We start from the raw sequence: 228,521 nt of genomic DNA, 5'->3' as shown, positions 1-228,521 counted from the left end.
TGATGCAGGAACTCCCGTCCGGCGGCGCGATGGTGTCCGTACGGGCCACCGAGGAGGAGGTCACCGCCGAACTCGGCCGATTCGAGGGCCGGGTGGGCCTCGCCGCGGTCAACGGGCCCGCCTCGGTGGTGCTCTCCGGAGACGAGGACGCCGTCACCGAGATCGCCGCCACCCTCGCCGCGGGCGGCCACAAGACCCAGCGGCTGCGGGTGAGCCACGCCTTCCACTCCCCGCGGATGCAGCCGATGCTGGACAGCTTCCGCTGGGTGACCCGGGTGATGTCCTACGAGCCGCCGAAGATTCCGGTGGTCTCCAACCTCACCGGCCGGATCGCCACCGGCGAGGAACTGTGCACACCGGACTACTGGGTGGACCATGTCCGCGGCGCCGTCCGGTTCGCCGACGGTATCCGCGCGCTGGCGGACAACGGGGTGCGCACCTTCCTGGAAGTGGGTCCGGACGCCGTGCTGTCCGCGATGGCACCGGACTGTGTGCCCGGCGAGGACCAGACCGTGTTCCTGCCCGCACTCCGCCGCGACCGCGCGGAGACCCGCGAGGTCACCGGTGCCCTGGCCGCTGCCTGGGCGCACGGCGCCGAGGTGAACTGGGCCGCGTTCCACGGCGGCCCCGGCCACCCGGTGGACCTGCCCACCTATGCCTTCCAGCGGCGGCGATTCTGGCTGGACGCCGGGGACCAGGAACGGGACGCGGCCGCACTCGGCCAGGCCGACGCCGGACATCCGCTGCTCGGCGCGGCGATCGAGTCCGCACAGGCGGACACCCGCACGTACACCGGCCGCCTCTCACTGCGCTCCCACCCCTGGCTGGCCGACCACGCCATCAACGGCGCCGTCCTCCTGCCGGGCACCGCCTTCGTCGACCTGGCACTGCACGCCGGCGACCGCACGGGCTGCCCCGTCCTGGCCGAACTGACCCTGGAAAGCCCGCTGGTGCTGCCGGAGACCGGTGCGCTACGGCTCCAGGTCGAGGTGGCCGCACCGGACGCACAGGGCGACCGGGAGGTCCTGGTGTCGTCCCGGACCGAGGACGATCCGGCCGAGGTGCCCTGGACCCGGCACGCCACCGGCCGGCTCACCGCCACCACCCCGGACCACGACGGCCCCGACCTGCGCAGCTGGCCGCCGGCCGAGGCGGAACCGGTCGATCTCGGCGGGCTGTACGACGGTATGGCGCAGCGCGGTTACGACTACGGGCCGGAGTTCCAGGGCCTGCGCGCCGCCTGGCGCCGTGGCGCGGAGGTGTTCGCCGAGGTCGCCCTGCCCGAGGGGGCCGACAGCGCGGACTTCGCGCTGTCCCCGGCGCTCCTAGACGCGGCCCTGCACGCCCTGGACCTGGGGGAGTTCGTCCCACGGGACGGACGGCCCTGGGTGCCGTTCGCCTGGGCCGGGGTGACCCTGCGGGCCGTCGGCGCGAAGGCGCTGCGGGTGCGGCTGACCACAGCGGGGGACCACGCGGTCGCCCTGGACCTCGCCGACTCCACGGGCGCCCCGGTCGCCGCGGTGCGCTCCCTGGTCTCCCGGCCGGTCGCCGCCGAACAGACCGCGGCGGCCCGGAAGGGCGTGGTGGCGAAGTCGCTGTTCCGGCCGGACTGGAGCGCGGTGGCCCCCCCGGGCACACCGGCCGGCGACTGGGCGCTGCTGGGCGACGGGGACGGTCCCCTCGGCCGCGCGCTGCGATCCGGCGGGGTCCGCCCGCGGTGCCACACCGAGCTCACCACCATGGACGTACCGGACCTCCTGGTGGTGCCCTCCGTTCCCACCGAGGGCGCGCCGCCCGAGGCCGCCCGCCGTACCGCGCACCGCGTCCTCGCGCTGCTGCGGTCCTGGCTCACCGACGAGCGGTTCGCCGGCTCCCGGCTCGCCCTGGTGACCGAGGGCGACGACTTCGCCGCCTCCGTGGTCCGGGGCCTGGTGCGCTCGGCGCAGGCCGAGCACCCGGACCGGATCACCCTGCTCGACGTGGATTCCTGGACGGCCTCCGGCCCGTCCGTGGCCGGTGCGCTGGCCACCGGTGAGCCCGAACTGGCGCTACAGGGCGGCAAGTTGCACCTTCCGCGGCTGGCGCGGGTCACCCCACCCGACGCCGGTGCGGACTGGGACCCGGAAGGGACTGTGCTGATCACCGGCGGCACCGGCGGGCTCGGCGCGCTGGTCGCGCGGCACCTCGTCAGCGCGCACGGGCTGCGGCATCTGCTGCTGGTCAGCCGCCGGGGGCCGGACGCACCGGGGGCGGCGGACCTGCGCACCGAGCTGACCTCGCTCGGCGCCACGGTGACCGTGGTCGCCTGCGATGTCTCCGACCGTGCGGCGCTGGCCGGGCTGCTCGCCGGGGTCCCCGCCGCGCATCCGCTGCGCGCCGTGGTGCACGCCGCCGGGGTGCTCGACGACGGGGTCCTCACCTCGCTGACCCCGGAACGCTTCGACGGCGTCTTCCGGCCCAAGGCGGACGCGGCCTGGCTGCTGCACGAACTGACCTCGGATCTGGAACTCACCCGGTTCGTCCTGTTCTCCTCCACCGCCACCGTGCTCGACGGGGCGGGGCAGGCGAACTACGCGGCCGCCAACCTGTTCCTCGAAGCGCTCGCCCGGCACCGTCGAGCCGGCGGCCGCCCGGCGACCGCGCTGACCTGGACGCTGTGGGACGAGGCCGACGGGATGGCCGGCCGGCTCGGCGAGGCCGGTCTGCGCCGGGCCGCCCGGTCCGGTTTCCCGCCGCTCGCCCCGGCCGAGGGCCTGGCACTCTTCGACGCCGCGCTCGCCACCGCGGAGACCACCCTGGTCCCGCTGCGGATCGACCAGGCCGTGCTGCGGGCCCGCACCGGCGGCGTTCCCGCGCTGCTGGCCGGGGTGGTCCGGGCACCGTCCCGGCCCGCCGCCGACGCCCAGGCACCGGCTCCGGCCGCGGAATCCCTGGCCACCCGGCTGGCGGCACTCTCCGCCGAGGAGCAGCGGCGCACCCTGCTGGGCCTCGTCCGCGGGCAGGTCGCCGAGGTCCTCGGCTACGACCGCCCGGATGCGGTGGTCAGCGGCCGGGGCTTCCTCGAACTCGGCCTGGATTCGCTCGCCGCGGTCGAACTGCGCAACCGGCTGACCGCCGCCACCGGGGTCACCCTGTCGTCCACGCTGGTCTTCGACCACCCCACGCCCGAGGCGGTCGCGGAGCACCTGGCCGGTCGCCTCATCGAGAGCGAAGCGGACCGGACCGCCTCGGTGTTCGCCGGAATCCGCCGGCTGGAGGCGGAGCTGGCGGCCGTCGCCCCGGACGACGAGGAGTACGCCGGGGTCGCGGCCCGGCTGCGCGGACTGCTCACCACATGGGCCGAAACGCATCGCCCCGAAGAGCGGCCGGAGGAGTCCGCCCTGGGGGCCGCCACCGCCGAGGAACTCTTCGACATCCTCGACAGCGAACTGGAGGCCGGCAGATAAGGACCGCCCCCCACGGCGGGTCACCGGCCCCCGGCCCTCAGGGGCCGGTGACACCGGGGGAGCGGCTACCGGCGGACCCGCTACCAGCGGACCGGCATCGCGTGCAGTCCGAAGACGAAGTTCTGGTATTTGAACGGCAGTTCATCCATCGGCTTGTCGAGCCGCAGAGCGGGAATCCGCCGCAGCAGCGTGCCCAGACCGATCTCCAGCTCGGCGCGGGCCAGATTCTGCCCGATGCACTGGTGCACCCCGTATCCGAACGCGATGTGGTGCCGGGCCTTGCGGTGGATGTCGAACGTATCGGGGCGTTCGAAGGCCCGCTCGTCCCGGTTGGCCGACGCGCTCAGCACGAAAATGCCCTCACCGGCCATGATTTTCCGGCCGTCGATCTCGATGTCCTCGGTGGCTACCCGGTCGAAGGCGGCCCAGTCCGATACGGAGTGAAACCGCAGCAGCTCATCGACGGCCCCGGGCAGCAGCGCGGGGTTCTCGCGGAGTTCGGCCAGCTGCCGCGGATGCTCCAGCAGGGTCAGCATGCCCAGCGGAAGCATGTTCGCGGTCGCCTCGTGTCCGGCGGTCAGCAGCAGGAAGGCCATGCCCACCAGCGCCGCACGGGTCAGCTCACCGCTGCCGACCTGTTCGTTGATCAGCCGCCCGATGAGGTTGTCGCCGGGTTCCCGCACGGCCGCCTTGACCAGTTCGTCGAGGAAGTCGATGAGCCCCTCCATCGCCGCCTTGAGCTGCTCGGGCTCGGCGTCCAGCTGGACCAGGGTCCTGGTCGCGGACTGGAAGTACTCGTGATCCTCGTACGGGACGCCGAGTAACCGGCAGATGACCAGCGAGGAGAGCGGCAGCCCCAGATCCTCCACGAGGTCCGCCGGGGAGCCCTTCGCCAGCATGTCGTCGACCAGCCGGTCGGTGATGCGCTGGACCTCCGGCCGCAGCTCGTTCATCTGCCGCGCACCGAACTCGGAGATGAGCATGCGCCGGTAGTGACCGTGCCGGGGCGGATCCAGGTTGATGAACTGGCCCTCGTGGAACTGGGCGATCTCCGCCAGCTCGGTGAGCTGCTCGGCGGTGAGCGGCTCCGCGCTGCTCGTGCCCTCGTCGGCCGGCGGCTCCTGGGGCGGCCGGACACTGGGGAAGCCCGGCCGGTTCGCATCCGAACTGACCCGTGGGTCGGTCAGCAGCTGCTGGGCCTCCGCATGCCGGGTCACCACCCACGCGGTACCGCCGTGCGGTAGCTGCACCCGCACCAGCGGGGAGTCCGCGCGCAGCCTTTCGTACTCCGGTGGCGGGGCGAAGGGGCAGCGCCGGGCCATGGGGAAGCTCAATTCCCGCACCGACCCGTTGCTGTCAATCTCCGTCATGGAATGCTCCCCTCAAGGTAATTGCCAAGCGACAGGCCAGGAACTTATTAGCGAGGAGTAGCGGCGTCAAGATCCAAATGTTTTTGCCAGGCATTTAGGTAGGTGTTCGCTATTGCGTGACAGGCGGCCCGTGGCGCGGCGGAGCGGGCGAAGAAATGCCCTCGCATTGCCCATTTCGGACGCCAATTCGACGGCGGATGAATAATCCGAGAATTGTTCGCCGTGCAGCGGAAAACCCCTGCTCAACTCGCCGGACCCGGGTGAAATGGTCCGGCGCTATGCGGTGAATCGTCCGTGCGTACGCGGCCGTGCCCCGGCGGTGGGTGAAGCGACCGTCCCGGGCACCTCCGGCGGCCCGTCAGGCGGACGGGGGGTAGAGCTACCTCCACCCTTTCTTGGGACCTAGCTGGGATGTCCGAGGGATCGTCTCCGGCCACCATGGGACATGTTGAAGAGCCTCGTGGGGAGAACGAACCATGCACGACACCGATGTGACCAGGCCGCATACGCGCCACCGGGCCGAGGCCGGAACACTCACCGGCCGGCCGCCGCACCCCTGTGCCGACCACCCCCGACAGGGCAGCCGGCAGCTCCGGGCCGGTGCTGCCTGATGGTGACTTCTCCGCTGCTCTTCCTGCGGGGCCCGGGTCCCGCACAGCCCTTCGACTCTCAACTGGGGGAGACGTGAAGCACTCGGCCGAGTCGCATTCCTCGTCCGTGACCGACGCACCGGACAAGGATGCCAAGGACGCCAAGGACGAGCCGAAGAAGGTCCCGGAGAACTTCCAGGACCAGCTGGCCTACGCCTGGGAGTACATCGGCGGGGTCTACGGCACGATCCTGACCATCCTGCCGGTCATCACCTACATCGTGGTCAACGCACTGACCAGCATGTGGCCGGCGATCTGGGCCTCCATCGGCACCGCGGTCCTGGTGGGCATCTTCCAGCTGCTGCGCAAGGAGAAGCTGGCCGCCGCCTTCGTCGGGCTCGGCACCGTCCTCATCACCTCCGGCGTCGCCGTGTTCGTCGGCGAGGCCAAGGGCTACTACCTGCTGGGCAACTGGATCACCGTCGGTATCGGGAGCATTCTGCTGCTGTCCGTCCTGGTGCGCCGGCCCCTGATCGGCCAGGTCTGGTCGGCGGCCAACCTCCAGGGCACGTTCTGGCGCAAGGACCGCAAGTCGCTGTTCTACTACGACGTGGCGACGCTGCTCTGGTCGTTCCTGAGCTTCTCCCGGTTCGCGGTGGAGCGGTGGCTCTACAACATGGACGAGACCACCTGGCTCGGCATCGCGCGGCTCGTCATGGGCTGGCCGCTGACCTTCTTCGCCGTCATGACCAGTATTTGGGCGGTCCGTAAGGTGGACGGGCGGCGCAAACTGCACGACCCGAATTACAAGGATCCCCAGCAGCAGGCGGAATCCGAGGAGAGCGGCCCGGCGGATGTGGAGTCCGTCAGAAGCCGCGGAGAATAGCGACGCCGAGCCCACGCAATACGGTGGGTGAGGCGACCCTCCGGTGAATGCCCCTCCCCCGTGTCGGTGACGGTTCGCGAACGTCGCTGCCAGGGGTATGACACCGCCCACGATTTCCGGTCCGTTGCTGCGGACCGGAAATCGTGGTTTCCGCGCCCTTACCGTAGGGGCGTCCGCCCAGGGTTAGGGGTTGCCGACGGCACGGCCGGCAAGCACTGTCGTGCGAGGGGTTTCACCCGTACGGAAATCTGAGGGGACGCACACGTGAACGCGCACGCCGATGAGGATCTGTGGATCCGACGGTTCCATCCCGCGCCGGAGGCGGCGACCAGGCTGGTCTGCCTGCCCCACGCCGGCGGCTCGGCCAGCTTCTACTTCCCGGTCTCCAGGGCGCTCGCCCCGGCGATCGATGTACTGGCGGTTCAGTACCCCGGCCGTCAGGACCGCCGCACCGAGCCCTGCCTGGACAACATCGCTGACCTCGCCGACGAGGTGACCGAGCGGCTGCTGCCCTGGACCGACCGGCCGCTGGCGATCTTCGGCCACAGCATGGGCGCCACCCTCGCCTTCGAGGTGGCGCTCCGTCTCGAACAGCGCGACATCACCCTCCAGGCCCTGTTCGCCTCCGGCCGCCGGGCACCGTCCCGGCACCGTGAGGAGACGGCGCATCTGTACGACGACGCCGCACTGGTCCGGGAGATCAAGGCGCTCAACGGCACCGAGTCCCAGACGCTGGACGACGAGGAGATGCTCCGCGCGGTGCTGCCCGCGATCCGCAGCGACTACCGGGCCGCGGAGACCTACCGCTATCAGCCGGGACCGCCGCTCAACTGCCCCGTCTACGCCATGATCGGGGAAAGCGACCCGAAGGTCAGCATCGACGAGGCCCGCTCCTGGGTCGACCACACCATGGGCAGCTTCGAGTTGCAGACCTACCCCGGCGGGCACTTCTACCTGAACGCCCAGGCGCCCCGCATCATTGCCGCCATCTCCCAAGCGGTGTCGGCGACTTCCGGAACCGTCTGACGGCGGAGAGACGACGAGGGCCTGCACCGCCTGGTGCAGGCCCTCCGCACGTGGTCCGAAGACCCCGCACGCCTACTCCGGGAGCCGGACCGGCGCGATCTCGTGGAAGACATCACCGGGGCCGGGGTTCGCCGGATCCGTGCTGCCGCCGAGGTGGTTGACCACGCCCCAGACCGCGTTCAGCGCCGTGGTCACGGCGCCCTCGGCGAACCCGCCGGTCCACGAGATGTCGTCACCGCACAGGAAGAAGCCGCGATGCCGCGGGGCGAGATCGTGCTGCATGAAGTGGCTGAACAGACGGCGCTGATAGCGATAGTGACCCGGCAGATTGGCCTTGAAGGCCCCCATGAAGCGCGGCTCGGTCTCCCAGGTGATCGTCAGCGGTGCGCTGATGAGGTGCGAGCGGATGTCCACCCCGGGATAGATCTCGCTCAGTTTGGTCAGCAGAAGTTCGAGCCGCTGCTCCGCCGACAAGGTGGCGAACTTCAGCGAGTCGTCGTTCCAGGTGTAGGACAGGCACATCACACCTGGTTGGTCCGGGCCCGAGTCGAAGAGGTAGACACTGCGCGGCATCCGGTCCGTGAGCGTCATACCCATCGCCATCCGGCCGGTGTCCGGGTCGGTGTCCAGCCAGAAAGGCCGGTCCGTCAGCACGAACACCTTCGAGGAACCCATGTAGTGGGTGCGTTCGACGGCGCTCCACAGGTCGGCCGGGAGCAGCTCCGGATCGCTGTCCACATGATTGAGCAGGGCCCAGACATGCGGGCTGAACACCACGGCCGGATACCGGTCCCGGCGCCCGTCGGCGTCCGTCACCGTATAGCCCTGGGCATCGCGCCGGATGCCCACGGCCGCGGGCCGCGGCGCGCCCTCGTGCAGACCGGCCAGCGAGGTCCCGGCCGGCCAGTGCGCGAGCCGGTCGGGCCGCAGCGTCCACAGCCCACGGGGCACTTGCTGAGCGCCGCCCGCGATCGTCATCTGGTCGTCGTCCGCCGCGGTGCACACGACACGGAGGATCTCGATGATGGAATTCGGAAAGTCCGTGTCCCAGCCGCCGGTGCCGAAACCGACCTGACCGAAGATCTCCCGGTGCCGGAAGGACGCAAAGGCCGGACTGGTGGCGAGAAAGCCATAAAAAGACTGGTCGTCGTACTCCTTGACCAGCTGATTCCAAATCGCCTTCAGTACGGGTATATCGCGGCGGCGGATCGCGTCCTGCAAGCTGGAGAGTTCGGCGCGGTCCTGCAACACCTTGGCCCAGGCATCCGCCACTTCCTGGAACTCCGCGGGCAGGTCGGCCGCCGACCGCGCCCGGTGCGAGCGTCCCTCCAGATTCACCAGAGTGGCCGGGGTGCAGGACGCCAGCGGATTGGGGAACGGCGAGGTACGCAGCCCGAGCGCGTCGATGTAATGGAACAGCGTGGTCGCCGACAGCGGAAAGCGCATCGCGCCCATCTCGGCCTGTAACGCGGGATATTCCGGGAACGGCACCGAACGCATCCGCCCGCCCAGTTGCTCGGCCTCGTACACCACCGGCCGCAGCCCGAGCCGCATCAGCTCATAGGCCGCGGTCATCCCGGACATCCCGCCGCCGATCACTGCCACCGGGGTGCCGTGCCGATGCCGGGGTACGGTGCCGAGCCCGGCCGGATGTCGCAGCCAGTCGTCATAGGCGAAAGGGAAATCCGGTACGAACATGGTCACTCGTTCCGAACTGGCCAAGCTCATGAGGCAACCTCTCGATCGGTCGCGGTCGGAGCGGAGCCCGATACCACTCGGGTCGGCGTTCCCGCAGAGCGGAGTGCCGGCACGCGCCGTACGAAGTTCCCCGTGGGCCACCGGTATTCCCCGGTGGGAACCTAATTTCCGTGCATAACGCCCGGCAACCCCTACCGACCCCGGCTTCGCAAAGCCGGAACCCGCAGATCCGCGCGCACCCCCTGAAGGTGATTCAGGGGTATCTGTCGCGCGAGCCCGGAGCGTATTTTGCCCCGCCCTCGGCGGCCGCCGGGCCAGGAACTCCACCTGCCGGAATTCCTCTCCGCCGGCCTCCCTGTTTCGCTGCGGGCGGGCCCGGCTCCCCGGCCCCAGGATTACGGTCCGGCGGCCATACGAGGCGACATCCTGGAGAGGGAAGCGCCCCCTCTATAGACTCGCCAGGTGAGCAGCGAAACCGAGGTGCCGCGTCCGGAGCAGCTGGACGAGGACGATCTGCTGCTGGCCAACGCCCTCCAGACCGCACCCCGCGCGACCTGGAGCGAGCTGGAAAAGGTGCTCGGCCAGGACGCGGTGACACTGGCCCGCCGATGGGAGCGCCTCAGCAGCAAGGGCCTGGCCTGGGTCACCCCCGCGCTGGGCCCCGGTCTCCTCTACCGGACGTGCCGGGCCTTCGTCGAAATCCACTGCGAGCCGGGCAGCGCCGCTCAGGTATCGGCCGAGCTGTCCCGCCAGCCCCACGTGCTCACCCTCCAACATGTCGCCGGCACCTACGACCTCTTCGCCATCGCCTTCACCCCGGACTTCGCCTCGATGTCCGACTACCTCCTCACGAGTCTGCCCCAGCAGGAGGGCGTCGTCCGGGTCCGCTCCCACCTGGTGACCCGCAACTTCCGCACCGGATCACAGTGGCGCCTGGGCGTGCTGAACCAGCGCCAGGAGCGGACTCTGCTCCGTACCGGGCCGGAACCGCCGGGCGCCGAGGCCACCGCGTACAGCACCTGGGAGCGCGAACTGATCGTCGCGCTGAGCAAGGACGGCCGGCTCCGCTACACCGATATCGCCACGGAACTGGGGGTCACCCCTCGGACCGTGCAGCGCCGGCTGAACCGGCTGCTGGGCAACCGCGACCTGCTCCTGCGCTGCGATGTCGCCCGGCCCCTGGCGGGCTGGCCGACCGGCGCCCTGCTGTGGCTCAACGTCCCGGACGAGCGGCTGGAGGAGGCCGGCCGGACGCTCGGCGCCTTCCCGGAGACCCGCAGCTGCGCGGCACTGTCCGGCGCGAACAACCTGCTGGTCACCGTCACCCTGCACTCGGTGGACGCGCTCCACGACTGGGCGGTGCAGCTGCGCCGGGCGCTGCCGTACGCGGCCATCGCGGACCGCTCCGTGGTGCTGCGCCAGGACAAGCTGTGCGGTCATCTGCTCGATGTGTGGGGACGAAGCCGTGGCGTCGTCCCCCTCGACATCTGGCGGCCGAGCGGCCTCAGCCGGTGACGGGGGCGCTGCCCGTACCGCCGCCGGTGACGCGGGCATCGTCCGTACCGCTGCCCATGACCGGGAGTGCGACGGCCGGCCGCCGCCGCCCCGCACCGAGGGTCCGCTCGATCTGCCGGGCCAGCCGCAATACGCCGAGGTCGTCGCCGCTGCGCCCAATGATCTGCACCCCGACCGGCAGCCCGTCCGCCGTGAAGCCGGCCGGCACCGACAGGGCGGGCACACCGAGCACCGTGAACCAGTACATGGAGCGCATGCAGTCGAGATAGTTCTCGCTCCTGGTGTGCCCGATGCGCTCCGGCCACAGCTGCTCCGCGCTCCACGGCAGCACCTGGGTCGTGACCGTCACCAGATAGCGGTACTCGCGGGTGAATTCCGCGAACCGCTGGAAGAGCAGCCCGCGCAGCTTGTGGGCGCGCATCAGACCGGCCGAGGTCGTCGCCAGTCCGTTCTCGATGTCCTGGCGGACCCTGATGCCGAACGCCTCCGGGTGTGCGGCGTACCGGTCACCGTAGTTGAGCGCCCGGTACCAGCCGCGCAGTGTGCGGAAGGCCTCGTCGGCGCCGCTCATGTCCGGGGCCGCGACACCGGCCCTGCGGGTGATCCCGGCCAGGGCCTCGGGCACCGGGGCCATCGCGGTGCGTACGGCGTCGTCGACCGCCAGTTGACCGCCGAGGTCCGGACTCCACGCCACCGGTACGTCCGAGAAGTCATCCTCCAGACCGGCATGGAACCGGGACGGATCGCCCAGGGCCCAGGGAGACCTGGGATCGGCCCGGGTCAACACCGCCATCTGGAGCGCGACATCATCGACGGTGCGGCCGAGCGGGCCCTGGATGCTCAGCGGTGCGAACGGATCCTTGGCCGGCCACATCGGAACCGACCCCACCGAGGGCCGCAGCCCCACCACATTGCAGAAGGTCGCCGGATTGCGCAGCGAGCCGCCGGTGTCACCGCCATCGGCGAGGGCCACCATGCCCGTCGCGACGGCGGCCGCCGCACCCCCACTGCTGCCACCGGCCGTCAGACTCAGGTCGTACGGGTTGCGGGTCGGCCCGAACAGCTCGTTGGTGCTCTGGATGCCCGCACCGAACTCGGGCACATTGGTCTTGCCCACCGTCACGGCACCCGCGTGCACCAACTGCTCCACGACCAGCGCGTCATGGTCTGGCACATGGTCGGCGTAGAGCGGAGAACCGTAGGTCGTCCGGATGCCCTTGGTCGGGGCGAGGTCCTTGTGCGCGACCGGGAGGCCGTGCAGCGGACCCAGCAGTTCGCCCCGTGCGGCGGCGGCATCGGCGCGGGCGGCGAGCTCCCGGGCGCGGTCCTCGGCGAGCGTGATGATCGCGTTGACCTTCGGGTTCACCGCGTCGATCTGGGCGAGGTGCGCATCGAGGATCTCGCGCGCCGAGACCTCGCGGCGCCGCTGGAGTTCCACCAGTTCCCGGGCCGGCAGCCACAGGAGATCGTTCTCGGTCACAAAGATCAGCAGTCCTTGTCTCGGTTGTCGGGGAGGTGCTTACGGAAGGTGGATGGGGGCGCCGGGGCCCAGCGGCAGGTCGAGGAAGTAGAACCCGGTGAGGATGACGGTCCAGACCGCCGCGAAGGACAGCGCGAACGGCACCAGCCGGGAGATGACCGTGCCGAGTCTCAGCTCGGGCTGGTACTTCTGCGCCGAGACCAGCGCGAAGTACAGGAAGACCTGCATGGGCGTGATCGCCCCGGTCACCGAGTCGCCGATCCGGAAGGCCGCATGCATGGCGGCGGGCGACAGGCCCAGCAGCATCCCGGCCGGCACCATGACGGTGCCCAGGATCGACCACAGGGCGGAGCCCGAGGTGATCAACAGATTCAGCAGCGAGGTCACCAGGACGACCGCGAGCAGAATCCCGAATCCGCCGAGTCCGACGGACTTCGCCCCGTCCGCGAGACCGATGGCGAACAGCTTGCCCAAGTTGCTCCACGTCAGCAGATTGATGGTCTGCGCGATCGCGAAAACGAGCACCACGAACCCGGACATGTCCCGCACCGCGCCGATGAGGTGCGGGTAGACGGCGCGCGCCTCCTTGTCGACCCCACCGCAGCGGGCGTAGACGATGCCGAAGAGGAAGAACAGCCCGGACAGCACGAGGGCGAGGCTGTCGACGAAGGGGGAGGGGGCCAGCACCCCGTCCTCCCCGCGCAGCGGGCTGCCCGGCAGCAGCCACGCGGTGACCATCGCCGCGGCGGCCGCCAGCGTCACCCCACCGCTGATCAGCAGCGCCCGGCGCTGCGCCGGGGTCGCCAGCACCTCCGTGGCCGCACCGTCCTCCGCAACGGTATGCGCCGGGTCGTACTTCGGGTTCCAGGGCGCCAGCCGGGGTTCGAGGACCCGGTCGATGAGGAAACCGCCGACCAGGGGCAGCAGAAGTCCGGTCGCCGCGGTGAAGAACCAGTTCATGGCGATATGGACCTGGTAGCCGTCGATGCCCGGCAGCAGATCCGCCGCGCTCTTCGTGATCCCGGTCGTGGTCACATCGAGAGTGCCGAGCAGAATCCCGCCGTCATAGCCGCTCCCCACGCACACAAAGGCACCGAGCAGACCCGCCACCGGGTTCCGCCCCACCGCCTTGAAGACGATCGCGGCCAGTGACGGCAGCAGGATGTAGGCGGAATCGGCCAGTACGTGCCCCTGGCACGCGACAAAGGCGACCAGGTAGGGAACCCAGCGCCGCGACACCCGCAGGAACGCGATCCGCATCAGACACTCCAGGGCGCCGGTACCCTGCGCGACCCCTATCCCCATGGCGATGACCAGCACCGGCCCGAGTGCGGGGAAGGCCATGAAGGAATCGATGGCCGTGGCGAGAAGGTGACTGAGGCCCTCCGGCGTCAGCGCGCCGAGCACCGGAGTTGAGCCTTTCTCCCCCGGCACCTGAACGGCCACATCGAAGGCGGCGATCACCGTCGACATCACAGCGGCCACGCCGAAGATGCCGGCAAACAGCACAAACGGGTTCGGCAGCCGGTTGACCCATCGCTCCACTCGTCCCAGCAATCCGTCCCGCAAAAGCGCGTTCCGTTCCAGTGCCTTCATGGCTGCCTGCCTCTCGTCCCGAAGCGTGTCGGCGGTGTGCGTGCGCGCCACTATCGAGGGGGCGGCGCAAGACTCGGGAGAGGAGAAGAAGAATGTCTATCCGGAGCTCGGTTGCGCAGAAAAACGGCCATCGGCTATCGGACGTCGGGCATCGGCCGCCGACTCCGCTCAACTCGGGGGAGTCCGCCGCACCGCTCGACGGCTACCGCCGACGGCCCACCCTCCCCCTCGGCAACCGACGGGGCGAGTGACGGTGCGTCCTTGACCTGGGCCTCCGCATACCATGTCCCGGTCAACTGATCACGGCGGGGGAGCGGGGGAGAGAGCCGCGGGCTCTCTTCTCCTTCGCAGCCGAGGCGCTGCCCGCCGTAGCCGGTAGGCGCGTGCTCGGCCCAAAGCCACAACTGCAAAGGGACGTCATGCGTTTCCACCGAATACTTGCCACTGTCGGAACCGTCTGCGCCTTGGCGTCGGTCTCCGCCTGCGGCCTGCCCTCCGCGGGCTCGCCCCAGGAAGCCGGGGACTTCCTCCGGTCGTCGCTCCACTGCGAGAGCATCGACATCGCCTCGCCTCCCGAGGTGCAGCGGGTGGAAGCCATGGGGATGACGGGCATCAACGGCGGCGGCGAGTGCGAGGACCCGGCGGACGGCGGCGGTGACGTCGACTTCCTCACCATCGAGGACATGGAGGCGTTCCAGACCGCCGTCAGGGGGGACAAGGACGAACAGGACGACCTCATGATCGGCGACGACTTCGCCGTCGACCCGAGCAGCGACGACCAGCGCCGCCAACTCCTCAAGTCCGGGCTGCTGTTCCTCAACTGCACCCCGGACTTCAAGGCCCCCTCCGGAAGTTCGGCGGACGACGGCGAAATCGACGGCTGCGCCACAACCGACTACTCGGACGATCTCGACTGACCTCGACGGTTCTCCCACCGACGGATCTGCGCGAGTCGGCCTCGTCCGCGCAGATCCGTCAGCCAGCCCTACTTATCGGCGAACGCAGCGCGCAATTCCTTGCCGTTCACGTTCACGACGACCCCGGCCAGCAGAAGACCGCACACGCCCTGCTCCACCTTCAGCCACAGCGGAAAAGCGCCCGGCACCACGATGATGACCGCGATGGCCACGAGCATGATGCCGGAGGCCCATCGCAGCCGGAGGCAGGAGCGACGATGGCCGCGGGCCGCCCGAGCGGCGAAAGAGGCCATGAGCAGGGAAGTGGCCACGACGATGCTCGCGCGGACCCAGACGGCATCGGTCACGAGGTCAGGGTGGTCGCGCAGCAGGATGATGGCGAGGAGCGTCAGCGCACTGAGGCCGACATAGCAGCCGACGAGCACCTTGGCACTGCGGAACGCCTGCTGTATGCCTGGCCGGCTCAGCCTGTCCTCGGAAACCCCGGCGGGGTGTGACCTGCGGGTGTTCATGATGTCCCTTCCGCTGCCGTGTACCGCCCCTCTCGACGGCCGTGTCCAGGATCCGGCCCACCCGCCGCCAGATCCTCGTCCACCCGGACGAAGCACGCGCCCGCCGCGGTCAGGGGCTCGCCGGGGTTGCCCCGTAATGGATCCCCGCCACTGTCTGCCTCGGTCGCGCGCCCAGCCGGCCCGGTCGGCGGTCCGGCATCCGCCGCGGGGACCGCCCACAGGGCGGACGCCGGGAGATCGACGACAGACCCTGGGGAGAGCGCGCGCCGATGTCCGCGGCTTCCTGGACCGGCGCCGGCCGACCGGCCCCAGGGTCTTAGCCGGCTTCTGCTTCGGCCGACGCGAAGTCGTACACAGCCCACTCGGCGATCGGGCGATACCCGAGGCGCTGGTAGAGGGCGTTGCTGGTGGGGTTGGCCGGGTCGGCGTACAGCACGACGTCGGTGGCGCCTGCGGTCAGTGCGGCCTGGCTCACCTCGGCCGTCACGGCCCCCGCGTAGCCGCGGCCCCGGAGGTGAGCCGGGGTGTAGACGGGGTCCACCCGGACCATGCCGCCGACCATCGACGTCGCACCTGCCATGGAGACCGGAGTGCCGTCCGGGGTCTCCCAGAAGGTGAAGTGCTTGTCGGCGAAGCGTGTGCCGGCCCAGGAAGCGGTGTCGATGGTGACGGCTTCTCTGACGTCCGTGGTGAACTCGCGGAGAAAGAGCATGAGTTGCTCATGGTCCTGTTCGCGTACGGGGCGGGCCCGGCCCTCGGGGGCCGGCGTTGGTGGGGTGAGGGTGCCGAGGCGGTACAGGCGGATCCGGTCGCGCAGGGTGGGCGTTGCGCCTGTGCGCCGCTGCCACGCCTCGGCGAACGCAGTGGCGGTGTCGTGGTCCGCGCTGACGAAGGGGAGGGAGTACCCGAGGGCAGCCAGGTGGGCGGCGAGGGTGTCGGCCTGCTCGGGGGTGAGGTGGGTGAGGCCCAGGCCGCGGATGAGAGAGAAGGTGGCGTGGACCTTGCCCGCTCGCTCCAGTCGGCCCAAGACGGGGGCCGGGCCGCCGAATGCGTTCACTCCGTGTGTCCGCAGTTTCTCGATCGTTGTCAGCGGTGTGGTGTGCAGGGCGGGGCGCGAGCGCAGGAATTCTCCGGCTCGGGCGTGGAAGTCATGGACGTCTTCGGTGAGGTGCCAGTCATCCGGGCGCATGCTTCATGATCCCGGATGGACTCGGCTGCGAGGAAGGAAAGGCCCGGAGACCAGCCATCGTGATGCCTGAAACATGCCGACCACCGCGTGCGGACGGTGCCCCCGGCCTCGCTCACTCCCTGGTCAACGGGAGGAGCCGGTAGGAGTCGCCGTGTGAGCGCACCAGGCCGCCGGTGGGGGCGGGGAAGTGGGTGCCGAGTAGCAGGGTGTCGGTGTCGGCGAGGGCGGCGAGCAGGTGACGGCGGGTGGCGGTGGCCTGGTCGGGGTCGGTGTCCACGCAGCTTCCCATGGTGGGGTCGAGCAGTTGGACGGGGTGGTGGAGGCAGTCGCCGGTGATCAGGGCGGTGGAGGTGCGGCCGCGCAGTTCGACGGCGAGGTGGCCGGGGGTGTGGCCGGGGGTGGGGACCAGACGGATGCTCGGCGCGATGTCCGTGCCCTCTGCCGGGATGTCGATGAGGTCGAGAAGGCCGGCGTCCTTGATGGGGTGGACGGAGTCCCGGAACATCTGTTTCCGTGCTTCGTCCATGTCGACCGCCGCCCAGTGGTTCCACTCCGTGCGGGCCGTCAGGTAACGGGCGTGGGGGAAGGTGGGCTTCCAAGTGGCGCCGTCGGCAGACGTGTTCCATCCGACATGGTCGGTGTGGAGGTGCGTGAGGATCACGAGGTCGATGCTCTGGGGCGGGAAGCCGGCGGCGTCGAGGTGCGCGAGGTAGTCACTGTCGAGGTTGTTCCAGGCGGGGTTGGCGCGCGGTTTGCCGTTGCCGATACCCGTATCGACGAGGACGCGCAGGCCGTCCACGGAGAACGCGAAGCTGTGGCTGCTCAGCCGCAGGATGCCGGCCTCATCGGCGAAGTCGGGCCGTAGCCAGGGCGCTTGGGCCACCACGTCAGGGGTGGCCGCCGGGAGCAGCCAGGGGCCGGTCTGCGGGGGCAGGGCCACCTCGTCGATGCGGTGGACGGTGAGGTCGCCCAGATCCCAGGTCGCGGGCGTGCTGCTGGCGGAGGGGGTCGAGTGGTGGTGCATCGGCGTTCTTTTCCGTTCCTTCGCTCGTGTTTCGGAGAGGGGCGGGGTGAGGCGGTGAGGCCCGGCGGGCGCCCGGTCGGACAGGTGGCGGAGGGGTTCGGCGCGGGCGGCGGGCTCCTGCTGTCGGAGAGATGCGGGAGCTGACACCGATCGTGACGGCCCATCAGCCACAAACGCTATTTATTTGCTTTAGATGACGTTAGCCCCTACCGTCGACTAAGGCAAATCTTTTGCTTTTGCCGGGGACGGCTGGGATGGTCGCTGGACGACGGCTCCGCAACGCCCCCTGCACGCACAGGAAGGGAATCCATGAGCGACGTCGAACTCACCGCCACGGAGGCCGCCCGATGGGCGCTTCGCGCCGGGCTTCCGCTGGAGAGCGAGCGCCACGCCGAGGTGGCCGCCACCGCGAACCACATCCACGCCGTGGTGCGCACCTTGCGCGAACTGGACTTCGGGGAGACGCCGCCCGCCACCCACACCGTCGAAGCGGAGGCCACGGATGGCTCTCTTTGAATTGACCCTCGCCGAGGCGGCCGACGCCGTGGCGCAAGGGGAGCTGTCCCCGGTGGAGCTGACCGGTTCCGTGCTCGAACGACTCGACGCCGTCGAAGAGCGGCTCGGGGCGTACGTCGCCGTGGCGAGTGAAGCGGCGCGAGAGTCCGCCGCGCTGGCGGAGCGCGAGATCGCGGCCGGCCGGTATCGGGGCCCGCTGCACGGCATCCCGTTCGGGCTGAAGGACCTCATCGATGTCGCCGGTCTGCCGACCACGGCCAGCTCCCGGGTGCGGGCGGGGCATGTCGCACCGGCCGACAGCGCGGTGGCCCGGCGCCTGTTCGACGCCGGCGCGGTCCTCCTGGGAAAGACGCACACCCATGAATTCGCTTACGGGCTGACGACGCCCCAGACCCGCAATGCCTGGGACCAGGGCCGCATCGCGGGCGGATCGAGCGGTGGTTCCGCGGTTGCCGTGGCCGCCGGGGCAGCCACCTTCGCCCTGGGTACGGACACCGGAGGTTCCATCCGCGTGCCCGCGGCGCTGAACGGAGTCGTCGGGCTGAAGCCGACCTATGACCTCCTCTCCCGGCACGGAGTGACGTCACTGTCCTGGTCCCTGGACCATGTCGGCCCCCTCACCCGTACGGTGCGGGACGCGGCGCTCGTGCTCTCCGCGCTGACGGGCCACGGTTCCAAGGACCCGGTCGGCCCTGGTGCGGCCCGGCCCGGCTGCCCGCCCCCTGGGGAGGGGAGCTTGACGGGCCTGCGGATCGGAGTGCCGGTCAACTACTACTTCGACCGGGTCAGCCCCGCGGTCGAGACCGCCGTACGAGGCGCCCTTGCCCAGCTGTCGGACCTCGGGGCCGAGCTCGTCGAGGTCGAGATTCCGATGGCCCGCTACGTCCAGGCGACCCAATGGGGCCTGATGGTCCCGGAGGCGACCGCCTACCACGAACGGGCACTGCGGTCGGTCCCCGAGCTGTACGCGCCGGATGTCCGGGTGCTGCTGGAGGCCGGCGAACTCCTTTCGGCCGGTGACTACCTGCGGGCCCAGCGGGCCCGTACGCTCATGCGCCAGGCGTGGGGGCGAGTGCTCGAACAGGTCGATGTGATCGCTGCGCCCACGGTGCCGATGACGGCCGCCGAGGTGGGCCAGGACACCGTGGAGTGGCCGGACGGTACGACGGAGAGTGTCTCCGACGCCTACGTCCGCCTGTCCGCCCCCGCGAACATCACCGGGATCCCGGCGCTGACCCTGCCGGTCGGCCGCGATCACGCGGGCCTGCCCATCGGGATGCAGCTGATGGGGCCGCCCATGGGGGAGGCCCTCGTGCTGCGTGCCGGCCGGGCTTACGAAGCGGTCCAGGACGGGCACGGTGGACTGGCGCCGGTGGCGGCCTGAAGAACGCAGCTCAGGCAGGTGTGCGGCAGCCGGTTCAGCCGTAGGTGCCGGTTGCCCTCGCCGGTGGCAGCCGGCTCCCCGTGAGAGACGAGGGCTGCTTGAGCGACGGACGTCAGAGAGGAAGGACCCACTCCAGATGCAACGATTTTGCTTTAAGGTGGTCGCATGAGTCCCAAGGCCATGGCTCGCCCCGGGGGGCGCAGCGCCCGCGTCCAGGAGGCAGTGCACGCCGCGGTGCGGGAACTCGAAGCCGAAGCGGGCCGTGCCTCGCTGACCGTGCCGGCCGTCGCGGCCCGCGCGGGTGTCACCCCGTCGACGATCTACCGCCGCTGGGGCGACCTCCACGAGCTGCTGTCCGACGTGGCGGTCGAACGCCTGCGTCCCGAGGAGCCGCCCGCTGATCACGGCAGCCTCCACACCGATCTGGAGGCCTGGGCCAGGCAGTTCCTCGACGAGATGGCCTCTCCGTCGGGCCGCGCCTATATACGCGACGCGCTCCTCGGCGACCCGGACGGCAGCAATGCCGGCCAGTGCTCGGCCTACGCGGCCGACCAGATCGAGGTCATCCTCGGTCGCGCGACGGGACGCGGCGAAGCAGCTCCCGATGTCGAAGCGGTCATGGACCATGTCGTGGCCCCGATGATGTACCGCATCCTGTTCCAGCCGGGCCGGCTCACCGCCTCCTACGCGGATCAACTCGTCCAAGCCGCCCTTGCCGCACCCGTCCCGCCCGACTGACGGAGCGAGCGGCCGGCCTCGTCGCCACCGTCGTGGGACTTTGGTTGCTGCACCTCGCGACGAAAGATGGGTGCCGGCGACGCGAGGAGTTGCTTAGCGTGGCTGCGTGACAGGTGTGGAAGGTATGGAGCGTGCACAGCGCGTTCGGCAGGTGCCCACGACAAGGGTGCGTGCGGGGCTGCGGCGGCTGGCCGAACCGGGCAGGACTCTCTTCGGTCCCGGGATGTGGCCGCCGAAGCGCATTGTGCTGGAATCGCTGCTGAGTGTCGTGCTGGCGACGCTGGTGGCGGGAACCGGAGCCGTGGGCGACGAGGGCGCGGTACAGATCGTTGCCGTCGCGCTGGCTGCCGGACTGGTGTCGCCGCTGCGCCGGGTGCTGCCCGCAACCGTCCTGCTGGTGGCCATCGCGGCCTCGTTCCCCTTCAGCGGGTTCGCGCTGCTGGTCCCGGTCGCCAGCTGGTCCGCCGGGCGCCGGATCGACGGGGTGGGCAGGGCGACCGGCATCTTCGCCCTCGCGTACGTCCTCGACTTCGGCCTGGCCCTCTCGCGGGAGTTGCCCCGCCTCTCGCCGGCGGTCCTGGTCATAGGCGCCATGGCGACCCTGGTCGGAACCATCGTGCCCGGCCTCGCCGGCCGCTACTGGTCGCAGCGCCGCACGCTGCTGGACACTCTGCGCGAGTACAACGCCCAACTGCTGCGCGAGCGCGCGATGATCGCCGGACAGGCCCGGATGCGCGAACGCCAGCGCATCGCGCAGGACATGCACGACAGCCTCGGCCATCAGCTCGCCCTCATCTCGGTACACACCGGTGCCTTGGAGGTCGACCGCGAGCTGACCGGACGACAGCGGGAAGCCGTGGGAGTGCTGCGGGAGGCGTCGGTCGGCGCGATGCACGAACTGCGCGAGGTGGTGGGGCTGCTGCGGGACGGCACCCATGCACCTGGTGACGGGGCCCTTCCCTCCGTTGTCGCAGAGGGCATGCCCACCCCTGCCCTTGAGGCGATGGGGGAGGAAGACGCCAAGGCGCCGTCGCGCGGGGTGGCAGGCATCGAGCGCTTGGTGGAGGTGTCCCGAAGCGCCGGTACGGCCGTGGAGCTGCGGCGCTCGGGCGAGGTGCGCCCGCTCGCCCCGACCGCAGATCACGCGGCGTACCGAATAGCTCAGGAGGGCCTGACCAACGCCCATAAGCACGCCCCGAGCGCTCCGATCACCATTGAACTGCGCTATGAGCCGGACTCGTTGATCGTGGAGGTCGCGAACGGCCCCGTGCCCGAGACCGCGGATGACGGCCGGAGTGTGGTGAGCGGCGGCCAGGGGCTGACCGGGCTCCGGGAGCGGGCCCGGCTCGTCGGCGGCATGGTGCATGTGGGTTCCACGGCGGACGGCGGCTTCCGGCTGGCGGGTGTGCTGCCGTACACCGCGCCGGAGCGCGGTGCCACCAGCTCCTCGCCCGGCGACGGGACGGCGACGTTCGTTGACCCCACAGGCGACTTTCGGCAGCAGATCGCGGCGGGTCCGCCCGGCGAAGCTGATCCGGTCATTGACTGGAACGGATCGCCGAAGGAGCTGGCCAAGGCCATGAGCACACAGAAGAGAAGCAGCGGTATAGCCATCGGTTGCGGACTGGCGGCACTGCTCGCCCTGTTGCTGGTGGCCGGCCTCCTCATCGGTGGGGCCTTCCTCATGACGGAGATGGACAAGGCCATGATCGAGCCGAAGGAGTACCAGGCGGTGAAGGTGGGCCAGTCCGAGACCACGGTGCGCAAGCAGTTGCCCGAGGGCTCCTCCGTCCTGACCGAAGGCCTGGACAAGGGTGCGCCGCCGGTGCCCGAGGGCGCGAAGTGCCTCAGCCTGAATTCCTCGGAGGTCGGCAGCAGCTGGGAAAAGGAGCCGGTTTTCCGGTTCTGCTTCAAGGACGGCAAGTTGATCGAGAAGAAGTCCTTCGAGGTCAAGACGTAAGGGCGGAACGCTCGCCGTGAGGTCCGGGCGGGCGGCGTGATCGGGGATGATGGTGAGCGGCCGCAGTGATGACCGTTCAAGAGGGCGCAGGAGACTCGTGATCAAGGTTCTCGTCACGGATGACGAGCCGCTCATTCGGGCGGGTATCAGGATGATTCTCACCTCGGCCGACGACATCGACGTCGTCGCGGAGGCGGCGAACGGCCGCGAGGCGATCGAACTGGCCCGCGCCCAGCGGGTGGACGTCGTGCTGCTCGACATCCAGATGCCGGTCATGGACGGGCTGACGGCCCTCACCGAACTCCGCCGCGCCGCCCCCGATGCGCGGGTGCTGATCCTCACCACCTTCGGGGAGCAGCAGAACGTGCTGCGCGCGCTGGCGGAGGGCAGCGCGGGCTTTCTGCTCAAGGACTCGGCGCCCGCGGAGCTGATGCGCGCGGTACGGGCCGCCGCGGCCGGGGACGCGTATCTGTCCCCGGGAGCCACCCGCCATGTCGTGGACTCGCTGGCGTCCGGCCAGAGCGTGCGCCGCGCCGCGCAGGCCCGCCGTCGGCTGGAGACCCTGTCGGACCGCGAGCTGGAGGTCCTGGCGCTGCTGGGCGAGGGCCTGTCCAATGCGGACGCCGGCCAGCGGATCCATATGAGCGAGGCCACAGTCAAGACGTATGTGAGCCGCATCCTCGCCAAGCTGGGCTGTGAAAACCGGGTACAGGCCGCACTCCTGGCACGAGACGCCGGCCTGGGCACCTGAGCAAGCCTCCCGGACCCCGCCGTCGGGTTCCTCACGAGCGGGCTGCCCTTGCGTCCCCGCCAGCCACCGCCTCAGTGCGGTCGAGGCACTGGTGGGCGTAGCCGTAGCCGCTGCACGCACAAAGCGCGCCGATGCGCACGCTCCCGTTGTCGGGGCGTGCGCATCGGCTGAGGTGCTCAGGAAGCCATGGCAGATGTCAGGTACCTGTCATCCATACGTATAAAACTTCGTGTGGTCCAGCAGGTCCGCCGGAGTGACGTCGTTCCATGGCTTCATGGTGTCGTGGAGGTCGACGACGTCGGGTGTGTTGCCCGTCGGCAGATACCCCGACTTGGGGTGCATCCGCTGCCAGTCGGCCCAGAGCTTGTCGATGAAGCAGTGGTGCAGCCAGAAGACGGGGTCGTTGGGCGAGGCGCCGGTGGTCATCTGCCCGCCTACCCAGACGTGCACCCGGTTGTGCAGATTCGGGCCGCGCCAGCCCTCGATGTTGTTGCGGAAGCTGTCGGACGAGCTGTTCCAGGGGGCGGCGTCATAGACCGTCATGGCGAGCACCCGGTCGACCTCGGCCCGGGTCGGCAGTTCGCGGACCCCGGTGCCGAGCGAGCGGCGCAGGAACGTCCGGCCGTCCACCCGGATGTTCATCGGCCACTTACCGCTGGTGAAGGCGAACGGCCCCGAGGTCACCCGGCCGTCGCCGCTCCGCCCGTCACCGCCGAGGAAGTCGTCGGCCCACAGGGAGCTACGGGGTGTGCGATCGACGGTCCAGTCCCAGTAGGGGAGCATGACCGACGGCGTGATGCTCTGTAGGGCTTGTTCGAACTGGAGCAGGAACCTGCGGTGCCAGGGCAGGAACGACGGTGACCGGTGGCCGGTCCGCTCTCCGTCGTCGGTGTCCCCGATGATGAAGGCGTTGTGGGTGCTGATGAACTCGTCGTAGCGGCCGCTGCGCTTGAGCTCCAGCACCGCATCGACGAAGTTCCGCTTCTCAGTGGCGGTGAGGTCCGCCTGGTTCTTCCTGACTGCCATGTCGAGGACTCCTCGGTGGGGGGACGGGCAGGGTCGGGTCTCAGCCGGTGACGACGGGGACCAGGTCGGCGCCCTGGAGTTCGCGGACGGCGGCGCGCGCCAACGCGCGTGGCGTGGTGAAGGTCTCGTAGTGGTTCACCAGGCTTATCCAGGTGCCGTCGGCATTCCGCATCACATGGAGGTCGTCGTTGTCGATACGGACGACGAAGTCCATCCCCTCGTGGGGACCGGCGGCCCGGCCGGCGTGGTGACCCCCGTGGCCTCCGTCGTCGGTCGGCCAGCCCTCGATGTGGCGGCCCTGGTACACCTCGTCGAACGGCTCCGCCATCTGGTGCCCGCCGGACGGCCCGTGACCGGCCGGGTGCCCGTGACCGGCTGAGTCTCCGTGGCCCGCGGCGGGGCGGGCGGCGGCGGTGTCGGCGAAGGCGGCCGGTGCGGCCAGCACCGCACCGGTCACGGCCGCGGCGCTGCCGTACAGCACCTGGCGTCGGGTGGGACGCGACATGTTCCACTCCTCTGTTCGTCTCGGCTCCTCCTCCGGGGCGGGCCCGCCGAGGAGGTTCTTCGAGCCGGCGGGCCGATGATCGGTCCGTGCCGCCACATGCTGGCAGGGACGAACGGATCATCAAGTTGTCCTGGTGAGTGAGGCAAGGAACGAGACAACACCTGGACAGCGGTGCAGGATTCAACGGCGCCGATCGTCTTCATGCCCCGGCGAGGCTCGCCGCGGAACCGGATGTTCCGCGATCTCGGCCACCCTTCGCCGCAGATCCTCCGTTCGCGCGATCGAAACCATGAGCCCCCGCACGGCCGGAACTCGGCGCGAATGCAAGGGACTGCGGGGTTGGGGGGTTTGCGGCGCCAACACCGTTGCTGTGCCGAGGGTTTGGCGTGACGCTGCGTCGCTCAGTGGTGCTGCTCACAGCGTGCGTGGCGCGCGCTCGTGGGCTGGGCAATCCGGGACAATGAGCGAGATCCGGACGCTGAAACAGGTGCTGACCTGGGAAAACGAAGACCCCTGCGCGGCCGTTCCGGAAGGGTGGAACGAGCAGAGGATCTGGGTGGGGACGGAAACAGACGAGTTCGCAGGGCAGTTGCGCCGGCTGAGCCGGAAGTCCCGCACGATCATGACCGTCCCGGGATCGCCGGTACCGAGCAGCCCGGCGAGGGTCTGCGAAAGCGGCATACCGGTCGAACTCGCCGCGACCGCAAGGGCGATGAGGCACAGCAGCAGCGGTACGAGGAACGCGGCGACGAGGGCGCTGCGGCGCGGGAAGAGCCAGGACAGGGGGCCGGCGCGCAGCACCGCACTGTCCGGCGGGGTGAGGGCCGGGTGGGTGCCGGGGTCCGTCGGGGCCGTCGTGCCGAGGCTCCTGCCGTGGACAGGCGGGACGGGCGGCTCGTCGGCTACGTCACCGGCGGTGCCGCTCCCGAGACCGCTACGGGCCGGACTGGCCCACACCCTCTCGGAGCAGGCCGCGGACTACGTGCACCACCTCCGCCGCATCCAACCCCACGGCCCCTACTTCGGGGCCGCTAGGCGGGGAACCGCACCGCGGCGACACCTTCAGCACCGCGTCGGGGTCGTACTCACCGCCCCGAGCGATGCTGTCGTACGGTGGCTATGGCTATGGCTACGACTGTGACTATGGCTACGACTGGTGGCCGTGATCCTGGCCCGGCCGTGCCCGTGTGAATGCCCTGGCCGTGACCGAGGAGGTAGCTGGTGACGGTGATGTGGTCCCCTCAGCGCGACGCCCTGCGTGGCCGTGTCGCGCTGGTCGCCGGAGCGACGCGGGGAGCCGGCCGCGGCATCGCTGCCGCACTGGGGGAAGCCGGCGCCACCGTGATCTGCACGGGCCGCAGCAGCAGTACGGGCACCGCCGCAATCCAGTCGGATTACGCCCGCACCGAAACCATCGAGCAGACGGCCGGGCTGGTGAACGGCCTGGGCGGGGTGGGGATCGCGGTCCAGGTGGATCACCTGGATTCCGCGCAGGTCGCACGCCTGGCGGAGCGCGTCCGCGACGAACACGGTCACCTCGATGTGCTGGTGAACGACATCTGGGGCGGTGAGATCCTCAAGGGCCCGCCACCGGAGTGGAACACGCCGGTCTGGCAACACGATCTGGACAAGGGCCTGCGCATCCTGCGTCTGGCGGTCGAGACCCACCTGGTCACCTCGCACCATCTCCTGCCCCTGTTGATCAACCGACCCGGCGGTCTGCTCATCGAGGTCACCGACGGCACCACGGCCTTCAACGCGGACCACTACCGGATCTCGGTGTACTACGACTTGGCGAAGACCGCCGTGAACCGCCTGGCCTACTCCCAGGGCCACGAACTCGAACCCCACGGCGCGACCGCAGTGGCCCTCACCCCAGGATGGCTGCGCTCGGAAATGATGCTCGACAATTTCGGGGTCACCGAGGCCAACTGGCGGGACGCCCTCCACGGCACGGTCGAGGGGTACCCCGCCGCCCCCGCCGGATTCGCGCACTCCGAGTCACCCCGCTACCTCGGCCGCGCCATCGCGGCGCTGGCCGCAGACCCTGCCCGGGCCCGCTGGAACCAGCACTCACTCACCTCCGCCGAGCTCGCCCGTGAATACGGCTTCACCGACATCGACGGCTCCCGGCCCGACAGTTGGGCACACCAGGCGTAACCGGATACCCGTCACGGCCCGTCACGGCTCAGACCTCGGCAATGCGCTACTCAGGAGGCCAACAGCAACGCGTTCAGCAGCACCAGGACCGTCATAAGGGCCAACACCGTTGCCAGGGCACGGCGTTTGAGGACGTTATACCGGTGCTGGTACTCCCCGCGGAGCTGGTGGGCGCGGGCGGCGATACGGGTGATGGCCATCTGCGAGACGTCGAGCTGCCTGCGGGCCAAGAGGTCCACCAGCTCTTCGCGTTGGGCGGCCGTCGGCCAGTCGAGGGCGTCGACGGCGGCTTCGGCGTCCGCGCGGGCACAGGCGATTTCCGCCTGCCACAGCAGATATCCCTCCATTCTGGCGATACCCGCCTGGACGGTGCGGCTGTCCGGCATTCCGCTTCTCGGCATTCCGCTGCTCGGCGTTCGACTGCCCGGCCTTCGGCGGGCCGGCCATCGCCTGCTCGGCGTTCGGCTGTCGGTCATGGTTCCACCCACTCAGCCCGGCTGGTCCCCCGAAGGGCGGTCGGTGCGGCCTGGCTCTTCGGGTTCGACCGCATCGCGCCGCGCTCTCTTCCTGGCGAGTTCCAGTGCGGCGACGTCGGGGTGATGCAGGTCGAAGGCGGGCGACTCGGAGCGGATACGAGGCAGCGTCGTGAAGTTGTGCCGCGGTGGCGGGCACGAGGTGGTCCACTCCAGAGAACGTCCAAAGCCCCACGGGTCGTTGACGGCTTCCTTCGGGGCGTACTTGGCCGTTCTCCAGACGTTGTAGAGGAACGGCAGCACCGAGAGGCCCAGCAGGAACGAGCCGATGCTGGAGACAGTGTTCAGCGTAGTGAAGCCATCGGATGCCAAATAGTCCGCGTAGCGGCGGGGCATGCCTTCGACTCCGAGCCAGTGCTGGATGAGGAAGGTGAGATGGAATCCGATGAACAGGGTCCAGAAGTGGATTTTGCCGAGACGCTCGTCGAGCATTCTGCCGGTGAACTTGGGCCACCAGAAGTAGAAGCCGGCGAACATCGCGAAGACCACGGTGCCGAAGACGGTGTAGTGGAAATGGGCGACGACGAAGTACGAGTCGGAGACATGGAAATCCATCGGGGGCGAGGCCAGCAGAACGCCGGTCAGGCCGCCGAAGAGGAAGGTCACCAGGAACCCGATCGACCAGAGCATGGGGGTTTCGAAGGACAGTGAACCGTGCCACATCGTGCCGACCCAGTTGAAGAACTTCACGCCCGTGGGGACCGCGATGAGGAAGGACATGAAGGAGAAGAACGGCAGAAGCACCGCGCCGGTCACGAACATATGGTGCGCCCAGACCGTTGCCGAGAGCCCCGCGATGGAGATCGTCGCCGCGATGAGTCCGATGTAGCCGAAGATGGGCTTACGGCTGAAGACGGGGAAGATTTCCGTGACGATGCCGAAGAAGGGCAGCGCGATGATGTACACCTCGGGGTGGCCGAAGAACCAGAAGAGGTGCTGCCACAACAACGAGCCCCCGTACGCAGGATCGAAGACATGCGCACCGAATTTCCGGTCCGCCTCCAGTACCAGCAGCGCGGCCGCCAGCACGGGAAAGGCGAGCAGTACGAGCACGGCCGTCAGCAGGATGTTCCAGGTGAAGATCGGCATCCGGAACATCGTCATGCCGGGCGCCCGCATACAGATGATCGTCGTGATGAAGTTGACCGACCCCAGGATGGTTCCGAAGCCGGAAAAGGCCAGGCCCATCACCCACAGGTCGCCGCCGATGCCGGGGGTACGGAGGGGACCCGACAGCGGGGTGTAGGCGGTCCAGCCAAAGTCGGCGGCCCCGTCCGGTGTGATGAAGGCGGAGAGGGCGATCAGGGAGCCGAAGAGATAGAGCCAGTAGGCGAACATGTTGAGCCGCGGGAATGCCACATCGGGTGCGCCGATCTGCAACGGCATGATCCAGTTCGCGAAACCGGCGAACAAGGGCGTCGCGAAGATCAGCAGCATGATGGTGCCGTGCATCGTGAACGCCTGATTGAACTGCTCGTGCGAGAGGATCTGCACCCCCGGACGGGCAAGCTCCGCCCGAATGGCGAGCGCCAGAATTCCGCCTACCATGAAGAACCCGAACGATGTGCTCAGATAAAGCGTGCCGATGGTCTTGTGGTCGGTAGTCGTCAGCCAATCCACCACCACCCGTCCGGCATGCCGTCGCCGCTTGACTGGTTGCAGCGATTCCGTCTGCTGAACGGCTGTCACGGTCCGAACTCCTCATCGCACGTGGTCGCCCCCTCGCCGGCTGACGGTATCGATACCTCCGAAATCCCCAAAGAGGCTCGCCGCCGCCCACCATCAGTCACATCAAGGCCGCGGTTACGGATTCGCTTTCCGGCCGCCCCGATAGCAGCGACGTCGGCGCGAGCGTGAGACGGGCACCCAGCCAATCGGCGACGACGATGGCGACGCGGGGCGGCTCCGGCGCGAGGCCCGGGAGAAGGGCGGCGCTGTCTTCGTGCGCGTCGGCGTCATCGTCACGGCATTCGTCCTGCTGGTCATCGGCAAGGGCTGATGCCTCGGCATCTCCGGAGGGCTCCCCGGCGCCTCCGTTAGGGGCTCCCCGGCGCCTCCGGAGGGAGACGCCCCGGCGTCTTGGAGGGGAGGCGTCCGCCCGGTAATGCTCGGCATCGAGGCCGTTTGCGCTGCTTGCCCTGTGTGTGCCGGTGAAGAGCCTGTTAGGTGTAGTGAGGTGAAACCTTCACTGATCGTTTCACTGTCGGCCTTGTGACGCCGACAGCGTTCCAGCGCATGAAACCAATTCGCGCAGCAGCCAGAGCCGCTCTTGTGCTGCTGTTCTTCGTCCTGGGTTTTGGTGCGCAGCCCGCGTCGGCGCATGTGTTGCCGCACCATGCCGAACTCGTCGTCTCCACCAAGAAGAACGTCACCAGCGGCAGGCTGATCGTCCACCGTGACGTGGTCTCGCCCGATAAGGCGGGCGCTTGGGCGTCGCGTCTGCTGACCGCCTCCTGTCCGGCCGGCGGCTCCGGTGTCGCCGGCGACAGCGGCGGAGTCCCCGGGGGTGTGGTGGTCGAGCTGGCGTGGAGCTGCCATGTCGACGAACTCGACCTGACCGCGATGCTGAAGAAGGGCGGACTGACCCAGGCCGTCGTCGAGTTCGACGGCAACACGGTCAATGCGACCATGGCGGCCCCGGTCGTCGATGCATGGGGCGCCCATGAGGGCCCCGCGAGCAGTGCCTTCCCGTGGCGCACCGTGGTGCTCGGCGCGGCCCTTGTCCTCATGGCGCTCCAGGCCATCCGCTGGGCACTCCGGCGCCGTTCACCGCAGCGGCAGCACCGGTCCGCACACCCGCACCCGTGGCAGTCGGTGCGTCGCACCGCTCGGCGCCGTAAGCAGCTGATCGCGGCCGGTGCCGCTGTGGTGGCGGGTCTGGTGCCGTCCGTCACCGCCGGGACGTCATTTGCCGCGGACGAGACGCCCGCGGCGGCGGCGAACGGTGACCCGGTGTCCGTCCAGGGCACGGTCTTCAAGGACGTCAACCGCAATGGCGTACGGGACGGGGGCGAGGCGCCCATGTCCGGCGTCGATGTCACCGACGGTGCCGTCTGGACGACGACCGGCGCGGACGGGTCGTACACCCTGCGGATGGACCCGAGCCGCCGGGAGACCGATCTCGTCAGCGTGGTTTCCCCCAACGGCTATACCCCCGCCCTGCGCAAGGACTACGTCCCGCAGTTCTTCCACAAGGTGCCTGACGGCGACGGTCCGCACAACGGCATCGACTTCGCCCTGGTGCCGGACAAGAATGCCGCCGATCCCACCGAGAAGTGGGTGATGGACTCCGACGTCGAGGTGTCCAACACCTCGGACGAGGCGGCGCGCAGAACGCTGCCGCAGTGGACCGGCCAGGTCGAGGCGATGTCCGAGGTCGACGGCGCGACGATGGCCATCGCGACCGGCGATCTGACCGTCACCGACTACGCCCAGGAGCCGCGCCGTCAGACCGGTTACGACATCCTGCGCAAGGGCCTGACCGACGGAAAACTCGGGATGCCCTTCTACCCGACGGTCGGCAACCACGACGTCGGCGGTACCGCCACTTCCCAGGGATACGGCGGCAGCATGGAGTACTACCGCCGGAATATGGGTCCCGAGTGGTACAGCTTCGACCGCAACGGCCGGCACATCGTCGTCCTCGAGGACAACTACGACGCGAGCGGCCTCAAGCCGCAGCTGGAGTGGCTCCGAGAGGACCTCAGGCGCCACGCGGCCGGCAAGCAGGTGCTCCTCTTCGCTCACCGGTCACTGTTCACCCGGTGGGGACCGGGCGCCGGTATGCAGCCGACCATCGATGAACTCGCGAAGTATGACGTGCGGATGTTCGCGGCCGGCCACAACCAGCAGGCCGAGTACCGCCGTGGCGTCTTCGACCGTTCCGTCGAGATCAACAACCAGGGCACCTACGGCATCGACGGCTCCCACCCGGACTACAAGATCCTGAGCTTCAAGGACATCACCGACAACCCGCACACCCGCCGCAATGAAGACACCGGCTATGTGCGAGGTACGCACCGGCAGTTCGACATCGATGACGATGCGGCCCTGGTCAGCCCCGCGCCAGGCAGTGTCCACAGAACCGGCGCCGCCCTCCCCATCGAGCTGTACGCCGAGGACGACGGCCGCACACCGGCCACCGCGACCCTCACCATCCGGGACAGTCACGGCCGTACGGTACGGCGCGAGAGCGACCTGAAGTTCGGCGCCGGTAACGACCGGACGGGGAAGGAGAACTGCTACACGCCGCCCGGCGGCAAACCCGAGCCCTGTCCCGACGCCCGGATCTCCTGGACCCGGGTCAGCGACCGGATAGGCGGACTGCGGCCGGGAACGTACACGGCGCAGATGACCGCCGTCGACACCAAGGGCAAGGCATGGCCCACCCTCAAGAACCCCTTCAAGGTGGTCCCCGACAAGGAGCTGGCGAAGCCGGAGAGCGGTCAGGACTGGACCCGTCAGGGCCGCGACGAAGCGGGGCGCGGCGCGAGTGCGGACAACCCGGGCACCGCTCTCGATCTGCGCTGGGCCGCGAGCACCGGTGAGCAGTTCAATCTCAACGGTTCGGTGATCGCCAACGGCAAGGTGATCGTCTCCTCCCGGGCGTTCGACTCCCCGTACAGCACGATGCTCGCCTACGACCTCGCCTCCGGCCGCGAGATCTGGCGCACCTACCTGGACGGCGACGCCGAATCGGCACCCACCCTCCACAACGGGAAGGTCTATCTGACCACCGCCGTCGGCCGGATCTACGCTCTCGACGCCGGGGACGGCCATGTCGTCTGGCAGACGATCGAGAACGAGGAGCGGCACGGCGACACCGTGCGCCGCTACGGCCGGGCCGGCGGTCCGGTCAGCGTCTTCGACATCCAGGGCGAGGACCGTACCGTCGCCGTATACCAGGACTGGAACAAGATCCAGTGCCGCGATGCCAAGAGCGGTGACCTGCTGGGCGGCTTCAACGGAGCGACCAACTGGGGCCAGTTCCACAGCACGGCCGTGCGCCGGCCCGGCTCCAACACCGCCTACCTGCACACGGACTCCAGCAACACACTGGTCGCCATGGACCTGGCCAACTGCGCCCAGCTATGGGCCAAGGACACCCAGGGCGGCATCGACAGCCACTCCTCGCCCGCGCTCACCGATCCGGCCCAGGGTGACCCGAAGCTGGTCACCATGACCCAGAGCGGCGCGCGCGGTCACGACCTCAAGACCGGTGCGGTCCAGTGGCAGTCCCCGGTGGGCGGCAGCAGCACCTGCGAACCCGGGCAGGCTCCGCTGACCAGTCCCGCCATCTGGGGCGACCGCGCGTATATCGCCGGCCGTGACGGTGTCATCCGCGCCTACGACACCAGCGCGGCCGAGCCGGGCAAGCCGCTGTGGGAGACCCCCGCCGGACATCTGCCAGGGGAGAGCCCCCTGGACGACAAGTGGCGGGTGGCCATGGGGTGCACCAGCGCGGGGAAGGGCTCCCCGACGATGCACGCCGTGGTGACCAAGGACCGTCTGTACGCGGGCACATGGGACGGCCGCCTGCTCGTCCTGGACCGCGCCACCGGCAAGCAGCTGACCGAGTACAACCTCGGCGGCGGTGTGGCCTCGGCACTGTCCATCAGCGGCGACTGGGTCATCGCCCTGACCGACGACGGGACGATCCACGCACTGGCCGCCAGGCACTGATCGACGACCGGCCGGTACCTCTCTCCCGCCCTGCGGGTGCCTCCCAGGACAAGGGAGGCACCCGCAGGGCACTCGTGATCGGAACACCACTGTGCAATCCCTCAGACACGCCGGCGCCAAGGCCGCCCGCCCTCTCCTCGTCGGCATACTCACGACGCTGGCGCTGCTCGGTCTCGCGGGCACGGCGGACGCACACCCCTTCGGCGCGCCTCCCGCCGCCCGGGTCACGGCCCACGGCAAGACGGCCGAGGTCATCTGGTCGGCCGCGAAGGACGATCTGGCCGTACTCCGCAAGGAAGCCCACGCCGCCGACGAGTCCGAAGCGCACTACCTCGGCTCGCACATCCGGCTGAGCCAAAACGCCCGGCCCTGTTCGCTGCACCACGCGGACACGGCGCACCTCGTCCAAGACGGTGCCCGCCTCCGCTACCTCTGCCCCCGACAGGTGACCACGCTCGCCGTGACCATCACCGCCCTCAACGACGTCGACCCGAAGTACCGCACCATCTCCGTCACCCCGTCGGGCAGCGGCGGCCTGCACACGGCCCAAGAGCCGACCCATCCACTGACGCTCGTCCCATCCGGCAGCGGCGCCTCCGGTGCGGCGGCCGGGCCCCAGGGGCCGTTCAGCGTCTGGACGACAGACCTGTCCGGACTGCTCGCACACCGCGTCGTACTGCCCGTGGCACTCCTCGTCGCGGCGGCCGTAGGAGCCTTCCACGCCTGCGCCCCCGGACACGGGAAAACGCTCGCAGCCGGCTTCCTCGTCGGCGGCCGGGGGAGAGCACGGGACGCGGTATGGCTGGGCGTCATTGTCGCCGTGATGCACACCGCATCCGTCGCCGCACTCGCCCTCGCGTGGTGGCTCGCCGCGGACAACGCCCCCGACATCGCAGAACTGACCGGCTGGCTCCAACTGATCGCCGCCCTGGTCGTGGTCGCGGTCGGACTCGGACTGCTACGACGGCATCTGAGCAACCGGACTCATACGCACGACCACGACGGGCACGAGCAGGGGCACGACGGTCACGGGCACAGCCACAGTCCCGGGCACGGGCACGGGCACGGGCATCACCATGGGCACGGCCACTGCCACGCCCATCCCCACCTCCTCCCCGGCACCTCCCTGCTCACCTGGCGCGGCATCGCACTCCTCGGCACGTCCGGCGGACTGCTCCCTTCCCCCTCGGCGTTCCTCGTCCTCCTCAGCGGACTGCTCACGGGCCAGGTGGGCGCCGCGGTGCTGATGGTGGCGGCGTTCGGACTCGGAATGGCCCTGACCCTGACCGGCGTCGGCCTCGTCGTGCTCCGGGGACGCGACGCGCTACTGACCCGCGCCACCAACTCCCCGAAACTGCGCGCATGGACCCTACGAGCCCCCGTCATCGGCGCCTCGGCCGTGGTGCTCGGCGGCGGCCTGGCCTCCGCACTCGCCCTCACCCGCGTCCTGGCTCCGTAGGGGCCCATCGAGCCGTGCTCGTTCTGCGGGCAGTGTGCGCATGGTGCGAAGCGGTGACAGGAGGCAGGGGAGGACGCTCAAGGTCATACGGCATGAGGACGGCCGGCAGACAAGTGGCCAGTGCAGCGATCCACATGAGGACGGCCGGCAGACAAGTGACCAGTGCCGCGATCCAGATGACCGGACCGTGCCCGATCCGCAGGGAGATCGAGGCTGCCACCCGGCGCGAAGCTCGCGCGCTCCGTTGTCAGTGGCCCCGCGTACGGTCTCCGCATGACTGATCAGAACTCCCCCTCGCCCTCGCTGCACGACCTCGCGACCTGGGAGCCCGTTCTGCGGCTTCTGCGGAACAACGGGGCGGGGGAGCAGACCGGCCCGTCCCTCCGTGTGGCGGGACGCATCGGACGAGGGGGCTGGAGTCTGCCCCTGCGGCGGCGACTGGCCCCGTCCGGGCGGGCCGCGCAGGCCGTGGACATGCGGGACGAGGCGGAGGCGGTGGAGCGAGTGCGTCACGCGCTCGCGGACGCAGGTGTCGACGACATCTCCTTCACAGCGGAGATAGTGCCGACCGGGAAGACCACGCTCCGCCTGCTCGGGCCCAGCCCCGCCGTGGAGCCCGGCATCGGCACCCCGCACCCGGGGGCGCTCCTCCTGGTCGAGGGCGCCGTTCCGCACCCCTGGCGCTGTCTTCCCGAGCCGGCACCCGGGGCGGCGCCGGCCCCTTCGGCGGATCCGGCACTGCTGGAGCGGACGCTCCGTGAGCGGCTGCCCGATGCCACCGGCGCGACGGAGGCGGAGATCGCCACCGCGGAAGCGCGCCTCGGCGTCACCCTGCCCGAGGAGCTCAAGGCGCTCTACCGGGTGACGCGGTCACGCTGGCAGGACCGGTGCGAGGACCACGAGGCAGCGGAACGCGCGTGCAGGGCGGTCGGCTGCGAGCTCTTCGCGCTGGACGACCTGTACATCGCCGACGCGTCGTCCCGCCACTGCCGCTGGGAGTTCGCGGCACGCGAGGCGGTCATCACCCCGCCCCACGCTGCCGTGCAGGGCCTGGTCGGCTCACCCGGCTGGATCGCCTTCGGAGACAACGGAGGCGGGGACCGGCTCGCGGTCGACCTCACGCCGGGCCCGCGCGGCCACGTCGGCCAGATCATCATGCTCTCCCACGAGGAGAACACCGGCGCTGAACTGCTCGCCGACTGCCTCACCGACCTGGTGCTGGACCGGCCCGGCAAACACCACGGCGGCGGTGGCGACGACCAGCCGCCGGCCGTGGCCCATGTCAACATCAGAAGCCTGAGAAGCGTCGAGGCCGCCGCCCACCCCGGTCTGGAGGTGCTGTCCCTCGGCGTATGGGACGACGAGCCCTTCAGCCTCGCCCCCGTTACCGGGCTGCCGCGCCTGCGGACCCTCACCGCCTACCCCGGTACGCTCGCCGACCCGCTCGAGATCACGAAGCTGACCGGCCTGGAGTTCCTGGGGCTCGGGCCGCAGGAGTGGCGCGTACTCCTCGACGCCGGAGCCGTCCCGCGCAGCCTGTCGGCTGCCGCCATCACGGTGCATGGCAACCAGGACCCGCTGCCCATCGTGGCCATCGCCAACGAACTCCTGGCCCTCTGGGATCGCCCCCAGATCATCCAGACCGTCCTCGAAGGCGACTTCGGCCCCCTGCCTTAGCCACTGAGCGCTTCAACAGGTGACGGGGCCCGCGACCTGGCGGCTGCGGCGTTCCTGTACCGATGGGATCGGAAAGCGAAAGCACGCCGGCCCCGATCATTCCTGCATCGGGGCCGACGTGCCGGTGGTTGACGCACTCACCGCAGTGACACTTGCGCCCTTGGGCTGAGCGGAGCCCGAATTCCCGGCTCCGCCGCCCGCGCCTCATGCCACGCCGTCACTCCTTGACGGCGTCTTTGGCCTTTTCCTTGGCGTCGCGCAGATCGCCCTTGGCCTCCTTGGACGACCCTTCAGCCTCCATACGTTCGTTGCCCACGGCGCGGCCCACCGACTTCTCCGCCTTACCGGTGATCTGCTCGGTCTTGGCCTTTGCCTTTTCGTTGGCGCTCATGGTGAATCCTTTCGTCGATTCATGAAAGGTCGATTCATGAAGGGATGGGGAGGGGAAACCGGCCTTATGGAGAAGGAATCCGCTGTGGCCGGTCAGCTCGCGAGCTGGAGGGGCGCCGGGAGGGGCTGTCCGTGGGCCGCCTCTGCCAGATCCGCGTCGAGCTGCCGAGCCGCGAAGGCCAGGGCCGCTTCGACGGTCCGGGTGCCGGTGGAGACGCAGAGCGTGTAGGAGAGGTCCGCCAACTGCCGCCGGATCTCGTGGGAACTCCGCTCCGACTCCCGGTCACGGAATACCTCGTACTGCTTCACAAGGTCCCGCAGTATCACCGGATGGGGCTTCAGCACGGTACGTCCTCTCCCGGGGAACGCGGCACCGATGTGCCGCCTGTCGCCGATAATTGATTCAACACCACGTCTCATCCACCCTTTCAGGCCCGGTGGTTTCTACGGTCACCAGCGGTACCAGCGGCCTCGCTTGCCGCTGGGGCCGGCCGAACGCAGCACGAAACCCAGCAGCCATGCGGCAAGTACGATCACCGCTACGATCCACAGCGCCTTGAGTGCGAATCCGGCACCGAAAAGGACCAGGGCGAGAAGAAGAACGAGAAGCAGGGGAACCATAGTTATCAACCTCCGACCACCGTGTGCCCTCACGCCCTTCCACCACACCCCTGCATTCATGTGTTTCTCCCACGGCGGGCGGGGCATCCGTAACGGCTTCTCCTGCGCCGAATTCACCGCCTCCCTGTGTATCTCCGGGGGGGGCGGGACGTGCACCTGCGACGGACTCCGCCACCATGCCGACCGCTGAAGGCGCGGGGGCCAGGCTTCAAACGGTGTGCATACCTGACTGGGGCGCGGGTACCGGACCTCGCGACCGGGGAAGACACAGGAGGGAGCACAACTATGCGTGCCGGCCTTGCGACATCCGCAGTCCACGCCCAGGATTCCGCTGCTGACATGCGCACGGCTCCGGCTCCGGCTTCGCCGCCGGAAGACCTGCCGCACATCGAAGACCCGCAGAACATCGCGCCCCGGGACGCCCGGGAGCTGACACAGGTGTTCTTCCGGCGACTGGAGACGCTCGAAGAGGGCACTCACGCGTATCAGTACGCGCGCAACACCCTCATCGAGATGAACCTCTCCCTGGTCCGCTACGCGGCCCGCCGCTTCCGCAATCGCGGTGACGACATGGACGACATCCTCCAGGTCGGCACGATCGGCCTGATCAAGGCCATCGACCGCTACGACGTCTCCCGTGACGTCGAGTTCACCACCCTCGCCATCCCCTACATCACCGGGGAGATGAGGCGTTTCTTCCGCGACACCACCTGGGACGTACGGGTGCCGCGCCGCCTCCAGGAACTACGCGTCGACCTCGCCCGGGCCAACGAGAAGCTCTCCGGCCGGCTCGGCCGGGACCCCAAGGTCAGTGAACTCGCGGCTGAATTGGGCATCAGCGAGGACGAGGTCGTCGAAGGTCAGGTGGCCGCCAATGGCTACAACGCCTCCTCCATCGATGCCACCTTCCACGACGACGGCAACGACACGGCGCTCGCCGACCTCATCGGCGAACGTGACCCCGAGATGGACCTCGTCGAGGATCTGCACGCTCTCGCGCCCCTCCTGAATCAGCTCGAAGAGCGGGACAGGCACCTCCTCGAAATGCGCTTCGGCCAGGAGATGACCCAGGCGCAGATCGGCAAGGAACTGGGCGTCTCACAGATGCACATCTCCCGCCTGCTGACCCGCGCCCTCACCCAGCTACGCGCCGGCCTGCTCAACGAGGAGTAACACCTCCGGCCGGCGCACCAGGCGGTGAAGTGCACGCAGGTTATTCACTGTGGTTCGTGGCTTCACAGGGGCATTGGCGCTTTCAGCAGCCTGAGCGCGGCACAGCAGATGAGGAACACGCTGAGGCAGCACGAGAGTCCCAGAGTTTCAACACGGATGAGGCTGGCGGTGCCGTCGGTGAATACGCAGTCGACAGCCGGCGGCAGAAAGCCGCGCTCGGTATGCACGATTTCGCCGGAGGGCGCGGAGTGCAGATGAGCCACTTGCCAGCGGAAGCACTCATTGTGGAGATCGACGGCCGACAGGCGCATGAGCGGGGCGATTCCAGTCGCCCAGATGGCGGCGGCGACCGCGGGCGCGAGGACCGTGCCCGCCCTGGCCCAGCGCGGTGTGCGCGAGCTGAGAGTTATCGCCCTGCTGACCGTGCCTGCCACCAGGAGGGCTGCCGCGCACCACAGCAGCCATGTGCCCGCGGCCGTGGGGTGGCTGGGCCCGTACGCCGCCGAATCCGTCCAGTAGCACGCCAGACGTGGGGGGAACATGTCGACGCGGACGTAGGACAGCGGAAAGTCGTCGTCGAAGGTTCGCTGCCCGCACACCTCTGTCGGTCGCGTCAGAGCGAAGCCGTAGGCGAGTGTGTGGACATACCCCACGGCGCCCGTACACATCCCCAAGACCCACCAGCGCCGGTGCCGTGCGGGCTGACGCCGGCGCTTCCAGACCACGTAGGCGAACGCCCCGACGATTAACCAGATGCCCAACACCAGCCACAGAAACAACCATGCAAACACCTTTCACCCCCTTCGTCTCACCACCAGACGGAAGGAGCCTGTCGGCGGTTCCGAGGCAGGGCAGCTAGCGGGCTCCATTCACGGCTGCTACATACTGCTCGCTGCTCGCCGCCCCGCTGTGCGTTTCCCTTCCGGGGAACGAAGTACGCGAGTGCACCCACGCCGGCCACCGACCGCACCCTGGACCCGAATGCGGTACGTGATCCCTGGTCCGGGCCGTGAGGGGCAACTGGTCGGCTGACGTCAGTTGAAGAAGTCGGGGTCGGGGCCGGTACGGGTGCCGTTGTCGAGTGCAGCGATGGCGGCCATGTCAGCGTCGGTGAGCTCGAAGTCGAAGACGTCGAGGTTCTGGCGAATGCGCTCGGGCGTGGCCGACTTGGGGATCGCGACGTTGCCGAGCTGGAGGTGCCAGCGCAGAACGACCTGGGCCGGGGTCCTGCCGAGTCGGCCGGCGAGGGGGACGATGGCCGGGTGCCTCAGGAGGCCGCCGCGGGCGAGCGGGCCCCACGCCTCGGTCACGATGCCGTGACGTGCGTGGAAGGCCCGCAGCTCGGCCTGCTGAAGATGAGGGTGCAGTTCGATCTGATTGACCGCAGGGACGGTGCCGCCGGCGTCGAGGAGGTGCAGCAGATCCGCGGGCCGGAAGTTGGAGACGCCGATGGCGCGCGCCCGGCCGTCGGCGTGGATCTTCTCCAGGGCGCGCCAGGTGTCGAGGTAGGTGTTGCGGGCCGGGGCCGGCCAATGGACGAGGTAGAGGTCCACGTAGTCCAGCCGAAGCCTGGCGAGCGAGGCGTCGAAGGCGGCGAGGGTGCTGCCGTAGCCCTGGTCGGTGTTCCACACCTTGGTGGTGACGAAGACCTCGTCTCGTGCGATGCCGGACGAGCGCAGGGCCCGGCCGACGTCGCTCTCGTTGCCGTAGGCCGATGCGGTGTCGATGCTGCGGTAGCCGTTCTCCAGGGCCGTGGCGATCTCTTTCTCGCCCACCTGGAAGGCCCCGAAGCCCAGCTGCGGCATGGTGACGCCGTTGTTCAGGGTGACGGCGGGTACGGCGGCAGTCATGGCGAAGATCCTTTCGTGTCCCCACGGGCCCTGTGCTCCGCTTGGAAGGGCCCGCGAGCGAGGGGGTGCGGGGCGGAAGACGATCACGGCGTCTCTTGAAACTACAATAATTGAAACTGCGACTAATGCAAGCGCGGTATATGCGCTCAAGCGGGCAATGTCCCTTCGCGGGTGCTGCCCTCCTTGCCGGACTGGGGCCCTCGGTGCAGCTGCGGCCAGTTGACGATCCAGTTCGCGATGGCGTCCAGCGCCATCACACCGCTGGCCCGCCGGACACCCGCGGACCGAACGAGTCCCGCCGGCACTACGGCCATCGGGTCGAGGACCGCCAAGCAGATGAGTATGGGGACATCAACCCCGTTGTGCGAAGCGGCATTTCGTGCCCTCTTCCCCATGCCCATACGGTCGGATTCATGAAGTGGAATTTTCCGACGGCCGAACAACTTGCGGCTGCCTTGCGTGCCGGTGAAGTGACCTCGGCGGAACTGACCGACGAGGCGATCGCCCGTATTGAACGGGACAACGATGCGATCAACGCGATCTGTGTGCCGGACTTCGACCGTGCACGGGCCGCCGCGCGCGATGCCGACCGGGCGCGTGCCCGCGGTGAGGACCGGCCGTTGCTGGGCATTCCGGTGACGGTCAAGGACTCGTACGACATTGCGGGGCTGCCCACGACCTGGGGTATGCCGCCGCACCGGGACTACATGCCGGCCGAGGACGCGGTGCAGGTGTCGCGGCTCAAGGCCGCGGGCGCGGTGGTGCTCGGGAAGACCAATGTGCCCTTGGGGCTGCAAGACATACAGAGCTTCAACGAGATCTACGGCACCACCAACAACCCGTGGGATCACAGCCGCACGTCGGGCGGATCCTCCGGCGGCTCGGCGGCGGCCCTGGCGTGCGGATTCGGCGCGCTGTCCATCGGCTCCGACATCGCCGGTTCGTTGCGCACCCCCGCGCATTTCTGCGGCATTTACGCGCACAAGCCGACACTCGGGCTGGCGGCGAGCCGCGGCATGGTCCCGCCGCCCGGTCCGGCCCTGCCGGTCGAGCAGGACCTCGCCGTCGTCGGTCCGATGGCGCGCACCGCTCGCGACCTCACGCTCCTGCTCGACGTCATGGCCGGACCGGACCCGCTGACGTTCGGTGTGGCGTACCACCTGACGCTGCCGCCCGCGCGCCACGAACGGCTCCGCGACTTCCGGGTCCTGGTCCTCGACGAGCATCCGCTCATTCCGACCGGATCCGCCGTGCGGGCGGGCGTGGGCCGGGTGGCCGACGCGCTTGTCGACGGCGGTGCCCGCGTCGAGCGGGACAGTCCGCTGCTGCCCGATCTGACCGAAGCCGCGATGCTCTACAGGCAGTTGCTGTTTTCGGGCTCCGTTGCACGTTTTCCCGTCGAAGCATACGAGCAGCTGCGGACCCGTGCCGCCCAACTGAGCGCCAACGACCAGAGTCTCGATGCGGCAATGCTGCGCGGCATGGTGTGCAGCCATCGCGACTGGATCGAGGCGAACAGCCGTCGCGAGCTCCACCGTCACGGCTGGCGGCAGCTCTTCGCCGAGTTCGACGCGGTGGTGTGTCCCATCACGCCCACTCCCGCGTTCCCGCACGACCACAACCCCGATCCGAGGGAACGCCGGATCGACATCGACGGCGTCGAGTATCCGTACTTCGACCAGCTGGTCTGGGCCGGTCTGGCCACGATGCCCGGTCTGCCCGCCACCGCTGTACCAGCGGGCCGGTCGCCCGAGGGTCTGCCGGTGGGAGTGCAGCTCATCGGTCCGATGTTCGAGGACCGCACCCCGCTGCGGCTGGCCGAATTGCTTGAGCAGAAGATCGGCGGCTTCCAGGCACCGAAGTAGGGCGTACTGCCTGGGTTCACTTCATGCCGGCGGCAGGAAGCAGGGGCCGCACGGCCATTGACGGACTGCTGGGGAGGCGGGGAGGCGAAGCCCCATCCGCTGCCGCGACCGCCAGGCCCACAACGTGCCCGGCGGCTGGTCCACGCGGGTACCGTACTCGGATGATCCGCCGCTGGTACGCGGGTGGGGCGGGTGAACGGGGGCCGCGGCCCTGGACCTCAGGGTGAGATTTCCTCCAGCGTCCGCCCCGCTGTCTCCTCGCAGCACGCGGCCGCCACCAGCGCCCCCAGCAGTGCGACCCCGCCCAGCATCGCGAAGACCCCGGTCAGTCCGGTGCTTCCGGCGTAGACCGCGCCGACCAGCACAGGGCCCAGGATCACGCCGACGCGGTTGAGCGCGCCCCCGACGCTGCAGCCCAGCGCCCGCATCCGAGTCGGATACAGCTCCGGTGTGTAGAGGTAGAGGCTGATGTTGGAGCCGAAGAAGCAGACCGCGGCCAGTGACGTCCACAGCAGCACCTGGACCGGTGTACGGGCGCCCAGTGCGGCCAGGACGAGGAGGAGGGCAGCCGCGCCGCCCAGGAAGAGGGCGAAGATCCGGCGGCGGCCGATCCGGTCGATGGTGAGCGCGGCCAGCAGGCAGCCCAGCAGCCCGGAGACCGAGGTGACGGTCGAGTAGAGCAGCGCGTCGGGGAGCGAGAGCCCGAAGCGGGCCCCGTAGAGGGTGGGCAGCCAGGAGGTGATGCCGTAGTTGACGAAGTAGCCGGTGAACCAGAGGGTGCCGACGACGAGGGTGCGGCGGCGGTAGCGGCCGCTGAACAGGCCGCCGGTGCCGCCGGCCTCCGTGGTGGCAGGTGCGGCGGGTGCTGCCGGCGGCAACGGCCGGCCCGTCGCGTGTGCCACCTTCGCCTCGATGAGTTCCATCGTCGCCTCCGCCTCGGCCTGCCGTCCGTGCTCGGCGAGCCACCGCGGCGACTCCGGCACCGTGCGCGAGACCAGTACGCACAGCAGTCCGGGCGCGGCGGCCAGCGCATACATCCAGCGCCAGCCGAGCACCGGCACGATCCAGGCGGCGCAGAGCGCGCCAAGGGTGAGCCCGGCGGGGAACACCAGCTCGTAGAGGAGGACGAAGCGGCCGCGCCCGTGGCTGCGGATGATCTCGCTGATGAAGGCGGCCGCCACCGGTACCTCGCCGCCGATGGCGAGGCCCTGGACGAACCGCAGAAGGGTGAAGAGGCCCGGCCCGGGGCTGGCGGCCAGAGCGAGCGAGGCCGTGCCGGAGACGGCGATGCACAGCACGATGACCTTGACCCGGCCGATGCGGTCCGCCATGCGCCCGGAGAGTAGTGCGCCGCACAGCATTCCGGCCGAGCCGACGGTCAGGACCAGGGTGGACTCCGCCGTCGACAGGCTCCACTCCTGTCGCAGCTGGGGCATCGCATAGGCGATCAGTAGTTGGTCGAAGGCTTCGAAGAAGGTCACCACGCCGATCACGATGCGGACGGTGACATGCCAGCGCGACAGCGGGAGGCGTTCGAAGCGGGCCGCGATGGCAGCGCGGGTGGCGCCGCCATCGCGGCCCGGGGAGGTGTCGAGGCTCATCCGGGATTCCTCCAGACCCGCCGGTGCGGCGGGTGAGGGACGAGGGGAGGGGAGGGCGTCGGGGGTGCGGGCCCGTCTGGAGCTCGCTCGGGCTTTCCCGTACGTAAGCGCAAAGTTTCTAAGCGCTTAAGTTCTATCGACCTGGGGGGTGGAGTCGTCAAGGGTTTGACCAAAGGAAGTTTTTTCGTCGCAGACCCTTGTGAGGGAATAGTTAAGGGCTTAGATTTCTGGCGCTGAAGTAATCGTGGGGAAGTGGCCAGCTCTGCCCGGTGCGCCGGGCGGCTCGGCCGCCCCTCTCAAGTCACCGTCAGGAGGCCGCGGATGACCGTCGAAGAGCCGGCGCAGCAACGGGTGCCGGCACCGGAGTCCACCCCGGACGAGATCCTCGTCGCGGGGGAGTGGCGGCGCGGCAGCGGCGATCCGGTCGAGATCACCGATCCCGCCACCGGCCGCACCCTCGCCGTTCTGGCCAATGCCGACGCCGGCGACGTCGACGAGGCCGCCCGGCACGCTGCCCGCGCGGCCGCCGAGCCCGCCTGGCGCGCACTGCCGGCCCACGGACGGGCCCGGCTGCTGCACCGCATCGCCGAGGCGCTCGACACCGGAGCCGAACGGCTCGCCACGCTCCAGACCGCCGAAACCGGCAAGACGCTCACCGAGACCCGCGCCCTCGTGGCCAGCGCCGCCGCCACCTTCCGCTACACCGCGGCCGCCGTCGAAACCGCGGAGGAGGCCCTCACCCCCGCCCGCGGGGACTGCCTCACGATGAGCAGGTACGAGCCGATCGGCGTGGTCGGTGCGATCAACCCGTGGAATTCACCGCTTGCCAGTGACGCGCAGAAACTTGCCCCGGCGCTCGCCGCCGGCAACGCGGTCCTGCTCAAGCCTGCCGCGTGGACCCCGCTCGGCTCACTCGCCCTGGGGCGTCTCATCGCCCGGACGCTCACCGAACTCCGGCTCCCGGAAGGCCTGTTGTCCGTCCTGCCGGGGCCCGGCCGGGTCGTCGGTGACGCCCTCGTACGCCACCCGCAGGTCGGCAGGATCAGCTTCACCGGCGGCACGCGCACCGGCCGGGCCATCGCCCATGCGGCGGCTGAGAAGCTGATGCCGGTCTCACTGGAGCTGGGCGGCAAGTCGCCGACCGTCGTGCTCGCCGACGCCGACCTCGAACAGGCCCTGGCCGGCGTGCTGTTCGGGATCTTCTCGTCCACCGGCCAGTCCTGCGTCGCCGGCTCGCGGCTGTTCGTGGCCCGCGAGCGCTATCAGGAGTTCGTCACCGCCCTCGTCGGCCGGGCACGGAAGCTGCGTATCGGGCCGGGAACGGACCCCGGCACCCAGGTCGCGCCGCTCGTGCACCATGCGCACCGGGACTCGGTCGCCGCCTACGTCGACCTGGCCCGCGCGGAAGGCGCCCGGGTGCTCTGCGGCGGGACCGTCCCCGACGGCGACGCCTACCGCGACGGTGCCTACTACCTGCCCACCGTCCTCGACGGCCTGCCCAACTCCGCCCGTACCTGCCAGGAAGAGATCTTCGGCCCGGTCCTGGTCGCCCTGCCCTTCGACGACGAGGACGACCTCGTACGCCAGGCCAACGACTCGGTTTACGGCCTGGCCTGCGGGATCTGGACCCGCGACCACCGCGCCGCCTGGCGCCTCGCGCGCCGCATCGACGCCGGCACCGTCTGGATCAACACCTACAAGCAGTTCAGCGCCTCCACGCCGTTCGGCGGCATGAAGGACAGCGGTCTCGGCAGGGAGAAGGGCCGCGACGGCATTCGCGCCTACCAGCGCCAGAAGTCCCTGTACTGGGGCCTCTCGGACGCTCCGCTGCCCTGGGCCCAGTGACACCTCCGGAGGATTTGATGCCCCACCCCCCGATCGCCCGACTGCGCGCCCTGCGCTCCGTCGAACTGCTCACCCCGCACTTCGCCGAGGCCACCGACTTCTACCAGGAGGCCTGGGGCCTGGAGACCGTCGAGGCCGACGGCGGCGCGAGCTGGCTGCGCGGCACCGGCGACGAACATCACGCACTTCAGCTCACCCGCTCCGACCGGACCGGCCTCGGCCGGCTCTCGTTCGCCCTCGACACCCCCGCGGAGGCCGACGAGGCCGCCCGCCGGCTCGCCGCGCGCGGCATCCGGCCGGTGTCCGGGCCCGGCCCGCTCGACCAGGCCGGCGGCGGCTACGGCCTGCGCTTCCACGACCACGAAGGACGCCTGGTCGAGCTGTCCGCCGAAACCTGGGCGGTCGCCCCGCGCGGCCGTGACGCCGCCGTCCCCGTCGGCGTCACCCATGCGGTCCTCAACACCACCGACATCGACGCCTCCGTCGCCTTCTACCGTGACGTGCTCGGCCTGCGCGTCTCCGACTGGTCCGAGCATCAGATGGCGTTCCTGCGCTGCAACGCCGACCACCACTGCATCGCCTTCAACCAGGCCGAATGGGTCTCCCTCAACCACGTGGCGTACGAGATGAGTTCGGTCGACCACTTCATGCGGGGACTGGGGCGCCTCAGGCACCACGGCATCACCCCGCGGTGGGGGCCCGGCCGGCACGGCCCCGGCAACAACACCTTCTCCTACTTCACCGACCCGACCGGGCTCGTGTGCGAGTACACCTCCGAGGTCGCACAGGTCGTGGAGGACCGCTGGATCGCCAAGGTGTGGCGGCGGACCCCTGAACTGTCCGACCTGTGGGGCACGGCGGGCCCGCCGTCCGCCGAGATCCGCCGCCACATGGCGGGCTCCCCCGAAGGAGTGCGCGCATGACGGCCCGGAAGGTAGGACTCATCGGCTGGGGTGCCATCGGCCGCGTCGTCGGCACCGCCCTCGTCCGGCAGCAGGTGCCCGGCGCCGAGCTGCTGTGCCTGGTCGACAACCGTCCGCTGGGCGAGGCCGCGCCCGCACCGCAGGTCTCCTTCGAGGAGGCCCTGGAGCGCTGCGATCTGATCGTGGAGGCCGCGGGACAGGGCGTGGTCCGGGCTTGGGGCGAGCGGGTCCTTGCCTCCGGGGCGGACCTGCTGATCGCCTCGACCGGCGCCCTCACCGACGAGGAACTGTCGCAGCGGCTGCGCACCACCGGGCCGGGCCGGGTCTACTTCACCGGCGGCGCGGTCGGCGGTCTGGACCTCCTCCAGGCCGTACGCTCCCTCGGGCCCCTGGACCACGTCCTGCTGACCACCACCAAGCTGCCTGCCACCCTCGAACAGCCCTGGATGGGCGACGCGTTGCTCACCCGGATGCGGACCGCCACCGGCCCGGTCGAGGTGCTGTCCGGCACCGCCCGCGAGGTCCCGGCGCGGTTCCCCCGCTCCACGAACGTGGCCGCCTCGGTCGCACTCGCCGTCGGTGACCTGGACGCGGTCCGGGTCCGGGTCGTCGCCGACCCCGCCGCGCACCACACCCGCCACGTCATCGAGGCATCCGGCGCACACGGCTCCTACCGCTTCGAGGTCTCCCACCTTCCGGACCCGGGCAACCCCGCCACCAGCCAGGTCGTGCCGCACGCGGTGCTGCGCTCGCTGAGCGTGCTCGCCGGACGGACGGGACAGATCCTGTGAGCGCCCCGGTCCACACGGTGCAGGCCGGCGACCGCGGGCCGCTGCTGCTGTGCCTGCACGGCATCGGCTCCTCGTCGGCGGCCTTCGCCCCGCAGCTCGCCGAGCTCTCCGCACACGCCCGGGTGGTGGCCTGGGACGCGCCCGGATACGCCATGTCGCCCGACCCGCCGGGGCCGTTGGACCTCGACGGATATGCGGACACCGCCGCCGCGCTGATCCGCTCCCACGGCGCTTCCGCGCACGTCCTAGGCGTGTCCTGGGGCGGTGTGATCGCGCTGCGGCTCGCCGCCCGCCACCCCGGTCTCGTCGACTCGCTGATCGTCGCCGACTCCGGCCCGGGGTCGGGGACGGACCCGGCGAAGGCCGACGCCATGCGGGCCCGGGCCGAGGAGCTGGCCGGGCTGGGCCCCACCGCCTTCGCCGAGCGGCGCGGCCCCCGGCTCGTCTCACCGCACGCGCCGCCCGCCCTCGTCCGGCACGTCATCGACACCATGGCCACCGCCGTCCGTCTGCCCGGCTACGCCTACGCCGCCGCATCCATGGCCTCGGCGGACCTCCGCGGCGAGCTGGCGGACCTCACCGTCCCCGCCCTCGTCCTCTGCGGCGACCAGGACCGGGTCACCGGCATCGAGGCCTCCCAGGCTCTCGCCGGGGCCCTGCACAAAGCCGCCTACGTGATCGTCAAGGACGCCGGCCACCTGGCCAATCAGGAACAGCCCGCGCACTTCAACGCGTGGGTCCGCGCCCACCTCGACATCGTCACCGAGCAACCGAAAGGCCCGTCATGCCTCTGACCACGACCGCCTACGACAACGGCGACGACCTCGCCGCGTACACCGACTCCCTCATCGCCACCAAGGACTCCCGCGTCGCCGACTTCGACACGCTCTCCTTCCAGGAGAAGGCGGGCCCGCAGTACCGGCGCGGCCAGATCCGCTACGTCGGCTCCGGCGCCACCGGCAACCACGACGGCGACCGCCGCATCCTCCCCTCCGGCGGCTTCACCTTCTCCAACATGCTGCTGCCGCCCGGCGCCGAGGGGCCGGCCCATACCCACCACGACGTCGAAGAGGCCTTCTTCGTCCTGGAGGGCCGGGTCCGGGTCGGCATCCACCGCGGCCCTGACGAGGCCGAGTACCGCACGCTCGGCTACCGCGACATGATCGTCGTGCCGGCCGGTGTCACCCGCTCACTGAAGAACGAGGGCGACACCGACGCCTTGTTCTGCGTCGTCATCGGCACCCGCAAGCCGCAGGTGCCGTCCTACCCCGCGTACTCCCCGATGCACGGTGTCACCCGTGACTGACGCCCCCGGTGGCGCCCGCACCGTCGTCGTCACCGGCGCAGGCCGTGGCCTGGGACTGGCCATGGCCCGCCGGGCCGGCGCGGACGGCTTCCGGGTCGTGGTCGCCGAACTGGACGCCGAGCGGGGCGAGCGGGCGACGGCGGAGCTGCGCGCCGACGGCCTCGACGCCCGCTTCGTACCGTGCGATGTCGCCGACCCGCGGTCCGTCGACCGCCTGGCCGATGCGGTACGGACCGGTGGCCGGCTGTACGGCCTGGTCAACAACGCCGCACTCGCCAACGGCGTCGGCGGCAAGGAGTTCTGGGACCTTGGAATCGAGGCCTGGGACCGGCTGATGACCGTCAACGCCCGCGGCCCCTGGCTCGTGTCGAAGACCCTCCACCCGCTGTTCACCACCCCCGGCCGGATCATCAACATCGCCTCGGACGCCGCCTTGTACGGCTCCCCGCGGCTCGCCCACTACATCGCCTCCAAGGGCGCGGTCATCGCGCTCACCCGGGCCATGGCCCGGGAGCTGGGCGAGCGCGGCATCACCGTGAACGCGGTGGCGCCCGGCCTCACCGAATGCGAGGCGACCGAGACCGTGCCCGCCGGGCGGCACGACCTCTACCGGCTGAACCGGGCGATCTCCCGACCCCAGCAGCCCGACGACCTCACCGGCCTCGTCTCCTTTTTGCTGAGCGACGCTTCCCGCTACCTCACTGGACAGACCATCGCCGTCAACGGCGGCTTCACCATGAACTGAGCGACTGGAGCAACGAGTTATGGATCTGGGCCTCGCCGACCGCACCATCTGGGTCACCGGCGGCAGCTCGGGTGTCGGCCTGGCCACGGTCCGCGCCCTGCTCGCCGAGGGCGCCCGCGTCGCCACCTGCGGGAGGGACGCCGGCCGGCTCGCCAGGGCGGCCGCCGACCTCGACAGCGACCGGCTGCTGACCGGCGTGTGCGACATCCGCGACGCGGGCGCCGTCCACGCCTTCGCCCGGCGCACCGCCGAGACCTTCGGCGGCCTCGACGGGCTCGTCAACAACGCCGGGCAGTCCCGTATGAAGGGCCTCGACGAGGCGACCGCCGAGGACTGGCGCGACGAGCTGGAGCTGAAGTTCTCCGGCGTCCTCCACCCCCTCGACGCGGCCCGCCCGTACCTGAAGGCCTCGGACGCGGCGAGCATCGTCACCGTCAACGCGGTCCTCGCCAAACAGCCCGAACCGCGCCTGATCACCACCAGCGCCGCCCGCGCCGGCCTCCTCAACCTCGCCACGTCCCTGGCGGCCGTCCTCGCCCCGGACGGCATCCGCGTCAACTCCGTCTGCCTCGGCCTGATCGACACCGGCCAGTGGGCCCGCCGCCACGCGGCCGCGGACTCCGGCATGACCTACGAGGACTGGCAGGCGGAGCTGGCCGCCGACCGGGGCATCGCTCTCGGCCGGCTCGGCCGCGCCGAGGAGGTCGCCTACCCGATCGTCGCGCTGCTCTCACCGCGCGCCTCCTACATCACCGGCACCAGCATCGACGTCTGCGGCGGAGTCGGCCGCGGCATTCTCTGAGGAGCGCATCCATGCGTCACGACACCGGAGGCGATCTCCTCGTCGCCGTCCTGCGTGAGCTCGGTATCGACACCGTCTTCGGCATCGTCAGCGTGCACAACCTGCCGCTGGTCGAGGCCGTCGACCGGGAGCTCCGCTTCGTCCCCGTCCGCCACGAGGCATCCGCGGTGAACGCCGCCGACGCCTATGGACGGGCCCGCGGCACCCTCGGCTGCGCCCTCACCTCAACCGGCACCGGCGCCGGCAACGCCGCCGGCTCGCTCATCGAGGCCCTGTCGTCCGGTACGGCCGTCCTGCACGTCACCGGACAGGTGGAGTCACGGTTCCTGGGCAGCGGACGCGGCTTCATCCACGAGACCAAGGACCAACTGGGCATGCTGACGGCGGTGTCCGCCTACGCGGCCACGGTGCCGTCCGCCGGGGCGGCCGGCCGCATCCTGCGCACGGCCGCCCGCGCCGCGCGCACCACGCCCGGCGGTCCGGCGAGCGTGGAATGGCCGATCGACCTCCAGTACGCGGCCCATGACGACCCCGCCGAGCCCTGTGCCACGCCGCCGCCCCCCGCTCCCGACGAGGGCGAACTCGCGGCCGCCGGCGCGCTGCTGGCCGCCGCGCGGCGCCCGCTGATCTGGGCGGGCGGCGGCGCCACCCGGGCCCGCGGCCCCCTCACCGAGCTGCTCGCCGCCACCGGCGCGGGCCTGCTCACCTCCAACTCCGGCCGCGGCGCGGTTCCCGAGGACCACCCCCAGGTCCTGGGCAACTTCGCCACCACTCCGGCCGCGCGCGCCCTGCTCGCCGACGCGGACCTCCTCCTCAGCATCGGCACCCACTTCCGCTCCAACGAGACCGCCGACTACGACCTCGGCCTCCCCGACACCCACCTGCAGATCGACCTCGACGCCGCCGCCCTCGGCCGCAGCTACCCGGCCCGGCACACCCTGCACGGCGACGCCACCGCCGTACTGGAGCGGCTGCTGCCGCACGCACGGCCCGCCGAACCCGGCTGGACCGGGCGCATCACCGCCACCCGTGAAGAGGTCCGCGCAGCCCTGCACGACGCCATCGGCCCTCAGGCCGCGCTCTGCGACGCGCTCCGCGCCGCCCTGCCCCGGCAGGCGGTCATCGCCCGGGACGTCACCATCCCCGCCAGCAGCTGGGGCAACCGGCTGCTGGAGATCTACGACCCGCGCGACAACGTCTTCCCACGCGGCGGCGGCATCGGCCAGGGCCTCGCCATGGGCATCGGCGCCGCACTCGCCCGCCCGCACACCCCCACCGTCGTACTCGCCGGCGACGGCGGTCTCGCCGTGCACCTCGGCGAACTCCTCACCCTTGCCCAGGAACGCCCCCGCCTCACCCTGCTCGTCTTCAACGACGGCGGCTACGGCGTACTGCGCAACATGCAGGACGCCCACCGCGACCGGCGCTCCGGCGTCGACCTGACCACGCCCGACTTCGCGCTGCTGGCCCGCGCCTGCGGGCTGCCGTACCTGCGGATCGCCGCCGCCGAGCACGCCGAGCCGGTGATCACCGAGGCCATCGCCGCCGACGGGCCGACCCTCGTCGAAGTCGACCTGGCGGCGCTCGGGCCGATGAAGACCCCGTTCACCCCACCCGTGAAGATCCCCACCCCGTAGGGAGGCCGCCACCATGACCGCTCCAGAATCCCGCCTCGACCTACGGGTGCACCGCATGACCTGGGAGGCCGACCACGTCCTCTCGGTCGAGCTCACCCGGCCCGACGGCAAACCCCTGCCCGCCTGGGAACCCGGCGCGCACCTCGACGTCCACGTGGGCGGGCAGATCCGCCAGTACAGCCTCTGCGGCGACCCGGACGCCACGGACACCTACCGCATCGCCGTCCTCGACGCGCCCGCCTCCCGCGGCGGTTCGCGCCACATCCACACCCGGCTCCGCCCCGGTCAGACGCTCACCGTCACCGGCCCGCGCAACCACTTCGCGCTGGAGGAGGCCACCGGCTACCTCTTCCTCGCCGGCGGCATCGGCATCACCCCGCTCCTCGCCATGGCCCGGGCGGCCACCCGGCGCGGCACCCCCTGGCGCATGGTCTACGGGGGCCGCACCCGCACCTCGATGGCGTTCACCGGAGAACTGGCGGCCCTCGCCGGCGACGTGACGACCATCCCGCAGGACGAGGACGGCCCGATCGACCTCGACAAGGCCCTCGCCGGCCTGCCCGCGGGCACCCTCGTCTACTGCTGCGGCCCCGAACCCCTGCTCACCGCCGTCGAGGAAAGCTGCCCCGCCGGACAGCTGCGCCTGGAACGCTTCGCCGCCCCCGCCGTCGCCCGCACCGGCGACCGGACCGCCTTCGAGGTCGAATGCCGCCGCTCCGGCCGCACTCTCACCGTCGGCGCCGACACCTCGATCCTCCAGGCCGCCGAGGACGCGGGGCTGAGCGTCGACAGCTCCTGCCGCGACGGGATCTGCGGCTCCTGCGAGACCCGCGTACTCGACGGCACCCCCGACCACCGCGACTTCCTGCTCAGTGAGGCCGAGCACACCGCGAACGCCACCATGATGATCTGCGTCTCGCGCTGTGCCTCCGGCCGCCTCGTCCTCGACCTGTGACCCCTGGAGGCACCCATGACCGACACCACCTGGCCGTACCTGGACGTCCACCAGTCCCGTACGCACGACCCCACCCCTTACGAGTACAAGCTGGCCGCCACCCTCGAAGAGGTCTTCACCAAGGACGGCCATGAACTCACCGACGTCGTACGGGGGCTGAACTCCCGTCAGGTCCACGCCCCCGACGGCACCCCGTGGACCGAGGAATCCTTCCGCACCGAGATACACCGCCTGGGAGCCTGACATGCCCCTGTCCCGTCAAGCCACCGTCGAGCACATCTACGCCACCGGCCTGCGTAACCAGTGGCACCCTGTCGTCCCCTCCTCCTTCGTCGCGCCCGGCGCGATGCGCAAGGTCACCGCGCTCGGTGAGCCGTGGCTGCTGTTCCGCCGCTCCGACGGCACCCTCGCCATGCTCGCCGACCGCTGCCCGCACCGCAGTGCACCGCTCTCCCTCGGCATCCACCTCGGCGACCGGGTGGCCTGCTGGTACCACGGCGTCGAGGTCGCCACCGACGGCACCGTGAGCGCCGTCCCCGGGCTGCCGGGCTGCAACCTGGAAGGCAGGAAACTCGTCACCTCTCTGCCCGTACGGGAGGTGGGCGGCGCGATCCTGGCGTACTTCGGTGACGAGCAGCACCCCGAACCGGCCGAGCTGACCCTTCCCGAGCCGCTCACCGACCCCGGAACCGACGCGTTCCTGTGCTACGCCGAGTGGAACGTGCCCTGGCGCTACGCCGTCGAGAACCTCCTCGACCCGATGCACGGAGCGTTCCTGCACCACGAGTCGCACTCCATGTACGACGGGGACACCACCGCCAAGTTCCGGATCCGCGAGACCGACCGCGGCTACTTCTTCGAGAAGACCGACCAGCGGGGCGTGAACTTCGACTGGGTGGAACTGTGCCGCACCGGCGTCGACTGGGTGGACCTGGAGATCCCGTATCCCCTGTCGGCCGGGCCCGGCGGCCCGTTCGGGATCGTCGGCATGGTCTGCCCCGTGGACGAGCGACGCTGCGGGGTCTTCTTCTGGCGCTACCGCCGCGTTCGGGGCTGGCAGCGCGACACGTGGCGCTTCCTCTACCGGACGCTGATCGAGCAACGGCACTGGGACGTCCTGGAGCAGGACCGGGCCATGCTGGAGGCCCTCCCGGCCGACGCCGACCAGCAGGAGAACCTCTACCAGCACGACCTGGGGGTGGTGCGGCTGCGGCGCCTGTTCCGCGCGGGTGCCGAGTCCCAGTCCGTGACGAGCTGACCGGCGGCGGGCGACGGGTTCCGGCCCGTCGCCCGCCGGTCAGCCGTCGCCCCCGGCCTCCGCCTCCGTGATCGACCGCTCCAGCTTCGACAGCAAGCGCGCCAGCTGACGGCACTCGGCGGGGGAGAGACCGGCCAGCATCCGCCGCTCGTTCTCCAGATGCTCCGCGAACAGCGCGTCGATCTTCGCCCGCCCCTCCTCCGTCAGCCGCGACCGCACCACCCGGCGGTCCTCCGCGTCCCGCTCCCGCACGATCAGCCCGTCCTTCTCCAGCCGGTCGATGCGCAGCGTCACCCCTGCCGACGAGATCAGCCCCGAGTCCGCCAACTGCCCCGCCGTACGGCGGAACGGGCTGCCCGCCCTGCGCAGCGCCGTCAGCACATCGAACCCGGCCACCGACAGCCCGTGCGCCTCCACCGATGCCGTGAGCCGCGCGCTGTAGCGCAGGAACGTACGGTGCAGCCGCGCCAGCACCTCCAGCGGTGAGGTGTCCAGCTCGGGCCGCTCCCGCCGCCAGTCCTCGATGATCGACGCCACCGCGTCCGGCTGCGCCGCCGTCTTCCTGGCCATCCGTGGGTCCTCCCCGAGCTGCCCTCCCGGGCCGTGGCCACGGCCCGGTACCCGATCACCAGGGATAGTTTAGTGGTGAGAAGCCATGCCCCTAACCTTCCCGGTCTTCCGAAACCTCGTACCATCCATGGTGCGCCGCGCGCCCGTGCCTGCGGCACACCACTGCGTCACCGGGCGTTCAAACACCACTGCGGCGGCTTCACGCCCGCCTGAGGTGCGGATCTTCCGTACAACATCGCCGCCTGCCTGCCAGCTGCGCCCGCTCCAGGCTTGTTCCCCGGGTAGCGTCGTACACGTGACCACATCGTCTGTCATGTTCGTCAACGAAGGCATCTTCGGCGTCTCGGACGACGCCGAAGTGCCCATGGAAACGGTGCGATGGTCGAACGGCCTCGCCGCTCCGATGGACCACGGAGCATGGATCCTCACCGGCATCAACACCGGCCCCGTGCGAGTAGAGGCCCACTGCCTTGATGCCGCACCGCCCGTTGAGGCGACCGAGTGGGAAGAGGTCGTAGAGATCAGCGTGCGATCGACCGCGGGCGACCTGCGCATCAACTCCGGTTACGACATCACGCCCGACGCCCTCCCCGTGCTCAACCCTCACGGACCCGGCTGGTACCGAATGCGCGTCCACGCATCGGGGCGCTCGATCAACCCGGACGGAGTCAGTGACGAGCCGGTCGAGGACTACCTCATTACCGTCTGGCCCCAAGAGCCGGCGCAGTCCGTCGTCATCCGCTCCAGCAAGATGATCGACGAGGCACTGCTGGCCAACGCCGACACCACATCCGAAGAGACCATTACTCACGCCACCCCGGAGCAGGACGACACAGCCGAAGGAGACAGAAGGTCTGACACACGAGCACGCCTTCTGCGCTCACTGCAAGACGACTGACCCACGTGCTGCCGGCGCCTCCGGCATCGTGCACCGTGACGACCAGCTGGGCCAGGAGCTGGCGGAATTCAGAGCGCAGGACGATTGCCGGCTCAAGGGCGAGGAGTGGACTCAGCCGCTGTATGACTCGACACACGGTTGCCGGTGAACAGCCGAATGGTGGCGCGAGCTGCCGCATCCGCAGACCGTGAACTTCTCCACCCACAGCGGCTCAGCCCTCAACTCCCCGCACATACGGGGGAAATGCCCGTTGCGCAGTTCTGCAACACGCTTTACGTAGCACTACATGGCCTTGATCCGGCACCAGCCGCTCAACGGTCCCTACACCGGCAGGCTATCGAAGGCATCGAATGGCATAGTTTGTTAGGCATTTTCAGTAATTGGCAATGCGGTGCTCGGAGTTCCCACCCCTTGGTGAAAGGATCCGTTTTCGCCCAGGGCGAAGTCGACGCGGTCATGGATCGCCTTGTGCAGGGCATCCTCGGTGAGTTCCAGTTCCGCGAGAAGCTCACTGCGTGAGCCGTGGTCGAGGAACTGTTGAGGAATGCCGATCACGTGGACCGGAGCAGCGAAACCGGCATCACGCAGTGCCTGTGTTACGGCTGCGCCCACGCCTCCCATGCGTCCGCTGTCCTCCACGGTGACGATGTGACGGTATCCGCGAGCCAGGCGAATGAGCCCCTCCGGAACCGGCTTGACCCACCTGGGGTCGATCACCGTGGCGTTGACTCCGTCGTCGGAGAGCCGGTGCGCCACCCGCACGCAGGGGCCTGCCATAGCGCCCACGCCGACAATCAGTACGTCCTGGTGTCCGGATTCGTACAGTACGTCGACGCCGTGCCTGCGTTCGAGCGCGGGTACGGCGGGCTCGACGGCTCCCTTGGGGAAGCGTAGGGCTGTCGGCGCGTCGGTGACGTCGACGGCCTCGCGGAGTTCCTCGCGGAGCGTGTCGGCGTCCCGGGGAACGGCCACGCGCAGGCCGGGAACCATGTTGAGCAGGGACAGGTCCCACATGCCGTTGTGGCTCGCACCGTCACTGCCTGTGATTCCGGCCCGGTCCAGTACGAACGTCACACCGCACTGGTGCAGGGCGACGTCCATGAGGAGTTGGTCGAAGGCCCGGTTCAGGAAGGTCGAGTAGAGGGCGACGACGGGATGCAGGCCGGCCATCGCCATGCCGGCCGCCGAGGTGACTGCGTGCTGTTCTGCGATGCCGACGTCGAAGAACCGGTCAGGGTGGCGATTGCCGAACTCACTCAGTCCGACTGGCCCTTGCATGGCCGCAGTGATGGCGGTGACGTTGGGGTTCTCCGCGCCGATTTCGGCGATTTCCGCAGAAAATACGGAGGTCCAGGACTGGGAACCGTCCGACGACGCTTCGCCGGTGCGGGAGTCGATCCTTCCCACTGCGTGGAAACGTTCGGCTTCGTCTCGTTCGGCGGGGCTCCGCGTCCCTTCTCCGTGATGCAGTGGACGATGACGGGACTTCCGAATCCCTTGGCAAGACGCAGGGAGTTCTCCAGCTCGGCGATGTTGTGTCCGTCTATCGGCCCGACGTACTTGATGCCGAGGTCCTCAAAGAGTGCCTGCGGTGCCACGATGTCCTTGAGCCCCTGCTTGACGCCGTGGAGGGTCTCGTAGACCGGGGAGCCGACGACGGGCGTATTTTCGAGGATCTCCTTACCGGCCGCCAGGAAGCGTTCGTACGCCGGCAGGGTCCGCAGCGACGAGAGGTGCCGGGCCAGCCCTCCGACCGTGGGCGAGTAGGAGCGGCCGTTGTCGTTGACGACGATCACTAGGGGCCTGGAGTTGCCTGCCGCTGCGATGTTGTTGAAAGCCTCCCACGCCATTCCACCCGTCAAGGCACCGTCTCCGATGACTGCCACCGTGCACCGGTCGACCTCGCCGCGCAGCGCGTACGCCTTGGACAACCCGTCGGCGTAGGCAAGGGCCGTGGAGGCGTGGGAGTTCTCGACCAGATCGTGTGCGGACTCGGCCTGCGAGGGGTAGCCCGACAAGCCGCCCTTCTTACGGAGGGTGGAAAACCTGTCCCGGCGGCCTGTGACAATTTTGTGGACGTAGGACTGGTGTCCCGTGTCCCAGACGATGGAGTCCTTGGGGGAATCGAAGACCCGGTGCAGCGCCAGGGTGAGTTCCACCACGCCGAGGTTGGGGCCGAGGTGACCACCAGTCTGTGAGACGTGCTCGATGAGGAACGTGCGTACCTCTGAGGCGAGGCGTTCTAACTCCCCTTCGGACAGATTGTCTAGGTCTTTCGGGGAGCTGATCTCGCTGAGCAGCTGCGCCATGGGATTTCCTCTCTGCATCGTTTTTCTGGAGGTCACAGGGTGGCGAGGGCGCGCTTCAGCCCGGTGACGACTTCGGGAGAACCCGCGAGAAAGGCGTCGACCTGCCCGGCCCGAACGGTTTCGCAATGGCCGCCCGCGGCCTTCACAAGAGCGATACCGGCCGCGATATCCCAGATGCTGAGATTGATTCCGACATAGCCGTCCAGCGAGCCGTCGGCTACCGAGAAGAGGTCGCAGGCGGCGGATCCCACCCAGCGCCAGTCCTGTACGTGAGAGACCAGGGCCGGCACGATCTGCTGCAAGGTGAATGCCCGGGCGGTGGCATCGTGGCACAGGCCGACTGCGACCAGGGCTTCGTTCACCTTGACCGAGGAGACGGTCATCGGGCGTTCGAGGCTGGAGTAGATCAGGCCTCCTTCGGCGGCTGCCCAGTCTCCGTGAGCAGGACGAACCACGGCACCCGCGAATATCCCGTCGCGTGACTCAAGGCCGACCGAGACGGCGAAGTCGCGTCGCCCGTGCACGAAGTTCGTGGTCCCGTCGATGGGGTCGATCACCCAACGCAGCCCAGAGGTCCCTTCCCGCGCGCCGGTCTCTTCGGCGAGGATTCCGTCGCTCGGGCTTTGGTCCGAGAGGTGGCTGATGATCGCGCGCTCTGCTTCTCTGTCAGCGCGAGTCACAAGGTCGTAGCGGGCTCCCTTGCTGGCAACCGACTGGAGAAATTCCGCCGCGTGCTCATCAATGGCCCTGGCGCCCTCCTTCGCCGCCTCTAATGCCAGGGCTGCGTACGGCAGGTCCACGCCTCTCTTCATCGAAGTGACCAGCATTTCGTCTTCTCGCATCAAGACTCCATAAATCGGCGCGTGGCTGAATGAATCCTTTCAGTGACCATCCTTGCTTACGGAATGATCTCGCGCCAGCAACTTCCAGCGAGATCGGTGCACATGGCATCGATTGTCTTGATCTGATTTATTGGGTTGCGAGCACCCCCTGTCGGCGACAGGGCTTGCGATCTGGTGGCGGTGCGGGTTACTTCGAGTTACGCACCGGGCGAGATGGCGTCCGAATTGCGAAATTTGCTGCAATGTTTCTCGTATCGCTGCCGCGATTTCAAGCCTTGAGGATGGAATCAATCGAATCCACTTCCCCTTCATGGGGATTTAAGGTGCTGCTGTTTGACTCGACAGGCTCAAGGCTGGACGTGAGCAAGACGTCGTTTGATTTGGGTGAGTCGGTGGTAGTCGATGCGGGCTATGGCTATGCCCATCTCGCGCATGGCGTCGGATACGGGTCACCTTCGGAGCGTTCGCCTTTGTCGCGAGGGACTCGGCCACCTTGCTCGTGGCACCCACGCCTCCCTCGACGGGCTCTCCGCAGCGGCCGGTGGCTGTCGTATTCCGTCGGAGTGAACATCGCCGACGCTATCCACCAGGCCGTGCTGCAGGTTCGTGCCGCCGGGCCACAATCAACGCGCTCGGTCGTTTCCTCGCAGATGCCCGCGCCCACGACTGGCAACCGGTCCTGCCGCGAGACGCCATCATCTACAACGACGCTCCGCCTCCGCCGCCTGCCAAGCCCGGACCCTGCGTGAGCACTGGGAGAAGTCCCCCAAGGTCAACGCCGAAGGCGAAGCCGTCGCGCTGCCCGTGGACCATCCGCTTGCCGATGCGGCCTGGATGCGGTTGTCCCTGGTCCGAGCCAAGGTCTGCCTCCCCAACGGCTACTGCGGAGCATCCGTCGCCTCCGCGCGCTGTCGAGCACGCCGGTGGGTGGTGCGAGCAGCTCGCGGTGAACCGCTGGCAAAACCGACGACAGCCCGACGCACCGCAGCGCCTGCACCGACTGCCCTCTACGCTGCCGATCATGACGCAGAGCCCTGTTGAACTGGTGATCTTCGACTGTGACGGCGTGCTGGTGGACAGCGAGAGGATATGCATCAAAGTAGACGCAATGATCATGGCTGACCTGGGGTGCACGTTCACTGAAGCTGAAATCATCGAGCGGTTCGTGGGCTCGTCCACCGAGGTCTACACCGCAGCTGTCGAGGAACGACTCGGACGACGCCTGGAGAAGGGCTGGCAGCAGCGATACGAGCATCTCTACGATGCGGCCTTTGAGGCCGAACTGACCGCTGTCGAGGGCATCGCAGAGGTTCTGGGGCGCCTCACCACAGCCGTCTGCGTCGCCTCGAACGGTGATCACGCCGGCATTCGCCGAAGCCTGGAGATCGCCGGCCTGACGGGCCACTTCGAGGACCACATCTTCAGCGCGGCCGACGTCCGTCGAGGCAAGCCTGCACCTGACCTCTTCCAGCACGCCGCACGTTCCATGGGGGTACGACCCGAGCGGTGCGCGGTGATCGAGGACAGCGCATACGGAGTGCAGGCAGCTCGGGCCGCCGGCATGCGGGCCTACGGTTACTGCGGCGGCCTCACCCCGGCCTCGCGGCTGGAGGGAGCAGGCACTGTCGTGTTCGACGACATGCGCAACCTGCCAGAACTGCTGGCGGCCGCCGCCGTCTGAGTTCGTACTGCCCCTCGCCCAGAACTGCTGAAACAACCTGTCCATCTCGCGAAGCAGCACGTCACACCAGAACCTGCGATGGGGAGATCGACATAACTTCGAAGAGCAGGACGCCGTTGCACAGCAGGCCCCTTCTCTGCACTTCACCAGATCGAGTGGCGGCGGGCCCGTAGATGATCACGGGTGCGCTATCGATGCCTCGGCGCTCGTGGGCGGCAAGTTCCGCGAGAGGGCCTTGAGTGGAGCGTGTGTTAATCGGTTGATGGAGTGCGAGGGTTGGCGGACACTGCCGCCGGTGTACTCCGATGCTGATGCCGCTGCGCTGTACGACTTGCTGAACCCGTGGAACCCGGACCGGCGATCTGACGACCGGTTTTTCTTCCCGTTGGTCATGGACGCGGGGTCAGTTCTCGACGTCGGTTGTGGCACGGGCTCCATGTTGAAGCTCGCCCGTGAGCGGGGTCATCGCGGTCGGCTTGTCGGCTTGGACCCCGACTGCGCCGCGCTGGATCGGGCACGGTTGCGGGCTGACGTGGAGTGGATCGAAGGCACCGCAGCGGACGCCAGGAGTGGGGCGGGCTTCGAACTCGCCACGATGACCGGCCACGCGTTCCAGAACCTGCTGACCGATGACCAACTGCGGGCTTCGCTCAGTGCCATGTACGGAGTGCTGCGGCGCGGTGGTCGTTTCGCCTTCGAGACGCGGCACCCCCAGGCAAGGGCCTGGGAGGGGTGGACGCCTTCGAACCCGGACGACGTGGTCGACCTCGTCGATGATGCCGGCCGTGCCCTGCGTTACTGGCACGACGTCGACTCCGTCGTCGGCGACATCGTCACGATCCGCGGGACGGTGGCGAAGCCGGACGGCACGGTGCTTCGCGTCCTGAGCGAGAGCTTGCGGTTCCTCGACGTAGCGGCCCTGAACGCGCTTCTGGTCGAGGCAGGCTTCGAGATCGAGGGCCAGTATGGCGACTGGGATCGAGGTCCGATCACCGATGACAGCCGGGAAATCATCACCATCGCCTGCCGCAGGTAGCTCCTGCCTAGTCGGCTCCGTGTACTGCTGAGTCTGCGTTCGCCGAGATGCCGCATGGATCAGGGGGTCTCCTCGGGGCGTGACCGGCTGGCTCGCCGAGCACGTCGCGTGCAAGGAGCGGAGGCCGGAGCAGGTACGGGTGGAACTGCTGGCCCGCTGCCGGACGGGGAGCATCGAGCCGCCGACGCCGGGGCGCTGCGACCGGATCGTGAATGCTGCGCTGCGAGTGGCCGAGCAGACGCTGACGGCGAGCATGGCGCCAGCGTGTCGTGTTCACCGCATATCGATGACGACCCTGGCGGCTGCCCTGGCCGGATTGTGGCTGGACAGTCGATGCGGACCGCCGGAGCATGGCGCGCAGGCGCGAGGCCGTTCAAGGGGGAGACCGTCGGCATGACCGTGAATGATGGAGCAGAGCCAGGCGGACAGCGGCCGTGGCATAGGTCGCGCGCGAGTGGTAACTCAGGGGCGGCTGGGCCTGGAGGCCCCAGTGGGCCGGGGGGATTGAGCCGGGGGCCGATCCCCTCAGGGGCGCAGATGCCACAGCCGGTAAAGCGCCTTCGCGTGCTGATGATGGTCTTGGGCGGTATGCAGGCCGTCCTCGGACTTGCTCTGCTGACCAACAGTGTGGCTTTTGCCACAGCCATCTGGGGCGAGGGCGACGTCTCGACCCCGTGCTGCACCACGCCAGGCGAGGCTCACTCCGGGATCATCGTATTCGCCGGAGTGCTCGTGCTTGCGGTTGCCGCATGGGGCATCACTACCGCCCTGAAGTTCCCCACGCGCCACCCCAATCTGCGCGTCTCCGCCTTCGCCTACGGTTGGACGGCGCTGCCCTTCACCCTGGCGTTCTTCGAGGTGGTGCCCATTCTGGGAGTGATCTGGCTCGTGCCGGCCATCCTGGCAATCGTCCGCCCCAACCAGCCGGAAAGCCGTGCTTGGTTCGGTCATCAGCCACTCTGAGGCAGGACCGCGACAGCGGAACCTGAGCACCTGATACGCGGCCAAGAGCCCGACGATACCTCGGTTGGGGAGCAGAGTTCGGCAGTCGGACCTGGCCCCTGCGTTGGTCGCTACGTACAAGTCAACGACGGGCTCGTCCTCACCCGTGGGCGCCTCGTCTCTGCCCGCTGCCTCCGGCGGCATCCTCGACCAGGACCTCGTCGACCTGGTCCTCGTCCGCGACGGCGAACCCACCTACTTCCTCCCCCCTGTGGGAGACCGCCAGCGACCACACCCCCACCCCACCACCCACCCGCACCACCGCCGCTCCGGCACGCGGAGCGCACCTGGAGGACATGCTCCATGCCTTCAGCCGGACCCTGGGCAGCGGGCAGCTCCTGCCCTCCACCCCCGACACCATCGCGCCCGCAGGCCAGGCCGCCGGGGCGCTCCGGCAACGCCCCATGCCCCAGCCCATCCCGGCCCTCGGACGCTGGGCAGGGTCACTGGGTACCTGACGGGGCACACCCCCGTGCGTCCCCCGCTCGGCGAGCAGGCCATCACCGTGATCCTGCCCGCCGACTTCGCGGCGTTCTGCCAGCTGACCACGAGATCTACCAGCACTCCACCCAGCACCTTCTCACCAACCACGGCAGCGCGGCCGATGCCGTCCAGCGCGCCCTGGAGGATCTGACGGCCTCCTGGACCCAGCCCCTGGCCGACCACCGCCATCCCCTGGGAAGCCCTCACCCATCGCATGCAGCGCGCCCACACCCCTGCCACCACAGCCGCGAGTGCCTGTATTCCCTTGTCCCCACCACGAAAGCCGACGCCGCTGTCCTGCAACAGCTCACGAGCGACAGCGCCCGGCTGACTGGAAGCCGACCAACCACGCCTTCTGGTGCACCTACGCCGAGGACTACACCCACATGAAGTCCGTCTTCAAACTCACCACCACCGACGGCGAGAAGACCGCGCACCGCAGTCTCCGGTTGCTCGCCCCTGTCCAGCCGGGGACTCGTGTCTGCGGTGCTCCTGGCTCGAGCCGCGCCGTTCAGCAGACGACGGCATCCTGGTCTCAGCTATGCCGCTCGGGCCTTGCCCGGCGGAGCGTGTTCGCCAATATGGCGGTCAGCAGTTCGATAGATCTTGCCCGACTGGCGGTGAGCAGCGCGCTCCCGTCATGTGACACCGGGGGGAGATCGATGCGAAGACCATGGTTCCGCCGGTCCTTAGACCACGTCCGCCTCACCACGTAGGACGTGGTCTAAGCCGCTGCCGCACCATGCCTTACCCGAGGCGTCCCCGCTCCTGGCCGTCGGCCACCGTGGGTCTGCACATGGGCCCGGAGACCTTCACCTGTCCGCCGCGCTCCTTGCACGGCCCAGGTGTCAGGTGAGAGACCGTCATGTGCGATGCAGAGCGGGGGGAGACTGTTGGGCTCGCATGTTGAGGTGTCGCCTATTCCATGAGCAACGGGCCGAACCCGTCACCGCGAGTGAGCGCGAGGGCCTGCAACTGTCTCGCCTTAACCAGGTTGAGGATGGTCAACTACTAGGGTGAATCAGGTACTTACGACACTCATCGCAGTGGCAGGAACTCTCATCGGGTCACTGCTGGGGTACCAGTTCCAAAAGCGAGTCGCAGACCGCAGTGAACGTCGCAGCGCCGTTCTTGCGTTCACTGGCGCCGCTAACGAGTTCTTACGTAGCCAACACGACTGGTGGTGGCGAAAGCATGAGGATCATGGTGGCCCGGCGCACGTCGCAGCCAGAACGGAAGCCTTCAGGCTACGCGGCCTGGTCTTCCAGGCCGTTCACCAACTACACCTTCTCGTGCCGGATGACAGCCTGCGCTCACGAGCAGAGCACACCACCGAAATGATTCATGCCCTTCACCGGGCGACGGATCGCGAGGAACTGCGAGTGCTGACGGTAGAAGCGCGGGGGAGCCTCAACGCTCTGGTCGGGCAGGCTTCTGGGCAGATCAGGTGAATGGCGCTCTGAGTGCTCGCCCCCGGCGACGCGCGCCGCTGACCCTGCTGTGCATGAAGTCGGCTTGCGGCTGTATGCCTGCTTACGTCGATGCAACCCTTGAATGGGATCCTTGGATTTATTTCTTGACTTCATCCCAAGGATTAATACCTTGGGTTCATGCCAAGCAATGAGAAGCCTCGCCTCATCCCGACCGGCAAGTGCTGGTGCGGCTGCGGGAAGGACGTCGGCCTGGGTAAGTTCTTCGCCGCCGGCCACGACAAGATCGCCGAAGCAGCGCTCATGGCACTCAAGTACGACGGGTCCGTCGCTCAACTGCTCCACGCCCACGGCTTCGGCTCGCACCATTCCGTCCGCCACGCCGCCGTCACCGATCCGGACTGCTCGTGGGAGAAGTGCGCCGACTGCAACTACAGCGGCGCCCCTGCCAGCATCGCCAACCACCGCAAGAAGGATCATCCCGACCGGCATGCCCTCGCCCAGGCGATTCGCGCCCTCGGCGGCACCTGAGATCCGCAGCGTGCCATCAAGGCTCTCGGCGAACACGGTCACACGTGGGAAGACCAACGGGCAGCGGAGAAACGGGTCCGGCAGATCCTGCGCGACCTGTGCGTGGACGGGCTCATCGTCAAAAGCGACCCTCAACGGGCTGTCTACGACCTCGTTCAGGAGTAGAGCCGAGGACACGACGGTAGCCAACAGACACAGATCGCTGACGCTTCGGCGGTCGGCAGGTTACCCCTTGGGGACCCGAAGACCTTGACTGAAAGGGTGTCAAGGACTTCAGGTTCCCCGTCCGCTGACCGAGGTGCGGAGAACATTGCATTCCGGGCCGCTGCGTACCTGGTCGCCTCTACAGTTGCGTCATGGAGTTCAACTGGGGTGACTCGATCTGGGAACTGATGCTGACGAAGCGTCCCTCCGACACACACTTCTCGCAGTCGAGTACTCCGGGCGGAAAGAGCCCGCTGGCGCGGGACGACGACAACACGCTCAACACGCACGCCGTGCTGTTCGACGGCACCAAGACTGCCCTGGCGATCGCTGGCACGTGCTTCGCGCTGGGGGTCGTTGTCGCGCCGCACGTCAAGAGTGGGCTGATCAGCCTTAAGTCGAAGCTGCGCCGCCGGGCGGAGAAGACTGGCGACGCCGAGGCCCCCCTTCCCCTCACGGTCGTTGCGGAGGTCGAGCCGGAGCAGCCTGACCCCCCTCGACTGCGCGCTGTCTGACTGTCAGGCCAGGCGCCGGCGCGGGCCCGGCCTGGGTAGATCCGCACTACGGACTATCCAGCACCCTTGCCGCGGGTGCTCAGCCAGACCGGGCGCTCACCGCAGGCCCGGCAGGCTCCGCAGCTCACTGATCTTCAAGATTCGTGCGAGCAGCACGAACACCAGGAACACGGTGAGGCCGCCCGCAGCGAGGCCCAGAGCGGCTGCCCAGGTCGTCGAGGTGACGGTATTGGAGCATGAGCGGGCCACGAACCAGCCCAGCGTTCCCGCCGCGAGGGCTGAGGCCGTCAGCTTGCCGTAGGTGCGGCACAGTCGCTTGCCGTCCAGCCGGCCTTCGAGTCGTCGTCGCAACAGCAGCGCGGTAACGAGCAGGCCGATGGCGTACGAGGCGGCGTAGGCGCCGGCCAGGCCGGTGACTGCCCATCGTGGGGGCATCAGCAGATGGCAGGCGGTGGCCAGGGCAATGTTTGCGGTACTGATCCACACGGCCATCCAGAACGGGGTCCGGGTGTCCTCGAAGGCGTAGAAGCCGCGCAGCAGCATGTACTGCGCCGAGAAGGGGATCAGGCCGAGTCCGAAAGCCTGGAGCATCTGGCCCAGCGGCACGATGGACGCTGAATCGGCTGCCCCGTGAGCGAAGATCACCTGCGCCATTTCCGGGCCGAGGGCCACGAAGAAGAAGGCGGCGGGAACGATGACGACGCCGCTGATCCGCAGGGCTCGGGAGAGGTCATCGCGCATGTCGTCCAGGCGGTGTTCGGCGACGGCCCGGCTCATTCGCGGCAGCAGGGCGGTGACCAGCGAGACAGCGATGACCGACTGTGGCAGCGACCAGATGGTCTGCGCGTAGGTGTGGGCGGAAAAGCCCACGCCGCCCTTGGGCAGTGCCGTGTCTGCGGCGGAGGCGTAGCGGGTCACCACCGTGCTGGCTACGAGGTTGGTGAGGACGAACAGCAGGGTCCAGCGGGCCGCGCTGATGCTCTTGCCCAGGCCTGTGCCGCGCCAGTCGAAACGTGGGCGGAAGCGGAAGCCGGCGGCCCTGGCGAAGGGGATCAGGGCAAGGGCCTGGATCGCCAGGGCGAGTGTGGTGCCCGCGCCGAGCAGCGTGACCTGGGTTTGCGTGATGTCCTGGACTGAGTCCGGGACGGTCATCATGCCGAGGTATACGCCGAACATGGAGATCAGGACGACGTTGTTGAGGACCGGGGTCCACATCATCGCGCCGAACTTGTCCCGGGCGCTGAGCACTTGGCCCAGGATGCTGAACAGGCCGTAGAAAAAGATTTGCGGGAGCAGGAACCGCGCGAAGACCACCGTCAGCTGAAACGCTTCGTGGTTGGCCGGTGAGTCGCTCTGATAGAGGCTGGTGATCTGCGGCGCCGCCCACACGGCCAGCAGCGTTCCGGCTCCCAGCACGGACATCGGCGGGCGGCGGGCTTCTCGTCCATCACCGCGAGGGAGGTGAGCGCTTGCACCGCGCCGATCTTGTTCGCCGAGGTGCTACCCGAGATGCCGAGATCGAGGCTCTCGACCTCCGCCAGGGTCCGGGTGTTGCGAGGGTCACCGGCCGTGATCGAGACGCGGAAGATGTCGAACGGCTTCACGGCCTTGCGGTCGCGGTTGGCCGGGAGAAACAACTTCGCCTCCTGTTCGGCGGACAGGCCCTCGTAGACCATGCAATCCCGAAGGAAATCCGGGCCCTCCTTGTCGACCGCCACCTCCGTGGAGTGCTGGCCGTCGAGAAGATAGTGCAGGCCGTCCTCTCGGAGGGAGACGATCGCCGGGAGCAGCGCGAAGGGATCCCACATTTTCGTGAGCCGGGCCGTCCAGGCGATATCCTTCTTCCGCTGCGCGGCTGGGCCGGCACCCTCGCCAGTGTTGGTGCCGAAGAGGCGGGCAGAGGTCAGACTCTGATCGACATGTAGGTCTCCCACGCGGATCTCCGCGTAGGACTTTCGGACGCCCTTGGTCGGTCCGGACTGCGCCGGAACGGTCGCCGGCGTGGCGATGCGTGCCACGTGCCCCTTTGGTAGCGATCAGGTCACGCACAATAAACCATGGAAATTCTCGCGCGCCAAGATATCTGGTGCCTTGATATTCCTCGCACTCTCGCCGTCTCGGTTTTCCTCGTGCCCTGACCCGCAACGCCCCACCCGACAAGGGGAGTTCCACCGAATATCTGCACCGACCGCCCTGAGCGGCTCCTACGCTGGATCACCTGCACCCACCCGACACGGAGGACGCCGATGGAAACCCCAAGCCAGCCCCAGCCACTCACCGGCCCGCAGACGGTCGTGCTCGGCACCGTTGTGGCGCTCACCGTCGCGGCGTTCTCGGCCGCGCTGTGGGGAAACGCTGAACAGAGCGAGCGCGGCTTCCGGCTGCTCAACTGGCTGCACAACCGCAGCGAGACCGAGCTCCCACCCGCAGAGTCGGATCTGTAACGCTCACAGCCCCTTCTGTGTCGTACCTGCCTGCTGGAGCGTGGACTCCTCCCGCAGGCGCCGGATTTCGTTCCAGTGTTCCTCGTCCGCCGTCTCCTCGGAGCTGATCGCCGTCCGCACCAGCCGCATCGCGCCCGCCGCCGCGCTCGACAGTCGGCACCCCCACGTCGGTCTCGAAGGCGGGCGGCGTTGGTGGCGCTGGGGGCAGGGTTCGAACAGGTTGAGGGGCGGCCGGTGGGCTGACACGGGCTCGCCGGGTGGCCGGCGAGCGGCATGGTGCGGGGTGACTGCTACCTCGGACCGTCTGGACCTGCCTGCCCGGCGCCGTCGCCACGCGCGGCTGATCGCTGCTTTGAATCAGCTGATCGGTGCGTGTGCCGAAGCCGCGGGCGCGGTGTACTGGCCGATCGCCGCCGCCCCGCCGGGCCAGGACGAGGTGACGGTGGACCTCATGCCGGTCAGAAAGGTCGCTCTCTCCGCCGCCCTGCTGGACTTTGCCCGCGATGAGGATGATGCCCGGTGGCTGGCTGTCGTCGCGCGGCAGCAGCAGGAGGCCGTGCGGATATGGCGCGCGGTGCCTCGTGGCGCGCGCCCAGGAGTTCGTGGAGGAGGCCGGGCCGCCTGGCGTGCCGTTGCCGACGGTGGAGCAGGCCGCCGTGATGGACCTGGCGGGTGCCGGCGACGCGGTGGCGGAGCCGTGGCAGCGTGATCCGCAGCAGGCTGTTGTCCTGGTGAACGAGCTGGTGGCCGGTGGCGAGTTCTCGGTGGACGAGGTCCTCGATGCGGCGGTCGACGCCACCGTGCTGACCGGTCTGCTGGCGCTGCAAGCGGCGGGGAGCGCATCCGACCCAAGTGCTGCGGCGGAGCTTTGCGTGGGAGCTGTGCCCTACCTGGCGCTCGCGGTGGCCTTGGCGACCGCCGATCTGGACTGAGCGCGTGGAACGTGACCTGCGCCCGTCAGGAGATACCCAGCTCGCAGCGTCCCAGCGGATGGTGCCCGCATTGCTGGCTTTCCCTCGGCTTCACCCAACTCGAGAATGGAGCTGTTCCAACTGCTCTCCGCCCAGGGCGGGGAGGACGCCGAAGTCGCCCGGGACCTTGCCGCGGCACCGGCTCGCCGACTGCCCTCGGACTAACCGGCGAAGCCCCTACACGCGCGGGAAAATACACGGCCTAGATTCCGCTTATAGATCCCCTCAGCCCATTCGTGATCACTGGGAAATTTGCCGTCGACTTTCGCGGGGAAGTGGGTTAGGTTCTATATGCGGCGCCGCCGGGGGTGGCGCCAACAGGGGGAGTCGGGGGGCTCTGAGTCCCGATCCGGCATGCACCAATTCCCTGTTACCCCTATTCGCATGAAGGTATTTGTGCGACGACCAAGGAGTGACAGAGTGCGTCCTATTCTGCGCAAGATTTCGATCGGTGCAATGGTGAGCGTCGCTGTGGGGACGATGACGTTCGGAACTCTGGCGGGCACTGCCAGCGCGAGGCCCAACGGACACTGCGGCCAGACCTTCGACCCGACTACTGACGGTGCAACGGCACACTGGACCCTGGACTGCAGTGGGGGGCAGATCACCGTCAAGGGCTGGTACCAGGACGATGAGCTCGACGGGGACTGTGTCGGCGTGAAGGCTCACTTCGCTGATGGCTCGACGAAGCGGAGCGAGACGTGCGACGGGTGGGGCTCCAAGAAGAGCTTCAAGTGGACCCGCCCCGGGTCGATAGCCGACGTCTACCTGTACGAGTTCTGAGATAACCACCGCAATGCGCCCTCTTGAGTGGCGCATTGCGGGCTCATTGGCGCGTATCACATCTACTCGAATGCAGAGAGGTCGGTCAAGTCAAATGCCTGAATTCAGTAACCTCCTCCGCGGCAAGGTGCTCAAGGCCGGCGCTTCGGCCGGACTGGCGCTGGCGGCGGTCCTGACCGCCGGAGGCGCATCTTACGCCGCAGGTGATGCTCAGAGCGGTTCGTTCCAGACGTCCGACGAGCTCATGGTGCTGCAGTCGGCGCCGCGGTTCATCTCGGGCTACAGCCTCCACTGCGCTGAGGAGATGGCCAAGGACAGCATCACCGGTCCCGAGGCTGACCGTGTAGTGGCGACCAAGTATTCGTCAGCCAGGTACGACAGGGCCAAGAAGACCTGGAAGTACACTGGATCCAAGGTTGTTGTTGTGCTCAACAACAGCGGCTACTGCGTTACGGCCTGGCGACGCTAGCATCACCACTTCGGAGCCTGAGGGAATCCATATGACAAGCCGCGTAGATTGCCACCTTCGTTACGATCCAGAAGTTGATGTGGCGCTCTTGTCCTTCGTGAAATCATCGTCCAGTTCTGGAGGGCCAGCTCTGGAGTTTGATGACGAGACGGGATTGGCAGGTCTGGTTCGGCTCGGCGATGAGGGGGAATTTGACCACCTGGAACTTTTGGGTGCGAAGCAAGTAGTCCCTCAGTTCATGCCGAAGCTGCGCACGCCACCGTCGGGCGTGCGGGACTACTGCCGCGGTGTAGTCGAAGTATGGATGACAGCATCAGCGGAGCAAGGAGCGGTCCGCTTCGATCTCGTTGACACCGCTGCCGGGGGCGGTGAGTACGAGGTTTCAGTGAGAGCCGAATCGTCGTCCTCGACCGTTGCCACGTTGAAGTACGACGGAGATTCAGGCGTGCTCCGTTCAGTGACGCTTTTCCCCTCGGGGAATCTGCTTCGGAACTTCATCGGAATCACGTCTGACTGATCTGACAGAAGTTCGCGTGTCCCCTGCCCGGCTTCGGGCAGGGGACACGTGTGCATGGGCCGGCTACGCATTGGCCGGATCGTCCTTGGCCACTGTGCCGCGTCGGGGTACACACCTTCGCGTCCGAGATGCTCGTGATTTTCGCCAACTCGCCGGAGGCGCTGGGTCTTGTTGTGCTGCCTCTCTGCCCGCCGGCGGGCAGGGCCAACAACGTCCCCCCGGCCTCAGGCTGCGTGGGCGAGGCTCCGCTGACCACCGGTCCAGGGAACCAGCGAAAATCCGTCATATCTGAAAAGTGTTCCGCCAGTCCGGTGCACGGCTCCGCCATGGTGGATACCCGTCCGCAAGCAGTTCTCGTTCCGGCATTCGCCTACGGCAGACGAGAAAGAATCTCGAAAGACTGGAACCCTTTCCGGGGCTATGTCAACGTACAACACCATGGAAACGCAAGGCTGGTGTGCGGCCTACTCGGTGACCTGATGAGGAGTCTCTTCTGCCGATGTATGTGCTCCGGCTTGTTCAACTGACCGCACCAGTTCCTTTCACATTGGGCGTACTTAGCGCGTGGGCTGCGCACGCCCAATTTACCTACGGGGACTTCCTCTCCGCGGCCGTCTGTGTATGTGTCTGTGCGGCTAGCCCTATCGGAGAGAACTTGGTGATGCAGTGGGATGCCGCCTCGATTGCCGCATTCGACTGTGCTTGGCGGTGGAGTCGTAGCGGACTCAGGGCAGCGCTGCGTGTCGCTAGGAGGCATCGCGCGGCCCTGGCTTGTGCCTCTGGCATGGACAGCACCCGTCTGGTGACAGATGGCATTCCCTGCACGTGCCGCGCACGGTGTACGTGCTGTCGATCCCGCCTGTCGCTCCCCTTCTCTGAGCAAGGAACTCCCCATTTATGTGCCGATCCGCGATACCTCATGCCCTCATTCAGCCTGACCCGCCTGGCCCACCTGTATCCCCGTCTGAGCCTCCCCGTGCGGCACGCACAGCTCTCCTGACCGTTAAAGAGGCCGCTGAGTACCTCGGCCTCTCACCCCACAAGCTCTACGTGTGGCGGCACCGGCGGCAGGGGCCGCCGAGCTTCCGCATGGGGCCACGAGGCCGCGTCATGTACCGGAGAAATGCTCTGGATGCCTGGATCCGTGAACAAGAACAGGCCGATTCCCGCTCCAACACGACTCTGAGCCCGCTGAGCGCAGCTCCGCGCTCCGCGACGGATCCATCACACTGGCCGACTACATCACGATGCGCTGGGCCCCGGGCAGGGGAGGAGTTCCGGAAACCCAGCAGAACCAGGAGCGGAGGGCGCGACTTCACATCGTGCCGCATCTGGACCAGCTGCCGCTGCCGCTCAGGCGCATTTCGACGGCGGAACTTCGCGCATACATAGCGAAGTTGGAGTCCACCGTCTCCTCGGTCGATTACCGGCGCGGCGTCCTGTCCGAGTTGTCCAGCGTCCTGGATGCTGCCGTTGATGACAAGCGCCTCGCCCGGAACCCTGTGCATGCGAAGTCCGTGAAGTGGCCCAAGGCGCCGCGGGAGCGTCGAGAGGCGTGGTTGTTGGAGAGGGCGCTCCAAGTCCGAGACGTGATCAGTCCGCGAAACCGGGTGACTGTCGTACTCGGCCTGGGATGCGGACTTCGTCAGGGTGAAGTGTTCGGATTGAGTCCCGAGGACATCGACTATGCGAGGGGCGTGCTGCACGTCCGTCGTCAAGTCCAGGCGATTGACGGGAAGTTGTACTTCGCCCTTCCGAAGGGAGCCAAGACACGTACCGTCGACATGCCCCCCTCGGTGGCCCAGGAACGGAAGCGCCACGTCAAGGCGTTCCCGCCGGTAGAGGTGGAGCTTCCGTGGGAGAAGCCCGGGGCAGACAGACCGCGAAAGAAGTTGTCCCTGGGTCTCACTACGCGATTCGGCAACGCCGTGGCCGTGAGCACGTGGAACACCTACAGCTGGAAACCCGCACTGGCCAAGGCCGGCATCATCCCTCCGCGCCCAAAGGGGGCGAAGCCGTGGCAGTGGGAGGCGGCGCCGAAGGACGGATTCCATGTGCTGCGGCACACCTACGCCTCGATGATGCTGGAGGCGGGGGAGTCGGTGGTGACTGTGGCGCGGTGGCTCGGCACTCCTCGCGGGCTGTCACGCTCGGTTACTGTGCTCACTTCATGCCGGAGGCCGGAAGCAAGGGGCGCACCGCCATTGACGGACTGCTCGAGAGGAAGGGGGACCCACCGTGCCGGTAGAAACTCCCCGGATTCTCCCCAGGGCTGATCGCGGCGGGTTCCCCGGCTGGTGTGGGTCTGCATTTAATTGTGGATTGTAAGGCCGGTGGGTCGGATAGCCTGGGAAAATGCTGACAGAAGTCACAGCGACTCGCTACGTCACACCCCTGCGTGAGGGCGGCTCGCTCCCGGGAATCGTCGAGGGTGACGATCTCGGTACCTACATCATGAAGTTCACCGGTGCCGGGCAGGGGCGTAAGACGCTCGTGGCCGAGATTGTGTGCGGGCAGCTGGGGCGGCGGCTCGGGCTGCGGGTGCCGGAGCTGGTGCAGATGCAGCTCGATCCCGTCATCGGGCTGAGTGAGCCCGATCAGGAGGTTCAGGAGCTGCTGAAGAGCAGCGGCGGGCTCAACCTGGGGATGGATTACCTTCCCGGATCGCTGGGGTTCGACCCGCTGGCCTTCGAGGTGAGTGCCCGCGAGGCGGGGCGTGTGGTGTGGTTCGACGCGCTGATCAACAATGTCGACCGGTCCTGGCGCAATCCCAATCTGCTGGTGTGGCACGGCGAGTTGTGGCTGATTGACCATGGTGCGGCGATGATCTGGCACCACAACTGGCCCACCGCGGAGAAGGCTTCGGCCCGCCCGTACAACGCCTCGGATCATGTGCTCGCCACCTTCGCGCCGGACGTCGCCGCGGCGGCCGAGGAGTTCGCGCCGCAGATCACCGAAGAGCTGCTGACCGAGATCGCGGCGGATGTGCCGGACGAATGGCTGGCCGGCGAGCCGGGCTTCGACTCCCCGGACGTGCTGCGCCAGGCGTATGTGCGCACGCTGCTGGCCCGGGCCCGGACGATCAGTGAGCAGATCACCCTCGGGGAGCCCTCCGGGGACAAGCCCTCGCAAGCACCGGAATGGCTGGCGGCGAAGCTGCCGCGGAGGGCAGTGAAGTGACCGGACTGCACAACGGCCGGGATGTCTTCGAATATGCCCTGCTGAAGGTCGTGCCCCGGGTGGAGCGCGGCGAGATGATCAATGCCGGGGTGGTCGTGTACTGCCGCGCCCGGGGCTTCGTCGAGGCTCGGACCTATCTGGACGAGGCCCGGCTGCTGGCCCTTGACCCCACGGTCGATGTGGCCGGTGTACGGGCCGCGCTCGGCGCCGTCGAGGGGATCTGCGAGGGCGGCGAGCGGGCCGGCCAGGCGGCGGGGGACGACGCGGGACGCCGCTTCCGCTGGCTGATCGCACCGCGCAGCACCATCGTGCAGCCGGGCCCGGTGCACACCGGTCTGACCGCCGACCCCACCGCCGAGGCCGAGCGGCTGGTGGAGCTGCTGGTGCGCTGAGGAGCACCGGATCGCTGTTCGGGCGCCCGGCGCCGCCTTCGGGCGGGGCCGGGCGCTTCGTCGTGGCGCGCGCCGGGCCCCGTCCGGTCTCACAGGTGAGGTGGGCAACGGCGCGGTGGTGGGGCGTTGACAGCGGGTGGCCGGGCTTCTAGCGTCAGCCCTGCTCAGGCTACTAAGCGGTTGCTCACCCACGGGATCGGTGCGGCGGACCGCTTGTCGAGGTTTCGAGGGTGAGGAGAACCCGCATGTCCACCACCGAGCAGCGCGTCGCCATCGTCACGGGCGCGGCCCGCGGTATCGGCGCGGCCACCGCCGTACGTCTGGCCGCCGAAGGCCGTGCCGTCGCCGTACTCGACCTCGACGAGGCGGCCTGCAAGGACACCGTCGAGAAGATCACCAAGGCCGGAGGCAAGGCCATCGCGGTCGGCTGTGACGTCTCGGACGCGGAGCAGGTCGAGACGGCGGTCGCCCGGGTCGTCTCCGAGCTCGGTGCGCCGACCGTCCTCGTCAACAACGCCGGTGTGCTCCGCGACAACCTGCTGTTCAAGATGAGCGAGAGCGACTGGGACACGGTCATGAACGTGCATCTGCGCGGCGCGTTCCTGATGTCCCGCGCCTGCCAGAAGCACATGGTGGACGCCAAGTTCGGGCGGATCGTCAACCTCTCCTCCAGTTCGGCGCTCGGCAACCGCGGACAGGTCAACTACTCGGCGGCCAAGGCGGGTCTCCAGGGCTTCACCAAGACTCTCGCCTTCGAACTCGGCAAGTTCGGCGTCACCGCCAACGCCGTCGCCCCCGGCTTCATCGTCACCGACATGACGGCGGCCACCGCCGAGCGCGTCGGGATGGGCTTCGAGGAGTTCCAGGCCGCTGCCGCCACCCAGATCCCGGTCCAGCGCGTGGGCCGGCCGGACGACATCGCCAACGCGATCGCCTTCTTCACCGGCGACGCGGCCGGCTTCGTCTCCGGCCAGGTCATGTACGTCGCCGGCGGCCCGCTCAACTGACCGCCCCACCGACCTCAGGAGTCTGGACATGACCGAGCAGGACAGCGGGCTCCCCGAGCCCTCCGGCAAGGTGGCGCTGGTCACCGGCGCCAGCCGCGGTATCGGCTACGGCATCGCCGAGGCCCTGGTGGCCCGCGGCGACCGGGTCGTCATCACCGGCCGCAACGAGGACGCTCTCAAGGAGGCCGCCGAGAAGCTGGGCGCCGACCGGGTGCTCGGTGTCGCCGGCAAGGCGCATGACGAGGCACACCAGGCCATCGCCGTCGAGCGCGCGATGGAGACCTTCGGCCGCGTCGACTACCTCGTCAACAACGCCGGAACGAACCCGGTGTTCGGCCCCATCGCGGACCTCGACCTGGGTGTGGCGCGCAAGGTGTTCGAGACCAATGTCGTCTCGGCGCTCGGTTTCGCGCAGCGCACCTGGCACGCCTGGCAGAAGGACAACGGCGGCGCGATCGTCAACATCGCCTCGATCGCCGGTCTCGCGCCCTCGCCGTTCATCGGTGCGTACGGGATGAGCAAGGCCGCGATGGTGAATCTGACGCTTCAGCTCGCCCACGAGTTCGCGCCGGGCGTGCGGGTCAACTCCATCGCGCCCGCGGTGGTCAAGACCAAGTTCGCGGCGGCGCTCTACGAGAACCGGGAGGAGGAGGCGGCGGCCGGCTACCCCTTGGCGCGGCTCGGCGTCCCGGAGGACATCGGCGGGGCCGCGGCCTTCCTGCTGTCCGACGCCTCGGGCTGGATCACCGGTCAGACGCTGGTCGTCGACGGCGGTCTGTTCCTCAACGCCGGGGTCTGACGGCGCCGGGCGGGCCCGCGCGGCTTGCCTTGGTGTGCGCTCCACAAGGCAGAGTCAGTGGTGCCGGTCCTCATCAGGACCGGCACCACGCGCGTCAGCGGACCTGTCAGGGAGACCTGCCATGCACGACCGCACGCCGTACGGTCGTGGCCACCAAGGTCGGCGCCCGGCCGGACCCGGCCGGACCCGGCCCGCGGCAGCGCATGGCCCTCCCATGCCGAGGGCCTGGGAGGGGCGGCCATCCGTGGCCTGCCGCCCGAGATGCAGGGGGAGGCCGACGAGGAGCTCCTCGACTGCGCGGCGGCACACCGCCTGCCTGACGCTGACCGGCTGTGGGACGCTGATGGCGGGCGCCTGCTCCCGCACGGACGGAACGCTGCCGGAGCGCTACGACCATCCCGGCTCGGTGGCACGGCTGCGGGTGCCGGCGGAGGTCGCCGCGGAGTGCGGGGCCACCGTGAACCAGGTGGTCCGGCGTGGCTGATGGGCGGCGCCGTTCCCGTGGTGCCGGTGGTCGGCGTGAGCTCGGTGGCGCAGCTGGCGAATGCCTGGCGGCACTCGCTCTGCGGCTGGACGCCGTCCAGCGCCCCCGTCTCGACACCGCCTGAGGGGGCGGACCGCGGCTTCCGGGCCGGCCCGGTCGGCCCGCGGACGGCGTTGTCAGTGGTCGCCGGTAGGTTCGGGGACTGAGAACGCAACGCACACCGGAGGTTGTTGACGTGGTGACCGACATGCTGCCCGAATCCTGGCGCGGGGTCCTCGGCGAGGAGTTGGAGAAGCCCTATTTCAAGGAGCTGACCGACTTCGTCGAGCAGGAGCGGGCCAATGGCCCGGTCTATCCGCCCCGCGAGCAGGTCTTCGCGGCGCTGGAGGCGACGCCCTACGACCAGGTGAAGGTGCTCATCCTGGGCCAGGACCCGTACCACGGTGCGGGGCAGGGCCATGGCCTGTGCTTCTCCGTGCAGCCCGGTGTGAAGACGCCGCCGTCGCTGCGGAACATCTACAAGGAGATGAAGGAGGAGCTGGGCCACCCGGTCCCGGACAACGGCTATCTGATGCCCTGGGCCCAGCAGGGCGTGCTGTTGCTGAACGCCGTCCTGACGGTCCGCGAGGCCGAGGCCAATTCCCACAAGGGCAAGGGATGGGAGAAGGTCACCGACGCGGTGATCCGTGCGGTGGCCTCCCGGCCCGACCCTGCGGTCTTCGTGCTGTGGGGCAATTACGCCAAGAAGAAGCTGCCGCTGATCGACGAGGAGCGGCATGCCGTGGTGCAGGGCGCGCACCCCTCCCCGCTGTCGGCGAAGAAGTTCTTCGGCTCCCGCCCCTTCACCCAGATCAACGCCGCGGTCGCCGCGCAGGGCCACGCCCCGATCGACTGGCGCATCCCTGACCTGGGCTGAGTCGGCGGGCCCGGGCGGCGGGCCGGACCACCCGGTGCGTCGCACACACCGCGCGCAGCTCCCGTCCGGCGGTTAGCGTCGAGGGAACGAGCCACCGATGGTGTGAGCGGATATGGGAGTGCAGTGGTGGAAACGCGGCGGGAGGCGGCGCCCGAGGACGGGGTGCTGACCCGGATCGGCCAGGCGATCATGCTGCATCGCGGCGGCGACCGGGAAGAGGCACGTAACCGCCTCTCGGCGCTGTGGCAGGAGATCGGGCCGCACGGAGACGCCTTCCACCGCTGCACCCTCGCCCACTACATGGCCGACACCCAGGACGACCCCCGGGACGAGCTCGACTGGGACCTGCGGGCCCTGGAGGCGGCCGAGGGCTTCGTCACGGAGCGGCCCGCGGGCTCCGCCGCCACGCCGGGGGAGTCCCGGGTGGCCGACGGCCCCGGCCCCCGCCACCCCCTCGTCGCGCTCCGCGCGTTCTTCCCCTCCCTGCATCTCAATATCGCCGCCGACTACGCCGCGCTGGACCGGCCGGCTGATGCCCGCGCCCAGCTGCGGCGCGCACGGGTCTCGGTCAACGCCCTCGCCGACGGCGAATACCGCCAGGGCCTCCGGGACGCGATCGAACGGCTCCAGCTGCGGATCGACCGGGCGGCGGGGCACACGCCATAGGGGGACCCGCCCCGGGCCACCTCGGAGCACCTCACCCACGCAGCATCCCGTCGAGCAGTTCCGCGCAGGACGTGCGCAGGGCGGCGCGGGTGGGGGCGGCCGCGTGGAACTGGCCCGCGATGCAGGAGAACAGGATCCCGTCGCACCAGGCCACCATGCTCATCGCATGCCGCTCGGGATCGGCGGACCCCGCCGCCGCCAGCATCGCCGCCATCGGCTCCCGGAAGGCCCGGCCGGCCCGGTCGTAGACCGTCCGCAGCTCGGGCCGGCGGGTGGCCTCCAGGGCCAGTTCGTACCGGGCGAGGAGCAGCTGCCGGTGCCGGGAGAGGTAGCGGTGCAGCGCCAGCGAGAGCGCCTCGGCGACCACCGCCCCGGCGTCCTCGGTCTCGGCGTCCTCGGCCCCGGCACCCGCTTCGACCCGCCCCGCCTCGGCCCCGGCGTCCGCCCCGGCCCGCGCCGCCCCGGCCCGCCCCGCCGCGGATCGCTCCTGCGCCGTCAGTACGGCCGCTTCCCGCTCCGCCAGCCGCCGCACCGCGGCCTCCAGCAGGGCCGCCCGGGTGCGCGCGACATTGGAGGTGGAGCCCTGCGGCAGCCCGGCCTGCTCGTCCACGGCCCGGTGGGTCAGCCCGCGCATCCCGCGCTCGGCGAGCAGCGTCAGCGCCGCGTCGGCGATCAGCTCATGGCGGGGTGCGGCGGCGGGTGCCGGGGTGCGGTCGCTGCGGGCGTTCATACCGGGAGCCTAGCCGCCAACTACAGGTGTAGTCTTGACGCCAGGGGTAACTACGCATGTAGTTGACCCGGGATGCGGGAGGCAGCATGCGGCAGCACACCGCGCTCGTCATCGGCGGCGGAATCGGCGGACTCACCGCCGCGCTGGCCCTGGACCGCCGCGGCTGGTCGGTCACCGTCCTGGAGCGCGCCGCCGCCCTGGAACCCGTAGGCGCGGGTGTCGGCCTCGCCCCCAACGCCCAGCGCGCCCTGGACACCCTGGGCGCGGGCGACGGCCTCCGTGCCCTGGCCCCCGCGCAGACCGCGGCGGAACTCCGGCTGCCCGGTGGTCGCCGGCTGGCCCGTTTGGACCAGGCCGCAGCCGTCCGGCGGTACGGCGGCCCGGTGGTGGTCGCCCACCGCGCCGAAGTGGTCGCACTGCTCGCCGGCCGGCTGCCCCAGGGCGCGGTACGCACCGCCGCCGCGGCCACCCTGGCCGACCCGGGCGACGCCCGGCCGGACGGCCGTCCGGCGCGGGTGCGGGTTCAGGGGGCGGCCGGTGACGAGGAGTTCACCGCGGACCTCGTCGTCGCCGCCGACGGCATCCACTCTGCCGTCCGCCGCGCCCTCTTCCCCCAGCACCCCGCACCCCGTTACGCCGGCTTCACCGCCTGGCGCCTCGTCGCTCCGGCGCCCGACCGTCCCTTCGCCGCGCACGAGACCTGGGGCCCCGGCGGCGTATGGGGCACCCAGCCGCTGCACGACGGACGGGTCTACGCCTACGCCACCGCGGCCGTCCCGCCCGGCGGCCGGGCCCCCGACGGCGAACGGGCCGAACTGCTGCGCCGCTTCGGCTCCTGGCACCACCCCATCCCTGACCTCCTCGCCGCCGTCGACCCCGCAGCGGTGCTCCGCAACGACGTGTACACCGCGGCCGCCGCACCGCCCGCCTTCCACCGGGGCCGGGTCGCCCTGCTCGGCGACGCCGTCCATCCGATGACCCCCAACCTCGGCCAGGGCGGCTGCCAGGCCATCGAGGACGCCGTCGTGCTCGCCCACCTGGCCGCACCCGAGGCCGACCTCGCCGCCGCGCTCACCGTGTACACCCGGCAGCGGCTGCCGCGCACCATGGACGTGGTCCGCCGGGCCGGGCGGATCGGCCGGCTGACCACCTGGCGCTCCCGGCCGGCCCGTGCGCTGCGTGCCATGGACGGGATCGCCGACTGGCGGCCGCCGACCGGCACGTATGCTTCCGGCACGCGGGGCACCACCAGCGCGGCACAACCCAAGGAGCATGAGTGAAGGTCGGCTGCATCGGACTCGGCGACATCGCCCAGAAGGCGTACCTCCCCGTCCTGGGCACACAACCGGGGCTCGAACTGCATCTGCACACCCGCACCCCGGCCACCCTGCAACGTGCCGGCGCCACCCACCGGCTGCCCGCGGCCCAGCTCCACCCGGACCTGGACTCGCTGCTCGCAGCGGGCCTGGACGCCGCCTTTGTGCACGCCGCCACCTCCGCCCACCCCGAGATCGTGACCCGGCTGATCGAGGCCGGCGTGCCGACTTATGTCGACAAGCCGATCGCCTACGAGCTGGCCGAGTCCCGGCGCATCGTCACGCTCGCCGAGGAGCGGGGGGTGGGCCTCACCGTCGGCTTCAACCGCCGCTTCGCGCCCGCCTACGCCCAGTGCCGTGAGCACGCCCGCGATCTGATCCTGATGCAGAAGAACCGCATCGGCCTGCCCGAGGACCCGCGCACCCTGGTGCTCGACGACTTCATCCATGTCGTCGACACCCTGCGCTTCCTCGTCCCCGGGGAGGTCGACCACATCGATGTGCGGGCCAGGATCCGGGAGGGGCTGATGCAGCATGTGGTGCTTCAGCTGTCCGGCGACGGCTTCACCGCCCTCGGCACCATGAACCGTCTCAGCGGCTCCGCGGAGGAGATCCTCGACGTCTCCGGGCAGGACACCAAGCGTCAGGTCGTCAATCTCGCCGAGGTCATCGACCACAAGGGGCAGCCGAGTGTCCGGCGCCGCGGCGACTGGGTGTCGGTCGCCCGTCAGCGCGGTATCGAGCAGATCGTGCTGGCGTTCCTGGACGACGTACGGGCCGGCCGGCAGCCGTCCGCCCAGGACGCGTTGCGCACCCACGAACTGTGCGAACGGGTCGTCACCGAGGCGCTCGCGCAGACCGCCTGCTGAGCACGCGAAGCCCCGCATACCCGCCGGCGAGCACCAGCGCGCCCATCGCCCCGTACACCGCCCAGTCGCCGTACCGGGTGTACGGGGTGGTGCCTTCGGCCAGCGGCAGGTCGTAGACGGCGGCCGCGCTGCGGTCGGTGCCGAGCCGCTCGCCGATCTGCTCGCCCCGCGGGCCGTAGACGGCACTGATGCCGGTGAGGGTGGCGTGCACCATCGGCCGCCCGTTCTCCGCGGCGCGCAGCGCGGCCAGTGAGGCGTGCTGTGCGGGCGCCCAGCTCTCCTGGAAGGTCGAGGTGGAGGACTGGGCCACCAACACCTGCGCCCCGTCGCGCACCAGATGGCGGCTCATATCGGGGAAGGCGCTCTCGAAGCACACCAGCGGCCCGACGCGCAGTCCGCCCGCGGAGGCGACCGGCATCACCACCGTGGCGGTGCCGCGCAGCCGGTCGGTCGGGGCGGCCTTGCCGACCCGGGTCGCCCAGCCGAGCGCGGACCGGAACGGGATGTACTCGCCGAAGGGCACCAGCCGCATCTTGGCGTAGCGGTCCCCGGTCGGTCCGTCCGGCCCGATCAGGACCGCGCTCTTGGAGATGCCCGGCCGTTCGGCGTGCGCGGAGTCGGCGTTGATCAGCAGCTCGGCGCCGGTCTGCCGGGAGAGGGCGGCGAGGCGCTCGGCGAGCGCCGGGCGGTCCGCCGGGTCCTGGGTGAGGCTGCTCTCACCCCAGACGACCAGCCGCACCCCACGGCCCGCCAGCGACCGGGTGAGCGCTTCGCTCCGGGCCAGCCGTTCCGTCGGGGTGCCGGTCAGGTTGGGCTGGACGACGGCGATCCGTACCGTGCCGGCGGTGCGGGGAGCCGGTGACCGGAACCAGGCCGCGGTGACCGCCAGCGCGCACACCAGCAGTCCGGCCACGGCGGGCAGCCGTGCCGCCGGGCGGGCGATCAGCTCGGCCAGGGCGGTGTTCACTGCCACGATCAGCAGACTGACCAGCCACACCCCGCCGGTCGAGGCCAGCCGCAGGGCGGGCGGCACCTGCCACTGGCTGGCGCCCATCAGCCCCCACGGTCCACCCAAGTACTCCCAGGACCGGACCAGTTCGACCATCAGCCAGCCGGACGGCACCAGCACCAGCGCGGCGGCGCACCGTCCCGCGCCGGGCGCACCGCCCAGCAGCGCCCGCACCAGCAGCCCCCAGGGCGCCCACAGCGCACCGAGCAGCAGGGCCAGCACGAGGATGAAGACATGCAGGCTCGGCAGCAGCCACTGGTGAACGGCGAGTATGAAGCCGGTGCCGCCCAGCCAGCCGTCCAGCGCCGCCCGCCCGTACGTCGGGGCCGTCCGCACCAGCAGCAGCCAGGGCACCAGGGCGGCGTACGCCAGCCACCACCAGGACGGGGCCGGAAAGGTCAGGGCCGGTACCGCTCCGGCGAGCGCGGCGGCCAGGCCCCGTGACCAGGGGGAGCCGAGCCACCGCGGCTGCCGGCTGAGCGGTCTGTCCATGCCGGGCTCCCTGGTGCCGGTTCTCGCCGGTCGGACGGCCAGTGTGCGCGGGTGCGCCGATCAAGGAAAGGGGGTGTCGCCGCAACAGCCGATACCGGATCGCGACCGACAGCGGAGCCCTCAGTCCTCCACCGGCTGCACCTGCCGCCACTTCTCGTGGACGACGACCCCGGTCAGCCGCCAGCCTTCGGTGGTGCGGCGGGCGGCGAATTCATAGCGGCCGGCGCAGGTGTAGTTGGGGGCGGTCGGCCCGCCCCCGGCGTCCGACGCGGGGCCGGCGAGCCGCATCGGGTTGAGGTAGTCGGCCTGGACGGTGGCGGTGTCGCCGGGGGTGCCGTCCCGCCGGGCGAGGGTGACCCGGCGGTTGACGATCAGATGCTGCCGTATCGCGAAGTGCCGCAGCATCTCGGCGAGCCAGGCGGCCATCTCCTCGGCGCCGCCCTCGACGCCGCCCGCTGAGCGGTAGTCGGCGCGGCCGTCCGGGGTGAACAGGGCCAGATAGCCGGGCCAGTCGCCGTCGTCCACGGCGATGGCGTACCCGGTGATCAGATCGTCGATGGCGAGGCGGTCCATGAGCGTGGAGTGTTCCGCGCGCTGCGTCATCGCCTCAGTTTTCGGCATACCGGCGCCCCCGCCAAGAGGCGGGGGCTCACCGGCGCGGCGTCAGTTCATCAGGGCCGACTCCGGCAGCAGATCCGGGCCGGAGTCCGTGCGCCCGGCTTCGGCCGCGGCGGCCCGCCGGTCCTCCGAGTCGGCGAACTGGGTCCGGTACAGCTCCGCGTAGCGCCCTTCGGCCGCCAGCAGCGTCTCGTGCGTCCCGCGCTCGACGATCCGCCCGCCTTCGACCACCAGGATCAGGTCCGCGGCTCGTACGGTCGACAGCCGGTGGGCGATGACCAGGGCGGTACGGCCCTCCAGCGCCTCGGTGAGCGCCTCCTGCACCGCCGCCTCGGAGGTGTTGTCCAGGTGGGCGGTGGCCTCGTCCAGGATCACCACCCGGGGGTGGGCGAGCAGCAGCCGGGCGATGGTCAGCCGCTGCCGTTCGCCCCCGGAGAGCCGGTAGCCGCGCTCGCCGACGACGGTGTCCAGACCGTCGGGGAGCCCGGCGATCAGCTCCTCCAGACGGGAGCGGCGCAGCGCGTCCCACAGCTCCGCCTCGGTCGCCTCCGGCTTGGCCAGCAGCAGGTTCTCGCGGATCGAGTCATGGAAGAGATGCCCGTCCTGGGTGACCATGCCGAGGACGTCGCGCAGCGAGGCGGCGGTCAGATCGCGGACGTCCACCCCGGAGAGCCGGACCGCCCCGGTGTCGGTGTCGTAGAGCCGCGGCAGCAGCTGGGCCACCGTCGACTTCCCGGCGCCCGAGGAGCCGACCAGGGCGACCATCTGGCCCGGTTCGGCGCGGAAGGAGATGCCGTGCAGTACCTCTTCGCCGCCGCGGGTGTCGAGGGTGGCGACCTCCTCCAGGGAGGCCAGCGAGACCTTGTCGGCGGACGGATAGCCGAAGCGTACGGAGTCGAACTCGACGGACACCGGGCCCTCGGGGACCGCCCGGGCGTCCGGCTTCTCGGTGATCAGTGGCTTGAGGTCGAGCACCTCGAAGACCCGCTCGAAGCTGACCAGCGCACTCATCACCTCGATGTGGGCGCCGGACAGCGCGGTCAGCGGGGCGTAGAGCCGGGTGAGCAGCAGGGCCAGCGAGACGATCGCGCCGGGCTCCAGCTGTCCGCGCAGTGCGAGGAAGCCGCCCAGGCCGTAGACGACGGCCAGCGCCAGGGCGGAGACCAGGGTGAGGGCGGTGACGAAGTACGTCTGGACCATGGCCGAACGGACTCCGATGTCACGCACCCGGCGGGCCCGGGTGGCGAACTCGGCGGACTCGCGGGCCGGACGGCCCATCAGCTTGACGAGGGTGGCACCCGGCGCGGAGAACCGCTCGGTCATCTGGGTGCCCATCGCCGCGTTGTGGTCGGCGCCCTCCCGGCGCAGATCCGCCAGCCGCCGGCCGACCCGGCGGGCGGGCAGCACGAACACCGGCAGCAGCACCAGCGCGATCAGGGTGATCTGCCAGGACAGCCCGAGCATCACGACAAGAGTGAGCAGCAGCGTCACGATGTTGCTGACGACCCCGGACAGGGTGTCGCTGAACGCCCGCTGCGCACCGATCACATCGTTGTTGAGCCGGCTGACCAGTGCTCCGGTGCGGGTACGGGTGAAGAAGGCGATCGGCATCCGCTGGACGTGGTCGTACACCGCGGTGCGCAGATCCAGGATCAGGCCTTCGCCGATGCTCGCCGACAGCCAGCGGGTCACCAGCCCCAGGCCCGCCTCGGCGACCGCGATGACGGCGATCAGCCCGGACAGGCGGAGGACGAGGGACGGTGCGTCGCCGCCGACGATGGCGTCCACGACCCGGCCCGCGAGCAGCGGGGTGGCCACCGCGAGCATCGCGGTCGCCGTGCTCAGGACGAGGAACCACACCAGGCGGCGGCGGTGCGGGCGGGCGAAGGCCGTGATGCGGCGCAGGGTGCCGCGGGAGAAGCGGCGCCGTCCTTGCTGCGCGGTCATCGAACTGTGCAGGGCGTGCCAGGCGGTGACTTCCATGTCCATCGTGGCCTCCAGGTGCCGGGGTCGCGTCACGGGATCGCCGTGCGTGACCGGCGACATAAAGGAACCTAGAACCTCAACCAATCTTGAGGTCAAGTGATTCCGGTGCGCTCACCCGTCGGATTCAGGAGCCGGAGCGGCCGTCGAGCGGACGTTCCCATGTCACGGGCGGGTGCGAGCCGTCCGGGGACCGCACCGTCAGCCGTACGCCCGGCCGTCCGTCGGGCAGGGTGGCGGTGGTGTCCACGACGACCGACACGCGGGGCGGCGACGGCGCCCCCACCGACATCAGCGCCTGGTCCAGCGCGGCCAGCAGCTCCCGGCCGGTCCGCTCGTCCACCCGCGCGTCGACCGGGCCGACGAACTGCACCGACGGGCGGCCGCCGAGCGCCGCGCCGGCCGCCCGCAGCACCCGGGTGCGGAGGCCGGGCGGCGCCTCCGACGGCCCCTGCTGGAGCGCGATGATCGCCGTCCTGATCTCCTGGATCGTCGCGTCCAGCTCATCGATCGCTTCGCCTAGGCCCTTCTGCACCTCCGGCAGCAGCGCCTTGCGCCGGGCGGTCTCCAGCAGCATTCCGGTGGCGAACAGCCGCTGGATGACCAGGTCGTGCAGATCGCGGGCGATCCGGTCGCGGTCCTCGAAGACGGCCAGCCGCTCCCGGTCCCGGTGCCGGCCGACGAGCATCAGCGCCACCGCGGCCTGCGCGGCGAACTGGGTCCCCAGCGTGCGTTCGGGGTGGCTGAAGCGGCGGTCGCCGGACCTCCGGCACAGTGCCAGGGCGCCCAGCGTCCGCCCGTTGCTGCGCAGCGGCAGCAGCATCGTCGGGCCGTAGTGGCGCGACAGCGGGGAGATCGAGCGGGGGTCGGCGGCGAAGTCGTCGGAGAAGACCGCCAGCCCGGCGTGCAGCTGGTGGAGCACCGGGCTCGCGGGCGGTATCCAGCCGTGAAATGCCTCGGTCCGCACGTCCTCCGACAGCACCGTGGAGATCGTCACCACCTCCATACCGCCCTCGGCGTGCGGCAGCAGCACCGCTCCGGTGGCCGCCTCGGCCAGCTCCCGGCCCTGTTCCGCGACGACGGTGAGGGCGTGGGTGGCCGTGGAGCGGGTCTCGGGCCCGGCCAGCAGCGCCGTGGTCACGGAGGCCGCGCCCTCGATCCAGCGTCGTCGCTGCCGGGCGGCCGCGTGCATCCGGGCGTTGCTCAGGGCCAGCCCGGCCTCGGCGGCCAGCACCCGCACCAGACGCCGATCCCCGTCGCCGAATTCCCCGCCGTCGCCCTTCCCCGCGACGTACAGGGTGCCGCACACCTCCCCCTCCACCTGGATGGGCACCTCCAGCGAGGCTCCGGCGGGCGGCGCGGCCCCGGGGGAGACGCCGTGGCTGATCAGCTCACCCGGCCCGGCGCCGTCCGCGTCACGGAGGGCGACGGCGGCATGAGGCGCACCCGTGAGGGAGACGGCGGCCTCGGCGATACGGTCCAGCGCGCGGCCCAGATCATGGTCGAAGCCGACCGCGCCCCCCTCTTCCCACAGGTGCGGAAGCCGGGAGAACGGCCCCTCGGCCGGCGCAGGCGGGCTCTGCGCGGTCCGGTCGGGGAGATCTCCAGCGGGATCCGACGGCTTCAGGGCACACCTCACACTTTGCGGCGATCCGGCCAGTCTAATTCGCCCGAAAGTGTGCCATTGGGGCCGTACGGGCGAGGCGTCCGGCGAGGCCCCGAGCGAGGCGTCCGAGCGGGGCGCCCGGGGGCGATCAGGAGGCCGGTCGCGGGGGCACCGGGGCGGCCCGGTCCACGGTCCGGCCGCCGGGCCGATGTGCGCGGCCCGCCGACGCCGGAAGCTGCGATTTCCGGCCGCCCGGTGTCCACGGCCCCTCGCGGGTGTACGCGGCGCGCCGCCCGGGCGCATCACCGCCGACGTGCGCGGAACCGCGGTCGGCCGTGCCTCGCCCCCGGGGCCCAGCCCTGGGGCACCTGTCTCGGCCACACCCGCGAGGGTCGACTTTGAGACAACCTGCAGATGTCCCGGTCGCTGGGACTTGGAGGCCGCGGCCTGCGGGTAAGCCGTAGACAACTACCGACAGCAGCAGAAACGCAGGAACACAGCCGACACACCACTACACCACCCGAGACCCGGAAACGGGCCGACCCGCCCGGAATGCGCCGGGCGCCCCCCACACCTACCGAACGTCTCCGCCGCAGACGCGTGGCCATATCCCGCGCCTCGGCACGAAAGTGGGCCGGGCCGATGGATGAAGGTCAGTACTACCCGAGACTTGTGGGACCCAGCTGCGCGGCGGGCGGCACGACCGTCCTGGAACTCCGCGGTGAGCTGGACATCCTCGCCGTGTCGGTGCTGTCCGACCAGCTGGACGACCTCACCGGTGTCCAGGGCAGCGATCTCCTGCTCGATGTGCGCGCGGTGACGTTCATCGACTGCGCCGGTCTGTCGCTGCTCAGCCGCGCCCGCTACCGCACCCGGCAGCGCGGCGGCCGGCTGCGGCTGACCGGGGTCACCCACGGCGGAAGCGTCGCGCGGCTGCTGCGCATGACCGGGCTGGACGGCACCTTCGAGATCGTGTCCGACGGGGACGCCGCCGGGGAACCGGCCGCTCCCGCCGGATCAGCCGAGGTCACGGACGGTGCCGGTACGGCCGTTGCCTGACCGGCGCCCTCCGGTACGCCGCCGCCCGCCCCCGCGGACCGGCGGCGCGGTCATCGGATCAGCCCGGCAGGACCGCCTCGATGGCGGTGACCAGCTCCGCGGCCTCCGGCTCGGTCCGCGGCCGGAAGCGGCCCGCGACCTTGCCGTCGGCATCGATCAGAAACTTCTCGAAGTTCCACTGGACGTCGCCGGCCGTCCCCTCGGTGTCCTCGGTGCCCGTCAGCTCCGCATACAGCGGATGCCGGTCCGCGCCGTTGACCTCGGTCTTCTCGAACAGCGGGAAGCTCACGCCGTACGTCGCGGAGCAGAAGGTGGCGATCTCCTCGGCGGTGCCGGGCTCCTGGCCCGCGAACTGGTTGCTGGGGAAGCCCAGCACACTGAAGCCACGGTCCCCGTAGCGCTGCTGGAGCCGCTCCAGGCCCGAATACTGCGGGGTCAGCCCGCACTTGGACGCCACATTCACCACCAGCAGGGCCTTGCCCCGGTAGTCGGCGAGTGAAGCGGGCTCACCGGTCAGGGTGCGCAGGGGGATGTCGTACAGGCTCACGGTCATGCTCCTCGTCGCGGTTCCGCGGATAGGGACGGCCATCATCCGTCCCAACAGCGGAGCCCGCTCTGATCTTCCCCGGATCGTCCACCGGCCAGGACACCACCGGCCGCAGTTCCCCGGAGCGCCACTCCTTGAGCAGCTGATCGAAGATCGGCGTCCCCTCCTCGACCGGGCGGCGCGCCTGCGGAGCGGGGGGCGGCAGGGGCGGCGGCTGGCGGGGGAGCGCGATGCGCTGAAAGGGGTGTGCGGCGGGCTTCTTGGCGTCCATGCCCGGACTCAACCGGAAATAGGTTCCCCGGGTTGCGGGACGCGGCCGGGACGGCCCTGAGATGCCCCTGCGGTGGTGACGGGCAGAAGATACGTTCGCGCGGCGGCGGGACAACGGGCGGCGGGACAACGGGCGGAGGGGCCGGCGGGTATCCCGTCGGCCCCTCCACTCTCAGCAGCCTCGTGTGCCTCGCGACCCGGCCCCTGCCCGTCGGACCGGGCGAAGGCGGGCCGGGTCGGTCAGCTCCGGCACAGCAGCGAGGCGAGGACCTCCCGGAGCGCCGCCTCGGGGTCGGCCACCCGGCCCTCGGCCCGCCAGGCGACAAAGCCGTCGGGGCGCACCAGCACCGCGCCCTCCGGCGTCGTCCCGTGCTTCTCGGCCCAGTCGGCGCCCTCTTCGGGGGCCATGTCGTCGTTCGGCCCGGTGCCGATCATGTAGCACTTCAGCCCCAGGGCGAACTCCTCGTTGGCGCCCTTGGCCGCGGTACGCCACATCTCGCCGTCGGTGCCGGTCAGCAGCACGAAGGACTTCTCGTACAGATCGAGGGTCGAGCGGCGCTCACCGGCGGCGTGCAGCCACATGTGCGGGGCGCGGGTGCCCGGTTCGCCGGTCAGCCGCATCTGGTCGGGGACCACCGGCAGCTCGGGATCGGCGCCGACGACCGCGCCCTGCGGATAGCAGTACCCCAGGGCCACGGTGAGCACCCCGCGCTGCCGCCCGCCGCCCGCACCGGGTGCCGGGACGTACCCCGGGTGGCTGTGCTCGGCGGAGCGGGCCGAGGCGCGCGCACTGGTCTCGCGCGCCACCGGCTGCCGCTCCGCCTCGTACGACGCCAGCAGCTCGGGGCCCGCCCAGCCGTTCAGTACGGCGGCGAGCTTCCAGGCGAGGTTGTGTGCGTCCTGGATGCCGGTGTTGGAGCCGAACGCCCCGGTGGGGGACATCTCGTGGGCCGAGTCGCCGGCGAGGAAGACCCGGCCGGCCGCGTACCGTTCGGCGACCCGCTCCGCGGCGTGCCACGGCGCCTTGCCGGTGATCTCAACCGGCATGTCCGGTACGCCCGTTGCCCGGCGGATGTGGTCGATGCACCGCTCGTCGGTGAAGTCCTCCAGGGTCTCGCCCCGGTCCGGGTGCCACGGGGCGTGGAAGACCCACTCGGCCCGGTTGTCCACCGGCAGCAGGGCGCCGTCCGCCTCCGGGTTGGTCAAGTAGCAGGCGATGAAGCGGCGCTCGCCCACGGCGTCCGCGAGGGCCGGTGCGCGGAAGGTGATGCTCACGTTGTGGAACAGGTCGCCGGGCCCCGTCTGGCCGATGCCCAGGTGCTCCCGTACCGGGCTGCGCGGGCCGTCGGCCGCGATCAGGTAGTCCGCGCGGACGGTGCGCTGCTCACCGGTCTCCCGGTTCTTCAGGACCGCGGTCACGCCCTGCGCATCCTGTTCGAAGGAGCTCAGCTCGGTGGAGAACCGCAGGTCACCGCCGTTCTCACGGGCGCAGTGCACCAGCTCCGGCTCCAGGTCGTTCTGGCTGCACAGGCACCAGGCGGAGGGGCTGAACTTGGCCAGTCCGCCGCCCGGGTCGATCTCCTTGAACAGCCACTCCTGTTCGTCACCGGTGAGCGAACGGGCCTGGAGAATGCCGTGGTTGTCGGCGAGCGTGGACGCGGCCTCGCGGATCCGCTGCTCCGCGCCGGCCACCCGGTACAGCTCCATCGTGCGGACGTTGTTCCCCCGCCCGCGCGGGTGGCGGGAGGTGCCCGAGTGCTTCTCGACCAGCAGATGTCGGATGCCCAGACGTCCCAGGAACAGCGACGCGGACAGGCCGACCAGGGACCCGCCCACGATGATTACCGGAACCCGGTCTTCGGCGGTGGGATTCATTGCGTGCTCCAGCTCCAGGGGCGTGTACGGCAGATGGAGCACGAATGCCCGGCTGCGGCCGTGTTCGATCACGGTTCACCTGCATGGCTCACAGATCTCGCGCCACCCGTGGGTCCCGGCCACGATCGAATCCGGGACGCCCCCGGACACCGGGCGGGCCGCCCCCACCATCCGGCTCAGTCACCGGATCGCACCGGAACTGACGACGCACCACTGGGGCCGTCGGGCCCCGAAGGAGATGCGTAGACGATGACAACGCTGTCGGAACGAATATCCCAGTCAGCCTTCGACGGCTCACGGCTTCGGGTCGTGCTGCTCCTGGATCTCCACGAAGGAGCCCAGCAGGACTTCCTGGAAGCCTACGAGCACCTGCGCAACCAGGTCGCGTCCGTCCCCGGGCACATCACCGACCAGCTGTGCCAGTCCATCGAGAACCCCTCACAGTGGCTCATCACCAGCGAATGGGAGAGTGCGCCGCCGTTCCTGGCCTGGGTCAACAGCGAGGAACACGTCAAGATGGTGCAGCCGCTGCACGGCTGTGTCCGTGACACCCGGTCGCTGCGCTTCAGCGTGCTGCGCGAGACCTCGAACATCGCCAGCCTCGCGCCCGAGCCGCCCAAGGGACGGCTCCAGGCCAACCCCCGCGTCGGCGACGGAGTGGTCCGGCACGCGCTGACCTTCACCGTGAAGCCGGGCAGCGAATCGATGGTCGCCGAGATCCTCGCCGGGTACACCTCCCCGGAGGCCAGGGTCGACGACACCACCAGGCTCCGCCGCACCTCCCTCTTCATGCACGGCAACCGCGTCGTGCGCGCGGTCGAGGTGCAGGGCGACCTGGTCGCGGCGCTGCGGCACATCTCCCAGCAGCCCGAGGTCCGGGCCGTCGAGGAGGCCATCAACCCGTATCTGGAGCAGGACCGCGACCTCAGCGACCCGAACTCCGCCCGGGTGTTCTTCACCCGTGCCGCCCTGCCCGCGGTGCACCACGTCGCGGCCGGCGGACAGCAGCCCGACGGCATCAAACGGCATGCGCTGTACTACCCCGCCAAAGAGGGCTGCGGCATGGCGCTGGCCCGGATGCTGGCCCGCCAGGACGAACTGGCCGCCGACGACCCGTCCTGCCCCGTCGCCGGCAGCACCATCTTCCAGCGTGACGACGTCGTGGTCCGGATGGTCGATCTCCGTATCCCCGTCGACAGCGACCCCATGCTGTCGCTCGGTGTGCGCGGCCCCCGCAAGACGGCTGTGCTGCGGCGCCTCATCGACACCGAGGTGGCCGGCGGTCTGTCGAACGACCGTGAGATCGCGCACTTCCTGGAGCGCGCCGACATGGCCCTCATCACCGACCGCCGGGCACCGGGCGCCTGACGCCCCCGGCCGTAGGCAGGCCGCTCACCCCATCCAACCGCCGGCACCACGCCCCTGGAGGAACAGCCATGACCACGCACCGCCCACGCATCGTGGACCTCAGCGAGACCCAGCCCAACCGCCGGCGCGGAGGTGATCTGCGCGCCATGCTGACACCCAGCGCGGTGGGCGCCACGAGCGGCTTCATGGGCATGGCACTCGTGCAGCCCGGCGAGCGCATCGGCGAGCACTACCACCCGTACTCCGAGGAGTTCGTGTACGTCGTGCAAGGCCTGCTCGAAGTCGACCTCGACGGGGAGCCGCACCCGCTGCGCCCGGACCAGGGGCTGCTGATCCCCCCGTACATGCGGCACCGCTTCCGCAATGTCGGGGACGAAGAGGCCCGGATGGTCTTCCACCTCGGTCCGCTGGCTCCGCGCCCCGAGCTCGGCCACGTCGACACCGAGGGCGCGGAGGAGAGCACACCGGTCGCGCCACCGGAACGCACGGAGCCGGTGTCATGACCCGCCGCGTGGCGGTCACCGGCGTCGGTATCGTCGCTCCGGGCGGCGTGGGCGTGCCCGCCTTCTGGGACCTGCTGTCCTCCGGTCGTACGGCGACGCGTGGCATCACCCTCTTCAACCCTGAGGGTTTCCGTTCACGTATCGCCGCCGAGTGCGACTTCGATCCCGCGGCGCACGGTCTGAGCGAGGAGCAGGTGGCCCGCTCGGACCGGTACATCCAGTTCGCGATGGTCGCCGCGGACGAGGCGCTGCGCAGCGCCGGCCTGGACACCGAGGCGGAGGACCCCTGGCGGGTCGGGGTGTCGCTGGGCACCGCGGTCGGCGGCACCACGCGGCTGGAGCACGACTATGTCGCCGTCAGCGGTCACGGTGCCCGCTGGGATGTCGACCACCGGCCGGCCGGCCGGCACCTGGAGCGGGCCTTCTCCCCGAGTTCGCTCGCCTCCGCGGTGGCGGAACAGATCGGCGCCCACGGCCCGGTGCAGACCGTCTCGACGGGCTGCACCTCCGGCCTCGACGCCATCGGGTACGCCTTCCAGTCCATCGAGGAGGGCCGGGTCGATGTGTGTATCGCCGGAGCCTCGGACTCACCGATCTCCCCGATCACCGTGGCCTGCTTCGACGCGATCAAGGCGACCTCGGCGAACAACGACGATCCCGCGCACGCCTCCCGCCCGTTCGACGCCCACCGCGACGGGTTCGTGATGGGTGAGGGCGGCGCCGTGCTCGTCCTGGAGGAGCTGGAACACGCCCGCGCCCGCGGGGCGACCATCCATTGTGAGATACGTGGCTATGCCACCTTCGGTAACGCGTACCACATGACCGGCCTCACCCAGGAGGGCCTGGAGATGGCCGAGGCGATCAACCGCGCACTCGGCCACGCCAGGGTTGACGCCACCCAGGTGGACTACGTCAACGCGCACGGTTCGGGCACTCAGCAGAACGACCGGCACGAAACGGCCGCGGTCAAGCGGTCGTTGGGCGCCCACGCCCACAAGGTGCCGATGAGTTCCATCAAATCCATGGTGGGCCACTCGCTCGGCGCGATCGGCGCCATCGAGATCGTGGCCTGTGTGCTGGCACTCACCCACCAGGTGGTGCCGCCCACGGCCAACTACGAGACTCCGGACCCGGAGTGCGACCTCGACTATGTGCCCAAGACGGCCCGGGAGCTGCCGCTGCGTTCGGTGCTCTCGGTCGGCAGCGGCTTCGGTGGATTCCAGTCAGCGGTGGTACTGACCCGACAGGGTGGGAGGGCATCATGAGCTCCCCGGAAGAACGTCGTTCCGTCGTCACCGGCATCGGTGTCATCGCCCCCAACGGGGTGAGCACCGAGACCTTCTGGAAGGCGACGGTGGAGGGCATCAGCGTCCTCGACCGCGTCACCCGTGAGGGGTGTGAGCATCTGCCCCTCAAGGTCGCCGGTGAGGTGCGGGGCTTCGATCCGGCGGATCTGATCGAGGAGCGCTACCTCGTCCAGACCGACCGGTTCACCCACTTCGCCATGGCGGCGGCCAACCTCGCGCTGGACGACGCCCGGCTCGGCCGTGCCGACTACAACGACTCACCGTTCGCGGTGGGAGTCGTCACGGCCGCCGGATCGGGCGGTGGCGAGTTCGGCCAGCGGGAGCTGCAACGGCTCTGGGGCCAGGGCTCCCGCCATGTCGGCCCGTACCAGTCCATCGCCTGGTTCTACGCGGCGAGCACCGGCCAGATCTCCATCCGCGGCGGCTTCAAGGGGCCGTGCGGAGTCGTGGCCAGCGACGAGGCGGGCGGGCTGGACGCCCTGGCGCACGCCGCCCGCACCATCCGGCGCGGCACCGACGCCGTCGTCGTGGGTGCCGCCGAGGCACCACTGGCCCCCTACTCGGTCGTCTGCCAGCTCGGCTACGACGATCTGAGCAAGCTCGACGATCCGGCCCGCGCCTACCGCCCGTTCACCAGCGGCGCGTGCGGCTTCGTGCCCGCCGAGGGCGGCGCGATGCTGATCGTCGAGGAGGAGGCGGCGGCCGAGAGCCGCGGGGCGAGTGTCCGGGCCGTGCTGGCCGGGCATGCCGCGACCTTCACCGGGGCCTCCCTGTGGGAGGAGTCCCGGGCCGGGCTCGCCCATGCGATCCGTCGCGCGCTGGAGGATGCGCGGTGCGCCCCGGAGGAGATCGATGTGGTGTTCGCGGACGCGCTCGGCGTTCCTGCGGCCGACCGGGCCGAGGCGCTGGCGCTGGCGGACGCCCTGGGCCGGCACGCCTCGCAGGTCCCGGTGACCGCACCCAAGACGGGCACCGGCCGGGCGTATTGCGGCGCCCCCGTCCTGGACACCGCGGCCGCGGTGCTCGCGATGGAGTACGGCGTCGTGCCGCCCACCCCCAACGTCGTCGACGTATGCCACGACCTTGACGTGGTGACCGGCCGGGCCCGCCCGGCCGAGTTGCGGACGGCGCTGGTGCTGAGCCGGGGACTGATGGGCTCGAACGCGGCGATGGTGCTGCGGAAGGGCTCCGGGTCCCCCTCATGAGAAGGAGAACCTCAGATGACCGCTCAACTGACGCTCAATGAGCTGGCCGCGCTGATGAAGTCCGCGGCCGGCCTCACCGTCGACCCCAAGGAGCTGGCGAACCGGCAGGACGCGACCTTCGCGGACTTCGGCCTCGACTCGCTCGGCCTCCTCGGCATCGTGGGCGAGCTGGAGAACCGTCAGGGCCGGCCGATGCCGACCGACGCGGAGCGCTGCAAGACGCCGCGCGACTTCCTCGCCCTCGTCAACACCGCCAATGACACCGTGCCTACGACAGGAGCATGACATGCCCGGCCACACCGAGAACGACATCACCATCGCGGCGCCCCTCGACCTCGTCTGGGACATCACCAACGACATCGAGAACTGGCCGCAGCTGTTCAGCGAGTACGCCTCGGTCGAGGTGCTGTCCAGGGAAGGCGACAAGACCACCTTCCGGCTGACGATGCACCCGGACGACAACGGCACGGTCTGGAGCTGGGTCTCCGAGCGGGTCGTCGACCGCAAGAACCGCTCGGTCCGCGCCCGCCGCGTCGAGACCGGCCCGTTCGCGCACATGGACATCCACTGGAAGTACGCCGAGATCCCGGGCGGCACCTCGATGCACTGGACCCAGGACTTCGCGATGAAGCCCGACGCGCCGGTCGACGACAAGGGCATGACCGAGCTCATCAACCGCAACTCCCGGATCCAGCTGGAGCTCATCCGGGACCGGATCGAGCAGCGGGACCGCGAGCTCCGGTCCGCCACCGTCAGCTGACGGCCCACCAGGCCGCGTTCGGACCGCCTGCCGGCGGCAACGAAGGGACCCCTGATGCATCACGCTCTGATCGTCGCGCGGATGAAACCCGGTTCGGCTCCGGACATCGCCGAGGTCTTCAAGGCCTCCGACCGTACGGAACTGCCCCACCTGGTCGGCGTCTCGCGGCGGACCCTCTTCCAGTTCGGTGACGTGTATCTGCACCTCATCGAATCCGACCGGCCGCCCGGCCCGGAGATCGCCAAGGTGACGGAACACCCCGAATTCCGCGCCGTCAGCGACCAGCTGTCCGCCTTCGTCAGCGCTTACGACCCGGAGACCTGGCGAAGCCCCAAGGACGCGATGGCCCAGCAGTTCTACAGCTGGCAGCGCGACGGCAGCAGCTGACGCGCACGCGGAGCCGAGGCGATCCCCCGGCTCTCGCGCATCCCCGGACCGGGGCAAGGTCGCCCGGCGAGGAGCAGTCTCCTCACCGGGCGACCTGCCGTGCCCGGACCGCTCATTCAGGGACGGTGCACTCGAAGGCGTGCAGATACGGGTTGACGACCAGGATCTCGCCGACCTTCAGGCCGGCTTCGGCCATCCGGCTGACCAGGCTCGCTTTGGTGTGCTTGGCGCCACCGACATTGAGCAGCAGCAGCAGATCCATGGCGGTGGTGAACTTCATGGAGGGACTGTCATCGACGAGGTTCTCGATGATGACGACCCGGGCGCCGGGACGGGCGGCCCTGACGACGTTCCGCAGGGTTCTGCGGGTGCTCTCGTCGTCCCACTCCAGGATGTTCTTGATGATGTAGACATCGGCCTGGACCGGGATGTCGTCGCGGCAGTCGCCGGGCACGATCCGTACCCGTGCGGCCAGCGCGCCGCCGTCCGACAGCCGCGGGTCCGGGTTCGCCACGACCTTGGGCAGATCGAGCAGCGTGCCTTCGAGCCTGGGGTGCTTCTCCAGCAGGCTGGCGAGGACATGGCCCTGGCCACCGCCGATGTCCGCCACCGAGGTCGCCCCGGTCAGATCGAGCAGCCCCGCGATGTCCTGTGCCGACTGCTTGCTGGACGTGGTCATCGCCCGGTTGAAGACCTCGGCGGACTCCCGTGCGTCCTCGTGCAGGTAGTCGAAGAACCCCTTGCCGTACAGCTCGTCGAAGACGCTGTGGCCGGAGCGCACCGCGTCGTCCAGCCGCGGCCAGGCCTCCCAGGTCCACGGCTCCGTGCACCACAGGGAGATGTAGCGCAGGCTGTTCGGGGTGTCCTCCCGCAGCAGCCGGGACATCTCCGTGTGGACGTACTTCCCGTCGTCGGTCTCGGCGAAGATCCCGTAGCAGGACAGCGCGCGCAGCAGCCGGTCCAGCGGCCGCGGCTCGGTCTGCACCGCGGCGGCCAGTTCCTCCGCGGTGGTGGGCCGGTCGCCCAGCGCGTCGGCGACGCCGAGGCGCGCCGCCGCCCGTACGGCCGCCGCACAAGCGGCTCCGAAGATCAGCTCCCGGAGCCGCATCGCGGGTGGGGGAGTGGAGCTTACGGTGGTCATTGCGCCTCTATTCTCCCGATGCCGACGGGGTCAGCCCGTCCCGGTGCAGCCGCCGGCACAGCCCAGCCGGCTCCGAGGTCCGGCAGACGTTGCGGATGAACCGGTTGCCCTTGCCGGGGAGGTCCCGGTTGGCCAGGTCCACCGGCCTGTTGTGCAGCACGATGTTGTGGCTGATGACGTTGTGGTGGTTGAGCACCTTCACGAAGCTGTGGAAGAGCACGACACCACCGGAGAGCGGGGACTTGCCGTGGTGGTCCCGGATCACGTTGCGCCGTACCAGCACGTGCTCGGCGCCGGTGAGCACGATGCCGGAGCCCTGGATGTCCGGCAGCCGGCTGTTGCCGCGGCAGAACTTGTTGTTCTTGTAGATGGAGTTGTTCCGTACCGTCAGCGCGCCGGCCTGGGGACGGGACTCGTCACCGACGACGAACACCCCACCGCAGTTCCTGGTGATGGTGTTGTAGCCGACCGTCAGGTTCCTGACCCGCCGGATCGTGACGCCGATGCGGTTCCCCGCGAGGTAGTTGTCGCTGATCAGGGCGCCCCGGGTGTCGGCGCCGCCGCCCTCTTCCTTGGTCTTGTTCGCGAGGAAGATGCCCGCGTCGCCGTTGTCGATGGCGGAGTTGTCGCGGAACACACCGCGGATGGACTTCTCCTGCGCGATGCCCCACACGCCGTTCTTCCGCACGGTCACGTGGACCACCGAGAGCCGGTCGGTCCCGGAGGCGAAGATCCCGTTCTTCTTGAAGCCCCGGACGGTCAGCGAGCGGATCGTGACGTCCCGCAGCGTCCTGCCCTTCCCGACGACACAGATACCGTTGCCGTCCTTCCCGCAGGCGTTCGCGGCCCGTCTGCCCGACGGGGCGATCACCGTCTTGCGGCCCGCGCCGACCAGGCGCAGCCGTGACTTGTTGATCAGCACGCTCTCCCGGTAGACGCCGGGCCGGAGGACGATGGTGTCGCCCGGCCGCGCCCTGTCCACCGCGCGCTGGATCGATTCGCCTGCGTGGACGACATGGCGTCCGGAAGCGTCGCACGGTGACGCGGCACCCAGACCGCCGATCATCATCGCGGCGACGCAGCCCATGTATTTCATCTGTCGTAGCACCATGAGGCGAAGCTATGGGTGATCACTCCGGCTCGCCACACATGGTGAGCCGATCGTCACGGTGTGTGCAGCCGCCAGCTTTCGACACGCCGTCAGCTCCATGGCCCGGCCTGCCGCCGGGCCCGCCATCAGGGCCGGTCAGCGGGCTTGTCCGGGTCCCTGTCGGGAGTGTCGGGGGTGTCCGGGTGCGAGGGGCAATCGGTTGACCCGGAATCAGCTGACCGGGTATCGGGCCGGTCGGCGGACGGAGTGTCGAACGGCGCATCCGACGGTCCGTCGGGTCCGGTGCCGGGCCCGGCATCCGACGGGTCGTCAGCCGGCCCGTCCGGCCACGCCTCGGTCAGGAAGGCCGCGAGGCTGGTCGGCAGAAACCACGGACGAGCGCGGAAAACGGTCACGGAAGACCAACGCGCCAAGCCCGGCCGACGACACCGGCCCGGGCGCAGCGAGGCCCCTTGATCACCCCAACGGCCGCGCGGAACGGGCCGCCGGGGTGGCGCCCCCTCAGCGGCCCTGCTGGATCGCCGCGTCGATGCCGTCCAGGATGACGGCGAGTCCGATGTCGAAGGTGCTCCGTGCCTCGCGTTCCAGATAGGGGACCGCGTCGCCCGGGTCCGGGGCGGCACCCTCGGTCTCCAGCCGGACCAGCAGCGGAAAGCGCTCCGCGAAGTCGGGGACCATCTCGGTCAGCAGGCCGGAACGGGCCTGCCACCACTCCTCGTCGGACACCCCTGTCGAGGCCGCGGCCTGCCGCGATTCCGTCACGGTCTGCGCGGCGCCCCGGATGAAGTGGAACAGCGCCCCGACCACCCGCCGCAGCACCGCTGAGCTCAGCTCCGTCGCGTACAGCAGGCGGAGCAGGGTCTCCAGTGCGCGGTATTCGTGGGGGCCGAGCACCGGACGTGCCTGGGAGACCTGGAGCACCCAGGGGTGACGGAGGTAGAACTCCCAGGTGTCCTCGGCCCAGGAGGTCACCGCGGCGCGCCAGCCCGGCGTCAGGTCGTAGTCGGTGGGCAGCTCGGCCAGCACTTGGTCGTACATCAGGTCCACCAGCTCGCTCTTGCCGGGGACGTAGGTGTAGAGCGCCATCGCGGTACGGCCCAGCCGCTCGCCGACCGCGCGCATGGACAGCGCCGCCATGCCGTCGGCGTCCGCGACCGCCACCCCGGCGTCCACGATCGCCGCCACGCTCAGCGCCGGTTTGGGACCCGGCCACCGCCGCGTCCGCGCTCCGGCGGTGCCTTCCGCACGCCACAGCAGCGCCATTGAACGACGGGCGTCGCCCTGGCCCGCGAAAACCACCACTTGCGACTCCTTATGGCATAAAGTAACGTCCCGACCGAACTCTTTACGGTGTAAAGATAACAGAGGGGTGGCAGCACGCATGGGGGACCGGCAGACCCGCCGACGGCCGGGCAACGGGGAAACATCCGCCGCGGACAGCCACGACCTGATCCAGGTCCGCGGCGCCAGGGAGAACAATCTCGCCGATATCTCGCTCGACATTCCCAAGCGCCGGCTCACCGTCTTCACCGGTGTTTCCGGCTCGGGGAAGTCCTCCCTGGTTTTCGGCACGATCGCCGCCGAATCGCAGCGGCTCATCAACGAGACCTATACGGCCTTCATCCAGTCCTTCATGCCGAGCCAGGGCCGGCCAGATGTCGACGCGCTGCGCAACCTGAGCGCGGCGATCGTCGTGGACCAGGAGCGGATGGGCGCCAACTCCCGCTCCACGGTCGGTACCGCGACCGACGCCCAGACCATGCTGCGGATCATCTTCAGCCGCCTCGGCACCCCGCACGCCGGTACCTCCACCGCCTTCAGCTTCAACAGCGCCGAGGGCATGTGCCAGGAATGTGAGGGGCTCGGCCAGGTCTCGGCGATCGACACCGGCGAGCTGCTGGACACCGAACTCTCCCTCAACGAGGGGGCGATCACCGCACCCGGCTTCACCGTCGGCTCGTGGTACTGGCAGACCCTCGCCCACTCCGGATTCTTCGACCCGGACGTCAAGCTCAAGGACTTCACCCCCGCCCAGTGGGACGACTTCCTGCACAAGCCCCCCACCAAGATCAAGGTGGGCACCTCCACCATCAACTACGAGGGCCTGCTGGTACGGGTGCAGCGCACCTACCTCGCCAAGGACCGCGCCGCCATGCAGCCGCACATCCGGGCCTTCGTCGACCGGGCGGTGACCTTCACCGCCTGCGGTGCCTGTGGCGGAGCCCGCCTCAACCCCGCCGCGCTCGGCTCCCGGATCGCCGGCCGCAACATCGCCGAATGCGCCGCCCTCCAGATCAGCGACCTGGTCACCTTCGTCCGGGGCATCGACGACCCCGCCGTGGCCCCGCTGGTCGCCACCCTCTGCCACACCCTCGACTCGCTCGTCGAGATCGGTCTGGGCTATCTGAGCCTGGACCGGGAGTCCGCCACGCTCTCCGGCGGTGAGGCCCAGCGGGTGAAGATGGTCCGTCACCTCGGCTCCAGCCTGACCGATGTCACCTATGTCTTCGACGAGCCGACCGTGGGACTGCACCCGCATGACATCCAGCGGATGAACGATCTGCTGCTGCGGCTGCGGGACAAGGGCAACACGGTCCTGGTCGTCGAGCACAAGCCCGAGACGATCGCGATCGCCGACCATGTCGTCGACCTCGGCCCGGGCGCCGGATCCGCCGGCGGAGAGATCTGCTTCACCGGCGACGTCGCCGGGCTCCGCGCATCCGGCACCCTGACCGGACGTCACCTCGACCACCGCGCCAGGCTGCGCGAGCAGGTCCGGCAGCCCGTGGGGGAACTGTCCATCAGCGGCGCGAACACCCACAACCTCAAGGACGTCAGCGTCGGTATCCCGCTCGGGGTGCTCACCGTCGTCACCGGCGTCGCGGGCTCGGGCAAGAGTTCCCTGATCCATGGGTCACTGCCCGGACGGGACGGCGTGATCGTCGCCGACCAGTCCCCGATCCGGGGTTCCCGGCGGTCCAACCCGGCCACCTACACGGGGCTGCTCGGCCCGATCCGTACGGCGTTCGCCAAGGCCAACGGCGTCAAGGCCGCCCTGTTCAGCGCGAACTCCGAAGGTGCGTGCCCCACCTGCAAGGGCATCGGCCTGGTCTACACCGACCTCGCGATGATGGCGGGGGTGGCCTCGGTGTGCGAGGAGTGCGAGGGCAAGCGCTTCACCCCGGAAGTCCTCACCTACACCCTGCGCGGCAAGAACATCAGCGAGGTCCTCGCCATGTCGGTGGCCGAGGCCCGGGAGTTCTTCCCCACCGGGCAGGCCCGTACCGTCCTCGACCGCCTCGCCGAGGTGGGGCTGGGCTATCTCGGCCTGGGCCAGCCGCTCACCACCCTCTCCGGCGGCGAACGCCAGCGGCTCAAACTCGCCCTCCACATGGCGGAGCGGGGCGCCGTCTACGTCCTCGACGAGCCGACCACCGGACTCCACCTCGCCGATGTGGACCAGCTGCTGGGCCTGCTGGACCGGCTGGTCGACGACGGCAACACCGTCATCGTCATCGAGCACCACCAAGCCGTGATGGCGCACGCCGACTGGATCGTCGACCTCGGCCCCGGCGCCGGCCAGGACGGCGGGCGGGTGGTCTTCACCGGCACCCCCGCCGATCTCGTCGCCACCGGCGACTCACTGACGGCCCGCCACCTGCGGAGCTACGTCACCACGCACACCGCATAAGACACCGCCCTCGCCCCTGCTGCCCCATGGAGGACCCGATGACGGCCGTGCCCGTCGCGCTCATAGAGGTCACCGACGTCCGGCGGATCACCCCGCACATGGTCCGGATCACCTTTGCCGGTGCCGGCCTCGACGACTTCCCCACCTGGCCCGACCAGCAGCTCAAGCTGCTCTTTCCCAAGCCGGGCCGGCGCGCGCCCCGGTTGCCCGACGCCGCCGCGGACGGCGACGCGATGAGCTGGTACCAGGCGTTCCTCGCCCTCCCCGAAGACGAACGGCCGTGGATGCGCAGCTATACGGTGCGCGCCTACGACCCCGTCCGGCACCGGATCACCGTCGATTTCGTGCTGCACGGCACCCCGGCGACGGCCGGCCCGGCGACCCGGTGGGCGGCCTCCGCCGCCGTGGGTGACCTCCTCGCCCGGTACGGTCCGGCCGCCGAGTACGCCAAGTCGCTGCCGCTCGACCGGGCCGACTGGCTGCTGCTGGCCGGTGATGCGACCGCCCTGCCGGCCATCGGCTCGCTCGTCGAGGCGCTCCCGTCCGGCACCCGCGCGCTGGCCTGCATCGAGGTGGCCGGCCCAGCCGACGAGCAGCACTTCACGACCCGGGCGGAGCTCACCGTGCACTGGGTGCACACGGACGGCCGCCACGACGCCCTCCCGGCCGCCGTACGCGCCCTCACCTTCCCGCCCGGGCCGGTCTTCGCCTGGCTGGCCGGAGAGGCGGGCGCGGTCCGTGCGCTCCGGCGCCATCTGGTCGGCGAGCGCGGTATCGACAAGGGCCGGATCGACTTCAGCGGCTACTGGCGCCGGACGCTCACCCAGGACGACGCCCCGACCGAGGAGGACCTCGCCGAGGCCCAGGAGCGCCTGGCGGCCGCCCGGTCCCCGCAGGACTGAGGCGGCTTCAGCCCGCCCGCTCCGCCGCGCTGCGCTCCACACAGAACTCATTGCCCTCGATATCGGCCAGCGTCACCCACCCGGTCCCGTCCGGGCGCCGGTGGTCGGCCACCGGAGTCGCGCCGAGCGCCAGCAGCCGCTCGACCTCCTCGTCCCGGCCCCGGTCCTGCGGCTGGAGATCCAGGTGCACCCGGTTCTTCCCGGCCTTGGCCTCGGGCACCGTGACGAACAGCAGCGCAGTGCCCGCGGCCGTGACCGTGGCCTCCGGATCGCCCGGCATATCGTCCTCGGCCAGCGAGCCGTCCAGTACCTCCGCCCAGAAGCTCGCCAGGCGATAGGCGTCGGTGCAGTCGAGGGTGAGGTGGCGTACCAGTGAAGTCATGGGCGTCAGCATGTGGTTGGGGCGTGGGGCTGTCCACCGGAATTGTTCCGGGCGGATCACCGGCCGGGCCGGCTCCCGCGGCCGGTGCGGGTACGGCGTCGACGCGGGTTCGCCCGGCCGACCCCACAACTGTGCGCGGCTGCGGCAGAGTTCTTCCGGGAAGCGGCCGGCCGGGTGGTGAGCGGGCGGACGACGGCGTACGCGCGTACCGTCCCCGTACCGTCCCCGTACCGCGTCCGCCCCCCGGTTTGTCCGCGACACCCATTCAAGAAGCCCGCCCGCGTCGTCTACAGTTGCAGAATTCCGCAATTCAACAGATGACGCGACGGCCGTGCGGCCTGAACGCGGAGGACATGCGTGGGCGGTTTCGCCGAATCGGCAGGGGAACGGGTGTGTGCGGCGTGGTCCGCGGCCGGTCCCGGGAGCGGGGCGCGGACATGAACGGTGCATGGCTTCCGGTCTGTCAGGCCAAGGCCGATTTCTTCCGGATGCTGGGCCATCCGGTCCGTATCCGGGTGCTGGAACTGCTCCAGAGCGGACCGATGCCGGTGAGCGGGCTGCTCGCCGCGATCGGGGTGGAGCCGTCCGCGCTCTCCCAGCAGCTGGCGGTGCTGCGCCGCTCGGGCATGGTGACGGCCACCCGCAGCGGTTCCACCGTCGTCTACGAGCTGGCCGGCGGCGAGGTCACCGAACTCCTGCGGGTCGCCCGCCGGGCCCTCACCGAGGTGCTCGCCGGGCAGCATGCCCTGCTCACCGAACTCCGGCAGGCCGAAGCCGGCGCACGGCCGGCGGCCGCCGGGGTGCCGGCGACCGGCGCGGTGGGGGCGGTCTCGTGATCCGCTCGCCGCGCTCCATGGACGCCGGCCGGACGGGCACGGTCCGTATGAGCCCCACCGGAACAGGGTGATCGCGGATGTCCGGCGCACCACGGCGTAAGGGGCCGCCGCCTTGGCGGGCGGTCCGCTCCCGCACCTGCATACCCACCCCCTCCGGCCCGGGCACCGTACGGCCCTGCCGGGGGCGCCCGCCCGGTCGCGGGACGATCCGTACGGAACGCGGACACGGCCGGGTCTGCCCGGAGGGCGCCGCCCGCCCGCACACCTCGGCGCGCTGCGGCGTCCGGCGGCCCCGGACGACCGCGATCCGGCCCGGGACCCAGCTGGCCCGGCTGCCCGGCGCGGTCCTGTACCCCCACCGGGCTCCGCGGCGCAGCCTGTGGCGACGGGTGTTCCTCTACTTCGTCGTCAGCCATCTGCTGCTGGTCTTCCTGGCGCTCGTCATCTATCTGGGCCGGCACGCCGGGACATAGCGGGCAGGCCTTCCTCGGCCCGGTCCCGGCCACTCGCCGCAGCCGGGCCGCCCGCGAGTCCCCGGACCCGCCACAGCCAGCCGACATCTCGTCCGAAGGACCATACGAGCAGCGCCAGCGCCCCGCTCACCGCGACCGCCGCCGCGGGGCGCGGCAGCACCCCGGCACCGGCCACGACCAGCACGACGCCTTGCAGCGCCGCCACGGTCTTGCGGGCCATGCTGTGCGGCAGCGCGCCACTCAGCCATGGCCAGACCCAGGACGCCGCGACGAAGACGTACCGCATCAGGCCGATGCACAGCACCCACGGGCCCAGCGGCAGCACGAGATACACACAGAGCACCAGGATGAGGAAGGCGTCGACCTCCATGTCGAAGCGCGCCCCCAGCGGTGTCACGGTGCCGGTGCGCCGGGCCACCTGACCGTCCACCGCGTCCAGGATCAGCGCCACGGCGGCCAGCGCGACCAGCACCGCGACCGGCGTCCGGCGCTCGAAGGAGTCCGCGACCAGCGCCGTCACCCCGCCGACCAGGATCGTGCGGGCCAGTGTGACGCGGTTGGCCATGCCGAACGACGCCATACCGAACGACCGGGGCCATGAACGGCGCAGCGCGACGGTGAGCACCACCCAGGTGGCCACGGCGAACACGCAGCCCGTCAGCCACCCCGCGGTGCTCAGACCGACCGCCCGGCGGAGCGCTTCCAGTATGAGCAGCTGCACTCCCGTGCCCGCCGTAATGTCCGGTCCGAACGGCCTTGTGTCGTAACGCTCTTGTACGGCCACCATGCCTCCCGGGATTGTGGCGGAGTCGAGAGGTGCCGCGTATGGTGACGGCGTTCTCATGATCCCCAGCATCGACGAATCGTCGCCGGAGCGTCCAGGAGGATTCCGATGCCGCGCGTTGCTTGTGCGTTTTGGCTAAACGCTCCAGGTCACGGTGAAATCCGGACAGTACCCTTGCCGGACCCCGGACCCGACGAGGTTTTGGTGCGCACCCTCTGTTCCGGAGTGAGCCGCGGAACGGAGACCCTGGTCTTCCGTGGCGGCGTCCCCGTGAGCCAGCATTCCATGATGCGGGCGCCCTTCCAGGAAGGCGATTTCCCCGGGCCCCTCAAATACGGCTACCTCAATGTCGGAGTCGTCGAGGAAGGGCCGTCCGCCCTGCTGGGCCGCACCGTCTTCTGCCTCTACCCGCACCAGACGCACTATGTCGTCCCGGCGAGCGCGGTCACTCCGGTGCCCGACTCGGTGCCCGCCCCGCGGGCCGTGCTGGCGGGCACGGTGGAGACCGCGGTGAACGCCCTGTGGGACGCCGCGCCGCTGGTCGGCGACCGGATCGCGGTGATCGGCGCGGGCATGGTGGGCTGCGGTGTCGCCGCGATCCTCGCCCGCTACCCCGCCGTCCGGGTGCAGCTGGTGGACGCCGACCCCGCGCGGGCGGCGACCGCCAAGGCACTGGGTGTGGACTTCGCCCTGCCGCAGGACGCGCTGGGCGACTGCGACCTCGTCGTCCACGCCAGCGCCACCGAGGAGGGGCTCGCCCGCTCCCTCGAACTGCTCGCCCCGGAAGGCACCGTCATCGAGCTGAGCTGGTACGGAGACCGGCAGGTCAGCCTGCCGCTGGGGGAGGCCTTCCACTCCCGCCGGCTGGTCGTCCGCAGCAGTCAGGTGGGCGCGGTCTCCCCGGCCCGCCGCGCCCGCCGTACCTTCGCCGACCGGCTCGCGCTCGCCCTGGACCTGCTCGCCGACCCCGCCTTCGATGCGCTGATCACCGGCGAGTCCGCCTTCGAGGAGCTGCCGGAGGTGCTGCCCCGGCTCGTCTCCGGCGACCTTCCGGCGCTGTGCCACCGCATCCGCTACGCGCCGGCGGACGGCTGACCGCCCCGCGAAACCGCCCTGTATTCCCTCCCCGGCGACCCCGCCACTGAGACCGACATCACACCGGAGGAACGGCCTTGTTCAGCATCACCGTCCGCGATCACCTGATGGTCGCCCACAGCTTCCGTGGCGCGGTCTTCGGCCCCGCGCAGCGTCTGCACGGCGCGACCTTCATCGTGGACGCGACCTTCCGCCGACCGGAGCTCGACGCCGACAACATCGTCGTCGACATCGGCCTGGCCACCCAGGAACTCGGCGGTGTGATCGCGGAGCTGAACTACCGCAACCTCGACGACGAGCCCGCCTTCGCCGGCATCAACACCTCGACCGAAGCCCTGGCCAAGGTCATCGCCGACCGGCTCGCCGACCGCATCGAGGCGGGCAACCTCGGCGAGGGCGCCCGCGAGCTGGCCGGGATATCGGTCACCTTGCACGAGTCACACATCGCCTGGGCGACGTACGAGCGCACTCTGTGACCCGAACCGGCGCCACCCCGGGGGAGCGGGTGGTGCACTTCGTCCTGCCCGGTGACATCGACGACCCGACGTCACCCAGCGGCGGCAACACCTACGACCGCCGGGTGTGCCGCGACCTCCCGGCCGCGGGCTGGCAGGTACGCCCGTACGCGCTGCCCGGCAGCTGGCCGCGGCCGGACGCCACCGCCTGCGCGGAGCTGGCGCAGCGGCTGGCGGCACTGCCGGACGGCGCCGTGGTCCTCCTCGACGGCCTGGTCGCCTGCGGAGTTCCGGAAATCCTCGTCCCCGAGGCGGAACGGCTGCGCCTCGTCGTCCTGGTCCATCTCCCGCTGGGCGACGAGACCGGCCTCGACCCCGCCGTGGCCGCGGAGCTGGACGCCTGCGAACACCGCACCCTGCACGCCGTGGCCGCCGTCGTGGGCACCAGCGACTGGGCCGCCGTCCGGCTCGTCACCCACCACGGACTGGCGCCCGAGCGGGTCCACGCCGTCCGGCCCGGCGCCGACCCCGCGCCCCTCGCACCCGGCACCGACGGCGCCACCGGGCTGCTGTGCGTCGCCGCGGTCACCCCGCGCAAGGGACAGCACCGCCTGATCGACGCACTGGCGACGGTCAAGGACCTGCCGTGGAGCTGCGCATGTGTCGGCGGGCTCGGCCGCGACCCCGGATATGTCGCCCAACTCCGCGGTGCGGTGACCGGGTTCGGGCTCGACGACCGGATCACCTTCACCGGGCCCCGGGCGGGCGCGGACCTGGAGGCGAGCTACGCCTCCGCCGACCTGCTGGTGCTCACCTCGTACGCGGAGACCTACGGCATGGTCGTCACCGAGGCACTGGCGCGCGGGATCCCGGTGCTGGCGACGGCGGTGGACGGCGTACCGGAAGCGGTCGGGCAGGCCCCCGACGGCAGTGTGCCCGGCCTGCTCGTACCGCCCGGCCGCCCGGCGGCGCTCGCCGACGCGCTGCGCGGCTGGCTCGGCGATCCACAACTGCGGGACGGGGTCAGAGGTTCGGCGCGCGCCCGGCGTGCCATGCTGGAGAGGTGGGAGATGACGTCGCACAGTCTGGCCGGAGTGCTGGAACGGGTTCGGCACAAACCCCGGAGCACGCGATGAGCGCGCCCGAGAGACCTCGATTCGCCCCGCGGTGGCTGGAGTTGCGGGAGCGCGCCGATGCCGCGGCCCGGGCCCCCGAGCTGCTGCGCCCGCTGCTGGCGTGGCTCGAGGCGCAGCCTGCCCCCGAGGGCCCGCCCGGCGGCCCCCGTGGTCTGGTGATCCGTGATCTCGGCTGCGGTATCGGCTCCATGGGGCGCTGGCTCGGCGTCCGGCTGCCCGGCCCGCAGCAGTGGGTCCTGCACGACCTGGACCCCGCGCTGCTCGCCCTCGCCGGGGCGCGGATGCCGGTAACGGCCGCCGATGGCACGCCCGTTGCCGCCACCACCGCGCGCGGCGATCTGGCCGCCCTCACCGCCGATGACCTCGCCGGGACCTCGCTGGTCACCGCCTCCGCACTGCTGGATCTGCTCACCCTCGACGAGGTGGAAGACCTCGCCGAGGCCTGTATGGGCGCGGGCAGCCCGGCACTGCTGGCGCTCTCCGTCGCCGGACGGGTCGAGCTGACCCCGGCGGATCCGTTCGACGCCGAGATCGCCGACGCCTTCAACGACCATCAGCGCCGTACGGACCAGGGCCGTGCACTGCTCGGACCGGACGCCATCGCGGCGGCGGTCGCGGCCTTCGAACGGCGCGGGGCGACGGTGCTGGTGCAGCCCAGCCCGTGGCGGCTCGGCTGTGCCGAATCCGCGCTGATCGCCGAATGGCTGCGCGGCTGGGTCGGTGCCGCACACGCCCAGCGGCCGGAGCTGGCGCCCGAGGCCGTCGCCTACCTCCGCCGCCGGCTGGAGGAGTGCGCGGCGGGGGAGCTGACCGTCGCGGTGCACCACACCGATCTGCTGGCGCTGCCCCGGCAGCGGTCCGGGAGCGCATGATGACGCGGTCCCGCTGGGCGGCATGGCTCAGGATGCTCGCGGGACTGGGCATCCTGGTGGCCCTGGTGTGGCATCTGGGCTCGCAGGCCTTCCTGGACGGACTGCGCCGGATCGACGCCGCCACCCTGCTGGCCGCGCTCGCCATCGGCGTGCTGACCACGGTGTTCAGTGCCTGGCGCTGGTGTCTGGTGGCCCGCGGCCTCGGCCTGCGGCTGCCGCTCGGCCGGGCCGTCGCCGACTACTACCGGGCGCTGTTCCTCAACGCGGCGCTGCCCGGTGGCGTGCTGGGCGATGTGCACCGCGCCGTCGACCACGGCCGCACCTCCGGCAACCTCGGCCGGGGGGTCCGCGCGGTAGCCCTGGAACGGACCGCCGGCCAGGTCGTGCTGCTCGTCACCGGGGCCGCGGTGCTGCTCGTCCGGCCGTCACCGGTCCTGGCACCGGTCGCCCGCTTCCTCGCCTCGCCCGCCGTGGCTCTGGCCCTCGCCGTTACGGGTCTGCTGGTGGTCGCGGTCGCCGTCCGGCTGCGCCGCCGGGGCGCCTCGCGCGGGGAACGCGCCCTGCGCACCGTATTGGCCGAAGCCCGCCAGGGCCTGCTGGCCCGTGGCGTCTGGCCCGGGGTCGCGCTCTCGTCCGTGGCGGTCCTGGCGGGCTACCTCGGGATGTTCGTCCTGGCCGCCCGGGTCGCGGGCGTCACCGCACCGACCACCGAGCTGGTGCCGCTGGTGGTGCTGGCGCTGCTCGCGATGGCGCTGCCGGTGAACGTGGGCGGCTGGGGGCCCCGGGAAGGCGTCGCCGCCTGGGCCTTCGGCGCCGCCGGACTGGGCGCGACGCAGGGACTCACCACCGCGGTGATCTACGGCGTACTCGCCTTCGTCGCAAGCCTCCCCGGGGCCGCCGTGCTGCTGGGACCCGCCGTGCGACGCTCCGCTCCGCTCCCCGCGAAGCAGCCGGCGCCGTCCGCTGCCGTGCCCCGCCCGGCGGACGGGCACCCCCGTACCGGGAGTACGGGGATGGTCCGGCAGCGCGGTGCGGAGGTCCCGTCGGCGGTGGGCGGGGGAGCGCGGTACCAGGCGCAGACGCACGGCGAGCGGAGTGAGACGCCCTGGTCCGCGGGTCCGCCCTGACCGGCGGACTTGCCTCAGTCCGCCGGTCCGCCCGAGGGCCCACCGGCCGGCCGCAGGGCGAACTCGAAGAGCGTGTCCTCGCCGAGCAGGGCGCGCCGCAGCGGCGGGCGCAGCGCCTCCCGCATCACCGGCGTCCCGGGAAAACGGAGGCCGGGGACACCGTCGCCGAGCAGGACCGGGGCGACGGTGACATAGAGCCGGTGCAGCGCCTGTTCGTGCAGGAACCGCGACACGGTGACCCCGCCGCCTTCGATCAGCACCCGGCCCAGCCCGCGCCGCGCCAGCGTCGCGAGCAGCCGCACCGGGGCGAACGCGGCCGCATCCGGCAGCACCAGCACCTCGGTTCCGGCGCCCGGGTCCGCGGGGGCGGCATCCGGTCCCACCACCCACAGGGTCGGCGCCGCGCCGTCCGTGAACACCCCGCTGCTCCGCGGCACCCGGCCCCGCGGATCGAGCACCACCCGCACCGGGTTGTCGCCCGTACAGGCGCGTACGGTCAGCCGTGGATCGTCCGCCACGGCGGTGCCGGCCCCGACGAGCACCGCATCGGACAGGGCGCGCAGCCGGTGCAGATGGCAGCGGTCCTCCTCGCCGGTGACGAAGTCGGCATCGCCGGTGCGGGTCGCGATGAAGCCGTCCAGGCTCTGCCCGAGCTGGGCGAACGCGACCTCCGGGCCGGCCAGGCAGAGCGGCAGATAGCGGCCGGCGAGCTCTTCCGCTTCGGGTGTGGCGGGCCGCCGCCAGCGCAGTCCGCCGTCTCCGTCCGGCACCATCCCGGCCGCGAGTGCCTCGTCCGTCGTACGGAGCCGCCGCAGCAGGTCCCAGGCGGCCGACGCGTCGAGCAGCTCAGGCATCGGCTGCCGCCCGGTCGCCGAACAGCGCGGCATATTCACCGAATGCCTCGGTGAGCCCGGCCAGCAATTCCCGTCCCTTGCGGGCGGATGCCAGCGACGGCCGCCCGATGACACCGGATTCGGTATAGGCCGACATGCCGAGCGTCAGCAGCTGCTTCCGGTCATCGGCGACGCAATCCGCTGATTCATAGCCTTCCTTGACCAATTCGGGATGGGCATACAGCAGAATGGACGTCTCGACCTCTCCCGCATGCATATCGGTGTGCGACGGTGTCTCCACCCCGGCCCGGGTGCGCGCCGCGTCCCAGTCGGCCGAGCCCGGGAACAGTGCCATCCGCACCCCGCGCCCGGCGGATTCCTGAACGACATTGCGCAGGACGTAATTTCCGCCGTGCCCGTTGATGAGAATCAGGGTGTCGATACCGGACCGGTGGAGCGAATCGGCGATGTCCGTGACGACCGCGTGCAGGGTGCGGGCGGAAATGCTCACGGTCCCCGGCCAGTCGGCGTGCTCATGCGAACAGGACACCGTCAGCGGCGGCAGCACCTGAACGGGGCGGCCGGCGGCCACCTCCCGGGCGATGGTGCAGGCGATGACGGTATCGGTGGTCAACGGCAGGAAGGCGCCGTGCTGTTCGAAGCTGCCGATGGGCAGCACGGCCATCGCCGGCCGCCGTGCCCGTACGTCCTCCGTGGTGTCCGCCGGCAGCGGGCCGGTGGCCGAAGTCGGGTGTCCCGAAGCGGTCATGGGATGCTGCGGCCTTTCGTCGCCGACTCGCGGAGTCGTGGTTGTCACGGCATCGTTTGTCACGGCGTCGCAGCATACTTGTTGTCATGGTGAGTGAGTTCTGCCGATCATTTACCCGCGCGGGTACGATCGCCGCCATGATGGACCCCGAGGACTCCGCCGGCCCCGACCTCCGTGTCGCAATCAATGATGCCTTCGGCCAACGGCCGGGCGTGGAACAGGTGGTGACGGTCAGGCTGCCCACGACCTACGGTGAATTTCTCGCCGTGGGCTATCTGGACCGCCGTAGCGGTATCGAGCAAGTGGCTCTGGTCCACGGCGATGTCGTGGGGGAGTCGGTGCTGACCCGGGTGCATTCGGAATGCCTGACCGGTGATGCCTTCGCATCCACCCATTGTGAATGCGGCGACCAATTGTCCGAGGCACTGCGCGCGATCGTGGCGGAAGGCCGCGGCGTTTTGGTCTATCTCCAGGGCCATGAGGGCCGCGGTATCGGGCTGCTGGGCAAGCTCCGCGCGATGAAGCTCCAGGAGGGCGGGCTGGACACCGTCGAGGCGAATATCGCGCTCGGGCTGCCGGTCGATGCCCGTGACTACGGCGCCGCGGCGGAGATTCTCCAGGACCTCGGCGTCCGGTCCGTGCGGCTGCTGTCGAACAATCCGCGCAAGCGCGAGGCCCTGCTGCGGCACGGTATCCCCGTCGAGGAACAGGTCCCGCTGCTGATGCCGCCCCGTGCGGAGAACATCCGCTACCTCCGCGCCAAACGGGAGCGCCTCGACCACGATCTGCCGCATCTGGACAGCGTCCCCGGTCTGTCCTGAGGCCGTCCGCGGCCGGACCGCGCACACCCTGCCCGCCACGCGTCGAGGGAGGGCTCGCGACACGAAGTCGCGGACCCTCCCTCGGTGGTTGCGGCCGGCCGGATCAGGAGACGGCGGGTGCCGCCTCGGCCGCGGGGGCCTCCTGCCGCGCCGGTACGACGCGCTCCGCGAGGTGGCCGAAGAGAAGCCCGAAGGCGGTCCACAGCACCAGTTGGATGGCGAGCGCCGACAGCCGGAACTGCCAGAGCAGTGTGCCGGGGAAGCCCTCGGGCACATTGTCGTAGGCCGGCAGGAACGCATAGGCGAGGCCGATGGCGACCACGAACGCGGCGCCGGCCGCGACCGTGGCGTTCCAGTTGCCCAGCTTCGGAGCCAGCCGCCGGCCGAGGAGCGTGGCGGCGACGGCCAGCAGGATGCCGAGCAGCATCATCAGGAAGAACAGGGCGGTGCGGGTACCGATCGTGTCGGGGTCACCGACGGCGGGCGGATTGGCCGGGTACTTCAGGAACGGTACGAGGTACACGGCCACCAGGGCGGCGCCGGAGAGCAGCGCCGCCGTGGTACGGGCACCGAACCGGCCGATCCGCCCCAGAGCGAAGCAGAAGACCAGTGCGGCGATCCCGCCGAGGGCCACGCCGTAGATCAGTACGCCGGTCGCCAGCCCCGCCGTGGACTGCACACCGCGGCTGACGACCTCCATCCCGTGTTCGTGGCTGTGTGCGTCCTCGAACGCGATGGCGGCATCCACCTTCGGCTCGCCCAGCAGGTAGGCGACGACGAGGGCCAGGACACCGGCGGCCAGACCGGCGAGCATCCCGCGCACCAGAAGGTTTCTGATGGTGACGGAGTTCATGGGTGCGGGGTCCGATCAGTGGCAGGGGAAGCCGAGAAGGTGACGCCCGTCGTGGACCCACTCGTGGACCTCCGTGCCGGAGAGCAGCGAGGTGGCACCCTGCTCGGCGCCGATGAAGTAGAGCAGAACCAGCATCAGAACGCCGACGAAAAGCGCCCACGGTGCGATGGCCTTGAGGGGGATCGGAGCCGGGGTGACGGCGCCGGCGGCCGGGGGTGCGATGGTCTGAGCCATGGCAGGACCTCCTGTGCGGGGGAACTCGCGTCCCTGTTCGTTGGAGTGCGTAACGACATGCCGGGTCTGGCTCGCCCGGTCCCGGCCCTGGGGGGCTGGTAAATAACCGGACATACAGTGGCGCGACCGCGCCGGGATCCCACCGGCTTCCGTCATGTCGTCGTCAATATCATCGGGAAGGTACCGCGAACCGACCCCCCGGCCAAGGCCACGGAGGGGGCGGAGAGGCGCAGGACAGGGCGCGCCGTCCGGACAACTCCCTTGAGCGGGCCAGGGGTTGCCGCACCTGTGGAGCGAGAGAAGAGGACATGACAACTCGGGTGATGTTGGTCTCACCGGCCGCCGGTGAGGCGCAGCGCGAGGTGCGTTTCGATGACGACGGTCCGCTGAGCGAGGCCGGGCTGCGCCGTGTCCGGGCCGCCGCCGGAGCGCTGCCGCCCGCCGACCGGACCTTTACCTCGCCCTCCGTCCGGTGCCGTCGCACGGCCGAGGAGCTCGGGCTGTCGGTACTGCCCGCGGGGGAGCTGGCGGGCTGCGGGATGGGCGGCTGGCGTGGGCGGGCCCTGGCCGAGGTGGCCGACGCCGAGCCGGTCGCGGTGTCGGCCTGGCTCTCGGACCCGGACTTCACCGGGCACGGCGGGGAGTCGCTGCGGCAGCTGTGCGACCGGATCGCGGGGTGGCTGGCGCGGGTGGCCGAGGACGCGGGCCGGGTGCTGGCCGTCGTCGAGCCGGATGTCGTGCGTGCCGCGGCGGTGTGCGCCCTGCGGGTCGCCCCGGACGCGTTCTGGCGGCTGGATGTGCCGCCGCTGACCGTGACCGAGCTGAGCGGCCGCGGCAGGCGCTGGAATCTGGGGCTGGGGCGGGAGCTGGGGCGCAGGTGACGGCGCTGCGACGGTGAAACTTTAAAATTCACCTGGTCCGCCATCTACACATAAAGGCGACATAAGCGCAGAATAAAGATGCGTGGTCGGATACCACGTGGAACGGCCGGACTTGCGAACGAAGGAGGCGAGTCGCATGGCCGACGTCTCACACCCCAGGGGAGATCTCGCAGGTCACCCCGACGCTACTGAGATGCAGGCACGGTATGAGCGAGTGCTCGGCGGGCGGGATGTCGTACTCGTCGACGGCCCGGTGCTCCTGGTCGGCCTGTATTGCGCCGTCTCACCGTGGATTCTGCACTTCGCCGGCGCGCAGTCGGCGCTGATGGTGCACAACCTCATTCTCGGTGTCGCGATCGCCCTGATGGCGGTCGGATTCACCGTGGCCCCTGACCGGATGTACGGGCTGAGCGGCGCGATGTGCGCGATCGGCGTGTGGATGATCATCTCGCCGTGGATCGTCGGCAGCTCCCCGGACGCCGGCGTGATCTGGAACAACATCGTCATCGGTGCCCTGACCTTCCTGCTCGGTGCCATGTGTGTCGCCGCGGCGTCGAAGAGCCGCCGTGCCACCTGACCGCGCCCCCACGGGGGCGTGAAAAAGCCGCCGGCCGCTTGCCTCCCATGAGGGCGAGTGCCCGGCGGCTCACTTGTCGGGGCGTGTGCGTGGGCGCGGCGTGCGGGCCGGTCCGGCGCCTCAGGGGCCGGCGCTTCTAACGGTGCCGGTCGCGGCCGTATGCGCAGCGCTGCCCCAGCAGCCCGGCCAGCACCAGCCCGCTCGCGAGCAGCAGACCGTGGGCGAGTACGACACCGGCGGCCAGTATGACCGCCGCGGCAGCCGGTGCCAGCCAGGCGAAGCGGTGGTGCGGACGGGGTCGGGCCGGCCCGCGTAAGGCCGGACGGTGACGGGGGCGGCGGGCGGCACCGTGCCGGAACAGCTCGGTGAGCTCGCCGAAGGCGCGGTCGTCATGCGGGGACAGGGTGTCCCTCCTCTCCCGGTCGTACGGACGGCCGCGCCGTGGAGGCAGGGCGAAGGGCCGGGGCATCGTTCCGGTGAGCGCGCGACGTCAGGGCTGCCTGACCAAGGCGTCAAGGGCGCAGTGCCGCCTGCGTTGTTGTGCCCTCTCGCGCCCTGCCCGTAACGCCGTTGAGCGGACCGGCCGGTGACGGCGGGCGGATTGCGGGCGAACGGGCGGCGGAGTGCGGGCCCGGCCGCCTCGGTGCAGTCGAGGCCGCGCCGGTGGCAAGGCGGCCGCGGGGCGCCCGCGGGCGGGACCCGGCGGGTGCCCCGCACGCATGCGACAACCCGGCACATTGGGTTAAATCGATGACATGGGTCTTCCGACTGTGGCCCGCCGCCCCGGAGAGGTAGCGCCCCGTGACCGCTGTACCCGTGGATGACCACGAAGACTTCGCCGACGCCGACCGTGGCTTCATCGCCGCGCTCGATCCGCCCCAGGTCACCGCGGACGACGGCCGGGTGATCTGGGACGCCGAGGCCTATGCCTTCCTGGCCGGGAACTGCCCCGACACCGCGCACGAGGGCCTGTGGCGGCAGGGCCGGCTGGTGAGCCGGCAGGGTCTGTACGAGGTCACCGACGGTATCTACCAGGCGCGTGGTCTGGACCTCTCCCATATGACGCTGGTGGAGGGCGACCACGGCGTCATCGTCATCGACCCGCTGCTCTCCACCGAGACCGCCGCCGCGGCCCTGGAGCTCTACCGCAAATACCGCGGCGACCGGCCCGTCACCGGCCTGATCTACACCCACTCGCACCGCGCGCACTTCGGCGGCGGCCGCGGCGTGCTGCCGCCCGGCCACCACCCCGTGCCGGTGCTCGCACCGGCCGGCTTCCTGGGGCACGCGGTCAGCGAGGGCGTCTACGCCCGTACGGCGATGACCCGGCGCGCCGTCTACATGTACGGCTCGGAGCTCCCCAAGGGGCCGGACGGCCAGATCGGCTGCGGCCTGGGCGCCGCCCGCTCCAGCGGCACCACCACCCTCATCCCGCCGACCGTCGACATCACCCGCACCGGCCAGGAGGAGATCGTCGACGGCATCCGCCTCGTCTTCCAGCTCACCCCGGGCACCGAGGCACCCGCGGAGATGAACTTCTGCTTCCCGGCGCACCAGGCCCTCTGCCTGGCCGAGAACGTCACCCACACCATGCACAGCATCCTCACGCTGCGCGGCGGTGCCGTCCGCGACGCCCGGGCCTGGTCCCACCACCTGGGCGAGGCGCTCGCCCTCTTCGGCGACGAGGCCGAGGTCGCCTTCGCCTCCCACCACTGGCCGACGTGGGGCAAGGACCGGGTCCGGACCCTGCTGGCCGACCAGCGCGATCTGTACGCCTATCTGCACGACCAGACGGTCCGGCTGCTGAACGAGGGCCTCTCCGGCGCCGAGATCGCCGAGGAACTGCGGCTGCCGCCGGGCCTGGAGGGGGTCTGGGCGCACCACGGCTACTACGGCTCGGTCAGCGACAACGTCAAGGCGGTCTACCAGCGTTACCTGGGCTGGTTCGACGGCAACCCCGCCCATCTGTGGGAGCATCCGCCGGCCGAACAGGCCCGGCGCTATGTGGACACCATGGGCGGCGTCGAGGCCACGGTGGACGCGGGCAAGCGCTATGCCGCCGACGGCGATCTGCGGTTCGCCGCCACCCTCCTCAACCATGCCGTCTTCGCCGCACCGAAGAACCTCCGCGCCCGCCGCGAACTGGCCCTCGTCTACGAACGGCTGGGCTACGGCTGCGAGAACGGCACCTGGCGCAACTGCTACCTCACCGGCGCCATGGAACTGCGCGGCAGCCTCGCCGAGGCCGCGCCGGACACCGTCCACCCCGACATCGCGATGGCCCTGCCCGTGGACCACCTCATCGACTCGCTCGCCATCCGCATCGACGGCCCCCGGGCCTGGTCCACCGCCCTCGCCCTCGACCTCTACCTCCCCGACGAGGACCGCACCTGGCAGCTGACGCTCTCCCACGGGGCCCTCACCTACGTCAGTGCGCCCGGTGTCCCCACCCCGTCCGAGGAACGCACCCCGGATCTCACCCTCACCCTCACCAAACCCCAGCTGCTCGGCCTGCTCACCGGCAGAGGACCGGGAGAGGCCGCACAACACGGCGAGACGGGCGCACTGGACCAGTTCCTGGGCCTGCTCAGCACGCCGCATCCCACCTTCCCCGTCGTCACGCCCTGACGGACAAGGTGCCGTCCGGCCGGCTGCCGTCAACCTCGCGCCCCGGCCTGCTGCCACCACGGGACCGCAGGACGCCGTGCCTGGGGCAAACTGGGCCGGTGGCGAGCAACATTCCCGAGGAGTCGACCAGCTTCGTCGGCCGGCAGGCCGAACTGCGGCGGATCGACAACGAGTTGACGGAACACCGGCTGATCACCCTGACCGGCCCCGGTGGTGTGGGCAAGACCCGGATCGCGATGCGGGCCGCGCGCGCGGCGGCGGCCCGGTTTCCGGACGGGGTCTGCTGGGCCGATCTGTGGCCCTTGCAGGGAGACGGACTGCTGGTGGCCAGCGTCTGCGACGCCATCGGCCTGGCCGACCACACGGCCCGGACACCGGTGGCCGCGCTGTGCGAATGGCTCGCTGACAAGCGGCTGCTGCTGGTCCTGGACTCTTGCGAACACCTCGTCGACGCCTGCCGCGACCTGCTCGGGGATCTGCTGACCGCCGCCCCCGGCGTGACCGTGCTGGTCACCAGCAGACAGCCGCTGGACATCGTCGGCGAGTGGACCACCGAGATCGGCCCGCTGCCGTGCACCGGCGACAACGACGCGCTGGCCCTGTTCACCCAGCGGGCCGGCACCGCGGCCCCCGGACTGCGCCTCACCACCCCGCTCCACGCCCAGGCCGCCGCCGTCATCTGCCGCCGCCTCGAAGGCATCCCGCTGGCCCTCGAACTGGCCGGTGCCCAGCTGGCGCACAGCTCCGTCGAGCGCATCGCCGAGCGGCTCACCTCCCGCTTCGACACCCTCGACCCCGCCGACGGCCCGGTACGGCTGCCGCGGCACCGGACCCTGCGCTGCGCGATCGGCTGGAGCCATGAGCTGTGCGCACCGCTGGAACGGCTGCTGTGGGCCCGGCTGTCCGTCTTCCGTGGGACCTTCGACGAGGAATCCGCCAGTGCCGTGTGCGCCGGGGGACCCCTCACCGGACCGGAAGTACGCAGCACCCTGGCCGCCCTGGCCGCCAAGTCGGTGCTCACCCGCGAGGGCACCCGCTTCCGCATGCTCGACACCCTGCGTGAGTACGGGCGGATGTGGCTGGCCGAACTGGGCGAGGTGACCGCCCTCGCCGACCGGCACGCCGCGCACTTCGCCGACTTCGGCCGCCGCGCCGAACTGGGCTGGCTGGGCCCCGAACAGGTCAGCTGGTACCGCCGGGTCGCCGACGCCCATGTCGACCTGTGCACCGCGCTGGACCACCTCCTGGTCACCGACCCGGACCGCGCCCAGCAGCTCAGCGCCTCGATCGGTCTCTTCTGGAGCTGCTGCGGCCATCTGCACGAGGCCCGCGAATATGTGGCCCGGGCCCTCGCCGCGCAGCCGGAGCCGAGCCCGGCCCGCACCCGGGCGCTGTGGGCCCTCGGCGTCGCCGTACTGCTCCAGGGCGATCTGGCGCTGGCCGACGCCCTGGGCCTGGAGTGCGCCCGCACGGCGCGGGCGTCCGACGACGCGGAGGCGGTGCTGGCGGCCGGCTACCTCATCGGCCTCACCCATCTGATCGCCGGCCGCCCGATGTCCGCGCACACCGTCGTGGAACAGGTGCTGGGCCCGCCGCCCTACGACCCGTTCGACTCTCCCGGGCGGCTGCGCTGCCAGCTCGTACAGATCTTCGCGCTCACCGGACTGGGGGAGCTCGCCCGGGCCCGTGCCGAGGCGACCGCACTGCGCCGCGGCTGTGTGGAGCGCGGCGAATACTGGACCCGCTCCTACACCGACTACCAGCTCTCGCTGATCTCGCTGCTCCAGGGCCGACCCGAGGAATCGGCGGAGCACGCCCGCGCGATGCTCTCGGCCAAGCAGGGCATCGGCGACAAGTTCGGGATCGCGCTCGGTCTGGATCTGCTCGCGGCCGCGGTCGCGGCCCAGGGCGACGGTGCCGCGGCCGCCCGCGTCTACGGAAGCGGCCAGGCCATCTGGCGCACCGTCGGGCATCCGCAGCGCGGCACCCCGGAGCTTCGCGCGGTACGCGAGGAGTGCGAGCAGCGGGCCCGCGCGGCGATCGGCGACCAGGCGTATACGGAGCTCTTCCACCGGGCCAGCGAGGAACGCCCCGGGACCTCGCTCGCCCGGATTCTGGCGGGCGACCTCTGACCGGTGGCGCTCCCGGCTTCAGGGTGTGGGGTCGGCGGCCAGCGTGTACAGCAGCTCGTAGGCGGTGTTGATCATGTGGCAGGTACGGCCGCGGCGGGTGGCGAGCGCGACCAGGCCGGTCTGCGAGGCCGGGTGGTAGCCGAGGAACGCCTGCTGGCCGAAGGTCGCCCCGACATGGAAGAGCAGCGGGCCGCGCGCGGCGGGATGCTGATACCACGTCAGGGTATGGGTGTCGCGCTTCCGCAGGCCGCGGCGCAGCAGCGGCACCTGCACCTCGCGCAGCGGCCCGGCCAGCGGGGTGTCCTCGGGGGAGAGGTGCGCTTCGAGGTAGCTGAGCAGATCGCCGGGGGTGGCCCGGACCGAGCCGGCGGCGATAAAGGCTCCCATGTCGGCACTGCGCACCGGCGTCACCCCGTTCGTCCGGTGGCCGATGGCGTCGGTGCCGGTGGTGCCGGGGGCCAGCGTCGTGTCCTTGAGCTCCAGCGGTTTCAGCACCCGGTCGGTGAGCAGGGCGGGGTAGTCCGCGCCCGCGGCGCGGGACATGGCCGGGCCGAGCAGGGCCAGTCCGAAGTTGGAGTACCGCCAGCGGGTGCCCGGCCGGTGCCGCGTCCGGGTCCGGGCGAAGGTGTGCAGCAGCCGCTCCGTGTCGTACCGGGCATAGCCGTTGGCGTACGGGTGCACCAGCGCACCGGCGATCAGATCTGCGGGGATCCGCGGCAGTCCGGAGGTGTGGGTGGCCAGATGCCGCAGAGTGATCCGGCGGGAGTTCGGATGCGGCAGCGGCAGCTCGGGCAGATGCGCGGCGAGCGGATCGTCCAGGGACAGCACACCGGACCGGGCCAGGTCGGCGAGCAGCAGCACGGTGAAGGTCTTGGACAGCGACCCCAGCTCGTAGCGCAGGGCATGCCGGGGGGTGGGCGGCGCCATGGCCGAACCGCCGGTCATCACGGTCCGCCGGCCGCGCCGGGTCACGGCCACCACGATGTCCGGGGCGTCGATCAGGGTGACCGCGTCCGCGAGACGGTCGGCGAGCCCGGGTCCGGGGCGCTCGGGGCTCATCCGACGGCGGACAGGGCCCGGGACGTGGCCATCGCGGAGGCGAACGCGGCGACCAGGGTGGGGTGGTGGACCAGATCGAAGACCCGCGCCGCGTCACCTTGCGGCATCCGGCGCTGGATGGGCATCGCGCCGGTGGCGGACTGTGCGGCGGCGTAGCGCTCCCACAGCTCCGCGTCCAGGGTGGGCCGCGGCAGACAGGCGTCGACGACGAGGAGTTCGCCGAGCAGATCCCAGTGTTCGAGGTCCGCCCAGTCCTCCATCCAGGCGGGCAGATACCGCGTCAGATAGTCGGCGATGGCCGGCGGAATGTGCTCGGGGGCCTCGCCCCAGTTGGTGAGGTGGAAGACGGTGTGGGTGAGGTCGTAGGCGATGTGCAGCTGCACGGTCCACGGCTCCGGCAGCTGTCCCAGCCAGGTCCGTGCCACCGCCTGGTCGAAGTCGCTGCTGGGCGGCAGGCCGAGCTTGCGTTCCGCGTTGAGCACGCCGAGCCGCCGGTTGGGCATCATCTCCAGCGCCGTCCAGGTGGTGGTGCGCCGGCACACCTCCAGGGCGGACTCCAGCCCCGGATGACGGTGGCCCAGTTCGTGGAAGGTCGCATAGACCTCCAGGGGCACCGGGGAGAGCGGCTCGTCGTGCTGGAGCCGGGCCAGTACGTTGCCGCCGTCCAGCAGCTCCCGCCAGGTGAAGTCCAGCAGCTTCCCGGCCCGCTCCTTCTGCCGGGAGCCGGCCACGCCCTCCCGGAACAGCACCTGCATATTGAGTGCCAGCTCGCCGATGGGCTTGAGCCGCTCGACGACCGCACCGTTGTTGGCGAAGTCCTCAGGGGTCAGCCGGAAGTGCTCACGGTGGTCGTCGAGCCAGGTCAGCGCCCGGTCGCCGACACGGTGGAGCAGGGCGGGGGATGCGGCCGTCACGGTCACGGGGCAGTCTCGCTTTCGCAGGGGGTCCGCCCGCCCGCCGTCGCCGCGTTCCCGGCCGGGGGACCGGTCTCGGCCTCGTCGGAGGCGATACGCGCGAGGGTGGCGGCGAACGCGGTCACCAGGGTGGAGTGGTAGCAGGCCGTGAACGCCTCGGCCCGGTCGCCCGTGGAGGGTGCGGCACCCAGCTCGGGCACACTCCCGTCGGCCGCCTGGGCACCGGCCAGCCGCTGCCAGGCCGCCGCATCGTAGGGAGCCGCGGGCAGACAGGCCGTCACGGCCAGCAACTCACCGACCAGGTCCCACAGTTGTTCCTCCAGCCAGTTCTCCAGCCAGGAGGGGACCCACAGTCGCAGAAAGTCGGCGAGTTCGGGGGACAGCCGCTGCCGGTTGCGCCCCCAGTCGGTGAGATGGAAGACGTCATGGGTGATGCCGTACGCCCCCTTGCGGTCCAGCGCCCAGGGCTCCGGCAGCCGGCCGAGGCCGGTCAGGGCGAGCACGGCACCGAAGTCGGCGTGCTGGCGCAGCCCGATCCGCCGCTCCGCGTTGAGCACGCCGAGCGTCCGGGTGTGGTCCTCGCGGGCCACCCGCCAGCCGCGCAGCCGCGTCGTGGTCCCCGTCAGCGCATCGGCCTCGGCATGGCGCAGTCCGGCCTGGGCGAAGACGCCGTAGAGCTCCACCGGATAGGTGGCGAACGGCTCACCGCGGATCAGCTCGGCGAACAGCTCGCCGTCGCGGGTCTCGTTCCAGGCGAACGCGAAGAGGCCGCGGGCCGTCTGACGGATGTCGTCCCGCGGGTGCAGTGCTCCGATCAGCTGAGTGAGTTCGGCCAGTTCACCCAGGGGTTTGAGGGTCAGATTGGGATCGGCGTCCGTGGTCACGTTCGAGGGCAGGCGGAAGAACGGGCGTGCCTCGTCCAGCCACCCCAGGCTGTCGCGGACCATCCGGTCCAACAGCCCGGGGTCGCCGCCCCGGCCCCCGGTCACCAACCCCGTCCGTAGAAGCGCTGGGCGGCCGCGACATGCAGCGCCACCCGGGGATCACCGCCACCCATATGGCGGACGAACGCCAGCCCGCTGTCGAGCCCCAGGCTCTGCGGGGCCTCGGGCAGCCGTGCCAGCCAGCGGCCCAGGCCGGCCGCCTGAAGCCAGTCCCGGCGACGGACCGCCCGGACGAAGCCGCGGGCCAGATCGTCGGTACGGGTGGCCAGCTGCTCGGTGAGACCGGGCGCCAGCCCGGGCAGTGCGAGCGCGGCAACCTGGGACACCCGGTGAGAAAGCTTGGGCCAAGGATCGTGGTCGACCCAGCCGGCGGCGGCCTCGGGCGGCGACGGCCAGTGCTGTGCGCTTCCCGGGAGAAACGCATGCGCGGCCTCGACCAGGCCCCGGTAGCTCCACACCGAGACCTCCGAGGCATCCGCTCCGGGCGGATAGGCCGCCAGCGCCTGCCGGACCACCGCTTCGTCGTCCGCGCCGACGGGCGCGCCGACCTGGTCCATCGCGTACGGCGCGAGCGCGTCGGCGCCGAGCACCCGGATGGCGGCCGGAGTCAGCGCATCGCTCTGCCGAAGAATGCCGGACAACGCATAAGGGTCGCCCTCACCCCGCAGGGCGAGGGCGACCCCGGTTGCGGCATCGGCAATCACAGCGCTCAGCGGGACTGCTCCCTGCGTCTGTTCAGCCAACGCTTTCCCCTCAGCCTTAGCGAATGTCAGTCTTGGGCCGGGGGGTGGGGGCGAGATCAGAAGCAGCGCGGCCAGCAGCAGCGCACCTCCACACTCGCGGGTATCGCGGAAAACACCGTCGGCCTCGGCGGGTTCAAGCAGTCCCTCGACCTCGGCGGCCAGGGCGGCCGTCTCGACCGGCGCTGTGCGATCCGTAACCATGCGATCAACTCCTTCGACGAATGGGATACCAGATTCACATCGCCATAATTCGGGCGCAAGAGGAGAAATGGTGCAAATCGTAATCTTTCGGGTTGGTGTGATGGGTGTTCAGTGAGCCCCGTGCTCGCCAACTTCCTTGATCCACACAGCAGATGGCGCCCCATCGGGCTCGGCAGGCGGGGGTATGGCGCGCTTGCGCCAACAGTGCGGAAGACCCGCTGATGGCGGATAGCACTGCTCTGTTCGGATGTCCTCACGCGACACGGATGGCCCCGCGCGGAAGGCGCCGGGGCGGGCTCCGGGGGACGGAAGCGGGCCCGCCCCCTCGCTCCGGTCGCCGGACGTGAGCCGTCCGTCCCTCGCCTCCCCTGCGTCTGACGCAGACCGCCTTCCTCCGCACGGGTGACCCGTCCCCGTCCTGCGGGGGATGCCCCGGGCCATGGGCGGCAGCGATCTTGGGAGGCCGCCCCTGCGCCCGATCCCCCTTCGCGCGGGCACCGACGGACCGTCCCGGCCGCTGCCCTAGAGTGCGGGGGTGCCGACGTACAGCATTGGTCAGGCAGCGGGGCTGCTGGGTGTGAGTTCGGAGACGGTCCGCCGCTGGGCCGACGGCGGTCAGCTGCGGATGGAGCGGGACGGGGCCGGCAGCCGTGTGCTCGACGGGGTGAGCCTGGCGTCGTTCGCCAAGGAGCGCGCCGCGGGCCTGCATCCGGTGCCCGGTGAGGTACTGACCTCCGTGCGGAACGCGTTCGCGGGGATCGTCACCCGGGTGACCCTCGACGATGTGATCGCCCAGGTCGAGATCCAGTCCGGACCGCACCGGGTGGTGTCCGTGGTCAGCCGGGAGGCGGTCGAGGATCTGGGGATCGAGGTCGGGGTGACCGCCACCGCCCGGGTGAAGTCCACCCATGTGCATATCGACCTGACGGACAACCGGCGCTGAGCCGCCCGCCCGTGCGCCGACCGGGCCCGCCCGGCCCACCGTGCGCCGCTCAGCGGCAGAGCAGCGCTGCCTGAAGATCCAGCTTGTGCTCCAGCCGGGACAGGTCGCGGCCGGTGAGCGACTCGATGCGCTGGATGCGGTAGTGCACCGAGTTCACATGCAGCTGGAGCGCCGCGGCCGTCCGCGACCAGGACCCGTGATGCGCGAGGAAGACCTCCAGCGTCTCCAGCAGCATCCGGTGCGAGCCGTCGCGCGCCACGGGCCCCAGCACCCGGCTCCTGAAGGCCGTACGGACCTCCTCGGGAACCCCGGCGAGCAGGGCGGCCAGGGTGCTGAGATCCTCGACAGCGGTCACCCGGGCCGTGTCCGGGGCCTTCACGCGCGCCACCGCCAGCGCATAACGCGCTTGTCCCAGCGCGTAGTTGAGGCCCTCGGGGGTGCGTACCGGGCCGCTGACCCCGGCGTGCAGCGGTATCTGCGGCCGGCCGGCATGCAGCGCCGGCCACAGCTCGGCGAGCGACGGCCGCGGCTCGGTGTCGGGCTCCGCCGGGACAATGGCGACCGCTTCACCGCCGGTGAGCCGACCGGTCGCCCCTGGCTCACCGGGGGAGTGCCGTAGCGCCTCCGCCAGCGCACTCACTGCGTGGTCGCTCTCCTCGCCGACCGTCGTGGCCACCACGACCCGGTACGGACCGGAAGCGGGCAGCCCGCAGGCGCGCCACGCGGTATCGAGCGCCGCGCCATCGGCCGGGTGGGCCGCGGCGAGTGCCACGAGCGAGTCGAGCTGGAGGAGGTCGGGGACGTGCATGTGCGGGCTCCTTGGACGGCTGCCGGGCACGGGCCCGGCACCTCACATTCACCAGGCGAAAGCGAGTTCCCACATGGTAAATGCCAGACGATCAAGGTCATAGTCCTGTTGGTGATCACCCGGAGCCGGAGTGGGGTGAGGCGTTTCCGGCGGGCGGCGGTCGGCCCTCGACGGCATCGCGGGCACGGCCCGGGACGGCCCTGCTCGGCTCGCCCCGCCCCGACGGCCCGTCCCGTCCCCGCGGCCTGTCCCCTCCTGCCCCGGATATGCCGCCCCTCACCCCCCTCTTGCCTCATGTCAGCAAGCCAAAAGTGCACAACAGGCTCGCATCCGTGGTTCGGAGAGGCGTCGGTCGGGCATCACTGGGACGCAGCCGTCGCGTGGATCGCCTCAAGGAGGTCTCGAATGAGCCGGCCCGGCCCGCCGTCCCGCACCACTGCCGTACGCCCGCACCCCGGGGAAGGCCTCCCCGCCGGGCCCCGGCGCTTTCTGATCTGCGGTCAGCTGCGGTGTCCGCTCGCGCTGACCGTCGCGGATCTGCGGGAGCGGTGGCCGCAGCGGCGGGCCGAGGTGGTCTTCGACTGCGCCACGAACGGGCCGCAGCACCACACCTTCGAGGGGCCGCTGCTGCGGGAGGTCATCGACGCGGCGGGCCCCGCCTTCGACGCCCGGCGGCGCAAGGACCGCTCCCGCTATCTGCTGGCCGTCGCGGGCGGGGACGGGCATCACGCGGTGCTGTCCTGGGCGGAGCTCGACGCGGACTTCGGCGATGCGCCGGTCCTGCTGGCCACGGCCATGGACGGGCGGGCCCTCGACGCGGCGGGCAGCCAGCTGGTGGTGCCCTCCGACCGCTGTGGCGCGCGCTATATCAGCGCCCTGACCGGCATCTGGTTCGGGACCTGCGCCCCGCCCGAGCCGGTGCCCGGGCTGTCCTCCGGTGATCTGGTGGACAGCTCCTGATCTCCCGTCACCGCAGGGCTTCGGGAGGTGCCGGGCTCAGGAGGAGGCGAGTGCGATCTCGGTCGACTTGATCAGTGCGATGACCTCGGAGCCGGCGTCCAGGCCGAGCTCCTCGGCCGCGTCCCTGGTGATGGCCGCGGTCAGCTCGCCGCCCGCGACGGCCACCTTGACGCCGGCCATCGCGCCGCCGGTGGCCACCTCGGTGACGGTGCCGGGGATCTGGTTGCGGATGCTGAGGCCCTCGACCGCGCCGGTGGCGAGCGCGACCTCGGTGGACTTGATCAGCGTGCGCACCGCGGAACCCGCCTCGATGCCCAGTTCCCGCACCGCCTCCCGGGTGATGGCCGCGGTGATCTCCTGGCCGCCCGCCAGCCTGACCTTGACGGTCGCCATGACCTCGCCGGGGGTGACGGAGGCGACGGTGCCGGGAATCTGGTTACGGATGCTCAGGCTCATGGACATGCCTCACCGGGGGAGTGGGAAGGTGAACGTAGCGGGGCAGATACGGGCGTAAATCCCGCTCCGTTCCGCACTGTAGTCACGGTGCGGGTGGCCACCGGGATGCCTTGCGGCGCCGGACGGGTGTCCGTAGGCGTCGGCCGGAACGGAGCAAGGTGAGCCCTCGGGCGGGGGCGGGGCTCGGCTGTCGGGCCTCGTCCCTTCCTCCAAGGTGGCTGGCATTTGCTATAGAGCTTCGCCTTATTGGTTGCAGATGCGAGCCGAGGTTGCCTATCTTGTCGCACATGCAGTCCTATACGATCGGCCAGGCGGCGCGGCTGCTGGGCGTCAGCCCCGATACCGCGCGCCGCTGGGCGGACGCCGGCAAGGTCGCGACCCACCGCGACGACGGCGGCCGCCGCCTCATCGACGGCCGTGATCTGGCCGCCTTCTCCATCGAGGTGGCGCAGACCGGCACGGGTGAGGACGACGCCTCGTACACCTCCGCGCGCAACGCCTTCCCGGGCATCGTCACCGCCGTCACCCTCGGCGATGTCGCCGCCCAGGTCGAGATCCAGGCCGGTCCGCATCGCCTGGTCTCCCTGCTGACCCGGGAAGCGGTGGAGGAACTGGGCCTGGAGGTCGGCATGCAGGCCACCGCCCGCGTGAAGTCCACCAGCGTGCACATCGACCGCACCTGACACACCGCGGTAGCACCACAGCCGATCCGCGACCACCGTCCCCCACCGGTCGGCTGCCTCATCCCAGCGGCGTCGCCCGTCCACGGCGCGGCTATTCCCATCCGCCAGGACGACCCCCGTCGTCCTGGGTTCCAAGGAGTCCCGCCTCATGTCCCAGCTCTTCACGGCGCGCCGCGCCACCGCCGCGCTCGTCACCGCCGCCCTGCTCTTCCCCCTCACCGCCTGCGGTGGCAACGACGACGGCACCACCAAGGACAAGGACGCCGAGAAGTCCGGCAGCGCCGTCCCCAAGGCGGATCTCACCGTGCTCGCCGCGTCCTCGCTGACCGATGTCTTCAAGAAGGCCGGTGCGGTGTACGAGAAGGAGCACGCCGGCACCAAGGTGAACTTCTCGTTCGCCGGGTCCCAGGAGCTGGCCGCCCAGGTCCGGGAGGGCGCCCCCGCCGACGCCGTGGTCACCGCCGACACCACGACCATGGACGGCATCAAGGTGGACGTCGGCAAGCCCACCGTCATCGCCAAGAACCGCCTGGTCATCGTCACCGGTGAGGGCAACCCCAAGAAGATCGAAAACCTCAGGGACCTCAGCAACAGCAAGCTGAAGGTCGTCCTCGCCGCCTCCCAGGTGCCGGTCGGCCGCTACGGCCAGCAGGTCCTGGACGCGCAGAAGCTGCACGTCAAGCCGGTCTCCCAGGAGCCCAACGTGCGGGCGGTGCTCAGCAAGGTCGAGCTCGGCGAGGCCGACGCCGGGCTGGTCTACAAGACGGACGCCGCCATCGCGCCGAAGAAGGTCGATGCCGTCGGCATCCCCGACGCGCAGAACGCCGTCGCCTCCTACCCGGCCGCGACCCTGAAGGCGTCCCAGCACTCCGCGGCCGCGGCCGCGTTCGTGAAGTGGCTGAGCACGCCCGAGGCGCAGCAGATCCTTCAGCGGGCGGGTTTCCAGAAGCCGTAATCCGGCTGGGCGCGCACGGGACTGTCCCACTGGGGGGAGTGGACAGCCCGTGCGCGCGCCGTCCGGCCCGCCCCGAGCCGAGGAACCCCGATGAGACGCACCCGCACCCCGCCCCCGGCAGGCAGGTTCCGCGCGCCCGGCACCCGCACCCCCGTCGTGCTGGCCGTGCCCGCACTGGTCGCCGTCGCCTTTCTGCTGCTGCCGCTCCTCGGCATCCTCGCCCGCACCAACTGGAGCGACCTCGGCACCCACCTCACCAGTCCGGGAGTCCTCGAAGCGCTCCGGCTGTCGCTGCTGGTGTCCTTCTGGGCGCTCGGGCTCGCGCTGCTGCTGGGCGTTCCGCTGGCCTGGCTGCTGGCACGGGTCAACTTCCGCGGCAAGGCGCTGGTCCGCTCGCTGGTGCTGCTGCCGATGGTGCTGCCGCCGACCGTCGGCGGTGTCGCGCTGCTGCTCGGCTTCGGCCGCCGTGGCCTGCTCGGCCCCTGGCTGGAGGACACCTTCGGCATCGTGCTGCCGTTCCACACCTCCGGTGCGGTGGTCGCGGCCACCTTCGTCGCGATGCCGTTCCTCGTCATCAGCCTGGAGGGCACGCTCGCCGGACTCCGCCCGAGTTACGAGGAGACCGCGGCCTCCCTCGGGGCCTCTCCCGTACGGGTCTTCTGCACCGTCACCCTCCCCATGGTCGCCCCCGGCCTCGCCGCCGGCGCCGCGCTGACCTGGGCCCGTGCGCTCGGCGAATTCGGCGCGACGATCACCTTCGCCGGGAACCTGCCCGGCACCACCCAGACCCTGCCGCTCCAGGTCTATCTGCTGCTCCAGGACTCCCCGGCAGCCGCCACCTCGGTCTCGTTGCTGCTGCTGGTCATCGCGATGGCCGTACTGGTCTGTCTGCGCGGCCGCTGGACCGGCGCCACCAGCACCGACCGCGCGGCCCGCCGGGTACGCGCCGCCGACGACACCGGCACCCCGGCCCCGCCCGCCGCGACCGCCGAGGACCCCGTCCCACCGTCCGCGGCGCACCGGGAGCGCTGGCCGCTGCACGCCGAGGTCACCGGTTTCAACCGGCTGACGCTCGACGCCGACCCGGGCACCACCATCGCCGTCGTCGGCCCCAACGGCGCCGGCAAGACCACCCTGCTGCGTGCCCTGCTCGGCCTCACCCCGCGCGCCCGCGCCGCGCTCCGCCTCGGCGACACGGACGTCACCGCGCTGCCCCCGCACCGCCGCGGCGTCGCCTGGGTCCCGCAGGACGGTGCGCTCTTCCCGCATCTGAACGCCCTGCACAACACCGCCTACGGGCTGCGCGCCCACGGCACCCGGCGCGCTGACGCCCGCCGCACGGCGCAGCAGTGGCTGGACCGGCTCGGCGTCGGCCACCTCGCGCACCGCAAGCCCGCCCAGCTCTCCGGCGGACAGGCCCAACGCGTCGCCCTGGCACGGGCGTTGGCAGCCCGCCCCCGGCTGCTGCTGCTCGACGAGCCGCTCGCGGCGCTCGACCAGACCACCCGTGCCCGGGTCCGGCACACTCTGCGCAGTCATCTCGCGGAATTCGGCGGCGTCTGTCTGATCGTCACGCACGACCCGGTCGAGGCGGTCTCCCTCGCTGACCGGGTCCTCGTCCTCGACGAGGGGCGCGCCCTCCAGGACGCCCCGCCCGCCGAGGTCACCCGGCACCCGCGCTCGCCCTGGGTGGCCCGGATGCTCGGCCGTAACGCCTGGCCGGGCACCATCACCGGCGACGCCCTCGCCCTCACCGACGGCGGCCGGCTGGTCATCGCCGACCCGCTCCCCGACGGTGCCCGAGCGCTGGCGATCATCGCTCCCGAGGCCGTGTCCGTACACCTCGACCGGCCCACGGGCAGCCCCCGCAACGTCTGGCCGGGCACCGTCCGCGAACTCACCTCAGCCGGCAGCCGGCTGCGGGTACTGATCACCTCGCCCGAGGCGCCCGATCTGGTGGCCGAGATCACCCCCTCGGCGGCACTGGAACTCGGCCTGGCCGACGGTGTGTCCGTATGGACCAGCGTCAAGGCCACCGAGGTCTCCCTGGTGACCCTGTGATCCTGTGCCCCTGTGACCCGGTGAGCGTGCAGGCGGCAGGTCAGTGCGCCGTGGCCGCCGGTTCCAGCACGAACACCGGGATCTGCCGGTCGGTCTTCTTCTGGTAGTCGTCGTAATCGGGGAAAGCCTCGACGGCGCGCCCCCACCACAGCGCCTTCTCCGGCCCGGTGACCTCACGGGCCGTCATGTCCTGGCGGACCGGGCCGTCCTGGAGCTCCACCCGCGGATCGGCCACGAGGTTGTGGTACCAGACGGGGTGCCGGGGCGAACCGCCCATGGAGGCCACCGCCGCATACGCCCCCTCATGCTCCACCCGCATCAGCGGGCTCTTGCGGAGCTTGCCGCTCCTGGCGCCCCGGGTGGTGAGGACGACGACCGGCATTCCGCGCAACGTCGTGCCTTCCCTGCCGCCGGAGGTCTCGTACAGCTCGACCTGATCGCGTACCCACTGCGCGGGGCTCGGCTCGTACTCACCCTGAAGAGGCATGCGGTCCGTCCCATCTCCGTAGACAACGTGACATCGCTCGCGGCCGGGGGCGTCGGCGCCGTCCGGCATGGTCCTGACGATCGCTCAACAGCCGCGGCGGGCACAATCTTCCCGGGCCCCGCCGTCGTGTCCGCGCGAGCCCCCGGTCCGCCTCTCGCGCGGTCATCCGGCCGTGCCGTGCCAACTCACCGGTGTTCATGTGCCCCGGGGGGCTTGGGCGACGGCCGGTTTCGTCGCGATCGGTGTCCTCGGATGTCTCAAAGTAGCCCTCGGCGCCGGTGGTCTTGCGCCGCCGGCCTTCGGTCTCGGCGTCGCCGTGGCAACTGCGCGTGCGCCGCCGCGCACCGCGGACATCCTCCGGCTGACGACGGTGGACGCGGAACGCGGTGGAGCGCTCGGCACATCGGTGGCGGCACGGCGCCGGCCACCGGCGGCTGCCCCGGGACGCCTCATCGGCGGGTACGGGAGCAGCCGGACCGGTGGCCGGCGGCGCATGTGGTCAAGGCTGCCCGGCCGCCAGTCGGCGGCGCGGGCAGGCCGGTGGTCAGGACACCAGTTCCACCTCGCGGGCGCTCCGGCGGTGCTGCTCGGTCCAGTTGTTGAGGGCGGCCTCGCAGGCGTGGTCGAGGTGGCGCAGCCCGGTCAGGTCGAGCTCCACGTCCCGGTCAGCGGGCAGCGATTCGAGCTGGTCGAGGATCTTCGGCAGCCGCAGGAACGTGGCGTTACCGACGGCCCGCACCTGCACCGGCTCCGTCGTGTCCTCCGGCGTCTGGATCTCCAGGTGGACATGGGAGGTTTCCCAGGCGGTCTTCGCGACGGCCATCAGCAGACCGATGAGCACGCCCTCGAACATATTGACCGTCACGATCGCGATCGCGGTGGCCAGGAGGACCACGGCCTCGCCGCGGTGCTCGCGCCACAGCGGACCCAGCGCACGCACCGGGATGAGCTTGCAGCCCGCATGCACCAGGACGCCCGCCAGTGCGGCCACCGGCACGACACCCAGTGCGGCCGGGAACGCCGCGGCGAACACCAGCAGCCAGACACCGTGCAGCACCCGCGAGGCCTTGGTCTTCGCGCCCGCCTGCACATTGGCGGCGCTACGGACGATGACGGCGGTCATCGGCAGGGCACCCAGGACACCGCAGACGGCGTTGCCCGCACCCTGGGCCATCAGCTCCTTGTCGTAGTCGGTCTTCGGCCCGTCGTGCAGCCGGTCGACCGCGGCCGCGCTGAACAGGGACTCGGCGGACGCGATCAGCGCGAAGGCGAGGACCGTGCCGAGCACACCGAAGCTGCCGAGCCGGCCGAGGTCGTCGAGGCCGGGGGGCTGGATCGCGTCCAGCAGCCCGCTGACCTGGACCCGTGCGACGGGCATGTCCAGCGCCCAGACCGTGGTCGTGGCGAGCGCGACCGCGGCCAGCGGCGCTGGCAGGACCCGTGCGGCGGGCCGCCAGCGCGGCCACAGCACCAGGACGGCGATGGTGCCGGCACCGATGGCGAGCGCGGCCAGCGCGTCCGGCGACCCCACGGTGGAGGTGACCAGGCCGGGGAATCCGCCGATGTTGGCGAGTCCGCTGCCCGGCGCCTTGGCGTCCGTGAGGGCGTAGAGCTGCCCGGCGATCAGGACCAGGCCGATACCGGCCAGCATGCCCTGGACCACGGCGACCGAGATCGCCCGGAACCAGCGCCCCAACTTCAGTGCACCCATGGCCAGTTGGAGCACACCGGCGGCCAGTACCAGCGCACCGAGCGTGCCGAGGCCGTACTCCTTGACGGCTTCGAAGACCAGCACCGTCAGACCGGCGGCGGGCCCGCTGACCTGGAGGCTGCTACCAGGGAGCAGACCCGTGAGCAGACCGCCGACGACACCGGTGACCAGGCCCAGTTCGGCCGGGACACCGGAGGCGACCGCCACCCCGACACACAGCGGGACGGCCACGAGAAAGACGACGAGGGAGGCGGTGAAGTCCGCCCGGAAGGAGGTGAATCGCTTCATGAGATCCGGCCCCGCCATCAGAGGGGGAGGAACAGGTCGGAGGCCGGGTGATGCGCGGCCACCATGCCGGTGTGCACTTCGTAGAACCAGCCGTGCAGATTGACCTCTCCGGCGGCCAGCCGCTCCTGTACACAGGGGTAGTCGCGCAGCCGGTTGACCTGTTGGCGCACATGCTGCTGGACCGCGGCGGCGACCGTCGGTTCCTCGTCGCTGGGCAGTTCGTCGGACAGTGCCTGCGCCAGCCAGTCCCGTACGGCCGGAGCACCGGTCAGGTCCTCGCCGCGGGCCTTGGCGCCCACCGCGCCGCAGTGCGAGTGACCGCAGACCACGATGTCGGCCACGCGGAGCACACGCATCGCGTACTCGATGGTCGCGGCCTCCGCGCAGGCCGCCATACCGTCCTGGTAGACGGGCACGGCGTTGCCGGCGGTGCGGAGTTCGAAGAGTTCACCGGGCTGTGCGCCGGTGATCAGGGACGGTACGACCCGGGAGTCGGAGCAGGTGATGAACAGGGCGAGGGGCGACTGACCGGCCGCGAGGCGGCCGTACGTCTCTTGTTCGTCGCGGCCCTCGGCGATACGGGCCATCAGGCCCCGGGCATGCTGGATGAAGGTCTCCACGAGGAGGTCTCCTGCTGATGAGGGGTGCCACTGTGGGGCGGTGGTGGGAAGGTATGAGGTGCGGCTGGTGGGGCAGGCCACCACGGCGCCCTCAGCAGCGGAAGACGCAGTGGAGAAGCGGGATTTCGGCCGGTCTGGATGCGGCTTTGGTGGTGCTGCCGGCCTTGGGGTCACCCGATGCCGGGAGGGTGTGCGGCGCCGCGATGCCGCTGAGCGGTGGCAGCGGACGGCCGGTGTGGTGCGGGACGCCGGCGGCGGTCCGGACGGTGCGCCGGGGCTGGCCGCGCTCGGCCGCGCGCTTGGACTTTTCCTCAGTGGTGTCGTAGCTCGGCTTGACGGCCGGCAGGGCGCTCGCGGACTTCGCGGCGGGCGCTCCGGAGAACGTCGCCCGGTCCATGTCGGGATCCGCCGTGCTGCCCAGCAGGAAGGTCAGGATCACCATGACGGCGACCAGCGGCGTACGGAAGAGACGCGGCACTGGTGTGCCCTGCATGCAGGTGTCCTTCCGCATCGTTGCCCCCCGTGGCTCGTTCACACGGTCACCCTGCCCTCACAGTGCAGCATCCAGGTTTCCGGCGTGATAACGAGAAATGACGCCAAGTTTCAAGATGTCCCGAATCTCGATTCGGGCACATCTGTGTGACGAACGGACGTTCATTTAAGTTCCCGCTCCGCGGGGGAAGTTGCCGGAACGGAGTCGGCGGGCGCAGGCCGGCGGACCGCCCACGCGACCACGGGCACGACCGCCAGCGCGAGCACCGCACCCGCCAGCGTCAGGGTCGGATAGCCGCCCAGGACGACGACCAGCCCCGAGGACATGCCCCCGGCCGCGCCCGCGAGCGCGATACCGACATCCACCAGGCCCTGGGCCGACGCGCGCCGGGCGGGCGGCAGCGCGTCGGTGACGATGGCGGTGCCGCTGACCAGCCCGAAGTTCCAGCCGAGGCCGAGCAGTACGAGTGCCGTGGCGAGCGCGGGAACGGAGTGCGGCGAGGCCACGGCGGCCAGGATTCCGGCGGCGGCCAGTGTCAGGCCGGAGGCACCGGCGATCCACAGCCGGCCGACGCGGTCGACCAGCAGCCCGGTGAGCGGGGACGGCAGGAACATCGCCCCGACGTGCAGGGCGATGACCAGCCCGGCCGCCTGGGTGTCATGGCCGTGCGCCTTCATATGGACCGGCGTCATCGTCATGACCGCGATCATCACGAGCTGAGTGAGGATCATGACCGTGGTGCCGATGACCACCTCACGCCGTCGCGGCTGCGCGTCCGGCCGTTCGCCGGTGTCCTTGGCGGAGCGCTCGCCGGCCTCCGCGGCCTGAGCCGCCGCCAACTTCTCGGCCAGTCGCAGCGGATCGGGCCGCAGCAGAGCGGCCAGGGCCACCGACGCCGACCCGAACGCGGCGACGGCCAGCAGGAACGGCCCGGCGAGACGGGGGATGCCCCAGGAGTGCGCGACCTCTCCCGTGAACGTCACCAGGTTGGGGCCGACCACCGCGCCGAGCGTGGTGGCGAACAGCACCGTGCTCACCGCCCGGCCACGCCGCTCGGGCGCGGCCAGATCCGCCCCTGCGTAGCGCGCCATCAAGTTCGTTGCGGTGCCCGCCCCATAGACCAGCAGGGACGTGAACAGCAGCAGCGCACTGCCGACGGTGGCCGCCACGACGACCCCGAGGCTGCCGAGCGCCCCTACGGCGTACCCGAGTGCCAGCCCGGGGCGGCGGCCGTATCGCCGGCAGATCTGGCCGATGCCGAGGGCACCCAGCGCGGCCCCGGCGGTGAACAGCGCACTGGGCACCCCGGCCAGCCCGGTCGAGCCGAGCATCTCCTCGGCGAGCAGCGCTCCGACGGTGATTCCGGCGGCGAGGCCCGCGCCGCTGAGGATCTGCGAGAACACCAGGACGGACAGAATCCGCCGCTGTTCGGGTATCTCGTGGCCGACCGTGACGTCATTCCGGTCCGTCATGATTCCTTTCGGTTCCCGCGGATGCGGGCGGCTAGGTCGCCGCCATCGGTTCGAGTGCCGCGATGGCAGCGAGTGACAGGCCCATCTGCTCGTGGAGGAAGCGCACGATCGTCCAGTGCGGCAGTGCCTCCTCGTCGAACGGTCCGAACTCCTGGCAGTACAGCGGAATCCAGCGCAGGGCCTCTTCGAGGGCCTGCTCGCGGCCCGGCTCCTGCTGGTAGTCCTCATAGGCGATGCTGCGGTGCTCGATGAAGAACTGCCCCGGCAGCCGTTCCTCACACAGCGCCCGGTATTCGCGGGTCTGAAGGATGAGGTAGTGCCAGATCTCGTCGATGTCCTGCTCGACCGGCAGGAAGAGACCGCCGAGCCGGTCGTGGTGGCGGGAGACGAGATAGAGATAGCGCAGACACTCGGTGACCTGGCGCTCCACGAACTCCCGCGGCGCGGTGGTCTTCTCGTCGAAATACGTCACCACTTCGGCGTGCAGCGCCGCACCGAGCAGTTCCTTGAGGTCATCGGCGGATATCCGCGGCTGGCTGGTCATGCTTCTCCTGTCCGAGTGGCGCGGACGTCCGGGAACGCGGACGTCCGGTGGGTCAGCTGCCGGTCGTGAGCCAGGCGTACTTGCCTGACTTCCCGATGGGGAGGTGCGTACGGTGGGCGAGCCGGCAGCGCCGCCCGGTCAGTTCACCGACGCCCTGTTCCAGGGCCGAGGCCTGGGGGAGTCCGACGGGCGCGCCGTGGAAGGTCGTGTACACCAGCTGTGCTTCGGCATCGCCGGTCAGCTGCAACTGGTACAGGAAGATGTCCGGGGATGTCTCACCGATGCACCGGTCGAGGTCGCCCTGGGCGACCGGCCCGTGCGGAGTGCTGAGCAATTCCTTTTCCCGGCCGCAGAATTGGGCGATTTTTCCCGGGTCGGGCGAACCGTCCAGGGTCCGTACGCAGTCGCCCGAGCGGTAGCGGATCAGCGGCATATAGGGATTGCGCACGCTCGACACGATGAGCTGGTAGATGGTGCTCCCGGTGGCGACCGGCTGGAGCTCGACGCTCATCTTGTCGAGGTGCGGCCAGTAGGTGCCGCGGCGGTCGCTGTAGTAGAGGTATCCGAGCTCGGTGCTGCCGAAGAGGTCGATGACCGGGCAGTCGAAGTGCTGGTGCAGAAAGCGCCGGACGTTCTCCGGGGTGTATTCGTAGGCATGGATGATGCTCGCGGGCGGCGGGAAGTCGTCCCACAGCCCCCATTCGCCGACCTTTCGCACCAGATGCGCCAGGTGGTAGCCGGAGCAGTCGAGGTGGTACCGGCCGCGCGGGTGCGCCTGCCGGGCGGCCCGGATCTCCGTGAGCATCCGCACCACCTCGTCCCGCTCCCACAGCGCCGGGTCCAGCCGCAGATTGACGTAGCAGGTCCGCTCGTCGAGCCAACGGTCATCGAGGGAAGGGACCGGCTCCGGCGTGGTGCCGCGCCGGGCGGCGCTGACCCGGGCCACATGTTCCGTCGCCAGCACCGTGGTGAGGGACACCCGCCGGCAGCCGGCTTCCCAGGTCTCGGCGATATCGGGGTGTTCGCTCCAGAGCTGGTAGTAGGAGCGCAGCAGGAAATACGGGGGCCGGATGATCTGCATCCGGGCGTGGTGGGTGCCGGTGGAGAGGACGAACTCGGCCTCTCCGGACTCCAGCGCCGCGGCCAGCCGGGGCGTCATCCAGTTGTCGGGAAAGCCGCGCGCGATCTCCGGCTTGTCGAGTAGGGGGAAGTAGCCCTTCGCCAGCGACTCACGGTAGATCGGTATGTCGCGGATCTGCTCGATGACCTCGGCGGTCGGCTGACCATCCATGGAAATCCTCGTCGTTGCTCGGGATGCGGTGCACACGGGGAGTTCGGGGCGCGGGGCCCGGGAGCGGGCGGCGGCACGATGTTCACCGCCGCCGGACCACTCCCGGGCTTCTGGGTGGCGCGAGGGTCAGGAGATGCAGCCGGCCTTGGGCGCGGCACTGATGCAGCCCGCCTTCGGGGCGGCGCTGATGCAGCCGTTCTTCGCTGCCTGCTGGGCGGAGTTGGCGGCGATCCAGTTCTGCCAGACGTTGTCCTGGGCCATCTTCTTGATGAGCTGCTCCATGGGAACCTCCGAGAAAGAGTGCGGAAGGCGGACGACGGGCACACGGCGCTGACCTGCGCCGATGCCACGCAATGAAAGTAAAAGTATGGCCAAGTGGATGTCAATTAAAGGCAATGTTCTGGGCGGCGGTTGGGTGACCGGTGCGCCAACTTTGGCGGGATCCTGACGAGATGATCACCACCGGACTACTTGATGCTCCGTCAACTGACGGCGTGCCCCGTACCGGCGCCCCGGTGGTGCGGGCGCGCCGCATTGCGCCGCACGGCGGCCGTCGATCGGGTGACCCGTAGCGCGGCTCCGGAGCCGGGCGGCCACCGGTGGGGGACGATCCAGCCGTCCGCCCATCGGTCCCAGCTCCAGGGGAGTCTGCTGTGCGCATTCTGCTCATCGCCGGCGCGTTCAACAGTCTGACGCAGCGCGTGTACGCCGAACTCGGTGACCACGGACACCAGGTGAGCGTGGAGCTGGTGACACGGGACACACCGCTCCCCGAGGTCGTACGCCGCCATGCGCCGGAGCTGATCGTGGCGCCGATGCTCAAGACGGCCATCCCCCGGGAGGTGTGGTCCGCCCACATCTGTCTGATCGTGCACCCCGGGCCCGTCGGCGACCAGGGGCCCTCCTCCCTGGACTGGGCGGTACATCTGGGCGCGGACCGGTGGGGCGTCACGGTGCTTCAGGCCAACGACGAGATGGACGGCGGCGACATCTGGGCCGCGGCGAGCTGCCCCGTCCCCGGCGTGGGCAAGAGCGACCTCTACCGCAACGAGATCGCCGATGCCGCGGTCGGAGCGGTCCTGGCGGCCGTCGCCCGTGTGGCGTCCGGAACCCACCGCCCGCAACCACAGGGCGAGCTGTCCGACGCCGCGAAACCCGGCCGCCCCCGGCCCCCGTTCCGTCAGGACCTGCGCCGGATCGACTGGCACGCGGACCCCACCGACGCCGTCGTCCGCAAGCTGCGCGCCGCCGACTCCCAGCCCGGCGTGCGGGACGAACTTCTCGGCGACACCTGGCATTTGCACGGTGGCCACCCGGAGGACACCCTGACCGGCCCGCCGGGTGAGCTGCTCGCCACCCGATATGGCGCGATCTGCCGGGCGACGGCCGATGGCGCGGTATGGATTCCGGAACTGCGGCCGCCCCGTGCGGCAGGGGAGCCCGGCACCCTGAAACTGCCCGCCACCCTGGCGCTGGGCGACCGCCTCCCGCCGCTCCCCGAAGTCCCGGCCCCCCTTGAAGACCCCGGCGACGGCCTCCGGACCTGGAGCGATATCCGCTATCGCGAGGACGGCCCGGCCGGCTTCCTGGAGTTCTCCTTCCCCGGCGGTGCGATGAGCACCGACCACTGCCGGAGGCTGCTCGCCGCCTACCGCCACGCCTGCACCCGGCCGACCTCCGTGCTGGTCCTCGGCGGCCGCCGGGACTTCTTCTCCAACGGCATTCATCTGCATGTCATCGAGGCCGCCGCCGACCCCGCCGAGGAGTCCTGGGCCAATATCAACGCCATGGACGATCTGGTGCACGCCGTCCTGACCACCACCGACCGGCTGGTGGTCGCCGCGCTCGGCGGCAATGCCGCGGCCGGCGGGGCGATGCTGGCCCTCGCCGCCGACGAGGTGTGGTGCCGCGCGGCCGTGGTGCTCAACCCCCACTACCGGCTGATGGGGCTCTACGGATCCGAATACTGGACCTACACCCTGCCGGGCCGGGCGGGCCCCGAGGTGGCCGGGCAGCTCACCGCACGCGCCCTGCCGATCACCGCCGCGACCGGAGCCCGGCTCGGCCTGGTGGACCGGATCCTCGACTGCCCCGCGCAGGACTTCGCCGCGCAGACCGCGGGGCTCGCCGCCCGGCTGGCCTCGGCGTCCTCGACACAGGCCCGTATCGCCGCGAAGAAGGCCGACCGGGAACGCGACGAGGCCCACCGCCCGCTCGCCGCCTATCGGGAGCTCGAACTGGCGCAGATGCACCGCACCTTCTTCGACCCGGACCAGCCGTATCACGCCCTGCGCCGGGCCTTCGTCCGCAAGGAACCCGCGGCGGCGACCCCCTCGCACCTCGGCTCCGCACCTGCCGCGACCTGAGGACGCGCGGCAGCGGGCCGGTGACCGACCGGCGTGGGCCGGTCACCGGCCCGCTGCCGCGCGAGCGCCCGTCGCGGCTGCCGGCCTACGAGACGGGCTGGTACTTGTAACCGATCCCGAACACCGTGCTGATGGAGTCGCGCAGGCCGGGGCCAAGGCGCCGGCGCAGGCGGGCGATGTGGACATCGACGGTGCGGTTGCTGGACTGGCAGCTGGGCCAGACAGCGGCCATCAGCTGCTCCCGGGTGAAGGCGCGCCGGGGATGCAGCACGAGATGGGCCAGCAGGTCGAATTCCAGGCGTGGCAGATCGAGTTGGCGGCCCCTGACAAAGACGGTCCGGGCCGCGGTGTCGATCCGGACCGGCTCCGGACGCGGAGGGCCGGCCGGTGGTTCCTCGCCCGGTTCCGTGCGCGGGGGCGCCAGGATGATGTGGACCTCGTCCGACGGCAGCCGGTGCACCGATACGGGTTCCAGGTCGTGCAGGGTCAATTGCCACTTGCCGTCAGGAAGCCGGTCGACCGCCAGGGGTGGCCCTTCGCCGGGCCCGGCTGTGGGCGGCCGGCCGAAGTCGGCGTCCGGTCGCAACGCAAGCGGGGTCGTCGAGGAGTTCATTAACATGATCTGGGCCCATTCCTCTTGCAAAGCAGGCGTGTACGGACAGACATGGCGGTGCTCGACGTGCAGGGGCGCTGAGGTGCTGCCGCAGTGCTCACGGCGCGGTCCGGTGTGCGGCGGGTGGCGACCCAGGCACTTGTGGTGCAGGTCCGCCCAGCGGGGTCGATCGCTCCGTTCGCGCCGCAAGAACGCTCGCGCCCATGCCCCTACCCAGCCATGACGTGGTGTGAAGTCACGGCCTCCGGTCCGGATGAACGCTACATGTGATCGCGCGCTTCCGGAAAGTAGCATCCGCTAATTCGGTTGCTCTTGAGCCGAATTTGTGATGCGTGGCCCCAACGCGGGTGGCGGCCCAGGGGGTTGGGGCCGGGGGTGCTGCTCCGTTCAACAAGTGCACGGTCCCTGGGGGAGCGTGGGCGGGTCGGGCGAGGGCTCGCCCTCCAGGGCTTCGCGGTCGTCGTCACCCCCTCCGGCTCGCGCGAGGGGTGGGTAGGGAAGCCGGGGATACGGAGGGGTAATCGGCAGCGATGTGCACTTGTGGAGGACTTGTAAACCTATGAATATGCCAAATAAATGGCCTGTGACGAACGGACCGGCAAAGTGGAGGGCTTCTGAAGGTTCGGCCGAGAAGTTGTTTCTGTTTCAATTTCATCGAGACTAAAAGGTGCGGAACCAGATATTCCAGGCGGCTTGTTTTCGCAATGAGTTGAGGATGAGTAGGGTGTGGCCGCTGTCACTTGACCGGTGGCAGGGGTCCAGCTGAATTCGGCGCAGCTGGAATGCCGTGTGGGGGAAGACGCCTTCGTGACCGGGAGGGGACCATGGCGGCCGGCTCTTTCGAGGGGCAGTACGTGTGGAGTCCAGCGGCCGATGACCGGGCCCTGGCGCGCGCGTGTATGGACGTCCGGGCCGGGCGGTACTTGAGCGCACACGAGGTTCTCCGGGAAGCCCGGGAGGATTTCGAGGTGCGGGCCCACCGTTCGCTGGTGCTGGCGTCCGTGGCAGCCGATTCGGACCTGGCCGAGCGCTGGCTGGCCGAAGAGCCGGGGCCGGATGCGGCGCTGCTCTGGGCCCGGGTGGCGATGCTCCGGGCCCTGCGGATGGCCGACGCCGACGCCGGTGACCGGCGGCAGGGCGCCCTGGCGCGGATAGCGCAGTCGGCGTGCGAGCGGGCCGCCAAGCTGCTCCCCGACGACCCCACCCCGTGGGTGGCCCAGCTGGCGCTGACGCGCCTCGACCGCCCCCAGGACCCCGCCCCGCAGGGGCTGCTGACCGCGCCGGCCGGCCCGTGGTACCTCTTCGCGCACATCCTCCGGCTCGACCCCTGGCACCGCGAGGCACACCACCGCTTTCTGTCGTTCTTCTTCACCCGCTACGGCGGTTCGTCCAGCGCGAGCTGGGACGTGGCCGCGTTCCTGAGTCAGCGGGCCCCGGCCGACTCACCGCTGCGGCTGCTGCCGCTGGTGGCGCTGGTCGAGGACTACAACCCGTCCGCGCTGCTCGCGGACCACACATGGGAGCAACCCCAGTGGATCAGCGCCGCGTTGAGCATCTACCACCAGTGGTTCCCGCGGGTGGCCGATTACCGCTTCACCCCGGTGCTGGATCTGGCGTATCTGGCGCATGCGCTGTTCATGGCGAAACATGAATTCGAGGCGCGGGAAGTCTTCACCGCCATGGGGCCCTATGCCTCGCGTATGCCCTGGAGTGCATTCGGCGATCCCGAGGAGCAATTGACGAAAGCCAGGCGCTCGTGCGGTCTCCCCGTTCCGCACGGCGGCTGATTCACCGGTGCACAGGGTGTGGTGTGAGTTCTTTGCCGCAATAGGCGCCCCGTTCTGCACCCCCGTTCGAGCGATTCAGTCCAATCCATTCACACCCCCGTTTCCCCCCAGAAAGGTTTCGGTTGTGTCCGAGCGTATGTCTCCAGCTCGCTCGCAAAACCCCCACACGACAGACCCCGTCACCCTTGACGACGATGCCACGCTCCACGCCATGGGCTATCCGCGGAAACTGACCCGCAGATTCCGCGCGTTCGACAACTTCGCCATTTCTTTCACCATCATCAACATTATTTCCGGCATCTTCTCCTCCTTCGGGTTCGGGATGAACGCCGGCGGCCCGCGGATCCTGATCTTCGGCTGGATCGGCGTATCGGTCATGGTGCTGTTCGTCGGCGCCGCGATGGGCGAGATCGCCTCCGCCTACCCGACCAGCGGCGCGCTCTACTTCTCGGCCGGCAAGCTGGCCAAGCGCCACCAGGGCGCCTGGTCCTGGTACACGGGCTGGCTGAACTTCGTCGGCCAGGTCGGCGGCACCGCCGCCACCAACTTCGCCGCCGCCACCTTCATCCAGGCGTTCATCGCCATGCAGTGGCCGTCCTACGAGGCGACACCGCAGCAGACGGTCGGCATCACCGCGGCCATCCTTCTCCTCCAGGCGCTGGCCAACACGTATACGGTGCGCCTGGTCGCGGTGGTGAACCGGATTTCCGTGTGGTGGCTGCTGATCGGCATGGTGGTGATCGTCGGCGCGCTGACCTTGATACCCGACCACCACCAGTCGCCCTCGTTCGCGCTGCACTTCGTCAACAACACCGGCTTCACACATGCGATTTACGGCGGAATGCTGGGTCTGCTCGTCACCAGCTGGACCTTCACCGGTTTCGACGGCAGTTTCCACATGTCCGAAGAAACCGTGAAGGCGACGGTCAACGCGCCCAAGGGCATCATGCGGGCGATCAGCTACTCGGCGATCACCGGACTGATCCTCATGCTCGCACTGGTGTATGCGATCCGTGACTACGGGCATGCGGCGAGTGCCGAGGCGCCGCCGGTGCAGATTCTCGTCGACGCGCTCGGCCAAAGCACCGCCAAGTTCCTGCTGTTGATCGTTATCGGCGCCATGCTGTTCTGCGGGCTTGCGAACATGACCAGCAATACCCGGCAGATCTTTGCCTTCTCCCGGGACGGCGCGATGCCCGGCTCCCGTTGGTGGCATTCGGTCTCCGCGCGCACCCGTACCCCCGTCAAGGCCGTCTGGCTCGCCGCGGCCTGCCCCCTGGTGCTGGTGCTGCCCGGCTGGTGGTCGCACACCGCCTTCACCGCGGTGGTGAGCGTCAATGTCGTCGGGCTGTTCCTCGCCTACGCCGTGCCCATCTTCCTGCGGCTGCGGCTCAACGACTTCCAGGCCGGGCCGTGGAACCTCGGGCGCTACGGCAAGCCCGTCGCGGCGATCGCGGTGACCTGGATCCTGATCAGCAATGTGCTGTTCATGCTGCCGCAGGCGTACCCCATCACCCCCGCCTCGTTCAACTACGCGCCGATCGCGCTGGCAGTGGTGCTGATCATCGCCACGGTGTGGTGGTTCGCCACCGCCCGGCAGCGCTTCCAGGGGCCGGTCAGCTACGGCCGCCCCGACGAGGTCGCCGCCATGGACCTGATCTGACGCCGGCCGCGCAGGCGGACGGGTCCGGGCTCGCCGGAGGAGTTGCTCCGGCGGGCCCGCCCCGCCCGGCACCCGGCACCGGCGCCACACGCTTCCCGTTCACTCGCCCCCTGACCCCACCAGAAGGGACGACCACCCGGCATGCCCACTCTCGGCAACGCTCCGGATCCCCAGCCCGTCACCGGCGAACTCACCATCGGCAACGCCTCGTTGGACGACTGGCACGAGGTGGCCCAATGGGCCGCCGACGAAGAGTGGAACCCCGGACGCGGCGACACCGTCTGCTTCCACCCCACCGACCCCGCCGGCTTCTTCCTCGGACGCCGCGCCGGACGGACCGTCTCCGCGGTCTCGGTCGTCAACTACTCGGACGCCTACGCGTTCCTGGGCTACTACCTCGTCCACCCCGACCACCGCGGGCAGGGCCTGGGCCTCGCCACCTGGCGGGCCGCCTTCCCGCACGCCGGTGCCCGGACCGTGGGTCTCGACGCGGTCCCCGCCCAGCAGGACACGTACCGGCGCGCCGGATTCGCCCCCGCCTACGAGACCGTTCGCTACGCCGGACGCCCTCTCGGCCCCGGCACGCCCGCGCCGGACGTCGTCCCCGTCACCCGGGCGCATCTCGACGCCGTCGCCGACTACGACCGGCGCTGCTTCCCCGCTGACCGCCGTGCCTTCGTCACCCGCTGGCTGACGGCCCCCGGCCACACCGCCCGCGCGATTCTGCGCGACGGCGGGATCGCGGGCTACGGCGTGCTCCGCCCGGCCCGTACGGGGCACCGCATCGGCCCGCTCTTCGCCGACACCACCGCGGCCGCCGAAGCGCTCTTCGACGCCCTCGCGGCGTCCGTCGACCCGGCCGACGAGATCTTCCTCGACGTCCCCGGTCCCCGGCACGCCGCGCACGACCTGGTCACCTCCCGCGGGCTGACCCCGCGGTCGCACACCGTGCGGATGTACACCGGCCCGGTACCCCCGGTGGAGCAGGAGCGCACCTTCGGCGTCACCAGTCTCGAACTCGGCTGAGGGACCGCGTCCGCCGTACGCGGCGACGGCCGTCACCGGCTCCCGCCCGACAACGGCCGGGCGGGAGCCGGTGTGGTCGGCTCAGGCGCCGACCGTGCCGTCGATGGCCTCACGGAGGAAGTCCGCATGGCCGTTGTGGCGGGCGTACTCATGGATCAGGTGCAGCATCACCACGCGCAGGGAGACATGCTCGCCCCAGCGGGGCTGGTAGCCCGTGACGTCGAGCGAGGCGGCCGCCTCCTCGATGCGGCGGGCGTGCGCCACCTCCGTCTGCCAGGCCTCGAACGCCTCCGCGCCGTCGGCCTTGCTCGCGTCGTACGCCGCCTGGAAGTCGCCCTCCTCCGACCAGACGAGCGGGATGTCCTCGCCGTTGATCACCCGGCGGAACCAGGTGCGTTCCACCTCGGCCATGTGCCGCACCAGCCCGAGCAGGGAGAGCGTGGACGGCGGGCTCGACTGACGCCTGAGGTCGTCGTCGGACAGGCCCTCGGTCTTCATGGCGAGCGTGGCCCGGTGGAAGTCGAGGAAGGAGCGCAGGGTCTCCCGCTCGCCGGCGCGCATGGGCGGGGAGAGGCGTTCGGTGGTCACGGAGGGTTCCTTTCCGCGGCGAGCTCCCGGGCAGGGCTCGGCCGGTGTGGGGCGGGGCGCCGAGAGGCGTCATGGTCGTGGGAGCCGCTTTCGGGCGCCAGGGCCGGAGGAGAGCCGGGGCCCGTGGAGGGGGAGAGCCCCCTGAAGCCCTCCGGAGCGTGCCGGGAGGCGGCGGTCGCACGTGATCTTCCCGGGCGCCGCGGGTCGCCGCAAGGGGTTTTACCGCGGTCGCGGGTGGCGGACGGCGGTGGCCGCGCAGGGCCCGGTCCGCGGCGGGCGCACCCTCGCACACCACCGCGCGGAACGGGCCGTCCTCCGTGTGCCCCGCCCGCTGCTCAGCCGGCGGTGCTCAGGGCAGATAGCGCTCGATGGCGCCGGGTCCCTCCTCAGCGATCAGACGCCTGGCCCATTCCAGGCTCGCGGGGGTGGGTTCGCGCCCGGACGCCTTCACCAGGTCCTCCGGGTCATAGGGCCGCTCGCTACCGGTGTACAGCTGAGTCGGCCGCCGCTCGGCCGCCTGCTCCCTGCCATTGGTCGTCACAGGGTCCTCCTCTGTCCGCGCCCGCCGAGTCGCCGGGACCTCGCTTGGTTCCATCATGGGACCCGCTCCGAACACCCGCACGATGTGCGCCGGGCCGGCCCCGGCCACCGCGCCCGCGGCCGGTCAGTGGGCCGGCCGCGGAGCCCCGGAATAGTGCGGCGGAAACGCCTGCTCCGTCCAGATCGTCTTGCCGTACGGCGTGTAGCGGGTACCCCAGCGCGGCACCAGCTGCGCGACGATGAAGAGCCCCCGCCCGCCCTCGTCGTCGCTGGCGCTGTGCCGGAGGTGGGGCGAGGTATGGGCGGTGTCGGACACCTCGGTCAGCAGGGTCCGGTCGCGCAGCAGCCGCAGATGCAGCGGCCCCGCGGCATGCCGTACGGCATTGGTGAACAGCTCGCTGACCACGAGTTCGGTCGCGTAGGACAGCTCCGCCAGGCCCCACTTCCGCAGCTGCTCGGTGGCCAGCTCACGGGCCGTGGCCACCGCGGCCGGCTCGGCGGGCAGCTCCCAGGCCGCCACCTGCCGGTTATCCAGCTCGCGGGTGCGCACCAGCAGCAGCGCCGAGTCATCGGTGGCCGGACCGTCCGGCAGCAGCTCGGCCAGGGCGTGGTCACACAGCTCGTCCAACGGGCGGCGGTGCTCGCCCAGGACCCCGCCGAGGATCCGCAGCCCCTCGTCCACGTCCCGGTCACGGGCCTCGACCAGCCCGTTCGTGAACAGGGCCAGCAGACTGCCGACCGGCAGTTCGAGCTCCAGGGACTCGAACGGCAGGCCCCCCAGCCCCAGGGGCGGGCCCGCCGGAAGATCCGGGAAGGAGACACCGCCCTCCGGGTCGACGACGGCCGGCGGCAGATGCCCGGCCCGCGCCATGGTGCACCGCCGCGACACCGGGTCGTAGACCGCGTAGAGGCAGGTCACGCCGGTCGCCACATCGTCCGTGCCGAGATCCGTGCCGACCGTCGCCGCCTGCTCCTCGGCGGTCTGTTCCACCAGGTCGTCCAGCCGGCCCAGCAGCTCGTCGGGAGCCAGGTCGAGCCGGGCCAGGGCGCGCACGGTCGTCCGCAGCCGCCCCATGGTCGCCGCCGCCCGGAGGCCGTGGCCCACCACGTCCCCGACGACCAGGCCGACCCGGGTACCCGAGAGACCGATGACGTCGAACCAGTCGCCGCCGACCCCGGCCCGGTCATCGCTGGGCAGATAGCGGTAGGCCAGATCGACCGCCGACGGGGACGCCAGATGCTGGGGCAGCAGATCGCGCTGGAGGGTCAGCGCGGCGGTGTGTTCCCGGGTGAAGCGGCGGGCGTTGTCCAGGCACACCGCCGTCCGGGTGACCAGCTCGTCGGCGAGTTCGATCTCCCCCTTGTCGAAGGGCGTCATCGGGGCGCCGCGCCGGAAGGTGACCAGTCCCATCGGGGTGCCGCCGGCCCGCAGCGGCACGACGATGGTGTTCTCCTCGCGCACCATCCCGCCCGAGGAGAGGCTGCGGTACTGGAGCGAGCCGGGCGGGTACTCGACGCGGTGCGGGCTGTACGGGGCGCTGTCCGGCCCCTCATGGGCGGAGCGGGTGGCGACCCGCACCAGCGTGGGCAGCGCACCGCCGGCCGGCTCCGGCTCGTCGCCGTTGAGTACGGACCGCATCAGATCGACGGTGACCGCGGTGGCGAACTCCGGCACCGCCACCTCGCTGACCTCCCGGGCGGTGACGGTCATATCGAGGGTGGTGCCGATCCGGGCGCCGGCCTCCACCAGCAGGTTCAGCCGGCGCTGCGCCTGGTAGCGGCCGGTGATGTCGAAGGCGTCCTCACACACCCCGAGCACCTGCCCGTGGGTGTCCTGGAGCCGGTAATAGGAGCAGGACCAGACGTGATCGGGCCCCGGGTCGGAGGGCTGCTGGCCGACGAAGTGCAGATCGAGGATCGGTTCGCCGGTGTCGATGACATGGTGCATCACCGCGTCGAGCGTGCGCGGATACCCCTCGGTCACGAACGTGCCGCCCGGATACAGCTCATCGGCGCGGGCCCCGAGGAACTCCCGCAGCGGCAGCCCGACCTCCCGGATATAGGCGCTGTTCGCCCAGGTCAGCCGGAGATCGGTGTCATAGATGCCCAGGCCCACCGGGGACCGGGTGGCCAGCCCGTGCAGCATCGCCTGGCGGGACTCCCACAGCCGGTGGGCCTCCAGTTCGGCCGCCACCAGGACCCGGGCCGGCCGGTGGCCGGGGCCTGCGGAGACCTTGGCGAGTGGGCAGAACGCGGCCGCCATCCGCACCAGTCGGCCGTTCCGGTGCCGCACCGTGAGCTCCCGGCCGCCGCCCAGCGCGTCGTCCGGTGCGTCTCCGGTTCTGACAGCGGGCGGAACCAGCTGCTCCAGGGGCTGTCCGACGATCTCCTCCGGCAGATAGCCGAGGAGCCGCTGGGCCGCCGGGCTCCAGCCGATGATCAGGTCCTGGGCGTCCAGCACCGCGGTGGCCGCCCTGGCGACGTCGAGGGGACCACGGAAGTCAGCGCTCTCCGCCGCGTTCCATGCGTTCATGGCATCAGCCCAGCCCGGTTCGGTATCTACAGCATCGAGCCTGATCAAGACCGGCACAACCGCGCTGCCGCAGGGCAGACGCGCCCTTGGTGCGGCACCGCTCCGTCGCTGGCAGAGTGGGAAGGGGCGCTGAGCAACAGGAGGCAGATGTCATGTCGGCCCATGGGCCCGTCCCCGCGGTACGCGGCGCTCCGTGCTGGGTCAGTTTGATGGCCCGCGACCTGGAGGCCGCGCAGGAGTTCTACTCCGCGGTCCTGGGGTGGCGTTTCCGTCAGGCCAGCCTCGGTGAGGAGTTCTGCATCGCGCTGGCCGGCGGCCAGCCGGTCGCCAGCATCGGGGCCCTTGCCCAGAGTTTCCAGGTCGCGGTGGCCTGGACCTCTTATTTCGCGGTGGAGAACGCCGACGAGACCGCCGACCGGATCCGTGAGCGCGGGGCGACGGTCGCCGTCGGCCCGCTCAAGCTGGGTCCCGGACGCGCCGCCCTCGCCGCCGATCCCGACGGCGCCACCTTCGGCTTCTGGGAGGGCCAGACCCTGGCCTGGTCGGTCGGGCAGGGCAACGCTCCCGCCTCTCTCGAACTGCGCACCCGTGACGCCTTCGCCGCCGCCATCTTCTACGCCGAGGTCCTCGGCTGGGCGTCCGGGGAGCCGGGCGGCTGCGATGTGACCTACGAACACGACCAAGTGATCGTCAGCGACGGTACGCACGCCGTCGCCAGCCTGCGCGGCGGCGGCGTCGAGTCCGCCCCGGACCCGCGGGTGCGTCCCCGCTGGCACGTCCACTTCCCGGTCCGTGAGATCGAGAAGGTGACGGCCACCGCGGTGGCCGCCGGCGGCACCGTCACCCCTGTCACCCCGACCGCGGACGGCGAGGGCTGCCAGGCCGTCATCCGTGACCCGGACGGCGGGCTGTTCACGGTCACCTCGACCTGAGACGGGGGGCACTTCGACCTGAGGCGGACGGCCGGACCCAGACCCGGCACCGGTCCCGGCCCCTCCGCCGCCTCGCCCCGTCAGCGGTCCTTCTCCGCCTCCAGCGGTGGACACCACGACGACTGTTTCTGCCCGCCGACCCGGCCGCAGAAGCCCGCCTGGGTGGGCTTGCCCGCACCGTCGATGTGCTGCACGGACAGCAGCTTGTCCAACGGGACCTGACGGTCCACATCGCCGCCGAAGCTGATGATGCCGCTCTCCCCGTCGAGCGCCTCGTCCCCGTGCACTCCGCTGATCGCATGCCAGACGGCGGGCGGTGTCAACGGCATCTGCGCGGCGTCCTCGCGCAGTTGCTTGACCGCGTTGATGTACAGCTTGACGGCGTCGAAACCGAGCGCCGCATGGCCGTCCAGCGAGGAGCTGGCGACCTGGGCGCACTCCTCGGGGAACAGCCGGCCCAGCTCCGCGTACAGCTCGCTGGTGTCATCGCAGCGCGCCGAACCCAGCGTGAAGTCCAGGAAGTCGTACGGAATCCCGGGGTACTGCTGCCGGCGTTCCGCGTCGGCCGCCAGCCGGGCCACATCATCGCCGCCGAGGAGTGTGGGCGGATCAGAGTTACAGGACTCGTTGATGCCGCCGAGCAGCGACTCGAAGTCCTCCGAGCGCCCCGCGAAGAACACCATGCCGGGGTAGGAGCAGCTCCGTTGGCCGACCGTCCCGGGGCCGGGGGCGTCCGAGGACGGGTCCGCGCCCGGTGGCGGGGGAGGGGTGAAGGAGGTCTTCTCGACCGTGAACCCGCGGGCCCGGAAGCGCTGGGCGACATCGTCGCTGAGGGTCCTGCTGTAGGTGTCGCTGGGATCGGCGGAGCTGATGATCCGCACCCGCCGGGCCGGCTTCTTGGCGCCGTGGCCCACGACATGGTCGGCATAGGCCGCGGCGACGGCCGCCTCCCGGGTGTTCTGCGGCGACACCTGGAAATACATGGGCGACTGCCGCACGAGCGAGTCCGCGGACAGCGTGGTGGCCACCATGGGCAGCCCCACCGCGGTCAGCTTCCGGATCGTCCGGTTGGTGGCCTCCCGGCTCTGGTCGAGTCCGGTGACCCCGACGAGCGACGGATCCTGCTGCTGGAGCCCCGCCAGGATCCCCACCACCCGCGTGCCGAAGCGCATCCCCGACCCGGCGTTGGCCGGGAAGATCCGCAGAATCGGCTCCGCCGCGCCGGTGCTGCGCAGCTGCCGGGACTGGGCGCTCGCCGCGCCCTGGAGCGCCTCGCGCCCGTAGGCGAGCTGCCCGGTGGACTTGCCCGAGACGCTGAGCAGCGCCGACAGGTGGACGAGGGTGACGAACGGGCGTTCCGGCGCCGCGCGATGGGCCTCCTCGGCACGGGCGTTCTGGGCGTAGATGGTGCGGAGGGTCTTGTTGAGCAGCGGGTCGGGGGAGTGGAAGGTGAACCCGTTCCGGGCCACTCCGATGCACTCGCCGGTCTCCGCGGTGCGCAGGGTCTCCGCGTCGCCCTCGAAACGGTGCAGACCGCAGTGTGCGTCCCGGTAGTTGCTCTCCCGGCGCAGCACCAGCCCGCCCGCTCCCAGCAGGGCGACGAGGACACCGCACGCCGCGACCACCGACACCATCCGGCGGGCCCACAGCGGCGGTTCGGGAATCCGCAGCCGGGCGTCCTGCGCGACCTCCAGCCGCCGGGTCAGCTCGTAACTCTCATCGGACGGCGGCAGCAGCCGGGGAACGGTGACCGGCAGATACCAGGGCGCGCGGTTACGGGCCCGGCCCTGGTGCAGAAAGGTGTCCCGCCAGCCGCCGTAGAGCCGGTCGGCGAGCTCCCACAGCGAGTGGTGGCCCCAGTCGGCACGGATCCCGGTGCCTTCGGCGGGCGGCTCGGCGCCGCAGCTGATGACCAGCAGCGGATCGAAGGCGCCCGTCTCGTTGCGTACGTCGATGATGGTCTGCAACAGCGGATAGCCGCAGTTTCCGGCGTTCGCCCCGTCGAGCAGCGCCACACAGTACGCGGTGCGCCGGGCCGTACGGGGCCGCCAGATGCGGCGGCGGAACGCGACCCGCAGATCCTCCAGGAAGGCGTTGACCATCAACTTGCGTAACTGTTCCGGGTCTTCGACCTGGTGATGCGGTGCGGTCAGCCGCTCGGCGAACCCGATGAAGGTGCCCGGGTCACGCGGCGCCAGATAGGGCTGGTTGAGCAGCCAGCGGTACTCGCGGCCCAGCCCGCGGCGGACCCGGAACCAGGCGAGCGGGAAGACATGGACGGCGAACAGCCATACCCACCACGGCACGGTGCCGTCCACCGCGAGCTCGGTCTCCGGGGAGCGCAGCAGCCCGAAGAGCCGACGGCGCCGGAACTCCCGCTCGCGCAGCCCCTGAAGCAGGGTGTGGTCGTTGCCCTCCATACCGCCCGAGTACGGCGCTGCGCCGGTTGCCCCGGCCTGCGTCAGCCAGTTGACCAGGCCGAACCTGCGGAAGCGGACCCGCCCGTCGCTGCCGTGGACGCTGCGGGCGAAGCCCTGCGCCAGCCGCTCCAGCGTGTGGCGCACCGCCTCGACGGATTCCGGGGGCGGGGGCGGTGAGCCGTCCTGGAGGTCGTGCAGACAGTGCGGGACCCGGCGGGGATCGGCGTGGCTGAGGAAGTAGCTGATGCCCTTGGCGAGTTGGGTGTGCTCCTCCCCGCTCACCAGACACAGCACCGGCAGGCCTTCACGTCCCTGAGCCACTCCGCGGTGCCGCACCGGCTCCGGACACTCCCGGCGCCGTGGCCTGCGCACCAGATCGGCTATCAGACGCAGGAGATGCCCGGCTCCGCGGAAGACGGGGATATTGGAATCGAGTTCGTTCGACGCCATGACGCCCCTGAGGAAGGGTCGGAGTAGGGCCGGTATTCTGACACCGCTCCGCAGGCGGTCGCTATGGTTCCGCCACACTCCCGCCCGTAACGCACACCGGCCCCGCCCCCTCCGTGGTGGAAGGGGAGCGGGGCCGGTCGCACAGTTGGTTCCCCGGCCGTCAGTTCAGGGCGTCACCGCCGCCCGCGCCGGGGTCCTGGGCACCCGCTCCCGGGTCCTGCGCGCCGGTACCGGGGTCCTCGGCGCCCGCACCCGGGTCGCCCGCTCCCGCACCGGCGTTGCCGGCTCCGTTTCCGGCCCCCGCGTTGCCGGCACCGTTTCCCGCACCGGCGTTGCCGCCACCCGCGGCCGCGCCGTTGCCGCCGCCCGCGCCGTTGCCGCCGGCCGCACCATTGCCGCCGGCCGCGCCGTTGTCGCCGCCGCCCGCACCGGCGTCACCGCCCCCGGCGCCGATCTCCGCACCCGTGGCCTTGAGGGCGTCGGTGACCGGCTGGAAGAAGGTCTCGCCGCCCGCGGTGCAGTCGCCGCTGCCGCCGGAGGTCAGCCCGACCGCCGAGTCGTCGGAGAACATCGCGCCGCCGCTGTCGCCGGGCTCCGCGCAGACGTCCGTCTGTATGAGGCCGTTGACGATGTCGCCGTTGCCGTAGTTCACCGTCGCGTCCAGGCCGGTGACGGTGCCGTCGTGCAGACCGGTGGTGCTGCCGGAGCGCTGCACCTTCATACCGACGGCGGCCTCCGCGGCCTTGGCGATTTCCTGGGTGCTGCCGTTGCCCAGGTCGACCGCGCTCTGCGGCTTCGCGGCGGTGTCGTCGTAGGTGACCAGCGCGAAGTCGGTCTTCGGGAACTTGGAGTCGGCCACCGTGCCCAGCGGCTGGCCGCCGCCCTGGTCCGCGGTCCAGGTCTTGGAGTCGTTGCCGCAGTGACCAGCCGTCAGGAACGCCGGGGCGCCCTTGACCGTGACGTTGAAGCCCAGCGAGCAGCGTGCGTTGCCGCCGAAGATGGCACTGCCGCCGATTGGCCCGGCGGCCTGTCCACCGTCTCCGGCACCGCCACCGCCGTCTCCGGCGCCACCGGCCGCGTCACCCGCGCCGCCCGATGCGTCTCCGGCACCCCCTGCCGCGTCACCCGCGCCGCCCGCGGAATCTCCGGCACCCCCCGCGGCGTCTCCGGCGCCACCCGCGCCGCCCGCCGCACTTCCCGCGTCCCCGCCGTCGTACCGCTTGAACTCACCCTGCGACCGCTTGACGGTCACCATGCCGTCGCCCATGCCGTTCGTGGCCTTGCTGAGGGTGGCCATCTTTGCGCCGGTGACGGTTCTGTCGGCGGTCACCACGATCTTGTTGGTCTTCGGGTCGATCGCCCAGGCGGTACCCGGCACGGCCGCGGTCTCGCGCAGCGTCTTCGCACCGGACTTCAGCGCGGTCATGCTGTTGTGCACGACCTTGGCGACGGCACCCTTGGCCTTGACGCTCGCGGCGTCGTCCTCCGACAGGACGTTCATGACCAGGTGGCCGTTGGAGCTGTCCAGGTACCAGCCCGCGCTCTGGTCCCCGAGGTCCGCCTTCAGGGACGTCGCCAGCTGCGTGGCCGAGTGGGCGCTGAGGGTCTTGGGGGCCGCCGGCTGGTCCGTGCTCGCGTTGGCGTTGGGGAGCAGGATCGCTGCGGCCGCGACGGCGGCCACACCGGCGGTGGCGATGGCGCCGGTCCGCAGGCGCTTGTTCACATGTCGGTGGCTCAATTCACTGACCTCCAGGGACGCACAGGAACGGGGCACACGGGAGGCCGCGGTGCGTCGCGCCGGCCGCCGTGTGTGGTGCTCACCCAGTCCTACGTAGCCCCGGGCGCCCCGGTCTCACGGCCACTCAAGCTGTGATGAATTCCCACGCTTGCGGTGGCGAACGTTTACACTCGCGGGCCCGCCGGAGCCACGGGGCGGTCCGGGAGCCCGTCGGCACCCGCCCTGAACTGCGCCTCCGGTGGCTCGGCCGGACGGCTGTCCGGCGCGGTATGACCCGTCTCACGTCCCGGGGGAGAGGGGCCGAAAGCCCGGTGCCGACGGGGCGTAAAGGGCAGCTGTGACCGCGCTTAAGAAAACCTCGATGGACCGCGCGGCCGAGGTACGGAAGATTCCTTGACGAAGATCGGGTGGCCGGGGCGGGCCACCCGGCAGGTCACGTACGTACGGGAGCCGCTGCGGTGAAGGCACTGGTCAAGGAAAAGACGGAGCCGGGTCTCTGGCTCATGGACGTGCCGGAGCCGGCCATCGGCCCGGGGGATGTGCTGATCAAGGTGCTGCGCACCGGCATCTGCGGCACGGATCTGCACATCCGGGCCTGGGACGGCTGGGCCCAGAAGGCCGTGACCGCCCCGCTGACCCTCGGCCATGAATTCGTCGGCGAGGTCGTGGAGACCGGCCGCGATGTGGCCGATATCAAGGCCGGTGACCTGGTCAGCGGCGAGGGCCACCTGGTCTGCGGCAAGTGCCGCAACTGTCTGGCCGGCCGCCGCCATCTGTGCCGCGCCACGGTCGGCCTCGGTGTCGGCCGGGACGGTGCCTTCGCCGAGTACGTGGCGCTGCCCGCCTCCAATGTCTGGGTGCACCGGGTCCCCGTGGACCTCGATATCGCCGCGGTCTTCGACCCGTTCGGCAACGCCGTGCACACCGCGCTGTCGTTCCCGCTGGTCGGCGAGGACGTGCTGATCACCGGCGCGGGGCCGATCGGCATCATGGCCGCGGCCGTCGCCCGGCACGCCGGCGCCCGCAATGTCATGATCACGGACGTCAGTGAGGAGCGCCTCGCGCTGGCCCGCAAGGTCGGCGTCAGCCTCGCCCTCAATGTCGCCGACGCGACCATCGCCGACGGCCAGCGCGAACTGGGCCTGCGCGAGGGCTTCGACATCGGACTGGAGATGTCCGGCCGGCCCGAGGCGATGTGCGACATGATCGCCAACATGACGCACGGCGGCCGGATCGCGGTGCTCGGCCTGCCCGCTGAGCAGTTCCCCGTGGACTGGTCCCGGATCGTCACCTCCATGATCACGATCAAGGGCATCTACGGCCGGGAGATGTTCGAGACCTGGTACGCGATGTCCGTGCTGCTCGAAGGCGGTCTCGACCTCTCGCCCGTGATCACCGGGCGCTACTCCTACCAGGACTTCGACGCCGCCTTCGACGACGCCGCCAGCGGCCGCAGCGGCAAGATCATCCTCGACTGGACTGTTTGAATTCCTGGCTCGGTTCGCTTCCCGGGCACGACAGCCTCACTCGTCTCACGCATCTCAAGGAGCCCCCATGCTCGACTCCGTCCGCAACGAACTGCGCGGCACCCTGGAGGAGATCCGCGCCGCCGGTCTGCACAAGCCCGAGCGCGTCATCGGCACCCCGCAGTCCGCGACGGTCGCGGTCACCGCCGGAGGCAACCCCGGTGAGGTCCTCAACTTCTGCGCCAACAACTACCTCGGTCTCGCCGACCACCCCGAGGTCGTCGCGGCCGCCCACGAAGCGCTCGACCGCTGGGGCTACGGCCTGGCCTCGGTCCGCTTCATCTGCGGCACCCAGGAGGTCCACAAGGAGCTGGAGCAGCGCATCTCCGGCTTCCTGGGCCAGGAGGACACCATCCTCTACTCCTCCTGCTTCGACGCCAACGGCGGAGTCTTCGAGACCCTGCTCGGCCCGGACGACGCGGTGATCTCCGACGCCCTCAACCACGCGTCCATCATCGACGGCATCCGCCTGTGCAAGGCCCGCCGCTACCGCTACGCCAACCGCGATCTGGCCGATCTGGAACGCCAGTTGAAGGAGGCGACCACGGGCGGCACCGGCCGCACCCTGATCGTCACCGACGGCGTCTTCTCCATGGACGGCTATGTGGCGCCGCTGCGCGAGATCTGCGACCTGGCCGACCAGTACGGCGCCATGGTGATGGTCGACGACTCGCACGCGGTCGGCTTCGTCGGCCCCGGCGGCCGCGGCACCCCCGAGCTGCACGGGGTCATGGACCGTGTCGACATCATCACCGGCACCCTCGGCAAGGCCCTCGGCGGCGCCTCCGGCGGCTATGTCGCGGCCCGCGCCGAGATCGTCGCCCTGCTGCGCCAGCGCTCGCGCCCGTACCTCTTCTCCAACTCGCTCGCCCCGGTGATCGCGGCCGCCTCGCTGAAGGTGCTCGACCTGCTGGAGTCGGCCGGTGACCTGCGCGAGCGGCTGCGGGCCAACACCGCGCTGTTCCGCTCGCGGATGGCCGAGGAGGGCTTCGACATCCTCCCCGGCGACCACGCCATCGCCCCCGTCATGATCGGTGACGCGGCCGAGGCGGCCCGGATGGCGGAGCTGCTCCTGGAGCGCGGCGTCTACGTCATCGGCTTCTCCTACCCCGTGGTCCCGCAGGGCCAGGCGCGGATCCGCGTCCAGCTCTCCGCCGCCCACTCCACCGAGGACGTCAACCGCGCGGTCGACGCCTTCATCGGTGCGAGGGCCGCGCTCGGGGGCTGACACCGCCCGCGGGCCGCTCCTGCGAGACTGGAAGCATGATCGAAGCACGACGGCTGCACATCCTCCGTGCGGTGGCCGACCACCGCACGGTCACCGCCGCGGCCGCCGCGCTCTATCTCACGCCCTCGGCGGTCTCCCAGCAGCTGGCCGCCCTGGAACAGGAGACCGGCCACCGTCTGGTGGAGCGCAGCGCCCGCGGCGTCCGGCTGACCGCCGCGGGCGACATCCTGCTCACCCACGCCAACGCCGTCCTGGAACAGCTGGAGCGCGCCGAGTCCGAGCTCGCCGCCTACGGCTCGGGCGAGGCGGGCACGGTGACCGTCGCGGCCTTCGCCACCGGCATCGGCCTGGTCGTCGCGCCCGCGCTCACCGCCCTCGCCCGCACCGCCCCCGGCATCCGGGTCCACGTCCAGGACGCCGAGGGCGACGCCAGCCTGCTGATGGTCCTCGACCGGCAGGTCGATGTGGCGGTGGCCGTCGAATACCGGGGCGCACCGGGCGCCGACGACCCGCGGCTGACCCGGGTCCCGCTCTACGCCGAGCCGTTCGACGCGGTCCTGCCGCCCGGCCACCGCCTCGCCGATACGGACCGGCTGGCGGTGGCCGATCTCGCCGGCGACCCCTGGATCGGCCCCTACCCCGGCAACCCCTGCCATGACGTGGTGGTCCTGGCCTGCGAATACGCCGGTTTCCAGCCGCGCCTGGAGCACACCTCCGACGACTTCCGCGCCGTCGTCGCGCTCGCCTCGGCCGCGGCGGGCGTGGCCCTCGTCCCCCGCTCGGCGCTGCGCGACATGGACCTCACCGGGGTGGTGGTCCGCCCCGTCGACGATGTGGCCCCCACCCGCCGGGTCTTCGCCGCGGTACGCCGCGGAGCCGAGGAGCACCCGCTGTTCCGCCCGGTGCTCGCCGCCCTCCGGGAGGCGGCGGCCTCGCAGGGGTAGGCAACTGCCGCCGGAGGGCCGGACCCGCCGCGTGCCCCGCCCGGCCGCGCCCGGGGTGCCCGCCCGGAGCGGCCATGGCAGGCTCGGCACCGCGGCGGCCCGGGCGGGCGCCGGGGCAGCCCCGGTTCCGAGGAGGCGAGGCGCATGTCGGTCGGCCCGGCCGGCCCGGTGGGCGGAGCACCGACCACCGCGCCGCAGGATCCCTACGCGCTGGTGCGCACCCGGGGCTATCTCAAGCTTCTGCTGGTGGCGGGCGCGATCGGCTTCCCGGTCTGCGCCGTGGCGTTCGGCTTTCTCGCGCTGGTCCACGAGCTGGAACCGCTGATCTACCAGGATCTGCCGCGGGCCCTCGGCTTCACCGGCACCCCCCTCTGGTGGCCGGTCCCGATGCTGCTGGTCGCCGGTCTCCTCGTCGGGCTGACCGTCCGTTACCTCCCCGGCGGCGGGGGCCATGAGCCGGCCGACGGGCTGGCGCTCAAGGGGGCGCCCCCGCTCTCCGCGCTCCCCGGTGTGTTCCTCGCGGCCCTGACCTCCCTCAGCTTCGGCGTGGTACTCGGCCCCGAGGCACCGCTCATCGCCCTCGGCGGCGGGCTGGCCGTGGGCGCCGTACGGCTGCTGAACCGGAACCTGCCGGCCCAGGCAGCCGCCGCGGTGGGCGCGGCCGGCAGCTTCGCGGCGATCAGCGCCCTGCTCGGTTCCCCGCTGCTGGGCGCGTTCCTGCTGATGGAGGTGTCGGGGCTGGGCGGCCCGATGCTGGGGATCGTGCTGGTGCCCGGTCTGCTGGCCTCCGGCCTGGGGGCACTGATCTTCACCGGGCTGGGGGACTGGACCGGGCTCGGCACCTACTCGCTCGCGCTGCACGACATCCCCCGGGCTGCCGGGCCGACGATCCCGGAGTTCGGCTGGGCGCTGGTCATCGGGCTGGCCGCCGGGTTCGCCGCGACCGGCATACGGCGCTCGGCGCTGTACCTCAAGGGGCATGTCGTCCGGCACCGGGTACCGGCCACGGTGGTGATGGGCCTCGTCGTGGGCGTACTGGCGATGGCGTTCGCCGCGGCCACCGGCAAGCCCGCCTCCGAGATGCTCTATTCGGGCCAGTCGGCGCTGGGGTCGCTGTTCCGGGACAGCGCCGGCTACACGGTGGGCGCGCTGCTGCTCCTCATCCTGTGCAAGGGTCTGGCGTACTGCGCGTCGCTGAGCGCCTTCCGGGGCGGCCCCATCTTCCCCGCGCTGTTCCTCGGTGCGGCGGGCGGTGTCGTGCTGTCCCACCTGCCCGGTCTGTCGCTCACCGCGGGCTTCGCGATGGGCATCGGCGCGATGTGTGTGGCCATGCTCCGGCTGCCGATGACCTCGGTGCTGCTGGCCACGCTGCTGCTGGGGAAGAGCGGTCTGACGGTGATGCCGCTGGTGATCGTCGCCGTGGTCGTCGCGTACGTGGTGGCGCTGCGCCTCACCCCGGCCACCGCGGCGGAGCTGCCGTCCACCGCACCCCGCCCCGCCTGACGGTGAGGCCGGAGCACCGCCCGTCAGAGGGAACGCGCGATACGGAAGCCCACGTCATCGATCCGGAAGGTCGGGTGGCTGCGGCGCCGCACCGAGGCCCGGCAGCTCCAGCGCTCGTCGAACCATCCGCCGCCGCGCAGCACCCGGTAGCTGCCGTAGACCTCGGCGTCGTAGACGTCCCAGCACCACTCCCACACGTTGCCCAGCATGTCGGACAGGCCCCATGCGTTGGGCTGCCGGCCGCCGACCTCGTGGATCCGCTCGTGCGAGTTGCCGCGGTGCCAGGCGATGTCGTCGAGCCGCCCGTACCGTGCCGCCGTCGTGCCGGCCCGGCAGGCGTGCTCCCACTCGGCCTCGGTCGGCAGCCGGTAGCCGTCGGCGGAGGTGTCCCACTCGATCCGTTCGGTGTCGGTGTCCAGGCGGTACGCGGGCGCCAACGCCTCCTGCGCGGACAGGGCGTTGCAGAACCGGACCGCGTCCCACCATGAGACGCCCTCGACGGGGAGGCGGTCGCCCCGCGCGCTGCTCGGACGCTCGCCGGTGACCTGTGCGTAGCGTTCCTGGGTGACCGGACAGGGCGCGAGCCGGTAGGGGGTCAGCTCGACCGGCCAACTGCGCCGCGTCCGCCGGTCCGACAGCGTGACCCGCCCCGGCGGGACGGCGACCATCTCGTACTCCGTGCGCGTGTCCATGAGGAGGCGAGCGTACCGCCCCCGCGGGGCGGGAGAGCGGTCAGCCGTGCGGGGTCCGGCCCGTCCGGGTCCAGGTGGCCAACTGGCGCTCCGTCCAGGTGTTGACGACCCGCTCCGGCGGGACGCCGCACTCCTCGGCGCGGGCGCAGCCGTAGATCTGCCAGTCCAGTTGGCCCGGTGCGTGGGCGTCGCTGTCGATGGAGAACAGGGTCCCGGTCTCCAGCGCCAGGCGGAGCAGCCGGCGCGGGGGATCGAACCGGTCGGGCCGGCAGTTGATCTCCACCGCGGTGTGGTGCTCGGCGCAGGCCGCGAAGACCTCTTCGGCGTCGAACTGCGACTCGGGGCGCAGCTTGCCGGTGATCTGCCGCCCGGTGCAGTGACCGAGCACGTCCACCAGCGGATTGCGGACCGCGGCCAGCAGCCGCCGGGTCATCGGGCCCTTCTCCATCCGCAGCTTGGAGTGCACCGAGGCGACCACCACATCGAGCTGATCCAGCAGCTCCGGCTCCTGGTCGAGTGAGCCGTCGTCGAGGATGTCGCACTCGATCCCGGTCAGCAGCCGGAACGGTGCCAGCCGCTCGTTCACCTCCGCCACCAGCGACAACTGCTGCCGCAGCCGCTCGGCGGTCAGTCCGCGGGCGACGGTGAGCCGGGGGGAGTGGTCGGTCAGTACACACCAGGTGTGGCCGAGGTCGCGGGCGGCCCGCGCCATCGTCTCGACCGGGCTGCCGCCGTCCGACCAGTCCGAGTGCAGATGGCAGTCACCGCGCAGCGCCTGACGGAGCCGCTGCCCCTGGTCCCCCTCGACCAGCGGGCCGCCCGTCTCCTCCTCAAGGTGCGTCAGATACTCCGGCCGCGCGCCCGCGAGCGCCTCCTCGATCACCCGGGTGGTCTTGGGCCCCAGCCCTTTGAGCCGCGCCAGCGAGCCGCTGCGGGCACGGGTGCGCAGCTCGTCGGCGGACAGCGCGCCGATCACCGTCGCGGCCGTACGGAACGCCTGGACGCGGTAGGTCACCGCTCCCTGCCGCTCCAGCAGAAAGGCGATCCGCTCCAGCGCCTCCACGGGCTCCACGTACGGCTCCTTCCCGGGGCGCGGCCCCGCAGCGTCGATTCTCACGGTGCCCCACCCGGTGGGCGGCTGCCACCGGGCTGCCGGTGCGGTGGTGCCAATCGCCCATTACCGACGGGTCCGAAGGCGCTCCGTTATGCGGTTATGTCCGTTGTCCGGTCACTCGATCCGTTCCTGATCCGTTTCCGCAGAAATGACATACGGATGGCGTCGATGAGTCCATTCCATACGTTCAGCACCACCAATAAGGCCCATGAACTCCGGGCGAATCGGGCGCAATTAATGCCCTGGCAACATTCGGCGCGGCTGCGTCGCAAGCGTGTGCCGGAGTTGTCTGCCCGTATCGCGCCGAGGTGCCGTAAAAATTGTCGGTCTTCAAAGAATCTGCACACCGAATGTGCAGTCGGCACACGCTGTGCCGTTTCGCATCCCTACGCTGACCTGCGGCTCAGCGGTTTGGTGACGGAATGTCCAGTTCGCCGAACGGGCGCTTGCCGAGCTCCCGGAAAAGAAACCGGAGGAGATGTGAAGAAGCTGCCACCAAGTCATGGACGGGCGTGCACGTCAGGTATTTCGACGGGGCGATATCGCCCGGATCGGCGGCTACCCGATTAGCAGCGCAACGCGCCTGCATGCTTTGATCCTTCGCACTGCGGGAGTCACCCCCCGGTTCCCGATTTCGGGAACCCGACTGCCGCTGCTGCGGCCGGGCCCCCCACCGGACGGTTCGGGCGCAGCTTTTTCGAGATATTCATCCGAAGGGAATCATCATGAACTCCACCCCCCAGGTTCAGACGCAGGAAATCTCCGACAGCGACCTGGACAACGTGTCCGGTGGCCTCGTCGGCGGCGTGGTCGGCACCGCCACCAGCACCGTTGACTCCATCGCCCCGGTCTCGGGCGCCGTGGGCACCGCCACCGGCCTGGTCGACGGTGTCGCCGGCACCGACACCGCGGGCGTCGTCGGCACCGCCACGGGCCTGGTCGCCGGTCTCTGAGCCCCTTCTGTGCCGCTGAGCGGCACAGCCGGCTTTGAACGGTGACAACGGCAGGTCGGCGCCCCCTCCTTGCCGACCTGCCGGGCCGAGTGCCCCGGAACCGCCCGGCTTCGTCCGGGCCTCCGGGGCACCGGCCGCCACCCGTCCGAACCAGATCGTTGCAGTTGAGGGAAGAGTGTCGTGCAGTTCCGCCAACAGGCCCTTTCCAAACTGCAATCGCCCGAAGAGATCGATCTTCCGGTGCGGTTCGCCCGCCCCCAGGGCTGGCTCGTGCTGACCGTCACGGTCCTCTTCGTGATCGCCGCCTGTGTATGGGCGGTGACCGGCACCGTGTCGTCCACCCTGAACGCACCCGGCATCCTCACCCACGGCCAGGGCAGCTACGTCCTCCAGAGTCCCGTCGCGGGCCAGGTCACCGCCGTCCTCGCGGAAGAGGGCAAGCGAGTGGCCGCCCACACCCCCGTCCTGAGGGTGCGTACCGCCCAGGGCACCACCGTCGTCCGTACGCTCGCCGCCGGCCGGCTGACCACGATGGTCGCCACCATCGGCTCCGTCGTCACGACCGGAGCGGATGTGGCCTCCGTGGAACGCATCGCCCGGGCCGATGACCCCCTGATGGCGACGTTGTACGTACCGGCCGGGAGCGGCGCCACCGTCCCCGTCGGCGCGTCCGTCGACCTCACCGTCCAGTCCGTGCCGACCCAGCAGTACGGCGTGCTGCGCGGCCGGGTCAAAGCGGTCGGCAGGACCGCCCAGTCCCGCCAGCGGATCAGCACTTTCCTGGGCAGCAGCCAGCTCGGCGAGGAGTTCTCGCAGCACGGCCAGCCCGTCGCGGTCCTGGTACAGCTCGACGCCGCCCCGCACAGCAAATCCGGCTACGCCTGGTCGACCTCCGACGGCCCGCCGTACGCCGTCGACTCCATGACGCCGGCCAGTGGCGCCGTCCACCTGGCCGCGCAGCACCCGATCGATTGGCTGCTGCCGTGACCGCTCCGCACGACTCCGCCGCCCCGCAGCAGCAGTTGCCGCCGCCGGTCCGCGGCCGCCGCCGCGCGGAACCCGCGTCCGGCGCGCGCCGCACCCGCCGGGCCGCGCCCGCCCCTAAGCCCAAGAAGACGAAGACCGTCCGCACCCCCACCGTCCTCCAGATGGAGGCCGTGGAGTGCGGCGCCGCCTCGCTCGCCATGGTGCTGGCCCACTACGGACGGCATGTGCCGCTCGAAGAGCTGCGGATCGCCTGCGGTGTCTCCCGCGACGGCTCGCGCGCCAGCAATCTGCTCAAGGCCGCCCGCAGCTACGGACTCCAGGCCAAGGGCATGCAGATGGAGCCGGCCGCGCTCGCCGAGGTGCAGGCGCCCGCCATCCTGTTCTGGGAGTTCAACCACTACGTCGTCTACGACGGCACGGGCCGCCGCATGGGCCGCCGCGGCGTCCACATCAACGACCCCGACAAGGGCCGCCGCTTCGTGGCGACGGAGGACTTCGACACCAGCTTCACCGGCGTCGCCCTGGTCCTCGAACCCGGCGAATCCTTCCGCAAGGGCGGCCGCAAGCCCGGCGTCCTCGGCGCCGTACCCGCCCGGATGCGCGGCACGACCGGCACCCTGCTGGCCGCGCTGCTCGCCAGCCTGCTGCTGGTCGCGGTCGGTGCGGCGGTGCCCGCGCTCAGCCGGACGTATATCGACATGTTCCTGATCGGCAACCAGACCTCGCTGCTGGGGCCGCTCTTCGCGTCGATGGCCGCCATGGTCGCGCTGACCGCCGTACTGACCGGCCTGCAACAGGCGAACCTGCTGCGCGGCCGCATCATCTCCTCCACCCTCACCAGCGCCCGCTTCCTGCGCCATCTGCTCAGACTCCCGGTCACCTTCTTCGCCCAGCGCAGCCCGGCCGACCTGGTCCAGCGGCTCCAGTCCAACGACGCGGTGGCCGAGACGCTGGCCCGTGACCTCGCCGCCGCGGGCGTGGACGGCATCGTCGTCATCCTCTACGCCTTCCTGCTGTGGACCTATGACCCCCAACTGACCGTCATCGGCGTGGGCATCGCGCTGCTCAATGTGGTCGCCATGCGGATCGTGATCCGGCTGCGGGCCACCCACACCCAGAAGCTGCGCGCCGACTCCGCGCGGCTGACCAACACCTCCTACACCGGCCTCCAGCTCATCGAGACGATGAAGGCCACCGGCGGCGAGAACGGCTACTTCCGCCGCTGGGCCGGCCAGCACGCCACCACGCTGGAGGAACAGCAACGGCTGGGCGTGCCGAGCGCCGCGCTGGCCGTGGTCGCCCCCACCCTGGCCACGCTCAACAGCGCGCTGATCCTGTGGATCGGCGGACTGCGGGCGGTCGAGGGTCATATCTCCATCGGTCTGCTCGTCGCCTTCCAGGCGCTGGTCACCCGCTTCACCGCGCCCATCACCCGGCTCAACGGAGTGGCGGGCCGGATCCAGGACTTCGCCGCCGACGTGGCGCGCCTCAAGGACGTCGAGAGCTTCCCCGTCGACACCCTCTACTCGCGCCCCGAACCGGAGGCCGACACCCGCCGGCTCAAGGGCCATGTGACGCTGGAGGAGATCACCTTCGGCTACAGCCCGCTGGACAAACCGCTGCTCACCGGCTTCTCCCTGGCCGTCGGCCCCGGCCGGCAGGTCGCTCTCGTCGGCGGCTCCGGCAGCGGCAAGTCCACCGTCTCCCGGCTGATCTCCGGCCTCTACAGCCCCTGGGAAGGCACCATCCGCATCGACGGACAGCGGCTGGAGGACCTCTCCCGCAGTGCGCTGGCTGCCTCCGTCTCCTTCGTCGACCAGGACATCTTCCTCTTCGAGGGCACGGTCCGCGACAACGTGGCGCTGTGGGACCCGTCCATCCCGGACGACGCGGTGATCGCCGCCCTCCAGGACGCCGCGCTCTACGACGAGGTGATCGCCCCCCGCCCCGACGGCATCCACAGCCGGGTCGAGCAGGACGGCCGCAACTTCTCCGGCGGGCAGCGGCAGCGGCTGGAGATCGCCCGCGCCCTGGTCCGGCGCCCCAGCATCCTGGTCCTCGACGAGGTCACCAGCGCACTGGACGCCCGGACCGAACAGATCATCATGGACAACCTGCGGCGGCGCGGCTGCGCCTGCGTCATCATCGCCCACCGGCTGAGCACGGTCCGCGACAGCGACGAGATCGTCGTCCTCGACCACGGCGTGGTCGTCGAACGCGGCCGGCACGAGGACCTGGTCGCCGCCGGGGGCCCGTACGCCGAGCTGGTCAAGGAGCACTGACGTGTCCGTACCCCCGTCCGCGGTCGTGGGACCGGGCGACACCGATGCCGTCACCTATGCGCTGGGCGGCCTCGGCACACCGGTCGACTGCGCCGGACTGCGCAGCGTTCCCCTGGAGGGCCCGCATGTGCTGTGGCTCGTCACGGGCGGCTCGCTGGATCTCTTCGCGGTCGATGCCGCCCAGGAAGGGCACTGGCACTTCCTCGGCCGCCTCGAAGCGGGCACCCTGCTGCTCGGCCCGGTCGCGGGCCCGCAGCACACCCTGCTCGGCCGGCCCTCCCAGGACTGCCTGCTGCGCCGTATCCCGCTGCGCGAACTGCCCCGCTACGAGTACGGGGAGTACGGCGACACCGGGGCCTTTCCGCAATACGGCGCGCAGGGCTACGCCGACCCCGCGTACGGCGGCCAGGGCGAGGCGCCCTCCGCGCTGGAGCACGCCTTCGCGCTGGGCACCGCCCGCAGCCTGGGCGTGCTCTTCGAGGCACCGCTCGACGGCCGCCCCGGCGACGAGGCGGTGGCCGACGACGACATCCTGTGGATGCCGGTCCCGCCCGGCACCGTGCAGTACGGCGCCTCCTACAGCGCGGAGGCGGCCGGCGATCTGCTGGTGGACCCCGAGCTGTGGCAGCAGATGGTCAATCAGCAGTACCGGCTGCTGTCCGCCGTCGACCGCTGGATCGAGCAGCTGGAGCGCGCCCACGAGGACCGTACGGCGGCCGGCATCAAGGCGGGCGAAACCGTCCGCGAGCGCGCCGACCAGGCGCTGGTGGCATCCATCGGCCGGGCCGGGCGGGGCAGTACCACGACGGACCGGACCAGCGACGACACCACCTTCGCGGTCTGCCGCAGGGTCGCCGAGGCGGCGGGTATCACGCTCACCGAGCCACCGAAGGGCGGTGCCGTCAACGACCGGATCACCCCGGTCGAACGGATCGCGGTCAGCTCGCGGATCCGGACCCGCGCGGTCCGGCTCCAGGGGCCCTGGTGGCGGACCAACACCGGGCCCCTGGTGGGCCATCGCGCCAAGTCCGGTGCGCCGGTGGCGCTGCTGTGGCGCCGCGGCCGGTACGAGGCGGTCAACCCGGTCTCCGGCCTGCGGATGCGCCTCGGCAAGGACAACGCCGACGAACTCGAACCGCGCGCCGTCATGTTCTACCGCCCGCTGCCGGAACGGCCCATGAGCCTGTGGCGGCTGATGCTCTTCAGCCTGCGCGGGACCCGGACGGACGTCCGTAATCTGGCCCTCAGCGGACTGGTGACCGTCGGCCTCGGCGCCCTCGTCCCGATCGCGACCGGCAAGGTGCTCGGGGAGTACGTACCGAGCGCCGACAAGAGCCTGATCGTGCAGGTCTCCCTGGCCGTCATGATCACCAGCGTGGTCTCCGCCGCTTTCATGCTGCTGCAGAACCTCACCGTCCTGCGGATGGAGGGCCGGATCGAGAGCACGCTCCAGCCGGCCGTGTGGGACCGGCTGCTGCGGCTGCCGACGAAGTTCTTCACCGAACGCTCCACCGGCGAGCTGGCCAGCGCCGCGATGGGCATCAGCGCCATCCGCCGGGTGCTGTCCGGACTCGGCCCGGTGGCCGTGCAGTCCACCACGATCGGCGCGATGAACCTGGTGCTGCTGCTCGTCTACAGCGTGCCGCTGGCGCTGGCGGCGGTCGCCATGCTGATCGTCATCGGTGCGGTGTTCCTCGCCATGGGCCTGTGGGAGCTGCGCTGGCAGCGGCGGCTGGTCAAGCTCGGCAACAAGCTCAACAACCAGGCGTTCCAGACTCTGCGCGGGCTGCCCAAACTGCGGGTCGCCGCGGCCGAGAGCTTCGCGTACGCGGCCTGGGCCCGCGAGTTCGCCCGCTCCCGGGAACTCCAGCAGAAGGCCGGCCGGATCAAGAATCTGACCACCGTCCTCAACGCGGTCTATCTGCCGGTCTGCTCACTCACCCTCTTCATACTGCTGGCCGGCCCGGCCCGCGGCACCATGTCGGCCGCCTCGTTCCTCACCTTCAACACCTCGGTGACCATGCTGCTGACCGCGGTCACCCAGATCACCGGCGCGTTCATCTCGGCCGCCGCCGCGATGCCGATGTTCGAGCAGATCAAGCCGGTGCTGGACGAGAAGCCGGAAGTCCGCGGGGCCAGCGCCCAGCCCGGCACCCTGTCCGGCGGCATCGAGGCCAAGAAGCTCTCGTTCCGCTACACCGACGACGGCCCGCTCGTCCTCGACGATGTCTCGCTGCGGGTCCAGCCGGGCGAGTTCGTGGCCGTCGTCGGCCCGAGCGGCTGCGGCAAGTCCACCCTGCTGCGGCTCCTCATCGGCTTCGACAAGCCGTCCTCGGGCAGTGTGCTCTACGACGGCCAGGACCTGGCCGCGCTGGACCAGGCTGCGGTGCGCCGGCAGTGCGGGGTCGTGCTCCAGAACGCCCAGCCGCTCACCGGATCGATCCTGGACTGCATCTGCGGCGCCGAGGCCTTCACTCAGGAAGAGGCCTGGGCGGCCGCCGAGATGGCGGGTCTGGCCGAGGACATCAAGCGGATGCCGATGGGCCTGCACACCATGATCTCCGGCGGTGGCGCGATCTCCGGCGGCCAGCGGCAGCGCCTGATGATCGCCCAGGCGCTGGTCCGCCGCCCGCGGATCCTGTTCTTCGACGAGGCCACCAGCGCCCTGGACAACGAGACGCAGCGCATCGTCAGCGACAGCACCCGCAAGCTCAGCGCCAGCCGGCTGGTGATCGCCCACCGGCTGTCCACGGTCATGGACGCCGACCGTGTGATCGTGATGGCGGAGGGCCGGATCGTCGAGCAGGGGGCCCCGGCCGACCTGCTCGCCGACACCGGTGGCCGGCTGCACGATCTGGTGCGGCGTCAGCTGACCTGACCGGGGCCCGGTTGCGGCCCGCCGATGCCCGGCGGGCCGAGCCGTTCCCCCGATCCCCGCAAAGCTCCGCATATCGTGCAGGCAGCGAGCGGAGGACGCATGACCATGATCGAAAATATGCTCGACGATGTGCCGCCCGACCGGCGACGGCAGCTGACCGATCTCGCCGTCGAGGTGTCGCTGCCGCGCGCCACCCGGCTCTTCGAGGAGGGCCGGCGGGCGGACCGGTTCTGGATCATCCGCAGTGGACAGGTGGTGCTCGACCAGCACGTCCCCGGGCGCCGGGCCGCGGTCGTGGAAACCCTCGGCCGTGGCGAACTGCTCGGCTGGTCCTGGATGTTCCCGCCCTATCTGTGGCACCTGGGAGCGGAGACCGTCGGCCCGGTGGACGCCGTGGAGTTCGACGCCAGGGCGATCCGCGAGCTGTGCGAAGCGGACCCCGTCCTCGGTCGGGCGATGTACCGCTATGTGGCCAAGACAGTGGCCGACCGGCTGCACGGCACCCGCACCCGGCTGCTCGATCTGTACGGCCCCCAGGGCAGCGGCCTCGACCCCTGAGGGCCGCGCACCTACGCGCTCGCCCTAGGCGCCCGCATCGGCCGTACGGACGCGCCCTGGGGGCCCTTGTCTCACTTTCGCCAGAACAGGTGGTGGGTGACGCTGCCGCTCGGGCTGGGCACGACCTCCAGGTGGAATCGGTCGAGCAGCTCCTCGGGCGAGTCCCAGAGCCGCAGTCCGGACCCCAGCGTCACCGGCGAGACCGCCACGTGCAGGGTGTCGACGAGGTCGGCGTCGAGGAACTGCCGGATGGTGGTGACCCCGCCACCGAGTCGCACGTCCTTGCCGTGCGCGGCCTCCCGTGCCTGTTCGAGGACGGCGGCCGGGTCGCCGCCGACGAAGTGGAACGTGGTGTCGGAGAGCGTGAACGAAGGACGCTCGTGGTGGGTCAGCACGAACACCGGGGTGTGGAACGGGGGCTCGTCCCCCCACCAGCCGCGCCACTCATCGTCGTGCCAGGGCCCGCGCTGCGGCCCGAACTTGTTGCGGCCCATGATCTCGGCGCCGATGTTGCGTGCGTAGTCCCGGGTGAAGTAGTCGTCGAGGCCGCGGCTGCCCCCGGGGTCGGTGCGCATGGGCCAGCTCGCCGTGGCGCCCGCCCAGGCGAACAGCTGCTCGGGAGCGACATGGCCGAACGGTCTCTCCAGGCTCTGGTCCTCACCGGCACCGATTCCGTCACTCGAGATGCTGAAGTTCTGGACTCTCAAGAGCTGGGCCACGTGTTCCTCCTGTGCTGTCGAAAACGGTGGACGATAACGGTGGGGAGACTCTCCGGGCCACGAAAACTCATCGCTGTGTCCGTTGCGGTCACCGCACCAGGGCGTGTCGCTCCCGGCCGGAGCACCGGGTAACTTTTGGCTTGCGCAGGGCTTCCTCCGCCCCTCGTCCCGGGAGGAAGGTTCCGTGCGGCCGTAGCCGACAACCCTTACCCACCGGGATCGCAGTCGTCCCGGGTCGCGTACCCTTCCGTCCTCACCCCGAGCGCAGCAACAGCTGTAGGAGTATCCGTTCATGTGGTGGCCCCGTCGTCATGGTCCCGCGCGGCAGGCGAAAGCGCCGCAGCCCACCCGCCACCGGCCGCCCAGCTCCCCGTGGACCTCGCTCCGGGAGCAGTTGGCGGTCTTCTTCGCGACCTGGTCCGTCACCCGGCTCGTCCATCGCGACCTCGGGCTGTCCGGCGTACGGGACATGCAGGGACTGGTCGACGCGGTGGCCGTACGGCGCAACAAGCCGATCACGATCACCGAAGTGCCGCTCCCGCAGCAGGTGTCCGGGTTCTGCGCCCGGGGCAAGGACCGTGACTTCATCGTGGTGGATTCCACCGCGAACGAACTGACCCGTCTGCACGTCAGCCTGCACGAGCTGTTCCACCTGTGGGAGGAGCACCCGGCCGAGGACGGCTCCGTCGGCCAGCTCATGACCGAGGAGACCGTGCGGCAGCTCCTTCCCGGACTGAGGACGGGTCCGGTGCTGAAGGTCCTCAACCGCTCGCACTACGACAGCGCTCATGAGCGGCGGGCAGAGGCCTTCGCCACCGTGATGCTCCAGCGCCATCTGGAACTGCGGCGCGATCAGCGCACCAACGGGTTCCTCTCCTCGGCGCTCTCTCATAGGAGGTCCGGTGTCTGAGGGCGTCTCGAACGTCGTCTACCTGATCATCGCGGTCATCGACTTCGTGATCGCCGGGTGGAAGTGCCTGGCACTGCTGCGCGATCCCACCCCGACGCTGTCCTTGATCACGGTGAACTTCGTGGCGTCCGGCCTGGTGTTCGCGATGGCCGCACCCGCGGGGTACCGGATGCTGGGGGACCTCACCGGCGTCCCCAGCTTCGCCACCCTCCCCGTCTACATCGGCATCCTGAGCTGCTTCTCCCTCCTCCACCTGCTCACGATGCTGTGGGATCCCCGGTTGCGGCAGAGCCCGGCGGTGCTGCGCCGCCGGGTCACGGTGTGGTCGGCGGTGTATCTCGCGGCCCCGGCCGTCATGGTCGTCGCGTTCTGCTCGGCCGATCTGTCCGGGCCGATGGATCCGCTCAAGTTCAACACCGACTTCGCGGGTGACCCGCTGATCCAGGTCTTCCTGGCGGTCTTCCTCGCCACCTTGGCCTGCGGAACCCTCAACACCTACCGGCGGTGCCGCAAGCTGAACCCGGCGGACCCCCGGTTCCGGCGCGCGCTGCGCTCCTTCGGCACCGCGATGCTGTTCGTCTTCGGCTATGTGGTCTGCTCCGTCCCGGCCATCGTGCTGGCCGCCCTCGGCAACCACGCCCTGGATGCCGTGGGGGTGCTCGGCTCCACCTTCGGCTCGATCGGCGCCCTGATCACCAGCTACGGCCTCTCCGGAGCCGCGGTGGGCGCGTGGCTGCGCGAACGCCGGGACATCAAGGCCCTCCAGCCGTTGTGGGACCTCGTCGTCGAAGGCGTCGACGAGGACCTCGCCTTCAGCGTGGACAGCGCACGGAGCCATCGCCTGGCATGGAACGTGGGATTCAACCTGCACCGCCGGGTGATCGAGATCCTCGACGGGATGCGCGCGCTGCGTCCCTGGGTGTCGCCCCTGCCCGCGGCCGCCGTCCACGCCGCGCAGGAGGCATCCCGTGGCACCGCCGACGCCCGGCCGCTCTCGGAACAGGAACTCCAGGCGGCGGCCACCGCCGCCGCCCTGCGGGACGCGGCCCAGCGCCTCCAGGCCGCCCGGCTGGAGGCGGCGGCACAGGGGCATTCCGGCCATCCGCAGCCGCCTGAGGGACCGCAGGTGGCACTGCCCGGCGAGGACACCCCGGCCTCCGACGAACGCCAGCGGCTGCTGCGCGTCGCCCAGGCGCTCACCGCCCCGCTGGTCACCACGGCGCTCCAGGTCGTGCGCGTACAGCGGTCCGCCACCGAGGTGCCCGAAGGGCAGTAGTCCGCCACGGCAGAACTGGCCCGCTCCCGTACCGGCCAGGGGGTGCCGGGACGGACCGGTCCTCTCGGCCGCGATCACCTAAGGTGATTCCGCACTCGAGGAAAGGGGCGCTGACGATGGCCACATGGCCGAAGACGCTCGACCAGGCAGGGATCACCGATCCCGCACTGCGTCGTGACTACAGCGAACAGCGTCAGCTGGTGGCGCACTACGCCCGCGCCGAGTACACCGCCGTGCGGTTGCTCCTTCCCGCGCAGCTGGTGCCCGACGTCCTCGCCGCGACCGCGTTCATGCACCACAGCGACAACCTCATCGACCAGGGACCGGCCGAGGAGCGCATCGCCGCGCTCGCCGACTGGGAGAGCCGGGTGCAGGCCGCGCTCAAGAGCGGCGAAGCCGACCAGCCCGTGCTGCGGACGCTCCTCGACACCCTCGCCAGGCAGCCGCAACTCCGGCAGTACGTCGAAGACTTCCTCGCCGGGGCGCCGCTGGAGGTGAAGACGGCGGGCTTCGCCACGGAACGCGACTTCCAGCACTACATCGACGGCTATTCGCTGCCCGCCTTCCTGCTCATCGCCTGCCTGCTGGGCGACGGAGCGCCCACCGCCGCGTACGTCGCCGGCTGCCGGACCTTCATCGAGGCGAGCCAGCGGCTGGACTTCCTCAACGACCTCGCCGAGGACCTGGCCGACGGACGCCTCGGCATCCCCGAAGAGCTCCTCACCCGCCACGGCCTGACCCGCGACGGACTGACCGGTACCGGCCCGACCGGCAAGGACGGCGCCGCCGTTGACGGGTTGCGCCCGCTGCTCGCTGACCAGGTCCGGCAGATCCGCTCGGGCCTGTCGGCGTCGTACGGGCTGGTGGATCTGGTGCCCGCCCGCAACCGGCCGTTCGTCCGGGCTCTCGTCAGCATTCAAGGCCTCACCCTGCGCGCCGCGGCGCGGAAGGGGACCGCGCTGCTCGATGGTTCCGCCCGGCCGCAGGTGGCGGCGGCCCTGCGGATTCTCGCCCGGGAGTACGCGGCGGCCCGTCGCGGCCGTGACACGAAGCCGGCCGTCAGCGGTAGCGAGCCGACGGCAGGTAAGACGGCCTGATCCTGGAGTCGGACCGGGCGGGCCGGGCGGACCGGCGACGTCCGGTCCCGTTCAGCCGGCGGGCCGGTCGGGGGACGGACGCTCCTCGTGCTCGGGCCGGGCCAGGCCCAACAGCCCCTGGATCAGGGGGAAGACCCGTCTTCTGCTCTTGGAGGGCAGCGAGCGCATACGGTCCGTGAGCTCCCGTACCTCAGGATCCTCGCCCTCGGGCCGGCTCAGAACTTCGGACAGCGCGTGCCGGAGTTCCCGGTCGATCCTGCTGTCGCCGCTGGTGCCGCTGCGCATCGCCAGCCGGTTGATGCCCTTGCCCCTGAGCAGTGCGAGATGGGTCAGCTGCTCATGCGTCGACTGGAGTGCCCGGTACAGCGCCTGACGTTCGGTGGCGGTGAAGAAGCCCGGCTCGACCTCGAAGAACTTCTCCAGTTTCCGGGTGACATCCAGCCCGGGGCTCTTCCGCTTCCCGTTCAGGAGGTAGCCGACCTGGCCGTGGGAGATGCCGGCTCCCGCACCGATCTCGTCGAGGGTGTACATCTTCCCGTCGGGCTTGCGGCGGGTCTCCCGCAGGAAGACGAGGCGGTCCTGGAAGGAGTCCTGCATCTGCTCGGATTCCTCGCCACTGTCATCGAGCAACGCCTGTACGCGGGGGACCGGGAGGCCGGTCCGGTGCGAGAGGTGATCGATGTCGATGACGTCGCGCCCGAGGTCCAGGTCCCGGAGAAGCTCGTCGATCGCTGCGACGACGGCTTGAAGACCATCCGCCGGGTGCATGTCTGAGGCATCCATGGCGATGGGCGGTCTCCTGGTCGGTGGACAGACGGGACGGCGGCACGCGCGCAGCCGCTCCGAGGTTAGCGGTAGCCAGCACCGTACGCCATGAAGGGCACAACAATTGTGTCAAGGGGCATCTTTCGACGGCCCGTGAAGTCGTCACCAGCACTCTTGAGTTAAACGATTGTTGACAACGTGGGTTTGGTTGAAGGATCCTCACCAAGGCGATGCCGCTGAACGACCGGCGGGCACGTTGCGCAGGGGGCCGCTCACATATCTTCCGCACCTCGCAACTGCCGCCCTTCCCGGCGGTGGTGCCGGGCTCCACAGGGGAGAGCCCGGCACCACACCGCCTGTTGGCCGCATACGACGCCCCAGAGGGCGACCGGGCCGTGTCAGAGGTGACTTCCGGCCACTTCCCGCTCGTGCCGCGGCGCGTGCGCGTGCCGGGGGAGCAGGAGCGGGCTCACCAGCAGGAGGAGACCGGCGACCGCGATCGCGGTGCGGGGGCCGGTGAGGGCGGCCAGCACGCCCCACAGGCCGGTCAGGGCCGCGGTGGTGGCCTTGCTGGTGACCGACCATGCGGACAGGGTGCGGGTGATCCGGTCCGGCGGCGTTCGGTCGAGCCGGTAGGTGGCGAACACCGGGGTGAAGACGCCCATGCAGGTGATCAGCCCCAGCTCGACGATCATGACGAGTACCAGCCCGGCGGTGCCGGGGCGGACGAGGACCAGCCCGAGCGACCAGCACGCCCGCAGCGTCCCCGCGGTGTACAGGACCTTGTGCTGCCCGAACCGCGCGACGAGCCGGGGGGCCAGTCGTGCGCCGATCAGCCCGCCGACGCAGGGCACCGCGAAGGCGAGACCGTACTGCCAGGGCGCGAACCCGAGCCGCCCGAGCAGAAGGACGGCCAGCAGTGGCGACGTCGCCATGATCAGGCCGTTGACCAGAATCGTGTTGAAGAACAGCGGGCGCAGCACCGGGTGGGTCAGCAGGTACCGCCACCCTTCGAGCAGGTCCCCGGCCCGGAGCCGTGGTGCACCGGTGCGTACGGGCCGCGGCTCCTTGCCGCCGATCGCGCGGATTCCCACGGCGGAGAGCAGATAGCTGACCGCATCGGCCAGCACGGTCAGCACCGGACCGAACAGCCCGATCGCGGCCCCGCCGAGCGGCGGGCCGAGCACGGTGGCGGTCCAGTTCGTGGACTCGAACCGGGAGTTCGCGACGAGCAGGTCCGCCGGCCGCACCAGCGCCTTGAGGCAGGCGCCGCCGGCCGCGTTGAAGGTGATGTCCGCCGCGGCGACGACGACCGACACGACCAGGAGCTGGACGAAGCTGAGCAGACCGAGGGCGTACGCGACGGGGACGGTCAGCAGTGCCGCGCACCGCGCCAGATCCATCGCGATCATCACCGGCCGCTTGCGGCGGAACTCCACCCACGGGCCGAGCGGCACCGCCACCGCCGCTCCCACCGCCAGCCCCGCGGCGGCCAGCAGCGACACCGCCGCCGACCCGGTGTGCAGCACCAGAACCGCGATCAAGGGAAACGCGTCGAACGCGAGCCGGGTACCGAACGCACTGACCCCGTACGCCGCCCACAGCCACCCGAACTGCCGCCCCAGCGACCGCCTGCCCCGCACGCCCACCACGCCCCTCGATCCCCCGTCCCGACAACTCCACGTTGACCGGGTCCATCAAAGCCAGCAGCAAGCCCCCGATCAAACAACCGAACCACCCGGCAGGCCACAACCACACGTTGTGTAACTACACTGCCGGGCGTGGATCTCACCGCCGTACGCACCGTCGTCGCCGTCGCCGACGCGGGGCAATTCCAGGACGCCGCCACCACCCTCTCGATCACCCAGCAGGCCGTCTCCAAGCGCATCGCCGCGCTGGAGAAGGACCTCGGTGTGCGGCTGTTCACCCGCACCGCGCGCGGCGCCCGGCTCACCATCGACGGGCAGGCGTTCCTGCCCCACGCCCGTGAGCTGATCCGTGCCGCGGAGCGGGCAGCCGCCTCGGTCCGGCCCGGCAGCCGCGCGCTGCGCGTCGATGTGATCGGCCGGCGGCTCTGCCCGGCGGGTCTGCTGCGCGACTTCCACCGCGCGTATCCCGACACCGAACTCGACGTGGTGACGCTCTTCGACGCCGACGCGGCCATCGCCGCGGTCCGCTCGGGCACCATCGACGCGTCCTTCCGCGCGGTCACCCTGCCCGCGCGCCAACTCCCCGACGGCGTCGAGGCCGCCTGGGTCTTCGACGAGCCCATCCAGCTGCTCACCGGACCGGCCCATCCGTTCGCCACCGCCCGCACGGTCACCCCCGCGCAGCTCGCCGGACACCGGATCTGGATGCCCGGCATCGTCGCCGGTACGGAATGGGCCGCCTACTACGAGGACCTCGCCACCGAGTTCGGCCTCACCATCGAGGTGACCGGCCCCGACTTCGGCACCGAACCACTCCTCGACACGATCGCCGACTCCGCCTCACTGGCCACCTTCGTCGGCGCGGACACCCGCCTCGTCTGGCCCGCCGACCAGGACTTGCGCCGCGTGCCCGTACACCACCCGACACCGGTCTACCCCCACTCCCTGATCCGGCGCACCGACAACCCCCACCCCGCCCTCACCACCCTGCGCACCTACCTCGGCTCCACACGGCCCGCCGACCGCGCGGAGGGGGTATGGACGCCGCGATGGGCGCGGTGAGGGATGCCGGGGGCAGGTGACGGCTGCCGGAGTGGGTAGGGCGCTTCCTCCCGCCGAAAAGGACACCCCCTCCCGGAACCGCCCCCGCTGCCCGGCCGACTACCTGTGCCGGGTCGCGTCTGCGGTCCGCCGGGCGCCGTGGGCGGCCGGTGATGCGGCCGGTGTACCGGCTGGTGAGGCATAGGGGAGAAGCACGATGCGTCCTTGGAAGTTGTGCGGTGTCGCGGTAGTTGTCGCGGTGGCCGCCACCGGGTGCGGCGGCGGAGCGGGGGGCGGGCCGGGTGCGGACCAGGGGGCGCCGGGACACGGCGGGGCGGGTTTTCCCGTACGGGTCGCCGACTGCCAGGGGGCCACCACCACCTTCTCCGCCGCGCCGCGCAAGATCGTCACCAGCAATGCCGCCGCGCTGGAGATGCTGCTGCGGCTGGGCGCCGGTGACCGGGTCATCGGGACCGGTTTCCCGCCCGGCAAGGGCACGTTGCCCGGTGGGCTGGATGCCGGGGCCCGCAAGGTGCCGGTGCTGTCGAAGTCCGTGATCCCCAAGGAGAAGCTGCTCGGCTCGGGCGCCGATCTGTACATCGACTCCTTCGCGGCGATGAAGATCATGGGCAAGGCCGGTGACGCGCCGACCGCGGAGGAGTTCAAGGCGGCCGGCATAAAGCACCTCTACCTGGCGTCCACCGCGTGTGCGCCGATGGCCGAGAAGCCGCAGCGCGATCTGTCCGGTGTGGAGGGGGACATCAAGCGGCTGGGCGCGGTGACCGGCACCGCCGAGCGGGCGGACGCCCTCGTCGCGGGGATGCGGGCGAAGGTCGGCAAGGTACGCCGGGCGGTCGGCGACATCCCGGCCGGCAAACGGCCGACGTACTTCTTCTTCGACTACGACGCCGGAACCAAGCAGCCGGTCGCGGTCTGCCGCAAGCAGGTGGCCAACGCGGTGATCGGCCAGGCCGGGGCGCGCAATGTCTTCGAGGGCTGTGACGGCGACTTCAAGCCGGTGTCCTGGGAGGACGTGGTCGCCAAGAACCCGGACTGGATCCAGCTCGGGGTCCGCAACCGGGGCGACGCGAAGGCCAACGCCAAGGCGTTCGACGAGGCCGCGGCGTTCCTGAAGAGCTTCCCCGCCACCAAGGGGCTCGCGGCGGTGCGTAAGGAGAAGTTCGTGCGGATCGGCTCGGAGCGGACGACGGTCGCCGGGGTCGGCACCGCGGACGCCGTCGAGGAGATCGCGCACACGATCCACCCCGAGCGTTTCAAGGCGGCGCGGTAGTGGCCGCGACGGTCACCGATCCGCGCGTAGGCGAGGAAGGGGCCGAGCAGTCCGGGCGGTGGACGCCGCGTGCCGGGCTGCTCGCCCTGGGGCTGGGGGTCGCGCTGGTGGCGGCCCTGACCGCGGCGGTCTCGCTGGGCGCCACCGATATCGCGCCCGGACATGTCTGGTCGGTGGTGTTCCGGCGGCTCGGCGGCGCGCCGCCCCGGCCCGGCACCGACGACCTGATCGTGTGGCAACTGCGCGTGCCCCGCGCCCTGTTGGCGGCGCTCGTGGGGGCAGGACTCGGCCTGGTGGGGACCGCGACCCAGGCACTGGTGCGCAACCCGCTGGCGGACCCGTATCTGCTGGGGATCTCCAACGGCGCGTCGCTGGGCGCGGTCACCGCCATCGTGCTGGGCGTCACGGCCGGCGGGAGCCTGGGGCTGGGGCTCTCGGGGGCCGCGTTCGCCGGGGCGCTCGGCTCATTCGCGCTGGTGTGGTGGATGGCCCGGCGCGGCGGGGGATTCTCCCCGCTGCGGCTGGTGCTGGCCGGTGTGGGCGTCGGGCAGTTCCTGTCCGGCTTCACCAGCTACCTCGTACTACAGGCCGGGGATGAACAGCAGACCCGCAGCGTGCTGTTCTGGCTGATGGGCAGCCTGAGCGGGGCCACCTGGGAGGTGTTGGGGCTGCCGGCCCTCGCAGTCGCCGCCGGACTGCTGGCCCTCCAGGCGCGGGCCCGTGCCATGAACGCGCTGATCATGGGCGACGAGACCGCGGCCGGGGTGGGCGTGGACGTCACCCGGCTGCGCCGCGAGCTGTTCGTGGTGGCCGGACTGCTGACCGGAGTCCTGGTCGCGGTCTCCGGTGCCATCGGCTTCGTGGGCCTGATGGTCCCGCATCTGTGCCGGCTGCTCCTCGGCGGCGACCACCGCCGGCTGCTGCCGCTGTCCGCGCTGACCGGTTCGCTGCTGCTGGTGGTGGTGGACCTCGTCTGCCGTACGGCCATGGACACCCAGGAACTGCCGATCGGTGTGGTCACCGCGATGATCGGCGCGCCCGCGCTGCTGTTCATCCTGGACCGGCGGCTGGAGGAGGGGCGATGAACGTCGAGATCGAGGAACTGCACGTCGGCTACGCGGGACGGGATGTCGTCGCCGGAGTGCAGCTGATGGCGGCGGCCGGTGAGATCGCCGGGCTGGTCGGGCCCAACGGCAGCGGCAAGTCCACCGTGCTGCGCACCGTCTACCGGCATCTGCGGCCCACCGCAGGACGGGTACTGCTCGCCGGGACCGACCTCCGCACGCTCTCCCCGGGCCGGACCGCCCGGCAGGTCGCCGCGCTGCCCCAGGAACGCGGCAGCGACTTCGAGCTGACCGTCCGCGAAGTGGTGACCATGGGCCGTACGCCCTACAAGCGGGCCTTCGCGGGCGACGACCGGGCCGACCGGGAGACCGTGGCCCGCGCGCTGGCCGCCGTCGGCATGGCCGGACAGGGCGCCCGCCGCTTCTCCACCCTGTCGGGCGGGGAACGTCAACGGGCGCTCCTGGCACGGGCGTTCGCCCAGGACCCGGAGGTGCTGGTGCTGGACGAGCCCACCAATCACCTCGATGTACGCCACCAGGTGGAGCTGCTCGCGCTGCTGCGCGCTCAGCGCCGTACCACGCTCATCTCGCTGCACGATCTGAACGCGGCGGCGTCCCTGTGCGACCGGCTGCATGTGCTGCACGCCGGACGGGTGGTGGCGTCCGGAACGCCCCGTGCGGTGCTGACGCCGCAGCTGCTGGCCGAGGTCTTCGGGGTGCGCGCCGCGGTGACCGAGCATCCGCTCACCGGGGATCCGCTGATCGCCTTCGACCACCGGGAGCCGCTGCCCGCCGACGGCGGGTGACACCCACCCCGCCCCCTCACCCGGCCACGAAGTGGCTCGGCCGCCCCTGGCGGTACACCAGCCGGCCGAGCCGCTCGGCCGCCGCCCGGTGCAGCAACTCCCGCCGCTCGTCGGCATGTTCGAGCACGCACGAGTGCCAGGGCGTCAGCCACGCATCGGGCGCTTCGAGCAGCCGGATGCCGAACTTCGCCGAGCCCCGCGGCTGCGGGTGGATGGAGAGCCGGAACGCCTCCGGGTGGTGGGCGGCGATCAGCTCGCCCCAGGCGCGGCTGCGCTGCATCACCCCGTACGCGCGCCGCCGGCAGCTGCGCTGAAGTGCCGAACGGGTCCCGGCGAAGGCGACGGAGTCCTCGAAGAGGAACCGGGTGATGCCCTGGTACAGCCGCCGGGTCGGCTCGTCGGTTCGGGTCAGGGACCGCAGGGTCTCCAGGTCCGGGGCGTAGCGCTCGTGGACCAGGGACCGCTTGGCGTCGTGGGACAGCCGCTGCCCGTAGACATCCCGCAGATCGAAGACCTCGAGCCGGGTCAGACCCTCGTCGTGGATCAGTGCGCGCAGCGCGTCGGCATAGGCGTCGATGTCACGGTCCGGCACCTGGATGAGATCGCTGAAGACATGCCCGTCCGAGCAGATGACCACCCGCGCCCCGGGCGGGTGGTGCACCGCGATCCGGGCGCAGAGCGCGTCCAGGAATCGCAGCGCCAGCCGTTCGCCCTCGTCAGGGAGGTGCCCTAACACCTTGGCCGGGTTGGGGGACTTGCAGGGGAAGCCCGGCAGGGTGAAGACGATCGGCTCACCCGCGGCCACCGGGACGGCGAGCTGCCGCAGGTGGGCGGGGAAGGCGTCGGGGGTGTCCGCGTGACCGGTGTCCAGGGTGCGCCGGTAGGGCAGGAGCGCGGCGAGCACCTCGGCACAGCGGGCCGGGATGTCGGAGGGCGCCACCGGGCGCGGGGGCGCCGGGTGGGTCAGCGGCGGCGGGCTGGTCAGCACGCGGCATCGGACCCGTTCGCACCGGAGCCCGCGTACGGGCAGCCGCCGTAGGTCACCGGCAGCCGGCCGACGCCGCGCGCCAGCACTGCCGGGGTCCATGCCAGCTTTTCCTCCGGGACGGCGAGCCTCAGCTCCGGCAGCCGTCTCAGCAAGGTGCCCAGGGCGATCTGGAGTTCGATACGGGCGAGCGCGGCGCCGGGGCAGAAGTGGATGCCGTGGCCGAAGGCGAGATGCGGGTTGGGGGTGCGGTCGAAGTGCAGGGCGTCCGCTTCGGGGAACTGCCGGTCGTCACGGTTGGCCGCGCTCAGCGACACGATGACGGAGTCGCCCGCCGGGATCCGGGTGCCGTACAGCTCGGTGTCCTCGGCGAAGAACCGCCAGGTCGTCAGCTCGAAGGCACTGTCATGGCGCAGGAGTTCCTCGACGGCGTGCGGCAGCCGTTCGGGGCGGCTGGCCAGCGCCTTGAGCTGCGTGGGGTGGCGCAGCAGGGTGACCAGCGCCGTGGTGATCTGGTTCGTGACCGGTTCCTGTCCCGCCACCAGTAGTTGGAAGACCATCGAATCGAGCTCTTCCCGGCCGAGTTGGCCCGCATCGCGGGCGGCCACCAGCCGGGAGAGCAGATCCTCGCCGCCTTCGGCGCGCTTGTGGCGGACCAGATCGGCGATGTACTGCTGAAGCCCGCGCAGCCGCGCCTCGTACGCCGGCCGGCCTGGGTCCTCGGGCCCCACGGGCTGGACGACCTTGCCCCAGTCCCGGTCGAAGTGGTCCGCGAACTCCGCCGGCAGCCCGATGACTTCGGCGAGCACCTGGAAGGGGAAGCGGGCGGCGAAGACCTCGACCAGGTCGGCGCCGCCGCTGTCCGGCAGCCCGTCGAGCAGTGCGTCGGCCATCGCCTGGAAGCGCGGGCGCAGCGCCTCGACCCGCTGCGGGGCGAAGGCATCGGTGATCAGCCGGCGCAGCGCGGTGTGCCGCGGCGGGTCCTGGTGGAGCAGATGCACCTGGAGCTGGGAGTGCTGGGGCTCGGGCATGATCGAGGCGCGGGCCCGCCAGGCCGCGTTGCCCCGCGAGTGGTGCTTGCCCAGCCGGGGGTCGGTGAGGGCCCGGTGCGCGGCTTCGTAGCCGGTGACGAGCCAGGCGCACACCCCGCTGGGGAAGCGCACCCGGTGGACCGGGCCGCGCTCGCGCAGCTCGGCGTACAGGGGATAGGGGTCGCGTTTGTACTCCGGTCCGTACAGCTCGACGGGTTCGGACGATGGGGACACGGTGGCTCCTCAACGGTGGGGGTCCGGCGCCCGGTTGGCGCGGCGTTGGAGAGGTCGGGCAACGGGAGCGCCGAGTTCCCGCCGGGGGAGGTGATTTCGGCCGGGGCGGGAGAAGAGGGGCGTGGGGACACCGTCCAAACCCAGGTAGTCGGGCGCGGCGGCCGGTGAGTTCCGGCGGCGGAACAGGACAAACCTCACGTGCGCACAACCCCCGTATCGGCCGCCGGCCGCCGCCGTCAGCTGCCACGATGACGCGATGTCCAGCTCTTCGGCCGACCGCAGTCGGCCCCCTCTTCGCCAGGCCGTCACACGGCTGCTGCCCGCCCGGTCGGTCATCGGTTTCCTCGGGCTGCTGGTGGTGCTCGGCATGCTGTCGTACGCGGCCGGGACCGCCGTCGGGCCGGTGGCCCCGGGGCTGCACCCGGCCGGCGGCACCCGTACGGGAGGGTCCACGCCCACCGATGACGGGGACATGGGCGGTATGCACGGCATGGGCGCCGCGGCCCCCCGCCCGGTACCGGTGGGAGCACCCCGATGACGCCGGAGCCCCGGCCCGTCACCCCGTCGCCGGACCTCGCCCCCACCCCGGCCCGCAGCACCACCCTCACCATCGGCGGGATGACCTGCGCCGCCTGTGTGGGCCGGGTCGAGAAGAAGCTCGGCCGGCTGGACGGCGTCGCCGCCTCGGTGAATCTCGCCACCGGCCGGGCCACGGTCAGCCACCCCGCGGCGGTCTCCGTCACCGACCTCATCAGCACCGTCGAGGCGGCCGGGTTCACCGCACAGCTCCGTGCACCCACCCCCGAGCCGGCCCCGGAGGACGGGCTGCCGCCCACCGGCCACCAGGACGGCCCCGACACCCGCGACGCCCCGGAAACCGCAGGCACCGAGGACCCACCGGACGACGGCGCCCGCGCCGAGCGGCACCGGCTGCTCGCGGTCGCCCTGCTCTCGATCCCCGTCCTGGTCCTGTCGATGGTGCCCGGCTGGCAGTTCCGCAACTGGCAGTGGCTGTGCTTCGTGCTCGCCGCCCCTGTCGCGGTCTGGGGCGCCGCCCCCTTCCACACCCGTGCGCTCCGCGGGCTGCGGCACGGCGCGGCGACCATGGACACCCTGGTCTCCCTCGGCGTCGCCGCCTCCTTCCTCTGGTCCACCTATGCGCTGTTCCTCGGCGGGGCCGGAGCGCCGGGGATGACGATGCCGTTCAGCCTGCTGCCCAGCGCGGGCGACGGCACGGCCCACGTCTACCTCGAAGCCGCCGTCGGCGTACCGCTGTTCGTGCTGGCCGGACGGCGGATGGAGGCCAGAGCCCGGCGCGGCACCGGCGCCGCCCTCCGCGCGCTGGCCGAACTCGCCGCCAAGGACGTCGAAGTGCTGACGCCTGACGGCATGGGGGTCCCCCCGCTCGGGCGGAGCCGAGAGCGGGGGAGGCGCATCCCGGTGAGCCGGCTGCGGGTAGGTGACCACTTCCTGGTCCGGCCCGGCGAACGGATCGCCACCGACGGCACCGTCGTGGCGGGCAGCTCCGCCCTGGACCTGTCCCTGATCAGCGGCGAGAGCCGCCCCGTCGAGGTCGGCCCGGGTGCGGCCGCGGTCGGCGGCGCGGTCAACTCCGGTGGCCTGCTGGAGGTACGGGCCGACGCGGTGGGCGCCGACACCCAACTCGCCCGCATCACCAAGCTCGTCGAGGACGCCCAGACCGGCAAGACCAAGGTCCAGCGGCTCGCCGACGCGGTGGCGGCCGTCTTCGTGCCCGCCGTCCTGACCGTCTCGGTCAGCGTGCTGGGCTTCTGGCTCGGCGCCGGAGCCGACCCGCAGGCCGCGATCACCGCCGCGGTGGCCGTCCTCGTGGTCGCCTGCCCCTGCGCGCTCGGGCTGGCCACCCCGACCGCCCTGCTGGCCGCCACCGGACGGGGCGCCCAACTGGGCATCCTGGTCCGGGGGCCGGAGGCGCTGGAACGGCTGCGCCGCATCGACACCGTCGTCCTCGACAAGACCGGCACCCTCACCACGGGCCGGATGAGCGTCACCGCCCTCACCGCGCGCACCGGCGGCCTCGACGCCGCGGCGGCGCTGCGGCTGGCCGCCACCGTCGAGCAGGGCTCCGAGCATCCGCTGGCCCGCGCGGTCACCGCCTACGCGGACGAACAGCAGCCGGGCCAACCGCTGCCGCCCGTCACGGACTTCAGCGCCACTCCGGGGCACGGCGTACGCGGCACCGCGGACGGCCGCCGGGTGGAGGTCATCCGGCCCGGCGACCTCACCGGTCTGCCGGCGCCGCTGCCGGACGCGGTGCACACCGCGGAGGAGGCCGGCCACACCGCCGTCCTGGTCACCGTCGACGGCACCCCGGAGGCCGTGCTCGCGGTCGGCGACACCCTCCGCCCCGACAGCTATCGCGCCGTCGACCGGCTGCGCCGCCTGGGACTGCGGCCGGTGCTGGCCACCGGCGACCGGGCGGCGACCGCCCGCGCGGTGGCCGGCCATCTCGCCATCACCGAGATCCACGCCGAGGCCCGCCCCGAGGACAAGGCCGCCCTCGTCACCACCCTCAAGGAACAGGGCGGCCGGGTCGCCGTCGTCGGCGACGGGGTCAATGACGCGGCGGCCCTCGCGCTCGCCGACCTCGGGATCGCCATGGGCGGCGGAACCGACGCCGCGATCGGCGCGGCCGATGTGACCCTGGTACGCGAGGACCTCCAGGCCATCGCCGACGCCGTGCACCTGGCCCGGCGCACCCTGGGCACCATCCGCGGCAACCTCGTCTGGGCCTTCGGCTACAACCTCGTCACCCTGCCGCTCGCCGCCGTCGGTCTGCTCAGTCCGATGCCGGCCGCGGCTGCCATGTCCGCCAGCTCACTGCTCGTCGTGGGCAACAGCCTGCGGCTGCGCGCCTGGCGGCCGGGCGGCGCCGGCACGTCCGCCCGCCGCCCCCACAGCCCCCGGGCGCAAGCACGTTGGGAGACCCGATGAAACGGCTGCCCCTCTCGGCCGTCGCCGTACCGCTGGTCACCTGCCTGGTGACGCTCAACGTCCTGGCCCTCTGGACCGCCACCGGCAACGCCGGAACCCCCGCGAAGCTGAGCGTCCCCGAGGGCCGGGTGCTGATCGCCGGCGGATCCGAGGCCACCGCCGCGTTCTTCACCATCCGCAACACCGGCGGCGCGGACGACGTCCTGACCGGCGTCACCGGCCCGGCCGGCCATCGCGCGATGCTCAGCCGCACCGTCGACATCGGGAACAACGCCCGCAGGATGGCGATGGCCGGCACCGTCACCGTCCCGGCCGGCGCCGCCCTGAGGATGACGCCGACCGGCCTGGACGTCATGGTCAGCCCGCCGCCCCGGCTCGCGCCCGGCGACCGGCTCACCTTCACCCTGCACTTCCGCCACAGCCCACCGCAGACCGTACGGGCCCGCGCGGTACGCCCCGGTGACGGGTGAAGCGGCCGGAGCCACGGCGGGACTCACGGAACGGGCCCGCGCCCGTCCCTGAGCCCCGCCGCCCGCGGGCGAGCGGCCCGTCAGGCCACGGCATCCGCGTAGACCCGCGGCCCCTCGGCCGTTTCGGGCCGCTCCGCGTCCGTCAGCAGCGCGACCAGCGTCTCCCGGGCGCGCGCGACCCGGGACCGTACGGTGCCGATGGGACAGCCCATCACCCCGGCCGCGGCCGCGTACGGCAGCCCCAGCAGCTGGGTGAGGACGAACGCCTCCCGCCGCTCCGGTGCCAGCGCCGCCAGCAGTTCGGCCAGCGCGACGCCCTCGTCGAACCCTGGCACGCCACGCGGCTGCACCCGTTCCGCTGCCGACTGCCAGTCGTCCGTCGCGGCCAGCCGGGGCCGGACCGCCTGGGACCGGATACGGTCCGCCACGACCCGACGGGCGATCGTCAGCAGCCAGGTCCGCGCCGAGGACCGGCCCTCGAACCGCGGCAGACTGCGCAGCGCCCGGACATAGGTGTCCTGCACCAGGTCGTCGGCCGCCTGCGGATCACCGCTCAGATGCGTCACATAGCGCCGCACATCGAGCTGCGTGGCCCGCACGAACTGCTCCACGGCCCGCTCGTCACCGGTACGGGCGGCCAGCGCCCAGCCCGTCACCGCCTCGTCATCCCGCATCCCGCGACCGCCCCTCGCCGCCCGGCGCGGCTTCGGGGAGGATGGACACATGCTCTGCTCGCGTATCCGTACGGCACTCTCCGCCCGCCTCGACGGCGAGGAACTGCCCCCCGGACTCACCGCCCACCGGCTCGACGGCCATCTCGCCGGCTGCCCGGACTGCCGGCGGTGGCACGCGCAGGCACAGGCTCTGACAGCGCGGCTCGACCGTGCCGCCGCGCACCCCGAAGACGACCGGGCGGCCGCCGATGCGCTGCTCGCCCGGCTGCGGTCGGCTTCCGTACTGCCGGGCCCGGTCTCTCCCGGCACGGCGGACACCGGCGGCAAACGGGCCGGTTGACCCGGCGGCTCGCGGGCGCCCGCCCCCGCTCACCGGTGCGGATGCGGATGCGGGCGGCGGTGCCACCGGCATCCGGACAGGATTCATCATCTGGAGTCCTTCGCATGATCCGGCCACCGCGCTCCGGCGGGGACCGGTGAAGTCGGAGCCGGGACCTGGGCGCGTGCATCGGCGCCCGTCCGTCCTGCCGGCTCGGGAATTCGTCCGCGCTGTCAGACGACAGCCGGTTCCCGCGGCGGACCCCGCAACGACCTCGTATGCGCCAGCAGCAATTGCCGCACCGCGTGCCGTGGCTCCTGCCGGGCGGTGCGCACGGCGGGCCGCGCCTCGGGCAGCACGATCCGCAGGACCAGCACCAGGGGCGCGAACAGCCAGGCCGACACGGTCCGTACGAGCTGGAACGCGGCCCGTTCGCCGCCCCACAGCCATCCGGCGCTGATCAGGGCGACCAGCAGGTGGGCCGCGAGCATGCCGGTCGCGCTGCCGTGCATCCCCGGCATCTGCTGCGCGGGGTCGGCCATCCCGGCCATGTGGCCGCCTGCCATGTGCTCCATGCCGGGCATCCGGCCCCCGTGCCCCGTCGAGGGCATGGCCGCCATCTGCTGATGCATCATCCGCATCAGCTCGGCGCGGTCAGCTCCGGAGGACGGCATTCCTTGGGCGCCGCACAGCCAGCTGTCCGCCCACTGGCGCATGAGCGAGCGCTCGCCGCCACCGGAACCGGTGACCGCCTGGCCGAAGGAGAAGGCGGTGTGCAGGGCGGCCTGGGTGCCGACGGTCAGCAACCCCACCAGCAGCGGGCCACGTTCCCGGCCCGCGCAGCACCAGGCACCGGCCGCGGTGCCCACCCAGGCGGTGAGCAGCAGCCGGCCGGGTATCACGGCATCCGACATCACCGCGTGGCCCAGCGCAGCGAGCAGTACGCAGACCGCCGCGAACACCGCGGCCCGCAGCCCTCTGAGAACCTGCCCCGCATCCATGACAGGGCCATCGTCGCACCCCGGCCTCACAGCGGAACGAGAGGGGCCCCGACCTGCCGTTTCCCCGGGCGCCGGGCGGCATGTGACGGTCCGGGGGCGGGGCGGCCGTCCGCCGGTCGCCCCGTACACAGCGGCGTCGCCCGCCCCGATGGCTTCGGGGCGGGCGACGCGAAGGCGCTGACGTGTGGTCAGGACATGTTCTCTTCGGCGTCGAGGTACGCCTGGATCCGCTCGTCCAGCGCGTTGGCCTCCGCACGGGCGCGCTGGGCGGCCTCGTGCTCGCCTTCGTTGTCCAGGCGCGCAGCCTTGGCCTTCAGGTCGGCGGACTGCTGACGCAGCTCGTCGATGTTGACGCTGATGGCGCCCCCGGCTGCCACGCTCTGCCGGGCGACGGCCGTGGTGGCGGCCTGCGCGGGCAGCGCCGCGAACAGCACACCGCCGGCCACGGCCGCCGTCACGGCGAGAGCGGAAATACGTCGATGCATGAGATCCCCCTGGTCGAAAAATGGGTCGTTACCGGTCAGTAAGCCTACATGAAATGATCTTGTGTTCCGACCACGGAGGGTGAGGGGGCGGGGCGGCCGCGGGCGTGGGCCGCGCGTAGCTCCCAACTGGACTGACAGCGCCGGGAGTTCGCGCTGACCAGCGGCGATCACGCAAACGGGGCGTGGCCGGCGCCACGCCCCGTCGGTATCCGCTGTCCTACGGCCGGGGTCCGACCACCTCCGTACCGTCTCGGACAGTGATGGCGGCGGCCGGGCAGACATCGGCGGCGTCCAGGGCGCGCTCGTCCTCCTCGATCCGGTCCTTCAACGGCCGGGCATACGCGCCGTCCACGACGAAGAGGTCCGCGGCGATGGCGGCGCAGGAGCCCGAGGCGATGCACTGCTGCGGGTCGATCTCCACCTTCCAGGTCATCCGTTCACCACCCCACCGGCATGACCCGCGGCCCGCGCACCAGCATCTCGCTCTTCCACACCACGTCACCGGCCAGGCGCAGGTCCGGGAAGCGGGTGATCAGGGCGCCGATCGCCTCCTGGAGTTCCAGGCGGGCCAGCGGTGCACCGAGGCAGTGATGGACACCGTGCCCGAATCCGAGGTGCTGCATTCCGGTCCGGGAGATGTCCAGCGTCCCGGGTGCGTCGAAGCGCAGCGCGTCCCGGTTGGCGGCGCCCACCGCCACCAGGACCGGGGTTCCGGCCCGCACCAGCGTCCCGCCGACCTCGACGTCTTCCGTGGCGTAACGGGCCTGGCTCGCGCCGCTGCCCAGCGGTACGAAACGCAGCAACTCCTCCACCGCGCCGCCGATCAGCTCCGGCCGCTCGCGCAGCAGGGCCAGCTGGCCCGGGTGGTCCAGCAGCGCGAGCACGAAGTTGGGGATCTGCGTGGCGGTGGTCTCGTGCCCGGCGACCAGAATGCCGACGCACAGGTCCACGAGTTCGACTTCGGACAGCCGGTCGTTGACATCACGGGCGTCGATCAGCGCCGTCATCAGATCGTCCTGCGGAGCGCGCCGGTGCTCCTCGATCAACTGCCGCATATAGGCGCGCAGTTCTTCCATGTTGGCGTCGAATTCCGCCGCGGTCAGGGAACTTGTCGACAAGGCGGCATCGCTCCACACCCGGAACCGCGGCCGGTCCTCGGCCGGCACCCCGAGCATCCGGCAGATCACGGCCACGGGAATGGGCAGGGCGTAACGGTCCACCAGGTCGGCCGGCGGCCCGGCCGCCTCCAGCTCGTCGAGCAGCTCGTTCGCCAGCTGCTTGACCTGCGGCCGGAGCTTCTCGACCTGGCGCACGGTGAAGGCCTTGGCCACCAGTGTCCGCAGCCGGGTGTGATCGGGCGGGTCCATTCCCAGGATGCCGCTGTCGGTGCGCCCTTCGGACTGCCGGGGCTCGTCGTGCCGGGCGCCCTCGGCGCGGCTGAAACGCTGATCGCCGAGGACGAACCGGGCCTCGGCGTACCGGGTCACGAGCCAGGCCGGCTCGCCGTAGGCCATTCGTACCTTCAGCAGACCCGGCCGGTTGCGGGCCTGTTCGTACTCTTCGGAAAGCTCAAGGCTCTCGGGAACATTGAAGGGGTAGGAGAGGGGTGCTGTGTCGGCTGTGGTCAAGGCGACCTCCCTTGTGTAAGCACCTGCTTACATCACGGTAAGCCGCCCCCCGGAGGCGGTCAACGACGCATTGTGGCCGTCTTCGTGACGGTCCGACGAAGAGGAGCGTGGCGATGGCGAAGACCCCGCAGGACGGCACGGCGAACGCATCCCGGCGGGACGCGCAGGGCACCCGGCTGCGGTTGCTCGATGCCGCCTCGGAGCTGTTCGCCGAGCGCGGCTACGAACGGGCGACGGTGCGCGACATCGCCTCCCGCGCCGGGGCCAACCAGGCCCTGCTGTTCCGCTACTTCGGATCGAAGAAGGCCCTGTTCGGAGAGGTGATGGCGCGTGGCGGGCAGGAGCAGCTGCGCAGCACGCCCCCCGAGCGGCTGTTCGAGGTCGCGCTGCGCGGCATGCTGGCCGGCGGCGGCGGAGCGGGGGCCGACCGCTCGCTGGAGGTGTGCCTGCGCTCCATCGGCGGCAGCGACGAGATCGCGGAGGCGCTGCGCGGGCTGGGGGAGGAGTACGCGGAGGTCCTCGGCACGCTCTCGGAGTCCGACACCGGCAGTCTGCGGGCGGATCTGGCGCTGTCGTGGCTGCTGGGAATTGGCTTGATGCGAGTGGTCGTCGCCAAGGAACCGCTGGCGAGTGCGGACCCCGACACGGTCTGCGCACTCGTCGCGGGCGCCCTGGGGAACCTGCTGGAGAACCTCCCGAAGGACGGGTCGGCCGACGGGGGAAGCGCCGGGAATCCGGAGTGAGCGGCCGGGTCACGGCGTGGTTCCTTGCCCTGCGTGCTGCGTTCCAGTGACTCTGCGGCGGGTCGCAAGTCAGTGGACAAATGCCCGCTTATCGTCGTCTTTGCAGGAAATATTCATTTTCTGCTGAGTCGAGTGAAGGTGGAAACATGCTCCGTTCGATCCCGCGCGGCCTTGCAGTGGCCGGCCTGACCGCGGCTGCCCTCGTGGTGCCGACGGCAGGCGCCGCCACCGCCGCGACCACGCCCCCCAGCGGCACCCAGGCCGCCAACTGCGCCTCGCACCGCTGCGAGAAGGGCCACCCCGGCAACCAGCAGCACGACCGCCACCACGGCCGCGTCGGGCAGCGTGGCCACGACGGCTATGACGGCTTCGGCCGTGACCGCCGCGACGGCTACGGCCGCGACGGCGGCTACGACCGCTACGACCGCGACGGCTACGGCTACGGCCGCGACCGGGACCGCTACGACCGTGACCGCGACCGCGATGGCTACGGCCTGGGCAGGAACGGCCTGCTCAACCTCGGTCTCCTCGGCCTGCTCTGATACCCGTTCAGATGGCGCGTGGTGGGCCCGGGGTCCTGATCCCGGGCCCGCCGTCTGTCCGGGGGCGGCCGACGTTCACCCTGTCGCGTCACCGGAGGTAATGGCTGGTCAGGGGCGTTGTCATGGGGCGGGATCAAGCCACATTTCACGATTCAACGTTTTTGTTTTCCATATAATCATTGTCATCGGCCTTGCGTGATGGCAGGATTGTTCTGTCGCATCGCGAATGGGGGATTTGTGACAACGGGGGACGGGGGAAGAGTCCCTTCTGCGTAGCGCGCACCTGACCCGTGCGCCGACCAACAAGCCCGTGGGCTCCTCGCTTCGGCGAGCGCAATTGTTTTGCGCTGCCCATATTCAACGGTTTGGATTCTGGTGATAGCGGAAGAAGTTTATGATCTCGTACTGGATGATCTCTTCATCCGGCTTGACCAATTAGTTCCCGGCAGTTCAGTCTTCCTTAAACTGGAAGGCCTCAATCCTGCCGGTTCGGTAAAACTCAAAACGGCCGTCGCGCTGGTCGCGGCGGCCGAGGATTCCGGGCGCTGCTTCCCGCGGACCCGGCTGATCGAATCGACGTCGGGCAACCTCGGCGTCGCCCTGGCGATGGTGTGCGCGGCGAAGGGCTACCAACTCACCTGTGTCACGGACCCCAACGCCACCGCCCAGTCGCGGCGTCTGATGGAGGTCCTCGGCGCCGATGTGGTGGTCATCGACGTCAGGGACGTCCACGGCGGCTTTCTCCAGTCGCGTATCGACTACATCGGCGAGCGGCTGCGCCGCGACCCCGACCTGTGCTGGCTGAACCAGTACGCCAACCCGGCCGGGCCGCAGGCCCACCGGGACCGCACGGGCCGTGCGCTCCTCCAGGAGCTCGGCCATATCGACTACGCCTTCATCGGGGCCGGAACGACGGGCACCCTGATGGGCTGCGCGGAGTACCTGCGCCGCCACAGCCCCGCCACCCGGATCATCGCGGTGGACGCCGAGGGCTCCGTGACCTTCGGCGGGCCCGCCGCCCGCCGCCACATTCCCGGCCTGGGGACGAGCCGGCGGCCGGAAATTCTGGACACCGGGAATATCGACGAGGTCGTGCTCATTTCCGAGTCGGCTGCTGTGGACATGTGCCGGACGCTGGCCGAAGAACGCGGGTTGCTGCTGGGGGGCTCGTCCGGCACGGTGCTGTGTGCCGTGCAGGATGCCGCGAAGGAAATCCCGGACGGAAGTGTCGTGGTGGCCATTTCGCCCGACTTCGGGGACCGCTATCTGGAGACCATCTACAACGACGACTGGGTGGCGGAGCGCTGGCCGGAGAACGTCGGCAACAAAAAAATATCTCAGGCGCCGGCCTGAGTGGGGGGAATTCCTGATGTTCAACTTTGAGATCGTGGCCGGGGAAACGGTCCGTCAAGTTCTGCACGACAAGCGCGGAGATGTGCTCGGCATTGTCAGCAGCGCCTACCGGGCGCACGAGGCCGGGGACTCCGTCAACCCCGACAGCTACTTCCTCCGCTTTCCGGAGAAGCCGGATTCCCGGATCATCGCGCTGCCGGCCTTCCTGGGCGCCGATGTCCAGCTCGCCGGCATCAAGTGGATCGCGAGCTTCCCGGGCAACACCCGCCACGGCAACCCGCGCGCCTCGGCCGTGCTGCTCCTGAACGACTACGAGACCGGCTACCCGATCGCCTGCCTCGAAGCCGCCAACATCAGCGCGGCGCGCACCGCAGCCTCCGCGGCCGTCGCGGCGACCGCGCTCCGCCCGGACGGCTTCGCGGGGACCCGTATCGCCGTCGTGGGCGGCGGCGTCATCGCCCGCAACATCTGCGACTACCTGAACGTCGCGGGCTGCGCCCCGGACGCCTATCTCGTCCACGACCTCGACGAGGCCTCCGGGCAGGCGCTGGCCGACCATGTGCGCACCACCCAGAACCGCCCGGCCACCTTCACCGCCGACCTCGACGAAGCGCTGGGGGCCGACACCGTCGTGTTCGCCACGACCGCGCTGAAGCCCTACGTCAGCACACCGTTCAAGCCCGGCCAGCTCGTGCTCAACATCTCCCTGCGTGACCTCGCCCCTGAGGTGGTCCTGGGCGCGGACAACATCTTCGACGACGTCGAGCACTGTCTGAAGGCCCAGACCTCACCCCACCTCGCCGAGCAGCTGTCCGGCTCCCGCGAGTTCGTGACCGGCACCCTCGCCGGAGTGCTGAACGGGGAGGTGACGCCCGCCGCGGACCGCCCGGTGATCTTCTCGCCGTTCGGGCTCGGTGTGCTGGACCTCGCGGTGGGGGCGTTCGTCCTCGGTGAGGCCCGCAAGGACGGCAGCACCATCGAGGTGCCCAACTTCTTCGGGGAGACGCGCCGGTGGTGAATCACAGACCCCTCTCCGTCGCGATCGTGGGCGCCGGATCGCGGGGGCTGGGCGTCTTCGAGCGGCTCGTCGCGCACTGCCTGGCGCAGCCGGCCCCGCTCACCGTCCACCTCATCGACCCGCAGCCCTTGGGCGCCGGTTTCCATCTGCCCGGCCAGCCCGACCATCTGCTGCTCAACACCGTCTGCGCACAGCTCTCGGCCTTCGCCGACGACCGGATGGTCGACGGCCCGGTACCGGTCTCCGGCCCCTCACTGCACGCCTGGTGCCGGGACCGGGACCTGCGGCTGGCGGACGACGGCTACACCGTGCGCGCGGGGGAGGGGCGGGAGATCCAGCCCAACGACTTCCTGCCGCGCAGGCTGCTGAGCGAGTACCTCACCTGGGCGGCGGCGGAGATCACCGCCGCGGCGCCCGGAAGCCTCACCCTGCGGGAGCACCGTACGACGGCCGTCGACATCCTGCCCGGAGCGTCGGACACCGAGACGGTCGTCCTCGCCGACGGCACCCGGATCGACGCCGACTCCGTGTTCGTCACCGTCGGGCACCACTCGCTCTACGCCCCCGCGGAACCCGCTCCCGACCCGCGGCTGGTCACCCGCCCCTATCCGCTGCCCGAGGCGCTCGACAGCATCGGACCGGGCGAACGGGTCGCCGTCCTCGGCATGGGGCTGACGGCCATGGACGTCCTCGCCACCCTGACCCTCGGCCGCGGCGGCACGCATACGACGAGCGCGCGGGGGATGCGCTATCTGCCCAGTGGGCGGGAGCCGTTGATCGTGCTCACCAACCGCTCCGGGATGCCCTCGCGCAGCCGCCCGCGTCTCCACCCGGGACGGATGCGCTTCGCTCCACTGGCACTGACCACGGAACACCTCGACGCGCTCCGCGAGAGGCGGCCCGACCGGCGGATCGACTTCACCGCCGAGGTGCTGCCGCTCATCGAGGCCGAGATGGAACTCGCCTACTACCGCGTCCTGTTGGGCCGGGAGATGGGCGACGCCACGGATGCGGGCCTGGAGATGGCCCGGCGCTGCGCCCGGTCCGGCCACGAAACCCTGCGCGATGAGCTGCGCACCCGGTTCGGCACCACCCCGGTGCCCGGGCTCCTGTCCGCGAACCTCTCCGACCGGCAGTGGACGGGGTACGCCGCCTACCGCGACTGGTTCACCGCGGAGGTCGCCGCCGACCTGGCCGAGGCCCGCGACGGCCTCGGGGTGAGTCCGCTCAAGGAAGCCCTGGAGGTGCTCCGTGACCACCGCGATGTGCTGCGTGCGGTCATCGACCCGCCGGGCGTCGACGACGCGTCCCTGGCCACCTTCTTCGGGGAGTTCGCCGCGACGGTGAACCGGCAGGTGATCGGCCCGCAGCTGGACCGGTCGGCGGAGCTGCTCTCGCTGATCGACGCGGGGATCGTCCGGCTCGGCCCCGGCCCGCAGCCGAAGATCGTCGCACCGGCCGGTCAGGGGCCCTGGCGGCTGGAATCCACCTGCCTGGCCGAGCCGTTGCGGATGGAGGCCGACCACGTGGTGCAGGCGCATGTGGCCGAGCCGAGCGCCGACCGGACGCCCGGGACGCTGCTCGGCACGCTCGTCGCCGCCGGCCGCGTCCGTACCCTCGCGCACCGCGGCACGACGGTGCACGGGCTGGAGGTCACCCGGGAGGGCCGGGGGATCGACCGCACCGGCACCCCGCAGCCGCGCCTGTTCTTCCTCGGACCGCACACCGAGGGATCCAGCTACTACAACCACTATGTGCCCTCTCCCGGCGCGCCCTCCCGTGCGCTGCTGGACGCGGAACTTGCCCTGAGCACCGCTCTGCCGTCACTGATTACGAGGAAGCGATGAACAACAGCGAGACCTTCACCCCCTGGACGCAGGAGTACCGGCCCGAGACGCGCGCCGCGCAGGGCGACGGCTGGCGCTGTCCGACCACCGGCATGGTGCCGCCCCCGATCGGGCTGGGCGCGACCTTCGCGCGCGACAGCGAGTACCGGGCGCCGGCCGGCCTGGCGTATCTGCGCGACCAGGGCACACCGGGGTACGAGCAGGTCGAGCAGGTGGTGGCGGGCCTGGAGGGCGGCTCGGACGCGCTGGTCTTCTCGTCCGGCATGGCCGCCGCCACCGCCGTCTTCCAGGTGCTGCCGTCCGGTGCGCGGGTCGTGGTCCCGGAGACCATGTACTTCGGTCTCACCAAGTGGCTGCGGGAGTTCGGCACCCAGCGCGGCCTGGAGGTCGTCCAGGCGCCCATGAACGATCTGGACGCGGTGACCGCCGCGGTGACCGCCGCCCCGACCGCGCTGGTGTGGGCGGAGTCCCCGGCGAACCCCACCTGGACGGTGACCGATATCGCCGCCGTCGGCGAGATCGCCCACCGGGCCGGTGCCCTGTTCGGCGTCGACAACACCGTTCCCACCCCGGTGCACTCCCAGCCGTTCGCACTCGGCGCGGACCTGATCATGCATTCGGGCACCAAGTACCTCAACGGTCACACCGATGTCGTCGCCGGACTCCTCGTCAAGGCGCCGGGGAGCAGTGAGGCCCGGGACGAGATCTGGGAGCGACTGCGGCTGCACCGCCGGCTGACCGGCCCGATACTCGGCCCCATGGAGACCTACCTCCTGATGCGGGGCATACGGACGCTCTTCCCCCGTATGCGGCAGATCTCGGAGACCGCGAGGGCCGTGGCCGAGCACTTCGCCGAGCACCCCCGGATCCGGCGGGTGGCCTACCCGGGGCTCGCCACCGACCCGGGACACGCGGTCGCCGCCCGGCAGATGACGGGCGGCTTCAGCGGCATGCTCTCGCTGCATGTCGATGGCGAGTGGCAGCAGTCGCTGCGCACCGCGAACCACTGCGAACTCTTCATCCGTGCCACCTCGTTGGGCGGTGTGGAGAGTCTGATCGAACACCGCTACACCTTCGAAGGCCCGGGTAGTACCTCGCCGAAGGACATGCTGCGGCTGTCCATAGGCCTGGAAAGCCCCGCAGACCTTGTCGCCGACCTCGAACAGGCCCTGGAAAAGGCCGCGAAGGAAGACCGTTGAGTTCCAAGACACCCACGCCCCACCCCGACGCCGCTCCGCCGGGGTCCGCCCCGCCGGAGCGCGCGAAGCCGGCGGCGGCGGACGGGTCCCCGGCACCGGGGGCCCGGCCCGGCCTGTTCCGTGACGCCTCACTGTCCGCGGTCCTGGCGGGCTTCGTCGCCGTCGTCGTGTCCTACTCGGGCCCGCTCGTCATCGTGCTCGCGGCGGCCTCCGCCGGACATCTGAACACCGCTCAGACCAGCTCATGGGTCTGGGCCATCTCCATCGGCAGCGGGCTCACCTGTATCGCGCTGAGCCTGCGCACCAAGATGCCGGTGATCACCGCCTGGTCGACACCGGGCGCCGCCCTGCTGGTGACCAGCCTCGGGGCGTACTCCTACGCGGAGGCCATCGGCGCATTCATCGTCACGGGTCTGGTGATCACCCTGGTCGGGCTGACCGGAGTGTTCGGCCGGCTGATGCGGCAGGTGCCCACCGCCGTGGTCTCCGCGATGCTCGCCGGCATCCTCTTCTCGTTCGGCACCGGGGTGTTCACCTCCCTCAAGACCGCGCCGCTCATCGCCGGTTCGGTGCTGCTGGCCTACCTCCTGGCCAAGCGGTGGCTGCCCCGGTACGCCGTCCTGGTCGCCCTGGCGGCGGGCGTCGCGGCCAGTGCGGTCAGCTCCCGGCTGGACATCCACCTGGACCGGATCGAGCTGGCCAAGCCGGTGCTGACGACCCCGGAGTTCTCGCTCGCCTCCCTCATCGGCATCGCGGTGCCGATGATCCTGGCGACGCTCGCCTCCCAGAACGCACCGGGCATGGCCGTGCTCACCGCCTCCGGCTACCAGCCCAAGGACCGCCTGCTGATCGGTTCCACGGGCCTGGTGTCCACGGCACTGGCCCCCTTCGGCTCCCATGCCATCAACCTCGCGGCCATCACCGCCGCCATCTGCACCGGCCCCGAGTCGCACCGCGACCCGCGGCGGCGCTATGTGGCCGGCGTCTCCTGCGGAGCGTTCTACCTCCTGATCGGAGCCTTCGGTTCCACCCTGGTGGTGCTCTTCGCGGGCCTCCCCAAGGAACTGGTGGCGGCGGTCGCCGGAGTCGCCCTGCTCGGTGCGCTGGCCGGCGGGCTGACCGGGGCGGTGAAGGAGGAGAAGGACCGGGAGGCGGCCCTGATCACCTTCCTCGCCACCGCCTCCGGCCTCACCCTCTTCGGCATCGGCTCCGCCTTCTGGGGCCTCCTCTTCGGCGTCATCGCCCACCTCGTCCTGACCCGCTTCCGCAAGCCCACGGAAGCCGCCAAGTAAGCCGGGCCGGCCCCGCGCCGGCACCGGCCACGACGCGACCGGGGCCCCACGGGCCGCCGGGCACCTCTGCGTGTCCGGCGGCCCGTGTGTGTCCGGCGGCGCGTGTCGACGGGAACCTCCCGAGGCCCGGTCGTCCTCAGGGGGCGAGCGCCTCCACGGCCCGGGCGGGACTGCCCGACGGGATGTGGTCGACATAGCCCTCGGCCCCGCCGGTGTAGTACGTGGCCGGGTCGCTGACGGCCGGCGCCCGGCGCAGGGCGAACCGGGTGACGAGGTCGGGGTTGGCGATGAAGTGGGTGCCGAAGGACACGGCGTCGGCGATTCCGGCCTCGATGACGGCGTTCCCCGACTCGCGGTCGAAGCCGTTGTTCGCGACCAGGGGACCGTCGAACCGGCGCCGGTAGCGTGCGAGCGCCGCGAGGTCGGGCCCGCCGTCCGCCGCCGTGCGGTCCGGGCCCCGCAGATGCAGGTAGGCCACGGGACGGTCGTTGAGCTCCGTCACCAGGGCGTCGTAGTCGGTGAGTGTCTCCTCGTCGGCCCGGAACCGGTCCCCGTCGCTCCAGTAGGGACCCAGGCGGACACCGACGCGCCGGCCCGGCCACGGCTCGGCCACCGCGTCGACGATCTCCAGCAGCAGCCGTCTCCGGCCGGCAGGGTCGCCGCCGTAGGCGTCGGTGCGGAGGTTCAGACGGGGGTTGAGGAACTGCGTGATCAGAAAGGCGCCAAGGGCACCGATCTCGACCCCGTCGAAGCCCGCACGCCGCGCGTTCGCTGCGGCGGCCCGGAAGTCGTCGACCGTCGCCGCGATATCGGCGGTGGTCATTTCCCGGGGAGTGACCGTGTCCTTGAACCCGTCGGCGGTGAAGGACTTCGTACGGGGATTGACCGCTGACGGCCCGCCGGGCAGCTCTCCGCCCAGGTGATCGGGGTGCGAGGCGGCGCCGGTGTGCCAAAGCTGGAGCACGATACGGCCGCCGAGGGCATGCACGAGGCCGGTGACCCGCCGCCACCCGGCGATCTGCTCCTCGCGGTAGATGCCGGGTACGTTGACGAAGCCGATGGCCCGTTCGCTGACCCAGGTCCCCTCGGTGATGATCAGCCCGGCGGTGGCCCGCTGGCCGTAGTAGGTGGCGATCAACTCCGTTGGTACGAGGGCGTCGTTGGCCACGCGGGCCCGGGTGAGCGGGGCCATCACCACCCGGTTGGGCAACGTGAGGTCCCCGAGTTCCGCGCGCCACAGCAGCGGCTGGTCGGGGGTGGTCGGCAGAGTACTGCTCATGGTGGGTCCTCCTCGGCGCCGGGACGGGGCGGTCGCTGGACCGTATTCGGTCCGGACCGCGGTGCCCGGTCACCTCGGCTCGGTGGGGTCCGTCATCAAGGTGACGGAGCGGGACGACGGAAGGTGACCGATGGACGAGCAGGACCGGCTGGCGGAACGGTTCGAGACCCAGCGCGGTCATTTGCGCGCGGTCGCCTACCGGATGCTGGGCTCCCTCAGCGACGCGGACGACGCCGTGCAGGAAGCCTGGCTACGGCTCAGCCGCGTCGACAGTGACACCGTCGAGAACCTGCCCGGATGGCTGACGACGGTGGTGTCCCGGGTCTGCCTCGACATCCTGCGCTCCCGGACCGCACGACGGGAGGAACCGGTCGGACAGGCACTCCCGGACCCGACCGGGGACGCCGGCGACGGAACCGGCCCGGAACCCGAAGCGCTGCTGGTCGACTCGGTCGGCCGGGCGCTGCTGGTGGTGCTGGACACCCTGGCCCCCGCCGAGCGGATCGCCTTCGTCCTGCACGACATGTTCGCCGTGCCGTTCGACCGGATCGCTCCGCTCGTGGCGCGTTCACCCGTCACCACGAAGAAGCTCGCCAGCCGCGCACGCCACAAAGTCCGGGGCACTCCGGCCGTTCCCGCCGCCGATCTCGCCCGGCAACGCAGGGTCGTCGACGCCTTTCTCGCCGCGTCGCGCAACGGTGACCTCGACGCGCTGCTTGCGGTGCTGGCTCCCGGCGTCGTGCGCCGGGCCGACCCCGCTGCCCTGCCCCCGGGTGCGCCGGCCGAGCTTCGCGGTGCGCGCTCCGTGGCCCAGGGGACCCTGGTCTTCGGGCGGAAGGCGCGCTTCGCGGCACCGGCGCTGGTGAACGGGACCGTGGGGATCGTCGTGGCCCCGCGAGGACGGCTGCTTCTCGCCCTCGCCCTCACCGTCGAGGGCGAACGGATCACCGCCTACGACGTGATCGCCGACCCCGAATGTCTCCGGCAACTCGACCTGGCCGTCCTCGACGCGTAACCGGCCCCCGCGGCCCGGCACACCGTTCCGGCCCCGTACGGGCGCCCGGCCCCGTACCGATCTCCAGTGCGTCCCGAGGCCCGGCCCCGTACAAGGGCCCGGTCAGGACGTCCCCGACCCCGCGCCCTCCTGCTTCAGCTTGGTCACCTTCCGGGGGAGTGACCCCGTGCCGTCGGCCGGTGGGGGAGTGGGGACGGGCGGGCCGGTGCCCTGTTTCAGGCTGTCGAGGATGGTCAGGGCCTGGCCGACGATGCCGGAGACGAGCTCGTTCACGCCGTCGGAGCCGTTGAGGACGGTCAGCCGGGCGCCGGAGAGGCCTTGGGCGGCGGATGCGGCGAGGGCGGGGAGGTTTTCGACGGTGCGGTTGGCGGCGATCAGTTCCTGGTTGCCCTCGCGCAGCGAGACCGCGAGGGCCGTGTTGGCATCGGCACGCGCCTGGGCGACGGTCCGTTCGGTGTACGCGCGGGCGTCCGCCTCGAACCGGACCTGGTCACGCTGCGCCTCCGCCAGGGTGCGCAGCCGGTACGCCTCGGCGTCCGCGGGGCGGCGTACCTCGGCCTCCAGCCGCTGGGCGGCGAGCGAGGCCTGCCGCTGGGCCAGTGCGGTCTGCTCCTCGATGACCTCCTGTGAGGCCCTGGCCTGGGAGAGCGGGCCGGCCTGCGCGGCGCGGGCGTTGTACTGCTCGGTCTCGGCGAGGAACCCGGCCCGCTTGATCGCGGTGTCCCGCTCGTACTCGGCCTTCAAGGCCGCCGCCTGCTGCTCGCGTTCGGTCGCCTCCTGGTCGGCCTTGGCCTGCGCGATCCGGGCCGTGCTGGCCACCGCGGCGGCGTGCGGTGCGGCGAGATTGGTGATGTAGCCGGAGGTGTCGGCGATCTCCTGGATCTGCAGGGCGTCGACGACGATGCCGAGTTTCTCCATCTCGGAGTGGCTGCCGTCCTTGACCTCCTGGGCGACCCGGTCCCGCTCCCGGATGATCTGCTCGACGGTCAGTCCGCCGACGATCGAGCGCAGATGACCGGCGAAGATCCGGCCGACCAGCTCTTCCATGGTGGTCTGCTCGGCCAGGAACCGGCGCGCGGCGTTGGCGATGGACGTCTGGTCGTCCCCGACCTTGAAGACGGCGACCGCCCGGACGCCGAGCCGGATGCCCTGCTGGGTGACGCAGTCCTCGGAGATCTCCGCCTCCCGCAGCGACAGCGACAGCACACTCGCCTTCTGTTTGACGGGCATGACCCAGCAGCCATGGCCGGTGACGATACGGAATTGGGCGTCCCCGGCCCGGCGCTTCGAGCCGGAGATCAACAGCGCCTCGTTGGGCGCCGGAACATGCCAGAACAACATCGGAAGGCTCCTGGTCCGATGCGACCGGCCCCGGTGGGGGTGCGGGCACGGCCGCGGGAAAGGGAGTGCTCACGTGGCCGGCGACGGTCGTCGGGACCGCCGGGTCACGCGGGCAGCGGCGCGACGATCACCGACCGCGCCGAGGTGTGGTCCACCACGATGACCTGCGTGTGCCGGGCGATGGGCTCGCGGGACCAGGCGGCGAAGGCCTCGGTGCCGCCGCGTACCGGCAGCAGCACCTCACCCGGGCCGTCGGTCGGGATGGAGACGGTCACCCGCCCGATCACCCCGATCGGGCTGAAGTCCGTGTCATCCGTCGCGCTCACCCGGGCTCCGTCGCTGGTCAAAGCCGCTGCCGGCGCAGCCGCCGGACAGCGGGAAATCCTCGACAACTCAACGGTACTCCGGCCGGGGTGCCGCCCGCGCCGCCGGCCCGGCGGGCGCCGCAGACCTGGTTCAGGCGTCCAGACGGGCGGGCCGGGCCGCCGGGACCGTCGGCTTTCGCGGGGGCAGTACGTCGGGCGCACGATGGGGCCGGAGGGCCGTGAGGGCGATCTCGGTCTCCTCCATCAGCGCACGGTAGGAGACCAGGCGCTGCCACTCGGGATCGGCGACCCCGGGCACCGTGGCGGCGCGCTCGGTCCACTGCTTCACCAGCCCGGCGTACACCGGTGTCTGCCTGATGACCTCCGCGGTGATCCACCGGGGCATCTGCCCGGGGCGGGGGAGGGACGTCGGTCCGTGACCTGCGACGGTGCCGGAAGAGGGGACGCTCATGGCCGTAGAAACGATTCTTCGACGCTGGGGTCACTGCGTATTTTTGCAGCCGTCCGTACTTCCGCCAGGTAGGCGGGGACGCATCTCCATCGAATATCACCTTATGCAGTGATCTATAGCCGGGAAGCGGTCCAATCCGGACGAAGGAACGTTGTCGCAGTCATGGAACCGAGGGAGTTGTGGGAGCGCCACGCGGTACTCGCACAGGCGTTTTGCAGCAGCGATGACGAGGTCCGCCGTACACAGGGACTCCTCGACGAGGCCGAGGCCCGCCGTTCGCGGACCCTGGCCGCCTTCGCCGTGACCGTGGGCAGCGACGCGGTGGTGGCGGATCTGCTCGGCCTGGACGAACGCGAAGTGCGGCTGGCCCGGCGCACGGTGGGCAAGGAGGACGCCCGCGAGGTCGCCAAGAGCCTGCTCGCCCAGCGCCCGAACGAGCCCGCCGCCGCACCGCAGCAGCCCGCACCCCAGGCCCCCACGGCGCAGGCCCCCACCCCGCAGCCCGCTCAGGGGGCCGCCGCGCCGGGCCCCGCCGCGCACGCCACGCCCCCACCGCCCCAGCCGGGACCGGCCGCCGCCCCCCAGCCCTCCGAACCGGCCTGGGCCCCGGCGCTGGACGCGGTCCTGATGAGCAGCTGGCACAACGGCGTCGACCTCACCGCCCTGGCCACCGAACTCGGCCTCGACGTCCGGCTGCTGGTGGCCCGCGCACAACAACTGTCCGCAGAGAGCCGCCCGATGCCGCCCACCCCCTCGGACCGTACGGGACGGCACCGCCGGCTGGTCAACGTCCCGCCCCCACAGCCGGAGGCTTCCCCTCTGACGTGGCGCGAGCGACCACAGCACCCCCCACGGGAGCACTACGAGCAGGAACCCTGGAAGCAACAGCCGTACCAGCACTATCCGGACCAGCAGCAGTACCAGGATTACCGGGTGTACGAGGAGCACCAGCAGTATCAGCAGCCCGCCCAGCCCACCTGGGATGCCAATGCCATCACCGCTGCCCAGCACGACTGGGACGGCATCCTCAGTCAATGGGAGGCCACCGCCGCGCCCCAACCACCCCTCTCCGCACCGGGGCAGGGCGGCGGGTAGCGGGGAAAACCGGACGCCGCTCCCTCCCGACGTCGATTACAGTGGGCGCCGAGCCGTGACTGGCGCTTGGGTGGAGTACCACCGGGGAGCGGCTCGGCCATCCACGGCCGGTGCCGCGCGCCTGGGCGATTCCACACGACGCTCAGGAGCAGCCCATGTCCCCGGAAGCCCGCCTCATGGACGGCAGCGCACTGGCCCGCGGCCTCGTCGAACAGGCCGCCCGGCGCGCGGCGGACCTCACCGAACGGACCGGCACGGCCCCGTGCCTGGCGACCGTACTCGTCGGCGACGACCCCGCCTCGGTGACGTATGTCCGTATGAAGCGCAACCGCTGCGCGAAGGCCGGGATCCTCTCCCGGCATGTCGCCCTGCCCGCCGCCACCACGACCGCGGAGCTGGTCGACACGATCACCGCGCTGTCGAACGACCCCGCGGTGCACGGCATCCTGTTGCAGCACCCGGCCGGCCCGCACATCGACGAGCGCGCCGCGTTCGAGGCGATCGCCCCGGAGAAGGATGTCGACGGCGTCACCTGCCACTCCTTCGCCGCGATGAGCTTCGGCCTGGACGGCTTCGCTTCCTGCACGCCCGGCGGCATCCTCCGGCTGCTGGATCACTATGACGTCGACCTGGCCGGCAAGCACGCCGTCGTGGTCGGCCGCAGCGCGATCCTCGGCAAGCCGGTGGGGATGCTGCTGCTCGGCCGCAATGCCACCGTCACCTACTGCCACTCCCGCACCACCGATCTGGTGTCGCTCACCCAGGAGGCCGATGTGCTGATCGCGGCCGTCGGCCGGCCCCGGTTCCTGGGCGCCGAGCACATCAAGCCCGGGGCCGTCGTGATAGACGCCGGCTCCAACCCGGGCAACGTCGGGGATGTGGACTTCGATGCGGCACGCACCCGCGCCGCCCTGATCACGCCGGTCCCCGGCGGCGTCGGCCCCATGACCATCGCCACCCTGCTCACCCAGACCGTCGACGCCGCGGCCGCCCAGCTGAAAGCGGGCTGACCGCCGCCCGGCGGAGCGGTTGCGGACGGTGGCGCGGGGCGTGGAACGCCGCCGGCCGGCAGACGTTCCGCTGTTCCGAACACCCCACGGCGCCGCCGTCATCCGCTGTGCACTGTCTGCTGCGCCACAGTCGCCACCCGCGTCGTCGCACCGCTGCCGTCATCCCACAGCCGTCATCCCGCCGCCCTCCCGCTGCCGCCTCGCACCGCACCGCCGGCCGGGGTCAGGTGGTGACCGGCTGGGCGGCGCGGGCGAGTTCGCGGCGGAGGCGCATGAAGGGGCGGGGGCGGTTCAGGGCCAGGACCGCGGTGGTCCGCCCGTCGCGTTCGTAGCAGGCGAGGAAGCTGCGGTCGTCGGGTGAGCCCTCGACGATGCGCGGGATGTCGGTGGGCAGGCGCCGGCCGGCGAACTGGATGCGTACGCCGTACTGGTCGGACCAGAAGTACGGCAGGCTCCGGTGGGTCGCGACGGTGCGGCCGGCCAGCAGGTTCCGGACGGCGACGGCGGCCTGTTCGGTGGCGCTGGTCCAGTGTTCGGCGCGGGTGCCGTCCGCCCTGGCGACATCGCCGACCGCCACGATATGAGGCTGCGGAGTGACCCCGCCCGCGTCGCAGCACACCCCGTCGTCGAGCGGGAGTCCGGAGCCTTCGAGCCAGGCGGTGTGGGGGCGTACCCCGATGCCGATGACGACCACGTCGGCGGGGAGCAGCCGGCCGTCGGCCAGCTCGACCGCGGTGACACGGTGGCCGGCGCCACCGTCGTGCAGGCGGGCGACACCGGTTCCGGTGAGCAGGGTGACGCCGTGGTCCGCATGGAGGGCGGCGCAGATCCCGGCCATCGTGTCGCCGAGTTGGGGGACGAGGGGGCGCGCGGCGGCTTCGACCACGGTGACGTCGTGGCCGAGTGCGGCGCAGGACGAGGCGACCTCCGCGCCGATGAACCCGCCACCGATCACCACGACCCTGACCGGGCCGCGGGTCAGCTCCGCGCGCAGGGCCTGGGCGTCCTCAAGGGTGCGCAGGGTGTGGGTTCCGGCGGGCGCCGGGCCGGGGAGGCGGCGCGGGGTGGCGCCGGTGGCGATCACCACACCGTCGGTGGTCAGGGACCGGCCGCCGTCGAGGAGTACCGCGCGCTCCTGGGTGTCGAGGCCGGTGGCGCGGGTGCCGAGCAGCCATTCGGCGTCCAGTTCGGCGATCTCCTCGGCGTCGGCCAGGGCCAGTTGACCCTGGTCCGCGGTGGCGCCGGTGAGGAACGCTTTGGACAGCGGCGGGCGGTCGTAGGGGCGGTGGTGTTCCTCCCCGACGATCACCAGCCGGCCGTCGAATCCCTGGGCGCGCAGGGCCCGCGCGGCGTAAAGGCCAGCCAGCGAGGCCCCGATGACAGCGACCGACTTCATGCGGCGGTGCCTTCCTCGGCGGCGTGGTGGTGGACGTAGATCATGCCGTCCTCGACGGTCACGGGGTGGGTGCGCACGGCCCGGCGGGCGGGCAGGCAGGTCGCCGCCCCGGTGCGCAGATCGAACGACGCGGCGTGCAGCGGGCATTCGACCAGGCAGCCCTCCAGCCAGCCGTCCGAGAGGGAGGCGTCCTGGTGGGTGCAGGTGTCGTCGATGGCGTACAGCTGCCCGTCGGTGTGGAAGACGGCGATCGGAGGTGCGGTGTCGATGCGTACGGACTCGCCGGTGGGCAGGTCGGCGAGCGGGCAGACAGGAATCACAGGACCCCCCTGTTACTGTTCGGTATCATCGAGTTTCGCTTTGCGCACGATGAGGCGCCATGCGCAACAGAATCCAGCCGGGGAGCGGATGCGTCAAGCGGTCCCCGGAAATGCCGGACCTTCGAATCCCGTGCCTCGGCCGGGGTGCCAGGTGGTGAGATCCAACAGATGACGGACAGCGTGGAGGGGCAGGCGGAAGCCAAGCCGCCCAAGCAGCCGGGCGGTGTGCAGTCCGTGGACCGGGCCGTGACCGTGCTGGAGATCCTGGCCCGCCACGGCGAGGCCGCCGTGACCGAGGTCGCCGAGGAGCTGGGCGTCCACAAGTCGACCGCGTTCCGGCTGCTGGGTGTGCTGGAGAACCGCGGGCTGGTCGGGCAGGAGCAGGAGCGCGGCAAGTACTACCTCGGAGCCGGGGTGCTGCGGCTGGCCGGAGCGGCGGCCGTACGGCTGGACATCTCCCAGGAAGGCGCGCCGGTCTGCCGGCAGCTGGCCGCGGAGCTGGGGGAGACGGTGAACATCGCGGTGCTGGAGAGCGATGCCGCGGTCAACGTCACGCAGGCGCGCGGCCCGGCCTCGGTCACCGCGCAGAACTGGCTCGGCCGCCGTACGCCCCTGCATGCCACCTCCAGCGGCAAGGCGCTGCTCGCGTATCAGCCCAGGGCGGTCCGGGAGGCCGTGCTGGCGCGGAAGTTGCCGCGGCTCACCGAGCGGACGGTCACCTCGGCAGCCGCGCTGCGCCGTGAGCTCGCCGAGGTGGTCGAGAAGGGTTTCGCGGTGGCGATCGAGGAGCTGGAGCTCGGGCTGCGGGCGGTCGCGGCGCCGGTGCGGGCGCCCGACGGCTCGGTGATCGGGGCGATCAGTGTGTCGGTGCCCGCCTACCGGCTGGCCGAGGAGCGGCTGCCCGAGGTCGTCAAGGCCACCGTTTCCGCGGCCGGGGAGCTGTCGCGGCGGATGGGGTACGGCAGTTGACCCGATGACGGGTGCGGGTGGCGGCGGGGCCGGGGCGTATGTTCCGGCCCCGCCTTCGTATCCGGGTGCGCGGGAAATCCGTTGCCAAGAGCTGGCTCGTACCTCTTGACGGTGCCGATCCGGCGTTCCCACTATGTCTCTCATCGCGCAACCAGTCGTGCAGTGCGCAACACGGAGGGGTAGGGCATGCCACACCACGTCCATGCCGTCGTCGCGGCGAAACAAGGCGCACCCGTCGAGCCGCAGATGATTGTGGTACCGGACCCCGGCCCGGGAGAAGTGCTCGTCGCCGTGCAGGCCTGCGGGGTCTGCCACACCGACCTGCACTACCGGGAAGGGGCGATCAACGACCAATTCCCGTTCCTCCTCGGCCATGAGGCGGCCGGTGTCATCGAGTCCGTCGGGCCCGGCGTCACCGATCTCGCCCCGGGTGACTACGTCGTCCTCGCCTGGCGGGCGCCCTGCGGCAGCTGCCGGTCCTGCCGCCGCGGCCGGCCCTGGTACTGCTTCGACTCCCGCAACGCCACCCAGCCGATGACCCTGCTGGACGGCACCCCGCTCGCCCCCGCGCTCGGCATCGGGGCCTTCGCCGAGAAGACGCTGGTCGCCGCCGGGCAGGCGGTCAAGGTCGACCCGCACGCCCGTCCCGAGGCGGCCGGTCTCATCGGCTGCGGAGTGATGGCCGGTTACGGGGCGGCGGTGCACACCGGCGGGGTCGGCAGCGGGGACACCGTCGCGGTCATCGGCTGCGGCGGGGTCGGCAACGCGGCGATCGCCGGGGCCTCGGTCGCCGGGGCGCGCCGGATCATCGCGGTCGACATCGACGACCACAAGCTGGACGGCGCCACCCGCTTCGGCGCCACCCACACCGTCAACTCCCGTGGTACGGACCCCATCGAGGCGGTCCGTGGACTGACCGGCGGCCATGGCGCGGATGTGGTGATCGACGCGGTGGGCCGGCCCGAGACCTACCGCCAGGGCTTCTACATGCGGGACCTGGCCGGCACTCTGGTCCAGGTCGGCGTCCCCGACCCGGACATGCGCCTCGAACTGCCGCTCATCGATCTCTTCTCCCGCGGCGGCGCCCTGAAGTCCTCCTGGTACGGGGACTGTCTGCCCAGCCGCGATTTCCCCGTCCTCATCGACCGCTACCTCAGCGGACGGCTCGACCTCGACGGATTCGTCACCGAGACGATCGGCCTGGACGAGGTGGAGTCCGCGTTCGCCAAGATGCGCGACGGCCGGGTACTGCGCTCCGTCGTGGTCCTGTAACGGCGTCACACCCACCCCAGTGGACCACCCCGACCAGCAGGAGGAGGGACATGTCCCGTACGCCCGCCCCCAGTTCCCGTGTGGTTGTCATCGGTGCCGGCATCGTCGGCTGCTCCCTCGCCGATGAGCTGACCGCCCGCGGCTGGACCGATGTCACCGTCCTCGAACAGGGCCCGCTGCCGGCCCCCGGCGGCTCCACCTCGCACGCTCCCGGCCTGGTCTTCCAGACCGGCCCGTCCAAGACCCTGACCGAGTTCGCCGCCTACACCGTCCAGAAGTTCGGCTCCCTCGACGTCGACGGGCAGTCCTGCTTCCACCCGGTCGGCGGTCTGGAGATCGCCACCACCGAGGCCCGCTGGGCCGATCTGCACCGCAAGGCCGGACTCGCGGCGTCCTGGGGCGTCCGCGGTGAACTGATCGGCCCGCAGCAGTGCAAGCGCCTGTGGCCGATGCTGGACGAGACCACGCTCTACGGCGGATTCCACACCCCCGACGACGGGCTGGCCCGCGCCGTGCTCGCCTGCCGCGCCCAGATCGCCCGGGCCGAGCAGCGCGGCGCCCGCTTCCTGGACCGGCACACCGTCACCGGGATCGAGCGGGCGGACGGCCGGGTCACCGGCGTCACCACCGACCGCGGCACCTTCCCCGCCGACCATGTCGTCTCGGCCGCCGGCTTCTGGGGCCCGGTGATCGGCGCGATGGCCGGGGTGGACATACCGCTCCTCCCGCTGGCCCACCAGTACGCCACCACCGCACCGCTGCCCGAGCTCGCCGGCGTCAACGACCCACGGGACGAGGCGAGCAAGCCGATCCTGCGCTTCCAGGACCGTGACCTCTACTTCCGCGAACACACCGACCGGATCGGCATCGGCTCCTACGCCCACCGCCCGATGCCCGTCGACCCGTTCACCGTCGCCACCTTCGACGATTCCCCGGTCATGCCGTCCTCGCTGCCCTTCACCGCGGCGGACTTCGCGCCGAGCTGGCAGGACAGCGTCGGACTGCTGCCCGCACTGGGCGCCTCCCGGGTGGCCGAGGGCTTCAACGGCGTCTTCTCCTTCACCCCCGACGGTATGCCGGTCCTCGGCGAATCCCGCGAACTGCGCGGATTCTGGCTGGCCGAGGCGGTCTGGGTCACCCACTCCGCGGGCGTCGCCAAGGCCGTCGCCGAGTGGATGACGGACGGCCGGCCCGCCATCGACATCCATGAGTGCGACCTCTACCGCTTCGAGGACGCCCAGCGCTCGCCCGCCTACATCGCCGACCGCGGCGCCCAGAACTTCATCGAGGTCTACGACGTCATCCATCCGCTTCAGCCCATGGAACAGCCGCGGCCGCTGCGCACCAGCCCCTTCTACCCACGGCAGCAGGAGCTCGGCGCGTACTTCCTGGAGGGCGGCGGTTGGGAGCGCCCGCACTGGTACGAGGCCAACGCCCCGCTCGCCGAAGGGCTCCAGCTCCCCGAGCGCGACGCCTGGTCGGCCCGCTACTGGTCGCCGATCGCCGCCGCCGAGGCCCGCGCCACCCGGGAGAAGGTCGCCCTCTACGACATGACCCCGCTGCGCAGGCTGGAGGTCACCGGTCCCGGCGCCCTCGCCTTCCTCCAGCGGATGACCAGCAACAACCTCGCGAAGAAGCCCGGCGCGGTCACCTACACCCTGCTCCTGGACGAGACCGGCGGCATCCGCTCCGACCTCACCGTCGCCCGGCTCGCCCCGGACCGCTTCCAGGTCGGCGCCAACAGCGGAGCCGACCTCGACTGGCTGCTGCGGCATGCCCCCGATGAGGGAGTCCAGGTCCGCGACAGCACCTCCGGCACCTGCTGCGTCGGCGTCTGGGGCCCGCTCGCCCGCGCCCTGGTCCAGCCCCTGACCCGCGACGACTTCTCGCACCCGGCCTTCGGCTACTTCCGGGCCAAGCAGACCTACCTCGGCCATGTCCCGGTCACCGCCATGCGCCTCAGCTACGTCGGCGAACTGGGCTGGGAGCTGTACACCACCGCCGATATGGGCCTGCGCCTGTGGGACATGCTGTGGGAGGCGGGCCAGGAGCACGGGGTGATCGCCGCCGGGCGCAGCGCCTTCAACAGCCTCCGTCTGGAGAAGGGCTACCGCGCCTGGGGCCATGACATGACCACCGAACACGACCCCTACGAGGCGGGGGTCGGCTTCGCGGTCCGCCCCGCCAAGGGCGACTTCGTCGGCCGGGCGGCCCTGGAGGGCCGGAGCGAGGAGACCGCGTCCCGCCGGCTCACCTGCCTCACCCTCGACGACCCAGCGGCCGTCGTCCTCGGCAAGGAACCCGTCCTCGTGGACGGCACCCCGGCCGGCTATGTCACCTCCGCCGCCTACGGCTACACCCTCGGCCGCGGGATCGCCTACGCCTGGCTGCCGGCCGCGGCGGCGGTCCCCGGCACCGCCGTGCACATCGAGTACTTCGGCGAGAAGATCCCTGCCACCGTCGCCCAAGAGCCCCTCTTCGACCCGCAGATGGAGCGCATCCGCAGGTAGCCCCGGGGCCCGTCCGCGGTCACCGGTGATCCGCTCGCCCTCCGTACGCAGAAGGAGCAACCGCATGGCTCCCACCTACGACGTCATCGTTCTCGGTCTCGGCGGCATGGGCAGCGCCGCCGCCCACCATCTCGCCGCCCGGGGCGCCCGGGTCCTGGGCCTGGAGAAGTTCGGCCCGGTGCACAACCGCGGCTCCAGCCACGGCGGTTCGCGGATCACCCGCCAGTCCTACTTCGAGGACCCCGCGTATGTGCCGCTGCTGCTGCGCTCGTACGAGCTGTACGAGAAGCTGGAGCGGGACAGCGGCCGGGACATCGCCACCCTCTGCGGCGGGGTGATGCTCGGCCGCCCCGACAGCCGGACCGTCCGCGGCAGCCTGGAATCCGCCCGCCAGTGGGACCTCCCGCACGAGATGCTCGAACCCCGCGAGATCCGCCGCCGCTTCCCGACCCTGACCCCCGCCGCGGACGAGGTCGCGCTGTACGAGGAACGGGCCGGCCTGGTCCGGCCCGAGTACACCGTCGCCGCGCATGTCCAGCTCGCCGGCCAGGACGGCGCCGAGCTGCACTTCGAGGAGCCGGTCACCCGCTGGGAGGAGCTGCCCGGCGGCGCCGGGGTCCGCGTCCACACCCCCGAAAACACCTACACCGCCAGCCAGTTGGTGATCTGCCCCGGGGCCTGGGCGCCCCAGCTGCTCACCGACCTGGGCGTGCCGTTCACCATCGAGCGACAGGTCATGTACTGGTTCGCCCCGGCCGGCGGCACCGCGCCCTTCGTCCCTGACCAGCACCCGATCTACATCTGGGAGGACGCGCAGGGCGTGCAGATCTACGGCTTCCCGTCGATCGACGGCCCCGACGGCGGCGCCAAGGTCGCGTTCTTCCGCAAGGGCACCGTCTGCACCCCGGAGACCATCGAACGCACCGTGCACGACCACGAGGTACGCGCCATGGCCGACCAGCTCGCCCCGCGCATCCCCGCCCTCCCCGGCCGCTTCCTCAAGGCCGCCACCTGCATGTACTCCAACACCCCCGACGAACACTTCGTGATCACCCGGCACCCCGCGCACCCGGAGACGGTGACCGTCGCCTGCGGCTTCTCCGGTCACGGCTTCAAGTTCGTACCGGTGGTCGGCGAGATCGTCGCCGATCTCGCGCTGACCGGTGCCACCGCGCACCCCATCGAGCTGTTCGACCCCCGCCGGCCCGCCGCCGCGGCTGCTTGAGGAGAGCCACCATGACGACCACGCCCACCGAGTCCTCGCCGGCACCCACCACGCCCGCGACCGCTGCCGCCCCGAGCCTGATCGCCACCCTCGCCGGCCACCACTACACCGACCCCGGGATCTTCCGCCAGGAGCAGGAGAAGATCTTCGAACGGCTGTGGTTCTGCGCGGTCCGCAGCGCCGACCTGGAGAAGCCCGGCGCCTTCCGCACCGTCCGGATCGGCCGGGAGAGCGTACTGATCACCCGCAACCGCGCCGGTGCGCTGCGCGCCTTCCTCAACATCTGCCGGCACCGCGGCGCGCAGCTGTGCACCGAGGAGTCCGGCGAGGTCCGGCGCAACCTCCAGTGCCCCTACCACGCCTGGACCTACGACCTCGACGGCCGCCTGGTGGCCGCCCCCAACCTGCAGAAGATGCCGGACATCGACCGCACCGAACGGGGTCTGGTCACCGTGCCGCTCCGTGAGTGGCTCGGCTACGCCTGGGTGTGCCTGGCCGACGAGCCGCCGTCCTTCGAGGACACCGTGATCGGCGCGGCCGTCGAACGGCTGGGGGACACCGCCTCCCTCGACCGCTACCGCACCGAAGGACTCGCCCTCGGCGAGCGCCGCACCTATGACGTGCGCGCCAACTGGAAGCTCATCATCGAGAACTTCATGGAGTGCTACCACTGCGCCACCATCCACCCCGAACTCACCGAGGTGCTCCCGGAGTTCGCCGACGGCTTCGCCGCCCAGTACTACGTCGGGCACGGTGCGGCCTTCGCCGACGAGGCCACCGGATTCACCGTGGACGGCACCGACGGCTTCGGCCGGCTCCCCGGCATCGAGGACACCCAGGACCGCCGCTACTACGCGATCACCGTCCGCCCGCAGGTCTTCGTCAACCTCGTCCCGGACCATGTCATCGTCCACCGGATGTTCCCGATGGCCCCCGACCGCACCGTGGTCGAATGCGACTGGCTCTACCTGCCCGAGATCGTCGGCTCCGGCGCCGATGTCTCCAAGTCCGTCGAACTCTTCCACCGGGTCAACGCCCAGGACTTCGACGCCTGCGAGCGCACCCAGCCGGCCATGAGCTCCCGCGCCTACCGCGACGGCGGAGTGCTGGTGCCCAGCGAGCACCACATCGGCGCCTTCCACCAGTGGGTCACCGACTGCCTGGCGGGCGGGAGCGGCTGACCGGCTCACTGAGTTACCGTCAGTCCCCGCTGATGCTCGGCACACACACGAGCACGAACACCACCACGCACACAGCGCGGGACACGGGACAAGGGGGAGGGAGTCATGAACCTGTCGTTCGAGGAACCACCGGCGTACGACCTGGGGGCGGACGCGGACCTCGGCATGTGGCTGGCCGAATGGGGCGAGTATGCCGACCGGATCGTCCATCTCGGACCGGACGACGGCCGGGATCACGGGCAGCTGTGCTGGGACGTGCTGATGCCCACCGGCTTGCTCGCGCCGCACTGCCGGGAGTGCAAACACCCGCATGGCGGCCCGAAGGGCCCGAAGCAGATGGCGACCGCACTGCGCCGGCAGATCCCGCAACCCGAGGTGTCGCCCTGGCTCGCCGCCACGCTCATCCGCAGCCTCGTCTACCCGGGCGGCGGGGACGGCCCGATGCGCCCGGTGGCGGATGCCCTGGCCGACGGGCTGGTGGAGTTGCTCGGCCCGGACGCCCAGTGGCGTGCCAATGGCAACGCCGCGTACTGGGAGGGCAGCAGGGGCTCCTGGACGCCGGTCACCGAGGCCACGTTCGACGCGGCCGTGGTCGGCATCGGCGGTGGCCATGCCGTGGTCGTCGTCGCCGTCGGCGAGGACTGACCCGGTGACGACCTCGCCGCGCAGGGCCTGACGCGGCCGACCGCCCCGCCGGTTGCGGGGCGGCCGGCTCGGCGGCTCGGCCCGGCGCCGGCCTCAGGCGTCGTGGCGCCGCCGCCGGCGGCGTGGCGGTGCCTCCGGTGGCCCCGTCGGGGATGTGGGACCGAGCGGGGCGACATCGGCGCTGACGGGCGCTTCGGGGTCGAGGACGTGCTCGCCGTACAGATCCTGCACCCAGTTGTCGTGGTAGACGGTGTCCAGATAGCGCTCGCCGAGGTCCGGGGCGATGGCCACCGCCGTGCGGTCCTGTGCGTCGTGCAGGGTGAGCCAGTCCGTCGCGCCGCTGACCACGGTGCCGGTCGAGCCGCCGAACACGAAGCCGCGTTTGGCCAGCCGGTGGCAGGTGCGGATGGTGTCCGCCTCCTCGACCCGGACCACGTCGTCCACGTAGGACTCGTCGAGCAGCGGCGGCTGGACGCTCATGCCCAGGCCGGGGATCATCCGGTGCCCCGGAGTGCCGCCGAAGGTCACCGAGCCGACACTGTCCACGGCGACGATCCGCACCGGCCGGTGCCACTCCCGGAAGTAGCGGGCGCAGCCCATCAGGGTGCCGGTGGTGCCGGCGCCGACGAACAGCAGGTCCAGCCGCGGGAAAGCGCGGGCGATGGCCGGTGCCGTCCTGCGGTAGTGCGCCTTCCAGTTGCTCGGGTTGGTGTACTGGCTGAGCCACAGACAGCGGTCGTCGGCGGCGCACAGATTGCGGATGTACGCGAGCCGGGCGCCGAGGAAGCCGCCGTTGGACTCCTGGTCGGCGACCACATGCACCTGGCTGCCCAGAGCCTCCATCATCAGCCGGGTGGCCAAGTTGCAGCGGGAGTCCGTCACACACAGAAAGCGGTAGCCCTTGCTCGCCGCGATCATGCTGAGTGCCACGCCGAGGTTGCCGGATGAGGATTCGACCAGGACCGTCTCCGGACGCAGGTCACCGGCCCGTTCGGCGGACTCCACCATCTCGGTCGCGGCCTTCAGCTTGATCGAGCCGGCGAAGTTGAAGCCCTCGCACTTGAGGAAGAGGGAGTGTCCGAAGATCGACCGGAGGTCGACATAGAGCTCCTCCTCGTTGAACGCGTAGGGCGCTGATATGACTGGCACGTTGGTCTCCTCACCTGCGGCAGCACACCGTTGGACGGTCCGTCCGACCGTGGCCGCTCATCCGTACCGGCGCAGTTCGTGGAAGAAGCCGTCGACGACTCGCAGTTCCCCGGACCTGACCACCTCGTCGTAGACGTACTTGCCGACCGCGAGATCGAGCACCCCGAGGCCGAAAGGGGAGAAGACGGCGGTCCGGTCCGCGGGCACCGCGACCCGGCCGGCCAGCACGTCGTCCAGCGTGCCGTGCAGGAACTCCCGGTTGCCGGTGAGCTGTTCGGTCAGATGCGGGGAGGTGCCGGCGCGCAGACAGTGCTCGATGTCGTCGACGATATTGGTCGAGGTCAGCAGGATCTGCGGGGCGAGGTCGCGCAGCGACACATGCACCACCACCGGGTGGTGACCGAACCACGCGACCTCGTGGACATGGGGCTGCGGGGCGACCGTGGCGAAGACCAGCAGATCGCTGGAGCGGATCAGCTCCTCCGCACTGTGGTGCACGGTGACCCGCCCGGTGGTCCGGCACTGCTCCAGGTACAGGCGGAAGCCGGCCGCGCTCTCCGCGGACAGGTCGTGCACGCCGATCTCGTCGAACGACCAGCCGGTGCCTTCCAGGAACGTGTGGATGTAGCGGGCGATCAGACCCGCGCCGAAGAACCCGACCCGGGTCGGGCGGGGGCGCCCGCGGCTGAGCCGGTCGGCCGCCGACGCCGCCGATGCGGCGGTCCTGGTCGCGCTGATGATCGAGCTCTCCAGGCAGGCGAACGGGTAGCCGGTGTCATGGTCGTTGAGGATCAGTACGGCCGATGCCCGGGGGATGCCGGCGGCCACGTTCGGCGGGAAGCTGGAGATCCACTTCAGGCCGTCCACCCGGGTCTGCCCGCCGATGGAGGCGGGCAGCGCGATGATCCGGGACGTCGGGCGGTCGGGGAGGTGCAGGAAGGACGAGGGCGGGTTCACCGACTCTCCGGCACCGTGCAGCCGGTAGGTGGCCTCGACCACGTCCACGATCTCCTTCTCGCGTCCCTCCAGCGCCTGCTGGACCTGGGCACCGGAGAGCACCGCGAAGGACGGTGTGGGGGGCGGCCCGGGGGGTGTGGGCCGGGACGGGGTGGGACGGACGGTGGTCATGGGTCAGTTCACCTCAACGGTCGGCGCGCAGTCGGCCAGGCGTACGGGGTCGGCCAGGGCCACCACCACGTCCCGCGGCCCTTCGAATGGCTCCCGGCTGTGCGCGCTGCGGACGTTGTCGACGAGCAGCAGGTCACCGGCCTCCCACGGCCGGCGCGTGGTGTGGGCGTCGTAGACCTCGTTGAGCTGCTGGACGACGTCCTCGGTGAGAGGGTCGCCGTTTCCGTAGCGGGTGTTGAACGGCAGCCCGTCGGGGCCGTACTCGTCGATCAGGTACTCCCGCACTTCGGGCGCCATCGTCCACTCGTTGAGGAACGCGATCTGGTTGAACCAGCAGCGGCGGCCGCTGACGGGGTGGTGCAGCACCGCACTGCGGCGCTGGGTGGTGCGCAGACCGCCGTCGGGCTGCCAGGCGAAGTCGATGGCGTGGGCGCGGCAGTAGCGCTCGACGGCGTCCCGGTCCCCGGTGCCGAACGCCTGGTCCAGCGTGGCCCCGATCTCGGGGTGGTAGCTGCGGGTCAGCAGCCAGCCCTCCCGCTCGAACCGCTCGGTCAGGGCCGGAGGCAGCGCGTCCAGCACGGCCGCCGAGTCGGCCACCCCGGTGGACCCGCCGGTGGTGGGGGCGCCCAGGCACGCGAACAGCATCAGCCCGGGGAACTCCAGGGTGTAACTCAGCTCGTGGTGCATGCACATCGGCTGGTTCGGCGGCCATTTCGACGACGAGTAGACGCCCTCGGAGTAGGTCTGCCGGAGGGCGAACGCCTCCCGCTCGGTCAGCGGCGCGACGCCCAGGCCGTGGAGCACGGCGCCGACCCCGGCCGGATCGCGCATCCCCAGGCCCCGGATCAGCACCGCACCGTGCTCGGCGACGACCGCGCGCAGGGCGTCCCGTCGCTCGGCCGCCCAGTGCGCCGCGCTGTCGGTGGTCCCGACCCGCAGCATCGGAGGTGTGCCGGGTTCCCGTTCCAGTTCGGGCAGGGAGATCGAAAGTGACGACACCATGGTGGTTCTCCTCTCCGTGGCGGCTCGGGACGCAGCCGGCCGTGCGGTGTCGCACCGCACGGCCTGTGCGGCGTCGTTCGGGTGGGGCTGTGGTCGTCCGGCCCTGGCGTCGACCTGCCGGGCGAGGTCGGCGAGGACCGGATGCCGGGTGAGGGCCTTGACGGAGACCGCACGGCCCAGGCAGACCGCGAGGGCCACGGCGGACAGCGAAGTGCCGCCGCAGTCGAAGAAGTTGTCCTGCCGGCCGATCCGGTCCTGCGGTATGCCGAGCACCTCGGCCCAGGCCGCGGCCAGCCGCCGTTCCGTCGGCGTACGCGGTGCGAGGTAGTCGTCCTCGACCGTGTCGAGTCCGCCGGCGAGCGCCTCCAGCGCCTTCTTGTCGATCTTGCCGTTGGCGGTCAGTGGAAGACTCTCCCGCCAGAGGAAGACCGACGGAACCATGTACTCCGGCAGCAACTCGCCCAGCCGGCCCCGCAGGACATCGGCCTCCAGCGCGTGCCGGCCGGAGTAGAAGGCCACCAGGCGCTTGCCGTGCCCCGCCCGCTGGGTGACCACCACCGTGCCGTCACCGACTCCGGGGATCCGGAGCAGGGCGTTCTCGATCTCACCCATCTCGATACGGAAGCCACGGATCTTGACCTGGCTGTCCCGGCGGCCGAGGAACTCCAGCTTCCCGTCCGGGAGCCAGCGCCCGTGGTCACCGGCCCGGAAGAGCCGCCGCCCCGGATGGTGCGGATCCGGCACGAAGGCCAGCCGGGTGCGCTCGGGATCGTTGATGTACCCGCGGCCCACGCAGACCCCGGAGAAGACGATCTCGCCGGGGGCGCCGAGCGGCACCGGCGCCAGGTGTTCGTCCACGACGTACACCCGCACATTGCTGACGGGGCGTCCGAGCGGGACCCGCTCGGTGTCCGGCACCGCGTCCATCACCTCGTGGTGGGTGTCGTCCGAGGTCTCGGTCAGCCCGTAGGCGTTGACCAGCCGGATCCCGGGCCGGGCCGCGAACCAGCGCTGCACCAGCTCCTTCCTCAGCGCCTCCCCGGTGACCGACACACACCGCAGATCCGGCAGCGCGCCGGGCCGCTGCGCGAGGGCGGACAGTACGACATCGAGGTACGACGGGACCACTTGGAGCACCGTGGCCCGTCCGTCGCCCACCGTGTCGAGGAAACGTCCCACGTCCAGCACGGCCGCCTGCTCGACCAGCAGCGTCCGGCCGCCGACCAGCAGCGCCGAGAGCAGCTGCCACAGGGAGATGTCGAAGCACTGGGGCGCGGTCTGGGCGACCACCTGCCCCTCGTCGATCCCCAGGTCGTCGATCTTGGCGTAGAGGTGGTTGAGCATGCCCAGGTGCTCACACATCGCGCCCTTGGGCTCCCCGGTGGAGCCCGAGGTGAAGTAGATATACGCCAACTGGTCCGGGCCTACCCGGATCTCGGGGTCGCTGTCCGCGGGACTCGCTGCGCAGACGGCGTCGATGAAGAGGGTCCGGACCCCGGGCACCGAGGTGCGGGCCCGGTCGAGGCCGCCGGTGCTGCCGGGTTCGGTCAGCACCTGCCGGCACCCCGCGCGCGAGAGCATCAGCGCGATCCGGCCGGGCGGAAAGTGCGGCTCCACCGGCAGGTACACCCCGCCGGCCTTGAAGATCGCGATGACCGCGGCCAGCCACTCCAGGTTGCGTTCGGTGACCACCGCGACGACGTCCTCCCGGCCCAGCCCGCGGGCCAGCAGGGCGTGCGCCAACCGGTTGGCGCGGACGTTGAGTTCGCGGTACGTCCACCGCCGGCTCCCGTGTACGGCGGCGATGGCGTCCGGGTGCTCCCGCACCCGCTGCTGGAACAGCTCGTGGAACCGGCGGTCCGGCAGCGGCCTGCCCGGTCCGGCCAGTCCTTCGAGCTGGTACCGGAGTTCCTCGGCGGAGAGCAGGGACTGCCGCCGGTGCTCGGCGTCCGGATCGGCGGCGAGCAGCGTGAGCGCCGTGCGGTAGTAGCCGCCGATCCGGGCGGCGCAGTCCGCGTCGAGGACCTCGGTCCGGTACCGCAGTCGCAGCACCTCCCGGCCGTCGTGGCGTACGAGGGCGACCCACAGCACGGTGTCGCCGGCCGGGCCGCCGTCCGCACCGGGCAGGTCGAACACGGTCTCCGGGGGCTCCTCGGCCGGAGCCGGTTCCGGCCCGGATCCGGCGGCCGGGAAGCCCCGGCGCCGCAGCAGCTCCACCTCGGCCCGGTGGGTGTCCAGCAGGAGGGTCCGCCAGGAGCCGGCCGCGGTCGTCAGCCGGCACGGCAGCGGGGTGCCGCCCCGCTCGGCGAGGTAGCCGGTCGTGACCTCGTGGTCGCCGGACAAGACGGCGAGCACCTTGGCGTGCGCGGCCAGCAGTACGGAACTCAGCGGCATCCGCAGCCGGTCGGCCACCCGGCGCAGCGCGGCCTGCAGCTGCTCCGGGAGGGCCGTCAGGTGCTCGGCGGTGCCCGGAACCGGGACGCGGGTCCAGCGCGGAACCCTGGTGTACGCGCCGTCGGCCGGCCCACCGCGATCCCGGCGGGTGCGGGCCGTCATGGATGTGGTCATCGGCTCCTACCTCCAGCCCTCGCCGTTGTCCTGGCCGCTGGTCTGCCGGGCCGGATTGCCGCCCCAGTGCGCATCCGGCGGGACGGCCTCGCCCTTCATGAGGAACGAGTCGGGCGCGAGCACCGCGCCGTCCCCCAGGGCCACCCCGTAATGGACGAAGGCACCGACGCCGAGCGTGCAGCCCGCGCCGAGCGTGCTGCGGTCGGACTTGAAGGTGCCGTCCTCCTGCGAGTGGCACTGGACGACACTCCCCACGTTGAGGGTGCAGCCGTCCCCGATCGCGGCCAGGGTCCGCTCGGTCAGATAGCAGCCGTCGTCGAAAACCCTGCGGCCGATCCGGACGCCCAGCAGCCGCCAGATCAGGTTCTTGAACGGGGTGCCGTTGAAGAGCAGCAGATAGCTCTCCGAGGGCACCTTCCAGAAGCGTTCGCGCCGCCAGAAACGCGGATCGTAGATCGAGCAGAACAGCGGGCTCAGCGGATGGAACGCCGTCACGGCCCGTTCGACCAGCACGAAGTAGACGACACCGGACACCAGCACCAGGACGTTGCCCAGCGCGATCGCCAAGGCGCCGAGGGAGTCATAGAGCTCGGCGGCGACCGCCACGAGCAGGGTGGCCCAGAAGAAGTAGAGCCACCGCGTCAGGAGGTAGAGCCCCATGGTGGCGGCGTTGTGCCGGTTCTTGGCGGCGAGGTGGCGGCGCAGCTGCTCGCCGTTCTTCAGCTGGTCGAAGGTGCTGTCCCGCTGGACCGAGCGGGGAATCTCGAAGCTGGGCGAGCCGAGCAGCCCGACGCCCTCCCGGACCTCGCCGTCGACCGGGACCATCACCTTCGTCGCGAGCAGGCAGTTGTCGCCCGTCTTTCCCCGCGAGGGGTAGGCGATCCGGTTCCCGAGGAAATTGCGCGGTCCGATCGAGGTCCGGCAGACGCGGAAGGAGGTGTCCGAGAAGTCGGCGTTCATGACGGACAGACCGTCGGCGACCATCGTCCCGCTGCCGACGGAACTCAGGTACGGCGTCTCGTGCTTGACCTCGGTGCCGAAGTTCGACCCGGTCTGTTCGATCCGGGAGAGGTCATAGCCGAGGCCCCGCAGGTAGTGCACGATGGCGGAGCTGTCGCCGAACAGCCGCATCAGGAACTTCCGGTTGGTGGTGAGGGCGATCAGCCGGTGCACCCCGTAGTGGAAGCCGTACAGCGGATAGACCTTGCCCGGGGTGATGGTCCGGCTGAGCAGCCGGGGGACCGTGGCCTGGAAGAGCAGCCCGAGCGGCACGGCGGCGAAGAAGAGCAAGGACACCAGCAGGGCGTCCACGTAGAACGAACCGTCGGCCAGCGCCGTGGGGCCGGGTTCCAGGACCGCGCTGAGCTGCGGCGCCTCGGCCAGCAGGATGCCCACCCCGCCGACCGCCAGCGGCACGTACAGCAGCAGCACGGTCGCCAACTGGAGTGCGCTGTGCACCGTCCTGCGCAAGGCGCCGCAACGGGCCGGTCCCACCACGCGGTAGTCCACGTCGGTCCGCTGGGCCGGTGATCCGTGCCAGTGTTCGCCGTCCGGCACCACCTGCCCGCTGTGCAGCGACGAGGCATGGCCGAGCTGCGTCCCGTCACCCATGGCTGTCTCGATGTCGAGCACCGTGGCCTCGCTGATGACCACGTTCTTCCCGAGGACCACGGTGCCCGTCTGCAGCACACCGGCCTGCGCCCGGTAGCAGTTGAGGAACGCGTCCTTGCGGATGACGGTGCCGTCGCCGAGGGCCAGCAGATCGGTGCACACCGGCACATTGCGCGAGAAGACCGTGACGCCGCGTCCGATGCTCGCGCCCAGGGCCCGGAGATAGAGCGTGTAGAGCGGCGAACCGACGAACAGCACCAGCGGGTTCGCGCGGATCAGCGTCTTGACGACCCAGAAGCGGACGTACGGCAGGCTCCAGACGCGGAACTGCCGGGGCTTCCACCGGCCGATGAGGACCCACTTCACCAGGATCGGAAGCGCGCACAACAACAGCAGTCCGGCCGCGCCGCACAGCACCGACCGCAGATATCTGCCGAACATGCCGGATCCGGCGGCGATCCACGCATAACCCCAGGCGGTGGCGACCGCGATGAGAGAGGTGTACCCGAGGAACGTCAGCAGTTGCAGCGCTCCGCACAGCACGTACCGCGAGGTGCCCCTGACAGCGGGAGCCGGCGCCGACGGGGGAGTCGGTGCCGGGGGCGGGGTCTCGACCGGGAGAGCGGGTGGGGAGCCCGCCAACGCCGTGGCCAGCGCCCGGATCGTCGGATACCGGTAGATGTCCTTCATCGACACCGGCGGCAGATCGGCACGCTTCCTGACCCGCGCACAGAAATGTGCCATCACCAAGGAGTCGGCGCCCAGGTCGTCGAAGAAATGCCGGTCCACCGGCGCCCGCCCCGTACCCATGACCTCGGCCAGCGTGACGGCGAGGGCGGCCTCGACACCGGGGGTCGGACCGTCCGCGCCGCATTGTCCGGCCGGGGATTCCTCCGGATACGAGGTCAGTTCTTCGACCGGCTCTCCGACCATGGCGACCTCCCTGACAAGCGCCGACGACCGTTGTCCCGTTACCGGGTCCCGCAGGCGCTCGATTGGCGTCGCACGGGCAGTTCCTAATGTGTATTCGAGGCCCGTACGGGTGTGGATTGCGCCATATGCGCATTTTCTCCTGCGGGGATCTCCCCGTTCCCTTACGCAAGAGCTCCACAGCGGCGATGACCTGCTGCTTCGCGCCCCTTACCGGCCTGGTGCACGGGCGTCGTCCGCGTCTGGCACACGACGGCCCGCCGAGCGGCACGGTGCGCGGGCCAGGGCGCCCCCTCAGTCGAACGGGCCCCGACCGGCTGCGTTCCGCGTGAGGGAACGTCAGCCTGGGAGGGCGCGGCCGATACGGGGCAACGCGTCCCGGCGCGCTCCATCCCGGGGACCCGGGCCGCACCGGATTGACGAGGGGACGGTCGATACGTCGTGAGGCGCATTTCGCACACCGCACCCGAGGGGCCCCGGCCTCCGGAGCGGTCTGCCGCGGACCGTCTCGTGGACGAACTGCTCGTGCGCGTCGCCCTGGGTGACGAGCCCGCGTTCGTCGGCGTGTACGACGCCCTCGCGGTGCCCGTCATGGGCCTGGCCTACCGGATCCTGCGGGATGAGGCGCAGGCTGAAGAGGTGACTCAGGACGTGATGATCGAGGTGTGGCGGAAGGCCGACCGGTTCCGTCCCGAGCGCGGTGCCGCGAAGTCCTGGGTTCTGACGCTGGCCCACCGGCGGGCGGTGGAACGGGTGCGATCGGTGCGGGCCGGCGCGGAACGCGAGCGGAAGGCCGCGCAGCTGGCCCACCAGACCCCGTTCGACGAAGTGGTGGAGGCCGTCGAGGAGCGGGAGGAACGGGCGCAGGTCTACCGCTGTCTGGCCGGCCTCGGCAACTCCCAGCGCCTGCCGCTGGTCCTCGCCTACTACCAGGGCATGACCTACGCGGAGGTCGCCGAGGCCCTGTCCACCCCCGCGGGCACGGTCAAGACGAGGATGCGCACCGGCCTGCGGAGACTGCGCGTCTGTATGGGAGGCGACTGATGTCTGCTGCCGAAGATCCGCACGAGGCGGTCGGGGCGTATGTTCTGCATGCCCTGCCGCCCGAGGAGGCGGCGGCCTTCGCCACCCACCTGGCCGGCTGCGACGCCTGCACCCGGGAGGTCGCCGACCTGGAGGCCACCGTCGCGTGTCTGGCCGATGCGGAAGCGGTCACCCCGCCCGACGCACTGCGCCGCCGGGTCCTCGACCGGATCGCGACCACCGCCCAGGAGCAGCTGCTCCGCCGCGAGCCGACCCGGCGCGACGGGCCGCGGCTGGACCTGGAGGTCTGACCTGGGGGTCTGACCTGCCGTGACGGCCGTACGCACGGCCCTCGGCCGAGCTCTCCGCAGCGTCCGGCAGTGTGGTCCGACCACACGTCCTGTGTGACATAGTTTTTGCACGGGAGCATGAGGGCCGAGCCGGGGAGTTGGGGATGACCGCCGAATGGCGACCTGTGCGGCAGTCGCGCACGCATGAGCTCGTGCTGGAGCGCATCGAGGAGCGGGTGCTCGCCGGTGAACTCAAGGCCGGAGACCGTCTGCCGCCCGAACGCGAGCTGGCGCCGGTCCTGGGCGTCAGCCGGTCCGCGCTGCGCGAGGCGCTGCGGGTGCTGGAGACGATCGGGGTGCTGGTCGCCCAGCCCGGGCGCGGGCCGGACGCCGGGGCCCGGATCGTACGCAACCCGGACGATGCGCTGGGCCGGCTGCTGCGCCTGCACTTCGCCCTGGGCAGTTACCGGCTGCACGATGTGCTGGAGGCCCGGGTGGTCCTGGAGCGCTCCAGCTTCGAGGCGGCCGCGGAGCATGCCTCGGCGCAGGACCTCGACGAGGCGGAAGCGCTCCTGGACCGGATGCGCGAGCCCGGCGTGGGGGCCGCCGACTTCAACGACCTGGACACCCGGTTCCATGTCGCCATCGCGCGCAGCTCGGGTAACCAGCTGACCTCCACCCTCACCTCGGCCGTGCGGGAGTCGGTGCGTCCGCTGATCCTGCGGGCGCTGGAGACGGCGGAGGATTGGCCGGCCACGGCGGCGGCACTGAACGCCGAGCACACCGAGCTGCTGCGGCTGGTACGGGCCGGCAAGGGCGCCGAGGCCGCCGATCTGGCCGAGGTGCATATCCGCGGCTTCCACGGCCGGCTGGTCGACGAGAACGCCCCGACGGAGCAGGAGCAGGAGCGGGAGCGGGAGCAGGAGGAAGAGGGCCGGGCGGGCGCGGACCGCTAGGCCCGCCGCCGCCCTTCCCCACCCGCCTCCTCCCGTACGCCTACGGCAGCATCCAGGACAGCACCGGCAGCGACTGGAGATAGACCAGCACGCACAGCACCGCCAGCATCGCGACGCTGTAGCCGGCGACCTTGCGCAGCAGGATCCGCTCGGTGCCGGGCCGTTCCACCGCGGTGGCCGCGATGGTCAGGTTCTGCGGGCTGATCAGCTTGCCGACCACGCCGCCCGTGGTGTTGGCGGCCACCAGCAGGGTCGGGTCGATGCCCGCGGTCTTCCCGGCGGTCTGCTGGAGGGTGGCGAACAGAGCGTTCGACGAGGTGTCCGAGCCGGTCACGGCGGTGCCGAGCCAGCCGAGGACGGGGGAGAGCAGGGCGAAGAGCCCGCCCGCGGCGGCGAGCCAGGTGCCGATGGCGAGGGTCTGCCCCGACTGGTTCATGACGTAGCTCAGGGCCATCACGGTGGCGACCGTGGCGATGGCGGTGCGCATGTTCCGCAGGGTGCGCCCGGCGCAGGACAGTCCCGAGCGGGCGGTCATCGGGAAGCGGTCGGCGTCCTTCGCGCGGCTGTAGATCAGCATCACCAGGAGCCCGGAGAGCAGCAGCAGGGTGCCGGGATTGGCCAGGACCTCCAGCTTGTAGACGGCGCTGCCGGCGGGCGAGCCGTCGGGGGCGAGGAGGTTGCCGTAGAGGCCGGGCCAGTCGAGCTGGACGGTGAGGGAGCCGAGCAGCCCGGGTATGTCGAGTCCGCCGATGTCGAGCTTGGCGAGCGCGAAGACCGCAATGACCAGGAGGTACGGCAGTACGGCCAGGAAGGTGCGGCGGCGAGTCAGCGGTTCGGCCGTGACCTGGGAGCGCTGGTCGTCCGGTGTCGTGGGGGTCCAGAAGCGCAGCATGACCACCGCGGCGCCGAAGCCGGCGAGCGCGGCGACGACATCGGTGAGTTCGTAGGCGAAGTGGGCCGAGCACCAGAACTGGGCCAGGGCGAAGACGGTGCCGGTGGCCAGGGCGATGGGCCACAGCTGCCGCAGACCGCGCCGGCCGTCGACGAGGAAGAGCAGCAGCTGCGGAACGAAGAGGGCGAGCAGCGGGCTCTGCCGGCCGATGACCGCGGCGAGGGACTCCGCGGGGATGCCGGTGAGGTTGCCCGCGGTGGTGATGGGGATGGCCATGGCGCCGAAGGCGACCGGTGCGGTGTTGGCGACCAGGACGGTGACGGCCGAGGTGAGCCGGGGCAGCCCGAGCGCCATCAGCATGGCGGCGGTGATCGCGACGGGCGCGCCGAAGCCGGCCAGGGCTTCGAGCAGTCCGCCGAAGCAGAACGCGATGAGCATGGCCTGGATGCGCAGATCGCCGCGGCCGACGGCGTTGAAGGAGCGGCGCAGATCGTCGAAACGGTGGCTGACCACGGTGAGTTCGTAGAACCAGATGGCCGACACGACGATCAGCATCACCGGGAAGAGGCCGAAGGCGGCGCCCTGGGTGGCGGACAGCGCGCCGAGCCGCAGCGGCATGCCGTAGCCGAGGACCGCGACCAGGAGTGCGGTCAGCAGGGCGCCGAGGGCGGAGTGCAGCGCGGAGCGCTTGGCCGCCATCAGCAGCAGGAAGAAGGTCGCCAGGGGCGCCAGGCCCAGTAGCGCGGTGGTGGTGAGGCTGTCCCCGACGGCGGCCACGTCGGGGGTGTAGGCCGCCAGGGCAGCGGGCGGAGTGGTGGCCACGGAGTGCTCCTCATCGAGTTCTGCGCGCCGTCCGGCCGGTGGTGAACGTCCCGTTCCGGCCATCGCGGCGCCGTGTGGCTGACGATCGGCCCTCAGTAGCCCACCGAAGATGTCGCATGTCAATAAGGTCGGACCAAACTGCGTCCTTACTTTTCTCTCTCGGTTCGAGGGGAGTATGGTCGGACCATAAGCGCCAGGGAGGCTCTATGCGCATCGCCCTCTTCGCCACCTGTCTGGGAGACACGCTCTTCCCGGAGGCGGTGAAATCCACCGCGGTACTCCTGGCCCGTCTGGGCCATGACGTGGTCTTCCCGCCGCAGCAGACCTGCTGCGGCCAGATGCATGTCAACACCGGCTACCAGCGTGAACCGGTGCCGCTGGTGCGGAACTTCGCCGAACAGTTCGGCGACCCGGCGATCGAGGCCGTGGTGGTGCCGTCGGGCTCCTGCGCGGGCTCGGTCCGTCATCAGCACGAGATCGTCGCCGAACGCTACGGGGACGCGGCCCTCCGCGCCGGTGTGGCCGCCGTACGGACCAAGACGTACGAGCTGTCCGAGTTCCTCGTCGATGTCCTCGACCTGACCGACGTCGGCGCGTACTTCCCGCACCGGGTGACCTACCACCCCACCTGTCACTCGCTGCGGATGCTGCGGGTCGGCGAGAAGCCGCTGCGGCTGCTGCGCGCCGTCGAGGGCATCGACCTGGTGGAGCTGCCCGAGGCCGACGCCTGCTGCGGCTTCGGAGGCACCTTCGCGGTCAAGAACGCCGAGACCTCCACCGCGATGCTGCGGGACAAGATGGACCACATCACCGGCACCGGGGCCGCGGTGTGCACGGCGGGCGACTCGTCCTGTCTGATGCATATCGGCGGTGGTCTCTCGCGCATCAGGTCCGGTAAGCGGACCCTGCACCTGGCCCAGATCCTCGCTGCCACCCGCACCGCGCCGCACGTCCTGACGGAGGCCGCCCGATGAGCAGTCCGACCGGCCCCGCGACGCAGGGCACCTTCCTCGGCATGCCGGCCGTCCCCCCACGCTCCCCGTACGGGACGGGCCATCTGCGCGGTGAGCGCAGCTTCCCCCGGGCCGCCCATGACGAGTTGGGCAACGAGCAACTGCGCCGCAACCTGGGCAAGGCCACCCACTCCATCCGCGCCAAGCGGCTCGCCGTCACCGGCGAACTGCCCGACTGGGAGCAGCTGCGCGACACCGGCTCGGCGATCAAGACCGACACCATGAACCGGCTGCCCGAACTGCTGGAGCAGCTGGAGCGGAAGGTCACCGAGCGCGGCGGCACCGTCCACTGGGCACGGGACGGCGTCGAGGCGAACGAGATCGTCACCCGGCTGGTGCGGGAGACCGGCAGCGACGAGATCCTCAAGGTCAAGTCGATGGCCACGCAGGAGATCGGCCTCAACGAGCATCTGGCGAGCCAGGGAATCGCGGCGCTGGAAACCGACTTGGCCGAGCTGATCGTGCAGCTCGCCGACGACCGGCCGTCACACATCCTGGTGCCCGCGATCCACCGCAACCGCGAGGAGATCAGGGAGATCTTCCTCCGGCACATCCCGGGCGTCGACCCCGCATTGGACGCCGACCCCGCCCGGCTCGCCGCCGCGGCGCGCGCGTTCCTGCGCGAGAAGTTCATGACGACCAAGGTGGCCGTCTCCGGCGCCAACTTCGGCATCGCCGAGACCGGCACCCTGGCGGTGGTCGAGTCCGAGGGCAACGGCCGGATGTGTCTGACCCTGCCCGAGATGCTGATCACCGTCATGGGCATCGAGAAGGTCCTGCCCCGCTTCCAGGACCTGGAGGTCTTCCTCCAGTTGCTCCCGCGCTCCTCGACCGGTGAGCGGATGAACCCCTACACCTCGCTGTGGACGGGCGTGACGCCGGGCGACGGCCCGCAGGAGTTCCATCTCGTGCTGCTCGACAACGGGCGGACGGCGGCGCTCGCGGACCGGATCGGGCGCGCGGCCCTCAACTGCATCCGCTGCTCGGCCTGTCTCAACGTCTGCCCGGTCTACGAGCGGACGGGCGGCCATGCCTACGGATCGACGTACCCCGGCCCGATCGGTGCGGTGCTCACCCCGCAGCTGGCCGGTATGCACGGCGCCAAGAACGATCCCAACAGCTCGCTGCCGTACGCCTCCAGCCTGTGCGGAGCCTGCTTCGACGCCTGCCCGGTGAAGATCGACATTCCGTCGCTCCTCGTCGAGCTGCGCCACCAGCACACCGAACAGTCCGGAACGACCGCGGAGAAGCTGGCGATGAAGGCCGCGGCCGCGGTCATGAAGCGGCCCGGGCTGTTCACCGCCGCCCAGAAGGCGGCCGGGCTCGGACGTGTGCCGGCGGGGCGGGACGGCACCCTCTCCCGTCTGCCCCCGCCGCTCAACGGCTGGAGCGACAGCCGGGACACTCCCGCCCCGCCCAAGCAGACCTTCCGCTCCTGGTTCGCCTCCGCCGAGGGCGCCGCCGCGATGCGGGCCGCGGCCGAAGAAGGCGCCCGGCACACCGACGACGCCCCGCACACCGACGACGCCCCGCAGGAGGAATCATGACCGCGACCGCACGGGAGACGGTGCTCCGCCGTGTCCGGGACGCCCTGGCCCTCTCCGACGGGCCCGAAGTGACCGTCCCCCGCGGCTATCGCACCGGCCGCTCGCTCCCCGACGAGGAGCGGCTCGCTCTCTTCGTCGACCGGCTCGTCGACTACCGGGCACAGGTCCGCACCTGCACCGCCGCAACCACCGCGGCGGTGCTCGCCGAGGTGCTGCATACGCACGGTGCACGGAAGATCGGGGTGCCCCCGGGGCTCGATCCGGCCTGGCTGGCCGGGTTCGACGGGGAGACCGTGACGGATTCCGCGGAGGTGCCGGCGCCCTCGCTCGATGCGCTGGACGGGGTGGTGACGGGCTCCGCCGTCAGCTGCGCCGAGACCGGCACCATCTTCCTGGACGGCGCCGCCGCGGATCAGGGGCGGCGCGCACTGACCCTCGTCCCCGATCTGCATGTCTGTGTCGTCGAGCTGTCGTCGGTGCGGACCGGAGTGCCGGAGGCGGTGGCGCAGTTGACGCCGGAGCATCCGATCACCCTGATCAGCGGCCCCTCGGCCACCTCTGACATCGAGCTGGAGCGGGTCGAGGGGGTGCACGGTCCGCGCACGCTGGCGGTGGTGATCCGCACCGACCGCTGAGCGGCTGCGGCGCGTCCCGGGTTGACGCCCCGTCAGGGACGGCGGACGCGGTGCACGGGCCCGGGCCCGCCTACAGGCTCCGGTTGTCCAGCACCGCCACCGCCCGCCGCACCCGGGCGGTCTCCTCGGTGTCCACGTCCCCGACGAGCAGGTCCGGCCGGTCGCCCAGCTGTCCGCGTACGGTCCCGTCGGGGCCGATCAGCGCGCTGTGCCCGACACCGGTCGGCGCCTTGGTGGGGGCCTCCGGGTCGGCCTGCGGATCCGGGGCGGCCTGATTGACCGCCGCCAGCCAGACCGTCGCGTCCAGGGCGCGCGCCCGCACCAGCAGGTCCCACTGTGCGCGCTTGCCCGGTCCCGCGGCCCAGGCGGCGGGCAGCACCGACACC

General features: G+C 70.9%; 210 protein-coding genes, 3 pseudogenes and 1 riboswitch (2 of these 214 only partly in view). Of the genes and pseudogenes, 124 read left to right on the top strand and 89 right to left on the bottom strand.

Annotation, left to right across the window (positions count from 1 at the left end; genetic code table 11):
- Positions 1-3,446 (top strand): annotated as a pseudogene (locus CP981_RS04545) (SDR family NAD(P)-dependent oxidoreductase) (its annotated part extends 2,326 nt beyond the left edge of the window); the annotation flags it as partial.
- Between the two features lie 80 nt (positions 3,447-3,526).
- On the opposite strand, the gene CP981_RS04540 reads toward CP981_RS04545, so the two are convergent.
- Positions 3,527-4,816 carry a cytochrome P450 gene (locus tag CP981_RS04540; protein ID WP_244329546.1) on the bottom strand — a complete coding sequence of 430 codons (1,290 nt, stop codon included), beginning with the start codon at positions 4,814-4,816 and terminating at the stop codon, positions 3,527-3,529.
- Positions 4,817-5,533: 717 nt separating this feature from the next.
- Between CP981_RS04540 and CP981_RS04535 the strand changes: the two genes are divergently transcribed.
- Together CP981_RS04535 and CP981_RS04530 are read left to right on the top strand one after the other, a co-directional pair.
- Positions 5,534-6,292, top strand: coding sequence for a DUF3159 domain-containing protein (locus tag CP981_RS04535; protein ID WP_158092627.1), 759 nt, complete (start codon positions 5,534-5,536; stop codon positions 6,290-6,292).
- 264 nt (positions 6,293-6,556) lie between these two features.
- Positions 6,557-7,318, top strand: a complete 762-nt coding sequence (locus CP981_RS04530) for a thioesterase II family protein (RefSeq protein ID WP_085923479.1) — start codon at positions 6,557-6,559, stop codon at positions 7,316-7,318.
- A gap of 72 nt (positions 7,319-7,390) precedes the next feature.
- Here the strand turns inward: CP981_RS04530 and CP981_RS04525 are convergent, their stop codons facing one another.
- On the bottom strand, positions 7,391-9,016 hold the full coding sequence (locus CP981_RS04525; RefSeq protein WP_244329544.1) for a flavin monoamine oxidase family protein: 1,626 nt from the start codon (positions 9,014-9,016) through the stop codon (positions 7,391-7,393).
- 462 nt (positions 9,017-9,478) lie between these two features.
- Between CP981_RS04525 and CP981_RS04520 the strand changes: the two genes are divergently transcribed.
- Positions 9,479-10,531, top strand: coding sequence for an Lrp/AsnC family transcriptional regulator (locus CP981_RS04520; protein WP_085923477.1), 1,053 nt, complete (start codon positions 9,479-9,481; stop codon positions 10,529-10,531).
- Here the strand turns inward: CP981_RS04520 and CP981_RS04515 are convergent.
- Positions 10,521-12,011, bottom strand: a complete 1,491-nt coding sequence (locus CP981_RS04515) for an amidase family protein (RefSeq protein ID WP_085923476.1) — start codon at positions 12,009-12,011, stop codon at positions 10,521-10,523. The genes CP981_RS04520 and CP981_RS04515 overlap by 11 nt on opposite strands.
- Before the next feature lie 39 nt (positions 12,012-12,050).
- Positions 12,051-13,607 (bottom strand): AbgT family transporter, encoded by a 1,557-nt coding sequence (locus CP981_RS04510; RefSeq protein WP_085923475.1) that lies wholly within the window; start codon positions 13,605-13,607, stop codon positions 12,051-12,053.
- Between the two features lie 464 nt (positions 13,608-14,071).
- Here CP981_RS04510 and CP981_RS04505 point away from each other — a divergent pair, with 464 nt between their 5' ends.
- Complete coding sequence (locus CP981_RS04505; protein WP_085923474.1) at positions 14,072-14,524, top strand: hypothetical protein; 453 nt, start codon at positions 14,072-14,074, stop codon at positions 14,522-14,524.
- 68 nt (positions 14,525-14,592) lie between these two features.
- Here CP981_RS04505 and CP981_RS04500 read toward each other — a convergent pair whose 3' ends face one another.
- The 3 genes from CP981_RS04500 to CP981_RS04490 form a co-directional block, all read right to left on the bottom strand.
- The gene (locus tag CP981_RS04500) at positions 14,593-15,036 is read right to left on the bottom strand and encodes a hypothetical protein (protein WP_085923473.1); all 444 of its coding nucleotides are present in this window, start codon (positions 15,034-15,036) and stop codon (positions 14,593-14,595) included.
- Between the two features lie 316 nt (positions 15,037-15,352).
- The gene (locus CP981_RS04495; protein WP_085923472.1) at positions 15,353-16,225 is read right to left on the bottom strand and encodes a GNAT family N-acetyltransferase; all 873 of its coding nucleotides are present in this window, start codon (positions 16,223-16,225) and stop codon (positions 15,353-15,355) included.
- Positions 16,226-16,337: 112 nt separating this feature from the next.
- On the bottom strand, positions 16,338-17,249 hold the full coding sequence (locus tag CP981_RS04490) for an MBL fold metallo-hydrolase (protein WP_085923471.1): 912 nt from the start codon (positions 17,247-17,249) through the stop codon (positions 16,338-16,340).
- A gap of 309 nt (positions 17,250-17,558) precedes the next feature.
- Between CP981_RS04490 and CP981_RS04485 the strand changes: the two genes are divergently transcribed.
- The 5 genes from CP981_RS04485 to CP981_RS04465 all read left to right on the top strand — a co-directional run bounded on the left by CP981_RS04485 (position 17,559) and on the right by CP981_RS04465 (position 22,598).
- Positions 17,559-17,765 (top strand): hypothetical protein, encoded by a 207-nt coding sequence (locus CP981_RS04485; RefSeq protein WP_085923470.1) that lies wholly within the window; start codon positions 17,559-17,561, stop codon positions 17,763-17,765.
- Entirely contained in the window at positions 17,752-19,149 is a 1,398-nt protein-coding gene (locus CP981_RS04480; RefSeq protein ID WP_085923469.1) for an Asp-tRNA(Asn)/Glu-tRNA(Gln) amidotransferase GatCAB subunit A, read from the top strand. The genes CP981_RS04485 and CP981_RS04480 overlap by 14 nt, the downstream gene beginning before the upstream one ends.
- Positions 19,150-19,314: 165 nt before the next feature.
- A complete protein-coding gene (locus tag CP981_RS04475; RefSeq protein WP_085923468.1) occupies positions 19,315-19,887 on the top strand; it encodes a TetR/AcrR family transcriptional regulator in 573 nt (190 codons plus the stop codon).
- A gap of 223 nt (positions 19,888-20,110) precedes the next feature.
- Positions 20,111-21,847: a sensor histidine kinase gene (locus CP981_RS04470; RefSeq protein WP_085923467.1), complete on the top strand. Its 1,737-nt coding sequence runs from the start codon at positions 20,111-20,113 to the stop codon at positions 21,845-21,847.
- A gap of 97 nt (positions 21,848-21,944) precedes the next feature.
- Positions 21,945-22,598: a response regulator transcription factor gene (locus tag CP981_RS04465; RefSeq protein WP_085923466.1), complete on the top strand. Its 654-nt coding sequence runs from the start codon at positions 21,945-21,947 to the stop codon at positions 22,596-22,598.
- A 207-nt stretch (positions 22,599-22,805) separates the two neighbouring features.
- On the opposite strand, the gene melC2 is transcribed toward CP981_RS04465, so the two are convergent.
- The 3 genes from melC2 to CP981_RS39470 all read right to left on the bottom strand — a co-directional run bounded on the left by melC2 (position 22,806) and on the right by CP981_RS39470 (position 24,930).
- Positions 22,806-23,624, bottom strand: coding sequence for a tyrosinase MelC2 (melC2, locus tag CP981_RS04460; protein ID WP_085923465.1), 819 nt, complete (start codon positions 23,622-23,624; stop codon positions 22,806-22,808).
- Positions 23,625-23,664: 40 nt separating this feature from the next.
- A complete protein-coding gene (gene melC1, locus CP981_RS04455; RefSeq protein WP_085923464.1) occupies positions 23,665-24,129 on the bottom strand; it encodes an apotyrosinase chaperone MelC1 in 465 nt (154 codons plus the stop codon).
- A 414-nt stretch (positions 24,130-24,543) separates the two neighbouring features.
- Entirely contained in the window at positions 24,544-24,930 is a 387-nt protein-coding gene (locus CP981_RS39470) for a hypothetical protein (RefSeq protein ID WP_425282109.1), read from the bottom strand.
- A 429-nt stretch (positions 24,931-25,359) separates the two neighbouring features.
- Here CP981_RS39470 and CP981_RS04445 point away from each other — a divergent pair, with 429 nt between their 5' ends.
- Positions 25,360-26,289: an SDR family oxidoreductase gene (locus CP981_RS04445; RefSeq protein ID WP_208853047.1), complete on the top strand. Its 930-nt coding sequence runs from the start codon at positions 25,360-25,362 to the stop codon at positions 26,287-26,289.
- Between the two features lie 50 nt (positions 26,290-26,339).
- On the opposite strand, the gene CP981_RS04440 is transcribed toward CP981_RS04445, so the two are convergent.
- Together CP981_RS04440 and ctaD are read right to left on the bottom strand one after the other, a co-directional pair.
- A complete protein-coding gene (locus tag CP981_RS04440; RefSeq protein WP_085923463.1) occupies positions 26,340-26,675 on the bottom strand; it encodes a hypothetical protein in 336 nt (111 codons plus the stop codon).
- Positions 26,676-26,777: 102 nt separating this feature from the next.
- Complete coding sequence (gene ctaD, locus CP981_RS04435) at positions 26,778-28,511, bottom strand: aa3-type cytochrome oxidase subunit I (RefSeq protein ID WP_085923462.1); 1,734 nt, start codon at positions 28,509-28,511, stop codon at positions 26,778-26,780.
- A gap of 546 nt (positions 28,512-29,057) precedes the next feature.
- On the opposite strand from ctaD, the gene CP981_RS04430 reads away from it, so the two are divergent.
- The 3 genes from CP981_RS04430 (at position 29,058) to CP981_RS04420 (ending at position 35,640) form a co-directional block, all read left to right on the top strand.
- Positions 29,058-32,504, top strand: coding sequence for an outer membrane protein assembly factor BamB family protein (locus CP981_RS04430; RefSeq protein ID WP_244329542.1), 3,447 nt, complete (start codon positions 29,058-29,060; stop codon positions 32,502-32,504).
- Positions 32,505-32,595: 91 nt separating this feature from the next.
- Complete coding sequence (locus CP981_RS04425; protein WP_085923460.1) at positions 32,596-33,963, top strand: nickel/cobalt transporter; 1,368 nt, start codon at positions 32,596-32,598, stop codon at positions 33,961-33,963.
- Positions 33,964-34,236: 273 nt separating this feature from the next.
- On the top strand, positions 34,237-35,640 hold the full coding sequence (locus CP981_RS04420) for an SMI1/KNR4 family protein (protein ID WP_085923459.1): 1,404 nt from the start codon (positions 34,237-34,239) through the stop codon (positions 35,638-35,640).
- A gap of 217 nt (positions 35,641-35,857) precedes the next feature.
- Here CP981_RS04420 and CP981_RS04415 read toward each other — a convergent pair whose 3' ends face one another.
- The 3 genes from CP981_RS04415 to CP981_RS04405 form a co-directional block, all read right to left on the bottom strand.
- The gene (locus CP981_RS04415; RefSeq protein ID WP_085923458.1) at positions 35,858-36,031 is read right to left on the bottom strand and encodes a CsbD family protein; all 174 of its coding nucleotides are present in this window, start codon (positions 36,029-36,031) and stop codon (positions 35,858-35,860) included.
- Between the two features lie 92 nt (positions 36,032-36,123).
- Positions 36,124-36,375 (bottom strand): DUF5133 domain-containing protein, encoded by a 252-nt coding sequence (locus tag CP981_RS04410; protein WP_085923457.1) that lies wholly within the window; start codon positions 36,373-36,375, stop codon positions 36,124-36,126.
- Between the two features lie 105 nt (positions 36,376-36,480).
- Positions 36,481-36,651 (bottom strand): hydrophobic protein, encoded by a 171-nt coding sequence (locus CP981_RS04405; RefSeq protein ID WP_085923456.1) that lies wholly within the window; start codon positions 36,649-36,651, stop codon positions 36,481-36,483.
- Positions 36,652-36,990: 339 nt separating this feature from the next.
- Here CP981_RS04405 and CP981_RS04400 point away from each other — a divergent pair, with 339 nt between their 5' ends.
- Positions 36,991-37,824: an RNA polymerase sigma factor SigF gene (locus CP981_RS04400; RefSeq protein WP_085923455.1), complete on the top strand. Its 834-nt coding sequence runs from the start codon at positions 36,991-36,993 to the stop codon at positions 37,822-37,824.
- Between the two features lie 62 nt (positions 37,825-37,886).
- Here CP981_RS04400 and CP981_RS04395 read toward each other — a convergent pair whose 3' ends face one another.
- Entirely contained in the window at positions 37,887-38,615 is a 729-nt protein-coding gene (locus CP981_RS04395; RefSeq protein ID WP_085923454.1) for a hypothetical protein, read from the bottom strand.
- 243 nt (positions 38,616-38,858) lie between these two features.
- A complete protein-coding gene (locus CP981_RS04390) occupies positions 38,859-39,674 on the bottom strand; it encodes an aldo/keto reductase (RefSeq protein WP_085923453.1) in 816 nt (271 codons plus the stop codon).
- 413 nt (positions 39,675-40,087) lie between these two features.
- On the opposite strand from CP981_RS04390, the gene CP981_RS04385 reads away from it, so the two are divergent.
- Entirely contained in the window at positions 40,088-41,539 is a 1,452-nt protein-coding gene (locus CP981_RS04385; RefSeq protein ID WP_085923451.1) for an amidase, read from the top strand.
- Positions 41,540-41,757: 218 nt separating this feature from the next.
- Here the strand turns inward: CP981_RS04385 and CP981_RS04375 are convergent, their stop codons facing one another.
- On the bottom strand, positions 41,758-43,140 hold the full coding sequence (locus tag CP981_RS04375) for an MFS transporter (RefSeq protein ID WP_085923450.1): 1,383 nt from the start codon (positions 43,138-43,140) through the stop codon (positions 41,758-41,760).
- Between the two features lie 321 nt (positions 43,141-43,461).
- Between CP981_RS04375 and CP981_RS04370 the strand changes: the two genes are divergently transcribed.
- Genes CP981_RS04370 through CP981_RS04320 form a run of 11 tightly spaced genes read left to right on the top strand, consistent with a single transcriptional unit; the run spans position 43,462 to position 53,402 of the window.
- Complete coding sequence (locus tag CP981_RS04370; RefSeq protein WP_085923449.1) at positions 43,462-44,985, top strand: aldehyde dehydrogenase family protein; 1,524 nt, start codon at positions 43,462-43,464, stop codon at positions 44,983-44,985.
- A gap of 17 nt (positions 44,986-45,002) precedes the next feature.
- On the top strand, positions 45,003-45,908 hold the full coding sequence (locus CP981_RS04365) for a VOC family protein (RefSeq protein ID WP_085923448.1): 906 nt from the start codon (positions 45,003-45,005) through the stop codon (positions 45,906-45,908).
- Positions 45,905-46,699, top strand: a complete 795-nt coding sequence (locus CP981_RS04360; RefSeq protein WP_085923447.1) for an aspartate dehydrogenase domain-containing protein — start codon at positions 45,905-45,907, stop codon at positions 46,697-46,699. The genes CP981_RS04365 and CP981_RS04360 overlap by 4 nt, the downstream gene beginning before the upstream one ends.
- Complete coding sequence (locus CP981_RS04355) at positions 46,696-47,493, top strand: alpha/beta fold hydrolase (protein WP_085923446.1); 798 nt, start codon at positions 46,696-46,698, stop codon at positions 47,491-47,493. The genes CP981_RS04360 and CP981_RS04355 overlap by 4 nt, the downstream gene beginning before the upstream one ends.
- On the top strand, positions 47,484-48,005 hold the full coding sequence (locus tag CP981_RS04350) for a cupin domain-containing protein (protein ID WP_085923445.1): 522 nt from the start codon (positions 47,484-47,486) through the stop codon (positions 48,003-48,005). The genes CP981_RS04355 and CP981_RS04350 overlap by 10 nt, the downstream gene beginning before the upstream one ends.
- Positions 47,998-48,750, top strand: coding sequence for an SDR family oxidoreductase (locus CP981_RS04345; RefSeq protein ID WP_085923444.1), 753 nt, complete (start codon positions 47,998-48,000; stop codon positions 48,748-48,750). The genes CP981_RS04350 and CP981_RS04345 overlap by 8 nt, the downstream gene beginning before the upstream one ends.
- Before the next feature lie 19 nt (positions 48,751-48,769).
- Positions 48,770-49,552, top strand: coding sequence for an SDR family oxidoreductase (locus CP981_RS04340; RefSeq protein ID WP_085923443.1), 783 nt, complete (start codon positions 48,770-48,772; stop codon positions 49,550-49,552).
- 11 nt (positions 49,553-49,563) lie between these two features.
- Positions 49,564-51,189, top strand: a complete 1,626-nt coding sequence (locus tag CP981_RS04335) for a thiamine pyrophosphate-binding protein (RefSeq protein ID WP_085923442.1) — start codon at positions 49,564-49,566, stop codon at positions 51,187-51,189.
- A 13-nt stretch (positions 51,190-51,202) separates the two neighbouring features.
- Positions 51,203-52,144, top strand: a complete 942-nt coding sequence (locus CP981_RS04330) for a PDR/VanB family oxidoreductase (RefSeq protein ID WP_085923441.1) — start codon at positions 51,203-51,205, stop codon at positions 52,142-52,144.
- A gap of 15 nt (positions 52,145-52,159) precedes the next feature.
- Positions 52,160-52,387, top strand: a complete 228-nt coding sequence (locus tag CP981_RS04325; RefSeq protein ID WP_085923440.1) for a recombinase-like helix-turn-helix domain-containing protein — start codon at positions 52,160-52,162, stop codon at positions 52,385-52,387.
- Between the two features lies 1 nt (position 52,388).
- Positions 52,389-53,402, top strand: coding sequence for an aromatic ring-hydroxylating oxygenase subunit alpha (locus tag CP981_RS04320; protein WP_085923439.1), 1,014 nt, complete (start codon positions 52,389-52,391; stop codon positions 53,400-53,402).
- 39 nt (positions 53,403-53,441) lie between these two features.
- On the opposite strand, the gene CP981_RS04315 is transcribed toward CP981_RS04320, so the two are convergent.
- Complete coding sequence (locus CP981_RS04315; RefSeq protein ID WP_085923438.1) at positions 53,442-53,972, bottom strand: MarR family winged helix-turn-helix transcriptional regulator; 531 nt, start codon at positions 53,970-53,972, stop codon at positions 53,442-53,444.
- A 295-nt stretch (positions 53,973-54,267) separates the two neighbouring features.
- On the opposite strand from CP981_RS04315, the gene CP981_RS04310 reads away from it, so the two are divergent.
- Positions 54,268-54,870 (top strand): hypothetical protein, encoded by a 603-nt coding sequence (locus tag CP981_RS04310; protein WP_143658837.1) that lies wholly within the window; start codon positions 54,268-54,270, stop codon positions 54,868-54,870.
- 84 nt (positions 54,871-54,954) lie between these two features.
- Here the strand turns inward: CP981_RS04310 and CP981_RS39340 are convergent.
- From CP981_RS39340 to CP981_RS04295, 3 genes and pseudogenes are all read right to left on the bottom strand, one after another.
- Positions 54,955-55,054: pseudogene (locus CP981_RS39340) on the bottom strand (helix-turn-helix domain-containing protein); the annotation flags it as partial.
- Positions 55,055-55,353: 299 nt separating this feature from the next.
- Positions 55,354-57,179, bottom strand: a pseudogene (dxs, locus tag CP981_RS04300) (1-deoxy-D-xylulose-5-phosphate synthase); the annotation flags it as partial.
- Between the two features lie 32 nt (positions 57,180-57,211).
- On the bottom strand, positions 57,212-58,021 hold the full coding sequence (locus tag CP981_RS04295; protein WP_085923437.1) for an inositol monophosphatase family protein: 810 nt from the start codon (positions 58,019-58,021) through the stop codon (positions 57,212-57,214).
- A gap of 1,021 nt (positions 58,022-59,042) precedes the next feature.
- Between CP981_RS04295 and CP981_RS04290 the strand changes: the two genes are divergently transcribed.
- The 3 genes from CP981_RS04290 to CP981_RS04280 all read left to right on the top strand — a co-directional run bounded on the left by CP981_RS04290 (position 59,043) and on the right by CP981_RS04280 (position 61,701).
- The gene (locus CP981_RS04290; protein WP_208852891.1) at positions 59,043-59,702 is read left to right on the top strand and encodes an HAD family hydrolase; all 660 of its coding nucleotides are present in this window, start codon (positions 59,043-59,045) and stop codon (positions 59,700-59,702) included.
- 295 nt (positions 59,703-59,997) lie between these two features.
- Entirely contained in the window at positions 59,998-60,738 is a 741-nt protein-coding gene (locus CP981_RS04285; RefSeq protein ID WP_085923498.1) for a class I SAM-dependent methyltransferase, read from the top strand.
- A 537-nt stretch (positions 60,739-61,275) separates the two neighbouring features.
- Positions 61,276-61,701 carry an AdipoR/hemolysin III family protein gene (locus CP981_RS04280; protein ID WP_085923435.1) on the top strand — a complete coding sequence of 142 codons (426 nt, stop codon included), beginning with the start codon at positions 61,276-61,278 and terminating at the stop codon, positions 61,699-61,701.
- Between the two features lie 139 nt (positions 61,702-61,840).
- On the opposite strand, the gene CP981_RS04275 is transcribed toward CP981_RS04280, so the two are convergent.
- A complete protein-coding gene (locus CP981_RS04275) occupies positions 61,841-62,038 on the bottom strand; it encodes a hypothetical protein (RefSeq protein WP_143658836.1) in 198 nt (65 codons plus the stop codon).
- 1,231 nt (positions 62,039-63,269) lie between these two features.
- Between CP981_RS04275 and CP981_RS04265 the strand changes: the two genes are divergently transcribed.
- The 3 genes from CP981_RS04265 (at position 63,270) to CP981_RS04255 (ending at position 64,903) form a co-directional block, all read left to right on the top strand.
- The gene (locus CP981_RS04265; protein WP_143658835.1) at positions 63,270-63,674 is read left to right on the top strand and encodes a hypothetical protein; all 405 of its coding nucleotides are present in this window, start codon (positions 63,270-63,272) and stop codon (positions 63,672-63,674) included.
- A gap of 159 nt (positions 63,675-63,833) precedes the next feature.
- Positions 63,834-64,184, top strand: a complete 351-nt coding sequence (locus CP981_RS38455; RefSeq protein WP_244329541.1) for a hypothetical protein — start codon at positions 63,834-63,836, stop codon at positions 64,182-64,184.
- A gap of 356 nt (positions 64,185-64,540) precedes the next feature.
- Complete coding sequence (locus CP981_RS04255; RefSeq protein WP_085923434.1) at positions 64,541-64,903, top strand: hypothetical protein; 363 nt, start codon at positions 64,541-64,543, stop codon at positions 64,901-64,903.
- 96 nt (positions 64,904-64,999) lie between these two features.
- Here CP981_RS04255 and murJ read toward each other — a convergent pair whose 3' ends face one another.
- Together murJ and CP981_RS04245 are read right to left on the bottom strand one after the other, a co-directional pair.
- A complete protein-coding gene (murJ, locus tag CP981_RS04250; protein WP_085923433.1) occupies positions 65,000-66,325 on the bottom strand; it encodes a murein biosynthesis integral membrane protein MurJ in 1,326 nt (441 codons plus the stop codon).
- A complete protein-coding gene (locus CP981_RS04245; RefSeq protein ID WP_085923432.1) occupies positions 66,220-66,921 on the bottom strand; it encodes a DUF6551 family protein in 702 nt (233 codons plus the stop codon). Before CP981_RS04245 ends, murJ begins: the two co-directional genes overlap by 106 nt.
- A 228-nt stretch (positions 66,922-67,149) precedes the next feature.
- Here CP981_RS04245 and CP981_RS04240 point away from each other — a divergent pair, with 228 nt between their 5' ends.
- A complete protein-coding gene (locus CP981_RS04240) occupies positions 67,150-67,347 on the top strand; it encodes a hypothetical protein (RefSeq protein WP_085923431.1) in 198 nt (65 codons plus the stop codon).
- Between the two features lie 3 nt (positions 67,348-67,350).
- On the opposite strand, the gene CP981_RS39120 is transcribed toward CP981_RS04240, so the two are convergent.
- The gene (locus CP981_RS39120) at positions 67,351-67,476 is read right to left on the bottom strand and encodes a hypothetical protein (RefSeq protein WP_280116691.1); all 126 of its coding nucleotides are present in this window, start codon (positions 67,474-67,476) and stop codon (positions 67,351-67,353) included.
- Positions 67,477-67,850: 374 nt separating this feature from the next.
- On the opposite strand from CP981_RS39120, the gene CP981_RS04235 reads away from it, so the two are divergent.
- The 13 genes from CP981_RS04235 to CP981_RS04175 all read left to right on the top strand — a co-directional run bounded on the left by CP981_RS04235 (position 67,851) and on the right by CP981_RS04175 (position 77,531).
- Positions 67,851-68,279 (top strand): hypothetical protein, encoded by a 429-nt coding sequence (locus tag CP981_RS04235; protein WP_244329539.1) that lies wholly within the window; start codon positions 67,851-67,853, stop codon positions 68,277-68,279.
- Between the two features lie 519 nt (positions 68,280-68,798).
- Complete coding sequence (locus tag CP981_RS04230; protein ID WP_143658834.1) at positions 68,799-69,101, top strand: hypothetical protein; 303 nt, start codon at positions 68,799-68,801, stop codon at positions 69,099-69,101.
- A 94-nt stretch (positions 69,102-69,195) separates the two neighbouring features.
- Complete coding sequence (locus CP981_RS04225) at positions 69,196-69,570, top strand: hypothetical protein (RefSeq protein ID WP_085923429.1); 375 nt, start codon at positions 69,196-69,198, stop codon at positions 69,568-69,570.
- 31 nt (positions 69,571-69,601) lie between these two features.
- Positions 69,602-70,087, top strand: coding sequence for a hypothetical protein (locus CP981_RS04220; protein ID WP_143658833.1), 486 nt, complete (start codon positions 69,602-69,604; stop codon positions 70,085-70,087).
- Between the two features lie 897 nt (positions 70,088-70,984).
- Positions 70,985-71,479, top strand: coding sequence for a helix-turn-helix transcriptional regulator (locus CP981_RS04215; protein ID WP_085923428.1), 495 nt, complete (start codon positions 70,985-70,987; stop codon positions 71,477-71,479).
- A 5-nt stretch (positions 71,480-71,484) separates the two neighbouring features.
- On the top strand, positions 71,485-72,363 hold the full coding sequence (locus CP981_RS38450) for a tyrosine-type recombinase/integrase (protein ID WP_244329537.1): 879 nt from the start codon (positions 71,485-71,487) through the stop codon (positions 72,361-72,363).
- A gap of 79 nt (positions 72,364-72,442) precedes the next feature.
- Complete coding sequence (locus CP981_RS04205) at positions 72,443-73,267, top strand: HipA family kinase (protein WP_085923427.1); 825 nt, start codon at positions 72,443-72,445, stop codon at positions 73,265-73,267.
- Positions 73,228-73,659: a DUF3037 domain-containing protein gene (locus CP981_RS04200; RefSeq protein WP_327227940.1), complete on the top strand. Its 432-nt coding sequence runs from the start codon at positions 73,228-73,230 to the stop codon at positions 73,657-73,659. Before CP981_RS04205 ends, CP981_RS04200 begins: the two co-directional genes overlap by 40 nt.
- A gap of 245 nt (positions 73,660-73,904) precedes the next feature.
- Positions 73,905-74,666, top strand: coding sequence for a 3-oxoacyl-ACP reductase FabG (gene fabG / locus CP981_RS04195; RefSeq protein ID WP_085923425.1), 762 nt, complete (start codon positions 73,905-73,907; stop codon positions 74,664-74,666).
- A 28-nt stretch (positions 74,667-74,694) separates the two neighbouring features.
- Complete coding sequence (locus CP981_RS04190) at positions 74,695-75,465, top strand: SDR family oxidoreductase (protein ID WP_085923424.1); 771 nt, start codon at positions 74,695-74,697, stop codon at positions 75,463-75,465.
- A 343-nt stretch (positions 75,466-75,808) separates the two neighbouring features.
- Entirely contained in the window at positions 75,809-75,949 is a 141-nt protein-coding gene (locus tag CP981_RS38040; RefSeq protein WP_208852890.1) for a hypothetical protein, read from the top strand.
- 247 nt (positions 75,950-76,196) lie between these two features.
- Positions 76,197-76,865, top strand: a complete 669-nt coding sequence (locus tag CP981_RS04180) for a uracil-DNA glycosylase (RefSeq protein WP_042153675.1) — start codon at positions 76,197-76,199, stop codon at positions 76,863-76,865.
- A 126-nt stretch (positions 76,866-76,991) separates the two neighbouring features.
- Positions 76,992-77,531 (top strand): hypothetical protein, encoded by a 540-nt coding sequence (locus tag CP981_RS04175; RefSeq protein ID WP_085923497.1) that lies wholly within the window; start codon positions 76,992-76,994, stop codon positions 77,529-77,531.
- A 31-nt stretch (positions 77,532-77,562) separates the two neighbouring features.
- Here the strand turns inward: CP981_RS04175 and CP981_RS04170 are convergent, their stop codons facing one another.
- The gene (locus tag CP981_RS04170) at positions 77,563-78,261 is read right to left on the bottom strand and encodes a TetR/AcrR family transcriptional regulator (RefSeq protein WP_085923423.1); all 699 of its coding nucleotides are present in this window, start codon (positions 78,259-78,261) and stop codon (positions 77,563-77,565) included.
- An 86-nt stretch (positions 78,262-78,347) separates the two neighbouring features.
- Between CP981_RS04170 and CP981_RS04165 the strand changes: the two genes are divergently transcribed.
- Both CP981_RS04165 and CP981_RS04160 read left to right on the top strand, forming a co-directional pair.
- Positions 78,348-79,541, top strand: coding sequence for an FAD-dependent monooxygenase (locus CP981_RS04165; protein WP_085923422.1), 1,194 nt, complete (start codon positions 78,348-78,350; stop codon positions 79,539-79,541).
- A complete protein-coding gene (locus CP981_RS04160; protein WP_085923421.1) occupies positions 79,538-80,446 on the top strand; it encodes a Gfo/Idh/MocA family protein in 909 nt (302 codons plus the stop codon). Before CP981_RS04165 ends, CP981_RS04160 begins: the two co-directional genes overlap by 4 nt.
- Here CP981_RS04160 and lnt read toward each other — a convergent pair.
- The 4 genes from lnt to CP981_RS04140 form a co-directional block, all read right to left on the bottom strand.
- The gene (gene lnt, locus CP981_RS04155) at positions 80,415-81,947 is read right to left on the bottom strand and encodes an apolipoprotein N-acyltransferase (RefSeq protein ID WP_085923420.1); all 1,533 of its coding nucleotides are present in this window, start codon (positions 81,945-81,947) and stop codon (positions 80,415-80,417) included. The genes CP981_RS04160 and lnt overlap by 32 nt on opposite strands.
- Positions 81,948-82,067: 120 nt before the next feature.
- Positions 82,068-82,550: a nuclear transport factor 2 family protein gene (locus tag CP981_RS04150; RefSeq protein WP_085923419.1), complete on the bottom strand. Its 483-nt coding sequence runs from the start codon at positions 82,548-82,550 to the stop codon at positions 82,068-82,070.
- 60 nt (positions 82,551-82,610) lie between these two features.
- Positions 82,611-84,554 (bottom strand): ABC transporter ATP-binding protein, encoded by a 1,944-nt coding sequence (locus CP981_RS04145; RefSeq protein ID WP_085923496.1) that lies wholly within the window; start codon positions 84,552-84,554, stop codon positions 82,611-82,613.
- A 121-nt stretch (positions 84,555-84,675) separates the two neighbouring features.
- Entirely contained in the window at positions 84,676-86,187 is a 1,512-nt protein-coding gene (locus tag CP981_RS04140) for a GAF domain-containing protein (protein ID WP_085923418.1), read from the bottom strand.
- 639 nt (positions 86,188-86,826) lie between these two features.
- Here CP981_RS04140 and CP981_RS04135 point away from each other — a divergent pair.
- The gene (locus CP981_RS04135; protein ID WP_085923417.1) at positions 86,827-87,213 is read left to right on the top strand and encodes an STAS domain-containing protein; all 387 of its coding nucleotides are present in this window, start codon (positions 86,827-86,829) and stop codon (positions 87,211-87,213) included.
- A gap of 58 nt (positions 87,214-87,271) precedes the next feature.
- Here the strand turns inward: CP981_RS04135 and CP981_RS04130 are convergent, their stop codons facing one another.
- From CP981_RS04130 to CP981_RS04120, 3 genes are all read right to left on the bottom strand, one after another.
- Positions 87,272-87,760 carry a glutathione peroxidase gene (locus CP981_RS04130; RefSeq protein WP_085923495.1) on the bottom strand — a complete coding sequence of 163 codons (489 nt, stop codon included), beginning with the start codon at positions 87,758-87,760 and terminating at the stop codon, positions 87,272-87,274.
- Complete coding sequence (locus tag CP981_RS04125; protein ID WP_143658832.1) at positions 87,720-88,031, bottom strand: hypothetical protein; 312 nt, start codon at positions 88,029-88,031, stop codon at positions 87,720-87,722. Before CP981_RS04125 ends, CP981_RS04130 begins: the two co-directional genes overlap by 41 nt.
- Before the next feature lie 239 nt (positions 88,032-88,270).
- Positions 88,271-89,905 carry an FAD-dependent oxidoreductase gene (locus CP981_RS04120; RefSeq protein ID WP_085923494.1) on the bottom strand — a complete coding sequence of 545 codons (1,635 nt, stop codon included), beginning with the start codon at positions 89,903-89,905 and terminating at the stop codon, positions 88,271-88,273.
- A 249-nt stretch (positions 89,906-90,154) separates the two neighbouring features.
- Between CP981_RS04120 and CP981_RS04115 the strand changes: the two genes are divergently transcribed.
- The 7 genes from CP981_RS04115 to CP981_RS04085 all read left to right on the top strand — a co-directional run bounded on the left by CP981_RS04115 (position 90,155) and on the right by CP981_RS04085 (position 95,435).
- A complete protein-coding gene (locus CP981_RS04115) occupies positions 90,155-91,273 on the top strand; it encodes a SchA/CurD-like domain-containing protein (protein ID WP_085923416.1) in 1,119 nt (372 codons plus the stop codon).
- Positions 91,274-91,341: 68 nt separating this feature from the next.
- Positions 91,342-91,776, top strand: coding sequence for a cupin domain-containing protein (locus CP981_RS04110; protein WP_085923415.1), 435 nt, complete (start codon positions 91,342-91,344; stop codon positions 91,774-91,776).
- Positions 91,773-93,041 carry a beta-ketoacyl-[acyl-carrier-protein] synthase family protein gene (locus CP981_RS04105; protein ID WP_085923414.1) on the top strand — a complete coding sequence of 423 codons (1,269 nt, stop codon included), beginning with the start codon at positions 91,773-91,775 and terminating at the stop codon, positions 93,039-93,041. The genes CP981_RS04110 and CP981_RS04105 overlap by 4 nt, the downstream gene beginning before the upstream one ends.
- Entirely contained in the window at positions 93,038-94,288 is a 1,251-nt protein-coding gene (locus tag CP981_RS04100; RefSeq protein ID WP_085923413.1) for a ketosynthase chain-length factor, read from the top strand. Before CP981_RS04105 ends, CP981_RS04100 begins: the two co-directional genes overlap by 4 nt.
- A 15-nt stretch (positions 94,289-94,303) precedes the next feature.
- Positions 94,304-94,573 (top strand): acyl carrier protein, encoded by a 270-nt coding sequence (locus CP981_RS04095; RefSeq protein ID WP_042152343.1) that lies wholly within the window; start codon positions 94,304-94,306, stop codon positions 94,571-94,573.
- Between the two features lies 1 nt (position 94,574).
- The gene (locus tag CP981_RS04090) at positions 94,575-95,048 is read left to right on the top strand and encodes an SRPBCC family protein (protein ID WP_085923412.1); all 474 of its coding nucleotides are present in this window, start codon (positions 94,575-94,577) and stop codon (positions 95,046-95,048) included.
- Positions 95,049-95,102: 54 nt separating this feature from the next.
- A complete protein-coding gene (locus CP981_RS04085; RefSeq protein ID WP_085923411.1) occupies positions 95,103-95,435 on the top strand; it encodes a TcmI family type II polyketide cyclase in 333 nt (110 codons plus the stop codon).
- Between the two features lie 112 nt (positions 95,436-95,547).
- Here CP981_RS04085 and CP981_RS04080 read toward each other — a convergent pair whose 3' ends face one another.
- From CP981_RS04080 to CP981_RS04070, 3 genes are all read right to left on the bottom strand, one after another.
- A complete protein-coding gene (locus CP981_RS04080; RefSeq protein WP_085923410.1) occupies positions 95,548-96,576 on the bottom strand; it encodes a methyltransferase in 1,029 nt (342 codons plus the stop codon).
- 7 nt (positions 96,577-96,583) lie between these two features.
- Complete coding sequence (locus tag CP981_RS04075) at positions 96,584-97,687, bottom strand: right-handed parallel beta-helix repeat-containing protein (protein ID WP_167536050.1); 1,104 nt, start codon at positions 97,685-97,687, stop codon at positions 96,584-96,586.
- Positions 97,688-98,188: 501 nt separating this feature from the next.
- Entirely contained in the window at positions 98,189-98,989 is an 801-nt protein-coding gene (locus CP981_RS04070; RefSeq protein ID WP_085923408.1) for a TetR/AcrR family transcriptional regulator, read from the bottom strand.
- 79 nt (positions 98,990-99,068) lie between these two features.
- Between CP981_RS04070 and CP981_RS04065 the strand changes: the two genes are divergently transcribed.
- Both CP981_RS04065 and CP981_RS04060 read left to right on the top strand, forming a co-directional pair.
- On the top strand, positions 99,069-101,378 hold the full coding sequence (locus tag CP981_RS04065) for an ATP-binding cassette domain-containing protein (protein ID WP_085923407.1): 2,310 nt from the start codon (positions 99,069-99,071) through the stop codon (positions 101,376-101,378).
- 38 nt (positions 101,379-101,416) lie between these two features.
- Complete coding sequence (locus CP981_RS04060) at positions 101,417-102,280, top strand: siderophore-interacting protein (RefSeq protein WP_085923406.1); 864 nt, start codon at positions 101,417-101,419, stop codon at positions 102,278-102,280.
- Positions 102,281-102,287: 7 nt separating this feature from the next.
- Here CP981_RS04060 and CP981_RS04055 read toward each other — a convergent pair whose 3' ends face one another.
- Entirely contained in the window at positions 102,288-102,662 is a 375-nt protein-coding gene (locus tag CP981_RS04055) for a VOC family protein (protein ID WP_085923493.1), read from the bottom strand.
- A 437-nt stretch (positions 102,663-103,099) separates the two neighbouring features.
- On the opposite strand from CP981_RS04055, the gene CP981_RS04050 reads away from it, so the two are divergent.
- Positions 103,100-103,498, top strand: coding sequence for an ArsR/SmtB family transcription factor (locus tag CP981_RS04050; RefSeq protein WP_085923492.1), 399 nt, complete (start codon positions 103,100-103,102; stop codon positions 103,496-103,498).
- A gap of 77 nt (positions 103,499-103,575) precedes the next feature.
- A complete protein-coding gene (locus tag CP981_RS04045; RefSeq protein ID WP_085923405.1) occupies positions 103,576-103,971 on the top strand; it encodes a DUF6126 family protein in 396 nt (131 codons plus the stop codon).
- On the opposite strand, the gene CP981_RS04040 is transcribed toward CP981_RS04045, so the two are convergent.
- Positions 103,940-104,755: a CDP-alcohol phosphatidyltransferase family protein gene (locus CP981_RS04040; protein ID WP_425282204.1), complete on the bottom strand. Its 816-nt coding sequence runs from the start codon at positions 104,753-104,755 to the stop codon at positions 103,940-103,942. The two genes, CP981_RS04045 and CP981_RS04040, sit on opposite strands and share 32 nt — an antisense overlap.
- A 108-nt stretch (positions 104,756-104,863) precedes the next feature.
- Here CP981_RS04040 and CP981_RS04035 point away from each other — a divergent pair, with 108 nt between their 5' ends.
- From CP981_RS04035 to CP981_RS04015, 5 genes are all read left to right on the top strand, one after another.
- Positions 104,864-105,850, top strand: coding sequence for a zinc-dependent alcohol dehydrogenase (locus tag CP981_RS04035; RefSeq protein ID WP_085923403.1), 987 nt, complete (start codon positions 104,864-104,866; stop codon positions 105,848-105,850).
- A 77-nt stretch (positions 105,851-105,927) separates the two neighbouring features.
- Positions 105,928-106,326 (top strand): 6-pyruvoyl trahydropterin synthase family protein, encoded by a 399-nt coding sequence (locus CP981_RS04030; protein ID WP_085923402.1) that lies wholly within the window; start codon positions 105,928-105,930, stop codon positions 106,324-106,326.
- A complete protein-coding gene (locus tag CP981_RS04025) occupies positions 106,323-107,441 on the top strand; it encodes a glycosyltransferase family 4 protein (protein ID WP_107429508.1) in 1,119 nt (372 codons plus the stop codon). The genes CP981_RS04030 and CP981_RS04025 overlap by 4 nt, the downstream gene beginning before the upstream one ends.
- A complete protein-coding gene (locus tag CP981_RS04020; protein ID WP_085923400.1) occupies positions 107,438-108,313 on the top strand; it encodes a class I SAM-dependent methyltransferase in 876 nt (291 codons plus the stop codon). The genes CP981_RS04025 and CP981_RS04020 overlap by 4 nt, the downstream gene beginning before the upstream one ends.
- Positions 108,313-109,440 (top strand): lysylphosphatidylglycerol synthase transmembrane domain-containing protein, encoded by a 1,128-nt coding sequence (locus CP981_RS04015; RefSeq protein WP_085923399.1) that lies wholly within the window; start codon positions 108,313-108,315, stop codon positions 109,438-109,440. The genes CP981_RS04020 and CP981_RS04015 overlap by 1 nt, the downstream gene beginning before the upstream one ends.
- A gap of 14 nt (positions 109,441-109,454) precedes the next feature.
- Here the strand turns inward: CP981_RS04015 and CP981_RS04010 are convergent, their stop codons facing one another.
- Positions 109,455-110,294, bottom strand: coding sequence for a RibD family protein (locus tag CP981_RS04010; protein ID WP_085923491.1), 840 nt, complete (start codon positions 110,292-110,294; stop codon positions 109,455-109,457).
- Positions 110,287-111,042, bottom strand: coding sequence for a creatininase family protein (locus CP981_RS04005; RefSeq protein ID WP_085923398.1), 756 nt, complete (start codon positions 111,040-111,042; stop codon positions 110,287-110,289). Before CP981_RS04005 ends, CP981_RS04010 begins: the two co-directional genes overlap by 8 nt.
- A 140-nt stretch (positions 111,043-111,182) precedes the next feature.
- On the opposite strand from CP981_RS04005, the gene ribA reads away from it, so the two are divergent.
- Positions 111,183-111,863: a GTP cyclohydrolase II gene (ribA, locus tag CP981_RS04000; RefSeq protein WP_085923490.1), complete on the top strand. Its 681-nt coding sequence runs from the start codon at positions 111,183-111,185 to the stop codon at positions 111,861-111,863.
- A 103-nt stretch (positions 111,864-111,966) separates the two neighbouring features.
- Here the strand turns inward: ribA and CP981_RS03995 are convergent, their stop codons facing one another.
- Positions 111,967-112,716, bottom strand: coding sequence for a CbtA family protein (locus CP981_RS03995; RefSeq protein ID WP_085923397.1), 750 nt, complete (start codon positions 112,714-112,716; stop codon positions 111,967-111,969).
- 15 nt (positions 112,717-112,731) lie between these two features.
- The gene (locus tag CP981_RS03990; protein ID WP_085923396.1) at positions 112,732-112,950 is read right to left on the bottom strand and encodes a CbtB domain-containing protein; all 219 of its coding nucleotides are present in this window, start codon (positions 112,948-112,950) and stop codon (positions 112,732-112,734) included.
- Between the two features lie 308 nt (positions 112,951-113,258).
- Between CP981_RS03990 and CP981_RS03985 the strand changes: the two genes are divergently transcribed.
- Both CP981_RS03985 and CP981_RS03980 read left to right on the top strand, forming a co-directional pair.
- Positions 113,259-113,831, top strand: coding sequence for a histidine phosphatase family protein (locus CP981_RS03985; protein ID WP_085923395.1), 573 nt, complete (start codon positions 113,259-113,261; stop codon positions 113,829-113,831).
- 136 nt (positions 113,832-113,967) lie between these two features.
- Entirely contained in the window at positions 113,968-114,408 is a 441-nt protein-coding gene (locus tag CP981_RS03980; protein WP_085923394.1) for an SPW repeat protein, read from the top strand.
- Positions 114,409-114,544: 136 nt separating this feature from the next.
- Here the strand turns inward: CP981_RS03980 and CP981_RS03975 are convergent, their stop codons facing one another.
- Entirely contained in the window at positions 114,545-114,877 is a 333-nt protein-coding gene (locus CP981_RS03975) for a hypothetical protein (protein WP_085923393.1), read from the bottom strand.
- A 332-nt stretch (positions 114,878-115,209) separates the two neighbouring features.
- Between CP981_RS03975 and CP981_RS03970 the strand changes: the two genes are divergently transcribed.
- Entirely contained in the window at positions 115,210-117,036 is a 1,827-nt protein-coding gene (locus CP981_RS03970) for an alkyl/aryl-sulfatase (protein WP_085923392.1), read from the top strand.
- Between the two features lie 98 nt (positions 117,037-117,134).
- Positions 117,135-119,168, top strand: a complete 2,034-nt coding sequence (locus CP981_RS03965; RefSeq protein WP_085923391.1) for an ATP-binding protein — start codon at positions 117,135-117,137, stop codon at positions 119,166-119,168.
- 18 nt (positions 119,169-119,186) lie between these two features.
- Here the strand turns inward: CP981_RS03965 and CP981_RS03960 are convergent, their stop codons facing one another.
- Genes CP981_RS03960 through CP981_RS03945 form a run of 4 tightly spaced genes read right to left on the bottom strand, consistent with a single transcriptional unit; the run spans position 119,187 to position 122,726 of the window.
- On the bottom strand, positions 119,187-120,227 hold the full coding sequence (locus tag CP981_RS03960; RefSeq protein ID WP_085923390.1) for a serine hydrolase domain-containing protein: 1,041 nt from the start codon (positions 120,225-120,227) through the stop codon (positions 119,187-119,189).
- Complete coding sequence (locus CP981_RS03955) at positions 120,224-121,147, bottom strand: DUF6895 family protein (protein WP_085923389.1); 924 nt, start codon at positions 121,145-121,147, stop codon at positions 120,224-120,226. The genes CP981_RS03960 and CP981_RS03955 overlap by 4 nt, the downstream gene beginning before the upstream one ends.
- On the bottom strand, positions 121,144-122,130 hold the full coding sequence (locus CP981_RS03950) for a DUF6895 family protein (RefSeq protein ID WP_085923388.1): 987 nt from the start codon (positions 122,128-122,130) through the stop codon (positions 121,144-121,146). The genes CP981_RS03955 and CP981_RS03950 overlap by 4 nt, the downstream gene beginning before the upstream one ends.
- The gene (locus CP981_RS03945) at positions 122,127-122,726 is read right to left on the bottom strand and encodes a hypothetical protein (protein ID WP_244330002.1); all 600 of its coding nucleotides are present in this window, start codon (positions 122,724-122,726) and stop codon (positions 122,127-122,129) included. The genes CP981_RS03950 and CP981_RS03945 overlap by 4 nt, the downstream gene beginning before the upstream one ends.
- A gap of 838 nt (positions 122,727-123,564) precedes the next feature.
- On the opposite strand from CP981_RS03945, the gene CP981_RS03940 reads away from it, so the two are divergent.
- Positions 123,565-123,972: a TOBE domain-containing protein gene (locus CP981_RS03940; protein WP_085923386.1), complete on the top strand. Its 408-nt coding sequence runs from the start codon at positions 123,565-123,567 to the stop codon at positions 123,970-123,972.
- Between the two features lie 49 nt (positions 123,973-124,021).
- Here CP981_RS03940 and CP981_RS03935 read toward each other — a convergent pair whose 3' ends face one another.
- Positions 124,022-124,780 carry a PucR family transcriptional regulator gene (locus CP981_RS03935; RefSeq protein WP_085923385.1) on the bottom strand — a complete coding sequence of 253 codons (759 nt, stop codon included), beginning with the start codon at positions 124,778-124,780 and terminating at the stop codon, positions 124,022-124,024.
- Positions 124,781-125,185: 405 nt separating this feature from the next.
- Here CP981_RS03935 and CP981_RS03930 point away from each other — a divergent pair, with 405 nt between their 5' ends.
- Positions 125,186-125,740, top strand: a complete 555-nt coding sequence (locus tag CP981_RS03930; protein WP_085923384.1) for a molybdopterin-dependent oxidoreductase — start codon at positions 125,186-125,188, stop codon at positions 125,738-125,740.
- A gap of 36 nt (positions 125,741-125,776) precedes the next feature.
- Here CP981_RS03930 and CP981_RS03925 read toward each other — a convergent pair whose 3' ends face one another.
- The gene (locus tag CP981_RS03925; protein ID WP_085923383.1) at positions 125,777-126,196 is read right to left on the bottom strand and encodes a TOBE domain-containing protein; all 420 of its coding nucleotides are present in this window, start codon (positions 126,194-126,196) and stop codon (positions 125,777-125,779) included.
- 287 nt (positions 126,197-126,483) lie between these two features.
- Between CP981_RS03925 and CP981_RS03920 the strand changes: the two genes are divergently transcribed.
- From CP981_RS03920 to CP981_RS03910, 3 genes are all read left to right on the top strand, one after another.
- Complete coding sequence (locus tag CP981_RS03920) at positions 126,484-126,879, top strand: TOBE domain-containing protein (protein ID WP_085923382.1); 396 nt, start codon at positions 126,484-126,486, stop codon at positions 126,877-126,879.
- Positions 126,880-127,027: 148 nt separating this feature from the next.
- On the top strand, positions 127,028-127,834 hold the full coding sequence (gene modA / locus CP981_RS03915; RefSeq protein ID WP_085923381.1) for a molybdate ABC transporter substrate-binding protein: 807 nt from the start codon (positions 127,028-127,030) through the stop codon (positions 127,832-127,834).
- 90 nt (positions 127,835-127,924) lie between these two features.
- On the top strand, positions 127,925-129,895 hold the full coding sequence (locus CP981_RS03910) for an ABC transporter permease (RefSeq protein WP_085923380.1): 1,971 nt from the start codon (positions 127,925-127,927) through the stop codon (positions 129,893-129,895).
- A 40-nt stretch (positions 129,896-129,935) separates the two neighbouring features.
- Here CP981_RS03910 and CP981_RS03905 read toward each other — a convergent pair whose 3' ends face one another.
- The 8 genes from CP981_RS03905 to CP981_RS37550 all read right to left on the bottom strand — a co-directional run bounded on the left by CP981_RS03905 (position 129,936) and on the right by CP981_RS37550 (position 137,083).
- Entirely contained in the window at positions 129,936-130,382 is a 447-nt protein-coding gene (locus tag CP981_RS03905) for a nitroreductase family deazaflavin-dependent oxidoreductase (RefSeq protein WP_085923379.1), read from the bottom strand.
- Positions 130,383-130,926: 544 nt separating this feature from the next.
- On the bottom strand, positions 130,927-132,381 hold the full coding sequence (locus CP981_RS03900) for a SulP family inorganic anion transporter (protein WP_085923378.1): 1,455 nt from the start codon (positions 132,379-132,381) through the stop codon (positions 130,927-130,929).
- A 17-nt stretch (positions 132,382-132,398) separates the two neighbouring features.
- Positions 132,399-133,001, bottom strand: coding sequence for a carbonic anhydrase (locus tag CP981_RS03895; protein WP_085923377.1), 603 nt, complete (start codon positions 132,999-133,001; stop codon positions 132,399-132,401).
- Positions 133,002-133,092: 91 nt separating this feature from the next.
- Positions 133,093-133,494: a hypothetical protein gene (locus CP981_RS03890; protein WP_143658831.1), complete on the bottom strand. Its 402-nt coding sequence runs from the start codon at positions 133,492-133,494 to the stop codon at positions 133,093-133,095.
- A 161-nt stretch (positions 133,495-133,655) separates the two neighbouring features.
- Entirely contained in the window at positions 133,656-134,966 is a 1,311-nt protein-coding gene (locus tag CP981_RS03885; protein WP_085923375.1) for an MFS transporter, read from the bottom strand.
- A gap of 31 nt (positions 134,967-134,997) precedes the next feature.
- Complete coding sequence (locus CP981_RS03880) at positions 134,998-135,510, bottom strand: glycine-rich domain-containing protein (protein WP_085923374.1); 513 nt, start codon at positions 135,508-135,510, stop codon at positions 134,998-135,000.
- A 52-nt stretch (positions 135,511-135,562) separates the two neighbouring features.
- Positions 135,563-136,801: a hypothetical protein gene (locus tag CP981_RS03875; RefSeq protein ID WP_085923373.1), complete on the bottom strand. Its 1,239-nt coding sequence runs from the start codon at positions 136,799-136,801 to the stop codon at positions 135,563-135,565.
- A 126-nt stretch (positions 136,802-136,927) separates the two neighbouring features.
- The gene (locus CP981_RS37550) at positions 136,928-137,083 is read right to left on the bottom strand and encodes a hypothetical protein (protein ID WP_167536049.1); all 156 of its coding nucleotides are present in this window, start codon (positions 137,081-137,083) and stop codon (positions 136,928-136,930) included.
- A gap of 371 nt (positions 137,084-137,454) precedes the next feature.
- Between CP981_RS37550 and CP981_RS03870 the strand changes: the two genes are divergently transcribed.
- Entirely contained in the window at positions 137,455-139,167 is a 1,713-nt protein-coding gene (locus CP981_RS03870) for an enoyl-CoA hydratase-related protein (protein WP_150522309.1), read from the top strand.
- 85 nt (positions 139,168-139,252) lie between these two features.
- Here CP981_RS03870 and CP981_RS03865 read toward each other — a convergent pair whose 3' ends face one another.
- The gene (locus CP981_RS03865) at positions 139,253-139,780 is read right to left on the bottom strand and encodes a winged helix-turn-helix domain-containing protein (RefSeq protein WP_244329534.1); all 528 of its coding nucleotides are present in this window, start codon (positions 139,778-139,780) and stop codon (positions 139,253-139,255) included.
- A gap of 824 nt (positions 139,781-140,604) precedes the next feature.
- Here CP981_RS03865 and CP981_RS03860 point away from each other — a divergent pair.
- From CP981_RS03860 to CP981_RS03850, 3 genes are all read left to right on the top strand, one after another.
- Positions 140,605-141,567 carry a hypothetical protein gene (locus CP981_RS03860; protein ID WP_208852888.1) on the top strand — a complete coding sequence of 321 codons (963 nt, stop codon included), beginning with the start codon at positions 140,605-140,607 and terminating at the stop codon, positions 141,565-141,567.
- A 211-nt stretch (positions 141,568-141,778) separates the two neighbouring features.
- Entirely contained in the window at positions 141,779-143,230 is a 1,452-nt protein-coding gene (locus CP981_RS03855) for an amino acid permease (RefSeq protein ID WP_085923643.1), read from the top strand.
- Positions 143,231-143,371: 141 nt separating this feature from the next.
- Entirely contained in the window at positions 143,372-144,256 is an 885-nt protein-coding gene (locus CP981_RS03850) for a GNAT family N-acetyltransferase (RefSeq protein ID WP_085923642.1), read from the top strand.
- Between the two features lie 81 nt (positions 144,257-144,337).
- On the opposite strand, the gene CP981_RS03845 is transcribed toward CP981_RS03850, so the two are convergent.
- The 3 genes from CP981_RS03845 to CP981_RS03835 form a co-directional block, all read right to left on the bottom strand.
- Entirely contained in the window at positions 144,338-144,844 is a 507-nt protein-coding gene (locus CP981_RS03845; protein ID WP_085923641.1) for a DinB family protein, read from the bottom strand.
- Between the two features lie 349 nt (positions 144,845-145,193).
- Positions 145,194-145,385, bottom strand: coding sequence for a hypothetical protein (locus CP981_RS03840; protein WP_085923640.1), 192 nt, complete (start codon positions 145,383-145,385; stop codon positions 145,194-145,196).
- 123 nt (positions 145,386-145,508) lie between these two features.
- The gene (locus CP981_RS03835) at positions 145,509-147,917 is read right to left on the bottom strand and encodes a SpoIIE family protein phosphatase (protein ID WP_085923639.1); all 2,409 of its coding nucleotides are present in this window, start codon (positions 147,915-147,917) and stop codon (positions 145,509-145,511) included.
- 152 nt (positions 147,918-148,069) lie between these two features.
- Between CP981_RS03835 and CP981_RS03830 the strand changes: the two genes are divergently transcribed.
- Positions 148,070-148,849, top strand: coding sequence for a VOC family protein (locus CP981_RS03830; RefSeq protein WP_085923638.1), 780 nt, complete (start codon positions 148,070-148,072; stop codon positions 148,847-148,849).
- A gap of 80 nt (positions 148,850-148,929) precedes the next feature.
- Here the strand turns inward: CP981_RS03830 and CP981_RS03825 are convergent, their stop codons facing one another.
- On the bottom strand, positions 148,930-151,719 hold the full coding sequence (locus CP981_RS03825) for a hypothetical protein (protein WP_085923637.1): 2,790 nt from the start codon (positions 151,717-151,719) through the stop codon (positions 148,930-148,932).
- Positions 151,720-151,879: 160 nt separating this feature from the next.
- Positions 151,880-153,442 (bottom strand): S1 family peptidase, encoded by a 1,563-nt coding sequence (locus CP981_RS03820; protein ID WP_085923636.1) that lies wholly within the window; start codon positions 153,440-153,442, stop codon positions 151,880-151,882.
- A 473-nt stretch (positions 153,443-153,915) separates the two neighbouring features.
- Here CP981_RS03820 and tdh point away from each other — a divergent pair, with 473 nt between their 5' ends.
- From tdh to CP981_RS03800, 4 genes are all read left to right on the top strand, one after another.
- On the top strand, positions 153,916-154,944 hold the full coding sequence (tdh, locus tag CP981_RS03815) for an L-threonine 3-dehydrogenase (protein WP_085923635.1): 1,029 nt from the start codon (positions 153,916-153,918) through the stop codon (positions 154,942-154,944).
- A gap of 67 nt (positions 154,945-155,011) precedes the next feature.
- Positions 155,012-156,211 (top strand): glycine C-acetyltransferase, encoded by a 1,200-nt coding sequence (locus CP981_RS03810; RefSeq protein ID WP_085923634.1) that lies wholly within the window; start codon positions 155,012-155,014, stop codon positions 156,209-156,211.
- A 35-nt stretch (positions 156,212-156,246) separates the two neighbouring features.
- On the top strand, positions 156,247-157,155 hold the full coding sequence (locus tag CP981_RS03805; protein ID WP_085923633.1) for a LysR family transcriptional regulator: 909 nt from the start codon (positions 156,247-156,249) through the stop codon (positions 157,153-157,155).
- A 144-nt stretch (positions 157,156-157,299) separates the two neighbouring features.
- Positions 157,300-158,658 (top strand): chloride channel protein, encoded by a 1,359-nt coding sequence (locus tag CP981_RS03800; protein ID WP_085923632.1) that lies wholly within the window; start codon positions 157,300-157,302, stop codon positions 158,656-158,658.
- Positions 158,659-158,681: 23 nt separating this feature from the next.
- On the opposite strand, the gene CP981_RS03795 is transcribed toward CP981_RS03800, so the two are convergent.
- From CP981_RS03795 to CP981_RS03785, 3 genes are all read right to left on the bottom strand, one after another.
- Positions 158,682-159,350 (bottom strand): formylglycine-generating enzyme family protein, encoded by a 669-nt coding sequence (locus CP981_RS03795; RefSeq protein WP_085923631.1) that lies wholly within the window; start codon positions 159,348-159,350, stop codon positions 158,682-158,684.
- A 40-nt stretch (positions 159,351-159,390) separates the two neighbouring features.
- Entirely contained in the window at positions 159,391-160,422 is a 1,032-nt protein-coding gene (locus CP981_RS03790; protein WP_085923630.1) for a PHP domain-containing protein, read from the bottom strand.
- A gap of 445 nt (positions 160,423-160,867) precedes the next feature.
- Entirely contained in the window at positions 160,868-161,053 is a 186-nt protein-coding gene (locus CP981_RS03785; protein ID WP_143658843.1) for a hypothetical protein, read from the bottom strand.
- Positions 161,054-161,189: 136 nt separating this feature from the next.
- On the opposite strand from CP981_RS03785, the gene CP981_RS03780 reads away from it, so the two are divergent.
- The 5 genes from CP981_RS03780 to CP981_RS03760 all read left to right on the top strand — a co-directional run bounded on the left by CP981_RS03780 (position 161,190) and on the right by CP981_RS03760 (position 168,122).
- Entirely contained in the window at positions 161,190-161,417 is a 228-nt protein-coding gene (locus CP981_RS03780; protein WP_018091740.1) for a hypothetical protein, read from the top strand.
- 180 nt (positions 161,418-161,597) lie between these two features.
- On the top strand, positions 161,598-162,404 hold the full coding sequence (locus CP981_RS03775; protein ID WP_085923629.1) for an HlyD family efflux transporter periplasmic adaptor subunit: 807 nt from the start codon (positions 161,598-161,600) through the stop codon (positions 162,402-162,404).
- Entirely contained in the window at positions 162,401-164,686 is a 2,286-nt protein-coding gene (locus tag CP981_RS03770; RefSeq protein WP_085923628.1) for an NHLP family bacteriocin export ABC transporter peptidase/permease/ATPase subunit, read from the top strand. Before CP981_RS03775 ends, CP981_RS03770 begins: the two co-directional genes overlap by 4 nt.
- Before the next feature lies 1 nt (position 164,687).
- Positions 164,688-167,564: an NHLP bacteriocin export ABC transporter permease/ATPase subunit gene (locus CP981_RS03765; protein WP_085923627.1), complete on the top strand. Its 2,877-nt coding sequence runs from the start codon at positions 164,688-164,690 to the stop codon at positions 167,562-167,564.
- A 99-nt stretch (positions 167,565-167,663) separates the two neighbouring features.
- The gene (locus CP981_RS03760; RefSeq protein ID WP_085923626.1) at positions 167,664-168,122 is read left to right on the top strand and encodes a cyclic nucleotide-binding domain-containing protein; all 459 of its coding nucleotides are present in this window, start codon (positions 167,664-167,666) and stop codon (positions 168,120-168,122) included.
- Positions 168,123-168,193: 71 nt separating this feature from the next.
- On the opposite strand, the gene CP981_RS03755 is transcribed toward CP981_RS03760, so the two are convergent.
- Positions 168,194-168,841, bottom strand: a complete 648-nt coding sequence (locus CP981_RS03755; protein WP_085923625.1) for a dihydrofolate reductase family protein — start codon at positions 168,839-168,841, stop codon at positions 168,194-168,196.
- 292 nt (positions 168,842-169,133) lie between these two features.
- Here CP981_RS03755 and CP981_RS03750 point away from each other — a divergent pair, with 292 nt between their 5' ends.
- The 3 genes from CP981_RS03750 to CP981_RS03740 all read left to right on the top strand — a co-directional run bounded on the left by CP981_RS03750 (position 169,134) and on the right by CP981_RS03740 (position 172,124).
- Positions 169,134-169,751, top strand: a complete 618-nt coding sequence (locus CP981_RS03750) for a hypothetical protein (RefSeq protein ID WP_143658842.1) — start codon at positions 169,134-169,136, stop codon at positions 169,749-169,751.
- The gene (locus CP981_RS03745) at positions 169,744-171,027 is read left to right on the top strand and encodes an MAB_1171c family putative transporter (RefSeq protein WP_085923623.1); all 1,284 of its coding nucleotides are present in this window, start codon (positions 169,744-169,746) and stop codon (positions 171,025-171,027) included. The genes CP981_RS03750 and CP981_RS03745 overlap by 8 nt, the downstream gene beginning before the upstream one ends.
- Before the next feature lie 116 nt (positions 171,028-171,143).
- Positions 171,144-172,124: a phytoene/squalene synthase family protein gene (locus tag CP981_RS03740; RefSeq protein WP_085923622.1), complete on the top strand. Its 981-nt coding sequence runs from the start codon at positions 171,144-171,146 to the stop codon at positions 172,122-172,124.
- Between the two features lie 51 nt (positions 172,125-172,175).
- Here the strand turns inward: CP981_RS03740 and CP981_RS03735 are convergent, their stop codons facing one another.
- Positions 172,176-172,907, bottom strand: coding sequence for a helix-turn-helix domain-containing protein (locus CP981_RS03735; RefSeq protein ID WP_143658841.1), 732 nt, complete (start codon positions 172,905-172,907; stop codon positions 172,176-172,178).
- 380 nt (positions 172,908-173,287) lie between these two features.
- Positions 173,288-174,532 carry an MFS transporter gene (locus CP981_RS03730; protein ID WP_085923651.1) on the bottom strand — a complete coding sequence of 415 codons (1,245 nt, stop codon included), beginning with the start codon at positions 174,530-174,532 and terminating at the stop codon, positions 173,288-173,290.
- A gap of 138 nt (positions 174,533-174,670) precedes the next feature.
- Between CP981_RS03730 and CP981_RS03725 the strand changes: the two genes are divergently transcribed.
- The 4 genes from CP981_RS03725 to CP981_RS03710 all read left to right on the top strand — a co-directional run bounded on the left by CP981_RS03725 (position 174,671) and on the right by CP981_RS03710 (position 178,740).
- Positions 174,671-175,600, top strand: a complete 930-nt coding sequence (locus tag CP981_RS03725) for a LysR family transcriptional regulator (protein WP_085923620.1) — start codon at positions 174,671-174,673, stop codon at positions 175,598-175,600.
- 196 nt (positions 175,601-175,796) lie between these two features.
- The gene (locus CP981_RS03720; protein ID WP_085923619.1) at positions 175,797-176,870 is read left to right on the top strand and encodes an ABC transporter substrate-binding protein; all 1,074 of its coding nucleotides are present in this window, start codon (positions 175,797-175,799) and stop codon (positions 176,868-176,870) included.
- 77 nt (positions 176,871-176,947) lie between these two features.
- Positions 176,948-177,955, top strand: coding sequence for a FecCD family ABC transporter permease (locus tag CP981_RS03715; RefSeq protein WP_244330001.1), 1,008 nt, complete (start codon positions 176,948-176,950; stop codon positions 177,953-177,955).
- A complete protein-coding gene (locus CP981_RS03710) occupies positions 177,952-178,740 on the top strand; it encodes an ABC transporter ATP-binding protein (RefSeq protein WP_085923617.1) in 789 nt (262 codons plus the stop codon). The genes CP981_RS03715 and CP981_RS03710 overlap by 4 nt, the downstream gene beginning before the upstream one ends.
- A 16-nt stretch (positions 178,741-178,756) precedes the next feature.
- Here the strand turns inward: CP981_RS03710 and CP981_RS03705 are convergent, their stop codons facing one another.
- On the bottom strand, positions 178,757-179,728 hold the full coding sequence (locus tag CP981_RS03705) for an L-tyrosine/L-tryptophan isonitrile synthase family protein (protein WP_425282108.1): 972 nt from the start codon (positions 179,726-179,728) through the stop codon (positions 178,757-178,759).
- Entirely contained in the window at positions 179,722-180,990 is a 1,269-nt protein-coding gene (locus CP981_RS03700; RefSeq protein ID WP_085923615.1) for a cytochrome P450 family protein, read from the bottom strand. The genes CP981_RS03705 and CP981_RS03700 overlap by 7 nt, the downstream gene beginning before the upstream one ends.
- Positions 180,991-181,246: 256 nt before the next feature.
- Between CP981_RS03700 and CP981_RS03695 the strand changes: the two genes are divergently transcribed.
- Genes CP981_RS03695 through CP981_RS03685 form a run of 3 tightly spaced genes read left to right on the top strand, consistent with a single transcriptional unit; the run spans position 181,247 to position 184,433 of the window.
- Positions 181,247-181,528: a hypothetical protein gene (locus tag CP981_RS03695; protein WP_085923614.1), complete on the top strand. Its 282-nt coding sequence runs from the start codon at positions 181,247-181,249 to the stop codon at positions 181,526-181,528.
- Positions 181,525-183,963 carry a heavy metal translocating P-type ATPase gene (locus CP981_RS03690; RefSeq protein WP_085923613.1) on the top strand — a complete coding sequence of 813 codons (2,439 nt, stop codon included), beginning with the start codon at positions 181,525-181,527 and terminating at the stop codon, positions 183,961-183,963. The genes CP981_RS03695 and CP981_RS03690 overlap by 4 nt, the downstream gene beginning before the upstream one ends.
- Complete coding sequence (locus tag CP981_RS03685) at positions 183,960-184,433, top strand: copper chaperone PCu(A)C (RefSeq protein ID WP_085923612.1); 474 nt, start codon at positions 183,960-183,962, stop codon at positions 184,431-184,433. Before CP981_RS03690 ends, CP981_RS03685 begins: the two co-directional genes overlap by 4 nt.
- An 80-nt stretch (positions 184,434-184,513) precedes the next feature.
- Here the strand turns inward: CP981_RS03685 and CP981_RS03680 are convergent, their stop codons facing one another.
- Positions 184,514-185,107: a sigma-70 family RNA polymerase sigma factor gene (locus tag CP981_RS03680; RefSeq protein WP_085923611.1), complete on the bottom strand. Its 594-nt coding sequence runs from the start codon at positions 185,105-185,107 to the stop codon at positions 184,514-184,516.
- Between the two features lie 49 nt (positions 185,108-185,156).
- Between CP981_RS03680 and CP981_RS03675 the strand changes: the two genes are divergently transcribed.
- A complete protein-coding gene (locus CP981_RS03675) occupies positions 185,157-185,447 on the top strand; it encodes a zf-HC2 domain-containing protein (protein WP_085923610.1) in 291 nt (96 codons plus the stop codon).
- Positions 185,448-185,659: 212 nt separating this feature from the next.
- On the opposite strand, the gene CP981_RS03670 is transcribed toward CP981_RS03675, so the two are convergent.
- The 4 genes from CP981_RS03670 to CP981_RS03655 form a co-directional block, all read right to left on the bottom strand.
- Positions 185,660-186,427 carry a PE-PGRS family protein gene (locus tag CP981_RS03670; RefSeq protein WP_085923609.1) on the bottom strand — a complete coding sequence of 256 codons (768 nt, stop codon included), beginning with the start codon at positions 186,425-186,427 and terminating at the stop codon, positions 185,660-185,662.
- Between the two features lie 188 nt (positions 186,428-186,615).
- Positions 186,616-186,912 carry a hypothetical protein gene (locus tag CP981_RS03665; protein WP_143658840.1) on the bottom strand — a complete coding sequence of 99 codons (297 nt, stop codon included), beginning with the start codon at positions 186,910-186,912 and terminating at the stop codon, positions 186,616-186,618.
- A 217-nt stretch (positions 186,913-187,129) separates the two neighbouring features.
- Complete coding sequence (locus CP981_RS03660) at positions 187,130-187,345, bottom strand: ferredoxin (RefSeq protein WP_085923607.1); 216 nt, start codon at positions 187,343-187,345, stop codon at positions 187,130-187,132.
- Positions 187,346-187,349: 4 nt separating this feature from the next.
- Positions 187,350-188,540, bottom strand: a complete 1,191-nt coding sequence (locus CP981_RS03655; protein ID WP_085923606.1) for a cytochrome P450 — start codon at positions 188,538-188,540, stop codon at positions 187,350-187,352.
- Between the two features lie 113 nt (positions 188,541-188,653).
- Between CP981_RS03655 and CP981_RS03650 the strand changes: the two genes are divergently transcribed.
- From CP981_RS03650 to CP981_RS03620, 7 genes are all read left to right on the top strand, one after another.
- Positions 188,654-189,283, top strand: a complete 630-nt coding sequence (locus tag CP981_RS03650) for a TetR/AcrR family transcriptional regulator (RefSeq protein WP_085923605.1) — start codon at positions 188,654-188,656, stop codon at positions 189,281-189,283.
- Positions 189,284-189,429: 146 nt separating this feature from the next.
- Positions 189,430-189,825: a hypothetical protein gene (locus CP981_RS03645; RefSeq protein WP_085923604.1), complete on the top strand. Its 396-nt coding sequence runs from the start codon at positions 189,430-189,432 to the stop codon at positions 189,823-189,825.
- 375 nt (positions 189,826-190,200) lie between these two features.
- Complete coding sequence (gene sbnA / locus CP981_RS03640) at positions 190,201-191,178, top strand: 2,3-diaminopropionate biosynthesis protein SbnA (RefSeq protein ID WP_085923603.1); 978 nt, start codon at positions 190,201-190,203, stop codon at positions 191,176-191,178.
- Positions 191,179-191,194: 16 nt separating this feature from the next.
- Positions 191,195-192,196 (top strand): 2,3-diaminopropionate biosynthesis protein SbnB, encoded by a 1,002-nt coding sequence (gene sbnB, locus CP981_RS03635; protein ID WP_085923602.1) that lies wholly within the window; start codon positions 191,195-191,197, stop codon positions 192,194-192,196.
- Positions 192,193-194,043 carry an FAD/NAD(P)-binding protein gene (locus tag CP981_RS03630; protein WP_244329533.1) on the top strand — a complete coding sequence of 617 codons (1,851 nt, stop codon included), beginning with the start codon at positions 192,193-192,195 and terminating at the stop codon, positions 194,041-194,043. The genes sbnB (CP981_RS03635) and CP981_RS03630 overlap by 4 nt, the downstream gene beginning before the upstream one ends.
- Positions 194,040-195,242 (top strand): trans-sulfuration enzyme family protein, encoded by a 1,203-nt coding sequence (locus CP981_RS03625; RefSeq protein ID WP_085923600.1) that lies wholly within the window; start codon positions 194,040-194,042, stop codon positions 195,240-195,242. The genes CP981_RS03630 and CP981_RS03625 overlap by 4 nt, the downstream gene beginning before the upstream one ends.
- A complete protein-coding gene (locus tag CP981_RS03620) occupies positions 195,239-196,534 on the top strand; it encodes a benzoate/H(+) symporter BenE family transporter (RefSeq protein ID WP_085923599.1) in 1,296 nt (431 codons plus the stop codon). The genes CP981_RS03625 and CP981_RS03620 overlap by 4 nt, the downstream gene beginning before the upstream one ends.
- Positions 196,535-196,670: 136 nt before the next feature.
- Here CP981_RS03620 and CP981_RS03615 read toward each other — a convergent pair whose 3' ends face one another.
- Positions 196,671-197,813, bottom strand: coding sequence for an alkene reductase (locus tag CP981_RS03615; protein WP_085923598.1), 1,143 nt, complete (start codon positions 197,811-197,813; stop codon positions 196,671-196,673).
- A gap of 130 nt (positions 197,814-197,943) precedes the next feature.
- Here CP981_RS03615 and CP981_RS03610 point away from each other — a divergent pair, with 130 nt between their 5' ends.
- Positions 197,944-198,828: a sigma factor gene (locus CP981_RS03610; protein ID WP_085923597.1), complete on the top strand. Its 885-nt coding sequence runs from the start codon at positions 197,944-197,946 to the stop codon at positions 198,826-198,828.
- A 102-nt stretch (positions 198,829-198,930) separates the two neighbouring features.
- On the opposite strand, the gene CP981_RS39115 is transcribed toward CP981_RS03610, so the two are convergent.
- The 3 genes from CP981_RS39115 to CP981_RS03595 all read right to left on the bottom strand — a co-directional run bounded on the left by CP981_RS39115 (position 198,931) and on the right by CP981_RS03595 (position 200,946).
- Positions 198,931-200,169: an SPFH domain-containing protein gene (locus CP981_RS39115; RefSeq protein WP_085923596.1), complete on the bottom strand. Its 1,239-nt coding sequence runs from the start codon at positions 200,167-200,169 to the stop codon at positions 198,931-198,933.
- 104 nt (positions 200,170-200,273) lie between these two features.
- Positions 200,274-200,495: a hypothetical protein gene (locus tag CP981_RS03600; RefSeq protein WP_078885681.1), complete on the bottom strand. Its 222-nt coding sequence runs from the start codon at positions 200,493-200,495 to the stop codon at positions 200,274-200,276.
- Positions 200,496-200,625: 130 nt separating this feature from the next.
- Positions 200,626-200,946: a hypothetical protein gene (locus tag CP981_RS03595; protein WP_085923595.1), complete on the bottom strand. Its 321-nt coding sequence runs from the start codon at positions 200,944-200,946 to the stop codon at positions 200,626-200,628.
- Between the two features lie 162 nt (positions 200,947-201,108).
- Between CP981_RS03595 and CP981_RS03590 the strand changes: the two genes are divergently transcribed.
- Positions 201,109-202,041: a hypothetical protein gene (locus CP981_RS03590; RefSeq protein ID WP_085923594.1), complete on the top strand. Its 933-nt coding sequence runs from the start codon at positions 201,109-201,111 to the stop codon at positions 202,039-202,041.
- A 45-nt stretch (positions 202,042-202,086) separates the two neighbouring features.
- A riboswitch (ZMP/ZTP riboswitch) is annotated at positions 202,087-202,175 on the top strand.
- Between the two features lie 21 nt (positions 202,176-202,196).
- Entirely contained in the window at positions 202,197-203,051 is an 855-nt protein-coding gene (locus CP981_RS03585) for a bifunctional 5,10-methylenetetrahydrofolate dehydrogenase/5,10-methenyltetrahydrofolate cyclohydrolase (RefSeq protein WP_085923593.1), read from the top strand.
- 223 nt (positions 203,052-203,274) lie between these two features.
- Here the strand turns inward: CP981_RS03585 and CP981_RS03580 are convergent, their stop codons facing one another.
- Together CP981_RS03580 and CP981_RS03575 are read right to left on the bottom strand one after the other, a co-directional pair.
- Entirely contained in the window at positions 203,275-204,447 is a 1,173-nt protein-coding gene (locus CP981_RS03580) for an NAD(P)/FAD-dependent oxidoreductase (protein ID WP_085923592.1), read from the bottom strand.
- Positions 204,444-204,767 (bottom strand): bifunctional 3-phenylpropionate/cinnamic acid dioxygenase ferredoxin subunit, encoded by a 324-nt coding sequence (locus CP981_RS03575; protein ID WP_085923591.1) that lies wholly within the window; start codon positions 204,765-204,767, stop codon positions 204,444-204,446. The genes CP981_RS03580 and CP981_RS03575 overlap by 4 nt, the downstream gene beginning before the upstream one ends.
- Before the next feature lie 168 nt (positions 204,768-204,935).
- Here CP981_RS03575 and CP981_RS03570 point away from each other — a divergent pair, with 168 nt between their 5' ends.
- The 6 genes from CP981_RS03570 (at position 204,936) to CP981_RS03545 (ending at position 212,569) form a co-directional block, all read left to right on the top strand.
- On the top strand, positions 204,936-205,736 hold the full coding sequence (locus CP981_RS03570) for an IclR family transcriptional regulator (RefSeq protein ID WP_208852887.1): 801 nt from the start codon (positions 204,936-204,938) through the stop codon (positions 205,734-205,736).
- A gap of 186 nt (positions 205,737-205,922) precedes the next feature.
- A complete protein-coding gene (locus CP981_RS03565; RefSeq protein WP_085923590.1) occupies positions 205,923-207,008 on the top strand; it encodes an S-(hydroxymethyl)mycothiol dehydrogenase in 1,086 nt (361 codons plus the stop codon).
- Between the two features lie 50 nt (positions 207,009-207,058).
- Complete coding sequence (locus tag CP981_RS03560; RefSeq protein ID WP_085923589.1) at positions 207,059-209,518, top strand: GcvT family protein; 2,460 nt, start codon at positions 207,059-207,061, stop codon at positions 209,516-209,518.
- A gap of 64 nt (positions 209,519-209,582) precedes the next feature.
- Positions 209,583-210,743 (top strand): N-methyl-L-tryptophan oxidase, encoded by a 1,161-nt coding sequence (solA, locus tag CP981_RS03555; protein ID WP_085923588.1) that lies wholly within the window; start codon positions 209,583-209,585, stop codon positions 210,741-210,743.
- Between the two features lie 11 nt (positions 210,744-210,754).
- Positions 210,755-211,924 (top strand): aromatic ring-hydroxylating oxygenase subunit alpha, encoded by a 1,170-nt coding sequence (locus tag CP981_RS03550; protein WP_085923587.1) that lies wholly within the window; start codon positions 210,755-210,757, stop codon positions 211,922-211,924.
- Between the two features lie 105 nt (positions 211,925-212,029).
- Positions 212,030-212,569, top strand: coding sequence for a hypothetical protein (locus CP981_RS03545; protein ID WP_085923586.1), 540 nt, complete (start codon positions 212,030-212,032; stop codon positions 212,567-212,569).
- A 93-nt stretch (positions 212,570-212,662) separates the two neighbouring features.
- On the opposite strand, the gene sbnA (CP981_RS03540) is transcribed toward CP981_RS03545, so the two are convergent.
- The 4 genes from sbnA (CP981_RS03540) to CP981_RS03525 are packed head-to-tail and all read right to left on the bottom strand — an operon-like array spanning position 212,663 to position 220,960.
- Positions 212,663-213,718, bottom strand: a complete 1,056-nt coding sequence (gene sbnA / locus CP981_RS03540; protein ID WP_085923585.1) for a 2,3-diaminopropionate biosynthesis protein SbnA — start codon at positions 213,716-213,718, stop codon at positions 212,663-212,665.
- A gap of 57 nt (positions 213,719-213,775) precedes the next feature.
- Entirely contained in the window at positions 213,776-214,846 is a 1,071-nt protein-coding gene (gene sbnB, locus CP981_RS03535; protein WP_085923584.1) for a 2,3-diaminopropionate biosynthesis protein SbnB, read from the bottom strand.
- A gap of 3 nt (positions 214,847-214,849) precedes the next feature.
- Positions 214,850-218,416, bottom strand: coding sequence for an amino acid adenylation domain-containing protein (locus CP981_RS03530; protein ID WP_085923583.1), 3,567 nt, complete (start codon positions 218,414-218,416; stop codon positions 214,850-214,852).
- Positions 218,417-218,422: 6 nt separating this feature from the next.
- Positions 218,423-220,960 carry a Pls/PosA family non-ribosomal peptide synthetase gene (locus CP981_RS03525; protein ID WP_107429511.1) on the bottom strand — a complete coding sequence of 846 codons (2,538 nt, stop codon included), beginning with the start codon at positions 220,958-220,960 and terminating at the stop codon, positions 218,423-218,425.
- Between the two features lie 447 nt (positions 220,961-221,407).
- Here CP981_RS03525 and sigK point away from each other — a divergent pair, with 447 nt between their 5' ends.
- The 3 genes from sigK (at position 221,408) to CP981_RS03510 (ending at position 223,226) form a co-directional block, all read left to right on the top strand.
- On the top strand, positions 221,408-222,001 hold the full coding sequence (sigK, locus tag CP981_RS03520; protein WP_085923649.1) for an ECF RNA polymerase sigma factor SigK: 594 nt from the start codon (positions 221,408-221,410) through the stop codon (positions 221,999-222,001).
- Complete coding sequence (locus tag CP981_RS03515; protein ID WP_085923582.1) at positions 222,001-222,291, top strand: zf-HC2 domain-containing protein; 291 nt, start codon at positions 222,001-222,003, stop codon at positions 222,289-222,291. The genes sigK and CP981_RS03515 overlap by 1 nt, the downstream gene beginning before the upstream one ends.
- A 143-nt stretch (positions 222,292-222,434) precedes the next feature.
- A complete protein-coding gene (locus tag CP981_RS03510; protein ID WP_085923581.1) occupies positions 222,435-223,226 on the top strand; it encodes a FadR/GntR family transcriptional regulator in 792 nt (263 codons plus the stop codon).
- 40 nt (positions 223,227-223,266) lie between these two features.
- Here the strand turns inward: CP981_RS03510 and CP981_RS03505 are convergent, their stop codons facing one another.
- Complete coding sequence (locus tag CP981_RS03505; RefSeq protein ID WP_208852886.1) at positions 223,267-224,940, bottom strand: L-lactate permease; 1,674 nt, start codon at positions 224,938-224,940, stop codon at positions 223,267-223,269.
- A gap of 206 nt (positions 224,941-225,146) precedes the next feature.
- On the opposite strand from CP981_RS03505, the gene CP981_RS03500 reads away from it, so the two are divergent.
- The 3 genes from CP981_RS03500 to CP981_RS03490 are packed head-to-tail and all read left to right on the top strand — an operon-like array spanning position 225,147 to position 228,135.
- Positions 225,147-225,914, top strand: a complete 768-nt coding sequence (locus CP981_RS03500) for a (Fe-S)-binding protein (protein ID WP_085923579.1) — start codon at positions 225,147-225,149, stop codon at positions 225,912-225,914.
- The gene (locus tag CP981_RS03495; protein ID WP_085923578.1) at positions 225,911-227,500 is read left to right on the top strand and encodes a LutB/LldF family L-lactate oxidation iron-sulfur protein; all 1,590 of its coding nucleotides are present in this window, start codon (positions 225,911-225,913) and stop codon (positions 227,498-227,500) included. The genes CP981_RS03500 and CP981_RS03495 overlap by 4 nt, the downstream gene beginning before the upstream one ends.
- Positions 227,497-228,135 (top strand): LutC/YkgG family protein, encoded by a 639-nt coding sequence (locus tag CP981_RS03490; RefSeq protein ID WP_085923577.1) that lies wholly within the window; start codon positions 227,497-227,499, stop codon positions 228,133-228,135. The genes CP981_RS03495 and CP981_RS03490 overlap by 4 nt, the downstream gene beginning before the upstream one ends.
- Before the next feature lie 70 nt (positions 228,136-228,205).
- Here CP981_RS03490 and CP981_RS03485 read toward each other — a convergent pair whose 3' ends face one another.
- Positions 228,206-228,521 carry the 3' end of a carbon-nitrogen hydrolase family protein gene (locus CP981_RS03485; RefSeq protein ID WP_085923648.1) on the bottom strand. Its footprint extends 479 nt past the window's final position, so the window shows 316 of its 795 coding nt (coding positions 480-795); its start codon lies beyond the right edge, outside the window — the gene reads right to left on this strand; its stop codon occupies positions 228,206-228,208.

Source organism: Streptomyces platensis, from assembly GCF_008704855.1.
GTDB classification, from domain to species: domain Bacteria; phylum Actinomycetota; class Actinomycetes; order Streptomycetales; family Streptomycetaceae; genus Streptomyces; species Streptomyces platensis.
Note: the sequence above shows the minus strand (reverse complement) of the source record. Positions and strands in the feature narration are given on the sequence as shown.

Bases quoted from the DNA above. Each gene is read 5' to 3' on its own strand.
- CP981_RS03665 (WP_143658840.1), bottom strand. From the start codon at position 186,912: ATGCATCGACGTATTTCCGCTCTCGCCGTGACGGCGGCCGTGGCCGGC.
- CP981_RS04340 (WP_085923443.1), top strand. From the start codon at position 48,770: ATGGATCTGGGCCTCGCCGACCGCACCATCTGGGTCACCGGCGGCAGC.
- CP981_RS39120 (WP_280116691.1), bottom strand. From the start codon at position 67,476: ATGCGGCTGGTGCGGACGGCGATCAGCTCCGAGGAGACGGCGGACGAG.
- CP981_RS38040 (WP_208852890.1), top strand. From the start codon at position 75,809: ATGGCGGGCGCCTGCTCCCGCACGGACGGAACGCTGCCGGAGCGCTAC.
- CP981_RS04440 (WP_085923463.1), bottom strand. From the start codon at position 26,675: ATGCCGGACAGCCGCACCGTCCAGGCGGGTATCGCCAGAATGGAGGGA.
- CP981_RS03645 (WP_085923604.1), top strand. From the start codon at position 189,430: ATGCTCCGTTCGATCCCGCGCGGCCTTGCAGTGGCCGGCCTGACCGCG.
- CP981_RS04165 (WP_085923422.1), top strand. From the start codon at position 78,348: ATGCGGCAGCACACCGCGCTCGTCATCGGCGGCGGAATCGGCGGACTC.
- CP981_RS03855 (WP_085923643.1), top strand. From the start codon at position 141,779: ATGGGCTATCCGCGGAAACTGACCCGCAGATTCCGCGCGTTCGACAAC.
- CP981_RS04100 (WP_085923413.1), top strand. From the start codon at position 93,038: ATGAGCTCCCCGGAAGAACGTCGTTCCGTCGTCACCGGCATCGGTGTC.
- CP981_RS03960 (WP_085923390.1), bottom strand. From the start codon at position 120,227: ATGAGCCCCGAGCGCCCCGGACCCGGGCTCGCCGACCGTCTCGCGGAC.
- CP981_RS04290 (WP_208852891.1), top strand. From the start codon at position 59,043: ATGACGCAGAGCCCTGTTGAACTGGTGATCTTCGACTGTGACGGCGTG.
- CP981_RS04490 (WP_085923471.1), bottom strand. From the start codon at position 17,249: ATGCACCACCACTCGACCCCCTCCGCCAGCAGCACGCCCGCGACCTGG.
- CP981_RS03825 (WP_085923637.1), bottom strand. From the start codon at position 151,719: ATGGCGTCGAACGAACTCGATTCCAATATCCCCGTCTTCCGCGGAGCC.
- CP981_RS03495 (WP_085923578.1), top strand. From the start codon at position 225,911: ATGAGCAGTCCGACCGGCCCCGCGACGCAGGGCACCTTCCTCGGCATG.
- CP981_RS04035 (WP_085923403.1), top strand. From the start codon at position 104,864: ATGCCGCGCGTTGCTTGTGCGTTTTGGCTAAACGCTCCAGGTCACGGT.
- CP981_RS04480 (WP_085923469.1), top strand. From the start codon at position 17,752: ATGGCTCTCTTTGAATTGACCCTCGCCGAGGCGGCCGACGCCGTGGCG.
- CP981_RS03695 (WP_085923614.1), top strand. From the start codon at position 181,247: ATGTCCAGCTCTTCGGCCGACCGCAGTCGGCCCCCTCTTCGCCAGGCC.
- CP981_RS04090 (WP_085923412.1), top strand. From the start codon at position 94,575: ATGCCCGGCCACACCGAGAACGACATCACCATCGCGGCGCCCCTCGAC.
- CP981_RS04220 (WP_143658833.1), top strand. From the start codon at position 69,602: ATGACAAGCCGCGTAGATTGCCACCTTCGTTACGATCCAGAAGTTGAT.
- CP981_RS03545 (WP_085923586.1), top strand. From the start codon at position 212,030: ATGAACCTGTCGTTCGAGGAACCACCGGCGTACGACCTGGGGGCGGAC.
- CP981_RS04415 (WP_085923458.1), bottom strand. From the start codon at position 36,031: ATGAGCGCCAACGAAAAGGCAAAGGCCAAGACCGAGCAGATCACCGGT.
- CP981_RS04405 (WP_085923456.1), bottom strand. From the start codon at position 36,651: ATGGTTCCCCTGCTTCTCGTTCTTCTTCTCGCCCTGGTCCTTTTCGGT.
- CP981_RS04225 (WP_085923429.1), top strand. From the start codon at position 69,196: ATGCCTGAATTCAGTAACCTCCTCCGCGGCAAGGTGCTCAAGGCCGGC.
- CP981_RS03975 (WP_085923393.1), bottom strand. From the start codon at position 114,877: ATGCCCCGGCCCTTCGCCCTGCCTCCACGGCGCGGCCGTCCGTACGAC.
- solA (WP_085923588.1), top strand. From the start codon at position 209,583: ATGGCTCCCACCTACGACGTCATCGTTCTCGGTCTCGGCGGCATGGGC.
- modA (WP_085923381.1), top strand. From the start codon at position 127,028: ATGTCCCAGCTCTTCACGGCGCGCCGCGCCACCGCCGCGCTCGTCACC.
- CP981_RS37550 (WP_167536049.1), bottom strand. From the start codon at position 137,083: ATGGAGCAGCTCATCAAGAAGATGGCCCAGGACAACGTCTGGCAGAAC.
- CP981_RS04200 (WP_327227940.1), top strand. From the start codon at position 73,228: ATGGCTGGCGGCGAAGCTGCCGCGGAGGGCAGTGAAGTGACCGGACTG.
- CP981_RS03885 (WP_085923375.1), bottom strand. From the start codon at position 134,966: ATGACGGACCGGAATGACGTCACGGTCGGCCACGAGATACCCGAACAG.
- CP981_RS03880 (WP_085923374.1), bottom strand. From the start codon at position 135,510: ATGACCAGCCAGCCGCGGATATCCGCCGATGACCTCAAGGAACTGCTC.
- CP981_RS04015 (WP_085923399.1), top strand. From the start codon at position 108,313: ATGACGCGGTCCCGCTGGGCGGCATGGCTCAGGATGCTCGCGGGACTG.
- CP981_RS03925 (WP_085923383.1), bottom strand. From the start codon at position 126,196: ATGAGCCTGAGCATCCGTAACCAGATTCCCGGCACCGTCGCCTCCGTC.
- CP981_RS04315 (WP_085923438.1), bottom strand. From the start codon at position 53,972: ATGGCCAGGAAGACGGCGGCGCAGCCGGACGCGGTGGCGTCGATCATC.
- CP981_RS03660 (WP_085923607.1), bottom strand. From the start codon at position 187,345: ATGACCTGGAAGGTGGAGATCGACCCGCAGCAGTGCATCGCCTCGGGC.
- CP981_RS03595 (WP_085923595.1), bottom strand. From the start codon at position 200,946: ATGAGCGTCCCCTCTTCCGGCACCGTCGCAGGTCACGGACCGACGTCC.
- CP981_RS04325 (WP_085923440.1), top strand. From the start codon at position 52,160: ATGACCGACACCACCTGGCCGTACCTGGACGTCCACCAGTCCCGTACG.
- CP981_RS03750 (WP_143658842.1), top strand. From the start codon at position 169,134: ATGTGGTGGCCCCGTCGTCATGGTCCCGCGCGGCAGGCGAAAGCGCCG.
- CP981_RS03920 (WP_085923382.1), top strand. From the start codon at position 126,484: ATGCAGTCCTATACGATCGGCCAGGCGGCGCGGCTGCTGGGCGTCAGC.
- CP981_RS04005 (WP_085923398.1), bottom strand. From the start codon at position 111,042: ATGACCGCTTCGGGACACCCGACTTCGGCCACCGGCCCGCTGCCGGCG.
- CP981_RS04190 (WP_085923424.1), top strand. From the start codon at position 74,695: ATGACCGAGCAGGACAGCGGGCTCCCCGAGCCCTCCGGCAAGGTGGCG.
- CP981_RS03830 (WP_085923638.1), top strand. From the start codon at position 148,070: ATGTCGGCCCATGGGCCCGTCCCCGCGGTACGCGGCGCTCCGTGCTGG.
- CP981_RS03805 (WP_085923633.1), top strand. From the start codon at position 156,247: ATGATCGAAGCACGACGGCTGCACATCCTCCGTGCGGTGGCCGACCAC.
- CP981_RS04295 (WP_085923437.1), bottom strand. From the start codon at position 58,021: ATGCGAGAAGACGAAATGCTGGTCACTTCGATGAAGAGAGGCGTGGAC.
- CP981_RS04235 (WP_244329539.1), top strand. From the start codon at position 67,851: ATGAGGATGATGCCCGGTGGCTGGCTGTCGTCGCGCGGCAGCAGCAGG.
- CP981_RS04430 (WP_244329542.1), top strand. From the start codon at position 29,058: ATGAAACCAATTCGCGCAGCAGCCAGAGCCGCTCTTGTGCTGCTGTTC.
- CP981_RS03580 (WP_085923592.1), bottom strand. From the start codon at position 204,447: ATGAAGTCGGTCGCTGTCATCGGGGCCTCGCTGGCTGGCCTTTACGCC.
- CP981_RS04375 (WP_085923450.1), bottom strand. From the start codon at position 43,140: ATGAGCCTCGACACCTCCCCGGGCCGCGATGGCGGCGCCACCCGCGCT.
- CP981_RS03780 (WP_018091740.1), top strand. From the start codon at position 161,190: ATGAACTCCACCCCCCAGGTTCAGACGCAGGAAATCTCCGACAGCGAC.
- CP981_RS03990 (WP_085923396.1), bottom strand. From the start codon at position 112,950: ATGGCTCAGACCATCGCACCCCCGGCCGCCGGCGCCGTCACCCCGGCT.
- sbnB (WP_085923602.1), top strand. From the start codon at position 191,195: ATGTTCAACTTTGAGATCGTGGCCGGGGAAACGGTCCGTCAAGTTCTG.
- CP981_RS04145 (WP_085923496.1), bottom strand. From the start codon at position 84,554: ATGGACATGGAAGTCACCGCCTGGCACGCCCTGCACAGTTCGATGACC.
- murJ (WP_085923433.1), bottom strand. From the start codon at position 66,325: ATGTCCGTGCTGGGAGCCGGAACGCTGCTGGCCGTGTGGGCGGCGCCG.
- CP981_RS04445 (WP_208853047.1), top strand. From the start codon at position 25,360: ATGTGGTCCCCTCAGCGCGACGCCCTGCGTGGCCGTGTCGCGCTGGTC.
- CP981_RS04105 (WP_085923414.1), top strand. From the start codon at position 91,773: ATGACCCGCCGCGTGGCGGTCACCGGCGTCGGTATCGTCGCTCCGGGC.
- CP981_RS04020 (WP_085923400.1), top strand. From the start codon at position 107,438: ATGAGCGCGCCCGAGAGACCTCGATTCGCCCCGCGGTGGCTGGAGTTG.
- CP981_RS04095 (WP_042152343.1), top strand. From the start codon at position 94,304: ATGACCGCTCAACTGACGCTCAATGAGCTGGCCGCGCTGATGAAGTCC.
- CP981_RS04255 (WP_085923434.1), top strand. From the start codon at position 64,541: ATGGAGTTCAACTGGGGTGACTCGATCTGGGAACTGATGCTGACGAAG.
- CP981_RS03590 (WP_085923594.1), top strand. From the start codon at position 201,109: ATGGAACCGAGGGAGTTGTGGGAGCGCCACGCGGTACTCGCACAGGCG.
- CP981_RS04075 (WP_167536050.1), bottom strand. From the start codon at position 97,687: ATGGTGCTACGACAGATGAAATACATGGGCTGCGTCGCCGCGATGATG.
- CP981_RS03670 (WP_085923609.1), bottom strand. From the start codon at position 186,427: ATGGATGCGGGGCAGGTTCTCAGAGGGCTGCGGGCCGCGGTGTTCGCG.
- CP981_RS03560 (WP_085923589.1), top strand. From the start codon at position 207,059: ATGTCCCGTACGCCCGCCCCCAGTTCCCGTGTGGTTGTCATCGGTGCC.
- CP981_RS04420 (WP_085923459.1), top strand. From the start codon at position 34,237: ATGACTGATCAGAACTCCCCCTCGCCCTCGCTGCACGACCTCGCGACC.
- CP981_RS03615 (WP_085923598.1), bottom strand. From the start codon at position 197,813: ATGAGCAGTACTCTGCCGACCACCCCCGACCAGCCGCTGCTGTGGCGC.
- CP981_RS04390 (WP_085923453.1), bottom strand. From the start codon at position 39,674: ATGACTGCCGCCGTACCCGCCGTCACCCTGAACAACGGCGTCACCATG.
- lnt (WP_085923420.1), bottom strand. From the start codon at position 81,947: ATGGACAGACCGCTCAGCCGGCAGCCGCGGTGGCTCGGCTCCCCCTGG.
- CP981_RS03985 (WP_085923395.1), top strand. From the start codon at position 113,259: ATGACAACTCGGGTGATGTTGGTCTCACCGGCCGCCGGTGAGGCGCAG.
- CP981_RS03910 (WP_085923380.1), top strand. From the start codon at position 127,925: ATGAGACGCACCCGCACCCCGCCCCCGGCAGGCAGGTTCCGCGCGCCC.
- CP981_RS04115 (WP_085923416.1), top strand. From the start codon at position 90,155: ATGACAACGCTGTCGGAACGAATATCCCAGTCAGCCTTCGACGGCTCA.
- CP981_RS04010 (WP_085923491.1), bottom strand. From the start codon at position 110,294: ATGCCTGAGCTGCTCGACGCGTCGGCCGCCTGGGACCTGCTGCGGCGG.
- CP981_RS04400 (WP_085923455.1), top strand. From the start codon at position 36,991: ATGCGCACGGCTCCGGCTCCGGCTTCGCCGCCGGAAGACCTGCCGCAC.
- CP981_RS03570 (WP_208852887.1), top strand. From the start codon at position 204,936: ATGACGGACAGCGTGGAGGGGCAGGCGGAAGCCAAGCCGCCCAAGCAG.
- CP981_RS03875 (WP_085923373.1), bottom strand. From the start codon at position 136,801: ATGGATGGTCAGCCGACCGCCGAGGTCATCGAGCAGATCCGCGACATA.
- CP981_RS03565 (WP_085923590.1), top strand. From the start codon at position 205,923: ATGCCACACCACGTCCATGCCGTCGTCGCGGCGAAACAAGGCGCACCC.
- CP981_RS03650 (WP_085923605.1), top strand. From the start codon at position 188,654: ATGGCGAAGACCCCGCAGGACGGCACGGCGAACGCATCCCGGCGGGAC.
- CP981_RS03865 (WP_244329534.1), bottom strand. From the start codon at position 139,780: ATGAACTCCTCGACGACCCCGCTTGCGTTGCGACCGGACGCCGACTTC.
- CP981_RS04180 (WP_042153675.1), top strand. From the start codon at position 76,197: ATGCTGCCCGAATCCTGGCGCGGGGTCCTCGGCGAGGAGTTGGAGAAG.
- CP981_RS04330 (WP_085923441.1), top strand. From the start codon at position 51,203: ATGACCGCTCCAGAATCCCGCCTCGACCTACGGGTGCACCGCATGACC.
- CP981_RS03835 (WP_085923639.1), bottom strand. From the start codon at position 147,917: ATGAACGCATGGAACGCGGCGGAGAGCGCTGACTTCCGTGGTCCCCTC.
- CP981_RS04205 (WP_085923427.1), top strand. From the start codon at position 72,443: ATGCTGACAGAAGTCACAGCGACTCGCTACGTCACACCCCTGCGTGAG.
- CP981_RS03550 (WP_085923587.1), top strand. From the start codon at position 210,755: ATGACGACCACGCCCACCGAGTCCTCGCCGGCACCCACCACGCCCGCG.
- CP981_RS04360 (WP_085923447.1), top strand. From the start codon at position 45,905: ATGACGGCCCGGAAGGTAGGACTCATCGGCTGGGGTGCCATCGGCCGC.
- CP981_RS03530 (WP_085923583.1), bottom strand. From the start codon at position 218,416: ATGACCACATCCATGACGGCCCGCACCCGCCGGGATCGCGGTGGGCCG.
- CP981_RS03905 (WP_085923379.1), bottom strand. From the start codon at position 130,382: ATGCCTCTTCAGGGTGAGTACGAGCCGAGCCCCGCGCAGTGGGTACGC.
- CP981_RS03625 (WP_085923600.1), top strand. From the start codon at position 194,040: ATGAACAACAGCGAGACCTTCACCCCCTGGACGCAGGAGTACCGGCCC.
- CP981_RS04055 (WP_085923493.1), bottom strand. From the start codon at position 102,662: ATGACTTCACTGGTACGCCACCTCACCCTCGACTGCACCGACGCCTAT.
- CP981_RS04065 (WP_085923407.1), top strand. From the start codon at position 99,069: ATGGGGGACCGGCAGACCCGCCGACGGCCGGGCAACGGGGAAACATCC.
- CP981_RS04080 (WP_085923410.1), bottom strand. From the start codon at position 96,576: ATGACCACCGTAAGCTCCACTCCCCCACCCGCGATGCGGCTCCGGGAG.
- sbnB (WP_085923584.1), bottom strand. From the start codon at position 214,846: ATGACCACCGTCCGTCCCACCCCGTCCCGGCCCACACCCCCCGGGCCG.
- CP981_RS03685 (WP_085923612.1), top strand. From the start codon at position 183,960: ATGAAACGGCTGCCCCTCTCGGCCGTCGCCGTACCGCTGGTCACCTGC.
- fabG (WP_085923425.1), top strand. From the start codon at position 73,905: ATGTCCACCACCGAGCAGCGCGTCGCCATCGTCACGGGCGCGGCCCGC.
- CP981_RS03850 (WP_085923642.1), top strand. From the start codon at position 143,372: ATGCCCACTCTCGGCAACGCTCCGGATCCCCAGCCCGTCACCGGCGAA.
- CP981_RS04350 (WP_085923445.1), top strand. From the start codon at position 47,484: ATGCCTCTGACCACGACCGCCTACGACAACGGCGACGACCTCGCCGCG.
- CP981_RS04370 (WP_085923449.1), top strand. From the start codon at position 43,462: ATGACCGTCGAAGAGCCGGCGCAGCAACGGGTGCCGGCACCGGAGTCC.
- CP981_RS39115 (WP_085923596.1), bottom strand. From the start codon at position 200,169: ATGTTGTTCTGGCATGTTCCGGCGCCCAACGAGGCGCTGTTGATCTCC.
- CP981_RS04365 (WP_085923448.1), top strand. From the start codon at position 45,003: ATGCCCCACCCCCCGATCGCCCGACTGCGCGCCCTGCGCTCCGTCGAA.
- CP981_RS03980 (WP_085923394.1), top strand. From the start codon at position 113,968: ATGGCCGACGTCTCACACCCCAGGGGAGATCTCGCAGGTCACCCCGAC.
- CP981_RS03740 (WP_085923622.1), top strand. From the start codon at position 171,144: ATGGCCACATGGCCGAAGACGCTCGACCAGGCAGGGATCACCGATCCC.
- CP981_RS04385 (WP_085923451.1), top strand. From the start codon at position 40,088: ATGAAGTGGAATTTTCCGACGGCCGAACAACTTGCGGCTGCCTTGCGT.
- CP981_RS04485 (WP_085923470.1), top strand. From the start codon at position 17,559: ATGAGCGACGTCGAACTCACCGCCACGGAGGCCGCCCGATGGGCGCTT.
- CP981_RS03490 (WP_085923577.1), top strand. From the start codon at position 227,497: ATGACCGCGACCGCACGGGAGACGGTGCTCCGCCGTGTCCGGGACGCC.
- CP981_RS03900 (WP_085923378.1), bottom strand. From the start codon at position 132,381: ATGAAGCGATTCACCTCCTTCCGGGCGGACTTCACCGCCTCCCTCGTC.
- CP981_RS03800 (WP_085923632.1), top strand. From the start codon at position 157,300: ATGTCGGTCGGCCCGGCCGGCCCGGTGGGCGGAGCACCGACCACCGCG.
- CP981_RS04060 (WP_085923406.1), top strand. From the start codon at position 101,417: ATGACGGCCGTGCCCGTCGCGCTCATAGAGGTCACCGACGTCCGGCGG.
- melC1 (WP_085923464.1), bottom strand. From the start codon at position 24,129: ATGTCGCGTCCCACCCGACGCCAGGTGCTGTACGGCAGCGCCGCGGCC.
- CP981_RS03680 (WP_085923611.1), bottom strand. From the start codon at position 185,107: ATGCGGGATGACGAGGCGGTGACGGGCTGGGCGCTGGCCGCCCGTACC.
- ribA (WP_085923490.1), top strand. From the start codon at position 111,183: ATGGACCCCGAGGACTCCGCCGGCCCCGACCTCCGTGTCGCAATCAAT.
- CP981_RS04230 (WP_143658834.1), top strand. From the start codon at position 68,799: ATGACGTTCGGAACTCTGGCGGGCACTGCCAGCGCGAGGCCCAACGGA.
- CP981_RS03935 (WP_085923385.1), bottom strand. From the start codon at position 124,780: ATGCACGTCCCCGACCTCCTCCAGCTCGACTCGCTCGTGGCACTCGCC.
- CP981_RS03720 (WP_085923619.1), top strand. From the start codon at position 175,797: ATGCGTCCTTGGAAGTTGTGCGGTGTCGCGGTAGTTGTCGCGGTGGCC.
- CP981_RS03995 (WP_085923397.1), bottom strand. From the start codon at position 112,716: ATGAACTCCGTCACCATCAGAAACCTTCTGGTGCGCGGGATGCTCGCC.
- CP981_RS03785 (WP_143658843.1), bottom strand. From the start codon at position 161,053: ATGCAGGCGCGTTGCGCTGCTAATCGGGTAGCCGCCGATCCGGGCGAT.
- CP981_RS04170 (WP_085923423.1), bottom strand. From the start codon at position 78,261: ATGAACGCCCGCAGCGACCGCACCCCGGCACCCGCCGCCGCACCCCGC.
- CP981_RS04475 (WP_085923468.1), top strand. From the start codon at position 19,315: ATGAGTCCCAAGGCCATGGCTCGCCCCGGGGGGCGCAGCGCCCGCGTC.
- CP981_RS04335 (WP_085923442.1), top strand. From the start codon at position 49,564: ATGCGTCACGACACCGGAGGCGATCTCCTCGTCGCCGTCCTGCGTGAG.
- CP981_RS04500 (WP_085923473.1), bottom strand. From the start codon at position 15,036: ATGAACACCCGCAGGTCACACCCCGCCGGGGTTTCCGAGGACAGGCTG.
- CP981_RS04215 (WP_085923428.1), top strand. From the start codon at position 70,985: ATGTGCCGATCCGCGATACCTCATGCCCTCATTCAGCCTGACCCGCCT.
- CP981_RS04120 (WP_085923494.1), bottom strand. From the start codon at position 89,905: ATGAATCCCACCGCCGAAGACCGGGTTCCGGTAATCATCGTGGGCGGG.
- CP981_RS03500 (WP_085923579.1), top strand. From the start codon at position 225,147: ATGCGCATCGCCCTCTTCGCCACCTGTCTGGGAGACACGCTCTTCCCG.
- CP981_RS03760 (WP_085923626.1), top strand. From the start codon at position 167,664: ATGACCATGATCGAAAATATGCTCGACGATGTGCCGCCCGACCGGCGA.
- CP981_RS04495 (WP_085923472.1), bottom strand. From the start codon at position 16,225: ATGCGCCCGGATGACTGGCACCTCACCGAAGACGTCCATGACTTCCAC.
- CP981_RS03585 (WP_085923593.1), top strand. From the start codon at position 202,197: ATGTCCCCGGAAGCCCGCCTCATGGACGGCAGCGCACTGGCCCGCGGC.
- CP981_RS03795 (WP_085923631.1), bottom strand. From the start codon at position 159,350: ATGGACACGCGCACGGAGTACGAGATGGTCGCCGTCCCGCCGGGGCGG.
- CP981_RS03525 (WP_107429511.1), bottom strand. From the start codon at position 220,960: ATGGTCGGAGAGCCGGTCGAAGAACTGACCTCGTATCCGGAGGAATCC.
- CP981_RS38455 (WP_244329541.1), top strand. From the start codon at position 63,834: ATGCCAAGCAATGAGAAGCCTCGCCTCATCCCGACCGGCAAGTGCTGG.
- CP981_RS03890 (WP_143658831.1), bottom strand. From the start codon at position 133,494: ATGCAGGGCACACCAGTGCCGCGTCTCTTCCGTACGCCGCTGGTCGCC.
- CP981_RS03675 (WP_085923610.1), top strand. From the start codon at position 185,157: ATGCTCTGCTCGCGTATCCGTACGGCACTCTCCGCCCGCCTCGACGGC.
- CP981_RS04125 (WP_143658832.1), bottom strand. From the start codon at position 88,031: ATGGACGCCAAGAAGCCCGCCGCACACCCCTTTCAGCGCATCGCGCTC.
- CP981_RS03860 (WP_208852888.1), top strand. From the start codon at position 140,605: ATGGCGGCCGGCTCTTTCGAGGGGCAGTACGTGTGGAGTCCAGCGGCC.
- CP981_RS04045 (WP_085923405.1), top strand. From the start codon at position 103,576: ATGTCCGGCGCACCACGGCGTAAGGGGCCGCCGCCTTGGCGGGCGGTC.
- CP981_RS04085 (WP_085923411.1), top strand. From the start codon at position 95,103: ATGCATCACGCTCTGATCGTCGCGCGGATGAAACCCGGTTCGGCTCCG.
- CP981_RS04150 (WP_085923419.1), bottom strand. From the start codon at position 82,550: ATGACGCAGCGCGCGGAACACTCCACGCTCATGGACCGCCTCGCCATC.
- CP981_RS04240 (WP_085923431.1), top strand. From the start codon at position 67,150: ATGGAAACCCCAAGCCAGCCCCAGCCACTCACCGGCCCGCAGACGGTC.
- CP981_RS04320 (WP_085923439.1), top strand. From the start codon at position 52,389: ATGCCCCTGTCCCGTCAAGCCACCGTCGAGCACATCTACGCCACCGGC.
- CP981_RS03710 (WP_085923617.1), top strand. From the start codon at position 177,952: ATGAACGTCGAGATCGAGGAACTGCACGTCGGCTACGCGGGACGGGAT.
- CP981_RS04510 (WP_085923475.1), bottom strand. From the start codon at position 13,607: ATGAAGGCACTGGAACGGAACGCGCTTTTGCGGGACGGATTGCTGGGA.
- CP981_RS04275 (WP_143658836.1), bottom strand. From the start codon at position 62,038: ATGTCCTCCAGGTGCGCTCCGCGTGCCGGAGCGGCGGTGGTGCGGGTG.
- CP981_RS03690 (WP_085923613.1), top strand. From the start codon at position 181,525: ATGACGCCGGAGCCCCGGCCCGTCACCCCGTCGCCGGACCTCGCCCCC.
- CP981_RS03735 (WP_143658841.1), bottom strand. From the start codon at position 172,907: ATGGATGCCTCAGACATGCACCCGGCGGATGGTCTTCAAGCCGTCGTC.
- CP981_RS04050 (WP_085923492.1), top strand. From the start codon at position 103,100: ATGAACGGTGCATGGCTTCCGGTCTGTCAGGCCAAGGCCGATTTCTTC.
- CP981_RS03510 (WP_085923581.1), top strand. From the start codon at position 222,435: ATGACCGCCGAATGGCGACCTGTGCGGCAGTCGCGCACGCATGAGCTC.
- CP981_RS03930 (WP_085923384.1), top strand. From the start codon at position 125,186: ATGAGCCGGCCCGGCCCGCCGTCCCGCACCACTGCCGTACGCCCGCAC.
- CP981_RS03515 (WP_085923582.1), top strand. From the start codon at position 222,001: ATGTCTGCTGCCGAAGATCCGCACGAGGCGGTCGGGGCGTATGTTCTG.
- CP981_RS04280 (WP_085923435.1), top strand. From the start codon at position 61,276: ATGCCACAGCCGGTAAAGCGCCTTCGCGTGCTGATGATGGTCTTGGGC.
- CP981_RS04470 (WP_085923467.1), top strand. From the start codon at position 20,111: ATGTGGCCGCCGAAGCGCATTGTGCTGGAATCGCTGCTGAGTGTCGTG.
- CP981_RS04110 (WP_085923415.1), top strand. From the start codon at position 91,342: ATGACCACGCACCGCCCACGCATCGTGGACCTCAGCGAGACCCAGCCC.
- CP981_RS03610 (WP_085923597.1), top strand. From the start codon at position 197,944: ATGGACGAGCAGGACCGGCTGGCGGAACGGTTCGAGACCCAGCGCGGT.
- melC2 (WP_085923465.1), bottom strand. From the start codon at position 23,624: ATGGCAGTCAGGAAGAACCAGGCGGACCTCACCGCCACTGAGAAGCGG.
- CP981_RS03810 (WP_085923634.1), top strand. From the start codon at position 155,012: ATGCTCGACTCCGTCCGCAACGAACTGCGCGGCACCCTGGAGGAGATC.
- CP981_RS04540 (WP_244329546.1), bottom strand. From the start codon at position 4,816: ATGACGGAGATTGACAGCAACGGGTCGGTGCGGGAATTGAGCTTCCCC.
- CP981_RS04525 (WP_244329544.1), bottom strand. From the start codon at position 9,016: ATGTTCGTACCGGATTTCCCTTTCGCCTATGACGACTGGCTGCGACAT.